We start from the raw sequence: 225,557 nt of genomic DNA, 5'->3' as shown, positions 1-225,557 counted from the left end.
TTTCGCTCTTTCTTATCGCCGTGATCGTCGTGGTGTTGGCGGTGCCGATCTATCGTTCTTCGCGCGGCCTGCGCAAAGAACGCGTGAATCCCTTCTTCGCTCTCCGGGTCGTGGTGCTCGCAAAAGCGTCGAGCTTCGCGGGTGCGCTCTTGGGCGGGGCCACTCTCGCGATCGCGTTCTACCTGCTGAGCCGCACTATTACACCGAGCAGCGGAACCGTGGCCACAAGCTTCGTAGTTTCGGGCGGCGCGGTAGTCTTGCTGATCGCAGGGCTGGTCGCGGAACGTTTGTGCACCCTGCCGCCTGACGATGACGACCCGTCATCGCAGCGTGCGACGGACCCCCAAGGAGTAGCGTGACTGAGCGACTCGATCTTCCCGACGCCGAGTGGCGCGGAGTGTCCCGCAAGTACGCCTTCGTCGAGGTAGGCGGGCTGCTCATCATAGGCGTCGTTCTCACTGTCGGCCTCTCGGTTCTGATCTATTTCATCGATAGCAGCTGGCTGGCGCCCATTCCTGTATCGCTGGGCATCATCTTCGTCATCAACATCCTCCTTACGCCCCGTCGAGTGCGCGCGATCGGCTACATACTGCGAGAGGATGACCTCGTCTTTCGTCGCGGATTGATGTTCCGCCGCGTGGTTGCTGTGCCCTATGGCCGCATGCAGCTCGTGGACATCAACCGCGGACCCCTCGATCGCGCCGTCGGCCTCAGCGAACTCAAGTTTGTGACGGCAGCGGCATCCACCGGAGTCGTTATTCCTGGCCTGCTCGAGCAGGATGCTGAGGAGTTGAGAGACACGCTCGTCGCCCTGGCCGAAAGCCGTAGGGCCGGACTGTGAGCGATCCACGCGAACCCGGCGATGCCGTCGAGCCCGTCCTTCCGCCTGAGCCCGCTGCCCCTCTTCAACCCCCGAGTGTTGTCGAACCGGCGAGCGTGAACGTCGCCGATTCTGTTGACGAGCCCGCCCCCGCCCCCGCCGTGGCACTGACGGTTCCCGAGAGCACTCGTCGTCTTGCCGATGGCGAGTGGCACCGGCTGCACCCGGCGACGCCGTTCTTGCGCGGCGGCATCGCGTTCGTGGCGATCATCGGTGTCATCGTTGTGAACGCCCGAGACGTTTTTCTCGACACCATCTTCGGTGGCGGTAGCCGGGAACTGCAGTTCCTTGAACGGTTCGCCGAGTCAAGCCTCGTGCTCTTGGCGATTCTCGCCGTCGTCGTCATTCTGCTGCTGAGCGTCGGCGGCTTCTACCTGTCGTGGCGGATGCACACCTTCCGCATCACCGATGAACTCGTTGAGGTGCGCAGCGGCATCGTGTTCCGCACCAACCGTCGCGGACGTCTCGACCGCATCCAGGGCATCAACATCTCGCGCCCGTTCCTGGCTCGACTCTTCGGCGCCGCCAAGCTCGAAGTCAACGTGGCCGGTCAAGACGCGAATGTTGAACTGGCTTATCTGGGATCGACTGGCGCGGATGACTTGCGCATCGCCATCCTGCAGCTTGCCTCGGGCACGCGGGCAGCGGAAGCGGCCGCAGCGACATCCGCCCAGCCGGCTGGCCTTGCGGGCGTCGGCGGGCTCGTCGAATCCCGGGTCAACGAACTTTTGGCCCCCGAGCTCGACCCGAACACGGCACCGCCCGAGTCGATCGTGCGCATCAGTATTCCGCGATTGATCGGATCGCTACTGCTGAGCGGACCGACAGTGTTTGCCGTTCTGGCGGCCATCGGCATCGTCACCACGGTCGTGACTACGGGCGATTTTGGGTGGATCTTCATTATTCTTCCCGGTTTCCTGGGGCTCGCCGGTTACCTCGGCTCTAGGCTCACGCGGTCGCTTCGGTACTCCATCGCATCAACGGCTGACGGCATCCGAGTCGGCTACGGCCTGTTGTCGACAACTAACGAGACGCTGCCGCCCGGCCGTATTCACGCCGTCGAGGTGTCGCAACCGCTGTTGTGGCGCGCTGCCGGTTGGTGGGAAATCAAGATCAACACCGCCTCCCAAGCGGCGAGTTCGAGCGCTGCGACCGCCAAGACAACACTCTTGCCCGTGGGCGACATGAACGATGTGCACCGGGTGTTGCAGCTGGTGCTGCCGAGTCTCGCCGATGAAAAGTCGCGAGAGCTGCTCGAGTGCGGTCTTGCTGCCGGAGCCCACGACGATGCCTACGTCACCTCGCCCAAGCGCGCGGCCATCCTGCGCTGGTTCTCATGGCGTCGCAACGGCTTCGTCCTGATTTCGGATGCTGTGGCGCTGCGCAAGGGGGCAATCTGGCGTTCGCTCGTGCTGGTGCCGCAAGCGCGCATGCAGAGCGTCAGCATGAACGAGGGCCCATTGCTGCGTCGTTTGCGCCTCGCGGAGCTGCGTATTCACACCGTCGCTGGCCCTATTTCAGCCACGATCGGTGCCATGGATCGCACCGATGTTGTGCGCTTCTTCGACGAGGTTGCGCACGCTGCGGTCAACGCGGCCGGTGTCGACACGAGCCACCGCTGGCGCAGCGCTGCAGCCGTATCTGACGGCGCCTCAGTGACCGAAACGCCTGAAGCCGGGACCCCGCCTGAGACCCAGGCAGCGGCCGAGGTGCACCCGGCGACTGCGACTCCAGCGACTCCCACAGCTCTCGAGAACCTTGCACCCCCGGAGGACCCCGCGTAATGGCTCATCCAGCAGGCCGGCTCGGCATCGGCATTATTGGCGCGGGTAAAGTGGGCCCGATTCTGGGCGCTGCGCTCGCGGGTGCCGGCCATGCGATTGTCGGTATCGCCGCCACGTCGGAACGAAACTTGGAGCGGGCGAGCGCGATTCTTCCTGAGGTTCCCGTGCTCGACATTCCGACTCTCGTCGAGCGCAGCGAACTCGTGATTCTGGCGATTCCCGAGAGCGAAATTGAATCCTTCGCGCAGGGCCTCGCCGACGCTGGGGTCTGGCAGCCGGGGCAACTCGTGCTGCACACCGCACCCGGGCTCGGTTTTGAAGCCTTGACGCCCGCGCTGAAAGCCGGGGCAATTCCGCTCGCCGTGTATCCGGCCATGGTGTTTACGGGAACGAGCCTCGACCTCACCCGCCTGCACGAAACCTATTGCGCCGTCAGCGCGCCCACCCCGGTGTTGCCGATCGCCCAAGCGCTTGTCGTCGAGATGGGCGCCGAGCCGCTCGTGATCGCCGAAAGCGAGCGCGCGGCGTGGGCCGAAGCGGTGAGCACCGCGACGAGCTTCTCGGCGGCCATCGTCGGTCAATCCATAGATTTGCTCGCTAGCGTGGGGGTGGATGCTCCCTCTCGCGTTTTGGGACCGCTACTGCGCTCCTCGGTAGAGAGTGCGCTCGCGCGTGCCACAGCGACTAGCATCGATGTTTCCTTGCTCGACCCCGAGCCGAGGCCCCATTCACAGGAGGACCCCTCGTGAGTTCACACCCCCGCCCGCAAGTTATTGAGACCGTCGCGGGAATGCGCGATGTGGTGGCGCACGAGCGCGCCGCAGGCCGCACCATTGCTTTGACGCCCACGCTGGGCGCTCTTCACCAGGGTCACCTCGCTCACGTTGAGCGCGCCGCCGAACTCGCCGATGTGCGCATCGTTTCGATCTTCGTGAACCCCACGCAGTTCGGCGCTAGCGAAGACCTCGACAAGTATCCGCGCACGATGGATGAAGATCTCGACATGCTCGGCGAGATGGGTGTCCCGTATGTTTTCGCGCCCAGTGTGGAGGAGATGTACCCGAAGGGGCCGACCTCCACCACGATTGCTGCCGGCCAGATCGGAACGATGTTCGAGGGCAAGACGCGCCCCGGCCACTTCGACGGTGTGCTCACGGTTGTCGCCAAACTGCTCGCCATCACGAGCCCGCAGTTCGTCACCTTCGGCCAGAAGGATGCCCAGCAGCTCTTTCTCGTTCGCCGCATGATCACCGACCTCAACATCCCGGTGCAACTCGAGATCATCGAAACCGTGCGCGAAGAAGACGGCCTCGCCCTCTCGAGCCGCAACCAGTTCTTGGATGCCCCCCAGCGCGAAGCGGCATCCATTCTGTCGACCGCATTGAATGCGGCGACCTCGGCCGCCGACAGTGGCCTCGATGCCGTGATCGCCGCCGCACAGGGTGCGCTCATGGGGGAGTCGGGCGTCGAGCTCGACTACTTCACCGTCGTCGATACCGACACCTTCATGCCGGTACCCGATGGCTACCGTGGGCCGGCTGTTGCCCTCGTCGCCGCACGCGTGGGGGAGACCCGTTTGATCGACAACGCGACCCTGTACGTCGGCTAGTCCAAGCGTTTCGCCAACACCTGAACGTCAGCATTCTCATACCCGAGCCGATCGTAGAACGCGGTCACCTGTTCGTTGCTCGAGCGAACCATGAGCTGCACCTTTACGGCACCGCGCTCGCGGAGCCAGTGCTCTGCCGCCTCCATAAGCTGCCGCCCGAGTCCTAAGCCGCGGTGCGAATCGGCGACAGTGAGGTAGTAAACCCAGCCCCGGTGACCGTCGTGACCGGTCATCACGGTGCCGATGAGTTTGTTGTCGACGAGGTCGGCGTCTTCGAATCCGCCGAGCACCGTAGACGTCGGCCCGTCGAAAGCTCGCTGGAGGTCAGCTTGCGGGGGATTCCAAGGCCGTGTCAGCCCGGCGGAGTCCCATAGATTGGCGGCCGCCTCGGAGTCAGCAGAGTCAAGCTCACGAATCTTCATGCTCTCATTCTGGCGGACGCGAGGTGCGGATGGGGCGCGAGCTGAGGGGCGGATGAGGCGAGCACCTGACCGGCCCCCAGCGCGCGGCTATCCCGGCTACGATTGAGGGCGTGAATGACGCTGCTAACGCCCCCGAGCCCACTGAGGCTGAAGTTTCTGAGCAAAAAGCCGTTCGGTTAGAGAAGCGTCAGCGACTCATCGATTCGGGCGCTGAGGCGTACCCGGTTGGCGTCGCTATCACCACGAGCATTCCGGCCGTGCGCGAGAAGTACCCGTCGCTTGAAGCGGATGAGACCACCGGCGACGTTGTCGGCCTCGCGGGTCGCATCGTGCACCTGCGCAACACCGGCAAGCTGTGCTTCGCCTCGCTGCAGTCCGGCGACGGCCAGCGTATTCAGGTCATGGTTTCTCTCGGCGAAGTGGGCGACGAGTCGCTCGCGCTGTGGAAAGAACTTGTTGACCTCGGTGACCACCTGTTCGTGAGTGGCGAAATTATCTCCAGCCGCCGTGGCGAGCTTTCTGTCATGGTCAAGGACTGGAAGATTGCGTCGAAGGCCGTTCTTCCCCTGCCCAACCTGCATTCCGAGCTGAGCGACGAACAGCGTGTTCGTAGCCGCTACCTCGACCTCATCGTTCGCGACCAGGCCCGTTTCACGGTGCGCGCTCGCGCCAAGGTCAACGCGAGCCTGCGCGCCACGTTCGCCGCGCACGACTATCTCGAAGTCGAAACGCCGATGCTGCAGACGATGCACGGTGGAGCATCCGCTCGCCCCTTCGTCACGCACTCGAACGCGTTCGACACCGAGTTGTACCTGCGCATTGCGCCTGAACTGTTCTTGAAGCGTGCCGTCGTCGGTGGCATCGAGCGTGCCTTCGAGATCAACCGCAACTTCCGCAACGAGGGTGCTGACTCTACGCATTCGCCCGAATTCGCGATGGTCGAGGCGTACCAGGCTTACGGTGACTACAACCAGATGGCTGACCTCACGCAGGAGCTCGTTCAGAACTCCGCCGTGGCTGTCACCGGCTCGACGCTCGTCACGCTCTCGGACGGCACCGAGTACGACCTCGGCGGCGAGTGGGCTCGTATCTCAATGTATGACTCCCTCAACGAAGCAGCCGGCCTCAGCGTCACGCCGCAGACGTCCGCCGACGAACTGAAGGTGCTGGCGGATGCCGTCGGCATCGAGGTCACTCAGCCCACCCACGGCAAGTACGTCGAAGAGCTGTGGGAGCACTACGTGAAGCCGGGCCTCGACCGCCCGACGTTCGTCATGGACTTCCCCGTCGACACGAGCCCGCTCGTGCGTGACCACCGCACCATCGACGGTGTCGTTGAAAAGTGGGACCTCTACGTTCGCGGCTTCGAACTGGCCACCGGCTACTCCGAGCTCGTTGACCCCGTTATTCAGCGCGAACGCTTCGTGGAGCAGGCTCTCCTCGCGAGCCAGGGCGATGTCGAAGCCATGCGCCTCGACGAAGACTTCATCCGCGCTCTCGAGCACGGCATGCCCCCGACCGGTGGAATCGGTGTCGGTGTCGACCGTTTGCTGATGGCCATCACGGGCCTCGGCATCCGCGAGACCATCCTCTTCCCGCTGGTTAAGTAAGCACGACAATGACTGACCCAGTGCCCGACGAGACTCCGGATGCGGCTGAGACGCCGGATGCGACTGAGGCTCCGAAGAAGTCGACGATCACCCCCATGCGCATCGCGCTCTGGGTACTCGTGGCGGGCGCTGGACTCTTCATGGTTCTTACCGGCCTCGTTGGCGTATTAGTAAAGGCTCAGTAGTGGATCGCAAATCATCGCGTCTCATCATGACTGTGACTCTCGTGGGACTTGTCGTACTCATCGCCATTGTCACCCTGGTCAACGGTTAGGCTAGAAGCGTGCCTCAAGAATTCTGGTCGAACGCGATTTTCTCTGTCATCCCGACGATCGCTGTTGGCGTGATTTTCTGGTTCGTCATGGCAGCGATTATTCGCTCTGACCGTACCGAGCGCAGCAGCTACGCCAAGATCGAGGCCGAAGAGCGCGCCAAGATGGCCGCTAAGTCAGAACTTTAGGCTGAGCCCCGAAGCTTGATCTCGGTCGGCAGGATGCGACCGGGGGTTTCTGGCGTTACGCCATTGACGAGCTCGAGGACCATCGAGGCCGCTTCGCGCCCCAAGAGATCGGCCGGTTGACGCACGGTCGATAACTGCGGCTGGCAACGCAGTGCCCAATCGCTATCGTCGAAACCGACAATGCCGACGTCACCGGGAACGGAACGCCCCTGCTCACGCAGCACGTCCATAGCGCCGGCAGCCAAGGCATCGGATGCCGCGAAAACTCCATCAATGTCGCCTGCGCGTTCGAGAAGGGCCTTCATGCCCTGAACGCCGCTGTCGCGCGAGTAGAGCGGAAAGTCGACAACCAGGTTCTCGTCGAACTGGTCGCCCAGGGCATCCCGAAAGCCGGCAAGGCGTTCGCTACCGGAGTCGCGGTCGAGCGCGGCGGCGATCATGCCGATCTTCTTGCGGCCAGTGGCGAGAAGTTCGCGAGTGATGTCGCGAGCGGCACCGCGGTTGTCGATGCCGACGTAGGGCATATCGGGGGCGCTCATGGGGTGACCGACGAAGACGGCGGGGAGCCCGATGTGAGTGATCGCATCGGCGATGGGGTCGTGCTCGCGGGCGGAGACGATCACGGCGCCGTCGACGAAGCCGCCGCGGAGGTAGTCGGCAATGCGCGCGCTGTCACGGTCGGAACCGATGATCAAGCACACGAGTTGGTAGTCGGCTTCGGAGAGGCGCTCGTTGGTGCCGAGCAGAATGGCACCGATGTTGGGGTCTTCGAGAAAGACGGAGTGTGGCTCGTGCACGATGAGCGCGATGGCCTTGGAGCGCTGAGTGGCAAGGTTGCGGGCCGCCATGTTGCGCACGTACCCGACCTTGGCGATGGCCTTCTCGATGGCTTCGCGCGCGGAATCTGAAACATATGGTTCACCGTTGAGCATGCGCGAGACGGTGCCGCGAGAGACATTCGCTTCGGCGGCGACATCGAAAATTGTCGCGCGGCGCGGTCGTGCCCCAGAGGTTGCCATGACCCCATGCTAGCGCTCCCACCGGCTTCGCACTTCCCCATGTTCGCGGGACTGTTCACGTTCACAGACACGCCGAATGCTTGACACGTGGAACGATGCTCGCTTAGTGTGTGAACGCTCCCAGAAACCCCTTCAGGTTTTCGCCGAACGAAATCTGTGCACGCTCACAGAAATCGAACACATGTGAGTGGAACTGCTGCTCGTCAGCCCATCCATTGCCAAAGGAGGCACGCGTGACCACACCCCGCGCAGATCGCGTCGCGAGCTGGTCACCCGATTCCCTCGTGCTGGGTTGTGACTACAACCCCGAGCAGTGGTCCGAAGAAGTGTGGCAGCAGGATGTTGCCCTCATGCGGGAGGCCGGGGTCACCCTCGTTGCCATCAACATCTTCGGCTGGGCAGAGATTGAGCCGCGAGCGGGACAGTACGCCTTCGATCGCCTCGACGCCATCATGGATCTACTGCACTCTGCTGGCATCCGTGTGAACCTCGGCACCGGCACCTCATCGCCGCCCGCGTGGCTCACCACCGCGCACCCTGACATTCTGCCCACCGCCGCCGACGGCACCCGCCGCTGGCAAGGTGGCCGCCAAGCATGGTGCCCGAGCTCTGTCGAGTTCCGCACTGCTGCACTCGGTCTCGTTGCGAAGGTCGCCGAACGCTACAGCGAGCACCCCGCCCTCGCGATGTGGCACGTCTCGAACGAACTCGGATGCCACAACGCGCACTGCTACTGCGACACCTCTGCGGCCGCCTTCCGCGACTGGCTTGAAGCACGCTACGGCACGGTCGACGCTCTCAACGCCGCCTGGGGCACCACATTCTGGAGCCAGCGCTACAGCGAGTGGAACGAAATTCTTCCTCCCCGCGCCACGCTCTCCTCGGCCAACCCGGCACAGCGCCTCGATTTCAATCGGTTCAGCTCTGACGAGCTGCTCAGCTACTACCGCGCCGAAGCGGCCCTGCTGCGCGAAGTGAGCCCGATCCCGGTCACGACAAACTTCATGGTCACCGCCCACATTCGCAGCCAGAACTATTGGCAGTGGGCGAGCGACATGGATGTCATTGCCAACGATCACTACCTCGATCACCGGTTGCCGCATCCGAGCAAAGAACTGTCATTCGCCGCCGACCTCACGCGCGGTCTCGCGCAGGGTTCACCGTGGATGCTCATGGAGCAGGCCAGCAGCGCTGTGAGCTGGCAGCCCCACAACCTGGCCAAGCAGCCGGGTGAAATGCTTCGCAACACGTTGACGCACGTTGCTCGGGGAGCAGACACCGTCTGCTTCTTCCAGTGGCGTGCGTCGCGACAGGGTGCCGAGAAGTTCCATTCGGCCCTGCTTCCTCACGCCGGTACTGACACTGCTGTGTGGCGAGAGACCCTCGACCTGGGTGTGAAACTCCACTCCCTCGAGCCTCTCGCGGGCACCCGGGTCGAGGCGTCCGTCGCTCTCGTCTTCAGCTGGGAGTCGTGGTGGGCTGCCGAAGGCGACTCACAGCCGTCGTCGGCCGTGCGCTACCTCGAACAGGTGCACGCCGCCTACAACGCTGCCAGCGCGAACGGCGTAACGGTCGACATTGTCGCTCCCGGTGCAGCACTCGCCGAATATGCACTCGTCATCGTTCCTAGCCTCTACCTCGTGGACGACGCGAGCGCGGCCGTCATCGCCGGCTACGTTGCGGGCGGTGGCAACGCGGTTGTCACCTTCTTCTCGGGCATCGTCGACGAGACCGATGGCATCCGCCTCGACTCAACGGGCGAGACCCCTCCCGGTGCGTTCAGCGACATGTTGGGTGTCTGGACCGAACAGTTCATGCCCGTGAAGCCCGAAACGCGCCTCATGCTCAACGACGGTGGCCAAGCCAGCATCTGGGCCGAGCACGTTCGCCCCACCACAGCGGATGTCGTAGCCGAGTTCGCGACCGGCCCCATTCCTGGTGGGCCGGCCGTCACGCGCAACCGCTTCGGTTCGGGAACGGCGTGGTACGTGGCTACCGCGCTCAACGCCCCGAGTTTTGCCGACTTGATGGGCCGCGCGCTCAACGAGGCTGGCGTCGAAGCGATCGAGCTGCCCGAGGGGGTCGAGGTCGTCACGCGATCGAACGACACGGATCGCTTCCGCTTTGTGATCAACCACAGCGCGCATGAAATTTCTTTCCCCGCCGACGGCGCAGAATTGTTGACGGAAACCACGGTCACAGGTTCGGTGACTGTTCCTGCTGGTGGCGTTCGCGTCATCCGCCTGACTGTCGAAGAAGGAGCAACGCGATGACTACAGACATTGCCAAGCCCAGTACCCCCACCAAGGCGGTGACGAAGAAGGTTCGCCGTGCAACTAAGGCCACGAAGAACCGTGGAGCGGTGCTGTTCTTTATCGCCCCGTTCTCGATACTGTTTGCCCTGTTCTACATCGTGCCGATCCTGGTCGCGATCTATCAGTCGCTGCTGACGGTTGAACGTGAAGGAACGTTCGGTAAGCCCACGGAGGTGTTTGGTGGCTTCGTGCAGTACGCACGAGTGTTCCAAGACGACGCTTTCTGGTCATCCATTCTTCGAGTTCTCGGTTTTGGTGTCGTGCAGGTGCCGGTTATGCTCGGCCTCGCGCTGCTGTTGGCATTGCTGTTGGACTCGCCGCTCGTCAAGGGCAAGCGCTTCTTCCGCCTCGCGTTCTTTGCGCCCTACGCCGTGCCCGGTGTTATCGCTGCGGTCATGTGGGGCTTCCTCTACTCGCCGAACCTCTCGCCGTTCACGGCGATCACCAAGGAGATCAACTTCTTGGGGGCCGACCTCGTGCTGTGGTCGATCGCCAACGTCGTCACGTGGGTGTTCGTGGGCTACAACATGATCATCATCTACTCGGCTCTGCTGGCGATTCCGAGTGAAATCTACGAAGCCGCTCGTCTCGACGGGGCATCGCAGGCTCGCATCGCGTGGTCGATCAAGATTCCGTTGATCACCCCCGCCATTACACTCACCGCTATCTTCTCGATCATCGGAACGCTGCAGCTGCTCGCCGAACCTCAAGTCTTCAAGAGCTTCACTTCGGCCGTAACCAGCACGTTCACCCCCAACCTGCTCATCTATTCGACAGCGTCGGTGCCGAACGTGAACCTCGCCGCCGCCTTCTCGGTCGTGCTCGCGCTCTTCACCTTTGCGCTCTCGTTCACCGTGCTCAAGTTCACCCAGCGAAAGGCTGACTGATGAGTGCCACGACAACTCGCGTCAAGAAAAACCACGGCCCTCGCGAAAGCCTGTTCTCTCGCTCGGGTGCCATGCTCGTCATGGCCATCTGCACCTTCTACTTCTTAGTGCCAATCTGGTGGCTCTTCGTTGCGGCGACGAAAGACCGCAGCGACTTCACCACGAGTGCACCGCTGTGGTTCGCCGACTTCAACCTCATCGAAAATATCGTCAACCTGGCGAACTACCGTGAGGGCCTGTTCTTCCAGTGGATGCTCAACAGCATTCTTTACGCCGGAGCCGGTGCCGCGGTTGCAACGCTGTTCGCCACGATGATGGGCTACGCCCTAGCGAAGTACGACTTCCGTGGCCGCGAAACTCTTTTCAACGTTGTGCTCGGTGGCGTGCTTGTGCCAGCAACGGCTCTCGCGCTTCCGCTCTTCTTGGTCTTCAGCCAAGTGGGAGCCACCAACACCTTCTGGTCAGTGTTCCTACCGAGCATCGTGAGCCCGTTTGGTGTCTACCTGGCCCGCATCTACGCGACCTCGAGTGTGCCCGATGAGCTCGTCGAAGCCGCCCGCATCGACGGTTCAGGCGAAGTGCGCACCTTCTTCACGGTGGCCACCCGACTCATGACGCCGGCGATGGTCACCATCTTCCTCTTCCAGTTCGTCACGATCTGGAACAACTTCTTCTTGCCGTTGATCATGCTGCGCGACGAGAAGCTGTTCCCCGTGACCCTCGGTTTGTACATCTGGAACAGCCAGGTCAACCAGATCCCTGAAATCCGGGCGTACGTGATCATCGGCGCACTGCTGTCGATCATCCCGCTCATTATTGCTTTCCTCAGCCTGCAGCGCTTCTGGCGCAGCGGGCTGGGAACGGGCGCGCTCAAATAGTCGCCCACCCGGCCACTCGGCTTGCCCCGAGGGAAACCCCGCACCACAATCACAATCTAGAAAGGTAATCGCATGGCTAATCGCATAGCTCGCGCTGGAGGAGCATTGGTGCTCGTCTCCGCGCTCGCACTCTCAGCATGCTCAACCGGCGCCAGCACAGACGGCGGCACCGATGCCGCTGACGCGTGCACCCCGTCAGACGGACCCGTAACGCTCAGCTTCACGACCTGGCTGCCCGGCATGGAAGATGCCGCAGCAATCTGGAACGAGCAGAACCCCGATATCCAAGTTGAGGTTCAGACGGGACCCAACGGTCTTGGTGGAACGTACAACAACTTCTTCAACCAGATCGAAGCCGGCAACGCGCCCGACCTTGGTCAGATCGAATACGACGCCCTGCCCAACTTCCGCGTACAGGACGGCGTTGTCAACATCGCCTCGTGTGAGGGAGTAATGGACGCTCAGGACGAGTTCATCGACTGGACCTGGAGCCAGGTCACCTTCGGTGAAGAAGACTCGGTCTACGCAATTCCGCAGGACACCGGCCCCGAGGCTCTGTTCTACCGTGCCGACCTGTTCGAAGCCGCTGGCATCGACATCCCCACCACGTGGGACGAATACGCAGAGGCTGCCGCGCAGATTCGTGAAGAGGGTGGCTACATCACCAACTTCTCGCAGAGCGACATCAACGCCTTCGCCGGACTCGTCTGGCAGGCAGATGGCCAGTGGTTCGAAAACGACGGCGAAGCCTGGGACGTAACCCTTGACTCGCCCGAGTCGCTCATGGTTGCTGACTACTGGCAGGGACTGCTTGACGATGACCTCGTTGCAACCCTCCCAGCCTGGACCGACGAGTGGAACAACGGCTACAACTCTGGTGAGGTCTGGAGCTGGGTTTCCGCAGTGTGGGGTGCTAACTCCATCACGAGTGGCGCACCTGACACCGCAGGCAACTGGGCTGTCGCACCGATGCCGCAGTGGAACGAAGGCGACTCTGCAGCCGGCAACTGGGGCGGATCGAGCACTGCTGTTCTCAAGGGAAGCGAACACCCCTACGAGGCAGCACAGTTCGCTCTCTGGTTGAACACTGACCCCGAGGCACTCGCCAGCATGAACGCAACGGCGAACATCTACCCCGCAACGAAGACCGGTGGCGACCTGCCGGCCTTCTCCGAAGGTCTCGACTTCTTCGGCGGACAGAACATCTACGACGTCTTCGCCGCTGCCGGCGCAGAAGTTAACCCTGACTTCACGTGGGGCCCGACTATGACGCAGGTGTACACGGATGTTGCTGACGGATTCTCTGGCGCCATCTCTGGCTCAGGCACCCTCACGGATGCGTTGACCACCGGTCAGCAGAAGACAATCGACGCCATGAAGGCTGCCGCGATTGCCGTCAACGAATAACACGAACGACATCGTTCACCTCCGTGCCGCGGGCACCAGCTTCGTGCTGGATGCTCGCGGCATGGGCGTGCCGTCGATCACGCACTGGGGTGCAGACCTCGGAGAACTCGACCGCGACCAGCTCGCGGCGCTCGCGGATTCGCGCCAGCGTGCCCTCGGGCCGAGTTCCATCGACGAACCCTTCCGGCTGAGCATTGTTCCCTTGCTCGCCGATGGCTGGAGCGGCCTGCCCGGGCTGGAAGGCCGCCACGATCAGCGAGCGGATGCTAGCGGTGCGAATGTTGGCGGTGGCCGAGTGCGCCGCCCCGCACTGCGCACCGAGAGCATCGAGCATCCGGAGCCTCGCGTTGCTCGCGTCGTGCTCGTCGACGCTACCGGCCCGTCTGGTACCGCCGCTGAGGACGCGGATGCCGCTGTCGCGCTGCGCCTCACGATCACTTTCGAACTCACTACTGCCGGAGTGCTGCGCAGCCGTTCGCACCTCACCAACACCGCCACCGAGACCTTCGAGCTCTCGTCGCTGGCCACCATTCTTCCGCTCGCGCCGGTCGCGCGCGAGCGACTCGACTTCAGCGGAATCTGGGCAGCCGAACGGCAGCCCCAGCGCTCCGCCATCGACTACGGAACCTGGTTGCGCGAATCGCGTCACGGTCGCCGCGGTCACGACGACTCCTACCTCACCGTGGCGGGCACACCCGGCTTTGGCTTTCGCCACGGTGAGGTCTGGGCGATGCACCTCGGCACGAGTGGCGACACCCGGGCCTGGATTGACCGCTCGGCCTTGGGCATCACGACCGTCGGTGCCGCTGAGCTTCTCGCGCCCGGCGAGATTCGTCTTGCCACGGGCGATTCGTACGAAACCCCATGGGCCTACGCTGCATGGTCGGATTCCGGCCTCGACGGCCTGAGCGACCGTTTCCATTCCTGGTTCCGTGGCCTGCCCGCGCACCCGTCGACACCGCGACCGCTCACCCTCAACACGTGGGAAGCTGTTTACTTCGACCACAACTTCGAGCAGCTGGCTGCGCTCGCCGACGCAGCCGCCGATGCCGGCGTCGAACGCTTCGTGCTCGATGACGGCTGGATGAAAAACCGCACAGACGACAAGTGGGCTCTCGGCGATTGGACTGTCGACGCCACCTCCTGGCCCGACGGGCTCTCTCCCCTTGTCGACCGCGTGACTGCCAGCGGGATGCAGTTTGGCCTCTGGGTCGAGCCCGAGATGGTGTCTCTTGACTCGGATCTTGCGCGCGAGCATCCGGAGTGGATCCTTCGTGACGATGATCGGCCGTTGCCGAAGTCGTGGCGCAACCAGTTTGTGCTCGACCTCGACAACCCTGCTGCTTTCGCGCACGTACTCGATGCGATCAGCGCCCTGCTCGACGAGTATGCGATTAGCTACCTGAAGTGGGATATGAACCGCGACCTACTTGGCGGCTCGGTTCACCGGCACGTCGCGGCCACCTACCGCCTGATGGATGAGCTGCGTGTGCGGTACCCGCACGTGGAGATTGAGTCGTGCGCCTCGGGCGGTGCCCGGGTGGATGCCGGAGTGCTCGAGCGCGTGCAGCGAGTGTGGCCATCCGACACCAACGATGCTCACGACCGTTTCTCGATCATGCGCTGGACCAACCTGCTCGTGCCGTTCGAATATTTGGGCTCGCACGTTGGATCATCGCCCGCGCACACCTCGGGGCGTTCGCTGTCTCTCGGCTTCCGGCTCGCGACCGCCCTCATGGGGCACTCCGGTATTGAGTGGGATCTCACAGCAACGACCGCCGACGAGCGCGCTGCTCTACCAGTGTGGGCGGCGGCATACCGTTCGCTGCGGGGCCTTATCCATTCGGGTCGCGTCGTTCGCGGCGAGCTCGAAACCACTCAACCCATCGTCACGGGGATTGTGGAGGACGATGCTACCGGCGTTGCCGACGCCGTCTTCTGGGTGACGTGCCTCGACACTCCCTCCGATGCTGTTCCGACGTCCCGGCGTTTGCCCGGGCTTGACCCGCACCGCGAATACCGCATCAGCCCCGTAGATGTGGGTGCGGCAGCGGCAACCTACCCGGGCACTGCGCCAGCGTGGTGGCTCGCCGGCGAGCTCACGCTGTCGGGCGCAGCGCTCGGGTCGGTTGGTCTCACTCTGCCGATTCTGCATCCTGATGAGGCGCTCGTATTGCGGGTGACTGCGGTCTAGCGCACGGTCGCTTTTCTGAGCAGCCTGACGCCGTAACGCAGTCCGAGCGCGACAACGAACACGCTTCCGGAGAGGATGGCGATCGTGCCGCCCGCGCTGATGTTGGCTGCGCGCGAGAGCAGCACTCCGCCCACGGCCACCGCAGCTCCGAGCGCCGGCGCGAGAACGATCATCCCGACCCACGAGCGGGTGAGGAGACCCGCTGTCGCTGGCGGACCCGCAATGAGGGCGATCGCCAAGAGAGACCCGGTGGCCGGGATGGCGACGATGGTGGTGAGCGCGACCAGCAGGAGGGCGGCGCCCTCCATCACCCATTCGCGACCACCGCTCGCGCGAAATCCGTCGGGGTCAAACGTAGAAAAGAGTAGAGGGCGACGCAGGGCGACCAGCATCCCGAAAGCGACGACCAGGGCAACGAGGACGACCGCGATATCGCTCGCTGTTACAAAGAGAATGTTGCCGATGAGGACGGTCTCGGGTCGGAGTGGAATCTGCGGGTTGAGTGCTTGCAGCACCGCTCCGAGCGCGAACCCGGCAGTGAGAACAACGCCGGTTGCAACCTGCATTCCTTGGCGCGGTATCCGCCCGAGCAGCACCATCACACCGAGGAGGATGAGCGCGGAGAGGCCAGCACCGAACAGCATGTTGACCCCGGCGACGGCGGCGAGAATTGCGCCGGGGAAGGTGGCGTGGGAGAGTGCTTGGGCGAAAAACACACGCCCACGTACAACCGTGACGGTCCCGACGAGGCCCGTAAGTACGCCGACGAGGGCGCCGAAGAGTAGCGCGCGTTCGAAGTACCCCATTAGCGCTGCCCCAATCGCGGGCGGCTGCGGGCTGCATCTCCAGCGACCCGCACGGCTGCCACGGCGAGGTAGGCAAGCACCATCACGAGCACCGTGGTGGCACCGCCGGGAAGGTGCGTGGCGCCGGAGACAGAGAGCGCGAAGGCTGCTGCGAGCCCGAGCCACGCCGCGAGGGCACCAAACAGGGTCGCGACGGTAACTCCAACGGAGAGTGGGCCGCCGACAAGTCGTGCGACTGCGCCCGGGATGATGATGACGGCGAGCACGAGCAGGTTTCCCACCGCAGCGGACGCGGCCACGACTGTGAGGGCGATCGCGATGTTAAGAGCGAGGTCAGTCAGGAGCGGGCGCGCCCCCGCTGCGGTTGCGCCGGCGCGGTCGAAAGCAACGTAAACCTGCCGGCGCCAGGTCGCCGTGACCAGTGCCAGAGCAACGGCCAGCCCGACGGCGAGAGGGACAAGCTCGCTGGGGGCGATCGTGAAGATCCGCCCGAACAGTAGCTGTTGCAGCTGGCCGGCATAGTCCGACTGTTGGCTGACCACGATCACTCCAACGCCGAATGCGGAGGTGAGGACGATGGCGATAGTTGGCCCGGAGGCGACACCGCTGCGGGCGATGAGAGTAAGGGTGGCGGCGGCGACTATCGCGGCAACCAGGGACCCTACGTAGAGGCCGGGCACGGCCGCGACGACGTAGCCGATCACGATGCCGGGAAACACCGCGTGGATGATTCCTTCGCTCAAAAACTCGAGCCCACGCAGGCTCACCAGAGTAGAAATCGGGCCGACGGCAACGGCGATGAGCAGCAGGGCTGTGAGAGCGGTCGCCATGAAGGGGAGCCCGAAGGCGGTGAATAGCATCCGCTCAGACGCCGGCGGGTCGCGAGTGCGGGTCGTCGTGGAGGCTCGTGTGCAATTGCTGGTCGTGGAGGATGCGTTCGACATCGCCGAAGGCAACTACACGGCCGTCGAGCAAGAGCGCGCGATCACACACATCCCGGGCAAGGGTCACGTCGTGGGTGGACACGACTACGGCGACGCCTTCGGTGGTAAGCGCAGTGATGGTGCTGAGGAGTTGCTCGCGGCTGGGCTGGTCGAGTCCGTTGAAGGGTTCATCAAGCAACAACAGCTGCGGACCGGTGGTGAGTGCGCGGGCGAGAAGCGCGCGTTGCCGTTGCCCTCCCGAGAGATCCCCGAAACGTCGTCGGGCAAGTGCCGTGAGACCAACGCGATCGATGGCGTCGTCGACGGCGATGCGGTCGGCGCGACGCAGCGGGCGAAGCCATCCTCGCTCCTGGTAGCGCCCCATGGTGACGGCCTGGCGCACGGTGAGGGGAAAGTCGGGGTCGATGCGGTGCGTTTGAGGCAAGTAACCGGTGCGCGGGTGACCGCCAACGGTGCCGGAAAGAGGGGGAAGGATGCCGAGTAGCCCTTTGAGGAGCGTGGACTTTCCGGCACCGTTGCGACCGATCAGCGCGACAGCTTCTCCGCGAGAGATCTCAAGATCTACGTGAGCGAGGGCGACGCGGCCTCCGTATCCGAAGGCCGCGTCGCGGAGCTGAATGAGGGAGCGCCCCGCGGGGCCGGGCTCGCTCAGGGTGCAGGAATCAGTTGGCATCCGACACGAACGGTGCCAGTGAGTCAGGCACAGTGAGGGTCGTCACGCCCCACGACTCGACGATCAGGTCGGTGTTGTGCACCATGCTCGCAACGTAGGTCGCTCCCGAGGATCCGGCAACGCCAAGCGAGTCGGCATAGAGCGCTTCATCGCCTGAGTAGACAGTGATGCCCGCCTCAGCGGCGATGGTCTCGGCTGCCGCGGGGTTGACCGACGATTCGGCGAACACCGCTCGCGCACCGGTCTGCTCGATCAGCGAGATGAGTTCGTCGATCTCGGCCGCGCTTGCTTCAGCGCTGTCGTCCAGGCTGGGGATAACCGCTCCCACGAACTCGAGGTCGTACGCATCGATGTAGTACCCGAAAGCGTCGTGGCTCGTCACAAGGAATCGATCGGCGGCGTCGACTTGTTCGACGCTGTCGGTGATCCATGCGTCAAGGTCGCTTAACGCAGAGAGAAAGCCGGATGCGTTAGCGGTGTATTCGTCGGCATTGCTGGGGTCGGCTTCGACGAGCGCATCAAGGATGGTGTTCACCATGATCTGGGCGTTCGCGGCCGATTGCCACACGTGCGGGTCGTACTCGCCGTGGTCGTGGTCATCCTCGTCGGAGTGCTCCTCGTCATCGGAGTGCTCTTCCTCGTCGTGCTCGTCGTCACTGTGCTCGTCTTCGTCACTGTGTTCGTCATCGTTCGCCAGGAGGTAGGCCTCGTCTGAAGCATCTACGACGGTGGCTGTCGATCCGGATGCCGCGACGGCATCCGGGAGCCACGACTCCAGTTCCTGCCCATTTTCGACAATGATGTCGGCGCTTCCGAGTGCAAGGAGATCGGCGGCGCTGGGGTCGTAGGCGTGGGGGCTCGAGCCGGCTTGGAGCAACTGGTCTACCCGAACGTCGGCGGTGTCGCCCACAATCTGGTTGACGAAGTCGCCGACCTGAGTCGTGGTGGCGACGATGTGGAATTCGGATTCGTCAGAACTGGCGGGGCTGCAGCCGGTGAGGGCAGCGGCCGAAAGGCCGCCGATGGCGATGAGGGCGGCCAGGGTGCGGGGCGTGGTCACAGGAAAAACTTTCTAAAGGCATTGGCGGGGTAAGCGCTCGGAGGGAGCACTATCCTAATGATAACGATTCTCAACAAGAGTGCGAATCGGCACCCGTCGCCCTGCTATCCGCTATCTCGCCGCCGCGCTGTCCCGGCTGCTGCGGCGTCCGGTCAGCAGCAGCCGTCAGAGCAGTCAGTGTCGACGCGCTGGACCATGGCGGTCCACGCTGCTCCGTCGTGCCAACGAATAATTCCAGCGTTGCTCGGGTCGGGATACCATCCCGGCTCCTGTTGGACCTTTACTCCGAAAGCACTCCGACTCACTGGTTCTCCTCGCTCGCGACTGATTCGCCTCACTATTTATTGAGGACGATTCTCAATAGTAGGCACATTCTGTGAGTAGCGCCAAGCGGGTGGTTCGAGTGCGGCTAGCTGCTACAGGCGCGGCGTGAGCCTGACTGTGGGCATTTCTGGGGCGGGCAGCGGATGCCCATCACCGCTGGCCACGGTGCCGAAGCGTCCAACGGGGTTGCCGCCCTTAATCACGTCGGCCTGCCATTGTGCACGGAACTTCACGATCTCGTCGTGACTGCGCCCAATAAAGTTCCACCACATGACGATGGCCTCATCGAGCGGTTCGCCGCCCAGGAGCAGGAGACAGGCATCCGTCGTTGCCGTGATCGTCAGTTCGGTGAGGCCGGGAGCGAGATACGCCAGGTGATCGGTGGGGGCCGCAACGTTTGCGATAGTCACGTCGCCGGCATCCACGAGCACGCCGTGTTCGAAGCTAGCGTCGAGAGCGAGCGTGAAGCTGGTGCCGGCGGGCACGTCGAGCTGGGCGCCAAGGAGGGGTGAGAAAACGCGCGCTGGTGAGGAGACGCCGGCGAGTTCACCGATGAAGACGCTCACGGTCGCGCTCTGATGCTCGAACGGCGTCGGTACGTAATTCTCGAACTCGGGAGCGGTGTCGCGGTGGGCGTTCGGCAGGGCGACCCACAGTTGCGCACCGTGCAGCGGCGTCGGCTCGACGGGGGAGACCTCGGAGTGCGAAATGCCGCGACCGGCCGTCATGAGATTCAGTTCTCCCGGCCGCACGGTCGCGAGACTGCCGACGCTATCGCGGTGCTCGATATCGCCAGCGAAGAGCCAGCTTACGGTTTGCAATCCGGTATGCGGATGCGGCGGCACGTGCATCCGCGTCGTCTCAGGGCCGTAGTGATCGACGAAGCACCACCCGCCGATGAGTGAGCGGGACCGCTGCGGCAGAGTGCGCCGCACGGTCATCGCGCGAGGGCCTCCGAGCGGAACCTCGCGCGGAGTAAGTAACTGAACGCCAGCGCCCTGCTGCGTTTCGCACAGCACTTCGGCGGGGGTCTTCTCGGTGTTACTCACGGCGGCTCCTCACCTCAGTGAGTGCTAGCGTGCCACAAAAATGACGCCGCGATAAGCGGGGTCGCCGAACGCCACCATCTGGTCGAGCACCGCGATCGAGACGGGCAGATCGTGGGAGTCGACCCACGTCTCGCCCTGCTCGGCCGTGATCCACGGATCGTTGAGCAGAACCGTGTCGCCCTTCACCGCGTGCGCCACGACCCAGTGCGGGGTCGAAGCATCGTGCATGGGCTCTTCTTCGATCAACAGGATCGCGAGTTCGCCACCGGCCACGCGTTCGGTGATCTGCTCAATCGACAGCGGGGCCGTGTGCTGCTGGATGCCGCGGCTCGCCGCTTCGGCCCGAGACTGCTCTTGCAGCTGCTCACGGAACGTGCGCTCTTCGCCCTCGTAGGTCTCGAGGAGCGTCGGCTCGGTTGTATCGAGGTGCAGTTCAAGACTGATGGCGGATGCCGACTGCGCGATCACATCGTGAACGGCGACGGCGAGACCGAGGGGCTCGCACGCGGGAAAGTTGGTGGCGGAGCGCCAGAAGGCGAGTTCGCGCTCGCGGGCATCCTCGTCTTCCGTGTCGGCGAAGGGTTCGAGGCCAAGGTGGCTGAGAGCCGTCATGGCGGCAACCGCACCACACGTGAACAGCGTGGTTTGGCCGTAGTAGCGCAGCTGCTCGTGCGGCCAGCCGCCGTGCCACAGCACGAAGCCGCGAACGCCTTGCGTGCCATCAGCCGAGGAGATGGGGGTGCGCAGTTCGGTGAAGCCGAGGTCGGCGGCGAAAGCGGGAAGCTCAGCGTCGAGCGGGAGTTGCCACTTGAGGGCGGCATCGCCACGATCCGCGGAGGCTGCGATCAGTTCGCCGAGAAGACTCTGGGCGGCAGCATCGCTGTCGGCCCAGAGATCAACGAGCTTCGTGTAGCGCGTATTCGGGCGCCCCGAGGTGAGGGCGGCGGCGTTGCCGGTCGGCGAGTCGAGCATCCACACCTGCGGGTTGTAGGGCTCGCGATTACGTTGCCAATCGGCGGCGCGGTCGGCACCGAGCGCCTCGATGAGGCGCGTGGGAAGCTCAGCGGGCGAGAGCTGAACGAAAGCAGAGCCGGTCGTGTTCGAGGCGGCAGAGTCAGCAGGAGTGGAGGTGTCCACGGGGTCCTTTCGGGGCGAGTCGGGCGCTTGTGGCGCCGAGCTCAGTGAGTGGGTGCTTCGTGAATCGACGCCGCAACGAGCGCCTGAGTGTAGGGATGAGTTGGGGCGTTGAGCACGTCGTGGCACGGGCCAGATTCAACGACGTCTCCGTGGCGCAGCACGTAGACGCGGTCGGCGAGCTGGCGCACCACGGCGAGGTCGTGCGAGATGAACAGGATCGAGAGGCCGAGGTCGACACGCAGTTTCGCGAGTAGATCGAGAATCTGCTTCTGCACCGACACATCGAGCGCCGACACCGATTCGTCGCAGATCAGCAACTCGGGCTGCACGGCCAGAGCGCGCGCGATGGCCACGCGCTGACGCTGACCGCCCGAGAGCTCGGCCGGTCGTTTGCGAGCGAACTCGAGCGGCAACTCCACCAGGTGCAGCAAACCATTCAGGTCGGATGCCGGACGACCCGCCACGCGCAGCGCTAACTTCAGCGACCGCCCGACACTGATCATCGGGTTGAGCGACGAGTACGGATCTTGGAACACGATCTGCATCTGCTTGGGCGTGCGCGAAGCCCGCCCGGGAGCAAGCGCAACGCCGTCGAAGGTGATGACGCCGCTCGACTCGTGCTCGAGCCCGGCGATGCAGCGCGCGATCGTGGTCTTGCCTGAGCCGCTCTCGCCGACGATGCCGACTGTCTCACCGCGGCCGACCGTAACGCTCACGCCGTGCAATACGGACTTGTCGCCAAAGCTCTTCGTGACGTCGGCGGCAACAACAAGGTCGCCAACGCCGGTCGCCCCGTCGCCGCCCGCACTGGCACCGGATGCCGTACGCACGACCCCGGCGGAGCGATCGGTGAGCGAGGGGTCGGCTTCGATGAGCGCCCGAGTGTAGGGGTGGCTTGGCGCATTGAGCACGGAGCTCGTGACACCGCGCTCCACGATCTCGCCGTGGCGCATGACGAGCACGTGCTCGGCTCGTCCGCGCACCATGCCGAGGTCGTGCGAGATAAGCAGGGCGGCCATGCCGCGCTTCTCTTGCAGGCCCCGAAGGAGGTCGAGAATCTCACCCTGGTTGCTCGCGTCGAGAGCCGTAGTCGGCTCGTCAGCGATGAGGAGTTCGGGGTCGGTGGCGAGGGCCGCAGCGATGGCAACCCGTTGGCGCATTCCGCCGGAGAGTTCGTGCGGGTAGGCGCGGGCGACATCCGCGGGCAGGTTCACTTCGGCCAGACGCTGAGTAACGAGTTCGGCGCACTCGGCCTTGCTGAGGCGGGCGGCGCTCGCGGCCTGAATCGTCATCGCGATTTGGGTTCCACAACGGTGCACGGGGCTCAAGCTCGTGAAGGGGTCTTGCAGCAGCAACGAGATGCGGCGACCGCGGGTAGCCCGCCAGACGGTATCCGTAGCAGGCAGTTCGATCGTGGCGCTCGCGAGCTCGATGTTGCCGCGCGCGGTGAAGCCGGCAGGCAACAGCCCGGCGATGGCTTTCGCCGAGAGGGTCTTGCCGGAGCCCGATTCGCCGATGAGCGCGAGGGTTTCGCCCGGCGCGATCGAGAAGTCGAATGGCTCGACAATAACTCCGGCGGGGCCATCAACGGTGAGGCCGGTCACGGTTACTTGCGCGGTCGCGGGGGTGTTCGCAGGGGTGCCAGCGGCGGGAGCATTGGCGGCGTTGGGCTGGGTCATGAGCGTCCCGTTCGGGTCAAGATTTGGCCGAGCCAGTCGCCCACAAGGTTTGCGGCAGAGGCGACGCCGATGATGAGCAGAGCCGGAATGAGAACAGCAGCAGGATTGTCGATCATGATCGCGCGACCGTCGGTGAGCTGGCGGCCCCAGTCGGCCGTGCCGGGGGCAACGCCGACGCCCAAGAACGACAGCGACGAGAACGCCACGAGGGCGAAGGCTACGTTGAGCATCGAATTAGTGATGATGAGCGACGAGACGTTCGGCAATACCTGCGTGAACATGATGCGGGCCTTGGAGAGCGACAGCATTTGGGCTGCCTCCACGAACGGCCGCGCGGCCTGCTCCATAACCCCGGCGCGCACAATGCGGATGTCCGAGGGCGAGAACAGCAAGATCAGCAGCAGCACGGTCATCCAATAGCCAGCGCCGAAAACGCCCGCGACCACAATCGCGGCCAGCAGCAGGGGCAGTGAGAACAGCAGGTCGGTCCAGCGGCCAATGATGAAGTCGATCGGCCCACGAAGGTAGCCCGACACCGTGCCGAGCAGAATGCCGAGAAGCATCGACCCGAGAGCAACACACACCGGACCAACGAGGGCGGATGATGCTCCCGCGATCGTCAGCGCGAGCACGTCACGGCCGAGTTCGTCGGTGCCGAGAAGGTGACCGGGGCTGCCCGGGGGCAGCAAGGAATCGAGAATCGACTGGGCGGTGGCATCCGGAGCAATGAGGTTGCCGAAAATAGCCAAGAAGGTCACGAGACCCAGCAGGGCAATGGAGACCCAGACGGCGACCGGATGACGGCGACGCGACCGGGGTGTTTTAGCTAAGACGATAGCTTCGGTGCTGCTCACTGTGCACCCTCCTTAGCGCGGATGCGGGGGTCGAGGAAGATGTAGGCGAGGTCGGCCAACAGCGCGATGGTTGCGATCGTCACGGCCACCAGCAGGGTGAGCGCTTGCACGACGGCGATGTCTTTGAACAGCACGGAGCCTTGCAGCAGGGTGCCGAGTCCGGGTAGTGCAAAGGTCGTTTCGGCGAGCACGGTGCCGCCGACCAGGAAGGTCAGTACGAGGCTGGCGCCGGTCACGATCGGAATGGCGGCGTTGCGCAGCGCGATCATATGCACTTGGCGGTCGGGCAAGCCCCGCGCGCGACCAAAGGTCACATAGTCACTGTCGAGTTCGCGCAGCATGGCGGTGCGGGTGAGCTTGAGGATGATCGCGCCAAGTCCTAAGGCCAGAGTGATGGCCGGCAGCACGAGGTGCCAGAGGGTGTCGAGGCCACCGTCGCCCGCTCCGTACACCGGGAAGATCGGTAGGTAGAACGCGAACGTATAGAGAAGGAGGAGGCCGACGGCGAAAGTGGGGGCGCTGAGACCCACGATGCCGAAGCCGGTCGCGAAGCGGTCGATCCAGCTTCCCGAACGAACGGCGCTCTGAACGCCGAGGGGGATCGCGACAATGAGAGCGAGCACGAAGGCGAGTCCGCTGAGAGCAGCGGTAATTCCGAGGCGTGCGCCGATGACGTTGGAGACCGAGTCTTGCAGCCGAATGGACTGCCCGAAGTCTCCCGTGAGGGCGTTGCCCAACCAGATCAGGTACTGCATGTAGAGCGGCTGATCAAGGTTGTATTGAGCGCGGATGGCGGCCACCACTTCAGGAGAGGATGGCCGATTGCCGAGCAGGTTCTTGACGATATCGCCGGGGGCGAGATGCAGCATCGAGAACACGATGATGGAGAGCACCAACAGAATTCCGAGGGTGCCGAGCACGCGCACCGCGAGCATGCGGCCCAGAGGCCGAGCTCGTGATGCGCGTGCAATCGGGGTAGTTGTCACAGATTATCCAGCAGGAGTAAGCAGGGTCGGCCACGCGGAGATGAAGGCGAACGAGCTATAGCTGCTCATGTCGATGTCCTTCGAGAACGCGGTGGCGGATTGTCCCCACCAGAGTGGAACGCTGATGACGTCTTCTGCCTGCAGTGTTTCGGCCTCGATGAGGAGGTCGATGCGGGCGCTCGGGTCGGTCTCGGCGCCGACACGCTCGAACAGGGAGAGAACTTCGGGGTTCTCGTAGTTCGAGATGTTGTAGTCACCGAGCATGTAGGTCGAAACCTCGGCGGGGTCACCCAGCGTGGAGAAGTACCACATGAGGCCAACGCCGTAGCTGCTGTCTTGCTCGAGGCTGGCGAGCCATTCCTCGATCGGAACTTCACGCACATTCAGCGTGATGCCGATCTTGGAGAGGTTCTCGGCGAGCGACTGCGCGGCGGTGCCGAGCTGCGGTCCCGTGGAGGGGAACAGTATGTCGGTCTCGAAACCATCCGGGTGATCGGAGGCCGCGAGGGCTGCCGCTGCAGCGTCAAGGTCGAAGTCGTACTGCGGGATGCTTGCAAGCAGGTCGCGAGCGTCATCAGCGCTGTAGACGCTACCGAGGGATTCGGGCGTGGCAATCGCGGTGGCAACTTCGCCGTGGCCGCGCAGCAGCTTGTCGACGATCGTGGTGCGGTCAACGCTGTGGGCGAAGGCTTCACGCACCTTCGGGTCGTTGAACGGCTCGAGGGCGGTGTTGAAGTACATGCCGACATAGGAGAGGTCGTTCACGTAGTCGACGCGCATGTTGTCGAGGTCTTCCCACTGGGTCGACTGCGCCAAGGGAACGTTGAAAGCCACGTCGATGTCGCCGGACTGGGCAGCAAGAAGACGAGTACCCTCATCCGGAATGAACTGAACGTTGATGTTCTGCACTTCGGGAAGGTCGCCCCACCAGCTGTCAACGCGTTCGAAGTTCACGTGCGAGTCGGGCACGAACTCGGTGACCTTGTACGGGCCCGAGCCGAGAAGCAGGCTGCTGCTCGTGCCCACTTCGCCGTTGTTTTCTTCCCAGAACTTCTGCGACGTGATGAAGGCGGCGCCGCCCGTGCTCATGTTGGCGGCGAAGGCCGAGTCGGGAGCGGAGAGGGTGATGGTGACCTCAAGGTCGCCGGTCTTCTCGACGGTGTCAACGCCACCCAAGTAGTAAGAGAGCCCAGGCGAGCTGGTCTCGTCGCGCGCCTGCTCGAGGCTGAACACGACGTCGTCGGCGGTGACCGGGGTGCCGTCTTGGAACATGGCATCATCGCGCAGTTCGTAGACGTAAGTCACGTCATCCGGCTGGTCCCATGATTCGGCGAGGCCGGGCTGCAGGGCGCCGTCGGCGTCGATCGAGACGAGACCTTCTTGAGTGATGGAGGCGATGTAGTAGTTGAGAATGCCGCTCTCGGCGCCGACATACAGGCTCGAGAGTGATCCGGGCAGCGCCACCGTAATGGTGTCGATGTTGCCGTCGCCGGTGGGGGTGCTCGACGTGGCGCAGCCAGCGAGCAGCAGGGCGGAGGCGGCCACGGCGACGGTTGACGCTCGAGCCCCCTTAGCCAGGGTGGAGTTAGTCGATCTCATGCGAAGTTCGTGCCTTTCGGTGAGCGTTACAGGAGGTGTAAAAGGAGAGGATGCAAATTTCGCGCGTTGGAGGTGCGAGTGCTGTGACAGTGCCGCGCGATCACTGCTGGTTTTCCGGGCCACCTCGCGCATGGCCAGCAGCCGGAGGGCCACTGCGATGCTGGGGGTGTCGGCGGAGTCGTCGAGCGTTGTCGCATAGATGCGTCGACGAAGTTTGGGCTGCAACTCGAGGGCGACGACGCCGTCGGGGAGCGTAGTGGTGGCGATGGCTAGTTCTGACAGGAACGTCACGCCGATTCCGGATGCCACGAGCGCGAGTGCCGCGTCGGTCTTGGTCACATCGTGCCGCAGCGTGGGCTTCTCGCCAAGGGCGGTCGCGACGGCAACAAGCTGCTCGGTGCAGGTAGCCGGGCCGCCGATCCACGTAAAGGGAAGAAGCCCCGCGACGCTCGCGGTGGTGCCGAGCTGGTCAGCAATTGCGCGCGGAACGATCACGAGCACGTTTTCGGAGAGTAAGAAGCGCGAGCGAAGACCGTCGGCGCTCGTGTGCGAGCTGGATGCCACCGAGTGGTCGCTCGTGTAGCGATAGTCGAGAGCGATGTCGGCACGGCCATCGGCGACGGCGGCGAGAGCGGCATCCGGTTCGGCTTCGCTGAATTCAACATGGATGCCCGGAAACTCACGATCGAGGCGCGACAGCAGTGGCGCGATGATGCTGGCGACGGCGGCCGGGAACGCGGCGAGACGAACGGAACCACGGTCGAGGCCGAGGTGAGCGGTGAGGTCGCTCGCTGCTGCGGTGACGGCGGCGTCGATGCGGGGAGCGTGGCGGGCGAGCAGGGCGCCCGCTTCTGTGAGCTCCATGCCGCGCGGGGTGCGTGCAACGAGGGCGATGTTCAGCCGGGCTTCACTGCGCTTGAGGTGCTGCGTGATGGCGGGCTGGCTGAAACCCAGCCGCCGAGCGGCAGCAGAAACGCTGCCCGTTTCTTGAATGGCAACGAGGATGCGCAGCATGTGAAGGTCAAGAGCGCGCGTGAGTTCGTCAAGGGTGGCGGATTCGTGCGGTGCGTCCTGCATAACGACACCTTATGGCCAAACACCACCGGCATAACGTTACGGAATGATTAACTTTGGCTATGGGGCGCGCCGCGACCCTTTCGGGGGCGTGCCGAATCGCGACCAGAAAAGTACTCTTAAATCATGACAAGTTCTCGACGCCTGCCCGCACTCACGGCGGGCGCCGTGGCTCTTTCCCTCGTTTTGGGCGGCTGTTCACTCGTCGATCAAGGGTCCGAACTTGTGACTTCGGCGGGTAAGGATGTGCTTGCACACGCCGCGATCGCTTCATTGGTGTCAGATCTTGAAGGGCTCGGTGGCGTGGTGGCGGCGAGCTACGAACTCGAGACAGATACACCCCTCGGCGATCTCGGTCGCATTGTGGTTACCGCCGCGTCGACAATTGATCACAGCCAACTGGAGCGGCTTTCGGACGCTCTGCGCGATGGCTTCAGCGCAATCGAACAAGTTGCGGTGAAACCTCACGCCAGTATGAACCTTTCGGGTGAAGCCGCGGGCCGTTTTGACTTGTGGGCAATCCCTGACACGAACGACTCCTTTGTCGAGAACGTCGAATTTTGGCGGGCTGCAGCTACCGCCGTTGAGACGGAGCTGTGGGTCGAACTTCTGGCGGATGGAGCGGGAGCGGTGGGAATGCGTTCGATCGCGATCCCCTCAGAGTCAGATCTGGATGATGCAACTGATCTCGTGATCGAGAACTATGCCGCCCTCCAGGCCGTAGCAGTTGTCGATGATGACATTCCGAACCACTGGCAAGTAGCCGGCATTCAGTCTTCGGAGGAGCTTGCACCGGCGACGTTCGTCGAGCTAGTTAGTGACTTGCGTAAAATCATGCCCCTCTTCTTTTACCCGGCGGAGTCAGATTCCATTGCGGGCGATTCGGATTTTCCGGAAGGGTTCCAAGTTTCTTGGATGCCATCCGGCGCGGACCAAGGCTTTGGGTCGGTTTTCGTCTCGAGCAATGAATACACCGATGACTCGCGGAGTGAGACCATCCGCGCTGCAATTCGCACGAGCGAAATCGAGGGAGTCAATTTTCAATTCGCCACGGGTGATCGGGTTTTTTGGATGCACACTTCCGCCTGCAAGGGCTCGGTAGAGGCCACTGCCGACGATGACCTTTTCTTCGAGGATGTCGCGTCCTCCGGCACCAAACTGCTCGATGGTGCAGGCCCCGGAGCGTGCTTTCCGAATTAGCCGCTACGTTCCTTAGCGTTCAGCAGTCACGAGAAGCTCGCCAACTTCACACTCCAGCGCTTCGCACACCGCAAACAGCGTTGAGAATCGGATGGCGCGGGCCCGGTCGTTCTTCAGAATTGACAGGTTCACGACGCTCACGTTCACAATTTCGCTCAACCGTGTGAGCGTCATCCCTCGTTGCTCAAGTAGTTCATCGAGCCGACAGTGGATGCCGGTGACGTCGTTCTCGTCTGCCGGCGCCATCAGACGAGGCCGTCGGTTTCGCGCTGCAAGCGCGCGCCGATCTGAAAGAAGTAAACAAGGACGCTGAGTCCGAGGAGCGCGAGCCACGGCGCGGGTGAGAATGCGGCGAGCACGTTGTTGTAGCTGTACTCGCTCAGGGTCGCGAAAGCCCCGTTGGTGCCCATCGTGCGAAACAGCAGCCCCAAGGCCCACCCGGTAAGGGCTGCGGCAAGTTGACCGTTAACTAGACGGAGATTGTGCGCGCTGAACACCCGGCCAGTCAGCAAGTTTCGAATCATAAAACACCCGAGAACGATCATGGTGATCGTGGCAAGCGCGGGGATAGCGTCGGCCAGCGCGAGTGAGATGAGTGTGATGGGCGGCATCCCGGTCACATGGATGATGGCGGAATCGACTTCGACAAGGACTTCGGCTCCATCGGGGCCGATCGGCAAGCTCGCCATCTCGTTGGAGAATGGGGCGACGACAGGGACGTCGACATTGGGAACGATTTCAATGATGCGTTGGATTAACAAAATGAGTAGCGCCACTGCTGCGGCGAGCCCAAAGGCCATGGTGGCGAAGAAACCGTAACGGTCACTTCGAGAGGTTGCTGTAGCCGGGGAGGTTGTGGACATTATTGATTCCTAACGATTATCGATACTAACGATAATCGTTAACATACCGATCCAGCTCCGTAGGCGCAACTGACGTGCCGGCAACCAGGGTGGTCCTCCTTTGTGCCCCACCGGCGGAAACGTAAGCTTGAGTCATGAAGTTTCCTCGGCGAGCCCTCAGGGTGGTTGCCGCCGCCATCGCACTCACGGTGGCACTCGGTGGCTGTACTCCGGGTGGCGGCGAAGCATCCGAGCTTCTTGTCGAAGGATTCTCCCCGTCAGAGCAGCGCGACTTCATAGAAAGCCTTGCCGAACTCAGAGCGATTCCCGGGGTGAGCGAGGTGTCGTGGGTAGCGACGCCGAACTCATACGGGGAGAGCTTCGCAACGATCGAGGTCGGAGTGAGCGAAGCTTTCGCCGAGGAGCAACTGAGCGCGGTCGCGGCCACAATGAGCCGGTATGACGGCAACGGCCAGAGCCCCGGATTGCCCGTGTCGTTCAGTATCCGACTGCACGAGGATGAGCATGCCGGGTTTGCGGTTCAGGGGCTCAGCACTTCTCCCGACATTGTGGTGCAGAACTACCGCTATTGGCGAGAAATCTCGGCCGCAATGGAGTTCGACGTAATGATGGATGTCCAGTCCAGATTTCCTGGCCGCGATGGATACATGCGTGTCATCTCGGCGCCGGCCGAAACGCATCCGCTGCAGCCGTTGCGTCACATGATCGACCACTACGACGCGCTCGCGGCCATTACTGGCCCTGAAGGGGATCCCGCTGGCGCGCTATCCGTGGCTGGAAGCGGAGTAGTTGAGTTCTGGTCTATCCCCGGCGTGCAATTGTCGGGTTCCCTTCCGCCCCGCGAAGTGGTGAATCTCGCCGACAGGCTCAGCAGCTTCTTCCCGCTGCGCACCAACGACTGGCTTACCGCGGAGCCGGAAGGTGGCGAGAGCTTCTCCGAGGGAGTTAGCGTTCGTTGGGCGAGCGACTCGATGCTGCAGCAGGGCCGCCAGGTTTCCCTTTCCTTCCCGGAGTACCAAGAGGCGGACTGGCCAGCGATAGTGGCTGCTGCAGCAGCCACTTCTCAGCTGGCTGGGTTCGACTTCCGATACTTCTCTCTCGACCGAGACTTTTCCTTTCACACCTCGACGTGCGAGGGAACTATCGAGAAGACAGCTGACGATCAAGAACTCTTTGACGCGATCCAAGCGAGCGGCGTCACACTGTTGGATGGCGCAGCACCGGGGCAGTGCATCCCCGAGTTTTATGAGTGAGCGAGTGACATCCGTGCATCGGCTTGCGGGCCCCGGCGCGTGCATTCCTGAGCGCTAACCCAGCACAGTCACGCCTAGGGCGAACAGGCACGTATTTCGCGATTTCTCTCGTTAGTCTCTTTACATCGGTACCGAATCTGTAGCGGTATCTAAGGAGTGAAGAGATGTTTGAGAGATTTACCGACCGCGCCCGTCGTGTAGTCGTTTTGGCCCAAGAAGAGGCCAAAATGCTCAACCACAACTACATCGGCACCGAGCACATTCTGCTCGGCCTCATCCACGAGGGTGAAGGTGTTGCCGCTAAGGCGCTTGAGTCGCTGGGTATTTCACTCGACTCCGTGCGCGAGCAAGTGCAAGACATTATCGGCCAGGGTCAGCAGCAGCCGACCGGCCACATCCCCTTTACGCCACGTGCCAAAAAGGTACTTGAACTGAGCCTGCGCGAAGCGCTGCAGCTCGGTCACAACTACATCGGCACCGAGCACATCCTGTTGGGCCTCATCCGCGAGGGTGAAGGTGTTGCCGCTCAGGTGCTCGTGAAGCTCGGCGCTGACCTCAACAAGGTTCGCCAGCAGGTTATCCAGCTGCTCGGTAGCTTCCAGGGCAAGGAAGCCGTTGCCGTTGGTGGCAACGAGTCTGCGCCCGACAAGGGATCGCAGGTTCTTGACCAGTTCGGCCGCAACCTCACTCAGGCGGCTCGCGATGGCAAGCTCGACCCCGTTATTGGTCGCGAGAAGGAGATGGAACGCGTTATGCAGATCCTCTCCCGCCGTACCAAGAACAACCCCGTCCTCATCGGTGAACCCGGTGTCGGTAAAACGGCTGTTGTTGAGGGCCTCGCCAACGCGATCGTTGCTGGCGACGTTCCCGAGACGCTGAAAGACAAGCAGCTTTACTCGCTCGACCTCGGAAGCCTCATTGCCGGTAGCCGTTACCGCGGTGACTTCGAAGAGCGCCTCAAGAAGGTCACCAAAGAGATCCGCACCCGCGGCGACATCATCGTCTTCATCGACGAGATCCACAGCCTCGTGGGCGCCGGTGCTGCTGAAGGTGCCATTGACGCAGCTTCCATCCTCAAGCCGCTTCTGGCTCGTGGCGAGCTCCAGACCATTGGTGCGACGACCCTCGACGAATACCGCAAGCACTTTGAGAAGGATGCCGCGCTCGAGCGCCGCTTCCAGTCCGTGCAGGTGCACGAACCTAACCTGCCGCACACCATCAACATCCTTAAGGGACTGCGCGACAAGTACGAGTCGTTCCACAAGGTGTCCATCACCGACGGCGCCATTGTTGCCGCAGCGAACCTCGCCGACCGTTACGTCGCCGACCGCTTCCTGCCTGACAAGGCCATCGACCTGCTCGACGAAGCTGGCGCACGCCTGCGTCTGTCGATCCTGTCGGCACCCCCTGAGCTGCGCGAATTCGACGACAAGATCGCCGACGTTCGTTCGCGCAAGGAAGGCGCCATCGAAGACCAAGACTTCGAGAAGGCTGCAAGCCTGCGCGACGAAGAGAAGAAACTGCTCGGAGAGCGCCTGCGCCTTGAGAAGCAGTGGAAGTCGGGCGACGTCGGCGCGAGCGGAATCGTGGATGAAGGTCTGATTGCCGAAGTTCTGGCAGCAGCAACCGGCATCCCCGTCTTCAAGCTCACCGAAGAAGAGTCCAGCCGCCTTATCTTCATGGAGAAGGCACTGCACATGCGCGTCATCGGTCAAGAGGAAGCCATCTCGGTTCTCTCCAAGACCATCCGCCGCACGCGTGCTGGCCTCAAGGACCCCAACCGTCCGAGTGGTTCGTTCATCTTCGCCGGTCCGACCGGTGTCGGTAAGACGGAGCTCGCGAAGGCTCTTGCCGAGTTTTTGTTCGACGACGAGTCAGCCATGATCTCGCTCGACATGAGTGAGTACGGCGAGAAGCACACCGTCTCGCGCCTGTTCGGTGCCCCTCCCGGATTCGTAGGATTCGAAGAGGGCGGCCAGCTTACCGAGAAGGTGCGCCGCAAGCCATTCAGCGTTGTGCTCTTCGACGAGATCGAGAAGGCTCACCCCGACATCTTCAACTCGCTCCTGCAGATCCTCGAAGAGGGTCGCTTGACCGACGGCCAGGGTCGCGTGGTGGACTTCAAGAACACCGTCATCATCATGACCACCAACCTCGGTACCAAGGACATCACCGCTGGCCCCATGGGCTTCCAGGTGGAAGGCGACTCGTCGACAAGCTACGACCGCATGCGCGGCAAGGTTGTCGAAGAGTTGAAGAAGCACTTCAAGCCGGAGTTCCTCAACCGTGTTGACGAGACCATCGTCTTCCCGCAGCTCAGCAAGGCAGAGCTGCTGCAGATCGTTGACCTCTTCATCAAGCGACTCTCTGAGCGCATGATGGATCGCGACCTCACCGTCGAGATCACTGTTCCTGCCAAGGAGCGTCTCATCGAAGTCGGGTTCGACCCCGCCCTCGGTGCCCGACCGCTTCGCCGCGCAGTGCAGCACGAAGTGGAAGATGCGCTCAGCGAGAAGATCCTCCACGGCGAGCTCAACGCGGGTGACCACGTGCACGTTGACTTTGTTGACAACAAGTTCGTGTTCGTCACGAGCCGCCAGCCCGGTCTCCCCGAAAAGGAGCCGGCCGAGGTCGAGGCCTAAGCCTCTGACCTTGCCCCCGCGGCACTAGCCACACGACAGCGGCTGCACGACACCTCCGGGTGTTGGGCAGCCGCTGTCGTTGTTAAGGGCGCTCTGGGCGGTACCGTTATGGCGTGACCACCTTCAGCATCCGCCCGGCACGAACGCACGACGTGCGGGCGATCCAGGGCCTCATCGAGCCATTGGTAAACGAGCGCATTCTGCTCGGTAAAGACCTTGTGGTGTTTTACGAGGCCGTGCAGGAGTTTCGCGTCGCCGTTGCCCCCGATGGTTCAGTCATCGGATGTGGTGCCCTGCACGTGATGTGGCAAGACTTGGCCGAGGTGCGCACCCTTGCTGTCGCCTCAGAGTGGCTCGGCACAGGTGTCGGCCACGCGCTGCTCGATCAGATCGAAGCGGATGCGCGTGCGCTGGGGCTTGAGCGACTGTTCTGTCTTACGTTCGAAACCGCGTTCTTTCAACGGCACGGCTTTGAGCCGGTGAGCGAAGAAATTGTTGATCCGACAGTATTTGCCCAGTTGGCGCTCTCTCCTGACGAGGGTGTGGCCGAATTTCTGGATCTTTCCCGTGTAAAACCCAATACCCTCGGCAACACGCGCATGCTGAAGCACCTTTAGCGGCCTCAGACGTTTAGCCTTGCGGTATGTCGACGTTTAGGAATCCGGTCGGCCCGCAGTCAAGCAGCGTCTACTGGCGCCGGCGCTTGATCGTCGGGCTAGGGGTCCTTGCTGTGATCGCGATCGTCCTGCTGATCATCTTCGGCCCGAAGGCATCGACGGACCCTGCTGCCACTTCAGCGAGCACGGAGCCATCGGCTGCGGCATCCAGCTCTCCCGCGGCTACGGATGCCTCCGGATCAGCAATCTGTGACCCGGCCAAGCTCAGCCTCGAAGCGGTTACCGATTCCTCGAGCTACGACGAGGGCCAGAACCCTCAACTGTCGTTCTCGCTCAAGAGCACCATGACGGAACCCTGCGTAGTTGAGGCAGGCAGCGACATCCAAGAGTTCGTAATCACCAGCGGTGACGACGAGATCTGGAACTCACAGCACTGCCAGACTGAAGGCGAGTCGGCAACGGTCGTGCTCCAGCCCGGTGTGCCCGTGCAATCGAGCTCCATCGAGTGGGATCGCACCCGCTCGGCAACAGACACGTGTGAGTCAGACCGCCCCGTCGTGACGGCCGGTGGTGCCAGTTACCACCTCGAAGTTTCGGTCGGCGACATCAGCTCTAAGAGCACCAAACAGTTCTTGTTGAACTAACCCGGATAGGTCATGGCTTCTTCAACCTCCGCGGCGCAGAGCGCCGAATTCAGTTCCCCTATGCTCGCGCAGGCTCTTGAAGCTGGTGACCCTATGTCGGTCGCCCTCGCGCTGCGCAACGACCGCGTCATGGTGCCGATGCTCGTCGACGTCAGTGGCGGTGGCGGTGAGGATGCTGCGGAGGGCGCTGAGCCTCAAGTGCGCGTGTTCCGACGGGGCGAGGCTGACAAATACATGCTTCTGCTGTTCTCCTCGGTCGATACCTATGTCGCGATGCTTCCCGAAGAAACCGACCATCAGGTCGTGGCGTACCGTGCGGATGACCTGCGTGCCTTTTTGGAGACCAACAAGGGCGTTTTGGAGTCGGTGTGGTTCGACGTCGCGGGCCCGCACACCATGCAGGCGTCCCCCGATGACATCCTGGATGCCCTCACGCTTTCGTGACGAGCGTCGCCAAATGCTCGTTCTGCCGTAATTTCCCCCATACTCGTTTGGTGGGGTTGCTGACCCAGTTCAGGGGACAAAGAAGCCAAATTAGACCATTTTGGGCCTTTTTCGGCACTCTTTAGGGTTACATCCAGACTCGCGCGAACATCAATGTTATAAACAGGCCTTTCTATCCCCCGTCTGTGCCAGTTACTCTGTTCCACGTGGAAGACAACAGTTTCGGTGTGCCAGCGGGATGGTACCCAGACCCTCTTGGGTTGCCCCAGTTGCGCTGGTGGGACGCCCAAGCTTGGACTGAGCACACCTCAGATGCCCGTGCCCCTATCGTTGTTCAGCCGTCAGCGACCAAGCTGGCCTTCGCGGATGACGACGATGAAGACGACTTCAACGATGACATCGGCGGGTACCCTTCCCGACGTGCGCAGCGCGATAGTGAGCGCGACAGTTCCGCTGACTTCTTGGTCACCGAGACTCGTAGCGAGCCGGAGCCGGAGACCGCACCCGTTCACGACGAGCTAAGCGCGCAGCCGCTGCTCGCGATGACACTGCGCGAGCTCGAAGCTCCCGTTGATGAAACTCGTGAGGCCGAAGAGCCTCAACTGCTCCCCAAGTCGGCCACCGCTCACGCGAACACGATGCCTGGTGCATCCACGCTGAGCGCCTACGCCGAAGAAGAAGAAGCTCCCGAGCGCGAGATTCGCCAACACCGTACCTACAATGCGGCTGTCTGGCTCATTGCCATCCTGCCCCTCGTGCAGCTGTTGAGCGCCATGTTCCTCATCGCGGGTGCGGGCCTCGGTAACAACCTGCCGCTGCTGCTCGTGGTGTGGGTCGCTCCGTACATCGTTGTTCTCGGTCTAGCCGCCTACGACAACCTCTTGCTTCAGGTGTGGGGCCACGAACGCCCCGCGAATGCAGCGTGGGCATTCTTGACGGCACCGGTCTACCTCGTGATGCGCGGCATCCGCACAATGCGCGAGACCGGTAAGGGCATCGCCCCGATCGCTACCTGGTCGGCAACTCTTGTCTCGCTCGTGGTTGGAATGCTGATCCTTCCGGGTCTGATCATTTCGCTCATCCCGCAGACCTTCAGCACTCAGATCGAAGATTCGATTCAGGCTCAGGCGGCAACGCTCGGCGCCAATATTGAACTTGAATGCCCGGCGACTCCGCCGGTTCTTATCGGTGACACCTTCACGTGTCGCGCAGTGAAGCCAGACAATGGTCAGCGCGACTCGATCCTGGTGAGCTTGCAGCGCGAAAACGGCTGGATTAGCTGGCGCGTAGAGGACTGGGGTCTCTGGACTCTGTTCGGCTAGCCACTCGGTTTCCACAGCTTCAGTCGCAACGGCGGCTCGTCTTCGGACGAGTCGCCGTTGCTTCGTTAAGCGCGGCTGGCGGTGCCGTGCGGTCTAGAACTCGGGGATCTGCACGCGCTCGTCGGTCGCGCCAGCGAAAGCGAGGCGCAGTGCTTCACGCACGTGAGCGGCATCCGAATCGATCACGGTGCTGAAGCCCAGACGGGTGGCCTCTGCGCGGCGCTGTTTCGACGACGACGCGGGGCGAATCTCACCAGCAAGACTAATCTCGCCGACGACAGCCATCGTGGCTGAGTACGCTTTGTCTTTGTAGGCGCTGGCGATGGCGAGAGCAATGGCGAGGTCGGCGCCAGGCTCAGTGACCCGGATGCCGCCCACCGTCGAGACGTAAACGTCGAACGTGGAGAGCGGGATTCCCGCTCGCCGCTCGAGCACCGCCAGCAACATGGCCACGCGCGAGGCGTCAACGCCATTCACGACGCGCCGCGGCTGCGGGGCTTGGGATTTTACGATGAGTGCCTGAACCTCCACGGGGAGGGCACGTCTGCCTTCCAGCGCGATCGTGACGCAGGTGCCGCTGACGGGCTGACGTGCGTGCGAGAGGAACAGGCCACTGGGGTCAGAGACTTCGGCGATGCCTTCGCCGGTCATCTCAAAGCATCCGACCTCTTCGGTGGAGCCGAAACGGTTCTTGTGCGCGCGCACGAAGCGCAGCGCGGTCTGGCGGTCGCCTTCGAACTGCAGCACGACATCCACGAGGTGCTCGAGCAATCGGGGGCCGGCGATGTTGCCATCTTTGGTGACGTGGCCGACGAGCAAGATGGGCAAATTCTGGTCTTTGCTCACGCGAATGAGCGTGGAAGCCACTTCGCGCACTTGCGACGGACCGCCGGCAATGCCTTCGGTCGCAGCGGAGGCGACGGTCTGCACCGAGTCCACGATCACGAGCTGGGGTTTAACGTGGTCGATCTGGCCGAGGATGGTGCCGAGATCAGTTTCGGCCGCGAGAAAGAGTGAGGGGTGCAGGGCGTTGGTGCGCTCGGCCCGCAGCCGCACTTGGCTCACGGACTCCTCGGCGGTCACATAAAGCACGCGCTGGCCGGATGCTGCTGCGCGCGAGGCGACTTCAAGAAGCAGGGTGGACTTACCCACGCCGGGCTCGCCGCTCAACAGAATGGCGGCTCCGGGAACAACGCCGCCGCCGAGCACACGGTCAAACTCGGCAATGCCGCTCGGCCAGTGCGCGACGGACTCCGCGCCAATCTCGGTAATGGAGCGTGCGCCGCTGGTCTCAGAGACCGCGACGGTCGAGACCCGCTTGGTGATGCCGGTGGCCGCACCAGCATCGGTCACGGTGCCCCACTGCTGGCATTCGCCACAGCGGCCTACCCATTTGATGGAGGTCCAGCCGCACTCAGTGCAGCGAAAATTAGTTACAGCTCGGGCCATAGTTCAACAGTAGGCGGCACGACTGACACCGCTACGCGAGCGTCAGGAAGAGCTTCTCAATGTCGTCTTTCGTCATGCCGTCGTGGCTGCCCTGGCCATCGGCGTCTTCCGTTGAGCACGACTGCAGAGCATTGGCGATGATCATGAAACCGGCACGGTCGAGGGCCTTGCTCACCGCCGAGAGCTGCGTCACGACATCTTTGCAATTCGAGTCGGCGCCCATCGATTCGATGAGGGCGCGAAGTTGTCCTTCGGCACGCTTGAGGCGATTCATGATCTTGCGCATGGCCTCGGGATCGTGGCCAGCCTCGGCAACGACTGCCGTGGCATCCGCGGTGCTCGTGGCTGCAGCATCCGTCGTCATGATCAGTTGCCCTTCGTGATGGGCAGCCCAGCGTTACGCCACGCTGACGTTCCGCCCTCGACGTTGATGGCGTCGAAGCCCTGAGTGTTGAGCCATTCGACGGCCTGTGCGCTGCGGCCGCCGCTCTCGCAGATGACGTACACGGTGTCGTCGCGATCGAGTTCTTCGACCCGGGCAACGAGTTCTCCGAGCGGAATACTGGCGGCCACGGGTGCATGCCCCGACACGTATTCAGCGGGTTCGCGCACGTCGATGACGACGGGGTTGGTGAGTTCGGCGAGTGTCTGCGTGGTGATGGTGTTCATGAAATTCCTTGCGAGTGATGAAGTGGACGAGGCGGGCGAATGGGAAAACGGGGGAGCGAGAGCCGCGGGTTACGCGGTGGCCGCGCTCCAGGTGCGGTAGCCGCCGTCGAGGTTCACGGCGTCGAAACCATTCTGAGCGAGGATGCGCACGGCGGTGTGACCGCGCTGGCCGACCTGGCAGTGCACGATGACGCGGCGCTCACCGAGTTCGGCGAGACGCTCGCGCAGCTCGTCGAGCGGAATGTTGACGGCGTGCGGGATGGCGCCGCGTTCGAATTCGGCGACGGTGCGAACATCCACCAACAGGGTCCCTGCCGCGAGTTCGGCGTCGATCTCGTGCCACTGAATCGAAGCGCTGAGGTTGTCGCGCAGGTTCTTCGCAACGTAGCCAAGGTGGTTGATCGGGTCTTTGGCTGAGCCGTACTGCGGGGCGTAGGCGAGCTCAAGGTCGGCGAGAGCGCTCGCGGTGATGCCGAAGCTCGTGGCGGTGGCCAGCACATCCATCCGCTTGTCGACGCCCTCTTTGCCAACGGCCTGAGCGCCCAGAATGAGGTCGGTTGAGGCGTCAACGATGAGCTTGAGCGAGAGCGACTGAGCACCGGGGTAGTAGCCGGCGTGCGACACGGGGTGGGTATGGACGACGCGGATGGTGCGTCCCGCAGCCCGCAGCGCGCGCTCGGTGGAGCCGAGGCTCGCGACGGTCAGCTCGAAGACGCCGACGATCGCGGTGCCGAGGGCCGGCTTCGATGCCACTTCGTCGCCGGCGAGCGTGTCAGCGAGGTAGCGGCCATCGCGGTTGGCGGGCCCTGCGAGGGCGACGAGTTCGTGTTCACCACTGATAGCACCGACCTTTTCAGCGACGTCACCGACGGCATAGATGTGCGGTTCGCTGGTCTGGTAGCCAGCGTTGACCCGGATGCCGCCAGCGGCTCCGGTTGCCAGCCCAGCGTGCACGGCGAGGGCATTGTCGGGGCGCACGCCGATTGCTGCGACAACAACGTCTGCCGCGACGCTCGAGCCGTCACTGAGTTGCACGGCGGAGTCATCCACCGCAATCGCCTCGGTGCCGAGGCGAAGGTCAACGCCATGGGCACGCAAGTGGGCTTCGACGGGCGTGACCATTTCGGCGTCAAGCGTGCCGAGGATGTGAGCGGGGCGCTGCACGAGGGTGACGTTGAGGCCCCGCTTGGCGAGGTTCTCGGCCATTTCGACGCCGATATAGCCGGCACCGAGTACGACGACGTTTGCGGTCGTGGGGTCTAGATCGCCGAGGGAGGCGTGGAGGGCGTCGACGTCTTCGATGTTGCGGAGTACGAGCATCCGCTCGCTGCCGGCGATGGCCGGGATGGCGGCGCTCGCGCCGGTAGCAATAACGAGCTCGTCGAAGTGCTCGGTGCTTGTCGAGCCGTCGCTGCGGTTGTGCACCGTGATGCTGTGGCCTGCGGGGTCGATCGCGGTGACTTCGTGGTTGACGCGAACGTCGAGGCCGAAGCGGCGGCCGAGGCTCGCGGGAGTCTGGAGCAGTAGTTCGTCGCGCTCGGTGATAACGCCGCCGAGGTAGTAGGCGAGGCCGCAGTTGGCGAAAGAGACATGGCCGCTGCGCTCGAACACCACGATCTCGGCGCGCTCATCGCGACGGCGCATGCGGGTGGCGAAGGACATTCCGGCGGCTACTCCACCGATAACGAGGATGCGGCGGGGGCGTGGTGTGGTGGCGGAGCTCATTGTTCGAGCATACCCCTAGGGGTATGCCGCGAGCCAGTTGTTCTCGCCGAGCGAAACCCACTCCATGACAATTGCTGAGGAATGCGCGATTTCAGCGCGATCGTGTTTACGATGGGATACCGAACAAGGGAGCATCGCAGTGGCCGACAAGACCTTCGATCCGCGGTTCGACCCCGCCTTCCAACGGGGATACGCGGAAGGGGAGCACGGCGAGCGAGCGGAGGCATCCGCGCCGCCCATTGTTCCACCCGAAAGTACTTTGGAACCCGCTCTCTGGGCGTCGACAGAGCACGGTACTCCTGACCCGCAGTCGCAGTACGTGGATGACACGGGAGCGACAGCCGGAGCGATAGCGGGCGACGTCGCGACCGCTGCGCCCGCAAGTCTCGCGCGCAACCCCTGGCTCTACGTGTTGTGGGCGCTCGGTGTTGTGGGGCTCGTTACGACGGTGTCAGCGCTCTGGTGGGCGAACTCGATCCTCTACGGCAACGCAAATGGCGCGATCGAGAGCTACGCGATTGTCTCCAGCGTGCAGTCGTTGGCTCCCGGCGGTTTCATTCTGGGCTCTGTTTCTCTGGTGGGAGCCGTGCTCCTCCACGGCCTGAGTTGGATGCGTAAAAATCAGTGAACGCACGTCGTCAATATCTGTACTAAACTCTCTCCCGGTACCGTGTCCGAGCGGCCGAAGGTGCAACTCTCGAAAAGTTGTGTGTGTGAAAGCGCACCGTGGGTTCAAATCCCACCGGTACCGCCAAAGAAAAGCCCCGCATTCCTGGTGAATGCGGGGCTTTTTTGTGCGCTTGACGTGTTGCCGGTTTTATAGTCGTGACTTATTGCTGGGTCGATCAGGATCATCCTCGCGAAATGGCAGCGCGGCAACGACGAGCGCGGGGATTAGGAACCCCATGGCGAATGACAGCCAGAAAAACGAGCCGAAAGCTCGGTCCTTGCGCTTTGCTGCCATCGCGACAAGGAACGAAACGAGCACGTTGACGAGGGCGACCCCGCCTATCACCAACGAGTAAGCGAGGTCATAAGCTGCCGGAAGTAATGGGTTCACGAGGCCACCCTATCGAGGTTGCTCAGCGTTCGCAGCGATGCCGGAGCACGCCTCACGCCAGTGGGACAAGGCCGTGCTCGAGCCCCTGCTGCGGACTGATCGTCCCCGCAATGGGGGACTGTGCGGTGAGAAGCGGTCGCGTAGCCTACACAGCATGGGGAAAACCGGGGGGTTTTCAACGCGTCGTCTATTCGCGCGTTGGATTAGTGCTATCGCAATTGCGGCTGTCTTGGCATCGGGGGCGGTGTTTACAAGTCCAACGCCGGCGACTGCTGCTGGCGAGAACACCATTCTCGCTCTCGTCAATGAGGCGCGTGCTGCCGAAGGTCTGGGGCCGTTGAAGATCAACTCTTCGATGAACACAGTCGCGTCTGACTGGGCTAAGAAGATGGCCGCCAATGGCACCATGTCCCACAACCCGAGCTACTCGACTCAGATTCCGAGCGGCTGGACACGAGCTGGCGAGAACGTCGCCCGCGGCTGGCCGTCGGTCACCGCAGTCCACGATGCGTGGATGGATTCTCCGGGGCATCGCGCGAACATCATGGGTGATTTCACCGACATCGGTATTGCCTTCTTGACTATCAACGGCACCACGTGGGCCGTCCAGAACTTTGCAAAGTACGGCGCGAGCGTTCCTGCTCCCGCAGCAACCCCGAGCGATGTTGAGCGCCTCTCAGGCTCCGACCGCTATTCGACGGCGGTCGCAATCTCACAGGAGTTCGACCCGGGAGTCAGCGTTGTCTACGTCGCAACCGGCGAGAACTATCCTGACGCTCTCAGCGCTGCTCCTGCCGCAGCCAAACAGGGCGGTCCGCTTCTGCTGACACCACCAACAGGGTTGCCGACCGTGGTGAAGAACGAGATCAAACGGCTTGATCCGGATCTCATCGTTGTCGTAGGCGGAACCGGTGTGCTGTCAAGTTCTATCTACAAGCAGCTCGCAGCATTGGCGCCCAAGATTCGACGTGATGGTGGCGCAAGCCGTTATGAGACGTCACGCATCGTGACCGAACGAGCATTCCCCGATGGATCGAACACCGCATTCTTTGCCACTGGTGCCAACTACCCAGACGCTCTGAGCGCCAGCGCTGCAGCAGGGAACACGGGAAGCCCGGTCATCCTGATCGACGGCACCGGTAGCGGCGTCAACTCAGCAACCGCCAAGCTCATCGATCGTCTCGATATTTCGAAGATCATGATCGCTGGAGGCACCGGTGTGGTCTCCAGCAAGGTTTTCAAGGCTCTAGATGCGCAGCCTGGGGTCACGAAGGTCACTCGGTACTCCGGCGCTGACCGCTACGAGACTTCGGAGGCGATCAATAGCGCAAGCTTCGACACCGCTCCGCGGGCCTTCTTTGCTGTCGGAACCGGATTCGCGGATGCGCTCGCTGGCGCCGCGCTCGCTGGTGGCACATCGGCCCCCTTGTACGTGGTGCCGGGAAACTGTGTCCCGAAGGGGGTCGTGAGCAACCTGAATGACTTCGACACTTCCAGTCGAGTTCTGCTTGGCGGAGCGGGAGCTCTCGGCAGCGGAGTCGCACAGCTGACGGTCTGCAAATAGCTGCGACCGACAAAGCCCCGCATTCTCAACGAATGCGGGGCTTTGTTGCGGGTGCAGAGTGCGACCTGCGGAACCTCTAGACGGTCGGTTTGTTGCTGGGGTTGCGAGCGTCTTCGTTGATCCTTAGCGACACGTCGAGCATGTCCTCGAGGGTTTCCCGCACGAGAGCGTCGCGGGTCTCGCGACTGCGAAAGTTGACGAGTTGGTACGCAGAGGTGGCATCTACGAGCGCGAAGAGCACGAGCGCTGCCCGCTCGGGGCTCACCGGCGCGAACTGGCCCGCATCCTGACCTGCGCGGATAATGCCGATGGCGAGAGCATGCCAAGAATCCATTGACTGACGGGCGGCTTCGGCCAGTGGCTCGTTGCGTCGGCCGAGGCTCCACGCGTCGGTCCAGACCTCGCCGACGTTGTCTCGCGCGGGATCGGCGATGGCCTCAATGAGTGCGCGAATCTGATCGAGCGGCTTATCTGGTGCGAGAGCGAAACGTTCGACCTCGGCAATTTCCTTCTCGGCAATCGATGCGAAGGTCGAAGCCACGAGGGCTTCCATGCTGGGCTCGTAGTGTGCAATGAGGGGCGCGGTGACTCCGCAGTGGGCGGCGAGGTTGCGCAACGAGATTGCGGCGAGACCACGAGTCAGTGCGATCTGTTGAGCCGCGTCGCGGATTTCGGATGCTCGCTCAGTGGCGTTTCGTCGTCGAGTTGTGCCTGCTGCCATCCTCGCAGTGTAGCCGTTCTTGACTCTTATTGAACAGGTGGTAAATAATGGTGAGCATGAATACCATTAACCGCGACGTCGTCATCGTCGGAGCCGGCGCTACCGGCCTCACCGCGGCGAGAGCCCTCGTTCGCGAAGGTCACAGCGTGATCGTGCTCGAAGCGCGCGACCGCATTGGTGGTCGCCTCTTGACCGATTCGATCGACGGCCAAATGTTTGAGGTCGGTGGCCAGTGGGTTTCTCCCGACCAGACCGCACTTATCGACATGCTTGCCGAGCTGGGCCTCGAAACCTACTCGCGCTACCGCGAAGGCGAGAGCGTCTACGTCTCGAAAGATGGCGTGGCTCGCCGCTTTACGGGAGACATCTTTCCGGCGGGGGCTGCGACCGAAGCGGAGATCACTCGGCTCATTGCAGTGCTCGACGAGCTCGTCGCTGAGCTTGACCTTGAGGCTCCATGGGAGCATCCGCGGGCCGCAGAATTCGACCGCGTCTCGTACCGCGCGTGGCTAGAGAGCCAGAGCACGGATGCCGAAGCAATCGACAACATTGCTTTGTTCGTTGCCGAGGCGATGCTCACCAAGCCCGCCCACGCGTTCTCGCTGTTGCAGGCGTTGCTCATGGCAGCCAGCGCGGGAAGCTTCAGCAACCTCGTTGACTCCGACTTCATTCTCGACAAGCGTGTGGTGGGTGGTCTGCAGCAGGTTCCGCTCGTGATGGCTGAGGCATTGGGCACCGACGTCGTTCGACTCTCGCAGCCGGTTCGCCGCATTGAGCGGAACGCCGCTGGCGCGACCGTCACGAGCGACGAGCTCACGGTCACGGCGAAACACGTCATCGTTGCAGTGCCGCCGAACCTCTACGATCGCATCGACTATGTTCCGGCCCTGCCGCGAATGCGTCAACAGATGCAGCAACACTCGTCGCTCGGGCTTGTGATCAAGGTGCATGCTACTTATGCGACCCCGTTCTGGCGCGCGGCGGGCCTCTCGGGAACCGCGTTCAGCCCCTACCAACTGGTTCACGAAGCGTACGACAACACCAACCACGGTGAAGTGCGCGGCACCCTCGTGGGCTTCGTGTCGGGGGAGAAGGCCGACGAACTGTTCGCGCTTGATCCGGCCGACCGCAAGCAGCGCATCCTCGAATCGCTCGCCACCTATTACGGCGACGAAGCACTCACCCCGGCCGTGTACTACGAAAGCGACTGGGCTTCCGAAGAGTGGACTCGCGGCGCGTATGCGGCGAGCTTCGACCTCGGTGGCCTGACGCGCTACGGCGCTCTGCAGCTCGAGCCGGTCGGGCCGATCCAGTTCGGTTCGAGCGACCTCGCGGCGGTCGGCTATCAGCATGTTGATGGTGCTATTCGGGTGGGACAGCGGTTGGCATCCACCATCATTGAAGCGACGAAAGGCTAGCCATGAGTTGGAGAATGCCATCGGAAACAGCCGCCCACGAGCGCACTTGGATGGCATTCCCGCGCGTCGGGGAAACACTCGGCGCGACTGACTCCGAACGGGAACTCGGCTATGCAGCCTGGGCTGACGTGGCCAACGTCGTCGCCCAGTTCGAGCCGGTCTCGATGGTCGTCGATCCGACTGAAATGTTCCGTGCTCGGCGGATGCTCGACAGCAGCATCGAGCTGCTCGAAGCACCGCTCGATGAGTTCTGGATGCGCGACATCGGGCCCACCTTCGTGCTCGACGATGAGCGCCCCGGCATTCTCGGCGCGGTCGACTGGATCTTCAACGGCTGGGGTGCTCCGGCCTGGGCCGAGTGGGAACAGTCGGCGAAGATTGCGCGCGTGGTGGCTGAGGCTGCTGGTGCCGAGATCGTCAGCTCACTCCTCGTCGCTGAAGGGGGCGGACTTCACGTCGATGGGGAAGGCACTGTTCTGCTCACCGACACCGTTCAGCTCGACCCGCGCCGCAATCCGCTTGCTGATCGCGCCCGCGTTGAGCAGGAAATGCGGCGCACGATTGGCGCGACTCACGCGGTCTGGCTGCCGTGCGGCCTCACCCGCGACTACGACGACTTCGGCACCAACGGTCACGTCGACATCGTTGCAACAATCGCCTCGCCGGGGCGCGTGCTGCTGCACGCTCAACCCAACCCCGAGCATCCCGACCACCAGGTGATGGCCGAGATTCGGGCCAGCCTCGAGAGCCAGCGGGATGCCGCCGGGCGTTCATTCGAGATCGTGGAGCTGCCTGCGCCCGCCCTGCTGCGCGACGATCACGGTTTCGTCGACTACAGCTACGTCAACCACCTCGTCGTCAACAGGGGAGTCATCGGTTGCGGCTTCAACGACGAGACGGCGGATGCCCGAGCCACCGCCATCCTCGCCGACGCCTATCCCGGCCGAGAGGTGCGCATGGTCGACTCCCGCGAGATCTTTGCGCGCGGAGGCGGCATCCACTGCATCACTCAACAGCAGCCTCAACTGCCCGGCCTCAGCGACGATGCTGCTGCCGCGCAAGAACCGGGAGCGATCGTATGAGCGCCTTCGATGTCGTCGAAGCGTCCATCGCCGAATTGCAAGAAGCGCTCGCCTCGCGCACCCTCACGAGTGAGGCGCTCGTCACCGCCTATCTGGCGCGCATCGATCGCTACGACCGCACCGGGCCCACGCTCAACGCCGTCGTTGTTCCCAACGCCGAAGCGCTCGCCGAAGCGCGCGAGTCTGATGCGCGCCGGGCTGCCGGTCAACTGCGGGGGCCGCTCGACGGCATCCCGTACACGGCCAAAGACAGCTACCTGCACCGAGGGCTCACGGCAGCAGCGGGCAGCCCCGCCTTCGCCGACCTGATGGCGATGCGGGATGCCGCCACGATTGGTGCCCTGCGCGACGGCGGAGCGATCTGCCTCGGCCTCACCAACATGCCCCCGATGGCCAACGGCGGAATGCAGCCCGGCGTCTACGGCCGTGCCGAAAGCCCATACAACGCCGAGTACCTCACCGCCGCCTACGGTTCGGGATCGTCAAACGGATCGGGCACCGCAACGGCCGCAAGTTTTGCCGCCTTCGGCCTCGGTGAAGAGACCTGGTCGAGCGGCCGGGCCCCGGCCTCCAACAACGCCCTCTGCGCTTACACGCCCTCGCGCGGCGTGATCTCTGTGCGCGGCAACTGGCCCCTCGTGCCCACAATGGATGTCGTCGTGCCGCACACCCGCACCATGGCCGACCTGCTCGCCGTGCTCGACGTGATCGTGTTCGACGATGCGGATACTCGGGGCGACTTTTGGCGCTCGCAGCCGTGGGTGGAGATTCCGGCGGCGTCGAGTGTGCGGCCGGAGACGTACTTGTCCCTCGTGCCCGACTCTGCGGAGCTGCCGCTGGCGGGCAAGCGCTTCGGCGTTCCCCGGATGTACATCAACCGCGATACAGAGGCGGGCTCGGGTACGCGCGGAGTCGGCGGTCCGACAGGAACCGCGATCGACACCCGCCCGAGCATCCTGGCCCTGTTTGACCAGGCGCGCCGCGACCTTGAAGCTGCCGGTGCCACCGTCGTCGAGGTCGACTTTCCGGTGGTCTCGAACTACGAAGCCGACCGCGCCGGTGCCCCCACCATCGCAACCCGCGGTTTGGTGAGCCCCGAGTTTCTCAAGCGCGAAATCGTCGACCTCTCGGCGTGGGCCTGGGAAGATTTTCTCCACGCCAACGGCGACCCGAACTTCTCCACGATCATCGGTGTCGACGGCAGCACGATTTTCCCGGTTACGCCGGGCACTCCGCACGATCGCTACGACGGCTTCGAAGACGACATCGCCGTGTACCCGACCCAGGTGCGCGACCACCCGTACGGCCACTTCACCGACATCCCCGAGCTCGAAGCGGGCGTGCGCGGCCTCGAAGAAACCCGCCGCATCGACCTTGAAGAATGGATGCGCGCCAACGAACTTGACGCCGTAGCCTTTCCCGCGGTCGCCGACGTGGGCGCTGCCGATATGGGCACAAACCCCGCCACGGCAGAAGCAGGATGGCGAAACGGTGTCTGGGTCGCCAACGGCAACCTCGCGATTCGGCACTTGGGCATTCCGACCGTGACGGTTCCCATGGGACTCATGGACGACATCCGGATGCCCGTGGGAATCACCTTCGCCGGTGCCGCGTATTCCGACCTCGACCTGCTGCGCATCGGCATCGCCTACGAGGCGGTGTCGCAGCGTCGGGTGGCGCCGCCGCTTACTCCGCCGCTGGTCGACTAGGCGGCAGCCAGCACGCCGGCGACCGCTGACGCTCGCGCACACGGACGAACCCGCTGCCCCGCTGACCGCTAGAGCTGCTTGATCATCTCGAGTTCGCGCCGGGACTTGTCGAGAACGTACGGCACCGAGTGCCGCGTGAGTGTGTAACCGCGACGCTCGTAGGCGGCTCGCGCTCGGGCGTTGTCTTCGTGCACGCCGAGGGTGAGGGTGCTGCCGTAAGTGGCCGCCCACTCCTCGATGGTGGCGAGCAGGGCATCCGTCACCCCAGCCTCACGACCGCGAAAGTCGGGCGTGACGTAGACGCCGACCAGCAGTGGGCCGGTCTTCGCGTCGGGAACGTAGCCGCCCATGGTGCCCACCCAGCGACCGTCCGTCGTAATGGCGGCGAGAGAAATGCCGCGTGGATTCTGACCGCGCACGGCCCGCGAACGCCAGTCCGCTTCCGTGGCCGTGCGGGCGCTATCGAGTCGCTCTGCGAACCCCATCGGGGTATCGGCCAGCATCTCGAGCCGCAGTGTGCGCACCTCACGCCAGTCATCGACGGTGGTTCGACGGATCGTAAACTCTGGCGCGCGCATGATCTGGAGTTTAGTTGTGCGCGGGGGGTGTGGGCTGCCGTACCGTAGCGGGTATGGTTCACGCTCCCATCACCGCCGCCGTCATCACCGTGTCTGACCGCAGCTTTCGCGGAGAGCGCGCGGACATCTCGGGACCGCGTGCGGTTGAACTACTTGCGGAGCAGGGCTATGCGGTGTCGTTGACAGTGATTCCGGATGGCGCGGAATCAGTCACTGCTGGCATCCGTGCCGCGCTCGCCGATGGTGCCCGCATCGTCATCACGAGTGGCGGAACCGGAGTGGCACCGCGGGATCTCACGCCCGAAGGAACCCGCCCCGTACTCACGCGAGAGATTCCCGGTATTGCCGAAGAGTTGCGCCGCGAAGGCGCACGCCACACGAAGATGGCGGTGCTGAGTCGCGGGCTGGTTGGCATCGCGGGCACAGCGCTCGTGGTGAATCTGCCCGGGTCAACCAAAGCGGTCGACGAGGGGCTTGCGGTAGTTGCGCCGCTGATCGGCCACATTCTGGAACAGCTCGACGGCGGAGACCACTAGCGAGCGATCGCTATGTGGGGCCGCTTCGAGCCGACCTCTTTAGGCCGGCCGACGCCAATCGCCCGAGCGGCCGCCGGACTTCGCGAGCAACCGCACGTTCTCAATCTGCACGGTCTTATCCATGCCCTTGACCATGTCGACGATCGCGAGCGCCGCCACCGACACCGCGGTCATGGCTTCCATTTCGACCCCCGTGCGGTCGGCGGTGCGCACGGTCGCGGTGACAGCGACTCCCTCATCCGTCACGTCAAGGTCAACTGTGGCGCCGTGCACGCCAATGATGTGAGCGAGCGGCAACAGCTCGGCAGTGCGCTTCGCAGCCTGGATGCCGGCGATGCGAGCGACCGCGAGAACGTCACCCTTGGGAGCGTTGCCCGAGCGTAGCGCGTCGATGATCACGGGGGAGCAGCGAACGAAACCCTCCGCCGTCGCTTCGCGCACGGTCGGAGTCTTGGCGGTGACATCCACCATCCGGGCTTGGCCAGCAGAGTTGAGGTGCGTGAAAGGCTGATCGCTCATGACACCAGTGTGACAGCCAGCAGGTCACCTTCGCGCACCTCAGTCACATCTTCAGGAACGAAGGCCAGCGCGTTGGCTCCGGCCAGGCTCGCGACGAGATAGGACCCGGCACCGCCCGCACTCGCGGGCCGCACGGATGCTGCACCCGCCTCATCCTGTTCGACGACGGCCGGCATAGATTGCGCCCGCCCCGCGGGGCTGCGCCAGCCCGTCGCGACGGTGGCGGTGATCGTCGGACGCATGTGTGCAGAGCGCCCGGCCATCGCGAGCAGCGCGGGGCGCACAAACGCCTCGAACGAGACGAAAACGCTCACGGGGTTGCCCGGCAGGGCGAAGATCAGAGGGCCTGTGGTATCACTGACTGGGAACCGGCCGAACCCTTGGGGCTTGCCCGGCTGCATCCGCACGGGTCCGAACCAGACGCCGAGCGGGGCGAGCACTGCCTTCACAACGTCGTATGCACCGACGCTCACGCCGCCCGAGGTGACAAAGGCATCCACGTCGCCTGCATGCTTCTCAAGCATCTCGCGCAGAGCGTCATCGTCGTCGACAACCGAGCCAAGTTGAACGGGGATGCCGCCGCACTCGGTAATCATCGCCGCCAGCAGTAGCGAGTTCGAGTCGTGAATCTGGCCACGCTTCAGCGGCTCTCCGGGCTTGCGCAGTTCAGTGCCGGTCGAGAGCACACCGACGCGCGGTGCGGGGTGCACCGTCAGGGCGCTGACTCCGGATGCCGCGGCGGCAGCCAGGTCGCGGGCGCCGAGCACGCGCCCTGCCGTCAGCACCGGGTCGCCCGCGCGCACATCAGTACCCGTGCGCCGGATGTGGGCGGCGGGACTCGGGGCGCTAAAAATGAGGACGGTATCGGTTCCCTCATCGGTGTCTTCGATCGGCACGATGCAGTCTGCATCAGTGGGAACCGCGGCACCGGTCATTATTCGGGCGGCCTCGCCGGGCTGCAACGGCGGATTCTCGGCGGAGCCCGCAGGGAGATCGGCGACCACACGGAGCACTCTCGGTGCCTCTGCTGTGGCAGAGGCGGCATCCGCTCCGCGGAGCGCATAACCGTCCATCGCGGAGTTGTCGAAACCGGGAACATCGACCGCGGCGTGCACGTCGTCGGCGAGCGTGAGCCCCAACGCCTGCGCAATCGGGATGCTGACAACCGGCAAGGGTGTGACGTTCCCCAGAATGTTCGCGCGGTGCTGTTCGATGCTGATCGACGCGGGGGAGGCCGCCATCATTCTGCTGCGCCTGACTGTGCGGAGCCGGATGGTGGCAAGTCCGACGACGACGCAGCAGCAGGCTGCGCGGCATCGCTTGCGGCGGCAAGGGCAGCTCGTGAGAGTGCGTCCGCGCTCCGGATGGCCGAGGACGGATCGGTACCGGCGGCGGCAGCCAGACCCGCCGCGTAGCCGACAAGGAACGTCGTCACGGGAGCCGCGGGCCGGATCACCGAATGCGCGGCGACCCCGGCGAGATCCAGAATTCCATCGACATCCATCGCGGCACGAAACTCATCGCTGGCGATACCCAGCTCGCTGCTGAGGTGTGCGGCCCAGTCGTCGAGGCGTTGGCGTTCTTCGGAGTTCATTGTGCGGCTTCTTTCGTTTCTGCAGTCGGATCAGTGGCGCCGAGGCGAGCTGCGTCTTCCCACGTATCAACATCGTTGGTGGCTCCGGGCACAGCCACCAGAGGCATCAGGTTCAACGGCTCAATCAGTTGTTTCATTGAGAGCCCGGGCAGGCCGTCGGCGTCGAACCGCGCGATGGCCTTGATCAGGGCGCGGCTGCGATACAGGCAGGCAAGCGGCTGACGGTGACCAGTCGCATCGACGGAAATCACGCCATCCACTTCGGTGGGGGCAGAGGTGAGGGCGTCAACGAGAGCTGGCACCTGGGCAGCAATGCCCGGCATGTCACAGGCGAGAACAAGGATGGCGTCGCTCTCGCTGGTGCCGTTGGTTGAGAGATGATGAGCGCCGGCGGCAAGCGCAGCAGCGGGCCCCGAAAAGGGCGGATCCTCGCGCGTAATGAACACCGTAGTGTCCACGAGGTCGGGATCAATGGGGCCGACCACGATGCAGGTACGCGCCACACTGGATGCCGCAGAGAGCGCGTGGTCGAGCAGGCTGCGGCCTTGTACACGGAGCGTTGCTTTCGCCACAGATCCCAATCGGGACGAGCGACCTCCGGCGAGCACCGCCGCATCGATCAGCATGCAGCCACTCTAAGTGACGGTGCAATCAGCGTCACTATCCGGCGCGAGTTGTGGTCGCTGCTGCCGCAGTCGCCACCGCCGGGATAGTCTCGATTGAGGAGCGGCGCAGAACCCGCGGCGCTCCGGAGGAGGCAGGCAGCGTGAGCAGAATCACGGCACGGCGCAAGATCACCCGAGTGACTATCGGTTCGCCTCCGGCACCCCGGGAGGACGTGCTTGCGGTGGAGGAGCCGCTGGAGATGCGCGTCAATGGGCGCTCGCTTGCCGTGACAATGCGCACCCCCGGTGATGACTTCGATCTTGTGGCAGGGTTTCTTGTTTCCGAGGGAATCATTACCTCGGGCGAGCACTTTTTTGCCGCACGCTACTGCGCCGGTGCCACCGTCGACGGAGTGAACACCTATAACGTCGTTGACGTCACCCTGGCGCCGGGCGTGCCTGCACCCGATCCCAGCCTGGAGCGATCGTTTCTTACGACCAGTTCCTGTGGACTGTGCGGCAAGGCAAGCATCGACGCCGTGCGCACCAAATCGGCGTTCTCTGTAGCCGAGGATGCCGCGCGAATCGACGCCGAGCTGCTGACCACGTTCCCCGAGAAGCTGCGCGAGGCGCAAAACGTATTCGAGAAGACGGGCGGATTGCACGCGGCGGCGCTGTTCGATGGTGCGACGGGCGAGATGCTGGTGGCGCGCGAGGATGTTGGCCGGCACAACGCGGTCGACAAAGTTATCGGATGGGCTGTGAAACAGAACTTCTTGCCATTGTCGGGGACCGTGCTCATGGTGTCGAGCAGAGCGAGCTTCGAGCTCGCGCAGAAGGCCATGATGGCGGGCATTCCGGTTTTGGCTGCGGTGTCGGCGCCGTCGTCGCTGGCCGCGGAATTCGCTGCCGAGGTCGGTATGACGCTCGTCGGCTTCCTCCGCGGACAGTCGATGGTGCTCTACGCCGGACACGAGCGCATCACACAGAATGAGTCGGTCGACGCGAACTAGCCGGCTGGCCCCGCACTAGCTCAGCTGCGGCGTCTCGTCCTCCACCGCCGGGATAAACCGCACCGCCATCGCCTTATATCCTGGCGTGTTCGACTCGCGTGCAACGAGTTCGCGGTGCACGAGGTTGTTCGCTTCCGGGAAGTAGGCTGCCGCGCATCCCCGCGGGGTCGGGTAGAAAACAAGGCGGAACTTGTCTGCCCGGCGCTCTTGGCCCTGGAAGGTGCTGATGACGTCTACGAGAGCGCGATCGGCGAACCCCATGTCGGCGGCATCGTCCTTGTTGATGAGGATGACGCGGCGGCCGCCCGAGACGCCACGGTAGCGGTCATCCAGACCGTAATACGTGGTGTTGTACTGGTCGTGGCTGCGCATCGTCTGCAGAATCAGGTGCCCCGGTGGGGGTGTCAGATACTCCAGCGGGCTCACCGTGAAGCGGGCCAGACCGATGTCGGTGGCGAAGCTGCGAGAGTCGCGCGGCGGGTTAGGCAGCACGAATCCGTTCTTCGTCCGCAGGCGGGTGTTGAAATCGGCGAAGCCCGGCAGCACCCGAGAGATGTGGTCGCGAATGACGTCATAGTCCTCGGCCATCGCTTTCCAGTCCACCGGGTGATCCTCGCCCAGAGTGGCGGTGGCCATGCGGGCGATGATCACGGGTTCCGCGAGCAAGTGATCTGACACGGGCTTGAGCCGGCCTTGAGTGGTGCGCACTACCGACATGGAGTCTTCGACCGACAGCACTTGGCGGCCGCCCGGATGCTTGTCGTCGGTGTCGGTGCGACCTAGCGTGGGCAAAATCAACGAGGTGAGCCCGTGAACGACATGCGAGCGGTTGGGCTTGGTTGAGACGTGAACGGTCAGGCCCACCCGCTGCAATGCGTTACCGAGCGCTTCGGTGTCCGAGGCAGCGAGCGCAAAGTTTCCGCCCATCGAGACGAACACGTCGACGTTGTCGTTCTCGAACGCCTCAACGGTGTCGACCGAGTCGAAGCCGTGCTCGCGGGGCGAAGCGATTCCGAATTCCTTGTCGAGGGCATCCAGCATCCACTCATGTGGTTTCTCCCACACGCCCATCGTGCGGTCGCCCTGCACATTCGAGTGGCCGCGCACGGGGCACGCACCGGCGCCGGGCTTGCCGAAGTTGCCCTGCAGGAGGAGCAGGTTGATGATCTCCTTGAGCGTGTTCACGGAGTGAGGCTGTTGCGTGAGACCGAGTGCCCAACAGATGATCGTGGCCTTCGACTCGACCATCATCTGAGCAACCTTGGCGATCTCGAGGCGAGAGAGGCCGGTCGCTGTTTCGGTCTCGTCCCAGTCGATCGTCTTGCGCGCGGCCCGGTAGGCATCGATGCCGTCGGTGTTCGCTGCGATGAACTCGTGGTCAACAACGGAGCCCGGAACCCGCTCTTCCTCCTCCAGCAGCAGGTGGCCGAGAGCCTGGAACAGCGCGAGGTCGGCACCGACCTTGATCTGGAGGAATTCGTCGGCGAGGTTTGTGCCGCCCCCGACGACTCCCTTGGGCGTCTGCGGGTCTTTGAAGTTGAAGAGCCCGGCTTCGGGGAGTGGGTTGACGGCGACGATCTTGCCACCGTTGTCTTTACATTCGGCCAGGGCCGACAGCATCCGCGGGTGGTTCGTGCCGGGGTTCTGGCCAATCACAAAGATGAGCTCAGCCTCATGGATGTCTTCGAGCGAGACGGTGCCTTTACCGATGCCAATCGTGGGGTTCAGGGCGGAACCGGATGATTCGTGGCACATGTTCGAGCAGTCCGGCAGGTTATTGGTGCCGATCGAGCGCGCGAAGAGCTGGTACAGAAAAGCCGACTCATTGGCCGTGCGGCCGGAGGTGTAAAAGACGGTGCGCTCGGGAGTGGTGGCGCGGATCTTCTCGCCGATGAGCTCGAAGGCATCGTTCCAGGAGATCTGCGAGTAGTGGGTGTCGCCGGGACGGATGACGACCGGATGCGTGATGCGGCCCTGGTTGCCGAGCCAGTACTCGGTTTTCTCCGACAGCTCTTCGATCGAGTGTTCTGCCCAAAACTCTGGGGTGACGGTGCGCAGCGTGCTTTCTTCGGCAACGGCCTTGGCGCCGTTTTCGCAGAACTCCGCCACCTTGCGGTGGCCTTGTGACTCTGGCCAGGCGCAGCCGGGGCAGTCTGTACCGTCGCGCTGGTTCAGTCGCAACAGTGAGCGTGCGGTGCGGGTCACGCCCGCCTGCGCGATTCCCCGATCCAACGCCACGAGCACGGCTTCAACGCCGGCCGCCGACTTCTTCGGTTTCTTGACGAGCAGGTCGTCTTCATTGATGTCGTCAACCGGGGCTCCACGTGTCATGGTTCCATCCTGCCCGCAATCAATGAGAATTTGTGCACAATCCTGGTCAGATTCCTAAAGATTGATCAGTTAATTGCTAGCCTGTGGTTCGCGGCCAATTTGCCGACAGCAGCGTTGCTGTTTGACACGCTTAGTGCGACGAGGGGACCATCCATGAGCTGGCTTGACCGAGAACACACCATTGCCCCTCCCGGTTTCAATCGCTGGCTTGTTCCGCCGGCCGCGCTGGCGGTGCATCTGAGTATCGGTCAGGCCTACGCCACGAGCGTGTACAAGACGGCTCTGGTCGAACATTTCGATGCGAGCCTCACCCAGATTGGCGTGATCTTCTCGATCGCCATCGTCATGCTCGGGCTGTCGGCTGCGATCATGGGAACGTGGGTAGACCGCAGCGGCCCGCGCAAGGCGATGTTTGTCGCCGCGCTGTTCTGGTCGAGCGGATTCTTGATCGGTTCGCTTGGCGTTTTCTCCAACCAACTGTGGTTGGTTTACGTGGGCTACGGCTTCATTGGCGGTATTGGTCTGGGCATCGGCTACATCTCCCCGGTGTCGACCTTGATCAAATGGTTTCCCGACCGTCCCGGCCTCGCCACCGGCATGGCCATCATGGGATTTGGCGGTGGCGCACTCATTGCTAGCCCCGTCTCTACGGCACTCTTGGGGTTCTACGATCCCAACTTCGGCGCTGAAGGCTGGGTGGCCAGCGGGGATGCGGTGGGCAAGCTGTTCCTCACGCTCGGCATCGTCTACCTCGCGTACATGATGTTCGGCGCGCTCACGATTCGAGTGCCTGCCGAGGGCTGGACGCCAGCCGGCTTCGACCCGTCGAAGGTCAAGGCGAAGGCACTCGTCACCAGCAACCACGTCTCAGCGAACAACGCGATCAAGACCCGCCAGTTCTGGCTCGTGTGGATCGTGCTCTTCTGTAACGTCACGGCAGGCATCGGCATCCTCGAGCAAGCGGCGCCCATGATTCAGGACTTCTTCCGTCAAGCCGACGGGCAATCCTTGGTTACCGCCGCGGTCGCCGGCGGGTTCGTCGGCCTCCTCTCGATCGCTAACATGGGCGGTCGGTTCGTGTGGTCATCCACCTCAGACATCACGGGGCGCAAGAACATTTACATGATCTACCTCGGCGTGGGCGCGGTTCTCTACATATTGCTGGCACTCGTTGGATCCAACACGACGGCGCTGTACGTGGCGCTCGCTTTCGTGATCATCTCGTTCTACGGTGGCGGTTTCGCCACAGTTCCGGCGTATCTACGCGACCTCTTCGGCACGTTCCAAGTGGGAGCGATTCACGGTCGCCTGCTGACCGCGTGGTCGGCGGCTGGTATCGCTGGGCCGCTCATCGTGAACTCCTTCTTAGACGCCCAGGGTGCGCCGGGAGAACTGACCGCCGCGGCGTACCAGCCGGCACTGCTGACCATGGTCGGGCTACTGGTCGTCGGGTTCATAGCGAACATGATGGTGCGGCCGGTGAATCCGGTCTTTCACGAGCCGGCCAAGTCCGGATCAAAGAACGTCACGATTTCAGCGGAGGCCTGACATGAAGAAAGCACAACTCGCAGCTGTCTGGGCGCTCGTTGGCATCCCGTTGCTCTACGGCGTGTTTCAAACCGTGACTAAAGCTTCGGCGCTATTTGGCTGAGTAAGCGGCTAGTGAGCCCCAAAACGTCCGCAGATGCGGTGTTACGCTATAAATCATGGCGCAATATCGGATTAGTGAGGCGGCGGGGCTCCTCGGAGTCAGCGACGACACGGTACGACGCTGGATCGCGACCGACGGTCTGCCCGTAGCGCTCGACGACGCCGGTCGCCAAGTGGTCGACGGCGCGCATCTTGCTCAGCGCGCTCAAGAGCGGGCGCAGCAAGCCCAGCAGGCGGCAGCGGCATCCGAGACAACGAGCAGCGCGCGCAACCGCATGGTCGGGCTCGTCACAGGCATCCTGAGCGACACCGTTATGTCGCAGGTCGAGCTGCAATGCGGCCCGCATCGCATTGTGTCGCTCATGTCGACCGAAGCGGTGCGCGACTTGAAGCTCGAAATTGGGTCGCTCGCGGTCGCTGTCGTGAAAGCGACGATGGTCGTGGTTGAGGCACCGAAAGACGGCTCGTAGTGTCGGGCGGTGCGCGGCGGCTGTTCGCGGCGGTTGCGATAGCAACGACGGTAGGGCTTTCCGGATGCTCGGCAGCAGACCCGGCACCGGCATCCACATCTTCTGACGGCGCACTGCAGGGTGAGCTCACGATTTTTGCGGCGGCTTCCTTGACTGCGTCGTTTACCGAGCTGGCCGAGGCATTCAGCGCCGAGAACCCCGGAGTCGCAATCGCACCGATCTCGTTCGATGGCTCCTCTACTCTCGCCACTCAGATCAACGAGGGTGCCCCGGCCGATGTCTTCGCCTCCGCGGATGATGCCACGATGCAGCAGGTCAGCGCCGAGCTGGCAGCTGCTCCCGTTGCGTTCGCCAGCAACGAACTGCAGATTGCGGTGCAGCCCGGCAACCCGCTGGACATCACGGCGCTGAGTGATCTAGCGGAGCCCGGCGTGCAGGTTGCCGTGTGCGCTCCCGCGGTTCCGTGTGGTGCGGCAGCGCGCATCCTGCTCGATGCCGCAGCGGTCGACCTTACGCCCGTGACAGAAGAGCAGAACGTGAAAGCGGTGCTGACCAAGGTCGAGCTGGGCGAGGTGGATGCCGGGCTCATCTATGTCACCGATGTTCAGGATGCGGCGGGTGCGGTCGACGGAGTCGCGATTGAGGGTGCCGACGCGGCCCGCAACAGCTACCCGATCGCCGTGCTGAACGAGGCCGCGCACCCGGCCATCGCAGCGGCCTTCGTGGAATTCGTGCTTTCGGCACCGGGGCAGGCCATTCTCGCGAGCCACGGATTCGTGAAGCCATGAGTGCCGCCTCGCGCACGACTGCAACCGCCGGCTCCGGCATCCCGCGCCTGCTGTACCTGCCCGCGGCCCTCGGCTTCGCGCTGCTGATTTTGCCTCTCGTCGGGCTGTTTCTGCGTGCCGACTGGCCGAGCGTTCCGGCCGCGATCGTCTCTGAGGAGGCGCAGTCGGCGCTCTGGCTATCGCTGCAGACGGCGCTCGCCGCAACGGTGCTGTGCCTCATCGTTGGCATTCCGCTCGCGCTCGTGATCGCGCGCTCGGGCAACCGTCTGGCGGGCCTGCTGCGCGCGCTCACCACGCTCCCGCTCGTGATGCCGCCCCTCGTCGGCGGCATCGCGCTGCTGTACCTTCTCGGACGCAACGGGCTCGTCGGCAGCGTGCTCGAACTGTGGTTTGGCATCAGCATTCCGTTCACGACGGGAGCGGTCGTGATCGCGCAATCGTTCGTAGCGCTGCCGTTCCTGGTGATCTCCGTCGAGGGCGCGCTGCGCACCGCGGGCACCCGCTACGAGCTGGTCGCGGCCACTCTCGGCGCCGGGCGCTGGACAGTGTTTCGTCGCGTCACGCTGCCGCTCATCATGCCGGGCGTCATTGCCGGAACCGTGCTCTGCTTCGCTCGCGCCCTCGGCGAATTCGGTGCCACCGCCCTCTTCGCTGGTAACGCCGCCGGAACGACCCGCACCATGCCCCTCGCCATCTACACCGCGTTCAACGGCGCCGGCGTGAGCCAAGATTCGGCCATCGCCCTGTCGCTGCTGCTCGTCGTGGTGGGCATCGTCATCCTCCTTCTGCTGCGCAGCTGGCGCACGACCCCGGAGCTCTGAGCCATGACATTGGATGCCACCATTCGGGTGAGCCGCGGATCGTTCACCCTTGACGCGAGCGTCTCGGTCGCGCCCGGAGAAGCTCTCGCCCTGCTGGGCCCGAATGGCTCGGGAAAGTCGACCCTGCTCGCGGTCATTGCCGGGCTGCTCGTGCCCGAGCGTGGCACGGTGTCGGTCGACGGTCGAGTACTGACCGAGGTGCCGCACGCCCATGATCGCGCCGCCGAGCGGGCTGGCCGCGGGCGTGCTGGTGGCGAGCGCACTGGGGCCGGTCGCATGACCCTGGTGCCCGCCCATCGTCGCCGCATCGGTTTGCTCGGGCAAGACCCGCTACTGTTCCCGCACCTGAGTACTCTCGAGAATGTTGCCTTCGGGCTGCGCGCACACGGTATGAGAACGGACGAAGCGCGCGAGCGAGCATCCGAATGGCTGGATGCCGTCGAGATGACAGAGTTCGCTGCCCGCACACCTGCCGAGCTCTCGGGCGGCCAGCAACAGCGTGTGGCAATCGCCCGCGTGCTGGCGACAGAGCCGGACGTGCTGCTCTTCGACGAGCCGATGGCTGCCCTCGATGTGCAGAACGCCTCGCTCGTGCGAACCCTGCTGCGTGAGTGTCTGGCGGCCCGCGTCTCCGCAGCCCACACCGGAATCGGTGGCCACCCGCCGAAGGCACCCGCCACGATCGTTGTGACCCACGATGTGGTGGATGCCCTGGTGCTGGCCGACCGCGTCGCCATCATGGATGCCGGCCGCATCATCGACAGCGGCGCCGTTGCCCGCGTGTTGGGCGAGCCCATCAACCAGTTTGCCGCCTCGCTCGTCGGCCTTAACGTGCTGCAGGGAATCGTTGAAAACCGTGAACTCGTGCGACTTGCGGATGGGCGTGGTCTCGCCGTCGACGGCGTCGTACCGGCTGTCGGTGCGGACGTGTCGATCGCGTTCCCGCCGTCTGCGGTGACGCTGCGCCGGGAGTCGCCGGGTGCCGCTCTGGCCGACGACGCTGCGACCGCCACACCTGCGACATCCGCCCCGTTCGAACAGCACGAATGGCCCGCCACCGTCGATCTGCTCGAGCCCGGACTTCAGGGCATCCGAGTGGTACTCCTTGGCGATACTGTCGTGGCCGAAGCTTCGGCTGCCGACCTGCTTGCGCACGACATTGCGCCGGGGGACCGCATCGTGGCATCCGTTGATCCCGCTCACATCACGGCCTATCCGCGCCGCTAAGATTTGCTCATGCGCGTGACGAGTCTCAGGGTGTATCCAGTGAAGTCTTTTGCCGGCGAGGACGTCGAATCTGCCGCGGTGAATCCGTGGGGCCTCGACCAGGATCGCCGCTGGGCCATCGTCGATAGCGCTGGCGACACCCTCACCGCTCGCCGCCACAATCATCTGCTCGGCCTCTCGGCGCATGCCCTGAGCGAGACGGCAGTGCAGCTCTCTGACCGCGACGGTTCCAGCGTGACCGTCGACATGGCGGATGGCGGCGACACGATTGAAGTGAGCCACGACGGACAGGGTACTGCGCTTGCCGCTCGCGGAGACGTCAACCAGTGGTTGAGCGAACGAGTCGGCCTCGACGCGCGCCTGGTCTGGCAGTCCGACCCGACCGTGCGTGCGATTGACCCCGAAGATGGCGGTCAGCCCGGAGACGTTGTCTCGCTCGCCGATGGTGGCCCGCTGCTGCTGGCGAGCGAAGCGTCACTGCGGCAGCTTGATGAGTGGACCGATGAGAACGACGAGCCGCTCGACATGATCCGGTTCCGCCCCAACGTCGTCATTGACGATCTCGAGCCCTTCGTCGAAGAGACCTGGTCGCACGTCACGATCGGTGACGTGCGATTCCGCGTCACCATGATTTGTGACCGCTGCGTGATGACCACGATCGAACCCTCCACCCTCGAGCGCGGCAAGGAACCGATTCGAACTTTGGCGCAGCACCGCCAGCGCGACCACAAAACGTGGTTCGGCATCCGCCTCACTCCACTTGATGGCGGGCGCATTCAGGTGGGCGATGCGGTCGAGGCGACGGCCTCGGAGGTTTCGCCATCAGCCGCGGGATAGTGTGACGGGGTGAGTTCTTCCGCGATGCTGCCCCCTGAGGCGAACGCGCAGGCGAACGCGCTCGCAGACTCGTCGGCTGACTCCCTCGTGGATACCCTCGGCCGGCCGCTGCACGACATCCGTTTCTCGGTCACCGACCGGTGCAATTTTCGGTGCGTGTACTGCATGCCCAAGGAAGTTTTCGGCGCCGACTACGCCTTCATGCCGCGCGACGAGCTCTTGAGTTTTGAAGAGATCACGCGGTTGGCGCGCATCGCCGCGCTGCACGGCGTGGAGAAGATCCGCCTCACCGGGGGCGAACCACTGCTGCGCAAAGGACTCCCAGAACTGGTCGGGATGCTGTCGAAGCTCACCACTCCGGCGGGCAAGCCCCTCGACCTCGCGGTCACGACCAACGGCTCCGCGCTCGGCCACCTTGCGGTCGCGCTGAAGGAAGCCGGGCTTAAGCGCGTCACGGTGTCGCTCGACTCCCTCGACGACGCGACCTTCCAAGCCATGAACGACGTGAAGTTCCCCGTCGCGAAAATTCTGGCCGGCCTCGATGCTGCCCACGCTGCCGGGCTGGGGCCCATCAAGATCAACATGGTCGTGAAGAAAGGGCACAACGACAAGGACATCGTCGCGATGGCCCGCCACTTTAAAGACACCCCGTTCATCCTGCGCTTCATCGAGTACATGGATGTCGGCACCACCAACGGCTGGCAGCTCGGCGAGGTCGTGCCGTCGGCCGAAGTCGTGGCGCGCATCAACGCCGAACTTCCGCTCGAAGAGGTAGCCCCGAACTACAGTGGCGAAACCTCGCAGCGCTGGCGCTACCGGGATGGCGGAAACGAAATCGGCGTGATCTCAAGCGTCACGCAGTCGTTCTGTCACACGTGTTCCCGCGCCCGTATTTCGGTTGACGGCAAGCTCTACACCTGCCTCTTCGCGAGTTCGGGCCACGACCTGCGCGCGCTCATGCGCGACGGTTGCACCGACGACCAGCTTTCGGATGCCATGGCGAGCCTGTGGCGAAAGCGCACCGACCGCTACTCAGAGTTGCGCTCGCTCAACACCCCGCGCCCTGCCGGAGTCGACGGCACCACGCCCGGCGCCAAGAGGATTGAGATGTCGTACATTGGCGGCTGACATGACCACACACATTCGCTATTTCGCTGCGGCGGCCGAGGCCGCCGGGCGCGACGAAGAGCACCTCGAGATCGAGGCCGGAGCCACCCTGAGCACGCTCAAGGCCGTGCTCATCGAACGCTATGGCGCCCTCATGCAGCGCGTCGTGGAGTCGGGGTCGTTCCTGATCGACGGCGTTGTTCGCCGCGATCCCGCGCACGCGGTGGGTGCTCGCGTCGACGTGCTGCCGCCGTTCGCCGGCGGCTAAGGCCAGACTCGACCCGCCCGCAGTGCCGCCTCGGCAAGGCGACTCAGCGAGGCTCGACCCGAGGCCGCGCGGTGCGATTCGTTACAGCCCGACCCATTCGGTGGCGCCGCCCGCGAGCTGCTGGCGTTTCCAGATCGGCACTGTCTGCTTGATGCGCTCGACGAGCAGTTCGCACGCCTCGAAGGCTTCGCGACGATGGGCAGCGGAGACGGCTGCCGAGAGGGCGATGTCCCCAATCTGGAGCAGGCCAACGCGGTGCGCTGCGGCAATCGCGAGACCCGTTTCGGCCGCCACCTCGGCGCAGCACTGAGCAAGCAGCGCTTCGGCTTCGGGATGCGCCTGGTACTCGAGCGACCACACTTCATTGCCGCCGTCGTGATTGCGAACCACGCCCGAGAACACGACGACCGCGCCCGACGCGGGGGACTCCACCGCGCGACGGATCGCGGCTTCATCAATGGCAGCATCCGAAATGATGGCGAAGCTGGCCGGGGTCTGATCGTTCACTTTTAGTACCTCGCGAGCGCAGGATCAATGACCTGCGAGTAGTCGTCGATGCCGCCAACCAAGTGGCGGATGTTGGTGAAGCCGGCGCTCTGCAACAGGCGCAGGGCGCGTTCGCTGCGGATTCCGTGATGACAATATACGACGACCGGAATATCCGCGCGGATGTCGGCAAGCCGGTCTCCGAGACCACCCAGCGGAATCAGCTCGGCCGTCTCGATCGCGGCGATCGCGAACTCGAAGGGCTCCCGAATATCGACCAGCTGCAGCGCAGCCTCCGTGGAGAGCAGGGCCGCAAGTTCGCGCGAATCAATCTCGTCGCTCACGCTGGCCGCAGTGTCGCTTTCGCTCGTCGCGCTGAGTTCGGGGGTGCCGCCGCTGGCGCTTGTGTCGTTGGCGCCGGTCGCGCGGCTCGAAACAGGCGTCAGGCCGCAGAACGCGTCGTAGTCAATGAGCTCGGTTACGGCATCCACTTCGTCGCTCGTGGCGTATTCGAGTTCGCGAAAGCGCCCGCTGAGTGCGTCGTAGGTGGTGACTCGGCCGAGGAGTGGTTCGCCGATTCCGGTGAGGAGCTTGACGGTTTCGGAGCACATGATGCCGCCGACGATCGCGCACACGGTCGGCAGCACTCCGCCTTCGGCGCACGACGGCACGGTGCCGGGCGCGGGAGGAACGGGAAAGAGGTCGCGGTAGGTGGGGCCGTGGCCCGCCCACGCCACACCGGCTTGGCCGCCGTAGCGGAGGATCGCGCCCCACACGAGCGGAATGCCCGACAGCACGGCGGCGTCATTGACGAGGTAGCGCGTGACGAAGTTGTCGCTGCCATCGAGCACGAGGTCGTAGGTGGCGAAAAGTTCGAGGGCGTTGCTGGAATCGAGCCACACGTCATGGGCGACAAACTCGATCTCGGGATCGATCTGCGCGACCGTGTCCGCCATGGAATCGAGCTTGCTGCGCCCGATGTCGGCGAGCCCGTGGGCGAGCTGGCGGTGCAGATTGGAGCGTTCAACCGCATCCGTATCGATCACGCCGATAGTGCCAACACCCATCGCGGCGAGGGCGGGAATGGTGGCGCTGCCCAGGCCGCCCGCGCCCACGACCAGCACTCGTGCGTGAGCGAGGCGACGTTGCGCGATCTCACCAAAGTCAGGATTGGCTAGCTGGCGGGAGTAACGAATCAGACGTTCGGAGGTGAGCGGTGCGCCCGGCTCGACGAGCGGCTGGCGGTCAGACTGAGCAGGCAATGTCACGGGGCGATCCTTACCGCGCCGAAAGTGGCACGGCTACGATTCTATCGTTTCGGATGCTGCGAGACCGGGCTTCATCGCAGCGTCGTTGCCTACCGATAGGGTGTGTGCGGGCCGGAGATCTCGGCTCACCACCCGATCTAAGGAGTACTCCATGGAAGCCGCCGTAATCGCCGCCTGGACATTCGTTTCTGAAGCCCCGATTCCCGAAGACGTCATGCCAATGCTCCTGCCGGGCGAACAGCCCATCGCCGCGTACAAGACGTTCCGCGACAGCGCCGTGTTCACCAACAAGCGCCTCATCGTGCGTGACGCTCAGGGCATCACGGGCAAGAAAGTAGAGCTCTACTCGCTGCCCTACTCGAACGTGCTCATGTGGTCTTCCGAGAACGCGGGAACGCTCGACTTCAATGCCGAGCTCGAACTGTGGACCCGCGCCGGCCACATCAAGATCAAGGTCGGCAAGGCCATCGACGTGCGCAAGCTCGACATGCTCATCGCCAACGTCGTGATCGGCGCGAGCTAACAACACGAACCAATGCACAGCGGGGTGGGGCAATGAAAACAGACTTCAAGAAGACGCTCGACGCGTATAAAGCGCGCCACAACGAGTTCAGAATTCTGGATGTCCCACCCCAGCAGTACCTCATGGTCGACGGCCAAGGGGCGCCCGGCGAAGGCAGCGACTACACGACCGCGATTGCCGCTCTGTATCCCGTGGCCTACACGCTGAAATTCGCGAGCAAAGCGCTCGACCGTGACTATGTCGTGCCGCCGCTTGAAGCACTCTGGTGGGCCGACGATATGGCGGCGTTCACGACCGCCCGCGATAAGTCGCAGTGGCATTGGACCGCGATGATCCTTGCGCCCGAGTGGATTACCTCCCAGATGTTTCAGGATGCCGTGGCCGTGGTCACGGCCAAAACTCCGAACCGCGACACCCTGCCCGCCAGCCTCGGCAAGGTGCGGCTCGAGACCCTTCACGAGGGGCTGTGCGTGCAAACACTCCACCTCGGGCCCTATGACGACGAGGCCGAGATTCTGGCGCGGATGCACACCGAGTTCATTCCCGAGCAGGGGCTGCGGATGACCGGTAAGCACCACGAGATCTACTTCAACGACTTTCGTAAGGTCGAGGCATCCAAGCTTCGCACCCTGCTGCGGCAGCCTGTTGAGAGAGCCTAGCGAGCACCCCGCTGTCGCTTAGGCTTGCGGGATGCACAATGACGAGGTCACGAGCAATCTGGTTGCTCCCCGACGCGAATGGCGCTACGCCTTTCGCCGCGCATATCACGGCTTCATGCTGCACCGCGGAATCGACTCCGCCGCCACTCTCGCCTTCTTCTCGGCGCTCGCCACTCTGCCCGCCGCGCTGAGCGTCGTCTCCGTGTTGGCGATCGCCGAAGGCAAAGACCAGGCCGCCGACACTGTGATTGATCTCGCGACCGAAGTGCTCAAGCCGAGCACCGTCGAAGTCCTGAAAGAACCACTCACGCAGCTGTTTTCCATCGGCAGCCCCGGAGTCGCGCTCGCCGTCGGGCTCCTGCTGAGTGTGTGGTCGCTGTCGAGCTACGCCACCGCTTTCGGTCGTGCCGCGAACAGCGTCTACGAGATTCAAGAGGGTCGCCGTTTTCTGAAGTTCCGCGGGCTCATGCTTGTGCTCTCCACGTTCTTGCTCGCCGCGTTCGCCGCCGTAGTCGTGCTGCTGCTCACTACCCGCAACGTTGCAACAGCGGTTGCCGACGCCCTCGGTGTTGGCGAACCCTGGATCACCGTCTGGTCGGTGGGCCGCTGGCCAGTTCTCGCCGTCATCCTCACCATGATCATTGCGGTGCTCTACTACTACACCCCTAATGTTCGTCACGAACGGATGCGGTGGGTTAGCACCGGCGCGATCTTCGCGATCGTCACGTGGGGCCTTGCGACCGCGGGCTTCGGTTTTTACGCCTCCAACTTCGCCAGCTACGACCGTGTGTACGGCTGGCTCGGGGGAGCGCTCGCGCTGCTCATCTGGCTCTACATCAGCAACCTCGCGTTCGTTGCTGGCCTCGAAGTGGATGCCGAATTCACGCGCCTACGTCAGCTGTTGGCCGGCGTCCCCGCCGAAAACACCGTGCAGCTGCCTCTGCGCTCGACCTTCCGCAATCTCGTTCTCGCCCGCCGTCAGGCGGAGGACGAGGCGCGGGGGATAGCGATTCGCGACCGCAAGTAGCGTTCGCGTTGCTCCCAGAGGTCCACTCTTCTTGCAGCAGTCGAGCTTGTGCGGATAGGCTCGACTCCACGGTCTGGAATCGTTACCAAGTCCGGGGGAGTGTCATGTCAAGCAAAGTTGCTGTCGTCACAGGTGGAGCACGCGGTCTCGGCGCTGCCATCAGCCGTGCCTTGGTCGAGGACGGCTACCGCGTCGCGGCATTCGATCTCTCGGGATCGGGAGACACTCACGATGGCATTCTCAGCATCCAGTGTGATGTCTCGGACGAGGCCGCAGTGGATTCGGCCATTGCGACGGTCGAACAGCAACTGGGAACGCCCTCAGTGCTCGTCAACAACGCGGGCATCTTGGCCCCCGGTCGCATCGATGACACCACTCTTGAGGTGTGGAATCGCACCCTCGCCGTCAACCTCACCAGCGCGTTCTTGCTGAGCAAACGCGTCTTGCCCGGAATGCGCGCCGCCGAGTACGGCCGCATCATCAACGTTGGATCATCTGCGGGCAAGAACGGCGGCTTCAGCACGGGAGGCGCCTACGCTGCCTCAAAAGCCGCCATGATGTGCCTGGCCAAATCGATCGCGAACGCGGAGCGCGCAAATGGCATCACTTCCAATGCGGTGGCCCCGAGCATGATCGAAACCGACATGATGGGTGCCCTTCCTTCCAAGGCCATGATCGACCGTGTACCCGTTGGCCGCATGGGAACGCCGGATGAAGTTGCTCACGTCGTGCGTTTTCTTGCCTCCGAAGGTGCGGCGTTCGTCAACGGTGAAGTTATCGACGTTGACGGTGGCCTCTTCATCGACTGACCCGACCCCGCCCCCTCGAGCGCAGCGTTGCGCTAGATCAAGGACTCTCTCGTGAACGATATCCCCTTCATCGACACCCACGTGCACTTCTACGACCTAGGGCATCCCGAGTTGCAGTATTCGTGGCTTGCCCCCGAGCTCGACCACCCGGTGATCGGCACGATCGACGCAGTGAAGTCGCGCCAGTATCGCCCCGAGGATTTTGTGGCGGAGTCACGTTTTAACCACGTGAGCAAGGTGATCCATGTGCAGGCTGCGCTGGGTAGTCCCGACCCTGTCGTCGAAACTCGGTGGCTAAGCGAGGGTTTTGAACGCACCGGCATTCCGCACGGCATCATCGCCCATTCAGACCTGATGGCAGACGATCTGGATGCCGAACTTGACCGCCACTCTGAGTTCTCGGGTTTTCGGGGCATCCGCGACTTTTCACACGGCGACTATCTCGTCGACGAGCGTTATCGGCGGGGCATCCGAACGTTGGGTAGTCGAGGGCTTGTTGCCTCGATCGACTGCGTGCCGGAAACCTATGCCAAAGTCGCCGAGCTCGCAGCGGCCACCCCTGACACCTCGATTTGTGTCGACCACTGCGGGTTTCCAAGGCAACGAGACGCAGAGTACTTCGCGTTCTGGAAACGGGGTATGGCCCACATCGCTGAGCAGCCCAATACCTTCTTGAAGGTGTCGGGGCTGGGGATGGTTGATCAACGCTGGACGGTTGAGTCCTTGCACCCCTGGGTCGAGACGTCGATCGAGTTGTTCGGCACCGAGCGCATCGTTTTTGGTTCCAACTGGCCTCTCGACCGTCTCTTTAGTTCCTACACGGATCTCATTCAGGCCTATCGCACGCTGATTTCGGGATACGCCCCCCACGAGCAAGTCGCGATGTTTTCAGCCAACGCTGAACGCGTGTTCGAGGTGTGATCCGGTGGCGGAGCTCGGGGCCCTGCACCACATCGGCGTGACGGTGGCAGATCTTGATCGCGCTGTCGCGTTCTGGGGCGGGCTCCTCGACAGTGAACCTCTGTGGCGACGGATGCTCGATGCCCCCTATTTGAGCGAAGTGACGGGATATGCGGATTGCCGTATCGAGGTCGCGATGTTCCTGCTTGCGGAGGAGACCCGGTTAGAACTCTTGCACTACGTCGAACAGGGGCAGCCGCACTCGCCCGAGACGGCGCGGCCCGGCAACGTTCACATTGCTTTCCGGGTCAGCGACATCGGGGCGGTGTGGCAGCGCGCGTTGGGCCTCGGCGCGACGGCGACGTCACGCGCGCCCATTCGGGTCACCTCCGGCGCGAACGAGGGGGCGCTTGCCGGCTATCTTCGCGACCCCGATGGGGTGACGATCGAGCTAATCGAGCCAGCCGCTGGAGCGCAGGCGGCTGAAACTCAGGCGACTGAAACTCAGGCGACTGAAACTCAGGCGGCTGTCGCTAGCGCGGCGGGCGCTAAGGCGACTCGCGCTTCGCGCGCACGCTCGACTTGAATCCACGCAACCGCAGGCTGTTCGTCACAACGAACACCGACGAGAACGCCATCGCCGCCCCCGCGATGAGCGGGTTAAGTAGACCAAGCATCGCGATGGGCAGGGCCGCCACGTTGTAGGCGAAGGCCCAGAACAGGTTGCCGCGGATGATCCCGAGCGTGCGCCGGGCGAGCCGCACCGCATCGGCGACGACCATGAGGTCCCCGCTCACGACGGTGATGTCACTGGCAGCGATCGCGGCATCCGTTCCGCCACCCATAGCAATGCCGAGGTCGGCGGCGGCGAGGGCGGCAGAGTCGTTTACTCCATCGCCGACCATCGCGACGACGCGGCCTTCGGCCTGCAGCTGGCGGATGACGTCGAGCTTTCCCTGCGGAGTAATCCCGGCGTGTACATCGGTGATTCCGACCACGCCAGCGACGGATGCCGCAGCGCCGGCGTTGTCACCGGTGAGGAGCACAGGGCGCAAGCCGAGCCGCGTGAACTCGGCGATGGCGTCCGCACTGCTTGTCTTCACGGTGTCGCCGACAACCAGCACGCCTCGCGCCTGACCGGCCCACGCGATGACCATGGCGGTCGACCCGGCAGCTTCGGCTTTCTCGACCAAGGTGAGGGCGGCATCCGACACCGTCTGCTGGTGGTCGGTGGTAAGCCACGACGGCTTGCCGACGAACACGACGGTGCCATCGATGGTGGCCTGAACGCCGGTGCCCGCATGGGCGGCGAAGTCGGTGACGGCCGGAAGGTCGCTGCCGCGGTCGTCAGCTGCGGCAACGACGGCACGGCCAACCGGATGCTCGGAGCCAGCCTCGACGGCGGCGGCGCGAGCCAGCACGAGCTCCTCGTTTTCGCCGTCAAGCACCTCGATCGAGCTGAGGCGCATTTCGCCGGTCGTGACGGTGCCGGTCTTGTCGAGCACGATGGTGTCAACGGTGCGGGTCTGTTCAAGAACCTGCGGTCCGCTGATGAGGATGCCGAGCTGCGATCCGCGACCGGTGCCCACCAGCAGAGCGGTGGGCGTTGCGAGGCCGAGGGCACAGGGGCACGCGATGACGAGCGTGGTGACAGCGGCCGTGAAGGCGAGTTCGATGGGCCCGCCAGCGATCATCCAACCGACGAAGGCAACCACGGCAAGCACGAGCACAACCGGAACGAAGATCGCCGAAACGCGATCCGCGAGACGTTGGATGTCGGCTTTGCCGGTCTGAGCGTCTTCGACCATGCGACCGAGGCGGGCCAGTTCGGTGTCGCGGCCAACGCGGGTGATTTCGATGACGAGTCGTCCACCGACGTTGAGCGTGGCGCCCGTGACGCGATCGTCGGGGCCGACTTCGACGGGCACGGATTCGCCGGTGAGCATGCTGGCATCGACAGCAGAGTTGCCTTCGATGACGAGTCCGTCGCTGGCGATCTTCTCGCCGGGGCGCACGACAACGTGGTCGCCGACGACGAGCGAGGAGACGGCAACGCGCTGTTCCGCGCCGCCGCGGAGGACAGCCGCATCCTTCGCGCCAAGTTCGAGCAGAGCGCGAAGAGCGGCACCGGACTCGCGGCTAGCGCGGGCCTCGATGTATTTGCCGAGCAGGATGAAGACGGTGACGGCTGCGGCAACTTCAAGATAGATCTCGCTCGAGCCACCGTGGGGTGTTCCGAAGAACGTCATCGTCATGTGCATGCCGGCCTCGCCAGCACCACCGAAGAAGAGGGCGTAGAGCGACCAGCCGAACGCAGCAATGATGCCGAGACTGATGAGGGTATCCATGGTGGCGGCACCGTGGCGGAGGTTGACGGCCGCAGCGCGGTGGAACGGCCACGCACCCCAGACGACAACCGGGGCAGTGAGGGTCAGAGCCATCCACTGCCAGTAGGTGAACTGCAGTGCCGGGATCATCGACATCAGCACGACCGGCACGGCCAGTGCGGTCGAGACGAGCAGACGGTGCAGCAACTGCGAAGCCCAGTCGTCATCGCTGCTCTTAGGGCTCGCGTTGTCGTTCTCGTCGCGTTCCTGAATGGGCGCCGGGATGACGGCGCTATACCCGGCAGCCTTCACGGTTTCTAGAAGCTGCTCCGGATCGGTGCCCTCGGGCGCGCGAACCCGAGCCTTCTCGGTGGCGTAGTTCACGCTCGCCTCGACGCCGGGCAGCTTGTTGAGCTTGCGCTCGATGCGGCCCGCGCAGGAGGCGCAGGTCATTCCGGTGATGTCGAGTTCGACATCCAGAAGGTTGACGTCGCCGGCGGCGAGGGGTTCGGAGGCCATCAGAGGCTCGTGACGAGCGTGTAGCCGGCCTCCTCGATTGCGGCGCTGACGGTGGCGTCGTCGAGGGGTGATTCCGACGTGACAGAAACGGTGGAGGGCAGGCCCGAGGCGAGGTCGACGGTGACGGCGGTCACGCCATCCACTTCGTTGAGTTCTTCGGTGACACTGCTCACGCAGTGGCTGCAGGTCATTCCTTCGACCAGGTAATCGGCGGTGTGGGTCATGATTCTCCTTCGATTGCCGCCGGCGCTCAGCGCGGGCGGAAGTTGCAGCGGAAAGCGAGTATTAGGAACGAACGAGGCGCGCGATCGCGGCATTCGCTTCGCGCAGTTTTTCGTCGGCAACGGGGCCACCCTCGCGGGCGGCTTCGGCAACGCAGTGGCTGAGGTGATCGTCGAGCAGGGCGAGCGCGACAGACTCGAGAGCCTTCGTCGCAGCCGACACTTGCGTGAGAACGTCGATGCAGTACGTGTCTTCTTCGATCATCCGGTGGATGCCGCGAACCTGACCTTCCGCGCGACGCAGACGTTTGAGCAGCTGCTCTTTGTTGTCGTCGTAGCCGGGCATGAAGACCTCCGCGTGTGCGCTTGGATTGATACCCCTTGGGGGTATCTCCATTAGACGCCTGTGCGGGCGGAAAGTCAACCGTGCTCCGGAGGATCTCTGCTCAGCCTCCGGCAGCGTCAGGTTTCGGACTTCACTCGGCGCGGGAGGGTGAGAAGGGCCGCCATGCCTCTAACGGAGGCGTCGGACGGCGGCGCCACGTGCGCTCGGCTAGCCGCTCGGCACGCAGTTCCATGCTCGCGTTGTCGGTGTGCTCGGCAACGTGAACGAGGGCGTTCGCGAGGTGGATCGCTCCGGCTCGACGTGCCGCGTCGTCGTCAGCGATGAGCTCGACGAGAAGTGCAGTTGCCCGCAGCAACTGGGTGCCGGCCCGCGAAGACGGCAGACAGGCACGATTGAGTTCTGCGAGACGCAACGCGAGGTAATGGCGACCGCGCAGGTGTGCTTGTTCGTGCGCAATAACGGCTCTCAACTGTGGAGGGGTGAGAAGAGACCTCATCCCGCTAGAAATGACGACAGCCTGTTCCCGCCCCGGGATGGCGCACGCGAAAGCCTCGTGGGTGTTGCAGGTGCGAAGGGCTGTGCGTCGATCGAGGTGTTCGCTGGTGTGAGGAAGCGCGAGTACCTCATAGAAGGAGTGTTTCCCTGCGCTGCCGACCTTATCCGCGCCCACGCCAAGCACGAGCAGTAGGGCTCCGAGCGCGGTGAGTGCGCCCCATCCTGCGAGCGTTTGGATAACGCCGATCACGACGTCCGAGGTGTGGGTAGTGGTGAGAGCCAATGACACCGCGATAACAATTGACGTAAGCAGGGCGAGCAGTCCGATCGCTAGCGCGCAGTGCCAGAGCGCTAGCGCCAATCGAGGGAGTCGAATCTGCCAGCGACCGATGGTGAGCACGCGTGGTCCCAGCCACCATGCGCCTACCGCGATCACAAGGCAGAGCCCAACGATGATCATTAGAGGGGGCGCTTTTTTGAGAGTGCCGCGCGCAGCATTGCTACATCGTCGGCATCAAGATCTCCGGCAAAGTGCAGCAAAGCTGCACGGCGGTCATCCGTTTTTTCAAGCGCCCGGCGCATCGAGTCGCTTGCATTTTCAGCCGCCGAGAGCCGTGCACTGAAGCGCACTTTTCGTGGGGACATGGCATGGCGCGTCACTTCGCCCTTGTCGATCAAACGGTCGAGTGTGGTGAGGATCGTTGTGTAAGCAGGAGTGGGTTCGGGAATGGATGCTTGGATGTCCGCGGTGCCGACAGGCACAGAATGGGCGCGCAGAATCGCAAGAACTTCACTCTCCAGCTCGCCGCGTGCACGGTTTCTCGTTCCCGTCATCAACTAGCTCCGCTCATCGGGTGGCTTTCAGGTCACGTTCGAGGGTGGCATAAAAGTCACGCGCGAGGGCGGTTAGTTCGGAACCAGCGGTTGTGGGTGTTCCGGTGCCGAACGGTGGCTGGGGTGCGTACTCGGCGCTCAGCTCAAGGAATCGTGCATAATCGTCGCCCCGCAGCCGGGCCACGATGCGCAGGGCAAGATCCATTCCCGAGGTGACGCCCGCGGCAGTCATGAGAGTGCCATCGACAACAACGCGGTCGTCGATGGGCTCGGCACCGTAGCCCGCTAAGAGGTGATGCACCGACCAGTGGGTCGTCGCGCGGCGACCTTCAAGCACTCCTGCTTTACCGAGCGCTATCGCGCCGGTGCAGACACTCGCCACAATGTGTGCGCCGCCAGAAATCCGTTTGATGGCCGCCATGGCCTTCTCGTCTTCAAGCAGAACCTTGGTGTCGCCACCGGGTACCAGGAGCACGGCGGGTGATGTCGGAGCTTCATCCAGAGTGATTGTGGGAGTGAGCGCTAAGCCTCCGGCGCTGGTGACGGGCTCGTCAGCCGCACCCGTTGTCGCGAGGTGAACGGTGGCGCCGAGCATCGATGCCAGAAAGTAGTGCGGCCCCACAACATCAAGCGTGTCGAAGCCGGGATGCACGACGATAACAACGCTCTCGTGCGCAACGAAGGTAACTCCCGGGCGAGCGGCGAGGGCATCGTGTGCTGCCACCGAACGGTCCCAGGCGCGGCGAGCATCGGGGTCGGTCGGTGCGAGGAGTTCGTGACCTGCTGCCTCCCACGAATGTTCGCTGCCGGTCTGGGTGTCATCGTCGCCGCTGTTATTTGCCATCGTCGGATGTTCCATTCTGATTGTCGTACACCAGTTGCAGTCGGCCGGTGAGGGGATTTATCACTCCCATTGCGCGAACGCCGAACACGTCGCTAAGAAGTTCTGGTGTGAGAACGTCGTCGGGCGTTCCGGTTGCCACCACCGTTCCCTCCGAAAGCACGACGATTCGGTCGCAGTAGGCGGCCGCCAAGTTAAGGTCATGGAGGGTGATGAGCGTAGTCACGTCCAGTGAACGCACCAGTGCCATCAGCTCAAGTTGGTAGCGGATATCGAGGTGATTAGTTGGTTCATCGAGAACGAGGATGCGCGGCTCTTGAGCGAGGGCACGCGCAAGGTGCACGCGCTGACGTTCGCCGCCCGAGAGCGAGTTCATGTCGCGTTCGGCGAAAGTGCTGACCCCGGCCTGTGCCATTGCGGAAGCGATTGCTTCCGCGTCATCGCGCGTGTCGCCGCCCCCGAAAAGATTTCCATGGGCGATGCGGCCGGTGGAAACGCACTCCGCTACCGTGAGCTCGAGCTCGGTCGGACCATCTTGGACCATCGCAGCCGTCACCCGTGCAGCCTCGCGCGCGCTGGAGTTCCAGACATCGCGGTCTGCGGCCTGCACCGTTCCGCTTGCGGGGCGCAGCATGCGGTATGCCGTGCGCAGTATCGTCGATTTTCCGCTGCCATTTGGCCCAATAAGCCCAACGATTTCTCCCGCCGCCACGAGGGAAACGTCGTCGACAATGCGGCGGCCCGCAATGTCGACTGTCACGCCGTCGAGGCGTAACGCGGAGGGGTTCGAGGGGCTGTTGTCTGGGGTACTCATGCGGGCTCCTTGCTGGAGCGGCGCAGCATCCACAGAAAGAAGGGAGCGCCGATCACGGCCGTCAGGAGCCCCACAGGGAACTCCGAGGGGGCGATGACCAGCCGGGCGACGATATCAACAACAACGAGAAGAAGACCGCCGGCGAGGGCAGAGATGGGGAGCACCCAACGGTTATCCGATCCCACGACCATGCGAACGGCATGGGGAACGACCAAGCCTACGAAGCCAATTGCTCCGCTGACAGAGACCGCGACCCCGACCAGCAATGAGGTGATAACGAACATACCGAGCCGGAAGCGTCCCACATCGACGCCGAGGCTCGACGCTGTTTCGTCTCCGATGAGCAGAGCGTTGAGAGTGCGGGCGAGAAGCATGAGTGTGGCGGTGGTGGCGACGAGAACTATTGAGGGAAGGCCGAGATCGCTCCAGTCGGCGGCGGCGAGGCTGCCGGAGAGCCACGACAACACTTGAGCGACTCCCTCTCCTGGCCCGCTCGCGCGAAGCACTAGATAGCTCGTGATCGAACTCAGCAAGTACGACATAGCGACGCCGGCCAGCACCAGTCGCCCTGGAGTTACCCGTCCCCGCTGCTGGGCGAGCGCGAACACGATGATTGTCGTCGCGAGCGCGCCGCCGAACGCGGCGACCGGAACCGAAAGCGAGCTCAAGAACCCGGCCGACAGAGTGAGCGTCGCCACGGCTGCGACCGACGCTCCGGATGAGATTCCAAAGACAAAGGGGTCAGCAAGCGGATTGCGCACCACCGCTTGCAGCACGGCACCCGCGACAGCGAGCGACGCACCAACCACGAGCCCGAGGAGTGCACGGGGGAGGCGGAACTCCCAAATGATGCGAACGTCGACTTCCGTGGCGGTGGTGGCCACGGGCCACGGAAGCACGTGGTCAGCGATCACGGAGAGAACGCGATCGGGGGCTATCGCTACCGATCCCACCGCCACCGACAGCACGACGGCAGCGCAGCAGGCGAGGACTAATACCCCCGCCGTGATGCGCCGCCGTCGGGTTTTTGCTGCCGTCGGCGTCGAGCGTGATGTCGACGCGGTGGTCACGAAGTGGGGACCGCGAGTTTCAGTTCGGGGTGAATGGCGTTTGCGATCTGGGTGAGCCCGCGCATTACTGAGATTGACGCATCGATGTCGGCAACGGGAATCTCGACCATCTGATCGCTCTGCACTGCTGGCAGGTCAGGGAACGTGCTGACGAGATAGTCACGAAGCGTGTCAAATTCTTGACCCTCGAAAGTGCCAACCAAGATGACGTCAGCGTCGGACGCCGCAAACTCTTCCTTGCTCACGTACACCGAGTCAGCAGGGAAGACATTCTCGCCGCCCGCGGTGGCAATGGCATCGTCGTAGATGCCTCCCGCGAGGACGATCAGTGGGCCATCGCCACCGTTAAAGAATGCGACTTTAGTGGATGGAAGTTCGTCAACGGCGTCGACAACGATCTGTTTTTCGGCAGCCAATTGTGCAACGATCTCATCGGCGCGGTCTTGTACGTCAAAGATCGCGCCCAGATCGGTGATCGTCTCGGAGGGGGTTTCTAGCGTCATGTTGAGTGCGTCTTCTGCGCTGCAGAGATTGGCTCCATACACGTCGATTCCGCTTTCTTCGAGCTGCTCGACCGAGGCGTACCCCTGGGCTGTGTCGAAGGCGAAGCCCTCAAGTGCCTGCCCTAAGACAAGGTCGGGATCTTCGCTCAAGACAACTTCTCGTGACGGCCAGCTCATGGAGTCGCCAATAGAGGTCAACTCGGCGGCCTCCTCGGCGATGCTTTCGGGGTATGGCGCGTAGTTTCCTGCCACCGCAGTGAGTCGGTCTCCCAGGCCCAGCGCCAGCATCATTTCTGTGGGGGCTTGCCACAAGCTCACTACGTGCTCGGGGGCGGCATCGAAGCTCACCTCGCGTTGGCAGTTCTGTAGCGTCACCGGGTACCCCGCTGTTATCGCCACGGATTCTTCGGACGAGGGAGTGTTGGTGCTGCTGGCACACGAGGTGGCGACGAGCGCGATAGCTGCGATGCCGATCGGCACAGCGAACTTTCGGGAGGCGGGCATGCGCATGGAGGGGAGCCTTTCGAAAGGGAAGTGAAATTACTCTACATGTAGTAGAGAAATTCCTCATCTCTGTTGCGGATTACCGTCAACTGGCTCTTCCCGCTCATGGCTGTCATCACCTTCACGATGTCGTGGGTGTTCAGTCTCCTCAGACACTGACTGACGTAGTGAGTGCCGACTCAAACTCTGAGACCGAGCCGCCCACGGCATCCAACTCCGTGCTGTGCAGAACGGTGCTGATGCTGCCGTCGTCGTGATGGGCGATCACCACAGGGAGCCCCGTGCTAGCGACGTGCCTCATTTCGGCCCGCGTGATTTCGTTGCGGTGGCGCACGTCGAGGGGTACTCCGAGGCGGCGGACCATCGCATCCCACTCCGGTTTGCGGCGAACCGGCGAGTGCGTGATGTCGCAGAGCGAGCAGGCTGCGGTGCCGAGCATGTGGCCGATGACGTAGCGGGTTTCGCCCCAGACGCCGCCATCAGCGTTGTAGATGCCGGTGTAACGGATGATCGCCATGATGTCTGCCCTGCCCACTCGCACTCGCACTCGTCCGGCACGGTGCCGGAACTCCTGTGTGCAGAGTTATTCGGAGACGTCGGGTATCGCGGATGGGTGCGATCGAGCAGGCGGGCATCCTGCAGTCGGATCAGTCCCGGGCCGCGACTACTTTTCGGCGATGGTGTGGGCTCGGGTTGCCCGTGCTTTTTTCCACACGATGACCACAGAGATTACTGCCACGAGGGCGATGGTGACGACGATGAGTGTCACATTGGCGTCGATCCAGCCGCTGAAGAAGCGCGCGAAGCCTGAGCCGAGGATGCCGCCGGTACCGCCGTCGTAGAGGTAGGTCAGGAACAGGCTGTAGGGGTAGCTGATGGCGGCGGCGATGATCATGGTGACGATGCCGATACCGGTTGCGGCAGCGAATCCTCGGCCGGTGACGGGCGATCGCCCTGATCCGCGAGCGAAGAGGTCGAACGCAATGAGGATGGCGAAAGGCGAGGTAGCGGCGCCCGTGGTCGGAGAGTTGAGCCCGAAGACGGCCGCGAGGATGGCGGCGATAGGGATAGTGAGGAGGGCGACGAGGATGCCGCGGCGGTACCGGTAGGGCTCGTCAGGCTGCTGGATGATGTTGCCGCGGCCGTGCTCAGCCGCGGCGATTTGCGCTTCGACTTCGAATACGCGCCCCTGAGCGTGGGCATAGTTGCCAGGGCTGGGGTTTTGGTACATCTCTGACACTGTGATCACCTCGTGCGGTGCGGCGGGATTTTCTCGCCGGGCACCAGCTTGCTAACTCTCAGGGTAGCTAGGTATTTCTCTCCAAGGGAGCCCTGTGGCTCGTGGATGATGGCGACGCAACGGTCGCGGAGGTATTCCATGGTGATGCCTATCGTCCGGTGCGGAGACCCGACCACGCGGTGACTGCCTTGCGAGCGAGTTCGCTCAACCGCGACGCGAACCCCGTCGGGATTTCTTGTTCGCCGAGTGGTTTGCCGTTGAGGATGATGCCGGGGGATGACGCATTGATGGTCATGACGTGATTGGCGAACTTGTTGGCTGCATTCGCCGAGTTGGCGGCGGAGGACGACAGGGCTTGGCGCGACGTTTCGAAGCGGTTGGTCGCGGTGGTTACAGCAGCATTGGCTTTCGCCATGAGGTTATCGCGGTGCGCCGCAACTGCTTTGGCGGCGTACATGACCACCACGAGGACGGCTAGAACAGCGGTGACGATGAACGGAACGGCGATTTGTTCGGCCTGCGTGGGGAAAGGAAACTCAGTGCGCCCGGTGAGGACGTCCTCGATGATGCCGGTCGTGCCGCCGTTAGAGATGTAGGTGTTGAAGAGCCCGGAGAGCAGTCCGGCGACGGCTCCGAGAGCGGTGGCGATCGATCCAACAATGAGGGCGAACAGAAAATCTCGCCCGCGGGTAACGGTCTGGCGCGAGCCCACGGCAAAAAGTTGAAAGGCGGTGAGCATCCCGACCGCTCCGAAGGTGGCTCCGATTCCAAAGCCCAGCAGGCCAACAAGGATCGCAGCGGCGAGGGCGAGGGGAATCGCGAAGAGGGAGAGGAATGCTCCGAGGGCGAAGTTGTAGGGCGTGGTGTCGGCGGGAAGGGTGCCGCCGGGAACAGTGCCGCCGTTGATATTCGCGGCGGAGATCATGGTGCCGGAGTGCCGTTGGAGCGAGCTCGCGTGATTGGTGGGGCTCTGATTCGTGGAGAGACCTGACATGATCGCGACCTCCGATCGCACCGCAACGGCTACGTTGTTCGAGCCACCAGAGTAGCTTTCTTGCCGGTGAAGCGGCAGGGAGAGTGCGAAATCTTCTAGCGGCGCGGATGTACTCTGCCGCGTTTAGTGCGCAAAAATCGCGATCGATCGGTCCCCGAGGGATTCGCGGCCTGCGGTTACCCCCGCAGGGCAAGCGCGAACGGAAGCACGGCATCCGCCCCGGCAGCGCGGAGCGCTTTCGCGGCGATCGTGAGGGTCCAGCGCGAGTCGACGAGGTCATCCACGAGCAGGATGGGGCCCTGGGGCAGTTCGCCGCCAGCCCACTCGAACTGCTGCCACACACTCGCAAGTCGGTAGGCGCTGTTGCCGCCGGTCTCACCCTGCGGTCCCTCACCGGTGAGCGAGAGCGACCCGAGGTAGGGCAGCTTGCCGGCGCTGGCGAGCGCTTCGGCGACGGATGCCACGAGTTGCGGGCGGCGGCGTGACGGCATCGAGACCACGGCGATGGGTCGCTCATCCCACCCCCAGTCGGCAAGTACGCGCACGCAGGCGGCAACGAGCGCGGGGCTTGCTGGTGCGTCGGGGGTGCCGGGGGCGAAGAGGGTGCGCAGGGTGCCGCCCCAGCCGAGGTCGGTGAGGCGTGCGAGGGCGCGGCCTTCGAGGGAGCGTTGGTCGGGGTTGATGCGTCCGCGCACCGGGACGCCCACTTTGTCTGCTCCGGTGGGCCATTGGGCGCGGGGTTCGATGGGTACGCCGACTTTGTCGAGGGTGGCGGTGGCGCGGCTGGTGGCATCCGTGGTGATGTCGGTGGGGTACCAGATGCCGGCGCAGTTGTCGCAGCGGCCGCAGGGGGTGGCGGTGTTGTCGTCGAGGGCGCGTTGCAGAAATTCCATGCGGCAGCCTTCGGTGCCAGCGGGGAGTTGTTCGTAGTCGAGCATGTTCTGTTGTTCGGCACGGCGGGCGGCGGTGACTCCGGCGTAGCGTTCGGCGTCGTAGCTCCAGGGCTGGCCGGTGGCGGTCCAGCCGCCTTGCACGCGGGCGACGGCACCGTCGACATCCAACACTTTGAGCAGCAGTTCGAGGGGGCTGCGGCGCAGGTTCACGCGCGCTTCGAGCGCGGGCGTGGAGACGGGCCCGGCGCCGGAGTCGGCGGCGGCAGTGAGCTCAGAAATCACGAGTTCGGCGTTGGCTTGGTCGGGCATGGATGAGGTGGCGAAGTATTCCCAGATGTCGCGGTCTTCGGCCCCGGGCATCAGCAGCACGTCGGCGTTGTCGGTGGCACGCCCGGCACGCCCGACCTGCTGGTAGTAGGCGACGGGGGAGGAGGGAGCGCCGAGGTGGATGACGAAGCCGAGGTCGGGCTTGTCGAACCCCATGCCGAGCGCGCTGGTCGCAACGAGTGCTTTGACGGTGTTGTTCTTGAGTGCCTGTTCGGACTCTTCGCGTTCTTGCGGGTCGGTTTTGCCGGTGTAGGCGCGCACGTCCATGCCGCTGTCGCGCAGCAGTCGCGCGGTGTCTTCGGCGGCCGACACGGTGAGCGTGTAGATGATGCCGCTGCCGGGCAGCTCGGCGAGGTGGCTCAGCAGCCAGCCGAGGCGGGCGCGGGCATCCGGCAATTTCAGTACGCCCAGGCGCAGGGATGCTCGCGCGAGGGGTCCGCGGATGGTGACGACTTCGGTGCCTGCCGCAGCTGTGTTTTCGGCGGCGCTCGTGGTGCCTGCGGGGTTTTCGACGCCAGCGGTGCCGTCGGTACCGCCGCTTGCCCCACCTTCGAGCTGGGCGGCGATGTCGGCGACGACGCGAGAGTTGGCGGTGGCGGTCGTGGCGAGCACGGGTACGCCGGCGGGCATGGTGGCGATGAGTTCGCGCAGGCGGCGGTAGTCGGGGCGAAAGTCGTGGCCCCAGTCGCTGATGCAGTGCGCTTCGTCGACGACGAGCATCCCGATGCGGTTGATCAGGGCGGGCAGTTGGTTGTCGCGAAAGCTGGGGTTGTTGAGGCGTTCGGGCGAGACGAGCAGCACGTCGACTTCATCGTTGGCGAGCTGCTGCTGAACCTCAGCCCACTCGTGCGGGTTGGTGGAGTTGATGGCGACGGCTCGAACTCCGGCGCGGGATGCCGCGGCAATCTGGTCTCGCATCAGCGCCAGCAGCGGCGACACGAGCACGGTAGGGCCCGCACCTCGCCGGCGCATGAGCAGCGTGGAGACGAAGTAGACGGCGGACTTTCCCCAGCCGGTGCGCTGCACCACGAGCGCACGGCGGCGCCCATCGACGAGCGTCTCGATCGCCTCAAACTGCCCCTCATGAAAATCGGCAGTCTCATTGCCGACAAGCGTGCGAAGAACGGTCAGGGCCTCAGTGCGGGTATCTGTCACGTGGCTAGTGTGTCAGGGGGTGCTGACTTTTCGGTCCGGGCAGTGAGCAGGCGGGCGCCGAGCCGCCGTTAATCCGTCAAGTTCGTGTGGAAATAGTCGAAGAGGCCGGCCGGGATTGGCTTTTCGAATCGCAAGTGCATCCGAACCACGGATAGCTCTTTGCCTGACGCGCTCGGCATCGTGGTTTGCTCTGCATCCTGCGCGGTTGCCTGACCGAGGTAGTAATGACCTGGGCCGTCTGCATCGCTCTTTTTCGAGAACACATGGATGTCGACTGCCCCGTCGAGAATCTTGCGGACTTCGGGGGTCTCCAGATTGGTTCTGCTGCGCGTGTACCAAAGCATCGTGTGGGAGTCGAGCAGCTCATCTTCGTAAGCGGTGCTTTCGGAGACTTCGTCGGACTTGTGAAGCGTCACGAAAATAGGACAGGTTCTTGTGTCGGTATCGACTTTGTATCCGTAGATAGTCGAGTACATGTTGCTTCGCCAGTTGAGAAGGCGGCTCGCATCCTTGCGTGAATACTGACTGCCCGGAGTGAACGGGCTGGCGAGCGAGTAGCGGTCTGTCGTGAGTTGCAGGCCGCTGTCGATCACATCGTCAAGGTGGGCTCGAAACGGGGCCTGTGTTCGGTACGCGTCTGCGAATTCTGGGCTTAGCTCCGCAACTCCGTGGTCGTTCGTGATCGCCGGGCCCGACGTCTTGAACATGGCAACTTCGGATGCAGTATTGAACTCAAGAGTGAGGCTGCGGAGGACAGCTTTGACGGTGGTGTTGTCGACGGATAGCCCCGCGGACGCGAGCGCCGCCGCCGCGGACTCTTCGTCTAAGCGCCCGCTGGAGAGCAGCGCGCGCAGTAGCAGTAGCTCATGCGGTCGTTTGGCCGTCAGTAGTTCTTTCGAGACCACCGTGAGCGCTCGTGATTCCTGCTCGGAAAGCTCGTTCTCGGCCACCTTGACCTTGGCGAGCAGCGCGGGATAGTTCCCCATCTTTGTCGCGAGAACAACAGGGTCGACTGACTCGAACTTCAAAAAGTCCGAGAGCAGCGGAACTCGACCGACGCGTCTCCGCACACTTTCGATCGCGCTCTTGAGGTTCTGAAAGCTATCCAATTTGACGGTTGCAAGCGATTCAAGAACGCGCTTTTGAGAGATGCGGTCAAAGCGCACACTAGAGAGGCCAGCGAGAACTCCGACCTCCTCGGCCGCGATGAGGTTCTTGCGAATCGACTCCTTGTTGAGCGAGTCATCACCAAATAACGCGATCGGGATGAGGAAGTTGTTCGCGTAGTTTCCGATGAAGTCGATGACGACGAGGTAATCCTTGCCCTGGACCTTTCTAAGGCCTCGACCGAGCTGCTGAACAAAAACGATGCTCGACTTAGTGTGGCGCAGCATGATGATCTGGTTCACGGTGGGGATGTCGACACCCTCGTTGAAGATGTCTACTGTGAGCACGTAATCGAGTTCGCCCGCTTCAAGGCGTTCAACTACAGCCTCGCGCGCTTCGATCGAATCCTGGCCGGTGAGCGCGACTGTGCGCAGCTGCCTTCCGCGAAGATGCCGCTTGTTGAGCTCACCAGAGAGGGCGTGCGCTTCCTCTTTGCGGCTGCAGAAGATCAGGCCGCGCGGGCTTGCTCCTGCTTGACCGTAGGTCTCGATGGACTTCAGGATCAGGTCGATACGTTCTCGAGTTACAAGCCGTGAAAGCGAAGTTGTTTCGGTCGTGGTGAAGCCGTCGTCAAATGTGATGTCAGCGACCCCGTAGTAGTGGAACGGGGCGAGCATCTCCAGTTCGAGAGCGGTGTTCAATCTGATTTCGTACGGGACGTTGTAGTCGAACAACTCGAAGATATTCTCGCCGTCAGTGCGCTCGGGCGTAGCTGTCATCCCCAGAAGGAACTTCGGTTGAAAGTGGTCGAGGACTCTCGTGAAGCTCTTGGCGCCGGCACGATGTACTTCGTCGATCAGGATGTAGTCGAAGGTGGTGGGGTCCAAGCTGTCGAGTACGTGCTGCTGCGAGAGAGTTTGCACAGTGGCGAAAACATAGCGCATGTCGGGCTCACGCTCGTTGCCGGTGATCTTTCCAAAGTCTGCTCTGGGCGCAGCGAGCACTTTCTGGAACTCGGTGATGGCTCTGTCGAGGATCTGCTCCCGGTGGGCGACGAAGAGTAGGCGTTGCGGATTGACAGCGCGAACATCCAAAGCCGAAAGAATTGTCTTTCCTGTGCCGGTCGCGGAGATAACGAGGGCTCGGTCCTTCTGAGCCGCACGCACTGTAGCTATGGCGCTGAGGGCATCGACCTGCATTACATTCGGAGTGATCGACCCGACTGTCTCTGGCTCTTCGAGCGCTGGGGTGGACCGCCGTCCGCCTCGTGGGCGCAGCGCCGGAGGTCGGTAGTGGGCGGCATAGTCATCGATCCAGTCTTGTGTGAGAGGCGTCGAGTTGAAAAGCTCATCGTCAAGAAGGTTGGTGAATTGTTCGGCGAGGTCACTATCGCGGGTAGCTGAGACCCGGAGGTTCCATTCGTGGTTCTTCGCTAGAGCGGTCTCAGTCAGGTTCGAACTACCGAGAATCGCAGTGACGCCACTGGGCTGTTGAAAGACATAGCCCTTCGGATGGAACGCGGTCTCGTTGTGGATGCGAACATCGATCCCGAGCTCTTTGAGATTGAGCAGTTCCGAAAATGCGTGAGGCGAGTTGAAGCCGAGATAGTCGGAGGTGATGATTCGCCCGACGCCTTCGAAATCGATCAGTTCCTGTTTGAGCAATGCGATTGCACGAGGCGAGACGAAAGCCACCGAAAACGTGAAAGAGGTGGCTCGCTGCAGCTCAGTTCGCAGCGCCCGCAGCATCGAATCGTTCTCTGTGTTGAGAACCAGATGAGGATGAAGTCTTCGCGGAGCGTGAACGGTCTTGTCGACGTACCCAAATTCGACATCTCGGCCAAAGGGCTCGAGTTCGCGAAGATCGGTTACCACTAGGCGCTCGCCGCCTTCTGGATTAGCTCGACCGCCGGGATGTCGGCAGGTGCCCACTCAAGCGAGCTCAGTTCTGCGGGCGAGAGCCAAACAACTTCAGCGTGCTCAGTCAGCACTGGCGTTCCGGAGAGCAGCTCGCAGTAGAAGGTCGTCAGCACGACGATCCCGAAGTCGTACTCGTAAGTCGTGGTGGTGATCAGCTCGCCCACCGACACTTCGCACTCAAGCTCTTCGGTGATCTCGCGCGCGAGGGCATCGCGGGGAGTCTCGCCAGCTTCGATCTTGCCGCCGGGGAACTCCCACATGCCAGGCAAAGCGCCGCCCGAGCCACGTTGCGCGCCGAGGACCAGACCTTCGCGAACGATGACGGCACCGACGACGTTGATCTGTTTCTTCACGGATAATCTCTCTCGGCGACTTCTCGAAGGGTGAGCGTTAGCACCGTGCTGCAGGCCAGCGCTATTCGCCCCAGCCTATTGGCGAGACCAGGCCGCGCGGAGTACGACACTGCCCACGGCCGAGCGACATTACTTCTGGCAGCTCGGGCACCACCACATGTAGCGGGTGTCGGTGGGGCCGGTGCCGAGTTGATCCGACTCGATGCGGGTGCCGCAGCGCAGGCACGGTTCGCCGCGCCGCCCGTGCACCCAGTAGCGGGGCTTGCCGCGCGGCAGGCCCGTGAGATTGCGGATCGGGCGGTCCTTGTTCACCATGATCGCCTTGTAGCCGAGCGCGACAAGGCGTTTCGGATCGGCGATCTCGCCGATGGGGGTGTGCGGGCGCACGCCGCGCAGAAAGCTCAACTCGTTCGCGAACACATTGCCGATGCCGGCGAGGTTCCGCTGATCGAGTAGCGCGAGCGCTACCGGGCGCGCTGGGTCTGACAGCAGGTTCGCCAACGCGAGTTCGGCATCCCAATCGGGGCCGAGAAGGTCAGGGCCCAGATGCCCCACAATGCTGTCTTCGGATGCCGTGGGCACCACCTCAAGCAGCCCCAGTTCAAAACCTACCGCGGTCTTCGTTGCCGTACTCAGCACTCCGCGAGCCAGGTAGGAGGGCTTGCGCCACCGTTCCCCGGCGCCGTAAATCTGCCACACGCCCTCCATCTTGAGGTGGCTGTGGATGGTGAGGCCGGCGCTCGGTTCGCCCGCTCTGGCTGCGCCCGCCGAAGCCACGGCGGCGGAGCCCGGCGCAACCCGAATCAGCAGGTGCTTGCCGCGCGGCACGACACTCGTGACGGTCTGGCCGCTGAGGTCGAGGGTCGCAAAAGCAGGCACGCGAAAATCGGTGCGCGTGAGAACTTGGCCGTCGAGAGCCGCCCGCAATTTGGCAGCTGCCTTATAGACGGAATCACCCTCAGGCACGGAGCCTCAACCCCTGCGGAGTGGCCACAAACCCGGCCTCGACGAGGGCCTTGCCCACGGGGGTGCCGACGGCGAAGTCGCCATTCACCTTCTCGATGCGCAGCTTCGGCAGCGTTCCGCGCAGGGTGCTCGTGAGCGAGCGGGTCGCGGCATCAACGACAGCTGGTTCCAAATCGAAGGCCAGCAGCGACTTGCCGCCGCGCTCTAGGTAGAGCGCAAGATGCCCATCGACCATCACGACGATCGCACCCGCCTTGCGGCCGGGGCGATGCTTCTTGGGGGTGTCAGCGGCGGACTTCGCGGATGAACTCGCGGATGCCGAGGTTGCGGCCCACGCATCTGAGCCTTCGTCGCCAGCCGGCCCAGCGCCAGAACCGGCCATGCCAGCGCTGCCAGCGCTGCCAGCAGCAGAAGCGTCGCCGCTCTCAGCCCCAGCATCCTCGCCGCCAACCACCGGCCACCCCAGAGCAGCCCCGTAGGGGTTCGCGGGGTCGGTCGCGGCGAGAGTGATCGCTAGAAGTTGGGGCGCAGCATCCGGATCCCGAGTGAAACCACGAAGGCGGTCAACGGTGGCTCCTGTCGCAAACTGGGCGGCACCGAGCCCCTCGATGAAGTAGCCGCGACGAGCGCGACCGGTCTCTTCGAAGCCGCTCAGTACGCGGTACGTCAAGGCGAAGCCGCCACGGATGCCCTCGCTCACGACAGCACCGCGCGTCACGACCGCGTGCCGTTCGAGCATCAATTCGGCGGTCGACTTGGCGCGCACGGTCGTGTCACCTTCGGCGGTTTCGAGGAGCGCCCAGCGGCCGGACGCACTCGGCGGCCCCGCCTGCGCCACCGTCGAAACGCGACCGCGATAGGCCCGAGCCCGCGCCGGTCGCGGAGCCCGCGTTGCCCGCTGCGTCCCTCCGAGATGCGCGCGCAACGGCGCAAAACTGTCATTGGTGATGAGCGACCGCCACACCAAATCCCAGAGTTCCTTCAGCAGCACCTTGTCATCCGTGCTGCCCACCTGATTCGAGAGTTGCCTGAAGAAGAACGCACCGCCACCGGCCAGAGCCTCGAGAATGTTCTGCTGTAACTCGCTTAGCCCATCGCGATCCGGCTCGGGCAACGTCAGCGCTGCGGTCGCCGCCGGGTGCAGACTAATCCAGCCATCACTGCCCGCCAGCGCACCCTGCCCGGCCCACACCACTTCGCCCGAGGTCGTCAGTTCATCGAGCCACGCGGGCGAATAGTCACGCACGCGCGCACTCAGAATGAAGTTCTCCCACGCGGATGCCGGGGCCGAGTAACCAGCAAGTTGGTCGATGGTCTGCGCCAGCCCATCAATTCCGCGCAGTGAGTCACCGGCAGCGGAGACGTGTTGCCAGGCGGGCAGGAACCGACCTAACGTCGCGTGGGACACCGGTTCGACCTCTTGCCGCAGCGCCGCGAGGGATCGGCTGCGCAGGCGTCGCAGCACATCCACCGAGCACCACTCGGTGCCGCTCGCGCCGGGGCGAAACTCGCCATCAACAACACGGCGGTCGGCCGCGAGACGGCGCAGGGTGTCCTGCACAACGGCGGTTCCGAGCCCGAAGCGGGCTGCGGCATCCGCGAGTGTGAAGGGTCCGTGAGTGCGGGCGTAGCGACTGACAAGGTCGCCGACGGGATCATCAACGGGCTCGATGAACGCGGCGGGCACACCAATGGGCAGCGGAACCCCAAGCGCATCCCGCAGTCGTGCGGAGTCTTCGATGCCGGCCCAGCGACGTTCGCCCGCAATGGTCACTTCGAGCACGCGGTTCGCTTTCGCGAGCCCGGCCAAGTCGGTGGCGAGGGCGGTGCCGGTCACGAGCGAGCGCGCTTCGATCTCGGCAACGGTCTGTGGGCCAAGCACGCGCAGCAGATCGACGATGCCCTCGGCATCCCGGGCATGGCGCTCTGGCACCAGTCGCTGCAGCTCGTTCTCGGTCTGGGCGATCACGTCGGGGTCGAGCAGTTCGCGCAGTTCGGCACGGCCCAGAAGCTCGGCGAGCAGTGCCGGGTCGAGCGAGAGCGCGGCCGCGCGACGCTCGGCCAGCGGCGAATCACCCTCGTAGACGAAAGCGGCCATATAGCCGAACAGCAGGCTGCGCGCGAACGGCGAAGGCACATCCGTTTCGGTCTCCATGACGCGGATGCCGCGGCTGGCGATGCGCTTCGTCAGCGCCGTGAGCGCCGGCAGGTCGTACACGTCTTGCAGCACTTCGCGCACCGTCTCGAGCACGATCGGGAAGCTCGGGTACTTTCGCGCCACATCCAGCAGTTGCGAGGCCCGCTGGCGTTGCTGCCACAGCGGCGAACGCTTGCCGGGGTCCCGGCGCGGCAGCAGCAGGGCGCGAGCAGCGCACTCCCTAAAGCGTGCGGCGAACAGCGCCGAGCCGCCCACTTCTTCTGTGACAATCTGTTCGAGCTCGTCAGCGTCGAACACGAAGAGGTCGGCACCGGGCGGCGCGGCATCGGTGTCCGGGATGCGCACGACGATGCCGTCGTCACCGGCCATGGCCGCGCCATCCACGCCCAACTGTTCGCGGATGCGCGCCGTAATCGCCAACGCCCAGGGCGCGTGCACGGGCATGCCGTACGGGGAATGCAAGATCACGCGCCAGTCGCCCAGCTCGTCGCGGAACCGCTCCACCACGAGGGTGGTGTCGCTCGGCACGTGACCGGTGGATGCCTTCTGCTCGGTCACGAGAGCGATCAAGTTCGTGACGGCGTGCTCATCGAGCCCGATCGACTCCGCCCGAGCGCGTGCATCGTCAGCGGATGCCGTAGCAATTTCTTTAGTGAATGCCCCGATGGCTTCGCCCAGTTCAGCCGGGCGGCCGAGGCCATCGCCCTTCCAGAACGGAACGCGGCCGGGTTGCCCGAAGGCGGGGGAGACGAGCACTTGGTCGTGGGTGATGTCTTCAATGCGCCAGCTCGTGGTGCCGAGGGCGAAGACGTCGCCGACGCGCGATTCGTAGACCATCTCTTCGTCGAGTTCACCGACGCGACGGCCGGGGGCTCCGGCTTCGCCGCCGATCATGAACACGCCGAAGAGGCCGCGGTCGGGGATGGTGCCGCCCGAGGTGACGGCCAAGCGTTGGGAGCCGGGGCGACCGCTGATGGTGCCGGCAACCCGATCCCACACCACGCGCGGGCGCAGCTCAGAGAATTCGTCGCTCGGGTAGAGGCCACTCAGCAGGTCGAGGGTCGCGTCGAAGGCGCTGCGCGGCAGGGTCGAGAATGGCGCGCTGCGGCGCACGGTGTCGAACCACTCTTCGATGTCGATCTCGTCGAGAGCCACGGCGGCAACGGTCTGCTGCGCGAGTACGTCAAGCGGGTTTGTCGGAACCGAGAGGGCTTCGATCTGCCCACTGCGCATCCGCTCCACGGCGACAGACGTGTGGATGAGGTCGGTGCGGTGCTTCGGAAACAGCACACCCTTGGAGATTTCCCCAACCTGATGCCCGGCTCGTCCAATGCGCTGAAGCCCGCTCGCGACCGACGGCGGTGACTCCACCTGAATGACAAGGTCGACGGCACCCATGTCGATACCGAGTTCGAGCGAACTCGTCGCAACCACGCAGCGCAGCACTCCCGTTTTGAGGTCGTCTTCGATGATCGCGCGCTGGTCTTTGCTGACCGAGCCGTGGTGTGCACGCGCGAGCAGCGGAGCAGCGCCCATGGTGGATCCGCCCTGCGCCATCATCTGAGCGGGTGGCTTCCACGGTTGCTGCGGGGCGGCGTAGGCGGCGGCATCCGCGCTGGCTTGGGAACGTTCGAGAACGGCGGCGGCATTACCGGTTCCACTGTCTGCGCCGTCGCCAACTCCGCCAGTGCCGTCGCCACCACCACCACCGCCGGCGTTATTGCTACCGGCGCCATCGACGCTGCTGTCGTTCAGTCGTTCGTCGTAAATCTCGTTGAGACGGGCGGTGAGCCGTTCAGCCAACCGCCGCGAGTTGGCAAACACAATCGTCGAGCGGTGCTCGAGAATCGCGTCAACAATGCGCTCTTCGACGTGCGGCCACAGGGATGCCGCCGACTCGGGCGTTGCCTCATCGTCGGCACCGTCGCCGCCGCTGGCTTTGCCGCGCGCCGAAGCAACCGTGCCGGGAATCGTCATGTCGGGAACGGGCACAACAACGCTCAACTCGAACGTCTTGGTCGACGGCGGATGCACGATCGCGACCGGGGCGCGTCCGCCCAAGAAACGAGCGACTTCGTCGATCGGTCGCACGGTAGCGGAGAGGCCGATGCGCTGTACGGGTTTCGCGAGCAGAGCATCCAATCGCTCCAACGACAGCGCAAGGTGGGCGCCGCGCTTGGTGGCGGCGACGGCGTGCACTTCGTCGATGATGACGGTGTCGACGTTCTTGAGGGTCTCGCGGGCTGCCGAGGTGAGCATCAAATACAGCGACTCGGGGGTCGTGATGAGGATGTCGGGTGGGGTGCGCGCCAGCAGCCGGCGGTCTTGAGCGGTGGTGTCTCCCGAGCGAACGCCCACGGTGATGTCGGTTTCGCCAAGCCCGAGCCGGCGAGCGGTTTGAGTGACGCCGACTAGTGGCGCGCGCAGGTTGCGTTCGACGTCAACGCCGAGCGCTTTGAGCGGCGAGATGTAGAGAACGCGAGTGCGCTGCTTGGGATTGGCCGGGGGAGGACTCGAGGCGAGCTGGTCGATCGCCCACAGGAACGCGGCAAGCGTCTTACCGGAACCGGTCGGGGCAACGACGAGCGCGTTAGCTCCGGAGGAGACAGCATCCCACGCACCGAGTTGGGCCGGGGTGGCAGCATCGAACGCGCCCTGGAACCACTCTCGGGTGGCGGGCGAAAATTTGCCGAGCACGTCGCTCATGTCTCTATCTTCGTCGCAACCCCTGACAGTGCCCTACGGATTTCGCCGAAGGCGTGCGGCGGGGCTGTCGACGGCGGCGCCTACGCACCACACGCGACCGCCGCTCACTCGCGGTCGCACCGCGAACCGCACCGGGAACCGCACCGCGAACCGCGCCGCGAACCGCACGCGAACCGCACGCGAACCGCTAGGAGTGCGTGTGCAAGAAGCTCACAAAATCGTTGAGCTCATCGGTCGAGATCGCGTGCGCAAGCCCCTCATAGATACGGGTCTCAGCGTGCGTGTGATCAACAAGCCACTCCTCGGTGCGCGCGATCGCCGCCGCGGGAATCACGGGATCATCCGTGCCGCGACCCCAAAATACGGGCGGGCGGATGGCCGTGAGCGCCGCATCTCCGGGGTGCTCGGCACTGGCCACGAACCCGGAGAGTGCGACGGCACTCGTGAAGCGTTCCGGGGCGAGCCGCAATAGTTGGAGCGACATGGCTGCCCCTTGCGAGAAACCGAGGAGGCTCACACTCGTGAACTGCTGGGCATCGAGCCATTCGAGTACGGCGTTGGCTGCGTCATCCACGCCAGAAACCCGGGGGAGCCCGCCACCGCTGAGATCGATCGGGAACCACGAGAACCCGCCGCTTTCGGGGATAGGCGCACGCAGCGAGGCGATCACCGGGCCGAGCGGCAGGGCGGGAGCGAGCGAGAACAGATCGCCCTCGTGGGAGCCGTAGCCGTGCAACAGCACGATGAGCGGGCGGCCGGCCCGTTCGCGTTCAGGGGCCGACCAGAGCACTGCGGAGGAATCGATCTGCATGCCCAAAGCCTACGCGGCGCGGCTAGGGGCCGACGGTGACCGCGAGTCCCGTCGAGAAGAAGTCGAATTTCTCGCCGAACGTCGGGATCGTTGCGGTCTCGCACGTCAACATTGCGACGAGAGCACCGCCAGAGTCCGGCATAGACCGGGCGACAATTTCAGTGCTCATGGCTACCTCGTCAGCGTTTCTCTGGCTGATAGTTGCTGAGGCGAAGTCGATCGATGACCCGCTTCCGGCACCAGCGATCGGAATGTCGGTCGCTGCTCCGGCATTGAGCACCAACGCTTCAGAATTGCCGGCGGTCAATGCTTTGATCTCCTGAGTAAGAAGATCGGGGGAGAGCACGGCGTCTCCAGCATTCTCGGTGTCGGGTGCCGCGAGGCTTTGCGAGGCGATTAGTTCGCAGCCAGTGGCATCGTCCTGAAACACGGTAATGCCGACCAGATCGAGATCGAGCTCCTGCCACGTCGGTTCGAGCGTCAGCGCCCACACCGGCAGCCCATCGAATACCGCGTTTCCCGCGAGTGGAATGCGCTCGCCTGCAGTGGCGCTTCCGCTCGCGGAACTCGTCGATTCGGATCGTGCCTTCGTTGTGGCGCCTTCGGTGCACCCGTCGAGCTCACCGAACTCATCGCACTCGTACGAGGTGGCAGAAGCGAGCCCCGAGGCCACGATGATCGTGGTCGTAGCGGCGGACGCAAGAAACACGATGATCGTGACCGCAATTAGCGCCCACGCCCATCCGGGCAGCGGAAGGCGGGCAGGCTTGGGTGCCGCCTCAGCCGATGCCGGTGTTGCCATTATCGGTGCCGCGCGTTCCCTGTCGCTCTCATGCGACGGCTCTGAAGAGGAGGGGCTGTTCTCGGTCATGGGTTCCCTTTCGCGTGACAGGCGAGTGCCTGAGAGAGGAACGCTAATTCGGGGGCTGATGCCTCCGGCCCGAGGCTGCGCTAGCTGTGCACTGCGCGAGCGAAAGCGAGATTGTGAGCGACTAGTGGCGAGCCCGGCCGAGCCCGCCGCGGCATCCGCTCGACGACATCGTGCACGCCAAGCCCGCGCGATAGGTGACAATGGAGCATGAGCTCCGTCGGCACACCAGACCCCAACTCGTCTTGGCTTTCAGATGAAGAGCTTGCGGAGACCCGCAGGCGACTGCCGCTGCTCTATGTCGAGGCTGTTCCTGTGCGCGTGGATGGGCTGGGTCGCGTCATTGAGGTCGGCACCCTGGTGCGCGGCAACAGTGGTGAGATCACCCGAACCCTCGTCTCGGGCCGTGTCATGTTTGGCGAGACATTGCGCGATGCTCTGTTCCGTCATCTGGAAAAGGACCTGGGCCCCATGGCCTTCCCGCTGCTGCCGGCAAGCCCGACCCCGTTCATGGTCGCCGAATACTTCCCGTGGCCCGGCGACAGCCAGTTCACGGATCCCCGCCAGCACGCCGTCTCGATGGCCTACGTCGTTCCCGTCACGGGGACGTGCGAACCGCGTCAGGATGCGCTTGAGCTCACCTGGTTGAGCCCCGCCGCAGCGGTATCCGACGACGTCACCGCTGACATGGAGGGTGGTCGCGGAGCGCTACTGCGCGCCGCCCTTGCTTCCGTCGGCGTACTGCCGTAACTGCGAGCTAGCTCCTGCCCGCCAGTCTGCTGAGGGCAAGCTTTGGAAATTCAGGAAATCCGTTCGCCCGTTCGCGCACGGTCACGCAAAATGCCGAGAACTCTGCGGGAGCAATGTCGTACACGCGGTTGGGTCAACAGAGTTTCCTGAGTTTCCTGAATTTCCGCAAGGCAGTGCTGTCGTGCTCGTTCAGCGTGACCGCGGTTGCGGCCGAAGAGTCGTTGTGCGCCGGCCGCCAGTAGTTGGGTGCTGTGCTGTGCTGCGCATTGCGCGCCCGCTGCTCGTACTGGAGCTGTACAACGTTGGAAATTCAGGAAATCTGATGCGCGCGCCTGGGCTGCCTGTTTGGATGCCCCGAAATCCGGGCACGTTGGGGCCCGTGAACGCGCGTCGAAACAGAATTTCCTGAATTTCCAAAGGTTGATCAGGCTGTCTGGCCGGCAGGTTACCCGAACAGCGAGCTGCCGAGTTAGCCGCCCAGCACCCCGCACCCAGCGCCTAGCGTCCAGTCAGCGAGAGCGCCCTTAAACGCCGAAGGGCGACGAACCCCACCCCCAGCGCTGCTGGAGGGGATTCGCCGCCCTCGACGGTGAAACTGTGGCACGCCTACGCGTGCCCGGCAGCACGCTTCCGCGCGCTCGCCGGCACGCCTGCGCGAGCTCGGCAGCGCGCCTACGCGTGCCCGGCGGCACACTTCCGCGAGCACGGCAGCGCGCTCACGCGCACCAGAAAGAGCTAGAGCTTAGCGCCCGCTGCTCGATGCGCGACGGTTGGGTCGAACGACCTGGCCGACGCGAACCGGTCCACCGTTGCCGGCCTGAGCGCGACCCTTGCCACCGCGCGGACGCGAGGGGGCTTCGGACTGCTGCTGGCGAGGCTGGTGAGTCGAACGCTGTTCGCTTGCACCGGAACCGGCTACAACGGCGCCACGGCCGGAGCCCTGACGATCGTTACGCTGCTGACCACCGCGGGCGCCGCCACGAGGAGCACCCTCGCGAGCACCGTCACGGGCGCCATCGCGGGCTGCACCGTTACGGCCGCCACGAGCGCCACCGCCACCGTTGCCACCACGACCACCGGCGCCACCACGGCCACCCTCACGGGCACCATCGCGTTCGCCTTCGTAGAATCCGCCTTCGCCACCGCGACGGGCACGCTTGCGCTGGGCGTTTGCACCCTGCGAGCGTCCACCCTGCGACTGGCCACGGGCGGGAGCTGCCGCACGAGGAGCAGGCTTTACGTATTCGGCTACCTCGCCGGTCAGGGCCACAACGGCTTCTGACTTAGCGTTCACGTGCTGCGGGGTCACCGTGATGGCGGCCTTACGCAGCAGTGCTGCAGTATCTTTGCGCTGGGCGGGAAGAACGATCGTGACAACGTCGCCCTCTTCACCAGCACGAGCGGTACGGCCGCTGCGGTGCAGGTATGCCTTGTGCTCGGCGGGCGGGTCAACGTGGATGACCAGCTCAATGTTGTCGACGTGCACGCCTCGCGCTGCAACGTCAGTAGCAACAAGCACCTTCACGTCGCCAGCGGAGAACGCGGCGAGGTTGCGGTCACGGGCAACCTGCGAGAGGTTTCCGTGCAGGTCAACGGCGGGGATTCCGGCATCCGTCAACTGGCGTGCCAGCTTCTTGGCGTGGTGCTTGGTGCGCATGAAGAGGATGCGGCGGCCGGTGCCCGAAGCAAGCTTTTCGATGAGAACGCGCTTGGATTCGACGCTTTCGGTCTCGAACACGTGGTGAGTCATGGCGGAGACGTGCGAGGTCGCTTCGTCAACCGAGTGAAGAACCTCGTTGTGGAGGAAGCGGCGAACCAGCTTGTCTACACCGTTGTCGAGGGTGGCGCTGAACAGCATGCGCTGTCCGTTGCTGGGAGTCTTGTCGAGGATGCGGGTTACGACGGGCAAGAAGCCAAGGTCGGCCATGTGGTCGGCCTCGTCAAGCACGGTGATCTCGATTGCGTCGAGGCTCACGAAGCCCTGCTTCATGAGGTCTTCGAGGCGACCGGGGCAGGCAACGACAATGTCGACGCCGGCTTTGAGGGCCGCAACCTGGCGGTTCTGGCTGACGCCACCGAAGATCGTGGTGGTGTTGAGGCCGTAAGCCGCAGCGAGAGGTTCGATCACGGCAGAGATCTGCGTGGCGAGCTCACGGGTCGGTGCGAGTACGAGACCCAGAGGGCGACCCGAGCGGCGCTTGCCGCCCGAGAGCGTGCCGCCGAGGCGAGCAACCATGGGAAGCGAGAAGGCGAGGGTCTTGCCCGAGCCCGTCTTTCCGCGACCGAGTACGTCGCGGCCATTGAGGGTGTCGGGAAGGGTGTCGAGCTGGATGGGGAACGGCGTGGTCTTGCCATCGGCTGCAAGTGCAGCAACGAGAGGGGCGGGTACGCCAAGCGAGCTAAAAGTGTGTTCAGTCAAAACGGTGGTGCCTTTCGGGCATAAGTAACAGATGGGCGTTACACCGGAGGCGCACACACCGTTCGAGTTGAACGTGGCAGTGCTGATCTACACCGACCCAATCAGGAGTTTCGCACGGATGCGGCACACAGGTCAGATCTCGAACTTTCGTTCGGCGCGGATTACTCCAGTTCGCCGGAGAAAGTTATCTACGAGCCTCACGTTTCTGATTGACGTGGGCGAGAAGAGGGAAGCGTTCTACGACGCAGGGAAACATAATTGTTTCGCAAGTACCCCCACTGTATCAGGCAGCGACCCCGTAGCGCTCGCCTGCCGGCACTTGCACAGCCAGAGTGTTGCCGCCCTGCGCGAGCGGGCAGGCCCAGGCGGGGTCGTAGGCGCACGAAGGGTTGTACGCAAAGTTGAAGTCGAGCACGAGCGACTCGGGCGTGCTGCCCGGCCCCAGATCGGCACCCTTCACGGTGTCGAGAAGGTAGCGGCCACCACCGTAGGTGCCGCCTTTCACGCGAGAGAGGGCATCCTTCACGGGAATGAAAATTCCGCCGCCATACGACGCCAAGCGCCACACATCGAGCGAGCCAACCGAGTCGATCTCGACCGTGCCGAGCAGGTCGAACGGCACAACGCCATCCGTTCCTGTCTCCACGTTCATGCGGCGACCGTCGCCCGGAACAATGGATGCTTCGAAGCGCCAGTCGGGATTGTACGACTCAAACGGCAGCCCCTTGAAGCCGCGCAGGTCCTCCGGCAATAGCGGCGAAGCTGGATGCGTGGCGAACATCTCATCTCGTCCCGCACGCCAGTCGGCGTGGGCGCTCGCGGCATCCGGGTTCTCGCGGATGGCGGCGTAGAGAGCAAAGTTGCGGCGGCGCCAGTCGGCTACTTCAAGAGCGGTCATGAGTTCAGGCTAACCCGCGCTGCCGACAGCGAGCTTGGTGTCGGCCACTACGTGTCGCGCGAGAGCAGCGCCCGCACTTCACTTTCGGCCGAGGCGAGCCGCTGTGGGTTGATTGTCTCCCCGGCAGAAAACAGGTCAACGATGCGCGGGTCAACGTAGCTCTTCTTGGCGATCGCGGGGGTATTGCCGAGCACGTCGGCAGCCGCTTCCATCGCCTCACGAATAGCGCGCGATCGTGCCCGTTGGCTGAGTTTCTTCACTGCTACATCAGCGGTGGCGGCGCTCACCGCCAGGCTCGATGCCGCCGCGATCGTGCCGCGCAACGTGCGAAAGTCCTTGGCGGTGAAGTCACCACCCGTTCGTTCGCGAACGTAGTCGTTGATATCCGCTGCGGTGAGGGAGCGGCGCTCGCGGCCTTCCCGCCAGGAGAGAACCGAAGCGTCGGGAGCACTGCGCAGACGGCGTCGAATGAACTCGGCGAGGTCGGCATCCACAATTTCGCTCTCCCACTGTTGACCGCTCTTGGCGGGAAAGCAGAGTTGCACGCGATCGCCGACCACGGTGACGTGATCGCACAGGAGGGTGGAGAGGCCGTGGCTGCCGTGTTCTTCGGCGTAACGTTCGCTGCCGACGCGCAATGAGCCGGTGTCGAGCATCCGAAAGGCTGCGGCAAGAGTGCGCTCACGAGCGTCTTCGCTCGAGCGCAGAGTGCGGGTGACGACGCCGCGAGCGCCGGGCAACACGGCAGCAAGTTCGAGAGCGCGGTCGAACTTCACGCGGTCTTGACGTTCGCGCCAGGCCGGGTGGTAGATGTACTGGCGGCGGCCCGCTTCGTCGAAGCCAGTGGCGAGAACGTGGCCGTTCTCGTAGGGGCAGATCCAGACTTCGGTCCAGGCCGGAGGAATGCCGAGCGACGCAAACCGCGACTTGAGGTCGGCATCGGTGACCGTCGCGCCGGCAGGGTCGCTGTAGCTAAAGCCCTTGCCTGACCGCTTGCGCGAGTAGCCGCGCCCTGATGTATTGCTCCGCCGCAGTCGAGGCACCGCGTGTTCCTTTCGCCCCTGCGATTCGGCTCAGAGCCGACGGCTGAAGCCAGAACGGTCAACCTAAAGGTTGAGATTACTTCTTCTTGTTGTGCCCCAACTCCATGATGGGGCGAGGCGTCGCAGAGCTGCACCGCGCCACTGCCAAAATGCCCAGTAGAGAGGCCACAGGAGGGGAGTGAGAACTCCCGCACTGAAGATGAGTTGGTCGCGGTAGAGGGTTTTGCCTCCGGGCGCGGCGCTGATCGCCATGGAGTGTTCCCACTGTGTGATGAGAGCGAGAGGACCACTGAGCCCGCGCCCGCTGTCACGCATGATGCGAACGCCGTCAGGGGCATCCGGGAATGACACATCGATCACTTGCTGGCCCACCGGGAACAGCCCGGCGGCAGCCATGCGCACGGGATGCTCGCCCGCCTGCCACAGCTCAGGAAAGCCGCCGATCTCCAGCGAAGTGAAGGTCGAGAGCGGTGCCGAGACCTCTTGAAAAACGTGCGGGCTGCGGATGGCGCGCCAAGCATCGTCGGGGGCACAATCGAGTTCGAGTTTTAGAAACACGCGCATGCCTCTAGTGTCCTCCTGTCTGATTCAGGAATCCAGAGTGGAACCCCAAGCACCCCGAAAATCGGCCCGAACCCTACACTGGATGCACCGATTCGGCAGGAGCCCCGATGTCTATTCCTCCGCACACCAGCCCGAGCCCCACACCCTCCATTCCCGAGACGATGACCGCGGTAACGTCGCGGCGCTATGGCGACACCGACGTTCTCGCGATCGAGACGCTCCCGACGCCCACGGCAGGCTCCGGCATGCTGCTCGTGCAGGTCTTGGGCTCCTCGGCCAATGCGCTCGACTGGCGTCTGCTCAGTGGCACCCCGCTGTTTGTGCGACTTGTCATGGGGTTGCGTAGGCCCAAGCGGCTCACTCCGGGGGCGGATGTCGCGGGGCGCGTCGTTGCCGTCGGTAACGGGGTTACCGGCTTTGCGATCGGAGACGCTGTGTTTGGCGAGGCAAACGGCGGAGCCTTCGCCGAGTATGCCGCCGTCACGGCCAAGCACTTCGTCACCCTGCCGCCCGGCATCGACTTCGTGGCAGCGGGAGCAACTCCGGTCGCAGCTCTCACCGCGCTTCAGGGGTTACGGACTAAGGGGACGGTTCAGCCCGGCGATCGCGTGCTCATCAACGGGGCCGCGGGTGGGGTCGGCACTTTCGCGGTTCAGCTGGCGCGCATCCTCGGTGCCAGTGACATCACCGCCGTCTGCAGCGGCCGCAACGCCGAACAGTCGCTCGCTCTCGGCGCGACCCGAGTCGTTGATTACGAAACCGAGGACTACATCGAAGTCGGTGGCCAGTACGACGTCGTCTTCGACCTCATGGGCAACCGAACCGCCGACGACATGCGCACCATCTTGGCTCCCGGCGCGCGCTTCGTGGGCGTTAGCGGTCCCATGAGCAACCGGTGGGTCGGCCCCGTCTTCCACCTCATGCGCATGGCCCGCGCCTTCAAGAAGTCGGATGTTAAGTTCCACCAGTTCACCGCCGCGCCGACGCCCCACGACCTCAGCTACCTCGCCGCGCTGCTCGCTTCCGGCGAGCTTGTACCCGCAATCGAACGAGTCGTGGGGCTCAACGGAGTCGTCGACGCCATCGACCAGATTGCGTCCAGCCACGGACGGGGCAAGGTCGCGATCGTGCCAGGCAGGTAGCCTCCTGTCACATTTAGTAACCGAAGATGACGCGCGCGCACCTGCGCTTTAGCCTCAAGAAGTGAACGATCCCCGCACCCAACCCCAGTACCAGGTCCGCTTTGGCTTCGGTCGCGCTCAAGCGCACGAGCTGAGCGACGGCGCCGACGTTGTTGTGTGGGCGGATGCTCTAGCCGACGGTTCCACGCCCGCCCCCGAGCTGCCCGGCGAACTTTCGGTGCTCAGCGCCGGCACTGGGGCAGCCACGGCCGTCGCCGCGTGGGTTATCGCGCAACAAGAACTCAAAGGTGACCGCTTCACCGTCGCCGTCATCGCTGCCGGAAACGCGGACGGCGGATTCGCCGTCGACGACCTCCTCGCGGCGGGTGCGATCGTAGATGCTCTCGCCGATGCCGGCATTGACTACATTTCTCCGGAAGCGGCATCCGCTGTCGCTGCTTTCACGGGCCTCAAGTCTGCTCACAACCACTTGTTGTCGGCGAGTACCGCTGGCCAGCAGCTGATTCAGGATGCCGGACGCGGCGCCCTCGATGCCGCCATTGCCAGCAATTCCGCAGCCAGTTTTGCCATCGTTCAGCACAGTCGGCAACTCGTTCGGGAATGACCCTCGCGCTGTGAGCGTTGAACCGGATAGTCACTGACTGAGCTATCTGTCATTGACTCACGACATCGACTCAACGGAGGACAGTATGAAGGCAGTAATCGGCGACACCGTGATCGCAGAAGCACCCAAGGAAGATCTCCTCAAGATCGAGGGCAACTGGTACTTCCCGCCGGCCAGCGTGAACCACGAACTGCTCGAGAAGAGCCCCACCCCGTACCACTGCCCGTGGAAGGGTGACTGCCAGTACTTCGTTGTCAGCGCCAACGGCCAGCAGTACCAGGACCGTGCGTTCAGCTACCCGAACATTCTCCCGGGTGCAGCAGAACGCGTCGGCAAGGACTTCTCCAACTACGTCACCTTCTGGAAAGAGGTTCAGTTCGTCGACTAATCGACGACTGATGGTGCCCCGCTAGAGAGCGCCGCGTGAGCCAATAGGGTTCACGCGCACATCCTCGCCTGCGGGCACCTCTTAAGTGCGCAGCTAGCGTGCCGCATTGCGAGCACGATGGCTGCGCACTTTTGCGCGGTTGCCGCAGCGCTGCATCGAGCACCAGCGGCGGTTGTTTGAGCGTGATTCGTCGTAAAAGACGAGGGCACAGTCGTCAGCAGCGCATTCACGAATGCGTTCGTGCTGGTCGTCGCCAAAGAGGAAGACGGCTTCGCGCGCCATCGTCGCGAGCGCCTGACCGGTGCGAACGCGGGTGCGACCGGCCTGCAGGCTTCCGCCAGCCAACCGGGGTGGAACATCCGGAGTCGCAGCAAAGAGGTTGATGATGTCGACCTGGCGGGAATCGGGAGTGCCGTTCACGCTGAGCGCCGTGGCAATCGTCGCAATAGCTTCGCGTAAACCCTTTGCGTCGGTGAGATCGCGATCGGTGACCGTGCCATCGCACGCCTCGAAGCGGCCCTCGAGCCACGTCGCCAAATCGACCGGAGTGTTCAGGCGTTCCCATGCGGGGTCGTTGCCCATGGCGCCCGTGTACGCGAAGTCGAGCGCACGCGCACCTGAATCGAACCACCACTGACGTGAGGTGCGAGACGAGAACCACTGGCCAGTTGCGCCACCGGCGTTGTCAGCCGGGGGAGTGCTGGCGGGCGTGGCGGCGGGCAGAGTTGCGGGCGTGCCAATAGGGGAAGCGGTTTCGGGATAATGCACCTAACCATTATCGCCGGTTACGAGACACCCCGGTTACCGGCTGCGCTCGCGGCTCGACTCGAGGGCGTGCGACGTGCGCGCTCTGCGACGAAGCGCGAAGCACGTGACAACCTAACCGCGCGGCCGCGACACCACCCGGTGCACCCAGTGGATGCGATTGGCCGTGCTGAACTTGCGGGAGCACAGCCCGCACGCGAGAACGCGCGTGGGCTTGCGATACCGATGATGCTTGTGGCCGGCGGGGCAGGTGCCGACCCAGGGCGCAAACTCATCTGCAATCGCGCCGCCGTGCAGCCGCTTGCCCTCATAGCCGAGCTCTTTCGCAACGGCCTTCCACTGCGCTCCGTGCCCGGCACCGGGGCCCGCCATTGCATGGGCGATCTCATGCAGCAAGATCTGATGAATCTCGTCATCCTCGTACCGGGCAGCCAAATACCGCGACACCGAAATGCGCTTATGCGTGTAATTGCAGAGCCCGGCTCGGGTCTTGGCGTTGTCGAAGGTGAACTGCCAACTGTCATCCAAGTGCAATCGGATGAGGGCATCAGCCCACACGCGCACTCGGGAAAGTTCAGCCACCTGTCGAGGCTAATCGATGATGGGCTAGCCCAACCGCACGCGATTGTCGGCCGGCTCGACGGCATCCCCGGAAGCCGCTGCTTCGATGGATGCTGCGCGCTCGGCTTCACGCTGAGCGCGAGCCCGACGACGCTTGCGTTTGCGGGCGCCCGAGATGATTCCGCTGGTGATCATGAATCCGGCGTACACGAACAGGGCGATGGCGATGATGGGAACAAGCCACGCTTTGGCGCTGCCGTTGACGAAGTTGCTCACGTAGCCGATCCACGGAACGCTGTACCAGAGCTTGCCCTGCACCTGAACGGGCAGTACTTGCAGCTCGTCGGCGACATCATTGTTGTCGCCCTTCAACGTGAAGGTGCGGCTACCGTCGCTGGAGTTGGTGATGCCGGTGACGCGGTGAGTGATCACGCCGGCTTTACCGGATTCGATTTGGTACGTGATGACGTCGCCCACGGCGATCTCGTCGGTTTCGATGGGCTTGACCACGATGAGCGTGCCGGGAGGTAGCCCGGGCTCCATCGAACTGGTCAGCACAGTAAGGGGTAGTGCGCCGGCAACGTTGGGAACGATGATGACGAGCGCACCCACAAGCAGCACGAGAGCAAAGAGACCGCCGCTGATCCCCATGCCGAGGTAGTAAAGAATTCCGCGGGACTTTTCTTCGTCTGTGTTGGCGGAGTCGCGAGCGGCTGCACGAGTTGTCAGGTTAGACATTGTCGGCGTCCTTTCGTGTGCGACGGCCAGCGATCCACGAGATGCCAGCGCCGACCAGTGCGGCCAAGAACAGAATGAGTACAAGATACTCCTGATAAAGCCGCCAAGAGTTGGGGTCGAGTGTGAATCCCGTGGGGAAAGTGGGAGCGAGGCCAGAGGCCGTATCGGTGCTGTCGTCAGTCATCGCGGGGCTCGGGCTCGGTGTGGGAACCGGCAGCGCCGACGCGGTTCCGACTCCGTTGGCGGTGGTGTCTTTCGTCGTCGCCGTGGAGCCTGGAACGCCCGGCACAAGCGGAACCGTCGACCCGCTGTTGCCGCAGTGCGTTGCGGGCACGCTGCCGGGGGTGGTGTCCGAGAGCGTGAAGCGAAGCGAAATGGATGCCGTAGCGCCTTGACCTTGAGTGCCGGTCAAGTTGCCGAGAGTCAGGTTTGCCGTCACGGGCACGGTCTGGCCGGCTGCGACGAGCACTCCTTCGGTGGTGACGAGGCAGGGCGAGGCGCCGCTGATCGCCTGGGCGGCGCCGGCGTTGCTCGGAGTGCTGGTCGTCACGGTGAGGGCATCGGCATAGTGAGCGTCTGAGAACGACACGTCGCGCATGGTGATGCGGAGGTAGCCCGCCGCGGTGCCTGTGTTGCGCACGTAGATGGTTTCGGTTTGGCTGTCGCCAGGGCTCAGCAGCGCGATGTTATCGAAGACCGCACCGGGGTAGGTGCGGGCGAAGCTCACGCCGTCATCGCTCAGCTCAACGACGCCAACACCGGTCGCAGCGCTTGCGGGCGTTGCGCCGAGTACGAGGCTCAGAAGTGCTGCGGTGGCGATGCCGGATGCCCGGCGAAGTCCTAGCCGCATGAGAGACCCGATCCTTGACCCCACCAGTTGTACGAGCGCGGTTCGAGCGCAATTCCGGGGGAGTCGGCCGATTCGGTGCCGTCCACGGCAACGGCGCGGATGGTGACCGTTCCGCTGACGCCGCTTCCGGTGAGTCCGACCGTGGTGTCGGCGACGTTACCGATGAGCGAGCCGTTGTAGTAGATGTTGTAGCCGCCGTTGGGGGCTACAAAGCCGGATGGCGTCGACCACGCAATGGTCACGCTCGAGCTGGTGGAACCGTTGGTGCACTGCATGTTGGTTGGTGCGTTCGGTGCCGTGCTGATGAAGATGGACTGGGTGAAGGATCGGCCCGCTGCTGCGACAGCATCCGTGGCGTTCCAGTTTGTTCCCGCACTTGAGTTGAGGGCGAACGTCACATCAGTCGTGCGGCCGGCCTGAGTAACCAAGTTGCCCGTGAAAGTCGTGGAAGCGCACAGGATCGCACTGCCCGTAGACGCGAGGGTGATGTTGAGCGTGCTCAGTGAGACGGTGCCACCGGCAAGTGTCGACGAGACCACGGGGGTCGTAGCGGCGCAGGCGGAGCTCGTGCCCACCCAGAACTTCACGGCAACTTGGTTGCCCGCGAGGGTTCCGCTGCGAGAAATGGTGACGCTCGTGACCGACGCTTCGACGCTACCGGTGTTGCGCACGGTGATGGGCTTCGTCAGGGTCTGATTGGTGGCCGTGTAGGTGTAAGGACCGAGGGCGCTGATTGTGGAGGCGCCACTGGTGGTCGCCGTCGTCAACGCAACCGCGCCGGTGGCGGCGGTGGCGGTCTTGGTGGATGACGCAGTCCAGGCGGCGAAGCTCACACCAGAGACGAGTGTGAGGAATACGGCAACGCCGGCGATCATCGAGACGCGAGTGGACCGTTTCATGCCGCGGTAGCCCTGAGCGGTCGTGCGCTCTCCGGTGCGGCTCACGGCTGTACTCCAGAGATTGTGGCGGTGATGGCGACGTTTGTCGACTGGGCGTTTGACGGCGCATTGGCCGGAAGAGTGACGACGAGGCAGGCACTCGTGGATGCGCCAGCGGCGAGCGTGCTGTTCAGGGTTCCCGAGGGAACTCCCGAGCTGGGGCAGGCGCCGTTGGCTACAGAGATGGTGAACGGGTTCGTGGTTGATGAACCGGTTGCCGTCGCAGCGATGGCTGAGGAAAGTACGAGGGGCACGTCGCCCGTGTTGGTGATGGTGAAAGTGCCGGTGACTGACTTGCCTGGGGCAAGAGCGGTCCAGTTGAGTGACTGGTTGCCGACGGTCAGAGCGGCGGTGCCGGCGCTGATCGTGGAGCCGGGCGTCGCGGTAACGGACGAGTTCAAGAAGGCGTAAGTTCCACCGGTGCCGACGAGGCCGATCGAAACGGCGATGGCGAGAACGGCCATTGCCTTGACAATGCCGAGGGTTCCTCCACCGAAGGCGGTGAGAAGCGATGCTGCGCGGCGCTGGTGACGGCCGTTAATCATGTCAAGGCGGTGCGATCCGCGAACTGTCGAGGAGTTCATGGTGCACCGCCTTTCTATGAGAGAAAACTGCTACGAAACGTGAAGAGGATTGCCGGGTGTGCGTCCCCCCAGACCGCACACCCAGCGGGGTAAAACTAGTTTTGCGTGAGCGTGATGGTGAAGTCGCTCAGCGATACGGCACCAAGCTTCGAAGTGTTCTCGGCTCCGGCGGTGGTGCTCTTCGGGTACGTGATGGTGACGCTGACAACAACGGGCTGCGTTCCATTGGCGGGGCTCACGGTCGAGGTCGATGCACCGTTGACGGTGAACGTTGCCGACTTGGTGAGTGCTGCGGCGAGCGCGGTGTCAGCTGCATTGCTCGAGCTGGCTGCCGTGATGGCGAGCGTGCCGAGGGCCGCGGTTGCGGTCAGGTTGTCGCCGGTTGCGGTGACGTTGAAGGTCTTCGTGTATGTGACGGTGTCACCGGGAACGATCTTGAAGTTGGCAGGCGACGCGACAGTCGCTGCGTTGCCGAGCTTCCAGCCATCGGTGGTGTTGGTTGCGGCGGCGATGCTCAGCGTTCCTGCCGAGATGGTGCCCGGTGCGCTGACCGTTGCTACGGAGTTCCAGGTAGCGAGCGTTCCTGCACCACCGAGGAGAAGAGCGATTCCTGCTGCACCTGCGATGGAGCCTTTAACGAGCTTGTTCATGATTTCCTTTCGCGGCGCAGCAAAAACAGGCCGGAATGTGTGTGGTTCGGGTTATCGGGATCAGAAGCTGTCTGCTGGTTTCGGGTTCCTGCATCTCGGGATGAGTAGTTGCGAGGTTCGGGCCTCGCTCTCAACTTCCTAAAAGCGAATCTATATGTCCTCCCTAAGGAGGACAGTCCCCAGTAATGGGGGGCACCCTATGTCCGCACCATGGGGGACTAGACGTGGCGGTTTGGGGGACGAAATACCCCGATTTTATGCGGATGTCACCGAAAACACGCGAAAGGGGTACATGCTTTGTACCCCGAAAGTCTCAGAAAAACCGGGGTACAAGGGGACAGATCTGTCTATCCTCTACCCGGTTTGACCTGAAAAATATTTTTGGATGGGGGTGGAGATTTCACCGCTGTGGCGTCTGTGACCACCGGTGAGCTCCCAATAAAGTCCAAAAGTTCGACACCGGCGACCACTTTTGAGGGGTGTGGCCCACCAGCAAGTAGCCGCGGCATCCAGTGCAAGGGGAGAGCCGACGGTGAACCGACAAGCACGATGTTGCCAAAACGGCGTCCCTTGAGAATTTGGGTCTCGGCGAGAGCGGCCACGTGGCCGACCGTGTGCTTGAGAGTCGCGGCTTGGCTGCGTGCAAAAGCGAGCCCAGGGCCGTCGGCAACGTTCACGACGACAACGCCCTCGGGCGCGAGGAGCGTCATCGCTTCCTCGTAGAACTCGACGCTGGTGACGTGAGCGGGAGTGCGGGCGCCGCTAAAGACATCAACGACGAGAAGATCCACAGCGCCGCGCATCCCGGCCGGGAACTTTGCCAGCACCTCGCGAGCGTCACCGTGACGAACGCGGATGGATGCCCGCTTCGACCACGGAAGCTCCGCGCGAACGAAGTCCACGAGATCCGACTCCAGCTCGACGACCTGTTGGCGTGAGCCGGGGCGCGTGGCCTCAACGTAGCGGGGAAGGGTCAGCGCGCCACCGCCGAGGTGAATGGCGGTGATGGGTGCGCCGGGCTCCGAGAGTTGGTCAATGACGTGGCCCATGCGCTGCACGTACTCGAAGAACAGCTGGCTCGGATCGTCCATGTTGACGTGCGATTGAGGCGTGCCGTCCACGGTGAGGGTGAAGGCGCCATCCTGCCAACGGTCAGGGGCGATCTCGGCAAAGTGGCCGCTCAATTTCAGGGTAGTGCTGGGATGCTCGGCCATGGCATTGACTTTGCCACACTCCGTGCAGACATGCAGCCGCGCTCGCGGGCGCCAGAACCGCTGAGCGGTACGGTGAGGCATGGCTGATGCGAACCGCGAACTTCCTCCCCACCTCAAGGCGCAATTGAACGCCCAGTCCTATGTGGGGCCGGCAACCTTCGGAATGCGGCCGATGCTGAGCGAGCCGGAGCAGCTTGATTCGTGGCAGCCAGATGTCGCGGTCGTTGGTGCTCCCTGGGACGACAGCACCACCAACCGCCCGGGCGCTCGCTTCGGCCCGCGTGCGTTGCGCGCCAGCGCCTACGACCCCGGCACGTATCACCTCGACCTCGGCGTCGAAATCTTCGATCACCTCGACGTCGTCGACTATGGGGATGCCGTCACGAGTCACGGAATGTGGGAGCTATCGAAGGCAGCGATTCACGAGCGCGTCTCGCAGGTCGCCAGCCGCGGCATCGTTCCGGTCATTATTGGTGGCGACCACTCGATCACGTGGCCGGCCGCAACGGCGGTCGCTGAGCACCACGGTTTCGGCAACGTGGTCATGATTCATTTCGATGCGCACGCTGACACCGCGAACATTCTCGAGGGCAACCTGGCCAGCCACGGAACTCCGATGCGTCGCCTCATCGAGTCGGGCGCCATCCCGGGTCCCAACTTCTTGCAGGTTGGCTTGCGCGGTTATTGGCCGGGAGAAGAAGACCAGAAGTGGATGCGCGATAACGGTCTCAAGCACTTCATGATGCAGGAGTTTTGGGAGCGCGGCGTCAAAGAGATGATCCCCGAGATCATCGCGGCGGCGAAGGCGCGAGCATCCAAGGTTTACATCTCGATCGACATCGATGTGCTCGACCCCGGTTTCGCGCCGGCAACCGGAACGCCTGAGCCCGGCGGCTTCGCACCCATTGATTTACTGCGCATCGTTCGCCAGATTGTGCTCGAAACGGATGTCGTGGGCTTCGATGTCATGGAGGTTGCGCCGGCCTATGACCACGCCGACATCACGGTAAACAACGCCCATCGGCTCATCTGGGAGGCCTTCGGAGCCATGGCTGCCAAGAAGCGCGCGGCGGGACTCACAGCAAACCCCTAGTCGAATTCTTGATTTAGGTCAAGAATCGGGTGGACACGGCGCGGCATAGCGGCTTATAGTAGATCCTTGCGCTCCCAGACAAATTAAGCAGTCATATTGCGGACAGCTGGGTGCCCCGAGTATAGCGGCGGGGTGATTCTGGTGAGCATTTCATTACCGACCGTCAATCATCTTGACAGACGAACCCGACGGGGTTCACGGAGGTTGTTCCTTGGCTGCTGCGCGCGATGCGTCCACCAATAAGTCCCCAAAGAATGGCCGCGCAGCTTCGCGGCTTTCTTTCGCTAAAATTACTGACACACTCACGGTTCCCGATCTGCTTGCATTGCAGACCGAGAGCTTTGACTGGCTCGTCGGCAACGACAGCTGGAAAACGCGTGTAACGGATGGTGTTGCCGCTGGCCGCACCGACCTGCCTACACGCAGTGGTCTCGACGAAATCTTTGAAGAGATCTCGCCGATCGAAGACCTCGGTGAGACGATGCAACTGTCGTTCACCGATCCTGAGCTCGAAGAGCCGAAGTACTCCATTGACGAGTGCAAGGAGCGCGGCAAGACTTTCGCTGCGCCTCTGTACGTCAACGCTGAGTTCATGAACCACCTCACCGGTGAGATCAAGACTCAGACCGTCTTCATGGGTGACTTCCCGCTTATGACGGCTCGCGGTACCTTCATCATCAACGGAACCGAGCGTGTTGTTGTTTCTCAGCTCGTTCGTTCGCCTGGTGTGTACTTCGACCGCCAGCCCGAGAAGCTCTCCGACAAGGACATCTACTCGGCTCGCATTATCCCGAGCCGTGGTGCTTGGCTTGAGTTCGAGATCGACAAGCGCGATCAGGTCGGTGTTCGCATCGACCGTAAGCGCAAGCAGTCGGTCACGGTCTTCCTGAAGGCCCTCGGCCTGTCCAGCGAAGAGATCCTCGAGGAGTTCAAGGGCTTCCCGTCGATCGAGGCCACCTTGGAGAAGGACAACATCCTCACCAAGGAAGAGGCGCTCAAGGACATCTACCGCAAGCTGCGTCCGGGCGAGCAGGTAGCTGCAGAAGCCGCACGCGCGCTTCTCGACAACTTCTACTTCAACTCGAAGCGTTACGACCTCGCGAAGGTTGGTCGCTACAAGATCAACCGCAAGCTTGGTCTCGACACCGACATTAAAGAGTCGGTCCTCACCGTTGAAGACATCATTGCCACCATCAAGTACATGGTGTCGCTCCACGACACCACTGCTCCCAACGTCGCGGTTAGCGACAGCGGTGCAGCCAGCATCAAGGGTGTTCGCGATGGCAAGAAGGTTGACATCCGTCTCGACGTAGACGACATCGACCACTTCGGTAACCGTCGTATCCGCGCCGTGGGTGAGCTCATTCAGAACCAGGTTCGTACCGGTCTCAGCCGTATGGAACGTGTTGTTCGCGAGCGCATGACCACGCAGGACATCGAAGCCATCACCCCGCAGACTCTGATCAACGTGCGCCCCGTCGTCGCCGCGATCAAGGAGTTCTTCGGTACGTCGCAGCTCTCGCAGTTCATGGACCAGAACAACCCGCTCGCGGGTCTGACCCACAAGCGTCGCCTTTCGGCGCTGGGCCCTGGTGGTCTGAGCCGTGAGCGCGCTGGCGTTGAGGTTCGAGACGTTCACCCCTCTCACTACGGCCGTATGTGCCCGATTGAGACTCCTGAAGGCCCCAACATTGGTCTGATTGGTTCGCTCGCATCGTTCGCTCGCATCAACGCATTCGGTTTCATCGAGACCCCGTACCGTCGTTTGATCGACGGCGTTGTTTCGACGACCATCGACTACCTGACTGCAAGCGATGAAGACGACTTCATCGTTGCGCAGGCAAACGCGCCTCTTACCAAGGACATGCGGTTCGCTGAGCCCCGCGTTCTTGCTCGTAAGAAGGGTGGCGAGGTTGACCTCGTTCCCGTAGAAGACATTGCCTACATGGATGTCTCGCCGCGCCAGATGGTGTCGGTAGCGACCTCGATCATCCCCTTCCTCGAGCACGACGATGCAAACCGCGCACTCATGGGTGCCAACATGCAGCGTCAAGCTGTCCCGCTGCTGCGCAGCGAAAGCCCGCTCGTGGGAACCGGTATGGAAGCCTTCGCCGCCATTGACTCTGGTGACGTTGTCACCACGCTCAAGGCTGGTGTTGTCTCTGAGGTTTCAGCAGACGTCGTTGTTGTTCAGCTCGATGAGGGCGGAACGCAGGAATACTTCCTGCGCAAGTTCGACCGCTCCAACCAGGGCACGAGCTACAACCACCGCGTTATCGTCAGCGCCGGAGAGCGCGTCGAAGTTGGTCAGGTCATCGCTGATGGTCCCGCAACGGAGAACGGCGAGCTCGCCCTCGGAAAGAACCTCCTCGTGGCATTCATGCCGTGGGAGGGTCACAACTTCGAGGACGCGATCATCCTGAGCCAGAACCTGGTCAAGGATGACGTACTGTCGTCGATCCACATCGAAGAATACGAAGTGGATGCTCGCGACACCAAGCTCGGTAAGGAAGAGATCACGCGCGATCTGCCGAACGTTAGCCCAGAACTCTTGGCTGACCTCGACGAGCGTGGAATCATCCGCATCGGTGCAGAGGTTCGCCCCGGCGACATCCTCGTCGGCAAAGTCACGCCTAAGGGTGAGACTGAGCTTTCGGCTGAAGAGCGCTTGCTCCGTGCCATCTTCAACGAGAAGAGCCGCGAAGTTCGCGACACCTCGCTGAAGGTTCCCCACGGTGAGCAGGGCACGATCATTGCTGTCAAGGAATTCTCCGCAGACAACGATGACGAGCTTGGTTCGGGCGTCAACCAGCGTGTTGTTGTGTACATCGCCCAGAAGCGCAAGATCACCGAAGGTGACAAGCTCGCTGGTCGTCACGGCAACAAGGGTGTTATCTCCAAGATCCTGCCTGTCGAAGACATGCCGTTCTTGGCCGATGGAACCCCGGTTGACATCATCCTGAACCCCCTCGGTATCCCCGGTCGAATGAACTTCGGTCAGGTCCTCGAAACCCACCTCGGTTGGGTTGCAAAGCAGGGCTGGGAAGTTGAAGGCAAGCCGGAGTGGGCGAAGAACCTCCCGGAGGAAGCGTTCAGCGCTGCCCCCGGAACCAAGGTTGCTACCCCTGTATTCGACGGTGCGTACGAAGAGGAAATCGCGGGTCTTCTTGACTCCACGACTCCTACTCGTGACGGCGACCGCCTCATCGACCACACGGGTAAGACCCGTCTGTTCGATGGTCGTTCGGGAGAGCCGTTCCCGGCTCCCGTTTCGGTCGGTTACATGTACATCCTCAAGCTGCACCACCTCGTTGACGACAAGATCCACGCTCGTTCAACCGGTCCGTACTCCATGATTACTCAGCAGCCACTCGGTGGTAAGGCTCAGTTCGGTGGACAGCGCTTCGGTGAGATGGAAGTGTGGGCGCTCGAGGCCTATGGTGCCGCATACGCACTGCAGGAGCTTCTGACGATCAAGTCGGACGACATCCTCGGCCGCGTCAAGGTATACGAAGCCATCGTTAAGGGCGAGAACATCCAGGAGCCGGGTATTCCCGAAAGCTTCAAGGTGCTCATCAAGGAAATGCAGTCGCTGTGCCTCAACGTCGAAGTTCTTTCGGCAGACGGTTCAACGGTCAACCTGCGCGACTCGGACGATGAAGCGTTCCGTGCCGCTGAAGAGTTGGGCATCAACATTTCCGCGCGGTTCGAATCCTCGTCTGTTGACGAGATCTAACCCGACCGATTACGACTGCAGAACTTTCGAAGAGAGAAGATAAATTGCTCGACGTTCACGCGTTTGATGAAATCAAAATCGGTCTCGCTACCGCCGACGACATTCGTCGCTGGTCGCACGGTGAGGTAAAGAAGCCAGAGACCATTAACTACCGCACACTCAAGCCGGAGAAAGACGGTCTGTTCGGCGAACAGATCTTCGGACCTTCGCGCGACTGGGAGTGCTCCTGTGGCAAGTACAAGCGAGTCCGCTTTAAGGGCATCGTTTGTGAGCGCTGTGGTGTTGAAGTAACCAAGTCGGCTGTGCGCCGTGAGCGCATGGGCCACATCGAGCTCGCCGCTCCGGTTACCCACATCTGGTACTTCAAGGGTGTTCCGAGCCGTCTCGGTTACCTGCTTGACATGGCACCGAAGGACCTCGAAAAGGTCATCTACTTCGCTGCATACATGATCATTTCGGTTGACGAAGAAGGCCGTCACGCTGACCTCCCCGCGCTTGAGAACGAGATCCGTCTCGAAATCAAGACGCTCGAGGGCCAGCGCGATTCCCGCATCGCCGACCGCTTGACCAAGTTCGAGGAAGACCTCGCCGCTCTTGAAGAAGAGGGAGCGAAGGCCGACCAGAAGCGCCGCGTCAAGGATGCTGCTGAGAAGGAAATGTCTCAGCTGCGCAAGTCGATCGATGAGCAGATTGCTCAGCTTGAGCGCGTGTGGGAAGACTTCCGCACCCTCAAGATCGGTGACCTGAAGCCTGAAGACTCTGTCTTCCAGGAACTGCAGGACCGTTTCGGTAGCTACTTCGAAGCATTCATGGGTGCCGAAGCGATCAAGAAGCGTCTTGAGTCCTTCGACCTCGCGCTCGAGAGCGTTGAACTTCACGACCAGATCGCTAACGGCAAGGGTCAGAAGAAGATCCGCGCCATCAAGCGCCTGCGTGTAGTCAACTCGTTCCTGCAGACCGGCAACTCGCCGGCCGCGATGGTTCTCGATGTTGTTCCGGTTATTCCTCCGGAGCTTCGCCCGATGGTTCAGTTGGATGGTGGCCGCTTCGCGACTTCCGACCTCAACGACCTCTACCGTCGTGTGATCAACCGCAACAACCGTCTGCGTCGTCTCCTTGACCTCGGTGCACCCGAGATCATCGTCAACAACGAGAAGCGCATGCTTCAGGAAGCCGTTGACGCACTGTTCGACAACGGTCGTCGTGGCCGTCCCGTCACGGGTACTGGTAACCGCGCCCTCAAGTCCTTGAGCGACATGCTCAAGGGTAAGCAGGGTCGTTTCCGCCAGAACCTGCTCGGAAAGCGCGTTGACTACTCCGGTCGTTCGGTGATCATCGTCGGACCGCAGCTCAAGCTGCACCAGTGTGGTCTTCCCAAGCAGATGGCTCTCGAGCTGTTCAAGCCGTTTGTTATCAAGCGCCTGATCGACTTGAGCCACGCACAGAACATCAAGAGCGCCAAGCGCATGGTTGAGCGTGCACGTCCGCAGGTCTGGGACGTACTCGAAGAGATCATTCGTGAGCGCCCCGTGCTGCTGAACCGTGCACCAACCCTGCACCGTTTGGGCATCCAGGCATTCGAACCTCAGCTCGTTGAGGGTAAGGCTATCCAGCTTCACCCCCTCGTCTGTGCTGCATTCAACGCTGACTTCGATGGTGACCAGATGGCTGTTCACCTTCCGTTGTCGGTCGAGGCACAGGCTGAAGCTCGCGTTCTTATGCTCGCCAGCAACAACATCCTCAAGCCGTCTGACGGTCGCCCGGTGACTCTGCCCACACAGGACATGATCATCGGTCTGCACCACCTGACCACGCTCACGGAGGGTGCTGTCGGCGAAGGCCGTGCGTTCTCGTCGGTCGCTGAAGCGATCTTCGCGTTCGACCAGCACTCGCTCGACCTCAATGCCAAGATTCGTTTGCGTCTCGATGGTGTCTACCTCGCTGAGGAAGATGCTCCCGAGGGCTTCGTTCAGGGACAGTCCAAGCTCATGGAAACGACCCTCGGTCGCGCACTCTTCAACGAGGCGCTCCCGAAGGACTACCCGTACATCGAGGCACTCGCTGACAAGGGCCAGATCTCGGCCATCGTCAACGACCTCGCTGAGCGGTACGTGAAGGTGGATGTTGCAGCAGCTCTTGACGCGATCAAGGACGCGGGATTCCACTGGGCTACCCGCTCTGGTGTAACCGTTGCGCTGTCTGACATCGTGACCCCGCCGACCAAGCCGGAAATCATCGGCCGCTACGAGAAGATCGCAGCGAAGGTTCAGGGCCAGTACGAGAAGGGACTCACGACCGACGCCGAGCGTCGTCAGGAGCTCATCGAGATCTGGAACAAGGCAACCGCAGAAGTGGCGACTGCCATGCAGTCCAACTTCCGCACTGACAACAACATCAACCGCATGGTGTCGTCTGGTGCTCGTGGTAACTGGATGCAGGTTCGTCAGATCGCCGGTATGCGTGGTCTCGTATCGAACCCGAAGGGTGAGATCATCCCTCGCCCGATCGTTCACTCCTACAAGGAAGGCCTGACCGTAGCCGAGTACTTCATCTCGACTCACGGTGCTCGTAAGGGACTGGCCGACACCGCACTGCGTACTGCAGACTCCGGATACCTCACGCGTCGACTCGTTGACGTGTCGCAGGATGTCATCATTCGTGAAAACGACTGTGGCACCCGCAAGGGACTGGACATGCCCATCGCAGCGCAGAACGCTGATGGCAAGTGGATCCTCGACGACAACGTTGAGAACTCGGTCTACGCTCGTAGCCTCGCTGCGGATGCCAGCAACGACAAGGGCGACGTAGTCGCTGCTGCTGGTGCAGACGTCGGAGACGTTCTGCTCGAGAAGCTCGTTGCCGCCGGTGTTCACAGCATCAAGGTTCGTTCGGTACTCACGTGTGAGTCCGCTGTTGGTGTGTGTGCAGTCTGCTATGGCCGCTCGCTCGCAACCGGCCTTCTCGTTGACATCGGTGAGGCTGTCGGAATTATCGCCGCACAGTCGATCGGTGAGCCCGGTACCCAGCTGACTATGCGTACCTTCCACACCGGTGGTGTTGCTTCGGCAGACGACATTACGCAGGGTCTTCCCCGCGTTACGGAACTCTTCGAAGCTCGTACCCCTAAGGGTGCAAGCCCCATCGCAGAAGCCGCTGGTCGCGTCACTATCGAAGACACCGACCGCAGCCGCAAGCTGATCCTCACGCCAGACAATGGCGACGAGCCCATCGCTTACCCGGTACTGCGTCGTGCAACCCTCCTCATTGAGGATGGCGAGCACGTTGAGCTCGGACAGCAGCTTCACGTCGGAAACGTTGACCCGAAGGAAGTTCTTCGTGTTCGCGGTGTCCGTGCCGTGCAGCAGCACCTCGTTGATGGTGTCCAGGGCGTTTACCGCTCGCAGGGTGTACCGATTCACGATAAGCACATTGAGGTCATCGTTCGCCAGATGCTCCGCAAGGTGACTGTTGTTGACCACGGTGACACTGGGCTCCTCCCGGGTGAGCTGGTCGACCGTTCGAAGTACAACGAGCTCAACCGCGGTGTTCTCACCGAGGGCAAGGCAACGGCATCCGCTCGTCAAGAGATCTTGGGTATCACCAAGGCTTCGCTGGCGACCGAGTCGTGGCTGTCGGCTGCGTCGTTCCAGGAGACCACCCGCGTACTTACGCAGGCGGCCATGGAAGGCAAGTCAGACCCGCTCATGGGACTCAAGGAGAACGTCATCATCGGTAAGCTCATCCCGGCTGGTACGGGATTGGCTCGCTACCGCGATGTATCGGTCGAGGCAACGGAAGAGGCGAAAGCCGAACGTTACCCCAACCGCATCTTCGCTGATGATGCAAGCCTCACTGAGAGCGACTTGAGCTTCGTCGACTTCGACAGCTTCAGCTCGAATGACTCCACGCCGGGAACCTACAACTAAGTAGTCTCGGCATCACCTCCGGGTGATACCACGAAGGGCCCTCGTCACTGCGACGGGGGTCCTTCGTCGTTAAGGCCAAGCGCTAAGGCGAGGCGCTAAGGCGAGGCGCGGTAAGGCGGCTACGGCGTAGGGATCTCGATGCGCGAGTAGTCTTCGTCATCCGTGACCATCGTGGCCAGCAGCGCGCGCCCAGCGGGCAGCAAGCGGATGGTGACAGCCCCCTCGGCGGTCTCGTCGAGAATGCGCACGGCAGCGTCGGTGACGGTGGAGAGAGCGCCGATGGGCAGCGGTAGCGGATAGCGGTCGTCAAGCAGCACGACAGCGATGCCGCGGCGTCGAGCGCGTTGCACCGCCGCCACAATTTCGGGGAGGTCGAGCTGGCGCGCGCGAAGGCTATCGCGCAGACGTGCTTCAGCAATCAAGAGTTCCGCGCGGTCGTCATCGGTGAGTTCGTCGCCATCAGCGATGCGCTGAAGTTGCACGCCAACGGCCGCATCGAGGCCTGCGAGCCGCCGCGAGCGTTCCGCCGTGCGAGCGAGGGCAGCAGCTTCGGCCGCGGCGCGTGCGGTCTCCACGCTGTGGATGCCGTCCAGTCGTTGGCGAGTGCGTCTCATGCCGAGAGAGAAAAGGGAGCCGACAAGCACGAACGGCGCCTGACGTGCCACGAGAAGGATTGCCTCGAGAAGCCGATCCTCGGTGGAGAGCCCCCACAGAATTACGACACCACCGATCGCGGCGAAGCCGAGCCACGCTAAGAGGTTTCGCCGGCGAAGGCTGAGGTAGAACATGGCCAGCGCGCCTGCGCCCACGTACCACTGAGAGAATCCCCCGACCGTGGCATTGGGTGACGAGATGGCGGCTACCACGACGCTCGCGACGATGACGTAGGTGCTCACTCCTACTCCCACGCGGGGTTGAGTGTCGTGGGTGAGCACAAACCAGATACTGGCGAACAGTGCGATCGAGATGTAGACGGGAATGGCGGATTCAACGTCATCGAGCGAGAGCAGGGCCAGAGCCGAAATCGTCACAAAGTAGATCCAGATTAATGCGTGCGCTCCGCGGCCCGTGATCTGAGGCAGGTCCAGTCGTGTTCGCGGCGTTAGCTCATGAATCATTCGGACCACCCGACCGTCACACGAGTGCCTCGATTGGGCTCGGACCACACCGTTGCGCGGGCGCAGGGGAATGCGTTCACGCGCCCCAGAATGCTCACCACGATGCCCAGACGGTTCGCTGGAACCGCGGCAGGGTCGAAGCCTTGGCCGTCGTCGCTGATGGTGATTTCGACACCATTCTGACGAAGGTAGAGGCGAACCTCACGGGTAACCGAGGCGGCGTGGTTTCCGGCATGCACCACGCTATTACGGAGCGCCTCGACGGTTGCTTCGATGAGCGCGCTCGCGATCGAGGAAGGCAAGGGGGCTTCACGCGAGCCTTCCACAGTGAGTTCAGCGGCATCCGTTGTTTCCGTAATGGAAGACGCGAGCCCCTGCACAAAGTAGTCAACGTGGACGAGCTCGGGAACGCTTGCGGCTGCGCCGCTGAGTTCGCTGAGCCGAGCGATTGTTCGCGCGGCTTGTGCTCGGGTCGATGCCGAGTCGCTGCGCCCGGCGCCGGCAGCCGCGAAGATCGTCGCGATGACTTCGTCGTGCACGAGAGCATCGAGGTGGGCCTGCTCTTCGCCGCGGGCGGTGAGTGCTGCTGCGCGCATTGACGAGGTGCGTGCGGCAGCCGCAGCGGCATCCACTTCACGGCCAGCGGCCATTGCGACCGTGGCGACGGCAGTGAAAGCGGCGCAGACGGTGATCGTGAAGAAGGCGAACTGCACGGCCAAGGATACATCGGCGCCTCCATCGGCGATGATGCGAATGGGGGCGATCACAAATGATGCTGCCAGTAGATACGTCCACGCAACCACCGGACGCCAAGCGATCGCGGCAGGGGTAGTGCCCAGCGCCGTGAGCCCGACCACCCAGGGCGCGGTTTCGGGAGGCATCGGACCATTGACGAATGCGGGCACCCAACTCAGAACGGCGACGGCGAAAATCACCGCATATGCCCCGTGCAGAATGCGAAGCTGCCGCAGTGAAATCCACGGTGACGCTGCGGCAATAATCAGTGGTGTACCGAACACAGCGATACCGGCCACCAATTCCCAAAGCGGTAATACGTAGGGGGCTTCGTCAAAGAATGACCCTACCGAGAGCCCCAGAAACATCATCGAGGCGGCAGCGAGCACGAACGTCATCGTGCGCACGACTCCGAGTTCGGCGCCCCCTTCCACGCGAGGCGGAGCGGCGGTACTGCCCACAATCGCGCCGATGCTCATGAGTGCGGGGGAGGAAGAATGCCGTCTTCAACTGCACGCTTGTACAGGTCGACTTTCGTTGCAGCTGGCCGTCCCGCCATCGCGTACTTGTGACGGATACGACGAACATACTCAGCGACGGTGCTGGCAGAGAGGCCAGCTCGGTGAGCCACCGCGACCGACTTATCGCCCGAGGCGTAGTGGGCGAGCACCTCCTGCTCCTTGGGGCTCAGCCCCGCCGCTGCAAGTTCCGGGTCGGAGTCCAACGCGGCGGCCCAGTCGGTAGTCACCACCGGGTTGCCGAGCGCTGCTTCGCGCACAGCATCAACAATCACATCGCGTGACTCTGACTTGCGCACAATCCCGAGTACGCCCGCACGGGATGCCGCACGCACTTCGGAGGCGTTGTCCGCTGCGGTGAATACCAAGACGTTGAGGCCACGCTCCCGCAACCAAGCGACATTCTCGTCGACCGTGCTGCCGTCCGAGAGGCGCACATCGAGAACAACAAGGTCGAGGTCGTCGGCGACCGTTTCGAGGTCGCGCACGCTCGCGACCGAGGCGTGAAGAGAAATGTCAGCGCAGTGCCCCAGGAGCGACGCGAAACCGAGCTGTACAGTTTCGTGATCATCCACGTGCCCTATGCGGTAGGTGCGTGGCGGTTCGTCGTGCGGTTTCAATCGTGTCCCCGTTCGGATCAGGGTAAGCGTATGGCCCGCATGGTTTGCAGCCCCCTACGACAAATCTACCGGAACTTTCTGTCTGTCCCCCAAACGGGTGTCATTGATAGTGACGACTGCCGCGAACACTGCCGCGGTGCGACCATCAGTAGGTCAGATGATCATCTTTCGGGGGAGGGGGCTTATGAATCGTCACGCGGTTAACGACCTCATCGACTGCTCTCTTCAGCGCTGGTATCGCCTCGTTTCGGAATGGCGACAGCCAGCTGCCGGAACCGAGGCCGGCTGCGTGGTCTGCCGCGATTCCGATTTCTCTGCCTTCGACCGCGTCGGGCATTGGCCGCACGATCTCTTCCACGCTTTCGTGGAGACTCTGGAACTCGTAACTTTTCAGCTTGCCGTCGCGCTCCACGAAGAGCGGCACTGCCGGGGTGAAGATGCGCGATCAACTCGACCGTGCTCACCCTGCCTCTCGGCCGCGCGATCCACGGTGCAAGCCTGTGCTCACCGTCACGCCCAGGATATTTCCGACGTCATCACCGAATGCGCCCTGCCACGCCTCGAGGTTTACGTCGAAAAGAACATCAATTTGGCACTCAATGCTGCGACTCGCGGCGAATGGGCTTCCTGAAACGTCCTGACTACCCCTCACAAGTGGGGCTAGTGGTGCAGATGTGAGTCGATTAGCGTTGGACTCCGCTAGGACCTTGGGGGGAGGCACGCGTGACCACACTTGCTGAAGTACTGATTCTTCGCGGAATGATGCCGATTGAGAGCATCGATTCTGTAGGAACTTCTCACACCGACGAGGAAGCACTCGTCCGAAACTTACTCGACAGCGGAACCATTTCGCCGGCACAGCTCGCTTCTGCGCGCGCCGCCCAGGCTGGAGTCCCGTTCGTTGAGCTCGTCGACTTCGCCGTCGACCACCAGGCCGTTGCCCTCGCACCGGCCGCGATTTGCCGTCGTCACGAGGTTTTGCCGATCGCGTTCAGCGAGGGATACCTCGTGTTGGCCATGGTCGATCCCGGCAACATCTTCGCCCTCGATGACGTTCGTTCGGCAACGGGGCGCCAGATCCGTGTAGTCGTTGCTGAGCGCAGCGACCTCCAGACTGCACTTGACCGCTTCCACCGCGCAGACGGCGAGCTTTCCAGCCTGAGCAACGAGCTCGAGCAAGAAGCAACAACCACGGACGTCGCTCTCGCGGCGAACAACAACGAGCCGACCGAAGACGATGCACCTATTGTTCGCTTCGTGAACCTGCTCATCAGCCAGGGCATCCAAGACAAGGCCTCGGATATTCACATCGAGCCCGGCGAGCACGACCTCGGCGTTCGATACCGCATTGACGGTGTGCTTCACGAGATGCAGCGCGCTCCTCGCCAGATTCAGAACGGCGTTATCTCTCGCCTGAAGATCATGGCCGAAATGGATATCGCTGAGCGTCGTAAGCCTCAGGATGGCCGTATCTCAGTCATCCACGGTCAAAAGAAAATCGACCTTCGTGTTGCCACGTTGCCGACCGTGTACGGCGAAAAAGTCGTCATGCGTATTCTCGACAACTCGAACACGACGCTCGACTTGAGCCAGCTGTACCTGCTCGAGCACAACGCCAAGATTTACAAAGAGGCGTACACCAAGCCTTACGGCATGATCCTCGTCACCGGGCCTACGGGTTCCGGTAAGTCGACCACGCTCTACACAACCCTGAACGCCGTTGCTCGCCCGGAGATCAACGTCATTACGGTTGAAGACCCGGTGGAATACCGCATGGCGGGAATCAACCAGGTTCAAGTCAACCCGAAGGCCGGACTCACATTTGCGAGCGCGCTGCGTTCAATTTTGCGATCTGACCCGGATGTCGTGCTGATTGGTGAGATCCGAGACCAGGAAACGGCGCAGATTGCGATCGAAGCCGCGCTTACTGGCCACCTCGTGTTGAGCACCCTGCACACCAACGACGCTCCCGCCGCCATCACGCGACTCATCGAGATGGACATCGAGCCCTTCTTGGTCGGTTCGGCTATTGACTGCGTTGTGGCTCAACGACTTGCGCGTCGCCTCTGCGACCGCTGCAAGCAGCCTGCGACTCACAACCCGCAGGATCTCGTGAACTTGAAGGTTGGCTTCAACCCAGAAGGTCCGATGCCGCCTCTCTACGCACCCGTCGGGTGCACCGTGTGTTCCAAGACGGGATACCGCGGTCGAATTGCACTGCACGAAGTTATGGCAGTGACTGAAGAGATTGAACGTCTCGCTGTTGCACGCTCCTCGAGCGCGGAAATCAGCCGAGTCGCCGTCGAGCAGGGAATGCGCACGCTGCGCATGGACGGTTGGGCGAAAGCTCAACTCGGCTTGACGTCAGTCGAAGAGATTTTGCGCGTCGTCGCATAAGACGAAGTATCTGGGGGAATTATGGCTAAGCGGATTTACGACATCCCGTCGCAATCGGTAGACGAGAGTTTGTTCACGCCGAAGGGACAAAGCGCGCCCTCGGGGCAAAGCGTTCCGACGGATGCGCCACCGCCCACGCCGGGAACAAGCGTTCCTGGCGTTGGCACGCCGCAGGCAGCATCTGCCTCGGCGTTCCCCGAGTGGGCACAGACGGGCGCCGCACCTTCGGCATCGGCCGCCACAGTGCCGGCATCGCCGCTACCGACGATTCCGCCGCCCTCTGGCTCGATTAAGAGCACGGATACCTCTGGCGTTACGCCCCCGGCCGCGCCTCCTGCGCCACCAGCTGCGGCTGCACCTGCTGCTCAGGCTGAGCCCGCTGCTGCGCCTCAGGCTGAAGCGCCGCAGGGCGAAGCAGCCGCTGAGGGCGGGCGTCGCGCTCGCCGCATGGCAACAGAACCGGTCACCTCGATCGATTCTCTCGATGAACTTTTCCGTCAGGCTGCCGCCGGCGCTATGTCTCAGACCTCGGCCGCAACGTCGGCCGCTGGGGCGTCGCTTCCTGTTCCGGAAGCAGCTGCGCCCGAGGTTCCTGCGCCAGTGGCTGCTGCACCCGCCGCGAGTGCGGCGCCCGTCGCTGACGCACCTCCAACTCCGTCACCGACCGCAGCCGAAGTGCCCTACTTCACAGAAGACGCCCCCACCCAGATCATGGATGAGGTCCCGGCAGACGCACCGACGCTCAAGTTCCCGTCGCAGCCCGCTGCCGACGGTGGACTTCTTGACCTGCCTGACATCGCCCCCGCTGCCGAGGGCGAACTGAACTTCCCGCCGCCCGGAGTCGACGAGGGGCTCTTGAGCTTCACGAGCGGGTTCGGTGCTGCCGATCCCAAACCCAGCCGCGAGTCCCAACTGCTGTCCGTGCCGGAGATCGTCGAGGAGGAGCGCGAAGCTCGTCCAGAGATGCAGCTCACGGCCCGCGAGGGATCAAACCCTGAGCTGCTGGATGCTTTGAAAGAGGTCGTCTACACCGGCGCCTCGGACCTTCACATCGCTTCCGGCGCTGTGCCCATGATCCGCATCGACGGTGGACTTCAGCCGCTCAAGGGTGTTGCCATCTGGGACAAGGACCGCACGCGCGACGCGCTATTCAGCATCCTCGACCAGAAGCAAGAAGAGCAGTTCTTGGAAGTCCTCGAACTCGACTTCGCATTTGAGCTTTCCGAAGCTGCTCGTTTCCGAGTGAACTTCTACATGGACCGCGGCAACTTGGGCGCTGCCTTCCGTATCATCCCGACCGAGATCAAGCAGTTGAAAGACCTCGGTATCCAGGAGTCGGTATCGCAGTTCGCTACTCTGCCGCGTGGGCTCGTGCTCGTGACCGGGCCAACCGGTTCCGGTAAGTCCACCACCTTGGCCGCGCTCATTGACTTGGTCAACCGCACCCGCGCCGACCACATCGTGACCGTCGAAGACCCGATCGAGTTCTTGCACGGCAACCAGAAGTCGCTGGTCAACCAGCGTGAGGTTGGTCGTGACACCCACTCGTTCACCGCGGCGCTTAAGCACGTTCTGCGTCAAGACCCCGACGTCATTCTGATCGGTGAGCTTCGAGACCTCGAAACCATCTCGATCGCTTTGACCGCTGCAGAGACTGGTCACCTTGTGTTTGCCACCCTGCACACTCAGGATGCTGCGCAAACCGTTGACCGCATCATCGACGTTTTCCCGCCGCACCAGCAGGGGCAGGTTCGTACCCAGCTCGCTGCCGTGCTGCAGGGCATCATCTGTCAGACACTTGTTCGCCGGTCATCCGGAAAGGGCCGTGTCGTGGCTACAGAAGTGCTCACGATGAACCCGGCTATCGGAAACCTCATCCGCGAAGGAAAGATTTACCAGATTCCGTCCGCCATGCAGGCCGGTCGTGGCGCTGGCATGCACACCATGGACCAGCATCTTGCTGGATTGGCGAAATCGGGTGCGATTACCGAAGAAGCTGCTCTGGCCAAGTCGCATGACCCCGAGGGCATGCACCGATTGATGAGCGATAACTCAACGGGAGTACCGAGATAATGGCCGCGACTACCTCAGCTACGAAGTCCTTCGAGTACAAGGCCCGCGATCAGTCGGGCAAGGTTGTTAAGGGACGCATCGACGCATCGAGCGAGAACGCCGTCCTCGCGCGCCTCCGTGCCATGGAGATCAGCCCGATCTCGGTTACCGAAGCGGGTGCCGGCACTGGCCTCAACAAAGAGATCAACATCTCCTTCTTGCAGAAAGGCGTTGGCCTCGATGACCTCGCGGTGATGAGCCGCCAGATGTCGACCATGATCTCGTCGGGACTGTCGCTCATCCGTGCGCTGGTCATCCTCTCGGAGCAGACGGAAAACCCCACGCTTGCGAAAGCTCTCGGGGAGATCCGTCAGGATGTCGAAACCGGTGGAACGCTGTCCGATGCGTTCGCTAAGCACGGCACCGTCTTCCCTCCCATCATGATCCACCTGGTTCGTGCGGGTGAGACGGGCGGATTCCTCGATAACGCGCTCGAGTCGATCGCGAACAACTTTGAGGGCGAAGTAAAGCTCCGCGGAACGATTAAGTCTGCGCTGACTTACCCCGTCGTCGTTCTCATTATGGCGATCGCTGCGGTGGTCGGAATGTTGCTCTTCATCGTGCCGGTGTTCGAAGAAATGTTCTCGGACCTCGGAGGCGAGCTGCCGCTGCTCACCCAGATGCTGGTGTGGATGTCTGATGGAATGACCATCATTGCGCCGATCCTGGTCGTTGGCGGCATTATCTTCAGCGTGTGGTGGGGCAAGAACAAGCACACAGAGAAGGTCCGTAAGGCTGTTGACCCCTGGAAGCTGCGGGCGCCCGTCTTTGGTCCTCTTTTCCGGAAGGTATCGATCTCGCGCTTCACGCGTAACTTTGGCACCATGCTCGGCGCTGGTGTGCCGATTCTTCACGCGCTTTCGATTGTGGGAGAGACGTCGGGAAACTTCGTGATCGAGGAAGCCCTGCGCCGCGTGGCTGATTCGGTTCGGTCGGGGCAGTCGGTTTCGGTTCCCTTGGCCAAAGAGCCAGTCTTCCCGTCGATGGTGACCCAGATGGTTGCCGTCGGTGAAGACGCCGGTTCTATGGAGGTCATGCTTTCGAAGATTGCTGACTTCTACGACGACGAGGTGCAAAAGACTACTGAGCAGCTCACGGCACTCATCGAGCCGCTCATGATCGGTGTCATTGGCGCGATCGTTGGCGTGATGGTTATCGCGCTCTACATGCCGATCTTTGCCATCTTCGACCAGATCAAATAGTACAGAGGCACCTAGCAGCCCCAGGCGGGGGCATCGCGACCCGAGTCGCGATGCCCCCGTTTGGCCGTTAACGTGCATCTCGGTCCGAGGGAGCAGCGCAGCGGAGAGCGTGCGTTCCGGCAGTCGCGGGCCGGTGGTCCTCACGAGTGCCGGCGAAATTTACCCCTGAACTAGGCGCAAAAACCGCCACGACTCGCACCTCACCCCTCAGACTGGGGGCGTGATTCGGGCGGTTCACCCCCGTTTGTGGGATTCTCAGCTAGCCCACATGTTGAGAGTATTTTTTGTGGGGGGCTGAGAAGCTGATTTTTTCTGGGGGCCCCTGTCCAAGATCCGAACAATAGACAGGAACATCAGAATGATTGCACGTTTGAATGAAGCACTGCGCAGCAAGCGCTCAGACCTCGAGAACGACCAGAAGGGCTTCACCCTTGTTGAGCTCCTCGTTGTTGTTCTGATCATCGGCATCCTTGCCGCGATCGCTATCCCGTTCTTCCTCAACCAGCGCCAGGGCGCTTGGGAATCGCAGGTTAAGTCGGACATCGCTAACGCTGTTATCGCTGCCGAGACCTTCGCCGTTGGCAACAACGGTTCGTTCACCGGTCTTTCCGACACCGGCCTCTCGGACAACGGTTACAAGGCAACGCCTTCCGTAACGCTCGCCGTTACGCCTGCTGCTGACGGAAACAGCTACACCTTCGCTGTAACTCACTCCGAGTACACGACCAAGGCGTGGGCTTACGACAGCAACACCGGAATCACCACCGACACGGCAGTCACGCCGTAGTAGGTAAGTAGTACGAGAACGGGGCGTCGCCAAGCGGCGGCGCCCCGTTTTCACACTTTGAGAGTGATCGCTCTCGCAGGGGAAAACCCATCTCCGCCGCACGACTTGCACACCCTTAGACCCGCACGAAAGGGCTCATCATGTATAAGGTTCTACAGCGTCTTCGTAGCTCCGATTCAGGATTGAGCCTTCTTGAGGTTCTCGTCGCGATGATGATCTTCGCAATCGTCTCCCTCGGCGTACTCCAGTCACTGGCGACTGTTCTGGCTATCACGCGCGACAATCGCGCCCGCGTTGTAGCGACAAACCTCGCCGCTCAAGAAATCGACCTCGCTCGCGCCGCCAGCGACGTTTTCACGCTTTTCGACGATACCTACACCAAGACGCTCAATGGCGACGTCTTTACGGTGACGCGGACAACCGCGTGGGTGCCATCGAGCAACACCGCAGCGTCCTGTGGTTCCGGTGGTGGAACCTTGCAGTACAAGCGCATCAATATCGAAGTTACTTGGCCCAATATGCGTGCGGGCACTGAGCCAGTGCAATTTGACAGCCTCTTGGCTCCGGATGACCGCATCAACGACCCCGCCCTCGGCACGATCCTGGTTTCCGTCATCGGCGGCTCCGGTGAAGGCGTGGCGGGCGTGAGTGTAGGGGCGAGCCCCGCTTCGCCCTCCGCGGGCGCTCAGAGCCTGTCAACTTCGCCCGCAGCGACTGACACTGACGGATGCTCCTTCATTCTCAAGGTCGCGCCCGGCAATTACAACGTCAGCGTTTCGCGCTCCGGTTACATCACGGATGATGGCCAAACCAGCTCACCCAGCCAGCTCACGCAGGTCGTAGCGGGAACCGCGAGTTCGGTCTCGTTCAACTATGACCAAGCCGCACGCTTCGACGCCAAGTACGTAGCAAGCCCGGCGCCGGCGAACGTCCAGATCCCGACGAACATGGATACCGCTTTTATCAGCACCTACGGCGTCCACACCGAGTCGAGCAGCTCGTCGAGTCTTTCGCGCAGTATCAACCTTTTCCCGTGGCGTTCGGGATATGTGGGGGTAGCGGGAACGTACATCCCGAAGCCCGAAGACCCGGCCAGCACCGCTGACTATTGCGCCTCGCCCAACCCCGCGCTGTGGCCGGAAGAAGACATCGCCGGGGTAACATACCGTTCTCCGGATGCGGTAGCGGTCGCCGCCGACCCGGGCGGAAGCGTCGATATGACGGTTCCTATGGGACTCGTCGATGTATCCGCGCTGGCGGGTGATCGTATTCGTGTGACCTCAACGACTCCCGTCGCAGGTAGTGCCGACCCTGGCTGCACCGAGTCGGTGACCCTGGCCTTTGATCGCCTAGATTCGGCAACTCAGTTCATCGCGTTGCCCTATGGCACCTGGGAAATTGAGCGTCGCACGGGTGCGCTGTGGCTTCCTGTTGGGCTGGGCAGCGTCCTCGCCCCGATCGTTGGAGGAACTGCGACAGTTCCTGGCGTGGTCACCGTCGACCCTCGGGTGGCTTCCTGATGACTACGTTGCGAAGTGTTCTTTTCTCTCGCGTCTCACGACTGCGGCGCGATGAAGCCGGCGTCACCCTGAGCGAGCTCATCGTGACGATGGCGCTCATGGGAATGTTGCTCGCGATGGTCATGACGATTTTCGTCACGTTCACGCGCACTTTTGCCGACGAGCGCTCCGCAAGCGCTAACACGTCCGCGGCCACAATTGCGATGAACGAGCTGACGCGTGTAATTCGCTCCGGAACCGAGAACCCTGTCGCGAACGTTGCGCTCAACGAGCCAGTGTTCAGCGTCGCGAGCCCCGAGAACGTCGTTTTGCAGGCGTATCTCGACACCGACGCGCTCGATCCGGAGCCCGTGAAAATACAGTTCCAAATAACGGGCGACCGCACACTGGTCGAAACCCGTTGGGATGCCCGGGCGCTCTCATCGGGATACTTCACGTTCGATACCACCGCTGCATCGCAGCGCACTGTCGTACGCCAGATTGCGACCGGGGGTTCTCCGGTGTTCCAGTTCTACACCAAAGACAACGTTGAGTTGACGATGCCTTCAGGTGGCTCTCTTTCTGAAGCTGATCGACGCCTCATCGCCGCGGTCAAAGTCACCATGACGGTACAAACAGACCCTTCGGGTGAGGCAAAAACTGCGACTCTCGAAAACACCGTAGGTATCCCGAACCTAGGGCTCTCCAGGATTGGAATCGACCGATGATCCGTTTTCTTCGCGCCCGTATTGGCGGCGAGCAAGGGGCAGCCTTGCCCATGGTGATTGGCATCACCGTAGTGTTGGGGCTTCTCGTCACGACGGCAGTGGCATACGCCACTGGCGGGTTCCGGCAGGCTGCCGCGACTCAAGAGTGGTCGGCGTCACTGGCGGCAGCCTATGCCGGTGTCGAGGACTATCAAAGCCGACTCTCAGAAGACACGTCGTACGTGCAATACGGAAACCCCGCAGCCGATTTCTCCTCGACGAGCGATGTACGACTGCCGACAGGCGCCAACGTTAACGATGCCTTCAACACCTTGGCATCAGAGCCGTGGGTCAAAGTTCCGGGCAGCGACGACAACTCGTTCTTCCGCTATGAGGTCGACAACTCCAACTACCAGAGCAGCGGAACCATTCGCGTGCGCGCCACAGGAAAAGTTGGCACCGAAACCCGCACCATCGTGGCAGACCTTCGTCAATCCGGATTCATCGACTTCCTCTACTTCACCGACTACGAGATCATGGACCCTTCGTTCAGCGGCGCGAGCAACAGCTGCGTGAAGTATTGGTGGGACGGGCGCAGCAGTATCTCGGGCAACTGCGGTGAGATTGCATTCTCGGGCGGCGACACCATCGATGGTCCCGTGCACTCAAACGACACAATTCGCATCTGCAGCGCTAGCTTCCTCGGCGCGGTTACAACGAGTTACAACCCCTCGAGCGGAGTAAGTTACAACCCTCGCGACTCGAACGGCAACTACTGCAACGGCCAGAACTTCGCGGTTCCAGGCGCGCCGAACTATAGCCCGGTTATCGGCATGCCGGCAACGAACTCTCAGCATCTGCGTGAGACCCGTTCAGACCTTGTGACTGACGGTGTCCCGCGTCCCGGTTGCCTCTACACGGGGCCGACCGAAATCACGTTGAACGCGAATGGCACCATCACCGTGTACTCGCCCTGGACTAAGAAGACTCAGATCACGGGATCGCCTGCAACCGGCGGCAGCACTCCAGCGATGTGCGGAAGTATCTCCCAGCTACACAGCACTTCCGGAGCAACTTTCACAATGCCGGCGAGCAACGTCATCTACGTTCAGAACGTGCCGAGCGTTCCGAGTGACCCTAACTACTGGTCGAGCTCAAGTCGTCCTAGCGGCTTGAGCTGCGTCGGCGCAACGGGTAGCACTGACAGCAACGGAAATGGCAATGGAATCGGCTATCCGATTCGTTACGAAAATGCTCCGAGCGGAAGCTATGGCTGCCGTAACGGCGACCTCTTCGTCAAGGGAACCGTCAGCGGTCAAGCAACGCTGTCTGCCGAGCACTACGTCTACGTGACCGGAGACATCAAGTACAACGATCCGCAGGAAGACGTACTGGGGCTCGTCGGCAATGACGCAGTCTGGGTGTGGAATCCGACGACCGGATCGAACAGTAGCTACCACCGCACGCTTTTAGGCGACTACAACCGTCGTATCGACGCAGCGATCCTTTCTGTCGGTCACACTTTCGCGGTTCAGAACCCAAACATTGGAAGCGGTCGAGGCACTCTCACGGTCAACGGCGCCATTGCACAAAAGTTCCGTGGAATTGTGCGCAGCGGTAGCGGAGGCTACGTAAAGAACTACGTTTATGACGTGCGCCTCAAATACGTTGCTCCTCCCAAGTTCCTCTCTCCCGTGACAACTACGTACGGCGTGAACGTCTGGATTGAGGTCGAGCCTGCGTTCGATGCCTCGGGTGCTGCTCTATGACAGCAACTGCCCTATTAGTCGTCTTCGCTGTCGTCCTTGGACTCGCTGTCGGTTCGTTCCTGAATGTGGTGGTGTGGCGGTTGCCGCGCGGCGAGAACCTCACGTCACCGCCGAGCGCGTGCCCCAAGTGTGAACACCGCATCCGCTGGTACGACAATGTTCCGGTTGTTGGTTGGCTAGTCCTTCGTGGCCGTTGCCGCGATTGTTCCGAGCCGATCTCGGCGCGGTATCCGCTGGTCGAAGCAGCAACTGCCGTGGCGTTTGGGCTCACTGCCGCCTTCATCGGAGCTGAGACCAGTCTCATCTGGGCGCTCCCTGCCTTCTTGTACCTGGCAGCGATCTCGATCGCTCTCACGCTGATCGACCTCGATACGCAAACTTTGCCGAACCGCATCGTGCTGCCATCGATCGTCGTGGGTGCGGTGTTGCTTGCTGTAGCCAGCGCCGGCACTGGAAACTGGGGAGCTCTTCTCGGTGCTCTCGCCGGTGGCGCAGCGCTCTTCGTCTTTTACTTCATCATCGCAATTGTCCAGCCTCGTGGCATGGGCATGGGCGACGTCAAGCTCGCGGCCGTCCTTGGCCTCTATCTGGGGTGGCTCGGATGGGGGGTCGTCGCAGTGGGTGCCTTTGCGGCATTCTTGCTCGGGGGCGTATTTGCAATCGCATTGCTCATCATTCGGCGGGCAGGCCGGCGCACAGCTATCCCATTCGGACCGTGGATGATCGCGGGCGCGTGGGTTGGCATCGCTTTCGGTTCACAACTGTGGAATGGATATATGGTGGCCGCCGGTCTCGTCTGACCGTGGCCCGGGGGGAACTATGGGAAAGAAATTAGTGGGGCTGGATATCGGCTCAACAGCAATTCGTGCTGTTGAAGTTGAGAACCCGCACCTTCAGAAGCCAACGGTGCTTCGCTTCGGCGAAGTGCCCTTGCCCGAGGGCGCCGTGCGCGCGGGCGAAGTCATCGACTCCGCCACTGTTACGGCATCCATCAAAAAGCTGTGGTCGGCCAACGGCTTCCGCACTCGCGATGTTGTCATCGGCTTTGGTAACTCCAAAGTCGTTGCCCGCGACGTGACGGTTCCGCGTCTGCCGTTGAACCAGGTTCGCGAATCGCTGCCTTTTCAGGTGCAAGATCTGCTGCCTGTTCCTGCATCGGATGCACTTCTCGACTTCTACCCTGCCGCCGAGGCTGAGGGGGAGACCGGTCCCATGCTCCAAGGCATGCTGGTTGCAGCGATTAAGGCTCCGGTGCTCGTGAACGTTAACGCGGCATCCGCCGGTGGAGTGACACCCGTCAACGTTGATCTCTCTCCCTTTGCTTTGACGCGACTGTTCTCGACTCCGGAGCTCGGTTCCACGACCACGCTGCTGGTCGATATCGGTGCGTCGACAACGACTCTTGTTGCGCTTGAGGGGCACGTTCCTCACTTCATTCGATTCCTCCCTACCGGTGGTGGCGACATCACTAAGGGAATCTCGCAGCGACTCGACATCTCTTCGCGTGATGCCGAAGCTATCAAGCGTTCTGTCGGCGTCATTGCGGCTCGGGCGACAGCGGAGCAACGCCCCGCTCTTGAGGTTTCCTTCGAGTTGGTCAACGAAACGCTGATGGCAATCCGTGCCACCATTCAGTATTTCCAGAACGCCCGCAATAACCGTGCGATTGATCGCATTGTGATGACGGGTGGAGGCTCGCATTTGTTAGGCCTCGTAGAAACAGTGTCAGAGTTCACTAAGACACCGGCATCCTTGCCCGACCCGTTCACCATGACTGCCGTTTCACGTCAGCTCAAGGGAACAGGTTCTCCGTTCGATATGTCGGTAGCACTCGGACTGGTAACGGGGGTCTCCGCATGAGCGACGACAAGAGCAAAGCTCCTAAGGCCCGCAAGGAACTGAAAGTTCCCACCGCGTACCCGCCGTATGTAAATCTTCTTCCACCAGAGGTAGGCCAGAAGAAGCAAGCCGCCGCCGCGCGCCGTCGTGCGATCTTCGTTGCGATCGTCGCAATCGCAGTCGTCGTTCTGGCGTCGGTCGGCATGAACCTGTACGCGCTCCAGCGCTACTTGGCGCTCGAGAACGCTCGTGCGCTCACTCAGACCCTCATCACCCAACAGGGCGAATACAACGACGTGCGTGTCGCTGGCCAGATGGTGCAATCGGCCACGAGCGCTCGTATCTTCGCGACCTCGACTGAGATTTCAGTGAAGGACATGTTTAACGCTCTGGGCAAGAAGCTCCCCGCCGGGGCTGTAGTGGTCTCTTACAGCTTCGAGACGGCAACTCCGCTTCTGGAATTCGGCGCTGCGACATCAGTCGTCGAACCGCAGCGGAACGCGCAGTTTGCGATGGAGATCAACTTCGCCGATGTCGCGGCCTCAGACAAGTGGCTTCGATCGGTCCCCAGCATCGACGGAGTGAGCGACGCAACCCTGGTCGCTGCAAGCTACCAAGACGACGGAACCTACACGGTGGATGTCGTTGTCTACCTGGATGAGAATGCTCTGGTTCACCGCTTCGACGGTGTCGAACCTGTGCCCGCGGCCGAAGAGCCCGAGGCAGAGCCAGCGCCAACTCCGACACCCACAGCGACTGAAACGCCGAGTCCAAGTGACACTCCTGAGGCGACTGAAGAAGGGAGCGGATCATGACCTTGACACGCTTATGGACACTTATCGGCGTGGTTGCAGTGATCGTCATTCTCGCTGCCGGTTGGGCAGTGGGAGTCGGGCCAGCGCTCAGCGCCGCGAATGAATCCGACACGCAGCTCGCTGATGTCGAGATCCAGAATCAGGTTAAGGCTGCAGAACTTGCTCGTCTCAAGGCTCTCGATGAAGATTCTGCAGCGCTGTTCGCGGAGCTGGAAGACCTTCAACGAGCGATTCCTGCAGTGCATAACACGTCAGTCTTCTCAGCCCAGATTGACGCGCTAGCGTCGAAAGCTGGCGTGCTCCTGCTTGGCACGAGTTACCTCAGCGTTGAAGAAGCGCTGCCGCCCGAAACTGATGCGCCGGTTGCCGCTCCCGTCGAGGGCGAAGAAGGCGACACTGCTGAGGTACCCGCCGCGGAGGGCGAAGCTAGCTCACCTGCAGACGTGCAAGCGGTGCCCTCGGTGCCTGGTCTTGTTGCAGTTGCCGTGACGATTCGTGTGGCGGGGGAGCCTGCCGCGTTGCACTCGTTCTTGGAGACCGCTCAAACCGGCGTACGTGTGTTGAGCATGTCCTCGATTATTTACGATCCCGCAACTGATGGCGGCGAGTTCGAGATGAAGATCGATGGCTACGTTTACGTGCTTCCCGGTACCGATGTCTCAACGCTCAACGTGGATGCTGGTGCTGACGGAACAACGGTCAACTAGCAAAATCACAGCGTGAAGAAGAACGCCACGACCTCTTGGTCGTGGCGTTCTTCTCGTTTCCGAGAGTTGCTTCAGTACACTGAGAGCATCAGTCGCTGGCACGAGGAGGCAACAGTCATGACCGATCCATCTGTAGAGCGTGGTTTTTCACCGAAGAACGACGACAACATTGAGGATGCTGTAGTGGTCGACGAGACGGTTGCAGCTGCTGACGAGTCGCCGGCTGCCACATCCCTCGTGGAGCCCATTGCTGAGCCCGCTTCTCCTGCAGATGCCACGGTGTACGACGATTCCACGCTGGAGGCAGAGGTCGAGCCCATGGCGGAGCCTGCTGGAGCGGCTGAGCCAGAGATCGTCGCCGAGCCCGAGATCGTTGCCGACCCGGAGCCTGCCGTCACCACCGCCGCAGCAGCGGGAACGGCATCCGCCGAGCCGCGCGTTGTGTACGTCACCGCACCGACTCCTCCCAAGGTCTCCGGAAACCGTGGCTTCGGGGTGTTTATTGCACTCGCCTCCACTCTGGTCTTTGCTCTGGTGTTCGCACTCGCGGTCGCAATCATCAGCGCAGCCGCAACGGGCCGCGTTGCGCTCGCTTTCGTGCAGGCGCCCTCGTTCTACGTGCCCGTCGCCTTCTTCGCACTGGGCGCGATCGTCATCGCGCTCATCGTGAACCGTGCTGGTTGGGCTGCGCACGTGTTCTCGAGCATCATCGTCGGTCTCGTGGTGTACTTCGGCACGATCGGTGCGCTCTTGCTGATCAATGGCGTCATTCAGAACACGCCGGAACAGGCCCAGGCCATGTTCGCTGGAGCTTTGGTCGATCCGCTCATCATCGCCGCCGGCCTTATCGGTCGTGAGGTTTCGCTCTGGACGGGTGCGCTCGTGGCAAAGCGCGGCCGCAAGGTCACTCAGCGCAACAGCGAATCCCGGGCGAAATGGGAAGCTGAGCTCGCAGAGAAAACTGCCGCTCAGCGCTAAGCGCGTGTGCACTATCGCGTGCCCTGTTCTGGAGCCTGCGTGTGCGCTGTGATCATTTGACCCCGGTACGCCCGGGGGGCTATTCTTTCTGAGGTGTGCGCTTTGCCGTGCGCTTGAACTATGCCTCTTGTAGGTCACCGCACTAGCGGAGTTTGGGTGCAAGCAACTCCACATCACAGGGTTCAACCTTCTGGTTGACCCCCACGGCATATCCATAAACCATCCGCATAGTTCGTTCATTCGACTTGTGCGGCGGGGCGTGGGTCCAGATGAACTCGGTGTTCTGCAAAGAACAGCGAATGCTAACCATCATGACGCTGTCACCGTGCAGCAAAATCAAGGAGTAATTTAGTGCCCACCATTCAGCAGTTGGTGCGTAAGGGACGCTCGCCGAAGGTCGTCAAGACCAAGGCTCCCGCCCTTAAGTCCAACCCGCAGCAGCGCGGCGTTTGCACGCGCGTCTACACAACAACTCCGAAGAAGCCGAACTCGGCTCTTCGCAAGGTTGCTCGTGTCAAGCTTTCAAACGGTACCGAGGTCACGGCCTACATTCCCGGAGAAGGTCACAACCTTCAAGAGCACTCGATGGTGCTCATCCGCGGTGGTCGTGTAAAGGACCTCCCCGGTGTCCGCTACAAGATCGTTCGCGGAGCGCTCGACACCCAGGCCGTTAAGAACCGTAAGCAGGCTCGTAGCCTCTACGGAGCGAAGAAGGACAAGAAGTAATGCCTCGTAAAGGACCAGCACCAAAGCGTCCCGTAGTCGCGGATCCCGTTTACGGCGCACCCATCGTCAGCCAGCTCGTCAACAAGATTCTTCTTGATGGCAAGAAGGGCCTCGCTGAGCGCATCGTCTACGGAGCACTCGCAGGCGTGGCAGAGAAGACCGGCCAAGACGCCGTAGTCACTCTCAAGAAGGCTCTCGACAACGTACGCCCGACCCTCGAGGTCAAGTCGCGTCGTGTCGGTGGATCGACTTACCAGGTTCCCGTCGAAGTCAAGTCGCACCGAGCAAACACGCTCGCACTGCGCTGGCTCACGAGCTACGCAAAGGGTCGTCGTGAAAAGACGATGACTGAGCGTCTCACCAACGAGATCTTGGACGCATCGAATGGACTTGGCGCCGCTGTAAAGCGTCGTGAAGACACCCACAAGATGGCCGAGTCGAACAAGGCATTCGCTCACTACCGCTGGTAGTCAGCACCTCGCAGTGAGGCGAGTCGGGCGTTGTCTGACTCGCTTCACTCTTGAGATTCTCGCTTCACCAACATACTTCGGAGGAACCTGTGGCACAGGACGTGCTCACCGACCTGACTAAGGTCCGCAACATTGGCATCATGGCTCACATCGATGCCGGCAAGACCACTACGACTGAGCGCATCCTGTTCTACACGGGTGTGAACCACAAAATTGGTGAAACTCACGATGGTGCGTCGACTACTGACTGGATGGAGCAGGAGCAAGAACGTGGCATCACGATCACGTCTGCTGCTGTTACGTGTTACTGGAACAAAAACCAGATCAACATCATCGACACCCCCGGCCACGTTGACTTCACGGTTGAGGTGGAGCGCTCGCTCCGCGTTCTCGACGGTGCTGTCGCTGTGTTCGACGGTAAAGAGGGTGTGGAGCCGCAGTCGGAGACTGTATGGCGCCAGGCCGACAAGTACGACGTCCCCCGCATCTGCTTCGTCAACAAGATGGACAAGATGGGCGCGGACTTCTACTACACGGTAGACACCATCGTTAACCGCCTCGGCGCTCGTCCGTTGGTTCTTCAGCTCCCGATCGGCCTCGAGTCTGAGTTCGAGGGTGTTGTAGACCTCGTCGAGATGCGTGCACTCACGTGGCGTGGAGACGCCAAGGGTGACGTTCAGATGGGCTCGAAGTACGCCATCGAAGAGATCCCCGAAGACCTCAAGGAAAAGGCTGCGGAATACCGCACCGCTCTCCTCGAAGTTGTTGCTGAGACTGACGACGCCATCATGGAGCGTTACTTCGGCGGCGAAGAGATCACGGTTGCAGAGATCAAGGCTGCAATTCGTAAGCTCACCGTCAATAGCGAGATCTACCCCGTTCTCTGCGGTTCTGCATTCAAGAACCGTGGCGTTCAGCCGATGCTCGATGCTGTTATCGACTACCTTCCTTCGCCGGTTGACGTGCCTCCCATGGAAGCAACCGACCCGCGCGATGAAGAGAAGATCATCATCCGCAAGCCTGACTCCGCTGAGCCGTTCTCGGCTCTCGCGTTCAAGGTTGCAGTGCACCCCTTCTTCGGTCGCCTCACGTACATTCGCGTGTACTCGGGACACCTTGACTCAGGTGGAGCTGTTGCTAACTCCACCAAGGGCAAGAAGGAGCGCATCGGAAAGATCTTCCAGATGGCTGCCAACAAGGAGATCCCTGTCGACAGCGTCACTGCTGGACACATCTACGCCGTTATCGGACTCAAGGACACCACGACTGGTGACACGCTGTGTGACCCGAACGACCAGGTCGTTCTCGAGTCGATGACGTTCCCTGAGCCCGTTATTGAGGTAGCGATCGAGCCGAAGACGAAGGCTGACCAAGAAAAGCTTGGTGTTGCCATCCAGAAGCTCGCTGAAGAAGACCCCACGTTCCGTACCGAACAGAACCAGGAAACTGGCCAGACGGTTATCAAGGGAATGGGTGAACTTCACCTCGACATCCTCGTCGACCGCATGAAGCGCGAATTCAACGTTGAAGCCAACGTTGGTAAGCCGCAGGTTGCGTACCGCGAGACCATCCGACGCGTTGTGGACAAGCACGACTACACCCACAAGAAGCAGACCGGTGGTTCGGGACAGTTCGCTAAGGTCCAGATCTCGCTTGAGCCCATGGAGGTTGAAGGCGACAACATTTACGAATTCGTAAATAAGGTCACCGGTGGCCGTATTCCTCGCGAATACATTGGCTCGATCGATCAGGGTTTCCAGGCCTCGATGAACGTCGGAATCCTCGCAGGATTCCCGATGGTCGGCGTCCGAGGAATCATCCTCGATGGTGCTGCTCACGATGTTGACTCGTCAGAAATGGCGTTCAAGATCGCGGGAACCATGGCATTCAAGGAAGCAGCTCGCAAGGCTGACCCAGTTCTCCTCGAGCCGCTCATGGCGGTCGAGGTTCGTACTCCCGAGGAGTACATGGGAGATGTCATCGGTGACCTCAACAGTCGCCGCGGACAGATCCAGTCCATGGAGGACGCGACCGGCGTAAAGGTCGTTCGCGCCCACGTACCGCTGTCGGAAATGTTCGGCTATGTCGGTGACTTGAGGTCCAAGACTTCGGGTCGCGCGGTGTACTCGATGACGTTCGACAGTTACTCTGAGGTTCCCCGCGCGGTAGCTGACGAGATTGTTGCAAAGAACAAGGGCGAGTAATCGCCGCACTACCAGCGCGCAACTAACATAGATACACACCAACTTGCAGAACATTCGGCAGTGATAAGTCGTCGGATGCGAAGCAACCGAGTCCTGAGGAGGACCCACAGTGGCTAAGGCCAAGTTCGAGCGGACCAAGCCGCACGTAAACATCGGAACCATCGGTCACGTTGACCACGGAAAGACCACGCTCACGGCAGCGATCTCGAAGGTACTTGCAGACAAGTTCCCTTCGGCAACCAACGTCCAGCGTGACTTCTCGTCGATTGACTCGGCTCCGGAAGAGCGTCAGCGCGGAATTACCATCAACATCTCGCACGTTGAGTACGAGACGACCAAGCGCCACTACGCACACGTAGACGCTCCCGGTCACGCTGACTACATCAAGAACATGATCACCGGTGCTGCTCAGATGGACGGTGCAATCCTCGTGGTTGCAGCGACCGACGGCCCGATGGCTCAGACTCGCGAGCACGTTCTGCTCGCGAAGCAGGTTGGTGTTCCTTACCTGCTCGTAGCACTCAACAAGTCCGACATGGTTGACGACGAAGAGATCCTTGAGCTCGTTGAGCTCGAGGTTCGCGAACTCCTGGGCAGCCAGGGCTTCGACGGCGACAACGCACCTGTCGTTCGCGTTTCGGGCCTCAAGGCTCTCGAAGGCGACGAGAAGTGGGTTCAGTCGATTCTGGACCTCATGGATGCAGTTGACGAGAACGTTCCTGACCCCGTACGCGACAAGGACAAGCCGTTCTTGATGCCCGTTGAGGACGTCTTCACGATCACTGGTCGTGGAACCGTTGTTACCGGCCGCGCCGAGCGTGGAACGCTTACGATCAACTCTGACGTTGAGATTGTTGGAATCCGTCCGACCCAGAAGACCACGGTCACTGGTATCGAGATGTTCCACAAGCAGCTCGACGAAGCATGGGCTGGCGAGAACTGTGGTCTGCTTCTTCGTGGAACCAAGCGTGAAGATGTAGAGCGTGGACAGGTTGTTGTTAAGCCTGGTTCCGTTACTCCTCACACGAACTTCGAGGGAACCGCATACATCCTTTCCAAGGATGAGGGTGGGCGTCACAACCCGTTCTACGCGAACTACCGTCCGCAGTTCTACTTCCGTACCACCGACGTCACCGGCGTCATCACGTTGCCTGAGGGCACCGAGATGGTTATGCCTGGCGACACCACTGACATGACCGTTGAGCTCATTCAGCCCATCGCCATGGAAGAGGGCCTCGGCTTCGCCATCCGTGAGGGTGGACGTACCGTAGGTGCCGGTAAGGTAACCAAGGTTCTGGCGTAAGCTCAGTAACTAATTACGACGAGGGTCGGGCCGAAAGGCTCGGCCCTTCGTCGTTTAACGAACACTTTCGCTCCCGCAACGCAGTCGTCGCCTGCGGCTTAGCGGTCAGGTCAGTTCGACCGTCCCGTAAGTCGGCCGGTGAGGGCGCGCGCAGCTGCCACCGTCGCGGCGCCGAGCGCATCCCAGTGCTCGCCCACCGCATCCGTGCGGAAGGTCAGCCCAATCGCTGCTGTGGGGTAGTCGTTGCGGTCGAGCGCCGCGGCACCGACCGACGAGTAATCGGCGGTGACGTCGCCAATCTCGCTCGCCCAGCCCCATGCGCGGGCGGAATCCAGCATCCGATCAAGTTCGGCCAGGGTTTGGGGCCCAGCGGTTTGCCGGCGGGTGAGAGACGCTCGAGTCGGATACAGAGCGCGGACTTGGGGTGCGGTGAGCCGCGCGAGCATGGCACGGCCGGTGGCGGTGAGATGGGCGGGCAGGCGCACACCGACGGCCGAGACGGTAGTGGGAGCGCGGGTTCCCTGCACGCGTGCCGCGTAGCTCACATCCGCGCCGCTCAGTACCGCTAGGTGAGCGACGACCGGGATGGGTGATTCGCGAGCGAGGCTGCGCATCAGCGGTGACGCGAGAGCAGAGAGCCGTTCGCTGCGCAGCGCTGAAGTGCCAATCTCGGAGACGAGGGCACTGAGCCCGTAGGTGCGATCCTCGGGATAGTGCACAACGAAGCCCTCGTCGATCATGACGGCGAGCAGTTGGTAGACGGATGATCGGGGCAGTTCAAGCTCGCGGGCCAATGCCGAGGCGGGCACCGGTCCTTTACGAGACGCGAGATGGCGCAGCACCGCCATAGTGTTGCGCGCTGCCGGAATGCTGGGCACGTTTCCCCTGTCTGATATTTCAGACACCATATCGCGGATCGCTATCGCAGCAGAAGGACGATCAGCGTTCACTGGGATCATGAATCCCGAAACTTCGCAGACTGTTTCTCTTGGCGTTGGCCCCGTCAGCATCGCCGAGGTCGTGGCTGTTGCGCGCCACCATGCGCGTGTGTCGATTACGCCTGAAGCTATCGCCGAGATCGAGGCGTCGCGCGCCGTCATCGAGGCTCTCGCGAACGACGTTCGGCCGCATTACGGGGTGTCGACAGGTTTTGGCGCCCTCGCCACGAAACACATCGCTCTTGAGCAGCGTGTGCAATTGCAGCGGTCTCTGGTGCGCAGCCACGCCGCCAGCTCCGGTGCCGAGATCGATGCTGAGGTGGTGCGGGCGACCATGCTTCTACGCCTCTCCACGATGACAACCGGCCGTACCGGCGTGCGCCCCGTAGTCGCCGAAACCTACGCCGCACTGCTTAATGCCGACATCACTCCGATCGTGGGGGAGTACGGCAGCTTGGGCTGCTCGGGCGACCTCGCTCCGCTGGCGCATTGCGCGCTGGCGGCAATGGGCGAAGGCGACGTACGCGTCGCGGGGGAGTTGATGCCCGCCTCCGCCGCTCTCACGACTGCCGGTATTGAGCCGCTCGTTCTGCACGAAAAGGAAGGCCTAGCGCTCATCAATGGCACGGATGGGATGCTCGGCATGCTGTCGATGGCCATCACCGATCTCAGCGCGTTGCTCACCGCCGCCGACCTGTCCGCTGCTCTCAGCGTCGAGGGTCTCGCCGGAACAGATCGCGTCTTCGCCGAAGATCTTCACGCCCTCCGACCGCACCCCGGCCAGCAGGTGTCTGCCGCTAACATGCGCGCGGTGTTGCGCGATTCGGGAACGATCGCCGCCCACGCTACCAACGGCTTCACCCGAGTGCAGGATGCCTATTCCTTGCGTTGCGCTCCGCAGGTGCACGGTGCGGCTCGCGACACGGTCGATCACACAAGACGCGTTGCCGAGCGCGAGTTGCAGAGCGCAATTGATAATCCTGTCGTCACCCTCGATGGGCGCTTGGAGTCGAACGGAAACTTCCACGGGGCGCCTGTGGGCTATGCGCTCGACTTCCTTGCGATTGTGGCGGCCGACGTCGCAAGCATGAGCGAACGTCGCACCGACCGCTTCCTCGACGGCAACCGCAATGGTGGCTTGAACGCGTTCCTCGCCGCGGATCCCGGAGTCGACTCGGGCCACATGATCGCGCAGTACACCCAGGCAGGCATCGTCAGCGAGTTGAAGCGGTTGGCGGCTCCGGCATCCGTTGACTCGATTCCGACCAGCGCCATGCAAGAGGATCACGTGTCGATGGGCTGGAGTGCCGGTCTCAAGCTTCGTCGCAGCATCGACGGTCTCTCGCGCGTTCTGGCCATCGAGCTGTTGACCTCCGCGCGCGGCATTGAGATGCGCGGCGAAAAGCCGTCCCCGGTATCGGCCGCCGTGATCGACACCTTGCGCGAGCGGGTTCCGGGCGCAGGCCCCGACCGTTATCTGGCCCCTGACATCGCCGCGAGCGTTGAGCTCGTGCAGTCAGGCGCCCTTGTTGCAGCAGCACGTTCCGTCACCGAACTTCACTAGGAGCAGTCATGATTCAGGCACAGCGTGGTTCCACCCTCACTACTCTCGGCTGGCAGCAGGAAGGTGCTCTGCGCATGCTGCAGAACAACCTCGACCCGGAGGTTGCCGAGCATCCCGAAGATCTCGTCGTTTACGGCGGCACGGGCAAGGCCGCCCGCGACTGGCCCAGCTACCATGCGATCGTGCGTTCGCTCACGACGCTCAAGGGCGACGAGACGCTGCTCGTGCAGTCGGGCAAACCCGTCGGTGTGATGCAGACGCACGAGTGGGCGCCCCGCGTGCTGCTTGCCAACTCCAACCTCGTGGGCGACTGGGCGAACTGGAATGAGTTCCGTCGGCTCGAGCAGTTGGGTCTCACGATGTACGGCCAGATGACGGCCGGATCGTGGATCTACATTGGCACGCAAGGCATTCTGCAAGGCACCTACGAAACTTTCTCTGCGGTCGCGGCGAAACGATTCGGTGGCACGCTGGCGGGCACGATCACGCTCACGGCCGGCCTCGGAGGCATGGGCGGGGCTCAGCCTCTCGCTGTAACCATGAACGATGGTGTTGCGATCTGTATCGATGTTGATCAGAGCCGAATCACTCGTCGTATCGATCACGGCTACCTCGACGTCGAGGCGAAGTCGCTGGCGCACGCCGTCGAGCTCGCCGTTGCGGCACGCGATGCGAAGAAGGCGCTATCGATCGGCGTCCTTGCAAACGCGGCTGCAGCCGTGCCTGAGTTGTTGGCGATGGGCGCGCCGATCGATATCGTCACCGACCAGACCAGCGCGCACGACCCTCTGGCGTACTTGCCGCTCGGCGTTGACTTCCACGATTGGGAGAGCGCTCGTAGCCACCCCGACTTCGCCCAGCGCGCTCGCGAGTCAATGGCGATCCACGTCGAAGCGATGGTGGGCTTCCAACGTCAGGGTGCCGAGGTCTTCGATTATGGCAACAACATCCGCACCGAAGCGCGTGCAGCGGGGTACGCGGATGCGTTTGCGTTCCCGGGATTCGTGCCGGCGTACATCCGTCCGCTGTTTGCGGAGGGCAAGGGGCCGTTCCGGTGGGCTGCCCTCAGCGGCGAGGCCAGCGACATCCACAAGACAGACAAGGCGATTCTCGAGTTGTTCCCCGAGAACGAATCGCTCGCGCGTTGGATCAAGCTCGCAGGGGAGCGGGTGCATTTCCAAGGTCTGCCCGCGCGCATCTGTTGGCTCGGCTATGGCGAACGCGACAAGGCAGGCCTCAGGTTCAACGAGATGGTCGCCTCGGGCGAGTTAGCTGCCCCGCTGGCGATTGGCCGCGATCATCTCGATAGCGGGTCGGTGGCGTCGCCGTACCGCGAGACCGAAGCGATGAAAGATGGTTCGGATGCGATTGCCGACTGGCCCTTGCTCAACGCGCTGGTCAACACGTCGTCGGGAGCAACGTGGGTGTCGATCCATCACGGCGGCGGCGTCGGCATCGGCCGTTCCATCCACGCCGGTCAGGTGACGGTCGCCGACGGAACCGAGCTCGCCGCGCAAAAACTAGAGCGCGTGCTCACGAACGATCCAGGAATGGGCGTGATCCGTCACGTCGATGCTGGTTACGATGAAGCGATTGCGGTCGCTGACGATCTCGGCGTTCGCATCCCCATGAACGAGGCTCCGCTCACGAAGGGTGACCATGCTCAACGCTGATCCGCTCTGGCCGCGCGCGGGAGACTGGCCCGCGCCGGTCGCCGACGAGTGGGCGGATGTCGCCCTTATCGGTATGCCGACGTCGCGTACGTCGCTCTCGCCGACTCAAGCGCACACTACGCCTCAGGCGGTGCGGGAGGCTCTGCGGCGTTATTCCGCGCTGTCTGATCTGCGGATCGTGGACGCTGGCAATGTGCGCGAGCCCGACTTGAACGAAGCAGATGCGATCGAGGCGGTCGCAGAGCTCCGGGCCGAGCTTGTAGTCGCCTTGGGCGGCGATAACGCCGCAACGGTACCCACTGCTCTCGGACGCTGGGGATCGCAGATCGCCACGGCTGGCCTCATCACGCTCGATGCCCACCACGACTTACGCGACGGAACGAGTAATGGTTCGCCCGTTCGCCGGCTTCTCGAGGCAGGCCTCGACGGCAGCCGCGTGGTGCAAATCGGTATCGAGCCGCTGGCGAACTCGCTGGCCTACGCCGAGCGCGCCCGTGCGGCCGGAATCACCGTCATCACTCGCGACGAACTGCGCTCGAGGTCGATGGACGATGTCATGGCGCAGGCTCTGGAGATTGCTGGTGCCGCTGGTGGTCCCATCCACGTCGACCTGGATGTCGATGTCTGCGACCGCGGGGTTGCCCCCGGTTGCCCCGCGTCGGTGCCGGGTGGCATTGCGGCGATTGAACTGCGCGCTGCCGCACGGCTTGCTGCCGCGCATCCGGCCGTCTGCTCACTTGACCTTGTTGAAGTGGATACCGCTGCAGATTCTGCGGACGAACGCACGGTGCGCCTCGTAGCGCTTTGTGTTCTTGAAGCGATCTCCGGAGTGGCCCTGCGATGACGAATGCCGCGAACACGACCGCCGCGAGCATGAGCGCGGCGAAGACGAGCACCGCGAACGCCAGCACCGTGATCACGAATATCGGGCTCCTCCTTACTCACGACAACGAGCAGCCAGAGATCGAGAATGCCGCAATTGTTTTCGACGGCGGCCGCGTGGCGTGGTGGGGTCCGACCGAGCAAGCCCCCGCTGGCGACGATCACGTGGATGCCGCTGGTCGCTGCGTGCTCCCGGGTTTTGTTGATAGCCACAGCCACCTTCTCTTCGCGGGCGACCGTTCGGAGGAGTTCGAAGCGCGCATGGCGGGTCATCGCTATGAGGCGGGCGGCATCCGGCGCACCGTCGCACTTTCGCGGGAGGCAACCGACGATGAATTGCTCACCAACGCCACGGCGCTCGTCGCAGAGATGCGCCGCCAAGGAACGACCACGATCGAGATCAAGAGCGGCTACGGGCTGAGCGTTCACGATGAGGCGCGAATGCTCCGCCTCGCCTCAGAGCTCACCAACGAGACCACGTTCCTCGGCGCCCACGTCGTGCCGGCCGAGTACGCCGAAGACCGTGCCGCTTACGTCTCGCTCGTCATGGGGGAGATGCTCGAAGCCTGCGCCCCGTTCTCGCGTTGGATTGATGTGTTCTGCGATAACGGTGCCTTTACCGAAGACGAAACGCGCTCCATCATCACTGCCGGCCAGGCCCGCGGCTTGGGCGCTCGTCTTCACGGGGCGCAGTTGGGGGAGTCGGGCGCTGTGCAGCTCGCGGTCGAGCTCGGCGCTGCGAGCGTCGACCACTGCACCTATCTCTCGCACGACGACGTAGACGCGCTCGCCGCCAGCACTACAAGCGTCGGCCTCTTGCCCGGCGTCGAGTTCTCGACCAAACATCCGTTCGTGGATGCCCGGCGCCTGCTCGACGCGGGAGTAGCCGTTGCGCTCGCCAGCGACTGCAATCCCGGCTCCAGTTTCACGTCATCCCTTCCGTTCTGCATCGCGCTGGCAGTGCGCGAGATGGGAATGACGTCGGCCGAAGCTGTGGCGGCAGCAACCCTCGGGGGAGCGCGCTCACTGCGGCGGGATGATGTGGGCCATCTGCGGGTCGGCGCGCGAGCACATGCCCAGATTCTGGATGCTCCGCACTACCGTCATCTGGCCTACCGGCCAGGGGTTCCCCTGGTCTCCAGCGTCTTTTTGGATGGCGTCCACGAGCGTGTGCGTCCGCTCGACTGAGAGCCAGCTAAACCCCGCCATATCGGCACCTAGAAGTACTGAAATAGACTGATCTGGATGCCGCACTTTCGGCGTCGAGAAGTAGCCTGAAAATCCGACACGCCCGGGTTGCAGCAAATGCCCGGATGTGACAGACTCTTCTAGTTCAACATTTCGCCGCCATGTGCGCGCGGATCACTCCCAGTCAGTGCATAGTTCCACAACGTGTGGGTCACGCCGAGCGTGAATCACACAGTGTGTAGCAGCTAGGCCGCGGGGAGAAGAACCAAGCTTAACCAACTCCCCAAATAATCACTCGAAAGAGTTATTGCTGCGGGAGACGCGTGTGCTGGCTCGCCAGCATGTGCTCCTCGCGGCCTCGCGGGTTGGTATCACAAGCAGTGACAGCAAGAACTTGACAGATAAATAGTGGTGCGAAAGCAGAAGTGCTGAGCGTCTTCGGGTGGCAACATTCGGCGTCGAACAGCCCAGGTGCACGCAGTGCCTCAACAGTACTAAGGGAAGAGAGCCAGTCATGGCGGGACAGAAGATCCGCATCCGACTCAAGTCGTACGACCACGAGGTCATCGACTCATCGGCACGCAAGATCGTTGACACGGTTACCCGCGCGGGTGCCACGGTAGTAGGCCCAGTGCCGCTGCCCACTGAGAAGAACGTGGTTGCGGTTATCCGCTCACCTCACAAGTACAAGGACAGCCGCGAGCACTTCGAAAAGCGCACCCACAAGCGGCTCATCGACATCATCGACCCGACGCCCAAGGCTGTGGATTCGCTCATGCGTCTCGACCTGCCGGCCGACGTCAACATCGAGATCAAGCTTTAGCTCGCGCAGTTATTGAGCGACTGAGCCGATAAGGAAAATAATGTCTACAACTAAGACGACCAAGGGTCTGCTGGGCAAGAAGCTCGGCATGACGCAGGTTTGGGACGAGAACAACAAGCTCGTTCCCGTGACCGTTGTCGAAATCACCCCGAATGTTGTTACGCAGCTGCGTAGCCCCGAGGTTGATGGATACAGCGCTGTCCAGATCGCGTACGGCCAGATTGACCCTCGTAAGGTCAACAAGCCGCTTACCGGTCACTTCGACAAGGCAGGTGTAACGCCTCGCCGTCACCTCACCGAGATTCGCACCCCCGACGCCGCGGAGTACACCGTTGGCCAGGAGCTGGCAGTCGACATCTTCACCCCCGGCTCGAAGGTCGACGTCGTCGGCACGAGCAAGGGTAAGGGTTTCGCCGGTGTTATGAAGCGTCACAACTTCAAGGGTGTATCTGCAAGCCACGGTGCACACCGTAACCACCGCAAGCCTGGTTCCATTGGTGCCTCGTCGACCCCCAGCCGTGTCTTCAAGGGCATGCGCATGGCCGGTCGTATGGGTGGTGACCGTGTAACGGTCATGAACCTCGCCGTCCACTCGATCGACCTCGAGAAGGGACTCGTGCTCATCAAGGGCGCTGTTCCCGGTGCTCGCGGCCGTATCGTCTTCGTCCGCAACGCAGTGAAGGGGGCGTAGTACACATGGCTACCTCCATCGACGTCATCGACGCCAAGGGCAAGAAGGTTGACTCTGTCGAACTTCCCGCCGAGATCTTCGACGTGCAGACCAACGTTCCCCTCATCCACCAGGTTGTAGTTGCACAGCGTGCAGCTGCACGTCAGGGTACGCACAACACCCTGCGCCGCGGTGAAGTTTCGGGTGCTGGTCGCAAGCCGTTCAAGCAGAAGGGAACCGGTCGCGCTCGTCAGGGCTCGATCCGTGCTCCTCAGATGAAGGGTGGTGGCATCGTTCACGGTCCACACCCGCGTGACTACTCACAGCGCACCCCCAAGAAGATGATTGCTGCTGCACTGCGCGGCACGTTGTCCGACCGGGCTCGCGGCGAGCGTATTCACGTCATCGACGCTCTGGCCGTTGACAACAAGCCTTCGACGAAGACTGTCTCCGCGTTGCTCACGAGCATCGCACCAAGCAAGAACGTTCTCGTCGTGCTTCAGCGCGAAGATGCGATCAGCTTGAAGAGCATTCGCAACCTCGACGGCGTTCACGTTCTGTCATACGACCAGCTCAACGCCTACGACGTCGTCGTCAGCGACGACATCGTGTTCAGCAAGGGCGCCTTCGACGCGTTCGTTGCCTTCAACACCAAGTCTTCGAACAAGGAAGAGGTCAGCGCATGACCGTCACGTACAAGGACCCACGCGACATCATCATCGCTCCCGTGGTTTCCGAGAAGAGCTACAACCTGATCGACATGGGAAAGTACACCTTCGAGGTTGACCCCCGTGCGAACAAGACCGAGATCAAGCTCGCTATTGAGAAGATCTTCAGCGTCAAGGTCGATTCGGTCAACACGTTGAACCGCACGGGCAAGACCCGTCGCACTCGTTTCGGTATGGGTAAGCGCAAGGACACCAAGCGCGCCATCGTCACGCTCAAGTCCGGTTCTATCGACATCTTCACCGCTGTCGGTTAAGGACCAAGGAGAAACTAATGGCTATTCGCAAGTACAAGCCCACGACGCCTGGTCGCCGTGGTTCCTCGGTTGCAGACTTTGCTGAGATCACCCGCTCGACGCCAGAGAAGTCGCTTCTGCGCCCTCTGCCCAAGACCGGTGGCCGCAACAACGCAGGTCGCATCACGAGCCGTCACGTTGGTGGTGGCCACAAGCGCCAGTACCGCGTAATCGACTTCAAGCGCAGCGACAAAGACGGCGTAAACGCCCGCGTTGCCGAGATCGAGTACGACCCCAACCGCACCGCACGTATCGCTCTCCTTCACTTCGTTGATGGAACCAAGCGCTACATCGTTGCTCCCAACAAGCTCAAGCAGGGCGACATTGTTGAGTCGGGTGCCGGCGCTGACATCAAGCCCGGTAACAACCTCCCGATGAAGAACATCCCCGTCGGTACGGTTATCCACATGATTGAGCTTCGCCCCGGTGGCGGCGCCAAGATGGCCCGTTCCGCTGGAGCTTCCGTTCGACTCGTTGCAAAGGAAGGCCCCTACGCCCAGCTGCGTTTGCCCTCCGGAGAAATCCGCAACGTTGACGTTCGTTGCCGTGCAACGATCGGCGAGGTCGGCAACGCCGAGCAGTCGAACATCAACTGGGGTAAGGCCGGCCGTATGCGCTGGAAGGGCGTTCGCCCGACCGTCCGTGGTGTTGCCATGAACCCTGTCGACCACCCTCACGGTGGTGGAGAAGGTAAGACGTCCGGTGGACGTCACCCCGTTTCCCCTTGGGGCCAGGCAGAAGGCCGCACTCGTAAGCGCAAACTGCCCAGTGACCAGCTCATCGTTCGCCGCCGCAATGTCGGCAAGAAGCGCAAGTAGTAGGAGAGTCAGAAGATGCCACGCAGTCTGAAGAAGGGCCCCTTCGTCGACGACCACCTCCTACAAAAGGTTGTCAAGGCGAATGAGGCCAAGAGCAAGAACGTAATCAAGACCTGGTCGCGCCGCTCAATGATCGTTCCAGCAATGCTGGGTCACACGATCGCGGTGCACGATGGTCGCAAGCACATTCCGGTGTTCATCACCGAAACCATGGTTGGGCACAAGCTCGGCGAGTTCTCGCCCACCCGTACCTTCCGTGGACACGTGAAGGATGACAAGAAGGGTCGCCGCCGCTAACGCGGTGGTGTAGGAGGTAGAGAAATGGTGGAGTCGATCGCACGCGTGCGTCACATCCGCGTGACCCCCATGAAGGCTCGTCGCGTCATCAACATGATCCGCGGCAAGCAAGCACAGGAAGCACTGGCAATTTTGAAGTTCGCACCTCAGGGCGCGAGCGAGCCGGTCTACAAGTTGGTTGCATCTGCAATCGCCAATGCGCGAGTCAAGGCAGACGCTTCGAACACGTTCCTGGACGAACAGGATCTGATCATCTCGAAGGCTTATGTCGACGACGGTGCAACGCTCAAGCGTTTCCAGCCGCGTGCCCAGGGCCGCGCGTTCCAGATCCTGAAGCGCACAAGCCACATCACGGTCGTGCTGGCCACGCCAGACCACGTCGTTGAAGCCGAGGCCGACAAGGCAGGGAAGAAGTAATGGGACAGAAGGTAAACCCCTACGGTTTCCGTCTGGGAATCACCACCGACCACGTGTCGCGTTGGTTCTCTGACAGCACCAAGCCGGGTCAGCGTTACAGCGACTACGTTGCAGAGGATGTAAAAATCCGCAACCTGCTCAAGTCGAACCTCGACCGTGCAGGCGTTGCTCGCATTGAGATCGAGCGCACCCGTGACCGCGTTCGCGTAGACATTCACACTGCCCGTCCGGGTATCGTGATTGGTCGCCGTGGCGCCGAAGCAGAGCGCATCCGTGGAGAGCTCGAAAAGCTCTCCGGCAAGCAGATTCAGCTCAACATCCTCGAGGTCAAGAATCCTGAGGCTGAAGCTCAGCTCGTTGCTCAGGGAATCGCAGAGCAGCTCGCTGCTCGTGTCGCTTTCCGTCGTGCAATGCGTAAGGGCCTTCAGGGTGCTCAGCGCGCCGGCGCCAAGGGTGTTCGCATCCAGGTTTCGGGTCGTTTGGGTGGCGCAGAAATGAGCCGCTCGGAGTACTACCGTGAGGGTCGCGTTCCGCTGCACACGCTGCGCGCAAACATCGACTACGGCTTCTACGAGGCCAAGACCACGTTCGGTCGTATCGGTGTCAAGGTGTGGGTCTACAAGGGCGACATCACCAACAAGGAGCTCGCTCGCGAGCAGGCTAACCAGAAGTCGTCGCGCCCTGAGCGTCGCGATGGTGGAGACCGTGGCCGCCGCACCGGCGGTGGACCGTCGTCCGCACCGAAATCTGACGCACCCAAGGCTGAAGCCCCCAAGGCAGAAGCTAAGGCTGCAGCAGGAGTTGAGGCATAACAATGTTGATTCCCCGTAAGGTCAAGTACCGCAAGCAGCACCACCCCTCCCGTAGCGGCCACGCTACCGGTGGAACCACGGTGTCGTTTGGCGAGTACGGTATTCAGGCTCTGACGCCCGCATACGTTACGAACCGCCAGATTGAGGCAGCTCGTATCGCCATGACGCGTCACATCAAGCGTGGCGGAAAGGTGTGGATCAACATCTACCCCGACCGTCCGCTCACCAAAAAGCCCGCCGAAACCCGCATGGGTTCCGGTAAGGGTTCGCCCGAGTGGTGGGTCGCCAACGTCAAGCCAGGTCGCGTGCTCTTCGAGCTCAGCGGTGTGGACGAGACGACTGCGCGCGAAGCACTCACTCGTGCTATTCACAAGCTGCCCCTCAAGGCACGCATCATCAAGCGCGAGGAGGGCGACGCATAATGGCGATCGGATCCAAGGAGCTAGCCCCTGTCGAGCTAGACACTTTTGAAGACGAACGACTCGTTGACGAGCTGAAGAAGGCGAAGGAAGAACTCTTCAACCTTCGTTTCCAGGCCGCAACCGGTCAACTGGAAAGCCACGGACGTATTCGCGCTGTCAAGCGCGACATCGCTCGCATCTACACGGTTATCCGTGAGCGCGAGCTGGGCATCCGTGCGACCCCTGCTGCTGTCGAGGCTCCTGCAAAGGAAACCAAGAAGCGCAGCACCAAGAAGGCAGACGCAGCGGCAGAGCCCGCAGCAGACGCCACTGACGAGACGAAGGAGGCGTAGTCATGGCCAAGGTTGAAGACAAGAAGACCGCGGAGACCGCCGAGGTCGCTCGTGGGTACCGCAAGACCCGCCGTGGTCTGGTAACGAGCGACAAGATGGATAAGACCATCGTTGTCATCGTTGAAGACCGCGTGAAGCACCCGTTGTACGGCAAGGTTGTTCGCCGTAACTCCAAGGTGAAGGTTCACGACGAGGCCAACACGGCCGGCGTCGGTGACTCCGTTCTAATCAGCGAGACCCGTCCGCTCAGCGCCACGAAGCGCTGGCGTCTGGTCGAGATCCTCGAAAAGGCTAAGTAATGCTTCAGCAGGAATCCCGAGTAAAGGTTGCCGATAACACCGGCGCCAAGGAGCTCCTCACGATTCGCGTTCTCGGTGGCTCAGGCCGTCGTTACGCAGGTCTCGGCGATGTCATTGTGGCAACCGTCAAAGACGCGATTCCTGGCGGAAACGTCAAGAAGGGTGAGGTCGTCAAGGCCGTCATCGTTCGCGTAATCAAGCAGACTCGTCGTCCAGACGGCTCATACATCAAGTTCGATGAGAACGCGGCTGTAATCCTCAAGTCCGATGGCGGAGACCCCCGTGGTACCCGCATCTTCGGGCCGGTCGGCCGCGAGCTTCGTGACAAGAAGTTCATGAAGATCATCTCGCTCGCACCGGAGGTGCTGTAGTTATGGCAAAGATTCGCAAGGGTGACCTCGTACAGGTCATCAGCGGCCCGACCCAGGAGCGTGGCGGAAGCCGCGGCAAGCAGGGTCGCGTCATCAGTGTTATCGCTGGAAAAGACCGCGTTGTCGTGGAGGGTGTCAACTTCGTCACCAAGCACGTCAAGGTTGGCCAGACTCAGCGTGGAACCAAGACCGGTGGCATTGAGACGATGGAGGCACCGATTCACGTGTCCAACCTCGCTCTCGTTGACCCCGAGACCAAGCTCCCGGCTCGTGTTGGCTTCACCGTCACCACCGATGACCGTGGCAAGACCACGCGCGAGCGCTTCTTCAAGAAGTCGCGCCGCGTAGAGACCAAGAAGTCGGCGGCCGCTAAGGCTGAGCCGAAGGCTTCGAAGAAGGATGCCGAGAAGGCAACCGAGAAGGACGCAGACTAATGACGACGACTGCACCTGCTGCTGGCAAAATCCAGCCGCGCCTCAAGCAGAAGTACCGCACTGAACTCGCGGAACAGCTCAAGAAGGACCTCGGTCTCTCCAACGTCAACCAGATTCCCGGCATCGTAAAGGTCGTCGTGAACACTGGTGTTGGTGAAGCTGCTCGCGACGGAAAGATCATCGATGGGGCCGTCAAGGACCTCACCGCGATCACCGGTCAGAAGCCCTACGTAACGAGCGCTCGCAAGTCGATCGCTCAGTTCAAGCTCCGTGAAGGACAGCCCATCGGCGCACACGTCACCCTCCGTGGTGACCGCGCTTGGGAGTTCCTTGACCGCTTGATCACGTTGGCGCTTCCTCGTATCCGCGACTTCCGCGGCCTCTCGGACAAGCAGTTCGACGGCAACGGTAACTACACCTTCGGCCTCACGGAACAGTCCATGTTCCACGAGATCGATCAGGACAAGATTGACCGCGTTCGTGGTTTTGACATCACCATTGTTACAACCGGTAAGAACAACGAAGAAGGTCGCGCACTGCTGAAGGCACTGGGCTTCCCCTTCCGTTCCGCTGAGAACGCATCTCACTAACCAAGTAACACCGATCGACCAGGTCGGCCTTCGTGTAACGGATGCCGAAACCAGTTGAGACAGGAAACACATAATGACAATGACAGATCCGGTCGCTGACATGCTGACCAGACTGCGCAACGCCAACTCGGCGCACCACGACAGCGTTTCAATGCCTTCGAGCAAGCTGAAGTCGCGCCTGGCAGAAATGCTCAAGGCTGAGGGATACATCCTCGGCTGGAGCAACGAAGACGCTCGTGTGGGCCAGACCCTCACGATCGAACTTAAGTACGGACCCGCCCGCGAGCGTTCCATCAAGGGAATCAAGCGTGTTTCGAAGCCTGGTCTTCGTGTATACGCCCGCTCGACCGAAATCCCCAAGGTTCTTGGCGGACTCGGTGTGGCGATTTTGTCCACCTCCTCTGGTCTGTTGACCGACAAAGAGGCGACTCAGAAGGGCGTAGGTGGGGAAGTCCTCGCCTACGTGTGGTAACCAAAAATGTCACGTATCGGAAGACTTCCAATTGATGTCCCCGCTGGTGTCACCATCACCATCAACGGCCAAGACGTCACCGTAAAGGGCCCGAAGGGTGAGCTCGCGCTCACCGTCAAGGCTCCTATCGCTGTAGCACTCGAAGAGGGTCAGGTTCTCGTAACCCGTCCCGACGACGAGCGCGAATCACGTTCGCTTCACGGCTTGACTCGTACGCTCATCGCTAACCAAATCGTCGGTGTTACCGACGGTTACACCAAGGGCCTTGAGGTCGTTGGTACCGGTTACCGTGTCACCGCAAAGGGCAGCTCAGTTGAGTTTGCTCTCGGGTACTCGCACTCGATCACCGTTGACCCGCCCGCAGGCATTAGCTTCGCGGTCGAGGGAAATAACAAACTAGTTGTCAGCGGCATCGACAAGCAGGCGGTTGGCGAAGTAGCAGCCAACATTCGTAAATTGCGCAAGCCAGAGCCCTACAAGGGCAAGGGTGTGCGCTACGCCGGCGAAGTTGTTCGTCGCAAGGCCGGAAAGAGTGGTAAGTAGACATGGCTCTCGGAACCAGAGGTAAGAGCAAGTCGGCCGCTAAGGGCCGTCGTCACGCACGTCTCCGCAAGAAGGTTGTGGGCACCGAGGTGCGCCCCCGTCTCGTGGTCACGCGCTCAGCGCGTCACGTATTCGTCCAGGTTGTCGATGACTCGAAGGGCGTAACCGTCGCTTCAGCATCGACCATGGAGTCGGACATGCGTACGTTCGACGGTGACAAGACCGCCAAGGCACGCAAGATCGGCGAAATGGTTGCCGAACGCGCGAAGCAGGCCGGTATTGAGGCCGTCGTATTTGATCGTGGTGGAAGTCGTTACGCAGGTCGCGTCGCAGCTATCGCCGACGGAGCGCGAGAGGGCGGATTGAACCTGTGAGCGACAACGTGGACAACAAGACAACAAACAAGGAGCAGGCCGTGGCCGCTGAGGCGACTAGCGCCATCTCCGTCCCTGAGGTCGTCGTAGACGCCCCAGCAACCGACGTTACGAGCGAGCCCCGCGAGGCTCGTCGTGGCGGCCGTGAGCGTGGACCCGACCGTGGTGGACGTGGCGGAAACAACAGCCGCGACAACGACAAGAACCAGTTCCTGGAGCGCGTCGTCACCATCAACCGTGTATCGAAGGTAGTCAAGGGTGGTCGTCGCTTTAGCTTCACCGCTCTCGTTGTCGTCGGTGACGGTAACGGCATGGTCGGCGTTGGATACGGCAAGGCTCGCGAAGTTCCTCTCGCGATCTCCAAGGGTGTCGAAGAGGCGAAGAAGAACTTCTTCCGCGTTCCTCGCGTCGCCGCTACGATCCCTCACTCGGTCCAGGGCGAGGCAGCTGCAGGTGTAGTCCTGCTGCGTCCCGCGTCCGCTGGTACCGGTGTTATCGCTGGTGGCCCCGTTCGCGCCGTACTCGAGTGCGCCGGTATCCACGATGTACTGAGCAAGTCGCTCGGTTCCTCGAACACGATCAACATCGTTCACGCGACGGTTGAAGCACTCAAGCAGCTCGAAGAGCCGCGCGCGGTTGCTGCTCGTCGTGGTCTCGATGCAGAACACGTAATCCCGGCTCGCTTGCTGCGCGCTGAGGCTGAAGCTAAGGCAGGTGTCTGATGGCTGGTCGCCTGAAGGTAACCCAGATCAAGTCCAAAATTAGTGAGAAGCAGAACCAACGCGACACGCTGCGCAGCCTCGGGCTCAAGCGCATCGGCTCCGTGGTTGTGCGCGAGGACAACTCGCAGAACCGTGGGTACGTCAACACGGTCGCTCACCTTGTCAAGGTCGAGGAGATTGACTAATGGCTGACGAGAAAGAAACTCCAAAGAAGGCTGCAGCCCCCAAGGCTGCTGCCGCTAAGGCACCTGCTGCCAAGAAGGCTGCGCCTGCAAAGGCCGCTGCTGACAAGGCTCCCGCTGCGAAGGCATCCACCACGAAGGCTCCTGCGAAGTCGACTGCTGCTAAGGCATCTGCTGCAAAGAAGTCCTCGAGCGACGATGTTGCAAGCCGCCCGCAGGTTCTGAAGATGCACCACCTCCGTCCCGCTGCCGGTGCCAAGAAGGACCGTATGCGTGTTGGTCGTGGTGAGGGATCCAAGGGTAAGACTGCGGGTCGTGGAACCAAGGGAACCAAGGCGCGTTACAACATGCGTCTCGGCTTCGAAGGTGGAAACATCAACTTCGTAATGCGTGCACCTAAGTTGCGCGGATTCAAGAACCCGTTCCGTGTTGAGTACCAGGTTGTAAACCTTGAGAAGCTCGCGGAACTGTACCCCAAGGGTGGCGACGTAACCGTCGCAGATCTCGTGTCGAAGGGCGCCGTTCGTAAGAACGAAAAGGTCAAGGTTCTTGGTCAGGGTGATATTACGGTTAAGCTGAACGTTGTAGTTGACAAGGTCTCCGGCTCTGCCGAGCAGAAGATCGTTGCAGCCGGCGGTTCGGTTCAGTAACTGTCACTACGACAAACGTTAGTGTCGCGTACGTCACACCGGTGACATACGCAGGCAGGTTGAGTGGGGAATCCCGCAAGGGGTTCCCCACTCGCCCGTAGTACATAGATAAATCGGAGGCCTTGTGTTTAAAGCTGTCGCGCGGATTGTCCGCACGCCTGACCTTCGCAGGAAGATCGGGTTCACGCTAGGCATCATTGCGCTGTTTAGACTTGGCTCCTTCATCCCCGCGCCGTTCGTTGACTTCGGCAACGTTCAGGCCTGTCTTGCAGCTAATGCTTCGAGTGGCGGGCTGTATGACCTCATCAACCTCTTCAGTGGTGGGGCGCTCCTTCAACTTTCCGTATTTGCGCTCGGAATCATGCCGTACATCACGGCATCGATCATCGTGCAACTACTTCGCGTGGTCATTCCGCACTTCGAAACACTTCACAAAGAGGGCCAGTCCGGCCAGGCAACGCTGACTCAGTACACGCGTTACCTCACCATCGCTCTCGCGATCCTCCAGTCCACGACTCTGATTACGGTTGCCCGAAGCGGTGCACTGTTCCAGTCGGCTGGAGTTGCTGAATGTAGCCAACTCATCACCAACGATGCCTGGTACGCAATCCTGCTGATGGTCATTACGATGACCGCCGGTACCGGCCTCATCATGTGGATGGGTGAGCTCGTCACTGAGCGCGGCATCGGTAACGGAATGTCGTTGCTGATCTTCACCTCGATCGCCGCGACGTTCCCCAGCGCACTCTGGGGCATCTACCTCAGCAACGGTGTGGAGACCTTCGTTCTCGTGCTCATCATGGGTGTTCTCATCATGGGAGCCGTCGTGTTCGTGGAGCAATCCCAACGACGCATTCCCGTTCAGTACGCCAAGCGCATGGTTGGTCGCCGAACCTATGGCGGCAACAACACCTACATCCCTATCAAGGTCAACATGGCCGGCGTGATCCCCGTGATCTTCGCTTCGTCGCTGTTGTACCTCCCCGCTTTGATCGCGCAGTTCAACCAGCCACAAGCTGGCGAGACTTCCGCAGCATGGGTCGTCTGGGTCCAGAACAACCTGGTCTCTGGCGATAGCCCGATCTACATGATCGGTTACTTCCTGCTCATCGTCGGCTTCACTTACTTCTACGTGGCGATCACGTTCAACCCTGAAGAAGTAGCCGACAACATGAAGAAGTACGGTGGCTTCATTCCGGGTATCCGCGCTGGTCGACCGACCGCCGAGTACCTTGACTACGTATTGACTCGTGTTACCTTGCCCGGCTCGTTGTATCTTGGCCTTGTGGCAATGATCCCGCTGATCGCTTTTGTGGTCATCGGGGCCAACCAAAATTTCCCATTCGGTGGAGCTAGCATCCTGATTATCGTTGGTGTCGGTCTTGAGACCGTCAAGCAAATCGATTCGCAGCTGCAGCAACGCCACTACGAAGGTTTGTTGCGTTGACACGACTTCTCTTGATTGGTCCTCCTGGTGCTGGAAAAGGCACCCAGGCCGCTCGACTCGCCGAGATCTATGGCGTTCCAGCTATCTCTACCGGTGATATTTTCCGCAGCAATGTGAAGAATGGCACCGAACTGGGCACCAAAGCGAAAGCATTTATGGATGCGGGCGACAACGTTCCCGACTCCCTCACGAACGCGCTCATCCGCGACCGCCTCGAAGAAGACGACGCTAAGAACGGCTTTCTTCTCGACGGCTATCCCCGCACGACCGACCAGGTGCGCGAACTCGACGAGTTTCTCGCGAGCCAGGGTTCAGCTCTGGATGTAGTCGTCGAACTGGAAGCCGACGCTGAAGTTGTCGTCGGTCGTTTGCGGAAGCGCGCACTTGAACAGGGTCGCAGTGACGACACGGAAGAGGTCGTTCGTCATCGCCTCGAGGTCTACAGCGAGCAAACCGCTCCGCTGATCAAGACCTATGCGGCTCGCGATGTACTCGTAACGATCGACGCTCTTGGTGAAGTGGACGCTGTCACGGCTCGAATCACCGAAGCGCTCTTCGATCGCGGAATCTCGGCGACGGACGCTGGTTCGCGCTAGTTCTCGTTCTTGAGTAGTCCCCGTTGCCTCTGGGCAGCGGGGATTTCTTGTTGTGGGCTCTTGTTGCCGGAGCCGGAGCCGGAGCGGGATCTTGAATCTGGGCCCGCGTCTGGAGAATTCCGCTAGTTAGTCTTCAATTCCGCGAACGAGCTCATCGATGAACGTCGGGAAGTCCACGGCCTTCTTGACGAGTTGTTGGACGTAGTCGCGATCCGAGAAGACTGTGACGAATTGGTCGAACACAGTTTGGAATGTGTTGCGGCCTGCAGCGCTGAACGCAATGAGCGCGATCACATTGACGCGGTTCTCGCCCCAGGGCATCGGCGTCTCGTTAATTACGATGCTGATCGCGGTGCGGTGGGCGTTCATCGTCATGGCGTGGGGGACCGCGAGCGTATCGGTGAAGGCGGTGGACGACATGCGCTCTCGCTCGATTGCACCGGTGATGTACCCGTGGTCGATCACGCCGGCGTCGATCATCCGGTGTCCGAGTGCGGCGATCATGGCCTCTTCACTAGGGGCGCTGAAATTGCGCAAGAAGAGGGCCGGGTCGAAGAATCGAAGCAGTTCATCGGTGAGTTGACGGCGCCGGCGCAGACGACGCACGCGGCCGATGGCGCGGCGGATGGCATCCACATCTGTTTCGGTAAGGAACGGTTGGATGAGCACCACGTTGTCAGCAAACGATCGCAGGTCGATTGTCGTGAGTACGAGGTCGGTGGAGAGCTCCGCGAGATCGACGTCTGTTCTCGTGATGACAATGCGCAAGTGGAGTTCGTCGCCGAGCACCGCTTCGATACGTTCTCGCAGGATGACGTGGAGGTCGTGATAATTGGGGCACACGAGAGCAGCGGTGAGCCGGACCTCTTGCTTTGCCTGACGCTCGAGGTGCGAGCCAACGTGGAGCGCAATGTAGGAAATCTCGTCATCGTGGATGATGATTCCCTCATCTCGCTGCACTTCGGCAGCGATGAAGACCGCGAGCTCATAGATCATGGGGTAGGTGGTCTTGATCGACCTCGTCATGGGGTTCCGAGAGTACGACAGGTCCTGAGCGCGCAGAATGAGATTGCGCACATGCAACGACAATCTCATGATGAAGTCGTCGTCGTCGAGGTCTATGAGGTACTCCTCGCCGACATGCTGCACAGTGCGCCGCACGCGAGTGATGAGGTCCTCAAGATCTACGTCGGCGGGCGAACTGGCCCCGGCGGAGCGAGTGATAACTCGCGTGGTGAGCAGCAACTCGATCTCGTTCACGTCATCCTGCCGCAGGTTCGCTCCAAAATGACTCGTGATGAGCGCAGCAAGATCTTTCGAGAACGCTGCAGAAGCCGACGGGGTCTCATCGGAGCTGATCGACGGTTCGTCGACACCCGCGGAACTCAATGGTCCGGTGCGGTCCGCTGCGATTGCGACGTGCAGGAGCACGTGATTGATTCCGTACTCGTTAACGAAGTACCCATGGGAATCAAGCAGGTCGAGTAACGCGGTCTTAAACGAGCGAAGGTCGGAAGATTCGAACTCGCGTTGAATGCTCTCGAGTTCAAGGAATCCCTGAGACTCTTCGTGGCGAAACATCTTGCTGAGCAAGCGGCGCAGGTTTGGCTCGGTTCCTGACAGGATCACGAGTGGTCCGCGGCGTGAAAGCGAGAGGCCTGACTCTTCAACTACGGACTTGACCTTGCGAAGGTCTGCTTCGATCGTTGACTCGCTGACAAAAAAGCTCTCGGCGAGGGCATGAATGTCTGTGCCTTCAGGGGCATCGCCTAGTCGTCGAACGAGATGGTACTGCCGGTCGCGAGGACGCTCGGACTCGCGGTTGTTCGCTCCTTTGAGAAACTCGGCGTAGTTGTCGCGATTAAGGCGGTAACCCGAGGTGGAGGACTCGATCACTTCAAGGGGGAGGGCCGACGACTTCACTGCCGTGACGTAGCTGCGCACGCTGCGGGTGGTGACACCGAGCTTGTCTGCGAGTTCGGCAGCAGTCACCCATGCCTCGGACTGGGCTAGGTGTTCTATGAGTCGCGCGTGGTTATCGAGCATGAGATAACCATTCTTGCGTATGAACCTTTCCGCAGGGGCGGAATCTTCTCTACTGGAACTCGAAGGCACTTCTCAGCGACCATAGACACCGAAGGAAGTTCGATTGAATTTCGCGAGGAGGCGATCAGGTGTCTAGTGTGCTGGTTCTATGCGGTGCAGGTGCCTCGAGCACCTTCTTGGCACACGCACTGCGCCGCCAGGCAACTGTTCGTGGGCTACCCCACACCTTCACCCCGGCGAGTGTTGCCGCACTGAGCATGCCTCTCACTTCTGTGGATGTCGTGCTCGTGAGCTCTCACGTCTCAGACTTCTTTGACCAGGCCGAAACAGCGGCTGCAGTAATTGGCGCCCGCGCGGTACAGCTTCCGGTGATCAATTTCAACGCCGCTGGGGCAGACATTGCTCTCGACCTTCTCAATGCCCTCCCTCAGGCAACAACAGAAAGCAGCAACAATGGCTGAACAAACTATTCGAGTGGCGTCATCGCACGGCCTTCATGCTCGTCCCGCGTCACTCTTCACTCAGGCGGCAGCCGCTTCTGGTCTCGACGTCACGATTGCTAAGGGCGACAAGTCCGTAAATGCGTCGAGCATCCTCAGTGTTATTTCACTGGGAGTCAGCCACGGCGACGAGGTGACGATCTCCGCAGTAGGAGACGGCGCCGACGCTGTAATCGCAGAGCTGACCGAAATTCTCAGTACCGATCACGACGAAAACTAGTCGAGATCGCTCGCTTCCCTCGCAGTATCCCAACATCACAGATATCGGAGTAAAAAAATGACAACGTCGTCTACGACCGCCAAATCAGGCGGTGCGCGCGTAGGGGTCCAAAAATTTGGAACCTTCGTCAGCGGAATGGTGATGCCGAATATTGCGGCATTCATCGCCTGGGGCTTTATAACCGCCCTGTTCATCCAGACCGGTTGGTTGCCGCTGCTCGGCATCGACGCGGTGTGGGTTCAGCAGCTCGGTGGCTGGAGCCTCGATCCTGAGGTCACCAACACGGGTCTCGTCGGGCCTATGATCACGTACTTGCTTCCCTTGCTGATTGCGAACACCGCAGGACGCATGGTCTACGGAACGCGCGGTGGCGTCGTCGCCACGATCGCGACCGTGGGTGTCATCATCGGTGCGGGTATTCCGATGTTCCTCGGCGCAATGATCGTTGGTCCCAGCTCTGCGTGGGTCATGAAGAAAATTGATGCTCTCTGGGCCGGCAAGATTCGTCCCGGCTTCGAGATGCTCGTCGACAACTTCTCCGCCGGAATCGTAGCCATGGTGCTTGCGATCGCTTCGTTCTTCTTGATCGCACCGATTGTTACCGCGATCAGCAACGGCCTCGAAGCGGTTATTGCGTTCCTCGTTGATAACAGCCTGCTGCCTTTAGCAAGCGTGTTCGTTGAGCCCGGCAAGATCCTCTTCCTCAACAACGCCATCAACCACGGTGTCTTCACGCCGCTGGGAACGGCTGAGTCGATCGAAAAGGGACAGTCGATCTTGTTCCTCATCGAAGCAAACCCTGGCCCTGGCCTCGGCATCTTGCTCGCGTTCTTGGTATTCGGTGTAGGCCTGCTGCGCGCAAGTGCACCCGGCGCCATCCTGATTCACTTCGTCGGCGGTATTCACGAGATCTACTTCCCCTACGTATTGGCTAAGCCGCTTCTCGTTGTCGCTGCAATCGCTGGTGGAGCAACTGGTGTTCTCACGAACGTCATCTTCCAGTCAGGTCTGCGTGCTCCGGCATCGCCCGGGTCGATCATTGCGGTCCTCGCCCAGACTCCTCCCGGAAGCATCATCGGCGTTCTGCTGTCAGTGGTGTTCTCGGCCGCTGTTTCGTTCCTCGTTGCTTCGATCATCATCCGTGCCGGCCGTAAGCGCGACCTTGAAGCTATGGCAAATGGCGACGATGCTCTCGCAACGGCTATCGCTAAAAACGAAGCCAACAAGGGCAAGGGCAGCTCGGTAGGCGACCTGCTCGGAACCGGTGCTGCTGCTGGTGCAACCGCTGGTGCTGCCACTGCTACGAAGATCCAGAACGTTGTGTTCGCGTGTGACGCAGGCATGGGATCGAGTGCCATGGGCGCCACCGTTCTTCGGAACAAATTCGCGAAAGCTGGCGTCGAAGGCGTCAACGTAACAAACAAGGCCATTGCAAACCTTGACGGTTCGGAAGACCTGATCATTACGCAGAATCAGCTGACTGACCGTGCCACGGAGAAAGTTCCCGGCGCAATTCATGTTTCAGTTGATAACTTCATGAACAGTCCGAAATACGATGAAGTCGTAAACATGGTTGGCAAGTAACAGGAGACATCATGAGCAAGGTACTCGAGCTAGACCAAATCAAGGCCGCTGGCACCGCCCGCACCAAAGAGGATGCCATCGCTGAGGCAGCGGAAATCCTCGTTGCTGCTGGTGCAGTAACGCCCGAGTACCTTGGCTTCATGAAGGCCCGCGAAGAGTTGACGTCAACCTTCATGGGTAACTTCTTGGCCATTCCGCACGGCACGAACGAGGGCAAGGAAACAATCCTGTCGTCTGCGCTCTCGTTCGTGCGGTACGCGGATCCCATCGATTGGGATGGCAACGAGGTTCGCTTCGTTGTCGGCATCGCAGGCAAAGACGGTGGCCACATGGACACCCTCGCTGGCGTCGCCACGATCTTTAGTGACAACGATGAAGTGCAGAAGCTAGTTGACGCCGCGAGCGAAGAAGAACTGCTCGCGCTTCTGTCCGAATTGAACAACGCATGAAGGCCGTACACTTCGGAGCCGGCAACATTGGCCGTGGTTTTGTCGGTCTGATTCTGCACAAGGCCGGGTACGAGATCGTCTTCGCGGATGTCGCGGCAGAGCTCATCGATACCTTGGCCGCTGCCGATAACTACAAGGTTCACGAAGTCGGGGCCGAGCCCCGCACGTGGACGGTAGACAACTTCCGCGCTCTCAACAGTGCGAGCAACGAAGCCGGCGTGATCGATGAGATCGCGACCGCCGACATGGTGACGACGGCCGTCGGCCCGAACATCCTCAAGTTCGTTGCACCACTTATTGCTCAGGCGATCAAGAAGCGCTCAGACGAACTGCCCCCGCTTCAGGTGCTTGCGTGCGAGAACGCGCTCTACGCCACCAACAATCTTCGCGCCGAAGTTGCCGTCGCCGTCGACGCCGAAACGCTCGCCGCTAAGGCCATCTTCGCGAACACCGCTGTTGACCGCATTGTGCCGGCCCAAGACCCCGCTGCAGGGCTCGACGTCACCGTCGAGGACTTCTTCGAGTGGGCCATCGAGAGCGGTCCGTTCGGAGACAGCGTTCCCGAGATCGCTGACGTCCACTTCGTCTCAGATCTCGAGCCATACATCGAGCGCAAGCTCTTCACCGTCAACACCGGCCACGCAACGCTGGCCTATCACGGCCGCGCCCAGGGTGCCGAGACGCTCGCAGCTGCGATGGACATCGATGCTGTCGCGTCTGAGGTCGCCGCGGTGCTTGCTGAGACCAGCGCGATGTTGATCGCTAAGCACGGGTTCGATGCCAGCGAGCACGCCGAGTACGTTGCTACCTGCACCCGTCGCTTCAGCAACCCCCACCTGCCAGATACTCCTGAGCGCGTAGGGCGCAGCCCGCTGCGCAAGCTCTCGCGCAACGAACGCTTTGTGAGCCCGGCTAGCGAGCTTGCGGCATCCGGAACCACCCCCAGCGCGCTTCTGCGTGCCATGGGCGCAGCGTTGCACTTTGCGGTGCCGGAAGACCCTGAGAGTGTGCGGATGCTCGAGCTGCTGTCCTCACTATCGGCAGCCGATTTCGTCACCGAGGTTATGGGACTTCGCGAGGGCGATGCGCTCTACGCTGACGCAGTCGAAACTGTCAGCGCGCAATCTTAGACCCAACTTGGCGAAACGCCCGGGATTAGCGTAGGCTTGCTCTTTGGTGTTTCAGGCCGATTTTTTCGCGCCTTGGCTTTTCCGAAAGTCACTCACCACAATCCACGCAGACCAGCGAACCACACTTATAGCGACGAAGAGGCTATGGCCAAAAAAGACGGTGTCATTGAGATCGAAGGAGCAGTTGTCGAGGCTCTCCCCAACGCGATGTTTCGCGTTGAGTTGACGAACGGCCACGTTGTGCTCGCGCACATCTCCGGCAAAATGCGACAGAACTACATTCGAATCCTTCCGGAGGACCGTGTGGTTGTAGAGCTGAGCCCGTATGACCTGACTCGCGGCCGTATCACCTACCGCTACAAGTAAAGCGCGCTGGAAAGTAACGTCCACCCTGCCCTTGCGGGCTAGTGGAACGACGACAGCGATTCACAAGGAAAAATAATGAAGGTTAACCCCAGCGTTAAGCCCATCTGCGACCACTGCCGCGTAATTCGCCGCAACGGTCGCGTCATGATTATCTGCAAGTCGAACCCGCGTCACAAGCAGCGCCAGGGCTAAGGTTCCGCGAGCAGATCGCATGGTTGCGCGCGTGCGGCGAGTAATCGCCACACACCGCAGCACACAACTCAATACACAGAACTAGCAACACCAGATCTGACGCCTGCGAAAGTGGGCATAGGGGACACCATCGGTTGGAGGCCGGTGCACAGGTGCTGCTACAGACCTCCACTCATCAACAGGAGAAGCCACTATGGCACGTCTAGCCGGCGTCGACATCCCACGCGACAAGCGTGTAGAGGTCGCACTGACTTACATTTACGGTGTTGGCCGCACGAGTGCACTCAAAGCACTCGCCGACACCCAGATCAGCGGAGAGATCCGTGTTCAGGATCTCACCGATGACCAGCTCATCGCGCTGCGTGACTACATCGAAGGAAACTTCCAGGTAGAAGGTGACCTCCGCCGTGAGGTTGCAGCAGACATCCGCCGCAAGGTTGAAATCGGCAGCTACCAGGGTATCCGTCACCGCAAGGGACTGCCCGTTCATGGACAGCGCACGAAGACCAACGCTCGTACCCGCAAGGGCCCGAAGCGCACCGTAGCCGGCAAGAAGAAGGCCCGATAGACCCTGGGTTCAACCCCAGCGTCGTCGCCATCAACGTTTTAGGAGAAAACAATGGCAGCACCAAAATCGGCCGCTCGTAAGCCGCGTCGTAAAGAGAAGAAGAATGTTGCTGTGGGCCAGGCTCACATCAAGTCAACGTTCAACAACACCATCGTCACCATCACCGACCCGACCGGCGCAGTACTGAGCTGGTCCTCGTCAGGCGTTGTCGGCTTCAAGGGATCGCGTAAGTCGACCCCTTACGCCGCACAGATGTCGGCTGAGTCGGCTGCACGCCAGGCTCAAGAGCACGGCGTCAAGAAGGTAGACGTTTTCGTCAAGGGACCGGGTTCAGGTCGCGAAACTGCGATCCGTTCGCTGCAGGCCGCTGGCCTCGAAGTGGGTTCGATCAACGACGTAACACCGCAGACGCACAACGGTTGCCGTCCGCCCAAGCGTCGTCGCGTTTAGTTTCACGCCGTACTAACGAGGCAACTCGTTAGTGCTGGCGTCGTGTGGCGAGGGCCCAAGTGGCCCTCGCTCACAGTTCCAGCGCACAACTCAATACAACGTCGGGCCCAGCCACCCGTCGCCCACAAGTGTCATATAGCGGACACTTTGCCGAAAGGAATTACCAGTGCTCATTGCACAGCGTCCCACCCTTGCTGAGGAGAACATCTCCGAATTCCGTTCACGGTTCGTCATCGAGCCGCTTGAGCCCGGTTTCGGTTACACCCTCGGAAACTCACTTCGTCGCACCCTTCTTTCGTCGATCCCCGGAGCAGCTGTAACCAGCATCCGTATCGATGGAGTTCTTCACGAATTCAGCACCGTCGCCGGTGTCAAGGAAGACGTGACCGAGGTCATCCTGAACATCAAGAACCTCGTAGTCTCCAGCGAGCACGACGAGCCCATCACCGCTTACCTGCGCAAGCAGGGTTCGGGTGAAGTTACCGCGGCTGACATTTCTGCACCTGCCGGTGTAGAGATCCACAACCCGGAACTCGTCATTGCAACGCTCAACGACAAGGCCAAGTTTGAACTTGAGCTGACGATCGAGCGTGGCCGTGGTTACGTCACCGCAACGCAGAACCGCAGCGAGTTCAGCGAAGCCGGCCAAATTCCGGTCGACTCGATCTACTCGCCCGTACTCAAGGTCACCTACCGTGTCGAGGCAACTCGTGCCGGTGAGCGCACTGACTTTGACCGTCTCGTTGTTGACGTAGAGACCAAGTCCGCAATCACTCCTCGCGATGCAGTGGCTTCGGCCGGTCGCACGCTGACCGAACTGTTTGGACTCGCTCGCGAGCTCAACACGGCAGCAGAGGGTATCGAGATTGGTCCTGCACCGGTTGACGCCGTGCTTTCGACCGAGCTCAGCATGCCGATCGAAGATCTTGATCTTTCGGTACGCAGCTACAACTGCCTCAAGCGCGAAGGCATCAACACCGTGAGTGAACTGGTTGCTCTTTCCGAGACCCAGCTCATGAACATCCGTAACTTCGGTCAGAAGTCGGTTGATGAAGTGCGCGACAAGCTTGTTGAGATGGGACTGTCGTTGAAGGACAGCGTTCCCGGATTCGACGGAGCACACTTCTACGGCGGATACGCCGACGACGAGACCAACGCTTGAGCCACTGGCTCGAACCTTTGACACTGGAGAACTAGAAAATGCCTACACCTACTAAGGGCCCGCGTCTCGGCGGTGGACCGGCGCACGAGCGCCACATGCTCGCCAACTTGGCCGCAGCCCTGTTCACTCACAAGAGCATCAAGACAACGGAAATGCGTGCCAAGCGCCTGCGTCCCGTTGCTGAGCGCCTGATCACGTTCGCGAAGAAGGGTGACCTGCACAACCGTCGCCGCGCGCTCGGAATCATTGGCGACAAGACCGTCATTCACGAACTCTTCACGGTCATTGCACCGCAGGTAGAGAACCGCGATGGTGGTTACACCCGCATCACGAAGCTTGGTTACCGTAAGGGTGACAACGCTTCGATGGTTCAGATGGAGCTCGTTCTCGAGCCCGTAACGCCTAAGAAGAAGGCCCCGAAGGCTGCCGCTAAGGCTGAGCCCAAGGCTGCTGCAGAAGAGCCCGCCGTAGAGGAAGCTCCTGCTGAAGAAGTTGTCGCCGACGAGGTTGCAACCGAAGAGACTGCAGAAGAGAAGTAACTTTCTTCGCTTGAGAAGACCCCGGCTCCGCTTCGTGCGGGCCGGGGTTTTCTTGTTGAAATAGGGTTGAACTATGAATGAAGCGGCACCCGCCATCCCGGCGCCCGAGCCGGATGCCACCCCTTACACGCGGCTGCGCCTCGACATTGCCTACGACGGCACAAACTTCTTCGGGTGGGGAAAACAGCCGCCGCCCCTGCGCACGGTTCAAGGCACTATCGAAGACGCATTAGCAATTGTGTTTCGACGCTTCGGCGTCATCCCGCAGCTTGTCGTCGCCGGGCGAACGGATGCGGGAGTGCACGCCACCGGCCAGGTTGCGCACCTCGACCTCACCGACACCCAACTGCGTAGTCTCGACCGCCCGCGCCGCGGGAACATGGGCGGACGACGGTACGACGGGCCGGCATCTCTGGCGCGCAGGATCAACGGAATCACGGGCCTCGAGTCCGACATCTTTGTGAAGCAGTCGGTAATTGCTGCGGACGGTTTTGACGCCCGCTTCTCGCCGCTGTGGCGACGCTACGAATACCGCATCGCCGACAACCTGTCGCCGCGTGACCCTCGCCAACGCAACCACACGCTCTGGTACCCGGCCACCCTCGACGTCGATGCCATGAACGTGGCTGCAAATGAGCTGCTCGGCCTGCACGACTGGGCCGCGTACTGCAAGCCCCGCGAGGGGGCCACGACCGTGCGCACCCTCGAGCGTTTCAGTTTCCGCCGTACCGAAGAAGGCATCGTGTTGGCTGAGGTTCGTGCCGACGCCTTCTGCCACAGCATGGTGCGGTCGCTCGTGGGTGCTGGTGTTTACGTGGGCCAGGGCAAGATCGACTCTTCGCGGCCGGCCGACATTCGCGACGAACGCTCCAAGGGGAGCGAGTTCAAGGTCATGCCGGCGAAAGGGTTGTCTCTCGTTGAAGTGGGCTATCCGCCGGATGACGAACTGGGGGCACGCGCGGAACTCACCCGCTCGCGCCGCGAACTGTTCGACTAGCGAGCGCTCGTTACTCCGACGCGCGAAGGTCAGACGACCGACGAACAACAAGTTCTGGTGGCAGCACCACTTGCTGGTGGGTGTGAGCGTCATCCCTGGCTGAATGCTCGATCAGCAAGCGGGCGGCGCCCTTGCCTAGAGCCTCGATGGGCTGGCGCACAGAGGTAAGCGGAACAACCCAGTCGCGCGCGAAGTCGATGTCGTCATAACCGACAAGAGCGATGTCGTCGGGCACGACGTAGCCCGCGTCAACGAGGCCGCGGTAGACGCCGAACGCGAGCATGTCGTTTCCGCAGAAGACAGCATCCGGCACATCATCCTCGAGAAGAAGCTCGACCGCGCGGCGACCGTCTTGGATACCGATGCCCGAGACACTCACTTCGACGAGCGATTCCTCGGGATCGAGCCCTGCCGCGGTGATTGCTTCGCGGGCACCTTTGGCGCGATCGGCGAATTGGCGCAGACCGGTGGGCCCGCCGACAACGGCGATGCGGCGGTGGCCGAGCTCTACGAGGTGCTCGACAGCGAGTCGCCCGCCTGTGACGTTATCGACCGAGATGGAACAGTGCTCCGGGCCGCCGTTGTAGTCGAGCAACACTACGGGCAGGTCTCCGGGGAGTTCCTTGTACCGATCCTCGCCATCGTCGTCGTCAGCGCTGGCGGGAGCGAGCAGAGCACCGCGCACGCGCTGGGCAGCGAGCATGCCGAGCAGTCCGGCCTCGCGTGTGGTGTCGCCTTCGGAGTTGCACAGCATGACGACGTGGCCTGATTCGCGAACGGCACGCTCGATGACGTGCGCGGCCTCCATGTAGAACGGGCTCTCGACATCCAGAACAACGAGACCAATAACGTTGCTGGACGCGCCGGTGAGCACTCGTGCCTGCTGGTTGGGAACAAAGCCGAGTTCGGCGATCGCCTTTTCGACGGCAGCACGGGTGCGGGGGTGAACCGTGTCAGGGCGGTTGATGGTGTTGGAGACGGTTCCTGTGGAGACTTGCGCCAGTGCGGCGACGTCACGGATCCCGGCGGGCGACTTCGATGTCGCAGTGTCGGGGGTGCTCATGGATTGCTCAATTCTTGACTGTGCGCTTGGTGGCGCAGGCTTATCACTTTAGGGCTATCGGACGCCTCAGGCGGTTTGTAGCGGTCTAACGCCGCCGTTATCTCATCGAGACACAGCAGTTGACGTCGTGCGGTTGCAGTTCGTCTTGCTCCCAGTGTACGTTTGAACCGCTTTAAAAAATGAACCGGTTCAAATATTCTCGACCGGGCGCAATGACGCGAAAGTGCTGAGGCTTTGGGCGCTGCGTCCGCGCAACACTGCATTCACACCACAAGGAGAAAAACATGAAGCAACGTCGCTTTACAGGCCTCGCGATCGGTCTCGTAGCCATCGTCGGACTCGGCCTCGCCGGATGTTCCGCTGACGCCGACACGTCCACCGCATCGGGAGAAGACGCTTACACAATCGTCATTGTTCCCAAGGACTCGACTAACCCCTGGTTCGTTCGCATGGAAGAGGGCGTCAACAAGTTCGCCGCTGACTCCGGCAACGACGTTTACCAAAAGGGCCCCGCTGAGACGGATGCCACTCTGCAGGTGCAGGTCATCCAAGACCTCATCGCTCAGGGCGTAGACGCTATCGGCGTCGTTCCGGTTGACCCGGGCGCACTGGAGACCGTTCTGAAGCAAGCCATGGACGCCGGCATCGTTGTTGTCACCCACGAAGGTGCCAGCCAGGAAAACACGATGTACGACATCGAAGCGTTCAACAACACTCAGTACGGCGCATTCATCATGGACAACCTCGCTGAGGCAATGGGCGAAGAGGGCACCTACGCCACGATGGTTGGCCACGTAACGAACGCATCGCACAACGAATGGGCTGACGGTGCTGTTGCTCGTCAGGCTGAGGCGTACCCCAACATGACGCTGCTTGCTGCCGAGCCGCGCGTTGAGTCGCAGGACGACGGAGAGGTTGCCTACCAGGCAGCCAAGGAGCTCCTCAAGAAGTACCCCGAAGTAACCGGCATCGTCGGAACTTCGTCGTTCGACGCTCCTGGTGTCGCTCGTGCGATCGAAGAACTCGGCCTCACCGGCAAGGTCTTCGTGAGCGGAACCGGTATGCCGGCCGCAAACAAGTCGATCCTCGAAAAGGGCCTCGTCAAGACGCTGACTCTCTGGGACCCGGCCGACGCTGGTTACGCTCTCGCCTCGCTCGCTGAGCAGATCCTCGACGGTGAAGACATCTCCGACGGCGTCAACCTCGGCGTCACCGGATACGAAAACATGACCTTCGCTGAAGGTAGCGACAAGGTACTCGAAGGTAACGGCTGGGTCGTTATCGACAAGGACAACGTAGACAGCTTCGGCTTCTAAGCAGTCCCGTTTTCGCGATCAGGGCAGAGCGAACATCCGTTCTGCCCTGGTCGCACCCCACGATTTACTCATGCGCGGAAAGGACCGGACGATGGTAGATAACGTCATCGCGGTACGCGATATCGGTAAGGCCTTCGCTGGCGTTCAAGCGCTTGATGGCATCACCCTAGAGATCGCTCCCGGAGAGATTCACTGTCTCGCCGGCGAGAACGGCAGCGGCAAGTCCACGCTGATCAAGGTCATCTCCGGAGTGCACGCCCCCGATACCGGAACAATTGAACTGAACGGCAAGACGTTCTCGAAGCTGTCGCCCATAGAGGCGATCTCAAACGGCGTTCAGGTCATCTATCAAGACTTCTCGGTTTTCCCCAACCTCACGGTGATGGAGAACCTGGCACTCAATGCTGAGCTCGCTGCCCACCGCACGTTCGTGAGTTGGAAGCGGATGCGGGCTGTCGCCGAAGAGGCAATCGCCAAGATCAACTTCACGATTGACCTCGACGAAAAGGTCGGTCAACTCTCGGTCGCCCAGAAGCAACTCGTTGCTATCTCGCGGGCGCTCATGAGCGACGCCAAGCTCATCATCATGGATGAACCGACCACGGCTCTGACCAAGCGCGAGGTTGACGCACTCTTTGCTATCATCCTCGACCTCAAAGCGCGGGGGATCGCGACGCTGTTCGTGAGCCACAAGCTCGACGAGGTTTTCGAGATCAGTGAGCGCTTCACGATCATCCGTAACGGTAAGTCAGTAATCACCTGCCTGCCAGAAGAGCTCGATCACGCCACGTTCTCGCACCATATGACCGGCCGCGAATTCGATGACGACCACTTTGTTCCCGAGCACGTCTCAGAAGAGCCGATTCTCGAAACACGCGGCCTTGGCGTCGACGGGGCCTTCGCCGATGTCGATCTCACCCTCCGCAAGGGTGAGATCCTGGGCATCACCGGTCTATTGGGTTCCGGGCGAACGGAACTCGCACTCTCCCTCTTTGGCTCGAAGCCTGCTGACTCGGGCGAGATTCTGATCAACGGCGAAGCCGTCGAGGTGAGCAGCGTACGCGCCGCAATCGCTCACGGCATCGGCTACGTTCCCGAAGACCGCCTCACTGAAGGCCTCTTTTTGGAGCGCTCGATTAGCTCCAACATTGTGATCTCAGAAATCGATTCGTTCGTCTCCAAGTTCGGCGCCCTCGATCAGCGCAAGGCGGATGCCGAAGGCCAACGCTGGGTGGACGAACTCAAGATTGCGACGCCGAACGCTTCTAACGCGGTGAACACCCTCTCGGGCGGAAACCAGCAGCGAATCGTGCTCGCTAAGTGGCTCGCCACGCATCCGAAGATTCTGATTCTCAACGGGCCAACCGTGGGCGTTGATATCGGGTCGAAGCACGACATCCACCGCATTCTCCGCTCGCTTGCTAGCGAAGGTCTCGGCGTCATCATCATTTCCGATGACATTCCCGAGGTCATCCAGAACTGCAACCGGGTTATGGCAATGAATGCGGGGCGAATCGTGGCAGAGATCGACCCGCGCACCACGACCGAATCCGAACTCGCAGAGCTCATGTCGAAAGACCCGAGCACTATCGACGGGAAGGGCTGAGATGGCCAAGTTAGTGCGAAAGATCACTAAATCGAACGAGTTCTACCTGCTGCTCGTCATCATCGCGGTGAGCGTTGTCATCCAGTTGCGAAGCGGACAGTTCTTCTCCGCCAACAACCTGGTTGACCTGGCCAACGCCATGGTCGTTCCCGGCATCTTCGCGGTCGGCGCCTTCATGGTGCTGGTCGCGGGCGGAATCGATGTCTCGTTTCCGGCACTCGCCTCGCTCTCGGTCTACGCGACCACACGGGTACTGGTGGATGCCGGCTACTCCGGGGGAGTGTGGCTACCGTTCCTGATGGTCATTGTCGTCGGCGCCGTCCTCGGTGCCTTCAACGGACTCTTCACCTCGAGGTTCGTGGTTCCGGTGCTCATCATTACCCTCGGTACCGCAAGCGTGTTCTCGGGAGTTATGCAGGGTGTCTTCAAATCCGTGCAGATTCCGAACCTCCCTGCCGGGATGAGTGAGTTTGGTCGGTCGACGCTGTTCGTGGCTAAGAACTCCGAATCGGGTCTTACCTCCAACATGCCAATGGCGTTCCTCATTCTGGTCGCCGTCGTTGCTGTTGCCTTCGTCGTGATGAGATACACGACCTTTGGTCGTGGTCTCTATGCGATTGGTGGTGACGAAAGTGCCGCTGCTCGTGCCGGCTTCAAGGTGCGCAAGATCAAGTTCTGGCTCTTCGTCATCGTGGGTATCATTGCCAGCCTCGCCGGCCTCGTGCGAACAAGCATGATGGACCAAATGCATCCGACCAACCTCCTCGGCATGGAGCTCATGGTCATCGCAGCGGTCGTTCTCGGTGGCGCTTCCATTACGGGCGGCACCGGAACCCTTACCGGCACGATGCTGGGAACGCTGCTGATCGTGATTGTGCAGAACAGCATGATCTTGGTCGGCATCCCCACCTTCTGGCAGGGCTTCGCACTCGGCACCCTGATCCTCGTCGGTACCGGTATCTCCGCAGTGCAACTCACCCGTTCACGCAAACGCGCACCCGCGCTGATTCAAGGATAGGGACGGCCATGTTTGCTTCTACGACTCTTACGCCGCTTCGGGATCGCTTAACACGCGACCCTCACGTCACACGCCTCGCCGTGATTCTCGTTCTGCTCCTGACGTTCTTCATGCTCGTCAAGACCAAGAACTTCTTCGGGATTGCGACCTGGCAGTCGATGGCAGTGCAGTTCCCCGAGTTCGGTCTGATGGCCCTCGGTGTGATGCTCACCATGATTATTGGAGGTATCGACCTTTCTGTTGTTGGCGTCGCCAATATGACGGCCATCGGTAGCGCGACCCTCATGATGTCGATCGCGCCCACCGGCGCTGACAGCCCCCAGGGCTACCTCGCTGTTGCTGCGGCAATCGCGTTCTCGCTCATTGTGGGAGCGATAGCTGGCGCCTTCAACGGGTTCTTGATAGCGAAAGTGAAAATTCCCGCCATTCTGGTGACACTCGGAACGTTCGAGCTCTTCACTGGTATCGCGGTCATCATCACGGGTGGAAAGCCTGCCAGTGGCCTCCCGGCCCAGTACGGCGAGATCATGGCGCAGCGGGTCTTCGGGATCATCCCGATGCCGCTCATCATCTTCATTCTCGCCACCGTCGTGATCGCCCTAATCATGTACAAGACGGCGTTCGGTACCAAGCTCTACATGCTCGGATCGAACGAAACCGCGGCGCAGTTCAGCGGGCTAAAGACGGACAACCTCATCATCCGTACCTACATGACCTCGGGTATTTACGCCGCGGCCGCTGGTCTCGTGATGCTCGCCAACTACAACTCGGCGAAGGCCGACTATGGCTCCACCTACACACTGCTCGCAGTGCTCATCGTGGTGCTGGGTGGCGTGAACCCGAACGGTGGATCAGGCCGATTGTCTGGTGTGATCCTCGCGGTGGTTGTGCTGCAGGTTCTCTCCTCACTGCTCAACACGTTCCCGAACATCAGCAACTTCTACCGCCCGCTGATCTGGGGTGGAGTGCTGCTCCTCGTCATCGTGGTGAATCAATGGACTAAAAAGAACAGGCTCTCTCGCCTGTTCGGGTTGAAAGGAAACAAATCATGAAGCTGACCAAGGACCGCCACGTTGTTGTGGGCGCCGACTTTGCCGGGTTCCCGCTCAAAGAGGCCGTCAAGCGCCACCTGGAAGCACGTGACTGGACCGTCACTGACCTGACGCCAACCCTCGACGACATTCCGATGTACCACCGTGCGGGTTTCATGCTCGGCGCCAAGCTTGCCGAGGGCGAGTTCGAGAAGGCTCTTGCTTTCTGTGGCACGGGGATGGGCATCCACGTTGCTGCCAGCAAGGTGCCTCATGTTCACGCGGCTGTGTGCGAGAGCGCGCCAGCAGCTCTTCGTGCCGCCACCGCCAACAACTGCAACCTCATGGCCATGGGTGCTTTCTACATTGGCCCGCGCCTCGGGATGGCCATGGCGGATGCGTTCCTCGAGAACAACTTCGGTGACGGCTACGAAGACTGGGAAGGCTTCGCTGACTACCACATGGTCGGATATGAGGAATGCGAAAACTTCGACTACCAGGCCTACAAAGACAACGGTTTTGAAGTCGTCGGTGAGCGCAACGTCGCGATGGGCCCTGAGCCCCGCGGCCTCGCTTACTAACCGAACGAACAGCTACAGGGAGAGACATGGCGAAGGTATTGCTCGCAGGAGAGTCATGGTCGACGACGTCGATCCACACGAAGGGCTTTGACTCGTTTGTCACTTCCGCGTACGCCGAGGGAGCTGATGACTTCATCGCTGCTCTGAAGTCAGCGGGTAACAGTGTCGAGTTTCAGCCCAACCACGTTGCGGCGGAGCGATTCCCCACGACCGCGGAGGAGCTGAGCCAGTACGACGTTGTTGTGCTCAGTGACATTGGGGCGAACACCCTGCTGCTACCCAACGGTGTCTTTGCGAAGGGGGAGCGGATTCCGCACCGCCTCGAAGTGTTGGCCCAATGGGTGCGTGATGGCGGTTCGCTGCTCATGGTCGGTGGCTACCTCAGCTTCCAAGGAATTGAAGCCAAGGCGAACTACCGCAACACGGCGCTGGCGAGCGTTCTTCCGGTCGAGATGGAAATTGGCGACGACCGCGAAGAGACTCCGCAGGGCGTCGACGCCACCTCACTCGACAACCACGCGGCGACCGCCGGTCTGCCGACCTCGTGGCCCGCAGTGCTCGGTCATCACCGTTTGGTCGCCCGCGACGGTGCCCAGACGCTCGCGACCGTGGGAGCATTCCCGCTTCTTGTCGTGGATGCCGAAGGTGCCGGCCGTGTTGCCGCCTTTGCGAGCGACATGGGCCCGCACTGGCTGCCGACCGAGTTCTTGGAATGGGACGGGTTTGCTCCCCTGTGGAACCAACTGATCTCGTGGCTCGCTCGCGAGTCTGACTAAGCGCGGGCAAGTAGGACTGAATGGTGGGCCACGTTGTTGCTCTCGACTTTGGTGCGACTAGCGGCCGCGTAATTCTGGGCGAAGTCGGCCCCGACCAGCTGCGCACGGCAACGCACGCTCGCTTCACTAATCGTGCGGTGAGCGTACGCGGCTGCCTGCACTGGGATGTTCTCTCTCTATGGCAGGGGGCGCTCGACGGGCTCACTTCGGCGATCCGCGAAGTGCCCACGGTCTCGTCTGTCGCGACCGACACCTGGGGCGTCGACTACGGACTGCTGCGCGACGGACATTTGCTGGGCAATCCACGGCACTATCGCGATGAACGAACCGACGCCGCGATGGAACGAGTGCAGTCGCTGAGCACGCAGGCTGAGCAATATGCGGCAACCGGCATCCAGTTCATGCCGATCAATACGATCTACCAACTTGCGACCGATGCTGCGGAAACGCGGCTTGAGCTCGCCGACACCGTTTTGCTCATGCCCGACCTCTTTACGTACTGGTTGAGCGGCGCGCGCGTTGCGGAAACAACGATGGCGTCGACGACTGGGCTCCTCGACGTGCACTCGCGGCAGTGGAGTAACACCTTGCTCGACGTGGCCGGAGTGCGGCGCGAACTGCTGCCTGAACTCGTGGTCCCGGGCACTCGTGTTGGCGAACTTGACCTGGATGTCGCGCGACAAGTGCGCGCTGAGTCGCCCATTGAAGTGGTGGCGGTTGGTTCGCACGACACGGCCTCGGCAGTCACCGCAATCCCGATGCAGCCGGAGAACGCGGCGTTTATCTCGTGCGGCACGTGGGGCCTTGCCGGGGTGGAGTTGGAGAACCCGGTCGTCACCGAAGCAGCACGAACGGGCGGCTTCACGAACGAAGCTGCCGTGGACGGCCGTATCTTATTGATGCGCAACGTCATGGGCCTGTGGATCTTGAGCGAAGCTGTTCGGCAGTGGGAACGGGATGGTGACACGATTAGCCTGCCCGCGCTCATCGAGGCCGCCTCTGCAGTGACCGAAACCATGCCCGTGGTGGATGTCGACGACCCCCGCTTCTTGGCACCAGGAAATATGCCGCGCCGCATCGCAGAATGGTGCACCGAGCACGGCGTTCGCGTGCCAGCGAATCGCGCCGAAATGGCGCGCTGCATCATCGAATCGCTTGCGCAAGCGTTCGCGGATGCGGTGTTGAGTGCAAGTTCGCTCGGCGATGTGCCGGTTCGGAACATTCACATCGTGGGCGGTGGATCGCTCAATCGCCTCCTCTGCCAGCGTACGGCCGACCGCTCCGGCATCCCCGTTCTCGCGGGTCCGGTTGAGGCGACAGCGCTCGGTAGCGTTCTCGTGCAAGCCAGAGCCATGGGCCACATCTCGGGAAGCCTCGATTCGCTGCGCGACCTCGTTCAGCGCACCCATCATCCAGTGACGTACACGCCTCAATAGCGCCCCCCCATTCCGGAATTCGCCTCACCCTCGAATTCGCCCCACCCGATCTCGCCGAACAAAGGACTGAAAATGACCGCACGAATTGCCCTCGACCTCGTTAGTGACGAACTGCTGGGCCTCACCACCCGCCTCGGCCTGCCGGAACGCGACCTCGTGATCTTGGCAGAGGGGAACACCAGCGAACTCATCGCCGATGGCACGATCATCGTCAAGACCTCGGGTTCTTCGATGCAGACGGCAACCGTCGAGAATTTCGTGAGCGTTGAAATCGAGCCGCTGCTGGCCGTACTGCGCGACCCGAACGCCGACCAAGATCAATTGACAGCCGAGTTGGATGCCGGTGAGGTCGACGGCAAGCGCGTGCGGGCATCCATTGAGACCCTCATTCACGTTGCGGTGCGCGCCTATGCGCCGGTACGGTACGTCGCCCACACACACCCGACGGCTGTGGTCTCGCTGCTGGCAAGCGCTCACGCCGAAACGTCGTTCGCCGACGCGGTGTACTCAGACGAACTCATGGTGCTGGGTCGCAGCCTTTACATTCCTTACGCTCAGCCCGGGATTGAATTGGGGCAACTCTTTCTCGAGAAGCTTGGTGCTCACGTCGACGAGTTCGGCGAAGTGCCGTCGCTGATCTTGCTGGGAAACCACGGCATCGTCGCTATCGCTGACACGGCCGAAGGCGCGGAAGCAATCTCTCTCATGGCCGTCAAGAGCGCGCGAGTGCGCCTCGGAGCTCTCCAAGCGGGTGGCATCGCGAGCTTGAGCGCCGAAGTGACCGCCCACTACTTCGATCGCCCCGACTTCCGCGAACGTCGCGCTGCGCTGACGGGTACCGTCAAGTAGCAGCATCGGCGTTTGCTGCGGACGCGGAGTTCCGCTATTGTTGACCCTTGGTGTCTGCACTATAGGGTGCGGCATCCGATCATGAGCCCTCCACCGGAATTGTTTCTGTAGAAACAACCATCGGAGCGGGATTCACGAACACCTCACTCGATCAATGAAAGCAGCACTATTGTGACGCGCACATATTCGCCCAAGCCCGACGACATCTCGCGGGAATGGGTCATCATCGACGCAGCCGACATCGTTCTCGGCCGTCTCGCCAGCCACGCAGCCATCTTGCTCCGCGGAAAGCACAAGGCCACCTTTGCTCCGCACATGGACATGGGTGACTTCGTCATCATCATCAACGCTGAGAAGGTTGCCCTCACCGGTTCCAAGCTCAAGCAGAAGAAGGCTTACCGCCACTCCGGTTACCCGGGTGGGCTCACGGCCACCACGTACTCCGAGCTGTTGGAGAAGCACCCCACGCGCGCCGTTGAAAAGGCAATCCGCGGAATGCTCCCCAAGAACTCGCTCGGTCGCGCTCAGCTCTCGAAGCTGAAGGTATACGCAGGTGCTGAGCACCCGCACGCTGCCCAGCAGCCCACGCCGTACACCCTCGACCAGGTCGCTCAGTAGCGCCCGCGCTTCACGAAGCAAAGAATTAAAGGACTTATTACAGTGGCTAAGATCGAAGATTCAATCACCGAGGGTGCACCCGAGTCGTACACGACCGAGTCGGCAGCAGTTGAGGCGCCCAGCGCACCTCGCCCCGTTCTCACCGTTCCCGGCGCAGCCGTAGGGCGTCGCAAGCAGGCAATCGCCCGCGTGCGTCTCGTTCCCGGTTCGGGCACCATCACGGTCAACGGCCGTGAGCTCGCCGAGTACTTCCCCAACAAGCTTCACCAGCAGCTCATCAACGATCCGTTCAAGATCCTTGACCTGCTCGGCGGCTATGACGTTATTGCACGCATCACCGGTGGTGGCCCCTCGGGTCAGGCCGGCGCATTGCGTCTCGGCATCGCTCGTTCGCTCAACCAGATTGACGAAGAGAACAACCGTGCTGCCCTCAAGAAGGCCGGCTTCCTCACTCGTGACGCTCGCGTCAAGGAGCGTAAGAAGGCTGGACTCAAGAAGGCGCGTAAGGCTCCGCAGTTCTCGAAGCGCTAACCCGCTTCGCCTGCTAGCGGCAACGTATGGCACGACTTTTTGGTACAGATGGCGTTCGCGGACTCGCGAACAGTGATCTTACTGTCGAGCTTGCGCTCGGCTTGGCTCAGTCGGCAGCAGTCGTACTGGGCCAAGGCCGAGTTGCTGATGGTCGGCGCGCTTCAGGCCGCCGACCGGTTGCAGTTGTCGCACGCGACCCCCGCGTATCCGGCGAATTTATTTCCGCCGCAGTATCCGCGGGGCTCGCGAGCTCGGGCGTCGATGTCTTCGACGCCGGAGTAATCCCCACCCCGGCAGCAGCGTTTCTCGTTGCCGACTTTAAAGCCGACCTCGGAGTCATGATCTCCGCGTCGCACAATCCCGCCCCAGACAACGGAATTAAATTCTTCGGTCAGGGCGGCACCAAACTTCCCGATGAAGTCGAAGACCGCATCGAAGCCGCTCTCTCCGCTCCGAGCCTCGCTCCGACCGGTGTTGAGGTTGGTCGCATCCGCCGGTTCTCCGATGCTGAAGATCGTTACGTCGTGCATCTCTTGTCGACGTTGCCGAACCAGCTTGCCGGAATCCACGTCGTTCTCGACTGCGCCCATGGCGCAGCGGCAGGCGTCTCGCCCCAGGTGTTCACGGATGCCGGGGCCAAGGTCACCGTCATCGGTGCGGATCCCGACGGAATCAACATCAACGACGGCGTCGGATCAACGCATCTCGACAACCTCGCTTCTGCCGTTCTGGCCCACGGTGCCGATGTCGGAATCGCCCACGATGGCGACGCCGACCGCTGCCTTGCTGTCGATAAAGAGGGCAACGTCGTCGATGGCGACCAGATCATGGCGATCCTTGCGGTTTCCATGGCCGAACGTGGGGTGCTTCACGATCGCACTCTCGTAGCGACCGTGATGAGCAACTTGGGGCTGCGCCGTGCCATGGCCGAGCACAACATTAAGATGCTCGAGACCAAGGTGGGCGACCGCTACGTTCTCGAAGCGCTGGGCGCCCACGGACTCTCCCTCGGCGGAGAGCAGTCGGGCCACGTGATCATGACCAAGTTTGCGACTACCGGAGACGGCATCCTCACCGGACTGCACCTAGTGGCAGAGATGGCTCGTACCGGCAAGACGCTCGCGCAGCTTGCCGAGGTGATGACGGTATACCCGCAGGTTCTCGTGAACGTTCGCGGAATTGACCACCACTCGCTTGGTTCCGACACCGTAATCGCTGAGGCGGTTGCCGCTGTTGAAGCAGAGTTGGGTGATACCGGGCGCGTGCTCTTGCGGGCATCCGGAACCGAACCGATGGTTCGCGTGATGGTCGAAGCCGAACACCAAGAAGTTGCTCAGCAGATGGCAGACCGCCTCGCTGACGTCGTTCGCACTCAGCTCAGCCATTAGGCAGCTCAGCAGATAAGGCACTCAGCCACTTACCGCCTCAAGCGCTAGCCGGCTCCGCCGCACAATCGCGATACCGCACACTCTTTAGGTCTTGCGCAGCAGAACCTTTGAGACGGCGTGATTGGCATCTTTGCGCAGGATGAGGGACGCCCGTGGACGCGTGGGGCGCACGTTCTGCGTGAGGTTGGGTTCGTTAGTGCGCTTCCACACCTCGCGGGCGCGGGCGCGGGCAGCATCCTCGTCGAGGTCGGCGAAGCGGTGAAAATACGAGCGCGGGTTACTGAAAGCGCCGCGTTGCAGGCGCAAGAAGCGTTCCTCGTACCAGTGCGCGATATCGCTTGTGCGGGCATCCACATAGATGGTGAAGTCGAAGAGGTCGCTGACCGCGAGGCTCTTGCCCGCCATGGGGGGCTGGAGCACGTTGAGACCCTCGACGATAAGAACGTCGGGTTTGCGCACGGTTACCGCGGCATCCGGAATGATGTCGTACGCCAAATGCGAGTAGAACGGCGCGCGCACTTCTGGTTCGCCGGCTTTAATCTTGCTCACGAAGCGCAGCAGGGCGCGACGGTCGTAGCTCTCGGGAAAGCCTTTGCGCTCGAGAATTCCACGACGCTCGAGTTCGGCGTTAGGGTGCAGAAAGCCATCGGTCGTAATGAGTTCGACCCGGGGCGTGCCCTCCCAGCGGGAGAGCAGTTCGCGCAACAGACGCGCAATCGTTGACTTGCCGACGGCGACAGACCCGGCGACACCGATCACGAAGGGCGTGCTGGAGGTGGTGGCCCCCAAGAACTGCGTGGTGGCGGCGTGCAACCGTTGGGCGTTCTCGGCGTAGAGGTTAAGCAACCGGCTCAGGGGTAAATAGACCTCGGCCACCTCGGTGAGATCGAGCTCATCGCCCAATCCGCGCAGCTCGATAAGCTCCGCCTGGGTGAGGGGAACTTTCATTTTGGGAGCAAGTTCAGCCCAATCGCTCCGATCGATTTCGAAAAAGGGAGAGATGTGACCGTGTCCGGAGCCATGTTCGTGCATCACGTTCATCCTAACTGCGCACAGATACCCAGCTAGGGGAACTAAACTCGTCTCCATGTGTGGAATTGTCGGTTACGTCGGTAACAACAAAAGCCTTGAGGTGCTACTCAGTGGGCTCAAGCGTCTCGAATACCGGGGTTACGACTCCGCAGGTATTGCGATCATTGACGAGGATGGTGAGCTCGGAACGCGTAAGCGTGCCGGCAAGCTCCAGATGCTCGTCGATGACCTCGAAGCCACTCCGCTCAGCAACGGAGCCACCGGTATTGGACACACGCGGTGGGCAACTCACGGTGGCCCCACCGACGTCAACGCGCACCCTCACCTGGGTCGCGACTCCAAGCTCGCCCTGATTCACAACGGAATCATCGAAAACTTCTCCGAGCTTAAGAACGAGCTGCTTGCTGAAGGTGCGACCTTCGCTAGCGAGACCGACACCGAGGTTGCTGCACTCCTCGTTGGCCGCGAGTACGAAAAGAGCGGCGACCTCACCGACGCGCTGCGCGCTGTCGTTGCTCGTCTCGAGGGTGCCTTCACGCTCCTCGCCGTTCACCAGGATCAGCCCGGCGTCGTTGTCGGCGCTCGCCGCAACTCGCCCCTCGTTATCGGTTTGGGGGATGGCGAGAACTTCCTCGGCTCCGACGTCGCTGCATTCGTTGAGTTCACGCGCCGCGCTGTTGCCATCGGCCAGGACCAGATTGTGACGATCCGCCCCGACTCCGTCGACGTTATCGATTTCGATGGCAATGCCGTTGAGGTTGAAGAGTTCGACATCGCTTGGGATGCTTCGGCATCCGAAAAGGGCGGCTGGTCGAGCTTCATGGCCAAGGAAATCAGCGAAGAGCCGGATGCCGTAGCCAACACCATTCTTGGTCGCGTTCAGGATGGGCTGGTCAAGCTCACCGAATTCGAGCCTCTCGGCGACGAGATCATCGCCAACATCGACCGCATCGTCGTTATCGCGTGTGGAACTGCCGCGTACGCGGGCATGCTCGGCAAGTACGCCATTGAGGCGTGGGCTCGCGTTCCCGTTGATGTGGAACTCGCTCACGAGTTCCGCTACCGCAACCCGATCCTGACCGAGCGCACGCTCGTTATCTCGATCAGCCAGTCCGGCGAAACGATGGACACACTCATGGCGGTCAAGTTCGCGATGGAGTCGGGCGCGAAGGTTGTTTCGGTGTGCAACACGCACGGTGCAACGATTCCACGCGAATCGCACGCTGTTGTTTACACGCACGCGGGCCCCGAGGTTGCTGTGGCATCCACGAAGGCGTTCGTTGCTCAGGTCACCGCGCTCTACCTCATCGGCCTTCACATCGCGGGCGTGCGTGGCACGCTGAGCGATGACGCCATTCGCGACAACGTCGCAGAGTTGCAGGCGGTGCCGGAGAAGATTTCTGAGGTTCTGGTTACCTCGCAGTCGATCAAGCAGCTCGCTCACTGGATGACGGACACTCAGTCGGTGCTCTTCCTCGGTCGCCACGTCGGCTACCCGGTCGCGCTTGAGGGTGCGCTCAAGCTCAAGGAGCTCGCGTACATTCACGCCGAGGGCTTTGCCGCTGGCGAGCTCAAGCACGGTCCGATCGCGCTCATCGAGCCTGGCCAGGTTGTTTTCGTCATCGTTCCGAGCCCGCGCGACCCGAACTCGCTTCACAAGAAGGTCGTCTCCAACATTCAGGAGATCCGTGCTCGGGGCGCTCGCGTTATTGCGATTGCTGAGAAGGGTGACGCCGCCGTGCTTCCCTTCGCCGATGAGGTCATCCCGATTCCGCTGGCTGGTTCGTTCTTTGAGCCGCTGCTTGCTGTCATCCCGCTGCACATCTTCGGTATGGAGCTTTCTGCTGCGAAGGGACTCGACGTCGACCAGCCTCGCAACCTCGCGAAGTCTGTCACCGTCGAATAGGTTTCACCGTGATTGTGGGGATCGGTGTGGATGTCGTCGACATCGCCCGCTTCGAGCGTGCGTTGCAGCGCACACCGACTCTCACATCGCGCCTGTTCTCTGAGAGCGAACAACTCAAGGAGGGCAAGCCGCGCCCACTGCGCTCGCTCGCCGGAAGGTTCGCAGCGAAAGAGGCACTCATCAAGGCGCTCGGAGATTCGAGTGGTGTCACGTGGCACGACATGCGGGTGGTGTCGGATTCGCTGGGAAACCCCTCGCTTGAACTTCACAACTCGACGAAAGACATTGCCGATCGTCGGGGCATTACTTCGGTTCATCTCTCGATGAGCCACGACGCGGGAATCGCTATTGCCTATGTCATTGCCGAGGCCACCCCATGAATGACCTTCGAGTTGCCACGATCAGCACCGCGGCGATTAGCCACAACGTGGAGACCCTGCGGGCGCTCGTCGCACCGGTGCAGGTGATGGCCGTCGTCAAAGCGGATGGCTATGGCCACGGTGCGGTGGAAAGCGCGCGTGCTGCTCTCGCCGGCGGCGCCGACTGGCTGGGCGTCGCCGACCTCAATGAAGCATTTGCGTTGCGCGCGGCAGGAATCGACGCTCCGCTCCTGGCGTGGTTGCACCAGCCGGGCGCAGCATTTGGCGAAGCGGTGCGCGCGAAGATCGACCTCGGCGTGAGCAGCCTCGCTCAGCTGAATGAGGTCGCCGCGACATCCGACACCGCGTACGTACACCTGAAGGTTGACACCGGCCTGCACCGCAACGGCGCTTTTTTGGATGAGTGGCACCAGTTCTTTGAAGCCGCTGTCGCCCATGAGTTGGCGGGCCGCATTCGCGTCCGGGGGCTCTGGAGCCACCTGGCCAATGCCGGCGCCGAGCACGATCTCGAACAGATCGAACAGTTTTCCGCCGCGATTGCGATGGCCGAATCGGTGGGGTTACGCCCAGAACTTCGCCACCTCGCGGCATCGGAAGGCGCACTCAAGCATCCAGCGGCTCGCTTTGACCTCGTGCGCGTCGGCATCTCGAGCTATGGGCTCGCTCCTGCCACTGATGTGGATGTTGCCGCTCTTGGCCTTGTGCCAGCGATGACGCTGAGCGCTCCCGTCGTCTCGGTGAAGCGCGTCACAGCGGGTTCTGGAGTCTCGTACGGCTACGCGTACCGTTGTGAGCACGACACCACATTGGCGCTCGTGCCGGTGGGCTACGCCGATGGAATTCCGCGCCACGCGTCGAATCGCGGCCCCGTGTCGATCAATGGCGTTCTCGGTCGGGTCGCTGGCCGCGTAGCAATGGACCAGATTGTGGTCGACATGGGCGACGCGACAGTGGCGATTGGTGATCGGGCGGTGCTGTTCGGTAATCCTGCTGCTGCGGTGCCGAGTGCCGACGACTGGGCCGAAGCGGCCGACACCATCAATTACGAAATCGTGACCCGCATCGGGCCGCGAGTGACCCGCAGGTACGAATCGTGACCACTTTTACTATTGCTACGCCCGAGCGCATGGCCGAGCTCGGTGCGACGATCGCTGCCCAACTGGGCGCGGGGGATCTGGTTCTCCTCAACGGCGAGCTTGGCGCCGGTAAGACGACTCTCACGCGGGCGATCGGCGAGACGCTCGGCATCCGTGGCACGGTCACAAGCCCGACGTTCGTGCTGGCACGCACCCACCCTCGGCTGGATGACGCGGGAGTCGAATTGTCGACTGACGCTGCGGCGCCGCTCGTCCACGTTGACGCGTACCGCCTCAGTAGCGCTGTAGAACTCGACGACCTCGATATCGACTTCGAAGCATCCATCGTGATTGTGGAGTGGGGTGCCGGCCTGCTTGACGGAGTAAGCGACAGCTGGCTGACCGTCGACATCGCCCGCCCCCTCGGCGGTGTCTCCCGCGAGAACAGCGCTGACGACCTCAACGAATCACACGACGACTTCGCCGACGAGGCCATTGAGCCGCGCACGGTGACCGTGACGGGCACTGGCCCCCGATGGGCAGACATGGAGTGGCTCAATGCTGTTAGCGATTGACACGTCGGCGGGAACGACTGTCGCGGTCGTGGCGGCCGATGGTTCGGTGCGCGCGGAACGCAATTCTCTCGACACCCGTAAGCATGCCGAGGTGGTGGGCGATTTCATCCACGGTTCCCTCGCCGATGCAGGACTCGCTGTAACCGACCTGACTGGTGTCGTGGCCGGTATGGGCCCGGGCCCCTTTACTGGTCTGCGGGTCGGAATCGTGGCGGCTCGAGCGTTCGCCTTTGGTGCCGGTCTTCCCGTGCTGCCCGTCGTCACTCACGATGCTCTCGCGCTCGGCGAGACAGAACCCGTAGTGGTAGCTACCGACGCCCGCCGCAAAGAGCTGTATTGGTCGACCTACGAGGGGTCGGATGCTGCAGGCTTGCCGATTCTCGTCGCGGGCCCCGCGTTGGCTCCGGCCGCTGAGCTCGCCACGAGCGTGCCCAACTTCGAGCACTTTGCGCTGCGTGACACCGAGCCGGTGCGCGCCACACGCTTGGCACGTCTCGCGCACTTACTCCGCGAAAACGACCGTCCGTTTGCGGGCGAAGAAGCGCTCTATTTGCGCTCGCCCGACGTCACCCCCTCCGCAGGCCCGAAACGAGTCACCGCATGAGCTGGCAATTACGCCGCGCCACGATCAACGACCTCGACGCCATCATGGCGATCGAGGCGAGCGAGTTCGCCAACGACGCTTGGTCGAGCGACATGATGCGGGGCGAGCTCGGCGACAACCACGGCTACTACCTTGTGGCAACAACGCTTGAGGCACCCGCGGTGGTGAAGGCCTATGCCGGCTTGCGTGCGCCGTACCGCTCGGGGCAGGCAGACATCCAAACTATTGCGGTTGCTCCGGATGCTCGCCGCCACGGAATCGGTCGTGCATTGATGCACGCGCTCATGGTCGAGGCTCGCGATCGCGGTGCCAGCGAACTTTTTCTTGAAGTGCGCGACGATAATCCTTCGGCGCAAAAACTCTACGATTCGCTCGGATTTGAGCGCATCGCTGTGCGCCCCAACTACTACCAACCGGATGGGGTTGACGCCATCGTGATGCAACTGACGATTCCTGAGCCCAAGCTTGCTCCGGCGGTCGGCCAGTGAGCGCGTCGACGGCAGCCGCGGCCGCAGTGCCGACAGCGACGGCAGCGACCGCAGCGACCACGCCATCCGCGCCGTCGGGTGTCACGCCACTCAACACAACTGATCCGCTGGTGCTGGGCATCGAGACAAGCTGCGACGAAACCGGCATCGGCATCGTTCGGGGCAACCACCTACTGGCGAATGTCATTTCGTCATCGATGGAGGAGCACGCGCGCTACGGGGGAGTGGTTCCTGAAGTTGCGGCCCGCGCGCACCTCGAAGCGATCCAGCCGGCGCTGGAGCAGGCGCTCGCCGAAGCCGGCGTCGATCTGGCAGATCTTGACGCGATCGCCGTCACGAGCGGGCCAGGTCTTGCCGGTGCACTGATGGTCGGTGTCGCTGCGGCAAAGGCTCTGTCTGTGGCGACGGGAAAGCCGCTCTATGCCGTCAATCACCTTGTTGGTCATGTCGGTGCCGATGTTCTTCGTGATGACGGAACCGAGATCGACCTCCCCACCATCGCCTTGCTCGTGTCAGGCGGGCACACTTCGCTGCTGCACGTGCGCGATCTTGTCTCGGACGTCGAGCTGCTGGGAGAGACGATCGATGATGCCGCCGGCGAAGCATTCGATAAGGTCGCGCGCCTGCTCGGGCTTCCGTATCCCGGCGGACCGCATATCGATCGCGTTGCAGCGACGGGGGACCCCAAGGCCATCCGTTTTCCCCGCGGCTTGAGCCGCCCGAAAGACCTTGAGCGGCACCGCTACGACTTCTCCTTCTCAGGGCTGAAGACCGCGGTTGCCCGCTGGGTCGAGCGCGAGCAAGACGCCGGAACGGAGTTTTCGAAGGCGGATGTCGCCGCCAGCTTTCGCGAGGCAGTGGTCGACATTCTTCTCACCAAAGCGGTCGCGGCCTGCGTTGATCGCGATGTTCCTCGCCTGTTGCTCGGCGGCGGCGTGGTCGCGAACGCGCGCGTGCGAGAGCTCGCTGCCGAGCGTTGCGCCGCTGCAGGCATCGAGTTGCGCATCCCCCCGCTGTCGCTCTGCACTGACAATGGAGCGATGATTGCCGCACTGGGCGCCCAATTGGTGATGGCGGGTAAAAATCCCTCAACTCTGGGCTTTAGTGCTGATTCCACGCTGCCGGTGACCCAAATTCAGGCGTAACGTCGCCGTAAACTCTGAGCAACCTGCGTTGACAGGCTTCTTTCAGGCTGAGAATATGGGTGCGCCGCAATCGGCCCCATTACCTCAAAGGAGCATTTCGCTATGTCAGAACCCACCCCTTACGCTGCAGCACCTGCAGGCGCACCGGTTGCTAAGTGGAATGTTCTCTCGATCATCTCGCTGGTCACGTCCATCATCGGCCTGAGCCTCGTCGGCATCATCACTGGTCACATCGGCCTCAGCCAGATCAAGAAGACCGGTGAGCAGGGCAAGGTTCTCGCCATCATTGGCCTCATTCTTGGTTACTTGGGCTTCGTCATTGGCCTCATCGTTGTGATTACCATCATCGGTGCTGCAACGATCGGCGGCGTTAGCTCGTACTAACACGTGAAGTAACAAAAGAGGCTCGCACGGTTGTGCGGGCCTCTTTTGTTTGAGCCGCGCTTGCTAAAGTGTGCGCATGGCTACCAATAACTCAGACGGCTCCATCCCGCCGATTGCTTCACCCGGCGGATCATCCACGTCAGACACTCCGCTCGCAAAGGCGACCCCTTCGGCCAAAAAGCCCGCCGCCAAGAAATCGCCCGCCGCATCTTCGGCGAAGTCAGCGCCTGCCGCGAAGAAGCCTGCTGCGAAGGCTGCTCCTTCCAAGGCTGCAGCAGCGAAGCCGACCACGACAAAGGCTGCGACCACAAAATCCACGACGACGAAGGCTGCCGCCACGAAGGCTGCCGCAGCTAAGACGTCGGCTGCGAAGACGGCTGCCGCGAAGACTGCGGCCGCCAATGAGCCGAGCACAGCGGCTCCCGCCGCCGTTCCCGCGGCGACCGCGGATGCTGCGACGACTCCGGCAGACGCTCCCGCCGCGCCGAGTGCGGCAACGAGCATTCCGCCCGTGCCGCCGGCGCCGTCCGTTACGCCTTCGACTGCGCCCGCTGCCGACAGCACCGCTCCCGAAGCAGCGCCAGCCGCAGCACCTTCCAACCCCTACGCCTCGACCAACGGAACTCCCGTTCCCGGCTACGCGAGCGGCCCCACTCCCGGCCAGGCGGCGTACAGTCCCGTGCCGGCAGGCCCGCCCAAGGGTTTGTCAATCGCTTCGATGGCAACGGGTATTTCGAGCATCGTTCTCACGTTTATGGCGCTCGGCCTCTTGCCCGGTATCGCTGCAGTTGTCTTGGGCCACATGGCGCAGAAGAAGCAGCCCTACGCCCGTCCGTTCTGGCTCACCGGCCTCATCACCGGGTACATTTCCACCGGCCTTGGCTTGCTCACAATCGTTGGCTGGATTGTATTCTTCATCTTCGTGGCCAACGCTAGCTACAACGCGCCGTACTACGGGGGCTACTAAGCAATAGCTGCTGAGGTTTCTGTAAACGTCGTGCGCTGTGCGAGCAGCGCGCGACGTTTGCCGCCCACTCGCGTAAGAATAAGGGTGGCGCTGTTTTCACCCTTGAGTGAGAGAGACGTTCTGAAAGTCGCGGGGTCGATATCGACTCCGCGCTTTTTGATTTCCAAGGTCCCGATTTTGCGGCTGGCCAGTTCCTTTTTGAGCGAGCGCTTGTCGAGGGCGAAATCGGCCACAATCTCAAAGCACGTGGCGAACGGGGTTGCGACTGCGGCATCCGCGCTGAAATAGGCGATCGATGTGTCGAGCATGCGAGCGTTCAGCTGACGTGCCAGATCGCCAATGAGTCGCGCCCGGATGACAGAGCCGTCGGGTTCATAGAGATACTGGCCGAGTTCTCCCGCGGCTTCGTCTTCGCTGTCGGCAGCTGCCGTGAGCTCGGCGGTGCCGTGATCGCCGATTACGAGGGCGGCACGGCGGATGCCGGGGCGGGCTACCGCTCCGAACCAGAGCCCGAGTTCAACGACTTCGCGCCCGACAGATACCCACTGGGCTTCGGCATTGTCGGGGATGAGGTCGCGGTCGATGCCTGGACCGAGTTTGATGCCGGTGGGGTAGCGCTCGGCGAGGCCGAAGGCGAAGTCGAGCGACGGAGTCCAGTCGGCGGGGTTGGTGAGGCGCACGCGGGCGTCGCGGCGAGCGGGGTCGAGGTAGATGCCGTCGATGCCGGCCAGATCGGCAGATTCAGCGTCGCCGTGCACGACTTGGGCGTTGTGCCACGGAGCGAGGTTGAACGCGGCAATCGCGGCGGTTGTCTCGTCGCGTTCGACGGCGGTGACGTTGAGTTCCAGAGCGGCGATGGCGAGCGCATCCGCTCCGATGCCGCAGCCGAGGTCGGCGACCCACTTCACTCCGGCCTTCGAGAAGCGGCCGGCGTGCTGGGCGGCGACCGAGAGTCGAGTTGCCTGTTCGAGCCCGGCCTCGGTGAAGAGCATCCGCTCGGCGAAGGGTCCGAACTTGCCCGCGGCTTTTGCGCGCAGTTTCGATTGACTGAGAACAGCGGCGACGAGGCCGGGGCTGTGGCCGGCCTTGCGCAGCTCGGCGACGGTGCGCACGATCTCGTCGCTCGAATGCCAGGCTGGCAGCGAGTCCAAGAGGCGAAGCCCTTCGGCAGAAAGCAACTCGCGCAATTCGCTCTGATTCATTCTCTAACCGTATCCGCATCCGAATTGGCACTCACGTTGATCGAGTGCCAACCAAGCCGTATAGTTGATCTGGCACTCCTACAGGGAGTGTGCCAGCCCAAGCACTTTAGAAAGAGGTCAAACGTGTCGGTGTCCATTAAGCCGCTCGAGGATCGCATTGTAATCAAGCAGGTTGACGCAGAACAGACCACCGCGTCTGGGCTCGTTATTCCTGACACTGCGAAAGAGAAGCCCCAGGAAGGCGAAGTAGTCGCCGTAGGTCCCGGTCGCATCGATGACAACGGAAACCGCGTGCCGCTCGACATCGCAGTCGGTGACAAGGTCATCTACTCCAAGTACGGCGGAACCGAGGTGAAGTACGGCGGAGAAGACCTTCTCGTACTCTCGGCTCGCGACGTTCTCGCCGTAGTCGTTCGCTAACGCGATACTCATTTCTCGTCCGCCGGTAACGGCAGGACAGTTCGAAAGCCCAGGGCCTCGGCTCTGGGCTTTCGTCGTATCCGGAGGCGTCGGGCGGCACTGCTCGTCAGCATCGCGGATGGCGCTGAGCGTTCGTCGTCAGCCCTAGGATTTAGAAGTGACTTCTCCTTCGCCCGCCACCGACCGCGTCTCGCCGAGCGGTCTCGGCTTTGCTGTCTCCGCGTATGTGCTGTGGGGCGCAATGCCGATCGTGTTCTTCTCCCTCAAGGAGTCGGGCGCGATTGAAATTGTGGCCTGGCGAATCGTACTCTCGCTGGTGTTTTGCGCGATCTTGCTCGTGTTCACTCGCGGTTATCGTCGGGTTCTCGCCATCATCCGTGATCGTAAGACGTTTTGGACGCTCGGCTTGGGCGGCGCCTTCGTCGTTGTCAACTGGCTGATCTATGTGTATGCAAGCCTCAACGGTCACATTGTCGAGGCGTCACTGGGGTACTTCACGAACCCGATCGTCACGGTGCTGCTCGGTGTCGTTATCTTGCGCGAACGCTTGCGTCCGCTGCAGTGGGTGGCGCTCGGCATCAGTGCGCTCGCAGTCCTGGTGCTATCAATTGGTTATGGCAGCTTCCCGTGGATTGCCCTCGGCCTCGCGTTCAGCTTCGGTTTTTACGGTCTCGTCAAGAAGAACGTCGGCCCTAAAGCGGATGCCGTCGGCGGCTTGGCCGTCGAGACGGCATTTCTTGCGCCTATCGCGGTTGTTGTTCTGCTCGTGCTCTCGGCCGATGGGCAACTCGCTGCGGGCACCGCGGGCGCCGGTCACTTGACCTTGACGCTCTTTTTGGGTGCCATTACCGCGATCCCACTGATTTTGTTCGCCGCGGCCGCCCGGCGACTGCCCCTCACCTACATGGGCTTGGCCCAGTACTTGGCGCCGATTCTGCAGTTGATCGTCGCTGTCTTTATCTTCCATGAGGCGATGCCGCCCGAGCGTTGGTTGGGCTTTGCCATCGTGTGGCTGGCGCTGGCGATCCTCACCTTTGATCTCTTCCGTCACTCTTCTCGTACGCGGCTTGGTTCCGCCGCAGAGGCTCCGGGCGCCCCGTAGTATTCCTCTGACGGTGTGTGGTCGCCCGAGACCTGCACGCCAAGAAAGGCGAAGCAATGGCGAGCATTCAGCCGGCGAGACGTGTCATTGTCGCAGCGCTGGTGGTTGCCGCGCTCTCCGCGTGCAGCGCCCCCGTCCCTCCCGCTGCTCCGACCGCCGCCGCCGATGGGGGATCGACCCCGTCGGCAACGCCCACTCCCGCGGTGACGCCCGCGGGCGATGGCATCCTGCGCATCGGCACTATCTTTCCGACATCGGGAACCTTCTCGTTCCTCGCGGCGGCCCAGAAAGCGGGAGTGGCCGCGGCAGTAAAAGAGATTAACGCCGCCGGTGGCGTCAACGATGAGCCTGTCGAAATCGTGGCGGTCGATTCCGGCGAAGCCACAAAGACCACGCTGGAGTCGAACTTTAAGAAACTTGTCGCAGAAGACGTGGATGTCGTTATCGGCCCCTCATCGTCGGCCCTCGTGCAGCGGGCAATTCCTCTCGCGATGGATGCCCAGATTCCCCTGATTTCTCCCGCCGCCACGCTCTCGAGCCTCGACGATGTTTTCGATGACGGCTACTTCTTCCGCACGATTCCCGCCTACGATCAGCAGGGTTATGCACTGGCTGATGCGCTCCTCGGCGGCGAGACGGCGCGGAAGATCGCCTTTGTCTATATCGCGGATGAGCAGGGCACAGCACTGCACGACACCTTCGTTGAAGCGCTTGCCGAATATGACACGGAGCTTGTCGCTGACGAAGTGTTCACGACGTCGACGACTAAGTTCGACGCGATCATTGCCAGCCTGAAAGAGGCTGCACCCGATGTCGTTGTGGTGGGTTCCAACTACGACTCAGAGAAGGCAACCAAGGCAGCCATCGAGAAGATTGCCGCTGCGGGGTTCACGGGTTCAGAGCTTTGGCTCACCTCGCTCAACACTGGCGATTACTCCCAAGCGTTCAAGAACGGCACGCTTAAAGGAGTGCGCGGAGTGATCGAAGGCCACCAGCCTTCCACGGCCTTCATCGCCACGCTCAAGTCCACGAACTCCAAGCTGACCAGTTACCGCTATGCGGCCGAAACGTACGACGCGACGATGCTCGCAGTTCTCGCGGCAATCGTCGCTCAGGATGATGCGGGGGAGGCGATCGCCGGTTCGCTGTACGACGTCTCGAAGAGCGGCGTTAAGTGCCTGAGCTTCGCTGAGTGCCTTGAGGTTCTCAAGACCACCAACGACATCGACTACGACGGCGTCTCTGGCCCCGTGAACTTCACTCCTGGAGGCAACATCGAGCCCGGTTTCTGGGGTTTTTACACCTACGACGGCGAGAATAAGTTCGTCTACAACAGCGGTGCAATCTTCGGCTAATTCGAGTGTCGCCCGGATTGGGGCCACTCTTTTGCCTTCCGATTGGCTCTTCGGAGTTCGCTTTTTCAGGATTGGCCATTACCGTAACTATGCCGCTCTCTGTGTTGAGCGGTAGATAGGAGCGACTGTGATGACTTCCCTTCCCGTTGGAATGCCCGTGCCGCGCCGAGCCCGTCGTGGGTTCGCGACAGTTGCCGGCGTGCTCGCCGCCGTTCTCGTCATGAGTGGATGCTCGGTTGAAGAACCTGTCGAAGAGCGCCCTGCGCCCAAAGATTTGACTCTCACGATTGGTGCCCTCGTTCCCGAGTCGGGAGCGCTCGAAAAGTTTGGCCCGGCGGTGTCGGCAGCGATCGCTCTGGCAGCCCAAGACGTTAACGACGCCAATGCCAACCTCACCGTCAACGTTGAGACTCGTGACTCCGGAGATTCCAGTGACTCGACCGCAGAGGATGCAGCAGCGGAGCTGCTCGCGGCCCGCGCCACGGTGATTATTGGTGGTCTGTCGAACGGAATCTCCAAGAAAGTGATCGACACGATCACTGACGCGGGAGTCGTCGAGATTTCCCCAGCCAACGATTCGCCCGACTTCTCGAACTATGACGACAGTCAGCTGTACTGGCGCACGTCACCTTCCTGTGCGCTGGAGGGTTCTGCCCTCGGCGCCGAGATGGCCGACCGCGTCGATGGTTCGATCGCGATTCTTTCTGAAGACCTTCTCTGCGGCCCACTTCTTCCCCGCGCGGTGAGCGAGACATTCCTCCGCGGCGGTGGCGAGGTGATCTACCAAGAGAGCATCGACGAGAAAGCAACCGATCTCGATGACAAGATCGCCGCAGCCGTCGACGCGAAGCCGGATGCCGTAGCCATCGTTGGCTCGAAACAGGCGGAGAAGATTGCCAAGGCTTTCATCGCTGCCGGATACTCGGGCGACCAGCTGTTCTTCACCGGGCTCTCGCTCGGCGAGCGCGGCTCAGGGTTTGCGGCTGGCAGCCTCACGGGCTCCATCGTGACGCATCCGGGACTTGATGTAGAAACTATTTCGGACTTCACCGACCGGCTTCTCGAAATCAACCCGAGCCTCAAGGACTTTAGCTACGCCGCCGAGAGCTATGACGCGGTTATCCTCGCCAGCCTTGCCGCCTTGGCGTCGCAGAAGATCTCTGGCGAAGGCATCGCCAGCAAAATGCAAGAGGTATCGGGTGGCAGCGGTGATGGTGAGGTTGCTCTCAACTTTGCGGATGCCGCGAAGATTGTGCTCGATGGCCGCACCGTAGATTACGACGGTGTTTCAGGCCCGATAACCCTCAGTGACAATGGCGACCCGCAGGGCGCCATCATTGGGATTTACCAGTACGGTAGCGACAACGTGTACACCCGGATTAGTTGATCAACACCTTCGTTTCTCAATATCTACGAATGGTAACGATTCCCAAGAGCGTTACAAGGCTGTAGTACAGACGTATTGTGCGGATGCGCCGGGTGGGCATAGCTTGACAGTGTGGCGACACGGTAGTGCCACATTTGATTCCTGAACACATTCGAAACGCAAGGAGCAACATGAGCGTATTCGCGAAGGCTACGGCCTCCCCATCACGGTCCAAGCGGACCCTGTTGAGCGGTCTCGCAATCGTCGGTGCAAGCGCACTGGTACTGGCTGGCTGTGCAACTGACAGCGGAGAAACCTCCACTGGTTCTGACGGAGGCGAACTGTCGCTGAAGCTCGGAACGGCACTGCCCGTGACCGGTAACCTCGCATTCCTCGGCCCGCCCGAGATTGCAGGAACCGAGTACGCCGCGTCCGAGGTCAACGCTGCAGACGCCGGCATTCAGATCGAACTGATTCAGGGCGACTCTGGAGACACCGACAACAAGGCATACGAGACTGAAATCCCTCGTCTGCTCGGTGAAGACGTTTCCGCAATTCTTGGTGCAGCATCCTCGGGTGTTTCGCTTCAGTTCATTGACCAGGTTGTTGGCGCTGGAGTAATCCAGTTCTCGCCGGCAAACACTTCGGCCGCATTCACGACGTACGACGACAAGGGACTGTACTTCCGTACCGCTCCTTCCGACGTGCTTCAGGGTGAGGTTCTCGGAAACCTGATCGCTGCCGATGGTCACGAGACCCTCGGCATGATCGTTCTCAATGACTCCTACGGAACCGGTCTTGCCGGCTACACGCAGGAAGCATTCGAAGCAGCTGGTGGCGAAGTTGTTGCACAGCCCACGTACAACACCGGTGACACCACGTTCGATGCTCAGATCTCCGAAGTTCTTGCTGCGGACCCTGACGCCATCGCGCTGATCACCTTCGAAGAAGTGTCGACCATGCTCCCGAGCATCGTCAGCAGCTTCCCCGCTGAGAACCTTTACTTCGTAGACGGTAACCTCGCGAACTTCGGTGACGAATTCGACGCTGGCACCCTCACCGGTGCTAAGGGAACCCTCCCCGGCCTGAGCGTAGACACGATTGCCGACTTCACGTCGTCACTTAACGAGTTCTACGTTGATTCGGGACAGCCTGAGCTCGAAGAGTTCAGCTACGCAGCAGAGTCCTTCGACTCCGTAATCCTCCTTGCTCTCGCATCGCTCGCAGCCGGTTCCACCGACTCCGCAGCAATCGCTGAGAAGCTTCAGGAAGTTTCCGGTGGTTCAGGCAACGGCGAGAAGTGCACCACTTTCGCTGACTGCGCCGAAATCATCAATGGTGGCGGCGTAGCTGACTACGACGGCATCTCTGGACCGATTACGTTCGACGAGCTCGGTGACCCCACCGAAGCAACGATCGGCGTTTACCAGTACGGTGAAGACAACACCTACAGCGCTTACTAAGCCTCACTGAGACTTAGCTTTCGCTAAGAGAAGGCCCCAACCCTCACGGGTTGGGGCCTTTTTCGTGCGCTCGTCGTCATCCACTGCGGAGTCGGAGTCGGGGTCGGGGTTGGCGGGTAGAGAGGTCAACCGAAACCCTTATTTCGCCGCTTCGCAGCCCTCAGCGGGAGCGCACGCCCCGGTGATGCGGTGCGCAGAGCGGTACTGAAAGTGATTCAGTCTCTCCACTCAGCGGCGACCGAACGTGAAACCGCATCAGGTCGCTCTGTGAGGGGTGCACATCCGCCCAGCGGGTTCACGCATGGCTCGGGACAAAATGAGCGCCCAGAACGGCACTGAGCGCCCCGCACTCACGCATCATTCGCGAAAACGGCGTGCAGAGTACCAAGGACGCCATAGTGACGCGTCCGGAGAACGGTTCGGTGGTGCAACCGGAGAGAGCTCGTGGTGGGCTCAGCAAACGCCGAAGGCCCCATCCGAACGAATCCGGATGGGGCCTTCTGTGTAGCGTATTGGCTAGGTGCCGAGCGTTCCGAGGTAGAGCCCGATGACCTTGGGGTCATTCAGCAGCTCGCGCCCAGTTCCTTCGTACGCATCGTGGCCCTGATCGAGAACGTAGCCGCGGTCACAGATTTGCAGGCAACGACGTGCGTTCTGCTCCACCATGATCGTGGTCACTCCGGCCTTGTTGATCTCCGATACGCGAATGAACGCCTCATCCTGCTTCACGGGCGAGAGCCCCGCAGACGGCTCGTCGAGAAGAAGAACGTGGGGATCCATCATGAGTGCTCGAGACATAGCGACCATTTGGCGCTCACCACCCGAGAGTGAACCCGCGCGCTGCTTGAGGCGCGACTTCAGCTCGGAGAAGATGCCGGTGACGAACTCAAGGCGCTCGTCGTAGATCTTCGGGTTCTGGTAGAGCCCCATCTGAAGGTTCTCTTCGATGGTCAGGCTCGGGAACACGTTGTTGTTCTGCGGAACAAACCCAACACCGCGCGACACGAGCTTGTTTGCCTTGAGCCCGGTGATGTCGGCGCCGTTAAGGCTGATCGAACCGCCACGCACCTGAACCTGGCCGAAGATTGCCTTCAGCAGGGTGGACTTGCCGGCACCGTTCGGTCCGATGATTCCGATTAGTTCACCGGGGTTAGCGACCAAGTTGCAGTCGTTCAGAATGTTCACGCCCGGGAGGTATCCCGCGGTGAGGTCCTTGACATGGACTACCGCGTTCTCGGTGGGGATAGCGTTCACTTGCCAGTCTCCTTGCGCTTAGCGATGTTCGCGTCGAGTTCTTTTACCTCTTCAGCGAGATCGATCGCTGCCGTATTGAGTTCGCCTTCGATGCGGCCAGTGACCACGCCGAGGTCGACATCCTGATGCGAACCGAGGTACGCATCGATGACGGCTTGATTCTTCATAACCTGATCCGGCGGACCTTCAGCGACGACCTGGCCCTCGGCCATCACAATCACCCAGTCGGCGATGTGACGCACCATGTGCATGTCGTGCTCAACGAAGAGCACTGTCATGCCCTCGTCTTTAAGGTCGAGGATGTGGTCGAGCAGCGACTGAGTCAACGCAGGGTTAACTCCAGCCATCGGCTCATCCAGCATCACCAGAGTGGGCTGGCTCATGAGGGCGCGAGCCATTTCGAGCAGCTTTCGCTGACCACCGGAAAGGCTGGCCGCGAAGTCAGCCGACTTGGCATCGAGCTTGAACTTCTTGAGCAGAACGATCGCGCGCTCTTCGATCTCGGCTTCTTGCTTACGCCAGAGGCTCGGGATCATGCCGCGGAAAATGTTCTCCCCGATCTGATCCTTTGCGCCGAGTTTCATGTTCTCGAGCACCGTGAGGAGTCCGAGAGCCTTCGTGAGCTGGAACGTGCGCACCTGGCCAAGTCGAGCAACCTTGTGCGCACCCATGCCTGCGAGGGAGTGCCCGTCGAACGTCCACTTTCCTTCGTCGGGCTTATCGAAGCCGGTCAACAGGTTGAACAGCGTCGTCTTTCCGGCACCGTTCGGGCCAATCAACGCGGTGATCGCATTGCGAGGGATTTCGACGTGATCAACATTCACGGCGGTCAGGCCGCCGAAGGTGCGACGGATGCCGTCAGCAACGATGATCGGATCGACCTTGGCAACACCAGCAACGATGTCGCCTTTGTGAAGTCCCGTTGTTTTTTCGCGTGCCACCGGCGCAGCCGGTGAGTCTTTACTTGACAAAGGTCAGCTCCTTTTTGTTGCCGAGGATGCCCTGTGGTCGGTAGATCACGAGCAACATCAGCGCCACACCCACAAGGATGAAACGCACCGTTTGCGACTGCGTTGTGGTCATGAACGGGAGGAGGCCGACGTTGACCATAGCGGGAAGCAGGTTGCTCAGGAAGGTTTGTACAGCCCAGAAGATGACCGAACCGAGAATCGGTCCGAAGATCGTGGCGGCTCCACCGAGCAGGAGTGCGGTGTACACGAAGAACGTCAGCGACGTCACATATACACCGGGGTTCACCGAGGCGGGGAGGGCGTAGATGATGCCACCCATCGCTCCGAAGACACCACCGAGCATCAGCGACTGCAGCTTGTAAGAGAACACGTTCTTGCCGAGGGCGCGCACGGCGTCTTCGTCTTCACGGATTCCCTTGATGACGCGACCCCACGGGCTGCGCATGACAGCCCAGAGAATGAACGCTGCCAGAGCCAGCACGGCGATTCCGAAGATACGAACCCACCAGCCGTTGGCGTTGTACTCCCACGGGCCGAAGCCGTAGGTGCCATCCGGAATGGGGTTGAAGGCACGGAAACTCGTGTGGTACCCGCTGAGTCCATCGGCGGAACCGGTGTACTCATCGAAGGTCGTGGTCAGGAACAACAGACGCACAACTTCCGCAGCCGCAATGGTCACAATCGCCAGATAGTCACCGCGCAAGCGCAGAGTAGGAATACCGAGGATGAGTGCGAACACCAGCGAGCCGCCGATACCGACGAGCATGCCGCCCCACCACGGGAAACCGAAGGTGAGGATTGAGATCGCGTAGCCATAGGCGCCGATTGCCATGAAGGCGGCCATACCCATGTTGAGCAAACCGGTGAAGCCGAAGTGCATGGCAAGACCGAGTGCCGCAAGGGCGTATCCGATCGTTGCCGGCGCAATCAGCGATGACCCGGTGTTGGAGAGAATTTGCAGAATATCCATGTGCGGCCCCTAACCTATTCTCTCTTTGCGACCCAGGATGCCCTGAGGTCTAAACAGCAGGATGACGATGAGTACGACGAGCGCTCCCACATACTTCAGGTCTGACGGAATGAAGAGACTCGAGGTCTCAACGAGCACGCCGACGATGATCGAGCCGACCAGCGCGCCGAAGGCAGTTCCGAGTCCACCGAGGGTGACCGCTGCGAAGACGAGCAGCAGAATCTGCGCACCCATATCCCAGCGGATGCCCGGGCGGAAGTAGGCCCAGAGAACACCGGCGAGGCCGGCCATCGCGGCGGCGAGAATCCAAACAACGCGTACGACTTGGTCGACGTCGATGCCGGATGCTGCTGCGAGCGAGGGGTTGTCGGAGACAGCTCGTGTGGCCTTACCGATCTTGGTCTTCACCAGCCACCACGCGAAGATCACGATGACGACGATGCTGACGACCATGCTGATCATGTTGGTCTGGCTGAGCGACACCGATCCAAAGAGCGGAATGTCGGGGGAGTCGGAGCCGGGCAGTTGCTCGGTTCCGCCACCACGGAAGTACTGGAATGTGTAGCGCAGTGCCAGCGAAAGTCCGATCGAGACGATCATGAGCTGAACGACGCCGACACCCTTCTTTCGTAGCGGTTTCCAGAGCCCGGCATCGAGAGACCACCCGAAGCCGGCACTGAGAAGTACGGCAAGCGGTATCGCAATCCAGACGGGCCAACCGAGGTCGACCGACACTATGAGCGCCATCACCGCACCAAACGTCACCATTTCTGCGTGCGCAAAGTTGGAGAGCCCCGTGGTTCCGTAAACGAGAGAGATGCCGATGGCGGCAAGGCCGAGCATCAGCCCGAAGTTCACGCCGTTCACAATGCGCTCGACAAACTGGTCGAAGAAGCTTGTGACGTTGCGTTCACCGCGGCCAATAAAGAAGTTCATGACGGTCGAGCCACTCGGGCCGATCATCGCTTCTTTCTCATTGGGCGTATCGTCTTCGCCCGTCTCGTCGATAACTGCAATGCCCTCGGGCAGAGTTTCTTCGATGAGGGTGACAGTAAATTCGTCACCGTCGGGAACGCCGACTTTCCATTGACCGTCAGCATCCGTGGCAACCTCAACCTCGTAGCCTCCGCCGGAGACGGTGAGAAGTACACCCTCTAGCGGCTCGCTATTGAGCTTGACGTTACCGATGATGCTGTTGTCGTATTCGTCGACGTTAACCTCGTCGGCCATGGCAGGCATGGCCATCAGAGAGAAAGCAGCGGAAAGCGCAACTATGAGTGCTACAAGCACTCCTCGTCTATTTTTCCGTCGCGTGCGGCGATAATCCGCTGTGTTCACAGGACCTCCAGGAAGGGACCCAGCCGGACTCAAGAATCCCGCGGGTTCTGATGTGCCGACGGCAATGACGACACCGGCCGATTGCGGTCCGACATACAAATGCTTGTCGGGTACAAAGCGGTGAAGCCATTATGCGGGGGAATGTTCTGGCATGAAACCCGTTAATATTGATTGGCCGGAGATTTAACACAATTCACCGGTTTCGCGCTCCTGCCGTAAGGAAGATTTAACATGGAACAGCCAGACCCCTTCGGCTTCGTCGGCCTCACCTATGACGACGTAATGCTTTTGCCCGGTCACACCGACGTAATTCCCAGCGATGCTGACACCAGTTCACGTCTTACCCGCAGGATTCGGGTGTCTTCGCCGCTGATCTCGTCTGCGATGGACACCGTCACCGAAGCTCGAATGGCCATCGCGATGGCTCGGAATGGTGGTCTGGGAGTGCTTCATCGCAACCTCTCGATCGACGACCAAGCCGCTTATGTTGACAAGGTCAAGCGCAGCGAATCCGGCATGATTACCAATCCGGTAACAACTACACAACAAGCGACCGTTGCAGAGGTAGATGCCCTCTGTGGCCAGTTCCGCGTCTCCGGTCTTCCGGTTGTAGAAGAAGACGGCACGCTCGTCGGAATCATCACGAACCGCGACATGCGCTTCATTGAGCCGGAAGACATGGACTCGGTACTCGTGCGCGACGTGATGACCACGACGCCGCTTGTTACCGCTCCGGTCGGCATTGACCGTGAGGGCGCGATTGCCATCCTCAATAAGCACAAGATCGAGAAGCTCCCTCTCGTTGACGACGAGGGCAAGCTCAGTGGACTCATTACGGTCAAAGACTTCGAGAAGACCGATCAGTACCCCAACGCTACGAAAGACGACGAGGGCCGCCTGCGTGTAGGCGCTGCGATCGGATTCTTCGGCGACGCGTGGGAGCGCGCGGAGCGCTTGCGCGATGCCGGCGTTGACCTCATCGTTGTCGACACCGCCAACGGTGAATCCGCCGGCGTTATTGACATCGTCCGCCGCCTGAAGGCTGACTCCTCGTTTGACGCCATCGACATCATTGGCGGAAACGTCGCCACCCGTGCGGGTGCTCAGGCTCTGATCGACGCCGGTGTGGATGCCGTGAAGGTTGGCGTTGGCCCGGGCTCGATCTGCACGACCCGCGTCGTTGCCGGTGTCGGAGTGCCGCAGGTAACCGCCGTGTACGAAGCGTCGCTCGCCGCACGCGAGGCCGGCATCCCGGTCATCGCCGACGGCGGACTTCAGTACTCCGGTGATATCGCTAAGGCACTCGTTGCGGGCGCGGAGACCGTCATGCTCGGTTCGTTGCTTGCGGGAACCGATGAGAGCCCTGGCGACCTCATCTTCCTCAATGGCAAGCAGTTCAAGAGCTACCGGGGAATGGGCTCGCTCGGTGCGATGCAGACGCGCGGTAAGAAGACCTCGTACTCGCGCGACCGTTACTTCCAGGCCGACGTTCCCTCGGACGACCAGTTGATCCCCGAGGGCATCGAGGGCCAGGTTCCTTACCGTGGCCCCGTTTCCACCGTCATGTACCAACTGCTCGGCGGCCTGCGCCAGTCGATGTTCTACACGGGAGCTCGCACCATCGAGGAGCTCCAGCAAAAGGGCAAGTTTGTGCGAATTACCGCCGCAGGCTTGAAGGAATCGCACCCCCACGACATCCAAATGGTTGTTGAGGCACCGAACTACCGTCGCTAACAACGGCACTCTCGCTGGCGCTTATGCCAGAGAGCGAGCAGCTTAGACATGCAGAAGGCCTGCGAGAAGCAATTGCTTTTCGCAGGCCTTCGTCGTTGCTTTAGTGTCGTTGCTGTTGCAGAAGAGTCGTGTGCGTGCGGCCTAGGCCGAGACGTCGCGGCGGCTGAAGACGTAGCCACCGACCACGAGCGCGAGGGCCGAGATGCCAAAGAGGAGGCCGAGTGCGCCTGCGTCGGCGCCGTCGCTTAGGGGCGAGTTGCCGAAGGCCCAGTGATAGGGCGACAGGGTGTGGAGCCATTCGACGTCGGCGCTCTGGTTGCCGACTGAGTTGAGCACATAGCCGAGCAGGGAGATTCCGGCTGCTGCCGCGGAGGCGTAGGCGCGGCGGCCTGTGATTGCTCCGACAGCGAGGCCGAAGCTGGCCGAGAGCACTCCCAAGCCCAAGAGCGCGGCGGTTCCGCCGACGATGTTCGCGGGCTCGAGGTCGATTCCCGAGGAATTATTAAGCGCAAGAATGAGCAGGGCCGAAACCGCGGCAAGCCAGAGGAGCCGCAGCATCACTCCGAGGCTGCGCTCGACCATGATCTGCACCCGAGACACGCCGTGAGCGAGGGTGAGTTCGAGAGAGCCCGACTCTTCATCGCCGGCGATTGCCGCGGAACTCCACAAGGTGGCAGCGATCGTGAAGAGCACGAAGCCGATGAGTCCCAAGAAAGTTGCCTGAACATAGCCCGCGCCGCTGGAGAGGTCTTCGAACCCGAGGGTGTTCGAGAACCCTTCGGGCAACGACGCGATGATCTCCTCGAAGCCCGCGCTCTCATCGGAAAAGGTCGAATAGAGCGGAACGTAGAGGAAGATGGCGCCAGCAACTCCGGCGGTCCAGCCCAGGAGGCCACGCCAAGAATCGGCGAGGTTGCGGCGGGTGAGCGGAAGGATGGTGCGGGCCGACTGGCTCATTTGCTTGCCTCTTTCGAGTAGAGATCGATGACCGAGGACTCAAGATCCTGCTCTTCGACCCGCAGGTCGACCACGTGGAAAGGCGCAATTGCCTTGACGAGGGCATCAATGTGTCCCTCGACCGTGCCGGTGATCTGAATCACCTCGCCTTCGGTGACGGTGAGGTTGTCAAGGTTCGGCAGCGCAGCCAGCGCTGACTGAATGCTCGCGGCCGAGGCATCCGCAAAGTCGACGAAGACCCGGCGCACGGCACTGGCGCGCAGGCTCGCCACATCGCCGACCTTGACGATCACTCCATTGCGCAGCACCGCAACTTTGTCGGCCGCGTTCTGGATTTCGCTGAGCACGTGAGAGCTGAGGAAGACCGTTTGGCCGTTGTGTTGGGCCTCGCGCACCATGCTCAAGAACTCTTGCTGCACGAGGGGATCGAGCCCGCTGGTGGGCTCGTCGAGCACGAGCAGCTTCGGCTCGTGCATGAACGCTTGAACGAGGCCGAGCTTTTGCTTGTTGCCCTTGGAGAGTTTGCGCACGTGGCGACTGAGGTCGAGCCCCAGACGTTCGGCGAGCTCGTCGATGCGACCGGGAGCAACGCGGCCACTGATCTCGGCGTAGTGCTTGAGCAGCGAGCGACCGGTCACGCGGCCTTCGAGAAGGAGCTCTCCAGGGAGAAAGCCGATCTCGCGGCGCAGTGCAGCACCGCCGCTGATGGGGGAGCGACCGAGAACGGTAGCGTCGCCCGAGGTGGGGCGGATGATGTCGAGCAGGAGCCGCATCGCGGTCGTTTTGCCGGCGCCGTTGGGGCCGATCATGCCGAACACGCTGCCCGTCTCGACGGCGAGATCCATGCCGTCGAGCGCAGTGTGGCGGCCGTAGCGCTTCGTAAGTGCTCGGGTTTCTATGGCAAGAGTCATGGGGGAGGCCGGGGCCTCGTCCTTTCGTGGGGTAAATCCGAGGGAAGTGACTAGGGGGTGGGGATGTCGGTAGCCATTGCCGGCGGATCGGGATCTTGCACGTGCTGGCGCATGTCCGCGGCTTCGCGAGTTGCCTCGGCGACGGCTTCGCGAGTGGCGTCAAGAGTTGAGCGATCGGTGTAGACGCCGTGCGTGTAAATCTCGACAGCAGCGTTGCCCATGCGACTCAGGCTGTCGAGGCTGAGCCGTGCGCTGTTCAGGCTGCGAGCGATGTGGCTCTGCAGGGTGAGCATCGACAGGCTATGGGTGACGAGGAGCACCGCTCGCGCGTGTTCGTCGCTGCTGGGATGCACGGCTCCGCTGGCGACGCCCTGCTCGAGCATCTCGCGCGAGAGTTCGACGAAGCGATCGAAGAGGTGGGCTCCGGCATCCGAATCATCGGTGAAGAGGCGACCAAGGTAGGTGAGCCAGGGTTCGTAGGCGTCGAGGTCGGCGTACCACTCGCTCACGGCGGCGCTCACATCGCCTTCGCCCATCCCCGCTTTGCGGTGGGTGACTTCGTTGATGATGTAGTCGTCGCACGCTGTCTTGAGGTCTCGCATGCTGCCGAAGTGGTGGATGACGAGGCCGGCGCTCACTCCGGCCTCGGTCGCGACGGCGCGGGCGCTCGTCGCGGCGAAACCGTTGCGGCCGATGAGGCGAATCGCGGCGTCGCGAATGCGGGCTTTGGTGGTGGAGTCATCCGTTCTTGAACGCATGTTTAACAAACTAAACAGTTGTTCAGCTAATGTCAATGGCGCACTGGTTCCGCCTCATCCCGCGCGCGGTAGGCTGGAGTAGTGAATGATTTCGAGATTGGCCGTGCCAAGCGCGCTCGCCGCGTCTACTCCTTTGATGACATCGCTATCGTGCCCTCGCGCCGTACGCGTGACCCCCGCGATGTCTCGGTGAACTGGACGATTGACGCTTACACCTTCGACATCCCCGTTATCGCGGCTCCCATGGACTCCGTGGTCTCGCCCGCAACCGCCATTGCGATGGGAAAGCTCGGCGGTCTCGGTGTGCTCGACCTCGAAGGTCTCTGGACCCGCTACGAGAACCCCGAGCCCGTGCTCGAGGAGATCCGCTCGCTTCCCGCCAATCAGGCGACCGCGCGTATGCAAGAGCTGTACGCCGAGCCGATCAAGCCGGCGCTCGTCACGCAGCGTCTTGCTGAGATTCGCGAAGCCGGAGTGCCCGTTGCCGGAGCGCTCAGCCCGCAGCGCACGAAAGAACTCCACCAGACCGTTGTGGATGCTGGAGTCGACCTGTTCGTCATCCGCGGCACGACCGTGAGCGCAGAGCACGTCTCCAAGACGAGCGAACCCCTCAACCTCAAGGAGTTCATCTACGAACTCGATGTTCCCGTGATCGTGGGAGGCGCCGCAACGTACACCGCAGCGCTGCACCTCATGCGTACTGGAGCCGCCGGTGTGCTCGTAGGCTTCGGCGGCGGTGCCTCAAGCACTACCCGCACTGCCCTCGGCATCCACGCTCCCATGGCCACCGCAGTAGCGGATGTCGCTGGCGCTCGCCGTGACTACATGGACGAGTCGGGCGGCCGTTACGTTCACGTCATCGCTGATGGCGGACTCGGAACGAGCGGCGACATTGTCAAGGCCATCGCGGTCGGTGCTGACGCCGTCATGCTGGGTAGCGCGCTTGCCCGGGCGACGGATGCTCCTGGTGGCGGTTACCACTGGGGTCAAGAAGCTCACCACTCCGAGCTGCCTCGCGGCAACCGGGTCGAGGTCGGGCAGCTCGCTCCTCTCGCCGAGATTCTCAACGGACCGTCCTCTCACCCCAACGGTCAGTCGAACCTCGTCGGTGCACTCCGCCGCTCGATGGCGACCACTGGATACTCCGATCTCAAAGAATTCCAACGGGTCGATGTGGTTGTCGCTCCGTACAACACGCTGTAGCTGATACCGCGCGCTGAGCACACGCTCACCGCCAGACGCTGGAGGAAAAACAATGGTCAAGCCCCGATCGATTGCCCCGACAGCACCGCTGAGTGCCGAACAGCGCGCGGCCGCAATTGCCGCGCTACGCGACACAGAACTGGACGTTCTGGTGATCGGTGGCGGCATCGTCGGTACCGGAAGTGCTCTGGATGCCGCGACGCGCGGCCTGAGCGTCGGCATGGTGGAGGCGCGTGACTGGGCCTCGGGCACGTCGAGCCGGTCCTCGAAGCTCGTGCACGGCGGCATCCGCTATCTAGAACAGCTCGATTTTCGACTCGTGCGAGAAGCGCTGAAAGAGCGCGGCTTGCTACTGCAGCGCCTGGCTCCGCATCTTGTGCGCCCCGTACGGTTCCTCTATCCCGTGACCAAGCCGGTGTTCGAACGCCTATATATCGGTGCGGGAATGTTGCTCTATGACCTCCTGAGCTACACGGGAGGGCGACCTCCCGGCGTGCCTCACCACCGTCATTTGACGCGCACGCAAATGCTGCGTGCAGCGCCCAGCCTTCGCGGCGACGCCTTCCGCGGTGGCCTCACCTACTACGACGCACAAGTAGATGACGCCCGTTACGTCTCGACGCTCGCACGCACGGCAAGCCACTACGGCGCACACGTGGCATCGCGCGTTCGCGTCGAAGACTTCATCAAAGTGGGGGAGCGCGTCGTCGGCGTGCTGGCCCATGACCGGGAGACCGGCGAGCGTTTCGAGATTCGGGCCAAGCAAGTCGTGAACGCGACCGGAGTGTGGACCGATGACACTCAGGCGATGGTGGGCGAGCGCGGCCAGTTCAAGGTTCGTGCCTCGAAAGGCGTGCACCTTGTGGTGCCGCGCGATCGTTTCCAGTCGAAGCTCGGGCTGTTGTTGCGCACCGAGAAGAGCGTGTTGTTTGTGATTCCGTGGGGCCGTCACTGGCTCATCGGCACGACCGATACTGACTGGGATCTCGACAAAGCGCATCCCGCAGCAACGGCGGCGGACATCGACTATTTGCTCGAACACGTCAATAAAGTGCTGGCGGTGCCGCTAACGCGCGACGATGTCGAAGGCGTCTATGCCGGGCTTCGGCCGCTACTGGCGGGGGAGTCTGACCTCACCTCGAAGCTCAGCCGCGAACACATCGTGGCCCACACCGTTCCCGGTCTCGTGGTCGTCGCCGGTGGCAAGTGGACGACGTACCGCATCATGGCGAAGGATGCCGTGGATGCCGCCGTCGATGCCCTCGACGGCAAGATTTCCGCGAGCATCACCGAGGATGTCGCGCTGCTCGGCGCGGAGGGCTACAAGGCCGCCTGGAACAAGCGCTCGGCTCTCGCCCGCACTTATGGCGTGCACAAGTCACGCGTCGAACACCTTCTGAATCGCTATGGCGTACTTGCCACCGAGGTGCTCGATCTGGTTCGCGAGAAGCCCGCGCTGGCTGAAGCGCTGCCCGGTGCCGACGACTACATCGCGGCCGAAGTTGTGTACGCAGCAAGCGCCGAGGGGGCGCTGCACCTTGACGATGTTCTGGCCCGCCGCACTCGTATATCGATTGAGGCATGGGATCGGGGCGTCTCCGCTGCGCCCGTCGCCGCGAAGCTGATGGCTGATGTTTTGGGTTGGGATGCCGCCCGCACCACCACCGAAGTCGAACGCTACCTGCAGCGCGTCGATGCCGAACTCGCGAGCCAACTGGAGCCTGACGATGAGTCGGCTGACAGGGTTCGCCTCGCCGCACCAGATATCGTTAGCGAGTGAGTACGAGCCCTTCCCCCCTGACTGACCCGGCTTCTGACACCGCACCGGCCACGATGTGGCAGATTGCGCGTCGGCCCCGTTGGATCGGCGCGCTCATCCTGGCTCTCGCCATCGCAGCGAGCTTTGCGGCTCTCGGGCAGTGGCAGCTCAGCCGCAGCCTTGAAGGTGGCGAGATCACCGAGCAGCAGAGCGAGACGATCGTGGCGCTCGATTCTGTCGCCACGGCTCAGGCTCCGCTCTCGTATGTGACGACCGGTCAAGTGGTGACGTTTGAGGCCGAGCTGATTTCCGGTGACTACATCGTGCTCTCCGACCGCAACAACGATGTTGAAGGGCGCGGCTACTGGGTCGTGGGCCACGCCGTTGAGCCGAGCGGTGCCAGTGTGGCGGTTGCGCTCGGCTGGGCTGCGACGTCGGATGCCGCGGCATCCGCTATTTCACAGCTTGAGGCTGCGCCACTCGCCGCCACCATCACGGGTCGCCTGCTGCCGACCGAGTCACCGCAACAGTCCGACTTCGAGCAGGGGCAACGTAGCGCTCTTGCCGTCTCCGAACTCGTGAACCTGTGGGCTGACGTGCCCGCCGGAACCTACGGCGGCTACGTGGTTAGTTTCGATGCCCCGGCTGGCCTCGAAACGATCGATTCCCCACCACCGTCGACTGAAGTTTCGCTCAACCTTCTCAACGTGTTCTACGCCGTGGAGTGGGTTGTGTTCGCTGGCTTTGCCGTGTTCCTCTGGTTCCGCCTCGTGAGGGATGTCTGGGAAGAAGAGCGCGAAGTTTCAACCCCTGACCCGGCCGTAGACTAGAACCATGGCTCTCGGTCCCCGGCTTTCAGATATCCCCAACATTCGTCGCACCCTCACGTTCTACAAGGTGTCGTCGATCATCACCGGTACCTTCCTGCTCGTGCTGTGCCTCATGATGGTGTTCCGCTACGGACTGGGCGGCGACATTGAGCTGAACGGCCCCTCCGCTTTCTTGACGCTCACGCCGAAAGAGCTCGTACAGGGCATCAACGTTTCGACGATCATCCTGATTGTTCACGGCTGGCTCTACGTGTTCTACGTGGCCGCCGATTTCATCCTCTGGCGCCTGACGCGATACTCCTTCTTGCGCTTCCTCTACATCGCCCTCGGCGGTGTCATCCCCTTCCTGTCGTTCTTCCTCGAACGTCAGGTGCCTCGACTCGTTGAGGCGAAGATCGCGACACTCGAATCCGCTGCAGCTGCGAAAGCGGCCGGCGCTGACTCCGCAAAGGCAAGTGCATGACCGACTCCACGGCCACCTCCGCAGACACGAACGCTCGCCCCGTTCTCGTCGTCGATTTTGGCGCTCAGTATGCGCAATTGATCGCACGCCGCGTGCGCGAAGCCAACGTGTACAGCGAGATTGTTCCTCACACCATCACCGCTGAAGAGATTGCGGCCAAGAACCCGGCTGGCATCGTTCTGAGCGGCGGCCCGTCGAGCGTCTACGAGCCTGGCTCGCCCGACCTCGACCCCGGCATCCTCAAGCTCGGCGTTCCAGTCTTCGGTATTTGCTACGGTTTCCAGGTGATGGCCCGCCAGCTCGGTGGCATCGTTGCTAAGACCGGACTGCGTGAATACGGCGCTACCGACATGACGGTTCAGGGGGGCGGCGGCGCGCTGCTCGCCGACCAGCCAAACGAGCAGACGGTGTGGATGAGCCACGGCGATGCTGTGACCGAAGCCCCGGAAGGCTTCGAGGTTCTCGCCAGCAGCGATGCGACTCCGGTTGCCGCCTTTGCGAGCAAGGAACGCGGTCTCTACGGCGTGCAGTGGCACCCCGAGGTCAAGCACTCCACTCACGGTCAAGACTTGCTCGAGAACTTCTTGCACGACGCTGCGGGCATCCCCGCCGATTGGAACAGCGGCAATGTGATCGCTGAGCAGGTTGAGCGCATCCGCGAGCAGGTCGGTTCGGCCCGCGTGATCTGTGGTCTTTCGGGTGGAGTTGACTCCGCTGTTGCTGCCGCCATCGTGCACAAGGCCGTTGGCGACCAGCTCGTCTGCATCTTTGTTGACCACGGTCTGCTGCGTCAGGATGAGCGCCGCCAGGTTGAAGAGGACTACGTCGCCTCCACCGGTGTGCGTCTCGTCACCGTCGACGCCGTTGACCAGTTCATGGATGCCCTCGCCGGAGTCACTGACCCCGAGACGAAGCGCAAGATTATCGGCCGCGAATTCATCCGCAGTTTTGAGAACGCCGCTGAGGCGCTCGTGCTCGAAGCTCAGGGCGGCGAAGACACCGTCAAGTTCTTGGTGCAGGGAACGCTCTACCCGGATGTCGTTGAAAGTGGCGGCGGAACGGGCACGGCCAACATCAAGAGCCACCACAACGTGGGCGGCCTTCCCGAAGACTTGCAGTTTGCTCTCGTGGAGCCGCTGCGCACCCTCTTCAAGGATGAGGTTCGTGCGATCGGTCGCGAGCTGGGACTGCCGGAGGTCATCGTTGGCCGCCAGCCATTCCCTGGCCCCGGCCTCGGCATCCGCATCATCGGTGAAGTCACTCACGACCGTCTCGAACTGCTGCGCAAGGCTGACGCGATTGCTCGCGCCGAGCTCACCGCTGCGGGTCTCGACGACTCGATTTGGCAGTGCCCCGTTGTTCTTCTCGCCGACGTTCGTTCGGTGGGCGTTCAGGGCGACGGCCGCACCTACGGTCACCCGATCGTGCTGCGCCCGGTGTCGTCGGAAGACGCGATGACCGCCGACTGGACTCGTTTGCCGTACGACGTTCTGGCCAAGATTTCTAACCGCATCACCAATGAGGTGGATGGGGTGAACCGCGTGGTTCTCGACGTCACGTCGAAGCCGCCGGGAACGATCGAGTGGGAATAGAGCTTTAACGACAAAGCCCCCGTCACCCGGCTAATGCCGAGGTGACGGGGGCTTCGTTGTTGCGAAACTGTGTCGTAATTACGAGGCCGACTATTCGGCGAGCACTCCCGTAACTAGTCGGAGGGCGAGCTGGCGGGCGTCGTAGCGAGAATCGTCGCTTGCTCCGATGCTGAGATTGCCGATGCCCCGCATGAGCGCGTAACCGCTCGTGAGCGTCTGGCCACCGCCCCCGCGCGGGTTCGCGTTGAGGAGGTCATCGCACACGGGAACGAGTCGGTCGATGAAGTAGGTGTGAAGGCGTGAAGCGCCGCTGCTGTCGTTGCTGAGCGCTTCGGCGAGGCCGTGCTTAGTTACGAGAAAATCGACAAAAAGTTCAACCCACTTTTCAAGAGCGACGCGGGGGCTCGAACATTCGGCACGCAGACGCGGCCCGGCTTCGGCGCACGCTTCCACTTGGTGGCGGTAGACCGCGACTACGAGTTCGGGGCGAGTAGGGAAATGGCGATAAATGGTACCGGTGCCTACGCCAGCGCGTGCCGCAATCTGTCTCACGGGTGCATTTACGCCGGATGTCACGAAGACGGCAGCGGCGGCTTCCAGAAGGCTTCTTTCGTTGCGTTGGGCATCGGCACGTTGTGGTTTCTCGGATTGAGACGTGTGTTTCACCACATCTTTCATTGTGTCCTCTCTCGCAGACCGCTTGCTAAGCGGAACATCGTTCCGTATTGTTTCTGGAACATGGTTCCGCTTACCAGTATGGCATTGCGGGGCCCCAGAGGAAAGGAAATGATCACCATGCTCGATCCCACTCTCACTCGACTCGATGCGCTTGTCGGCGAGGGAACGCCCGTAATTTCAGTGCATCCGCTCCAGCTCGAATCATTAGACCGCGCATACCCGCTGGAGGTGCGAATCACCGCGCCAATCACGGGTGCTGATCTTCCCGTCGTGGTGCTCTCACACGGCTTTGAGTCATCCGCTGATGGGTACGCACCGCTCGCCAACTTTTGGGCATCCCGAGGCTTTGTCGTCGTGCAGCCGAGTCATCTGGATTCGCATCGCTATTCGATCGCCGTGGGCGACCCGCTGTTCGCAACGATTTGGCGTGAGCGCGTGCGCGACCTCGTTCGAGTCGTGGACCACCTCGATGAACTCGAAGGCAGCGTGCCCGGGCTCACCGGGCGAATGAACAGCACGCGAGTTGCGGCAGTTGGTCATTCCTGGGGAGGACAGAGTGTGCAGTGTCTGTTAGGAGCGCGAGTGCTGGACGCCGACGGTTCTCTGGGAGAGGACCTCTCTGACCCCCGCGTCAGCGCGGGCATCCTGCTGTCGACGACCGGGACCGGAGGGGACGGATTACTTCCTTTTGCTCGCGAATACTTCTCGTTCATGAACCCGTCATTCGCTGAGCTATCGACACCGACACTCGTGATTGCTGGTGCGAATGATAAATCGCGCCTCTCGAGTCGCGGTCCTGATTGGTTCACCGATGTGTATCGCCTCAGCCCCGGAGCAACAGACTTACTCACGCTGGTCGGTGCAGAGCACTTGCTTGGCGGAATAGCCGGCGCAGGCCTGGCCGCCACTGCCGATGAGAACCCGGAGCGCGTAGCCGTCATCCAACGAGTGACGACCGCGTACTTGCGTCGGATTCTCGCCGGCCACAGTGATGGTTGGCGAGACGTGCAATCTCTGTTGGGCAGCAATGGCCGGGAAGGCGACTCTTGGGGTCGAATTGACTCGAAATAGGCAGATCGCCTCACGACAAAGCCCCCGTCACCGGCTAATGCCGAGGTGACGGGGGCTTTGTTGTTGTGCGACGGTGGCGCTAGTCGCGAAGGATCGCGAAGAAGCGCAGCAGCTCGAGGTACAGCCACACGACGGTGATCATGATGCCGAAGGTGCCCTTCCAACCGAAGGCGCGGGGTGCGCCGTTGGCGGCACCCTTCTGGATGAAGTCAAAGTCGAGCACGAGCGAGTACGCGGCCATGATAACGACGAGCACACCGAGAACGGCGCCGAACGGAATGCCAAGAATGGGGATTTCCGCGCTGCGGAGGCCGAAAGCGTCGTCGGTCGCTCCGGTGAGCATCATCACCATGTTCACGAGGGCGAAGACCATGTAACCGACCATGGCGATGAGGAAGACTTTGGTGGCCTTCTTCGATGCACGGATCTTGCCGCTCGCGAAGAGCGCGAGCGTGACGCCGACCACGACGATGGTCGCAATGACGGCCTGGGTGACGACACCGCTGTAGGCGGTCTCGTAGAAACGCGAGATGCCACCGACGAAGACACCCTCAACTGCCGAGTAAGCGAGAACAAGAGCGCCTGAGGGCTGCTTCTTGAAGATGTTGACGAGGGCGAGGACGAAGCCCACGAGTCCAGCGCCCATCCACAGCAGTGGCATGTCGGCGATCCAGCCGATGGCGGCACCGACGAGCAGAAGCGCGAAGGCTCCTACGGTCTTGGCAATCGTGTCTTCGACGGTCATGACGTCACCGGAGGCGGGAGCCGACTCGCGGTTGTACATGTCATTGAGCTGCTGGTTGGAGACCTGGTTCGCTACGGCGGTTCCGCCGCGCGAGCTAAAAGCAGCATCGCGGGAGAAAGCGGGGTTATTGAGTGCCATGATTCCTCTGGTTGGTGTGGTGCCACATGTTTGTGGCGCACAGCCAAAACTACCGGAGTTCGCTGAGAAATGCCGGACTCTCAGTGCCGTTTGGCTGCGCTCTGAGCGATCAGTTGAGCAACCCACGCTGCGGCCACCAGCACGACCGCCGAAATGGCGAGAGCCTGCGGCATATCGGAGTACTCCTGATAGAAGCGCGTCAGCACAATTCCGTTCGCGACCGGGATGATGAGCGCGAGGTAGGAGATCAGCGGTCGGTGTCGCACGATAAGCCAACAGAGCAGCGGGATAGCGAGCGTCCACATCGACATCGGGCCGGTGAGCATGATCCAGATTTGAATGACGGCAGGCAGAACCACGATCATCCGGCGCCAGCCTTGGGACGGCATGATCGACCAACCGACGACCGTGATCGTGGTGCCGATCAGCAAGATCAGGAGGGTGTAGGGGTTGGCGCCTTGCAGATGTACCGCGCCGGCAATGATGAGCGCGAGCCCTATGCCGTAACGATCGGCGTAGTTTCCCCACCTCAGAGGGAGGCGCCGAGTGGGTTCCCAGTCGCGCGCGAGCGAGAACCGCCTAGCTGACATTGGTCAGTAGCGAGTACAGCAGGATTGCCCACACGACCAACCACACGTAACCGAGAACCGTAGCGATGCGGGCCATGACCATGCCGCGTTCGCCGTTCTCTTTGATTTGTCGCATCGCAAGGTGCCCAAAGATGAGAGCGGGCGCTCCACCGAAGGCGGCGAGAATGAGCGCAAGAATCGCGATCGGGTTTGTTCGCGGCGCCGCCAGGGGAGCCGGGCGCGCAGAATCAGCCGAGGTGGGTTCTCCGCAATAGATGCAGAATTTCCACTCGGGTTGCACCGCGGCAGCGCATGACGAACATTCGGGCATGTCTCAATATTAGTAGGAGCCGGTGAAACGCCTATTCTTGACCCAATGAGCACCACCATTCGCCCGCTAGTGATCGGGCACCGCGGGGCAAGCGGCTATCGCCCAGAGCACACGAGAGCCGCCTACGAACTCGCGTTCACGTTGGGGGCGGATGCTGTCGAACCCGACATTGTGGCGACCCGCGATGGCGTGCTGGTGCTGCGCCACGAGAACGAGATTTCAGGCACGACGAACGTGGCGGAGCATCCGGAATTTGCGGATCGGCGTACCTCCAAGACGATCGATGGTGACGCGATTACGGGATGGTTCACTGAGGACTTCACGTGGGACGAGCTCTCGACATTGCGGGCCCGCGAGCGGCTGCCCGAGGTGCGTCAGGCGAGCACGACCCACAACGACGGATCGCCGATTCTGCGCTTGAGCGACCTGCTGGAAATTGTTGACCAGCATCCGGAGGCGGCGCGTCGCCCGCTGAAGATCGTCGCCGAGATCAAGCACGCGAGTTATTTTGCGTCGATCGGGCTGCCGCTCGACGAACTCTTTGCGCGCGACGTGCGGGAGTGGGCCACGGCCGACAACCTGATCATCGAATCGTTCGAGCAGAGCGTGCTGCACCGCATCCGGGATCGAGGGATTCCGGGGCAGCTCGTGTTCTTGCTCGAGTCGAGCGGTGCACCTTCTGATCTGATCGCCCAGCACGGTTCAAAGGCGCGCAGCTATGCCGATCACCTCAGCGACGAGGGGCTCGCTCAGCTCGCGCGCGAAGTCGACGGCATCAGCGTGGATAAGAAAATGCTCATGCTCAAGGATCTGGCCGGCAACCTCACGGGGACAAACGACCTGGTTGACCGTGCTCACGCCGCTGGTCTCCTCGTTTTCTGCTGGACTCTGCGCGCCGAGAATCGGTTCTTGCCGAAGAATCTGCGCTCGAGCAAACAGCCTGAACAACACGGAGACTGGCTCGCAGAGTTTCGCACCCTCATGGATTCCGGTCTCGACGGTGTCTTTGCCGACCAACCCGACCTCGCAGTCACTGCGCGCGGGTAGAGTCGAGGGGCGATGACGACAGCTCTTGACTCTCACGACCCTGGCCGCTCAGACGACGGCAATCCCGTTGGCGACCCTCTGCTCGATGGGCTGAATCCGCGCCAGCGTGAAGCCGTTGAATACCGAGGGCCCTCGCTGCTGATTGTGGCGGGTGCCGGTTCGGGCAAAACGAGCGTGCTCACGCGTCGTATCGCCGGGCTGCTGCGCTCGCGTGAAGCATGGCCGAGCCAAATTCTGGCCATCACCTTCACCAACAAGGCTGCCGCCGAAATGCGGGAGCGCGTCGGTGCCATCGTCGGTGATTCGGCCGAGGGCATGTGGATCTCCACTTTCCACTCCGCGTGTGTGCGCATTCTGCGGCGCGAAGCTGAAGCGTTTGGCTTCTCTAAGAACTTCACCATCTACGACTCGGCCGACAGCAAGGCCCTGCTTAAACGAATTCTCAAAGAGCTCGACGCCGACATGTTCGGGCTCACGGTCAGCAAGGCCGCGAACCGCATTTCGCAGCTCAAGAACGAATTAACCGACGTCGACGGTTTCGCGCGGGATGCCAATCTGAACGACCCGACGGAGAAGAAATTCCTTGAGGTCTTCCGCCGCTACACGCGCGGTCTCAGCGATGCCAACGCGTTCGACTTTGACGACCTCATCGGTCAGACGGTCTACCTGTTCCGGGCCTTCCCGCACATTGCAGCAACGTACCAGCGCCGCTTCAAGCACATTCTCGTTGACGAGTACCAGGACACCAACCACGCGCAGTACTCGCTGATTCGCGAACTGACCAAGCCGCCGGCTCCCGAGCAGTTCGAGACCTCGCCTGGCGTACTCGTGCAGGGGCAGGCCAATGAACTCGAGGCCGCGTCGCTCACGGTGGTGGGCGATAGCGATCAGTCGATCTATGCGTTCCGCGGGGCCGACATCCGCAACATCGTGGAATTTGAGCGCGACTTTCCCCGCTCGACCGTGATTCTGCTTGAGCAGAATTATCGTTCGACCCAGACGATTCTGGATGCCGCCAACGCGGTGATCTCCCACAACTTTGACCGCAAAGACAAAAAGCTCTTCACGACCGTCGGTGCTGGCGACAAGATCGTCGGCTTCACCGGATACTCGGGGCACGACGAAGCGCAGTTTGTGGCGGATGAAATTCAGAAGCTGCATGACGAAGGCGTCGCCTACAAAGACGTTGCTGTTTTCTATCGCACTAACTCGCAGACGCGTGCGCTGGAGGAGATCTTCATTCGCGCGGCTCTGCCGTATCGCGTGCTCGGGGGCACCAAGTTCTACGAGCGCGCGGAAATCAAGGATGCCTTCGGCTACCTGATTGCGGTTGCGAACCCCGCAGATCCGTTGGCGCTGCGTCGCATCATGAACACCCCGAAGCGAGGCATTGGTCCGGCGACCGAAGCGGCGTTGCAGGCGTGGGCGGATGCCCGGGAGATGACGCTGCGCGATGCGATGCGCAACGCCTCCGAACTCGGCCTCGGCCCCAAGGTGACGAAAGCGATCGTCGGTTTGGCTGAGGTGCTCGACGAAGTGATGGCGAAGGTGGAAACATCCAAGCCCGCCGACATTCTGACCGAACTGCTCGAACGTTCGGGTTACCTCGCTGCGCTGCGTGCCTCGCAAGACCCGCAGGATGAAGCGCGCGCCGAGAACGTGGACGAGCTCGTGGCCGTGACCAAGGAGTTCGGTAAGAACAACCCCGATGGCACCCTGCTCGACTTCCTCACCGAGGTATCGCTCGTGGCCGCCGCGGATGACCTTGACGACTCGAGCGGAACCGTCTCGCTCATGACGCTGCACACAGCAAAGGGCCTCGAGTACGACTCCGTGTTCCTCACCGGTGTTGAAGAAGACCTGCTGCCTCACCGTATGTCGGCCAATGAGCCCGGTGGCCCCGCTGAAGAGCGTCGCCTGTTCTATGTCGGCATCACGCGTGCCCGCAAACGGCTCTTCCTCTCGCTTGCCATGACTCGCGCGCAGTTCGGTGAGGTCAACGTGGCAATGCCGAGCCGTTACCTGCAAGAGATTCCGACCGAACTCATTGAGTGGAAGCAGTCGCCGGGAATGGCAAACTCGCGCGGTGGCACTCAGTCGAGGGCGCTCAACGCGCGCCGCGATGGCAACAGCGGTGGCGGAGGTTCGTGGTCCGGTTCGCTCCGGGCGGCGGCAGCGGGCGGATTGCCGCCGGCACCTCCACGCGCCAAGACCGAGTGGGCCAATGCGGTCACGGCGACCGTGCGCGATAACGGTGACCTCACTCTGGCGGCGGGCGACCGCATCCGTCACACTGACTTTGGTGACGGAACCGTGAATCAGGTCACGGGCGCTGGCCCTAAGAGCATTGCTGACGTTCAATTCGACACCGCAGGGCGCAAGCGCCTGCTGATCAAGATTGCTCCCATTGAGAAACTTTGATTCCGAAGGAACACCGCAGGCGGGCACGCCGCGTCACGGGGAGCCTCGGCTGGTTGTTCCGCGCGTTCGGCCGCTCGACACCGACGATGAGCTAGCGAAGGCGCTCGCGGCAGTGCGCGTTGAGCTCAAGCTGCCCACCGAATTCAGTGCTGAAGTCGAAGAAGCGGCTGCGGCTGCTGTAGCTGCATTCGAGCCGCCTGAGCTCGACCTCACCGACATTCCCTTCGTCACTATCGACCCCGAGGGCGCCACAGATCTCGATCAGGCGCTCTACCTCGAACGCACCGGCGAAACGCTGCGCGTGATGTACGCGATCGCTGAAGTGCCCGCCTTCGTGCTGCCCGGTTCCGTCGTTGATGCGGAAGCCCGCAAGCGCGGCCAAACCTTGTACGGTCCCGATGACCGGGTGCCGTTGCATCCGACGATCATCAGTGAAGATGCCGCATCGCTGCTGGCTGGTGCGACGCGACCCGCTTTTGTGTGGACTTTCGATTTGGATGCCGCGGGCTCCGTTATCGCGACAACTCTCGTGCGCGCGCAAGTGCGTAACCGTCGCCAGTACAACTATCTCGAAGTGCAAGAGCTGCTCGACAACGACCGCGCGGACGAATCGCTCTCGCTGCTGCCCGAGTTTGGGCGCCTGCGTACCGAGCTCGAACGTCAGCGCGGGGGAGCGAGCCTGAACCGGCCCGATGAAGAAGTCGCCGTTATCGACGGTCATTACGTGATCGAGCGCCGCGCGTCACTGCCGATCGAGGACTACAACGCCCACGTCTCGCTGATGACCGGCATGGAAGCCGCGCGCATCATGCTCGAAGGCAAGGTCGGCATTCTGCGCACGATGCCCGCACCCGACGACGAGACGCTTGAGCAGTTCCGCCGTCAAGTGGCGAGCCTCGGATGCCCGTGGCCCGAGAACCAGAATTATGGCGAGTACCTGCGCACTCTCGACCACTCCGACCCTCGCGCCCTCGCGGCGACCCACGCCGCCACGTCACTCTTCCGTGGAGCGGGCTACACGCCGTTCGACGGCGAACTGCCCGAAGACACCATCCAGGCTGCCGTTGCAGCGCCCTACGCTCACGCGACTGCGCCGCTGCGTCGCCTCGTCGACCGCTTCGTGCTCGTGGCGTGTGAAGCGATTGTGGCTGGCCGGGATGTTCCGAAGTGGGTTCGTGAAGCGCTCCCGCAATTGCCCAAAATTATGGGGCGCACTAGCCAGCTCGCGTCTCAGTTCGATCGCTCGTCGGTCGACGTGATCGAAGCGGCACTGTTGCGGCCGCGAGTGGGCGACAAGTTCGAGGCCACGGTGGTTTCCGAGCGCGGCGACGGTGGTGTCATCCAGATCGCTGATCCGGTGATCACGGCCCGCATCTCCGGCACGGTTTCGGCCGGAGCCACGGTGCGCGTGCGACTCGTCTCTGCCGAGATTGCTACCGGAACGATCGAGTTCGAACTCGTCTAGCTCGAATCGTCGAGGAGGAGAGAACGTCAATGAACCAGTCGATACCGCGCGAACTACGCATCGCTCTGTGGGTTATAGGCGGCGTCCTTGCCGTGCTCGCCGTCGTGAATGGGGTTCTGCTGCTGCCCGACGGATCGGACAATTGGTGGATCAGCATCAGTCTGCTGGTGTCTTCCGGAGTGTGCCTGACTATTGCCGCGGTGAACACCAAGCGATGAAAACCCGGTAGTGAATAGCCAGCAGTGAACACGGGCGCAGCTCAGCGTGAGGCGAGCGATCGCCGGAACGACGCCAGATACCGCCGCTGTACCGCGAAGCGCGCCCAGCGGGGAAGGTGCGGGTACACCGCGCGCGTGACCCGCATGATCCGGTCGAAGCGCTTTGGGTGGTGGGGGAGCGCATACGCCTCGCGCAGCTCAGCGCTTAGGAGCCCCGCGGTCAGCACGCGCACGAGCGGCATCGAGGCGCGCAACCACCACGGTCCGCCGGTTGGATGCAGCAGCTGCTGGGCAACTCGTTGGCTCGCGTCCGTGACGCGCAACGAGGCCACGCTCTCGTTCCAGTAGGCGGCGAAGGCGGCACGGTCGGCGGGCCACAGCGTGCGCGGAACGCCCAGCGCGGTCGCGATCACGGCGTAATCGGCCAGCAGGGTTTCGGCGTCCACGTCGCGCAGCGGCCCGAACACCAACTCGCGCACGCGCATCGCGGTGTCGTAAAGCGTGGCTGCCACCCACAACTGGAGCTGCGGGTCACGGGCGTCGTAGCTGTCGGCTCGCACCGGCCGGTGAGCCGCGCCCACGCGCCGGGCGACCTCGGCAGCCTCGGCGGGCGTGCCATAGACGGTGACGTAGAGATAGGTGAGGGTGCCGTTGAGACGATCCAGCGGGCGCCGCGCAAAGTCGCTGTGCTCGGCGACCGCCTGCCCCACAGCGGGGTGCGCGATTTGCAACAGAATGGCCGCCCCGCCGCCAGCCAACAGAGCGACGTCGGCAGAGACATCCGCAATTCTGAGAGGGGCAGATGCGGGCATGAAGCCAGTTTAGGAGGGCGCAAACACAAGATTTGCTGATCTTTCGCCCTGTACAGCCCGCTATCGGAAAACCCACAACGTTAGGCACGGTAAGGTTTTCTATTGGCGCGCGACTCATGGAGCCGACCAATTTGGCACCGATTCGCCGCCTTCCCCACTCACCATTACGCGCGGATTGGAATGAGCAGCGTGGATCTATATGAGTACCAGGCCAGAGATGTATTTGAGTCTTATGGCGTACCAGTACTTGCCGGCCTGATTGCCGACACCCCAGAAGAAGCCAAAGCAGCAGCCGAGAAAATCGGTGGAACCGTTGTAGTCAAGGCTCAGGTCAAGACCGGCGGTCGCGGCAAGGCGGGTGGTGTCAAGGTTGTTCACAACGCCGACGACGCTTTCGCCGCAGCCGAGCAAATCCTTGGTCTCGACATCAACGGCCACACGGTCAAGCGAGTAATGATTGCTGCCGGTGCTCGCATCGCGCAGGAGTTCTACTTCTCCGTGCTGCTCGACCGAGCAAACCGCTCCTACCTTTCGCTGTGCAGCGTTGAAGGTGGAGTGGAAATCGAGGTGCTTGCTGTTGAGCGCCCCGAGGCTCTCGCCAAGATCGAGGTCAACCCGCTCACGGGTATCGACCTCGCCAAGGCCACCGAAATTGCGACCGCTGCTGGATTCTCCGCAGAGCTCGTCGAAAAGGTTGCCCCTGTCTTCGTGAAGCTCTACGACGTGTACAAGGGCGAAGACGCCACTCTCGTTGAGGTCAACCCTCTCGTGATCACCGAAGACGGCGACATCGTTGCCCTTGACGGCAAGGTCTCGATCGACGAGAACGCAGACTTCCGTCACCCCTCGCACGCCGAGCTCGAAGATGCTGACGCTGCTGACCCCCTCGAGGCGAAGGCTAAGGCCAACGGCCTCAACTACGTCAAGCTCGACGGTGAAGTGGGTGTCATCGGTAACGGTGCCGGCCTCGTCATGTCGACGCTGGATGTTGTTGCCTACGCTGGCGAAAACCACGGCAACGTGAAGCCCGCCAACTTCCTCGACATCGGTGGCGGAGCATCCGCTGCTGTCATGGCCGCGGGCCTCGACGTCATTCTCAACGACCCTCAGGTCAAGAGCGTGTTCGTCAACGTCTTCGGTGGAATCACCGCGTGTGACGCTGTTGCTCACGGAATCGTGGGCGCGCTCGCCGAGCTCGGTGACTCCGCCAACAAGCCTCTCGTTGTTCGTCTCGACGGCAACAAGGTCGAGGAGGGTCGCGCGATTCTTGCTGAAGCGAACCACCCCCTCGTGACGCTAGCCGCCTCTATGGACGAGGGCGCCGCTAAGGCCGCCGAACTCGCCAACGCCGCGAAGTAAGGAACCGAGCATGTCAATTTTCCTCAACAAGGACTCCAAGGTCATCGTTCAGGGCATCACCGGCGGTGAGGGCACCAAGCACACCGCCCTCATGCTCGCTGCTGGTACCCAGGTCGTTGGCGGTGTCAACGCCCGCAAGGCTGGCACCACCGTCACCCACGGCGACGTTGAGCTGCCCGTGTTCGGCACGGTTGCTGAAGCAATGGAAAAGACGGGGGCGGATGTTTCGATCGCTTTTGTTCCTCCAGCCTTCACCAAGGATGCCGTTATCGAAGCTATCGACGCTGAGATGCCGCTGCTCGTCATCATCACCGAGGGTGTTCCCGTCGGCGACTCTGCCGAATTCTGGGCTTACGCGCAGGAGAAGGGCAACAAGACCCGCATCATTGGTCCGAACTGCCCCGGAATCATCACGCCCGGTGAAGCACTTGTCGGCATCACGCCCGCGAACATCACCGGCAAGGGCCCGATCGGTCTCGTCTCCAAGTCGGGAACGCTCACGTATCAGATGATGTACGAACTCCGTGACCTCGGATTCTCGACCGCTATCGGCATCGGTGGCGACCCCATCATCGGCACGACGCACATCGATGCTCTTGCCGCGTTCGAGGCCGACCCCGAGACCAAGGCAATCGTCATGATTGGTGAAATCGGTGGAGACGCTGAAGAGCGTGCCGCTGACTACATCAAGGCCAACGTTACGAAGCCCGTTGTGGGCTACGTTGCGGGCTTCACGGCTCCCGAGGGTAAGACCATGGGTCACGCCGGTGCGATCGTTTCTGGCTCTGCCGGAACCGCTCAGGCCAAGAAGGAAGCTCTCGAAGCTGCAGGCGTGAAGGTCGGCAAGACGCCGTCTGAAGCCGCCAAGCTCATGCGCGAAATTCTCGAAACTCTGTAGCTCGCACTTTCGCTACACAGAAGCGCCGCCGTCCACTGGACGGGGGCGCTTCTTTCGTTTAATCGCGTCCCCCAAAGAGCGGACAATATGTCACGTTAAGGTAACGCTGCTCGGGGGAGACCCCCTGTTGAGGGGTAGAACGCACATATAGTGGCTCGTGGTGAGTGCCCGGCCACCAGCTTCGCAAACACGCTCTGATCAGCGTGTGCACGTCAACAAGGCATATCCGATTCACAGAAGAATAGGAACATTCGTGAGCATTCGAAGAGTCATATCGGTGGTGGCAACGACAACTCTTGTCGCCACTTCCCTGGTTACCGGCGCCGCACTCGGCGCCACAGCTGCACCAGCATCCATTGGCGGCGGCGGCCAGACTGAATTTACCCCGGGGCGTTACATCGTCACGATGGTGGATCAGGCTGCTGCAACCTACGACGGCGGTGTTCGCGGTTTTGATGCGACCACCCCACCCGATGGCGAGCAGCTCGACACTCGCCGCCAAGTAGTGCAGGACTACACCGAGTATCTGGAAGAGAAACAAGACGATGTGGCGGCATCAGTCGGCGCCGATATCGATTACTCGTACACGCTCGCGACCAACGGCTTCGCGGCCGACCTGACCGCCGCCCAAGCGGTTGAGCTTTCGGCCAACAAGCTTGTTGCCTCGATCGTTCCGGATGAGTTGAAGAAGATCACCGCTGCGCAGCGGTCAACAGAATTCCTCGGCCTCGAAGGCGCAGACGGACTCTGGGCCGCGACCGGCGGAGCAGAGACTGCCGGTGAAGGAATCGTTGTCGGCGTGCTCGACACCGGATTCGCTCCCGAAAACCCGGCCTTTGCCGGTGACGCTCTCGGCAGCACGCCGGGCGCCGATCCCTATCGCGATGGCGACTCGATCGTCTTCGAGAAGTCAGACGGCCAAACCTTCACGGGTGTCTGCACCGAAGGTGACCAGTTCACCGCCGATGACTGCACGACCAAGGTCATCAGCGCTCGCTACTTCGTTGACGGCTTCGGCGCCGGCAACCTCGGCGACGCCAGCGTCGGCGAATACGTATCGCCGCGTGACGGCGACGGCCACGGCTCGCACACCGCGAGCACGGCAGCCGGAAACCTTGAAGTCGACGCTAACGTCGGTGGCAACGCTCTCGGGTACTTCTCCGGAGTTGCTCCTGCCGCCAAGATCGCGGCCTACAAGGTGTGCTGGAGCGGACCGGACCCTGTCGACACGACAGACGACGGTTGTGCATCCACTGACCTTCTCGCCGCGATCGACCAAGCCGTCGCTGACGGTGTTGACGTGATCAACTACTCGATCGGTGGAGGCGCTGCTTCCAGCACCGTTTCGCCGACCGACCAGGCCTTCCTCGGTGCTGCTGCTGCCGGCGTTTTCGTCGCTGCTTCTGCCGGAAACTCTGGCCCCGATGCGTCAACGCTCGACAACGCGGCACCGTGGATCACCACAGTCGCCGCCAGCACCATCCCGAACTACGAAGCGACTGTCACTCTCGGTGACGGCCAAGAGTTCGCTGGTGCGTCGATCACTGTCGACCTTGACCCTGCGGCAGAACCGCTGACGGGTGAGCTCGTCTACGCGGCGGATGTCGCGCTCGAGGGCGCTGTTGACCCCGACCTGTGCCTCGCTGACACTCTCGACCCGGCTCTCGTGGACGGCAAGATCGTGGTCTGCGACCGGGGTGTCATCGCTCGCGTCGACAAGTCGGCCGAGGTTGCTCGTGCTGGCGGTATCGGTGCGGTTCTCGTGAACGTGACCCCGAGCTCGATTGACCTCGACACCCACGTGATCCCGACCGTCCACTTGGACGCTCAGTACCGCGATGCGGTTCTGGCTTATGCTGCGACCGAAGGTGCGACGGCAACGTTCACTCCCGGTAACGAGACTGCGTACCAGCCGCCGACACCTCAGGTTGCGGGCTTCTCGTCCCGTGGCCCTGTCGAAGCCGACGGTAGCGACATCATCAAGCCCGACATCTCGGCGCCCGGCGTCGGAATTCTCGCGGCCAGTGCGAACGCTGAAGGAGCCGAGCCCACGTTCGCGCTGCTCTCGGGCACCTCGATGTCATCGCCGCACATTGCCGGTCTCGCCGCGCTGTACCTCGGGGAGCGCCCCAACGCGACTCCCGCCGAGATCAAGTCGGCGTTCATGACAACCGCGTACGACACCGTGGATGGCGACGGAAACCCCGTCACCGATCCCTTCACGCAGGGCTCCGGTCACGTTGACCCGACCAAGTTCTTCGAACCTGGACTGCTCTACCTGAACGACATCGGCGACTGGCTGTCCTACATCGAGGGTGCTGGTTACGACGTGCTCGACCCCGCGGTCGAAGCAATCGATCCCAGCAATCTCAACCTGGCATCCATCGGTATTGGCTCGCTGACGGCAGCCGAGACGATCACTCGCACCGTGACCTCCACTCAGGCGGGTACGTTCGAGGCATCCATCTCGGTTCCCGGCATCGATGCCACGGTGTCGCCCTCCACGCTGACCTTCGGTGCGGCAGGCGAAACTCAGAGCTTCGAAGTGACCATCAGCCGAACGGATGCTCCGCTCGACCAGTTCACCACCGGTGCTCTCACGTGGACCAGCGGCGACACCGTCGTGCACAGCCCCATCGCTGTGCGCCCCGTCACGATCCTCGCTCCCGGCACTGCCAGCGGAACCGGAACCTACGGTGCCGTCGAAGTGACCGTCACGCCCGGCGGAAACGGCGACATTCCGCTGACCTCGACCGGGCTCACCGCGGGTGTCTTCTACGAAGACCCCACGGGCACCGAAACCGACCACTCGGGATCTGGTGTGAGCGGAGACGAGTTTGAGTACGCAGCAACTGTGCCTGAGGGCACAACGTATGCGCGCTTCGATCTCGACTCGATCGATGACACCGCTGACCTCGACTTGATCGTGTACCTGCTCGATGGCAGTGGTACTCCGATCGCCGGGTGGCAGTCCGCGACGGGAGCCGCTGACGAGCGCGTCAACCTCGCTGATCCGACACCGGGTGACTACCTCGTGATCGCGTCGGTGTATGCCGCGAACCCGTCGACCGCGTTCGACGTGCGAACCTTCGCCGTCGTGCCTGGCGCGGGAGAGCCCCTTGGGCTGAATCCTGAAGTTCTCCCGGGTGTTCAAGGCGAAGCCGTGAGTTACACCGCATCGTGGGAGGGCCTCGCCCCGTTCACGAACTACCTCGGTCTCGTCAGCTATGGCGACACGGGGGCGACCACCGCAATTGAGGTTGTGACGCAGGAGGACGTTGTGCCGGGAACTCCGGTAAACACTGTTCTGCCCACGATCTCGGGCAACCCCCTGGTCGGCAAGAAGCTCACGGCTAACCCCGGCGAGTGGGATGTCGACGGACTGAAGTTCAGCTATCAGTGGCAGGCGAACGGCGAGAACATTGCCGGCGCCGACAAGAGCAAGTACACGGTCACAGAGGCTGACGAGGGCAAGGCGATCACCGTCGTTGTCACCGCCAGCAAGAAGGACCTGCCGAGCGCGAGCGCCACCTCCGAGGCTGTGATGATCAACTACAGCTCGAGCGTGAGCCTGTCGGTGAGCAAGCACATCGCGTTCTCGTGGAACACCGTGAGCGCCACCATCCGCGTCGCTACTGGCGAGGATGCTGCCGCAACCGGAACGGTCAAGATAACCGTCGATGGCAAGAAGGTCGACACCATCACGCTCGACGAGTCGGACAACGGAAAGGTGACGGTGAAGCTGCCGAAACTTGATCGTGGCCTGCACCAGGTGAAGGCCGAGTTCACTCCGGCCAGCGACAACGTCACGGGCTCAAAGAGCAGTAACGATTGGGTCTGGATCGTCTTCTAGGCGGCACTCACTCAATAATTAACCCACGACAACAACGGCTGGTCACCTCCCCACGGGTGGCCAGCCGTTGTTGTATTAAGCGCGCTGAGGGTCGGGTGTTAGTCGTCGAGTGGGCGACGCACGACGGGCGGCGGCCAGGCGGTGTAGCCGAGCTCGCGAGAGATGTTGCGCGCAGTCTCGCGGAGAACGTTCAGCACGTTGTCTTCTGGCGGCCATTCGCTTGACGGCATCACGACCGCGACGGCGGCGATGACGCTGCCATTGCGGTCGGCGATCGGTGCTGCGATAGACGATTCGCCGAGAACGGCCTCGTCTTCCTCCGTGGCAATGCCGCGCTCGGCAATCTGCGCAAACTGCAGAATGAGTTTCGAGGGGTCCGTGATGGTGTCGCCGGTGAGGCTACGCAGGGGGTTCTCGAAAAGCTGGTCTGCGGCATCCGCGTTGTAGGTCAGCAAAATTTTGCCCAAGGCCGAGGCGTGCACGGGAATCGAGAGCCCGGTTTCGGGCATTTGCTCGCTGCCATCGGGCCGGCTGTTGTGGTGGATGACGATGACTTCGTCGAATAACTCAGCACCCAGACGAACGGCGAGCCCTGTGCGCCGCGAAAGTTCTTGGGTCCAGCGCATGGCTCGCGCCCGCACATCGAGGGTGTCGAGGTACACGTTCGAGAGCTTGAGTAGGGCTGGGCCGAGCATGTAGCGGTTGCCGTTGGGCTCTTTGGCGACCAGACCGTGGGCCTGAAGCGACTTGACGATGCCGTGAACGGTCGACGGCGGGAGTCCGAGATGGCCAGCGAGTTCGGTGATTCCGAGATGGCGGGCGCCTTGGAGCGAGGAGAGCACTTGTGCTGCTCGATCAATCGATTGGATCAACGCTGCTCCCCGTCGGTAGGCCGGTATTCATTATGTCTGCCGCGGCCGTTTACTTTCGCAACATCCCCGCTTGACAAGATGATAGTGAACGTAGCATATTCGACATTATCGAATAACGTTCCGATATTACGGAATGGGGCGACACCCGGTCGCGCGAATAAATCGAGTTCAAAGGAGAACTAATGGATGAGAACAAGCAGTGGCAGAAGCTAGCTGCAGAGTTTCTAGGAACCGCTTTTCTTGTATTCGTCGGTGTCGGCTCCGTGCCCGCGACGTTCATCCTGAATGGTGACGAGCCCTTCACGATGGCGAGCCTCGGAATCATTTCCTTCGCCTTCGGACTCATCGTTGTCGTCACGGTGTACGTGTTTGGTTACATCTCGGGCAACCACATCAACCCGGCTGTCACGATCGGTCTCGCCGTCGCCGGCAAGTTCGCGTGGCGTGAAGTTCCCGGCTACCTCGTCGCTCAGCTTCTCGGTGCTACCGCCGGTGCGTTCGCGATCGTCGGCGTTCTCGGCCAGGCCGCAGTAG

At 62.1% G+C, this 225,557-nt stretch carries 225 protein-coding genes, 1 tRNA gene and 1 pseudogene (2 of these 227 only partly in view); 145 read left to right on the top strand and 82 right to left on the bottom strand.

Features of this window, described 5'->3' with window-relative positions; all coding sequences use genetic code 11:
• The 5 genes in view from ACWTV3_RS06430 to panC are tightly spaced (each overlapping or abutting the next) and all read left to right on the top strand, a layout consistent with a single transcriptional unit that may run on beyond the window.
• Positions 1–359, top strand: partial view of a DUF3180 domain-containing protein gene (locus ACWTV3_RS06430; protein ID WP_498477349.1) — the 3' portion only. It extends 130 nt beyond the left edge of the window; the window shows 359 of its 489 coding nt (coding positions 131–489); the start codon falls outside the window, past its left edge; its stop codon occupies positions 357–359.
• A complete protein-coding gene (locus ACWTV3_RS06425) occupies positions 356–841 on the top strand; it encodes a PH domain-containing protein (protein ID WP_498477348.1) in 486 nt (161 codons plus the stop codon). The genes ACWTV3_RS06430 and ACWTV3_RS06425 overlap by 4 nt, the downstream gene beginning before the upstream one ends.
• Positions 838–2,664, top strand: a complete 1,827-nt coding sequence (locus ACWTV3_RS06420; RefSeq protein WP_498477347.1) for a PH domain-containing protein — start codon at positions 838–840, stop codon at positions 2,662–2,664. Before ACWTV3_RS06425 ends, ACWTV3_RS06420 begins: the two co-directional genes overlap by 4 nt.
• A complete protein-coding gene (locus ACWTV3_RS06415) occupies positions 2,664–3,413 on the top strand; it encodes a Rossmann-like and DUF2520 domain-containing protein (protein WP_498477346.1) in 750 nt (249 codons plus the stop codon). The genes ACWTV3_RS06420 and ACWTV3_RS06415 overlap by 1 nt, the downstream gene beginning before the upstream one ends.
• Entirely contained in the window at positions 3,410–4,273 is an 864-nt protein-coding gene (panC, locus tag ACWTV3_RS06410) for a pantoate--beta-alanine ligase (protein ID WP_498477345.1), read from the top strand. The genes ACWTV3_RS06415 and panC overlap by 4 nt, the downstream gene beginning before the upstream one ends.
• Here the strand turns inward: panC and ACWTV3_RS06405 are convergent.
• Complete coding sequence (locus tag ACWTV3_RS06405) at positions 4,270–4,695, bottom strand: GNAT family acetyltransferase (RefSeq protein WP_498477344.1); 426 nt, start codon at positions 4,693–4,695, stop codon at positions 4,270–4,272. The two genes, panC and ACWTV3_RS06405, sit on opposite strands and share 4 nt — an antisense overlap.
• 110 nt (positions 4,696–4,805) lie before the next feature.
• On the opposite strand from ACWTV3_RS06405, the gene lysS reads away from it, so the two are divergent.
• The 3 genes from lysS (at position 4,806) to ACWTV3_RS06390 (ending at position 6,765) form a co-directional block, all read left to right on the top strand.
• Positions 4,806–6,305, top strand: coding sequence for a lysine--tRNA ligase (lysS, locus tag ACWTV3_RS06400; protein ID WP_498477343.1), 1,500 nt, complete (start codon positions 4,806–4,808; stop codon positions 6,303–6,305).
• 8 nt (positions 6,306–6,313) lie between these two features.
• Complete coding sequence (locus ACWTV3_RS06395; protein ID WP_498477342.1) at positions 6,314–6,490, top strand: hypothetical protein; 177 nt, start codon at positions 6,314–6,316, stop codon at positions 6,488–6,490.
• Between the two features lie 98 nt (positions 6,491–6,588).
• On the top strand, positions 6,589–6,765 hold the full coding sequence (locus ACWTV3_RS06390; RefSeq protein ID WP_169925791.1) for a hypothetical protein: 177 nt from the start codon (positions 6,589–6,591) through the stop codon (positions 6,763–6,765).
• On the opposite strand, the gene ACWTV3_RS06385 is transcribed toward ACWTV3_RS06390, so the two are convergent.
• Positions 6,762–7,784 carry a LacI family DNA-binding transcriptional regulator gene (locus ACWTV3_RS06385; protein WP_498477341.1) on the bottom strand — a complete coding sequence of 341 codons (1,023 nt, stop codon included), beginning with the start codon at positions 7,782–7,784 and terminating at the stop codon, positions 6,762–6,764. The two genes, ACWTV3_RS06390 and ACWTV3_RS06385, sit on opposite strands and share 4 nt — an antisense overlap.
• Positions 7,785–8,017: 233 nt before the next feature.
• Between ACWTV3_RS06385 and ACWTV3_RS06380 the strand changes: the two genes are divergently transcribed.
• The 5 genes from ACWTV3_RS06380 (at position 8,018) to ACWTV3_RS06360 (ending at position 15,465) form a co-directional block, all read left to right on the top strand.
• Complete coding sequence (locus tag ACWTV3_RS06380; RefSeq protein WP_498477340.1) at positions 8,018–10,057, top strand: beta-galactosidase; 2,040 nt, start codon at positions 8,018–8,020, stop codon at positions 10,055–10,057.
• On the top strand, positions 10,054–10,986 hold the full coding sequence (locus ACWTV3_RS06375; RefSeq protein ID WP_498477339.1) for a carbohydrate ABC transporter permease: 933 nt from the start codon (positions 10,054–10,056) through the stop codon (positions 10,984–10,986). The genes ACWTV3_RS06380 and ACWTV3_RS06375 overlap by 4 nt, the downstream gene beginning before the upstream one ends.
• Complete coding sequence (locus tag ACWTV3_RS06370; protein WP_498477338.1) at positions 10,986–11,864, top strand: carbohydrate ABC transporter permease; 879 nt, start codon at positions 10,986–10,988, stop codon at positions 11,862–11,864. The genes ACWTV3_RS06375 and ACWTV3_RS06370 overlap by 1 nt, the downstream gene beginning before the upstream one ends.
• Positions 11,865–11,936: 72 nt before the next feature.
• Positions 11,937–13,271 (top strand): ABC transporter substrate-binding protein, encoded by a 1,335-nt coding sequence (locus ACWTV3_RS06365; protein ID WP_498477337.1) that lies wholly within the window; start codon positions 11,937–11,939, stop codon positions 13,269–13,271.
• Positions 13,255–15,465, top strand: a complete 2,211-nt coding sequence (locus tag ACWTV3_RS06360; RefSeq protein ID WP_498477336.1) for an alpha-galactosidase — start codon at positions 13,255–13,257, stop codon at positions 15,463–15,465. Before ACWTV3_RS06365 ends, ACWTV3_RS06360 begins: the two co-directional genes overlap by 17 nt.
• Here the strand turns inward: ACWTV3_RS06360 and ACWTV3_RS06355 are convergent.
• The 11 genes from ACWTV3_RS06355 to ACWTV3_RS06305 form a co-directional block, all read right to left on the bottom strand.
• A complete protein-coding gene (locus ACWTV3_RS06355) occupies positions 15,462–16,271 on the bottom strand; it encodes a metal ABC transporter permease (protein WP_498477335.1) in 810 nt (269 codons plus the stop codon). The two genes, ACWTV3_RS06360 and ACWTV3_RS06355, sit on opposite strands and share 4 nt — an antisense overlap.
• Positions 16,271–17,215 carry a metal ABC transporter permease gene (locus ACWTV3_RS06350; RefSeq protein WP_498477334.1) on the bottom strand — a complete coding sequence of 315 codons (945 nt, stop codon included), beginning with the start codon at positions 17,213–17,215 and terminating at the stop codon, positions 16,271–16,273. The genes ACWTV3_RS06355 and ACWTV3_RS06350 overlap by 1 nt, the downstream gene beginning before the upstream one ends.
• Complete coding sequence (gene aztA, locus ACWTV3_RS06345; protein ID WP_498477333.1) at positions 17,136–17,888, bottom strand: zinc ABC transporter ATP-binding protein AztA; 753 nt, start codon at positions 17,886–17,888, stop codon at positions 17,136–17,138. Before aztA ends, ACWTV3_RS06350 begins: the two co-directional genes overlap by 80 nt.
• Positions 17,878–18,948 carry a metal ABC transporter substrate-binding protein gene (locus ACWTV3_RS06340; protein WP_498477332.1) on the bottom strand — a complete coding sequence of 357 codons (1,071 nt, stop codon included), beginning with the start codon at positions 18,946–18,948 and terminating at the stop codon, positions 17,878–17,880. Before ACWTV3_RS06340 ends, aztA begins: the two co-directional genes overlap by 11 nt.
• Positions 18,949–19,100: 152 nt before the next feature.
• Entirely contained in the window at positions 19,101–19,253 is a 153-nt protein-coding gene (locus ACWTV3_RS06335) for a DUF2510 domain-containing protein (protein WP_498477331.1), read from the bottom strand.
• 111 nt (positions 19,254–19,364) lie between these two features.
• Positions 19,365–20,321 (bottom strand): pirin family protein, encoded by a 957-nt coding sequence (locus ACWTV3_RS06330; RefSeq protein ID WP_498477330.1) that lies wholly within the window; start codon positions 20,319–20,321, stop codon positions 19,365–19,367.
• A gap of 24 nt (positions 20,322–20,345) precedes the next feature.
• Positions 20,346–21,458, bottom strand: a complete 1,113-nt coding sequence (locus ACWTV3_RS06325) for a peptidase C39 family protein (protein ID WP_498477329.1) — start codon at positions 21,456–21,458, stop codon at positions 20,346–20,348.
• A gap of 41 nt (positions 21,459–21,499) precedes the next feature.
• Positions 21,500–23,137: an ATP-binding cassette domain-containing protein gene (locus ACWTV3_RS06320; protein ID WP_498477328.1), complete on the bottom strand. Its 1,638-nt coding sequence runs from the start codon at positions 23,135–23,137 to the stop codon at positions 21,500–21,502.
• Positions 23,134–23,991 (bottom strand): ABC transporter permease, encoded by an 858-nt coding sequence (locus ACWTV3_RS06315; protein ID WP_498477327.1) that lies wholly within the window; start codon positions 23,989–23,991, stop codon positions 23,134–23,136. Before ACWTV3_RS06315 ends, ACWTV3_RS06320 begins: the two co-directional genes overlap by 4 nt.
• The gene (locus tag ACWTV3_RS06310) at positions 23,988–24,977 is read right to left on the bottom strand and encodes an ABC transporter permease (RefSeq protein ID WP_498477326.1); all 990 of its coding nucleotides are present in this window, start codon (positions 24,975–24,977) and stop codon (positions 23,988–23,990) included. Before ACWTV3_RS06310 ends, ACWTV3_RS06315 begins: the two co-directional genes overlap by 4 nt.
• A 3-nt stretch (positions 24,978–24,980) precedes the next feature.
• Positions 24,981–27,653: an ABC transporter substrate-binding protein gene (locus ACWTV3_RS06305; protein WP_498477325.1), complete on the bottom strand. Its 2,673-nt coding sequence runs from the start codon at positions 27,651–27,653 to the stop codon at positions 24,981–24,983.
• Between the two features lie 123 nt (positions 27,654–27,776).
• Here ACWTV3_RS06305 and ACWTV3_RS06300 point away from each other — a divergent pair, with 123 nt between their 5' ends.
• Positions 27,777–28,850, top strand: coding sequence for a hypothetical protein (locus tag ACWTV3_RS06300; protein WP_498477324.1), 1,074 nt, complete (start codon positions 27,777–27,779; stop codon positions 28,848–28,850).
• Positions 28,851–28,862: 12 nt separating this feature from the next.
• Here the strand turns inward: ACWTV3_RS06300 and ACWTV3_RS06295 are convergent, their stop codons facing one another.
• Both ACWTV3_RS06295 and ACWTV3_RS06290 read right to left on the bottom strand, forming a co-directional pair.
• Positions 28,863–29,096, bottom strand: a complete 234-nt coding sequence (locus ACWTV3_RS06295; protein ID WP_498477323.1) for a helix-turn-helix domain-containing protein — start codon at positions 29,094–29,096, stop codon at positions 28,863–28,865.
• Entirely contained in the window at positions 29,096–29,713 is a 618-nt protein-coding gene (locus ACWTV3_RS06290; RefSeq protein ID WP_498477322.1) for a hypothetical protein, read from the bottom strand. The genes ACWTV3_RS06295 and ACWTV3_RS06290 overlap by 1 nt, the downstream gene beginning before the upstream one ends.
• Positions 29,714–29,847: 134 nt before the next feature.
• Here ACWTV3_RS06290 and ACWTV3_RS06285 point away from each other — a divergent pair, with 134 nt between their 5' ends.
• From ACWTV3_RS06285 to ACWTV3_RS06260, 6 genes are all read left to right on the top strand, one after another.
• The gene (locus ACWTV3_RS06285) at positions 29,848–30,966 is read left to right on the top strand and encodes a hypothetical protein (protein WP_498477321.1); all 1,119 of its coding nucleotides are present in this window, start codon (positions 29,848–29,850) and stop codon (positions 30,964–30,966) included.
• A gap of 164 nt (positions 30,967–31,130) precedes the next feature.
• On the top strand, positions 31,131–33,608 hold the full coding sequence (locus ACWTV3_RS06280) for an ATP-dependent Clp protease ATP-binding subunit (RefSeq protein WP_498477320.1): 2,478 nt from the start codon (positions 31,131–31,133) through the stop codon (positions 33,606–33,608).
• Between the two features lie 113 nt (positions 33,609–33,721).
• Positions 33,722–34,225, top strand: coding sequence for an amino-acid N-acetyltransferase (locus tag ACWTV3_RS06275; RefSeq protein ID WP_498477319.1), 504 nt, complete (start codon positions 33,722–33,724; stop codon positions 34,223–34,225).
• Positions 34,226–34,251: 26 nt separating this feature from the next.
• The gene (locus ACWTV3_RS06270; RefSeq protein ID WP_498477318.1) at positions 34,252–34,869 is read left to right on the top strand and encodes a hypothetical protein; all 618 of its coding nucleotides are present in this window, start codon (positions 34,252–34,254) and stop codon (positions 34,867–34,869) included.
• Between the two features lie 12 nt (positions 34,870–34,881).
• Positions 34,882–35,313, top strand: a complete 432-nt coding sequence (locus ACWTV3_RS06265; RefSeq protein ID WP_498477317.1) for an SseB family protein — start codon at positions 34,882–34,884, stop codon at positions 35,311–35,313.
• 206 nt (positions 35,314–35,519) lie between these two features.
• Complete coding sequence (locus ACWTV3_RS06260; RefSeq protein WP_498477316.1) at positions 35,520–36,635, top strand: DUF2510 domain-containing protein; 1,116 nt, start codon at positions 35,520–35,522, stop codon at positions 36,633–36,635.
• A gap of 93 nt (positions 36,636–36,728) precedes the next feature.
• On the opposite strand, the gene radA is transcribed toward ACWTV3_RS06260, so the two are convergent.
• The 4 genes from radA to ACWTV3_RS06240 all read right to left on the bottom strand — a co-directional run bounded on the left by radA (position 36,729) and on the right by ACWTV3_RS06240 (position 40,478).
• Entirely contained in the window at positions 36,729–38,084 is a 1,356-nt protein-coding gene (gene radA / locus ACWTV3_RS06255) for a DNA repair protein RadA (protein WP_498477315.1), read from the bottom strand.
• A gap of 31 nt (positions 38,085–38,115) precedes the next feature.
• A complete protein-coding gene (locus ACWTV3_RS06250) occupies positions 38,116–38,448 on the bottom strand; it encodes a metal-sensitive transcriptional regulator (RefSeq protein ID WP_498477314.1) in 333 nt (110 codons plus the stop codon).
• Between the two features lie 2 nt (positions 38,449–38,450).
• Positions 38,451–38,753, bottom strand: coding sequence for a rhodanese-like domain-containing protein (locus tag ACWTV3_RS06245; RefSeq protein ID WP_498477313.1), 303 nt, complete (start codon positions 38,751–38,753; stop codon positions 38,451–38,453).
• A 69-nt stretch (positions 38,754–38,822) separates the two neighbouring features.
• Positions 38,823–40,478, bottom strand: a complete 1,656-nt coding sequence (locus tag ACWTV3_RS06240) for an FAD-dependent oxidoreductase (protein WP_498477312.1) — start codon at positions 40,476–40,478, stop codon at positions 38,823–38,825.
• Between the two features lie 139 nt (positions 40,479–40,617).
• On the opposite strand from ACWTV3_RS06240, the gene ACWTV3_RS06235 reads away from it, so the two are divergent.
• Positions 40,618–41,106, top strand: a complete 489-nt coding sequence (locus tag ACWTV3_RS06235; RefSeq protein WP_498477310.1) for a hypothetical protein — start codon at positions 40,618–40,620, stop codon at positions 41,104–41,106.
• 36 nt (positions 41,107–41,142) lie between these two features.
• A tRNA-Ser gene (locus ACWTV3_RS06230) sits at positions 41,143–41,232 on the top strand.
• Between the two features lie 63 nt (positions 41,233–41,295).
• Here ACWTV3_RS06230 and ACWTV3_RS06225 read toward each other — a convergent pair.
• Positions 41,296–41,538, bottom strand: coding sequence for a hypothetical protein (locus tag ACWTV3_RS06225; RefSeq protein ID WP_498477309.1), 243 nt, complete (start codon positions 41,536–41,538; stop codon positions 41,296–41,298).
• A 244-nt stretch (positions 41,539–41,782) separates the two neighbouring features.
• Between ACWTV3_RS06225 and ACWTV3_RS06220 the strand changes: the two genes are divergently transcribed.
• Positions 41,783–43,102, top strand: coding sequence for a cell wall-binding repeat-containing protein (locus ACWTV3_RS06220; RefSeq protein WP_498477308.1), 1,320 nt, complete (start codon positions 41,783–41,785; stop codon positions 43,100–43,102).
• Positions 43,103–43,178: 76 nt separating this feature from the next.
• Here ACWTV3_RS06220 and ACWTV3_RS06215 read toward each other — a convergent pair whose 3' ends face one another.
• Entirely contained in the window at positions 43,179–43,823 is a 645-nt protein-coding gene (locus ACWTV3_RS06215; RefSeq protein ID WP_498477307.1) for a TetR/AcrR family transcriptional regulator, read from the bottom strand.
• 56 nt (positions 43,824–43,879) lie between these two features.
• Between ACWTV3_RS06215 and ACWTV3_RS06210 the strand changes: the two genes are divergently transcribed.
• The 3 genes from ACWTV3_RS06210 to ACWTV3_RS06200 are packed head-to-tail and all read left to right on the top strand — an operon-like array spanning position 43,880 to position 48,032.
• Positions 43,880–45,241, top strand: coding sequence for a flavin monoamine oxidase family protein (locus ACWTV3_RS06210; RefSeq protein WP_498477306.1), 1,362 nt, complete (start codon positions 43,880–43,882; stop codon positions 45,239–45,241).
• Positions 45,242–45,243: 2 nt separating this feature from the next.
• Positions 45,244–46,323 (top strand): agmatine deiminase family protein, encoded by a 1,080-nt coding sequence (locus ACWTV3_RS06205; protein ID WP_498477305.1) that lies wholly within the window; start codon positions 45,244–45,246, stop codon positions 46,321–46,323.
• Positions 46,320–48,032, top strand: a complete 1,713-nt coding sequence (locus ACWTV3_RS06200; protein ID WP_498477304.1) for an amidase — start codon at positions 46,320–46,322, stop codon at positions 48,030–48,032. The genes ACWTV3_RS06205 and ACWTV3_RS06200 overlap by 4 nt, the downstream gene beginning before the upstream one ends.
• A 68-nt stretch (positions 48,033–48,100) precedes the next feature.
• On the opposite strand, the gene ACWTV3_RS06195 is transcribed toward ACWTV3_RS06200, so the two are convergent.
• A complete protein-coding gene (locus ACWTV3_RS06195; RefSeq protein WP_498477303.1) occupies positions 48,101–48,610 on the bottom strand; it encodes a GNAT family N-acetyltransferase in 510 nt (169 codons plus the stop codon).
• 53 nt (positions 48,611–48,663) lie between these two features.
• Here ACWTV3_RS06195 and ACWTV3_RS06190 point away from each other — a divergent pair, with 53 nt between their 5' ends.
• Positions 48,664–49,146 carry a MogA/MoaB family molybdenum cofactor biosynthesis protein gene (locus tag ACWTV3_RS06190; RefSeq protein ID WP_498477302.1) on the top strand — a complete coding sequence of 161 codons (483 nt, stop codon included), beginning with the start codon at positions 48,664–48,666 and terminating at the stop codon, positions 49,144–49,146.
• 39 nt (positions 49,147–49,185) lie between these two features.
• On the opposite strand, the gene moaC is transcribed toward ACWTV3_RS06190, so the two are convergent.
• From moaC to mobA, 4 genes are read right to left on the bottom strand one after another with little or no spacing between them, the layout of a single operon-like run.
• Entirely contained in the window at positions 49,186–49,665 is a 480-nt protein-coding gene (gene moaC / locus ACWTV3_RS06185) for a cyclic pyranopterin monophosphate synthase MoaC (RefSeq protein ID WP_498477301.1), read from the bottom strand.
• Entirely contained in the window at positions 49,662–50,909 is a 1,248-nt protein-coding gene (locus ACWTV3_RS06180; RefSeq protein ID WP_498477300.1) for a molybdopterin molybdotransferase MoeA, read from the bottom strand. Before ACWTV3_RS06180 ends, moaC begins: the two co-directional genes overlap by 4 nt.
• Positions 50,906–51,259 carry a DUF6457 domain-containing protein gene (locus ACWTV3_RS06175; RefSeq protein WP_498477299.1) on the bottom strand — a complete coding sequence of 118 codons (354 nt, stop codon included), beginning with the start codon at positions 51,257–51,259 and terminating at the stop codon, positions 50,906–50,908. The genes ACWTV3_RS06180 and ACWTV3_RS06175 overlap by 4 nt, the downstream gene beginning before the upstream one ends.
• On the bottom strand, positions 51,256–51,885 hold the full coding sequence (gene mobA, locus ACWTV3_RS06170; protein WP_498477298.1) for a molybdenum cofactor guanylyltransferase: 630 nt from the start codon (positions 51,883–51,885) through the stop codon (positions 51,256–51,258). Before mobA ends, ACWTV3_RS06175 begins: the two co-directional genes overlap by 4 nt.
• Positions 51,886–52,025: 140 nt before the next feature.
• Between mobA and fdhD the strand changes: the two genes are divergently transcribed.
• The gene (gene fdhD / locus ACWTV3_RS06165; RefSeq protein ID WP_498477297.1) at positions 52,026–52,877 is read left to right on the top strand and encodes a formate dehydrogenase accessory sulfurtransferase FdhD; all 852 of its coding nucleotides are present in this window, start codon (positions 52,026–52,028) and stop codon (positions 52,875–52,877) included.
• Between the two features lie 15 nt (positions 52,878–52,892).
• On the opposite strand, the gene ACWTV3_RS06160 is transcribed toward fdhD, so the two are convergent.
• Positions 52,893–55,208 carry an FdhF/YdeP family oxidoreductase gene (locus ACWTV3_RS06160; RefSeq protein WP_498477296.1) on the bottom strand — a complete coding sequence of 772 codons (2,316 nt, stop codon included), beginning with the start codon at positions 55,206–55,208 and terminating at the stop codon, positions 52,893–52,895.
• 153 nt (positions 55,209–55,361) lie between these two features.
• Here ACWTV3_RS06160 and ACWTV3_RS06155 point away from each other — a divergent pair, with 153 nt between their 5' ends.
• The 9 genes from ACWTV3_RS06155 to ACWTV3_RS06115 are packed head-to-tail and all read left to right on the top strand — an operon-like array spanning position 55,362 to position 62,376.
• A complete protein-coding gene (locus tag ACWTV3_RS06155; RefSeq protein WP_498477295.1) occupies positions 55,362–56,756 on the top strand; it encodes an OFA family MFS transporter in 1,395 nt (464 codons plus the stop codon).
• A 1-nt stretch (position 56,757) separates the two neighbouring features.
• Complete coding sequence (locus ACWTV3_RS06150; protein WP_498477294.1) at positions 56,758–56,859, top strand: MFS transporter small subunit; 102 nt, start codon at positions 56,758–56,760, stop codon at positions 56,857–56,859.
• Positions 56,860–56,914: 55 nt separating this feature from the next.
• On the top strand, positions 56,915–57,328 hold the full coding sequence (locus ACWTV3_RS06145) for a TOBE domain-containing protein (RefSeq protein WP_498477293.1): 414 nt from the start codon (positions 56,915–56,917) through the stop codon (positions 57,326–57,328).
• The gene (gene modA / locus ACWTV3_RS06140; RefSeq protein ID WP_498477292.1) at positions 57,328–58,116 is read left to right on the top strand and encodes a molybdate ABC transporter substrate-binding protein; all 789 of its coding nucleotides are present in this window, start codon (positions 57,328–57,330) and stop codon (positions 58,114–58,116) included. Before ACWTV3_RS06145 ends, modA begins: the two co-directional genes overlap by 1 nt.
• The gene (locus ACWTV3_RS06135; RefSeq protein ID WP_498477291.1) at positions 58,113–58,937 is read left to right on the top strand and encodes an ABC transporter permease; all 825 of its coding nucleotides are present in this window, start codon (positions 58,113–58,115) and stop codon (positions 58,935–58,937) included. The genes modA and ACWTV3_RS06135 overlap by 4 nt, the downstream gene beginning before the upstream one ends.
• Positions 58,938–58,940: 3 nt before the next feature.
• Positions 58,941–60,164 carry an ABC transporter ATP-binding protein gene (locus ACWTV3_RS06130; protein WP_498477290.1) on the top strand — a complete coding sequence of 408 codons (1,224 nt, stop codon included), beginning with the start codon at positions 58,941–58,943 and terminating at the stop codon, positions 60,162–60,164.
• 9 nt (positions 60,165–60,173) lie between these two features.
• Positions 60,174–61,001: an MOSC domain-containing protein gene (locus tag ACWTV3_RS06125; protein ID WP_498477289.1), complete on the top strand. Its 828-nt coding sequence runs from the start codon at positions 60,174–60,176 to the stop codon at positions 60,999–61,001.
• A gap of 9 nt (positions 61,002–61,010) precedes the next feature.
• The gene (moaA, locus tag ACWTV3_RS06120; RefSeq protein WP_498477288.1) at positions 61,011–62,129 is read left to right on the top strand and encodes a GTP 3',8-cyclase MoaA; all 1,119 of its coding nucleotides are present in this window, start codon (positions 61,011–61,013) and stop codon (positions 62,127–62,129) included.
• Between the two features lies 1 nt (position 62,130).
• Complete coding sequence (locus ACWTV3_RS06115; RefSeq protein WP_498477287.1) at positions 62,131–62,376, top strand: MoaD/ThiS family protein; 246 nt, start codon at positions 62,131–62,133, stop codon at positions 62,374–62,376.
• A gap of 81 nt (positions 62,377–62,457) precedes the next feature.
• On the opposite strand, the gene ACWTV3_RS06110 is transcribed toward ACWTV3_RS06115, so the two are convergent.
• Together ACWTV3_RS06110 and ACWTV3_RS06105 are read right to left on the bottom strand one after the other, a co-directional pair.
• On the bottom strand, positions 62,458–62,883 hold the full coding sequence (locus tag ACWTV3_RS06110; protein WP_498477286.1) for a molybdenum cofactor biosynthesis protein MoaE: 426 nt from the start codon (positions 62,881–62,883) through the stop codon (positions 62,458–62,460).
• A gap of 2 nt (positions 62,884–62,885) precedes the next feature.
• On the bottom strand, positions 62,886–64,130 hold the full coding sequence (locus ACWTV3_RS06105) for a ThiF family adenylyltransferase (RefSeq protein WP_498477284.1): 1,245 nt from the start codon (positions 64,128–64,130) through the stop codon (positions 62,886–62,888).
• 151 nt (positions 64,131–64,281) lie between these two features.
• Here ACWTV3_RS06105 and ACWTV3_RS06100 point away from each other — a divergent pair, with 151 nt between their 5' ends.
• The 6 genes from ACWTV3_RS06100 to ACWTV3_RS06075 all read left to right on the top strand — a co-directional run bounded on the left by ACWTV3_RS06100 (position 64,282) and on the right by ACWTV3_RS06075 (position 68,634).
• Entirely contained in the window at positions 64,282–64,653 is a 372-nt protein-coding gene (locus tag ACWTV3_RS06100) for a PH domain-containing protein (protein WP_129072256.1), read from the top strand.
• A 32-nt stretch (positions 64,654–64,685) separates the two neighbouring features.
• Positions 64,686–65,312 carry a GyrI-like domain-containing protein gene (locus tag ACWTV3_RS06095; RefSeq protein ID WP_498477283.1) on the top strand — a complete coding sequence of 209 codons (627 nt, stop codon included), beginning with the start codon at positions 64,686–64,688 and terminating at the stop codon, positions 65,310–65,312.
• Positions 65,313–65,343: 31 nt separating this feature from the next.
• A complete protein-coding gene (locus tag ACWTV3_RS06090) occupies positions 65,344–66,339 on the top strand; it encodes a YihY/virulence factor BrkB family protein (RefSeq protein WP_498477282.1) in 996 nt (331 codons plus the stop codon).
• 104 nt (positions 66,340–66,443) lie between these two features.
• Entirely contained in the window at positions 66,444–67,148 is a 705-nt protein-coding gene (locus ACWTV3_RS06085; protein ID WP_498477281.1) for an SDR family NAD(P)-dependent oxidoreductase, read from the top strand.
• 51 nt (positions 67,149–67,199) lie between these two features.
• On the top strand, positions 67,200–68,069 hold the full coding sequence (locus ACWTV3_RS06080; protein WP_498477280.1) for an amidohydrolase family protein: 870 nt from the start codon (positions 67,200–67,202) through the stop codon (positions 68,067–68,069).
• Between the two features lie 4 nt (positions 68,070–68,073).
• Positions 68,074–68,634 carry a VOC family protein gene (locus ACWTV3_RS06075; RefSeq protein WP_498477279.1) on the top strand — a complete coding sequence of 187 codons (561 nt, stop codon included), beginning with the start codon at positions 68,074–68,076 and terminating at the stop codon, positions 68,632–68,634.
• Here ACWTV3_RS06075 and ACWTV3_RS06070 read toward each other — a convergent pair.
• The 19 genes from ACWTV3_RS06070 to ACWTV3_RS05980 all read right to left on the bottom strand — a co-directional run bounded on the left by ACWTV3_RS06070 (position 68,597) and on the right by ACWTV3_RS05980 (position 91,953).
• Entirely contained in the window at positions 68,597–70,894 is a 2,298-nt protein-coding gene (locus tag ACWTV3_RS06070; RefSeq protein ID WP_498477278.1) for a heavy metal translocating P-type ATPase, read from the bottom strand. The genes ACWTV3_RS06075 and ACWTV3_RS06070 overlap by 38 nt on opposite strands.
• Positions 70,894–71,118: a heavy-metal-associated domain-containing protein gene (locus ACWTV3_RS06065; RefSeq protein WP_498477277.1), complete on the bottom strand. Its 225-nt coding sequence runs from the start codon at positions 71,116–71,118 to the stop codon at positions 70,894–70,896. The genes ACWTV3_RS06070 and ACWTV3_RS06065 overlap by 1 nt, the downstream gene beginning before the upstream one ends.
• 61 nt (positions 71,119–71,179) lie before the next feature.
• Positions 71,180–71,461: a metal-sensitive transcriptional regulator gene (locus ACWTV3_RS06060; RefSeq protein ID WP_498477276.1), complete on the bottom strand. Its 282-nt coding sequence runs from the start codon at positions 71,459–71,461 to the stop codon at positions 71,180–71,182.
• Positions 71,462–71,591: 130 nt separating this feature from the next.
• Positions 71,592–72,416, bottom strand: coding sequence for a M56 family metallopeptidase (locus ACWTV3_RS06055; protein WP_498477275.1), 825 nt, complete (start codon positions 72,414–72,416; stop codon positions 71,592–71,594).
• On the bottom strand, positions 72,416–72,790 hold the full coding sequence (locus ACWTV3_RS06050) for a BlaI/MecI/CopY family transcriptional regulator (protein ID WP_498477274.1): 375 nt from the start codon (positions 72,788–72,790) through the stop codon (positions 72,416–72,418). Before ACWTV3_RS06050 ends, ACWTV3_RS06055 begins: the two co-directional genes overlap by 1 nt.
• Before the next feature lie 13 nt (positions 72,791–72,803).
• The gene (locus tag ACWTV3_RS06045; RefSeq protein WP_498477273.1) at positions 72,804–73,634 is read right to left on the bottom strand and encodes a DJ-1/PfpI family protein; all 831 of its coding nucleotides are present in this window, start codon (positions 73,632–73,634) and stop codon (positions 72,804–72,806) included.
• Entirely contained in the window at positions 73,624–74,445 is an 822-nt protein-coding gene (locus ACWTV3_RS06040; protein ID WP_498477272.1) for an ABC transporter ATP-binding protein, read from the bottom strand. The genes ACWTV3_RS06045 and ACWTV3_RS06040 overlap by 11 nt, the downstream gene beginning before the upstream one ends.
• Positions 74,442–75,515: a FecCD family ABC transporter permease gene (locus ACWTV3_RS06035; protein WP_498477271.1), complete on the bottom strand. Its 1,074-nt coding sequence runs from the start codon at positions 75,513–75,515 to the stop codon at positions 74,442–74,444. Before ACWTV3_RS06035 ends, ACWTV3_RS06040 begins: the two co-directional genes overlap by 4 nt.
• Positions 75,512–76,522: an ABC transporter substrate-binding protein gene (locus ACWTV3_RS06030; RefSeq protein WP_498477270.1), complete on the bottom strand. Its 1,011-nt coding sequence runs from the start codon at positions 76,520–76,522 to the stop codon at positions 75,512–75,514. The genes ACWTV3_RS06035 and ACWTV3_RS06030 overlap by 4 nt, the downstream gene beginning before the upstream one ends.
• Before the next feature lie 148 nt (positions 76,523–76,670).
• Entirely contained in the window at positions 76,671–77,039 is a 369-nt protein-coding gene (locus ACWTV3_RS06025) for a hypothetical protein (protein ID WP_498477269.1), read from the bottom strand.
• A 147-nt stretch (positions 77,040–77,186) separates the two neighbouring features.
• Positions 77,187–77,753: a hypothetical protein gene (locus tag ACWTV3_RS06020; RefSeq protein WP_498477944.1), complete on the bottom strand. Its 567-nt coding sequence runs from the start codon at positions 77,751–77,753 to the stop codon at positions 77,187–77,189.
• 157 nt (positions 77,754–77,910) lie between these two features.
• Entirely contained in the window at positions 77,911–78,756 is an 846-nt protein-coding gene (locus ACWTV3_RS06015) for a hypothetical protein (RefSeq protein ID WP_498477268.1), read from the bottom strand.
• 176 nt (positions 78,757–78,932) lie between these two features.
• Positions 78,933–81,131 (bottom strand): RecQ family ATP-dependent DNA helicase, encoded by a 2,199-nt coding sequence (locus ACWTV3_RS06010; protein WP_498477267.1) that lies wholly within the window; start codon positions 81,129–81,131, stop codon positions 78,933–78,935.
• Between the two features lie 68 nt (positions 81,132–81,199).
• Complete coding sequence (locus tag ACWTV3_RS06005) at positions 81,200–84,112, bottom strand: DEAD/DEAH box helicase (protein ID WP_498477266.1); 2,913 nt, start codon at positions 84,110–84,112, stop codon at positions 81,200–81,202.
• A complete protein-coding gene (locus ACWTV3_RS06000; RefSeq protein WP_498477265.1) occupies positions 84,112–84,510 on the bottom strand; it encodes a (deoxy)nucleoside triphosphate pyrophosphohydrolase in 399 nt (132 codons plus the stop codon). Before ACWTV3_RS06000 ends, ACWTV3_RS06005 begins: the two co-directional genes overlap by 1 nt.
• A 129-nt stretch (positions 84,511–84,639) precedes the next feature.
• Positions 84,640–85,476 carry a DNA-formamidopyrimidine glycosylase family protein gene (locus tag ACWTV3_RS05995; protein WP_498477264.1) on the bottom strand — a complete coding sequence of 279 codons (837 nt, stop codon included), beginning with the start codon at positions 85,474–85,476 and terminating at the stop codon, positions 84,640–84,642.
• Positions 85,469–90,340 carry an Lhr family ATP-dependent helicase gene (locus ACWTV3_RS05990; RefSeq protein WP_498477262.1) on the bottom strand — a complete coding sequence of 1,624 codons (4,872 nt, stop codon included), beginning with the start codon at positions 90,338–90,340 and terminating at the stop codon, positions 85,469–85,471. The genes ACWTV3_RS05995 and ACWTV3_RS05990 overlap by 8 nt, the downstream gene beginning before the upstream one ends.
• 187 nt (positions 90,341–90,527) lie before the next feature.
• The gene (locus ACWTV3_RS05985) at positions 90,528–91,151 is read right to left on the bottom strand and encodes an alpha/beta hydrolase (protein ID WP_498477261.1); all 624 of its coding nucleotides are present in this window, start codon (positions 91,149–91,151) and stop codon (positions 90,528–90,530) included.
• Positions 91,152–91,173: 22 nt separating this feature from the next.
• A complete protein-coding gene (locus tag ACWTV3_RS05980; protein WP_498477260.1) occupies positions 91,174–91,953 on the bottom strand; it encodes a hypothetical protein in 780 nt (259 codons plus the stop codon).
• Between the two features lie 276 nt (positions 91,954–92,229).
• Here ACWTV3_RS05980 and ACWTV3_RS05975 point away from each other — a divergent pair, with 276 nt between their 5' ends.
• Positions 92,230–92,769 (top strand): NUDIX hydrolase family protein, encoded by a 540-nt coding sequence (locus ACWTV3_RS05975; protein ID WP_341619163.1) that lies wholly within the window; start codon positions 92,230–92,232, stop codon positions 92,767–92,769.
• A 742-nt stretch (positions 92,770–93,511) separates the two neighbouring features.
• Here the strand turns inward: ACWTV3_RS05975 and ACWTV3_RS05970 are convergent.
• From ACWTV3_RS05970 to ACWTV3_RS05955, 4 genes are all read right to left on the bottom strand, one after another.
• The gene (locus ACWTV3_RS05970; protein ID WP_498477259.1) at positions 93,512–95,188 is read right to left on the bottom strand and encodes a DEAD/DEAH box helicase; all 1,677 of its coding nucleotides are present in this window, start codon (positions 95,186–95,188) and stop codon (positions 93,512–93,514) included.
• Positions 95,189–95,471: 283 nt separating this feature from the next.
• A complete protein-coding gene (locus ACWTV3_RS05965) occupies positions 95,472–96,086 on the bottom strand; it encodes a DUF1684 domain-containing protein (protein WP_498477258.1) in 615 nt (204 codons plus the stop codon).
• A 47-nt stretch (positions 96,087–96,133) separates the two neighbouring features.
• On the bottom strand, positions 96,134–97,129 hold the full coding sequence (locus tag ACWTV3_RS05960; protein ID WP_498477257.1) for a DNA topoisomerase IB: 996 nt from the start codon (positions 97,127–97,129) through the stop codon (positions 96,134–96,136).
• A gap of 63 nt (positions 97,130–97,192) precedes the next feature.
• Complete coding sequence (locus ACWTV3_RS05955) at positions 97,193–97,693, bottom strand: hypothetical protein (RefSeq protein ID WP_498477256.1); 501 nt, start codon at positions 97,691–97,693, stop codon at positions 97,193–97,195.
• Positions 97,694–97,800: 107 nt separating this feature from the next.
• Here ACWTV3_RS05955 and ACWTV3_RS05950 point away from each other — a divergent pair, with 107 nt between their 5' ends.
• The 3 genes from ACWTV3_RS05950 to ACWTV3_RS05940 all read left to right on the top strand — a co-directional run bounded on the left by ACWTV3_RS05950 (position 97,801) and on the right by ACWTV3_RS05940 (position 99,827).
• The gene (locus ACWTV3_RS05950) at positions 97,801–98,835 is read left to right on the top strand and encodes an NAD(P)-dependent alcohol dehydrogenase (RefSeq protein WP_498477255.1); all 1,035 of its coding nucleotides are present in this window, start codon (positions 97,801–97,803) and stop codon (positions 98,833–98,835) included.
• A gap of 61 nt (positions 98,836–98,896) precedes the next feature.
• Positions 98,897–99,439, top strand: coding sequence for a 2-phosphosulfolactate phosphatase (locus ACWTV3_RS05945; protein ID WP_498477254.1), 543 nt, complete (start codon positions 98,897–98,899; stop codon positions 99,437–99,439).
• 64 nt (positions 99,440–99,503) lie between these two features.
• The gene (locus tag ACWTV3_RS05940) at positions 99,504–99,827 is read left to right on the top strand and encodes a DUF427 domain-containing protein (RefSeq protein ID WP_498477943.1); all 324 of its coding nucleotides are present in this window, start codon (positions 99,504–99,506) and stop codon (positions 99,825–99,827) included.
• Between the two features lie 93 nt (positions 99,828–99,920).
• Here ACWTV3_RS05940 and ACWTV3_RS05935 read toward each other — a convergent pair whose 3' ends face one another.
• From ACWTV3_RS05935 to ACWTV3_RS05900, 8 genes are all read right to left on the bottom strand, one after another.
• Entirely contained in the window at positions 99,921–100,595 is a 675-nt protein-coding gene (locus ACWTV3_RS05935) for a CGNR zinc finger domain-containing protein (RefSeq protein WP_498477253.1), read from the bottom strand.
• Positions 100,596–100,706: 111 nt separating this feature from the next.
• Positions 100,707–101,174 carry a SprT-like domain-containing protein gene (locus ACWTV3_RS05930; protein ID WP_498477252.1) on the bottom strand — a complete coding sequence of 156 codons (468 nt, stop codon included), beginning with the start codon at positions 101,172–101,174 and terminating at the stop codon, positions 100,707–100,709.
• A gap of 24 nt (positions 101,175–101,198) precedes the next feature.
• On the bottom strand, positions 101,199–101,891 hold the full coding sequence (locus tag ACWTV3_RS05925; RefSeq protein WP_498477251.1) for a signal peptidase I: 693 nt from the start codon (positions 101,889–101,891) through the stop codon (positions 101,199–101,201).
• Positions 101,884–102,741: a hypothetical protein gene (locus tag ACWTV3_RS05920; RefSeq protein WP_498477250.1), complete on the bottom strand. Its 858-nt coding sequence runs from the start codon at positions 102,739–102,741 to the stop codon at positions 101,884–101,886. The genes ACWTV3_RS05925 and ACWTV3_RS05920 overlap by 8 nt, the downstream gene beginning before the upstream one ends.
• Positions 102,732–103,685, bottom strand: coding sequence for a hypothetical protein (locus ACWTV3_RS05915; protein ID WP_498477249.1), 954 nt, complete (start codon positions 103,683–103,685; stop codon positions 102,732–102,734). Before ACWTV3_RS05915 ends, ACWTV3_RS05920 begins: the two co-directional genes overlap by 10 nt.
• On the bottom strand, positions 103,682–104,263 hold the full coding sequence (locus ACWTV3_RS05910) for a TasA family protein (RefSeq protein ID WP_498477248.1): 582 nt from the start codon (positions 104,261–104,263) through the stop codon (positions 103,682–103,684). Before ACWTV3_RS05910 ends, ACWTV3_RS05915 begins: the two co-directional genes overlap by 4 nt.
• Positions 104,264–104,358: 95 nt before the next feature.
• Positions 104,359–104,913: an alternate-type signal peptide domain-containing protein gene (locus ACWTV3_RS05905; protein ID WP_498477247.1), complete on the bottom strand. Its 555-nt coding sequence runs from the start codon at positions 104,911–104,913 to the stop codon at positions 104,359–104,361.
• Positions 104,914–105,260: 347 nt separating this feature from the next.
• A complete protein-coding gene (locus ACWTV3_RS05900; protein ID WP_100388164.1) occupies positions 105,261–106,127 on the bottom strand; it encodes a spermidine synthase in 867 nt (288 codons plus the stop codon).
• A 79-nt stretch (positions 106,128–106,206) separates the two neighbouring features.
• Here ACWTV3_RS05900 and speB point away from each other — a divergent pair, with 79 nt between their 5' ends.
• From speB to ACWTV3_RS05885, 3 genes are all read left to right on the top strand, one after another.
• A complete protein-coding gene (gene speB, locus ACWTV3_RS05895; protein WP_498477246.1) occupies positions 106,207–107,220 on the top strand; it encodes an agmatinase in 1,014 nt (337 codons plus the stop codon).
• A gap of 211 nt (positions 107,221–107,431) precedes the next feature.
• Positions 107,432–110,956 carry a DNA-directed RNA polymerase subunit beta gene (gene rpoB, locus ACWTV3_RS05890; protein ID WP_100388166.1) on the top strand — a complete coding sequence of 1,175 codons (3,525 nt, stop codon included), beginning with the start codon at positions 107,432–107,434 and terminating at the stop codon, positions 110,954–110,956.
• A gap of 44 nt (positions 110,957–111,000) precedes the next feature.
• Entirely contained in the window at positions 111,001–114,882 is a 3,882-nt protein-coding gene (locus ACWTV3_RS05885; protein ID WP_498477245.1) for a DNA-directed RNA polymerase subunit beta', read from the top strand.
• A 119-nt stretch (positions 114,883–115,001) separates the two neighbouring features.
• On the opposite strand, the gene ACWTV3_RS05880 is transcribed toward ACWTV3_RS05885, so the two are convergent.
• Genes ACWTV3_RS05880 through ACWTV3_RS05870 form a run of 3 tightly spaced genes read right to left on the bottom strand, consistent with a single transcriptional unit; the run spans position 115,002 to position 117,828 of the window.
• The gene (locus ACWTV3_RS05880) at positions 115,002–116,000 is read right to left on the bottom strand and encodes a DUF8320 family protein (RefSeq protein WP_498477244.1); all 999 of its coding nucleotides are present in this window, start codon (positions 115,998–116,000) and stop codon (positions 115,002–115,004) included.
• Complete coding sequence (locus ACWTV3_RS05875) at positions 115,997–117,214, bottom strand: sensor histidine kinase (protein WP_498477243.1); 1,218 nt, start codon at positions 117,212–117,214, stop codon at positions 115,997–115,999. The genes ACWTV3_RS05880 and ACWTV3_RS05875 overlap by 4 nt, the downstream gene beginning before the upstream one ends.
• On the bottom strand, positions 117,211–117,828 hold the full coding sequence (locus ACWTV3_RS05870; RefSeq protein ID WP_498477242.1) for a response regulator: 618 nt from the start codon (positions 117,826–117,828) through the stop codon (positions 117,211–117,213). Before ACWTV3_RS05870 ends, ACWTV3_RS05875 begins: the two co-directional genes overlap by 4 nt.
• A 229-nt stretch (positions 117,829–118,057) precedes the next feature.
• On the opposite strand from ACWTV3_RS05870, the gene ACWTV3_RS05865 reads away from it, so the two are divergent.
• From ACWTV3_RS05865 to tuf, 17 genes are all read left to right on the top strand, one after another.
• Positions 118,058–118,504 (top strand): hypothetical protein, encoded by a 447-nt coding sequence (locus ACWTV3_RS05865; protein ID WP_498477241.1) that lies wholly within the window; start codon positions 118,058–118,060, stop codon positions 118,502–118,504.
• Positions 118,505–118,596: 92 nt separating this feature from the next.
• On the top strand, positions 118,597–120,270 hold the full coding sequence (locus ACWTV3_RS05860; RefSeq protein WP_498477240.1) for a GspE/PulE family protein: 1,674 nt from the start codon (positions 118,597–118,599) through the stop codon (positions 120,268–120,270).
• A 21-nt stretch (positions 120,271–120,291) separates the two neighbouring features.
• Complete coding sequence (locus tag ACWTV3_RS05855; RefSeq protein WP_498477239.1) at positions 120,292–122,343, top strand: type IV pilus twitching motility protein PilT; 2,052 nt, start codon at positions 120,292–120,294, stop codon at positions 122,341–122,343.
• Complete coding sequence (locus ACWTV3_RS05850; protein WP_498477238.1) at positions 122,343–123,584, top strand: type II secretion system F family protein; 1,242 nt, start codon at positions 122,343–122,345, stop codon at positions 123,582–123,584. The genes ACWTV3_RS05855 and ACWTV3_RS05850 overlap by 1 nt, the downstream gene beginning before the upstream one ends.
• A gap of 358 nt (positions 123,585–123,942) precedes the next feature.
• Positions 123,943–124,371 carry a prepilin-type N-terminal cleavage/methylation domain-containing protein gene (locus tag ACWTV3_RS05845; protein WP_100388173.1) on the top strand — a complete coding sequence of 143 codons (429 nt, stop codon included), beginning with the start codon at positions 123,943–123,945 and terminating at the stop codon, positions 124,369–124,371.
• A gap of 140 nt (positions 124,372–124,511) precedes the next feature.
• Positions 124,512–125,891, top strand: a complete 1,380-nt coding sequence (locus ACWTV3_RS05840) for a prepilin-type N-terminal cleavage/methylation domain-containing protein (protein ID WP_498477237.1) — start codon at positions 124,512–124,514, stop codon at positions 125,889–125,891.
• Positions 125,891–126,598: a PilW family protein gene (locus ACWTV3_RS05835; protein WP_498477236.1), complete on the top strand. Its 708-nt coding sequence runs from the start codon at positions 125,891–125,893 to the stop codon at positions 126,596–126,598. Before ACWTV3_RS05840 ends, ACWTV3_RS05835 begins: the two co-directional genes overlap by 1 nt.
• A complete protein-coding gene (locus ACWTV3_RS05830) occupies positions 126,595–128,346 on the top strand; it encodes a hypothetical protein (protein ID WP_498477235.1) in 1,752 nt (583 codons plus the stop codon). The genes ACWTV3_RS05835 and ACWTV3_RS05830 overlap by 4 nt, the downstream gene beginning before the upstream one ends.
• Positions 128,343–129,146: a prepilin peptidase gene (locus ACWTV3_RS05825; RefSeq protein ID WP_498477233.1), complete on the top strand. Its 804-nt coding sequence runs from the start codon at positions 128,343–128,345 to the stop codon at positions 129,144–129,146. The genes ACWTV3_RS05830 and ACWTV3_RS05825 overlap by 4 nt, the downstream gene beginning before the upstream one ends.
• Before the next feature lie 19 nt (positions 129,147–129,165).
• Positions 129,166–130,206 carry a type IV pilus assembly protein PilM gene (pilM, locus tag ACWTV3_RS05820; protein WP_498477232.1) on the top strand — a complete coding sequence of 347 codons (1,041 nt, stop codon included), beginning with the start codon at positions 129,166–129,168 and terminating at the stop codon, positions 130,204–130,206.
• Positions 130,203–131,000, top strand: a complete 798-nt coding sequence (locus tag ACWTV3_RS05815; RefSeq protein WP_498477231.1) for a fimbrial assembly protein — start codon at positions 130,203–130,205, stop codon at positions 130,998–131,000. The genes pilM and ACWTV3_RS05815 overlap by 4 nt, the downstream gene beginning before the upstream one ends.
• The gene (locus ACWTV3_RS05810) at positions 130,997–131,707 is read left to right on the top strand and encodes a hypothetical protein (protein ID WP_498477230.1); all 711 of its coding nucleotides are present in this window, start codon (positions 130,997–130,999) and stop codon (positions 131,705–131,707) included. The genes ACWTV3_RS05815 and ACWTV3_RS05810 overlap by 4 nt, the downstream gene beginning before the upstream one ends.
• 117 nt (positions 131,708–131,824) lie before the next feature.
• Entirely contained in the window at positions 131,825–132,685 is an 861-nt protein-coding gene (locus ACWTV3_RS05805) for a hypothetical protein (RefSeq protein WP_498477229.1), read from the top strand.
• A gap of 351 nt (positions 132,686–133,036) precedes the next feature.
• Positions 133,037–133,411, top strand: a complete 375-nt coding sequence (gene rpsL / locus ACWTV3_RS05800) for a 30S ribosomal protein S12 (protein WP_097060154.1) — start codon at positions 133,037–133,039, stop codon at positions 133,409–133,411.
• Positions 133,411–133,881, top strand: a complete 471-nt coding sequence (rpsG, locus tag ACWTV3_RS05795; RefSeq protein ID WP_100388182.1) for a 30S ribosomal protein S7 — start codon at positions 133,411–133,413, stop codon at positions 133,879–133,881. The genes rpsL and rpsG overlap by 1 nt, the downstream gene beginning before the upstream one ends.
• An 89-nt stretch (positions 133,882–133,970) precedes the next feature.
• A complete protein-coding gene (gene fusA, locus ACWTV3_RS05790; RefSeq protein ID WP_100388183.1) occupies positions 133,971–136,085 on the top strand; it encodes an elongation factor G in 2,115 nt (704 codons plus the stop codon).
• Between the two features lie 109 nt (positions 136,086–136,194).
• Positions 136,195–137,388: an elongation factor Tu gene (gene tuf / locus ACWTV3_RS05785; RefSeq protein WP_100388184.1), complete on the top strand. Its 1,194-nt coding sequence runs from the start codon at positions 136,195–136,197 to the stop codon at positions 137,386–137,388.
• A gap of 110 nt (positions 137,389–137,498) precedes the next feature.
• Here tuf and ACWTV3_RS05780 read toward each other — a convergent pair whose 3' ends face one another.
• Positions 137,499–138,266, bottom strand: coding sequence for an IclR family transcriptional regulator (locus ACWTV3_RS05780; RefSeq protein WP_498477228.1), 768 nt, complete (start codon positions 138,264–138,266; stop codon positions 137,499–137,501).
• Between the two features lie 79 nt (positions 138,267–138,345).
• On the opposite strand from ACWTV3_RS05780, the gene hutH reads away from it, so the two are divergent.
• The 26 genes and pseudogenes from hutH to ACWTV3_RS05650 all read left to right on the top strand — a co-directional run bounded on the left by hutH (position 138,346) and on the right by ACWTV3_RS05650 (position 155,925).
• Positions 138,346–139,890 (top strand): histidine ammonia-lyase, encoded by a 1,545-nt coding sequence (gene hutH, locus ACWTV3_RS05775; RefSeq protein ID WP_498477227.1) that lies wholly within the window; start codon positions 138,346–138,348, stop codon positions 139,888–139,890.
• Positions 139,891–139,898: 8 nt separating this feature from the next.
• Entirely contained in the window at positions 139,899–141,563 is a 1,665-nt protein-coding gene (gene hutU, locus ACWTV3_RS05770) for a urocanate hydratase (protein ID WP_498477226.1), read from the top strand.
• Positions 141,550–142,407, top strand: coding sequence for an arginase family protein (locus ACWTV3_RS05765; RefSeq protein WP_498477225.1), 858 nt, complete (start codon positions 141,550–141,552; stop codon positions 142,405–142,407). The genes hutU and ACWTV3_RS05765 overlap by 14 nt, the downstream gene beginning before the upstream one ends.
• 29 nt (positions 142,408–142,436) lie before the next feature.
• Positions 142,437–143,633: an imidazolonepropionase gene (gene hutI, locus ACWTV3_RS05760; RefSeq protein WP_498477942.1), complete on the top strand. Its 1,197-nt coding sequence runs from the start codon at positions 142,437–142,439 to the stop codon at positions 143,631–143,633.
• A gap of 514 nt (positions 143,634–144,147) precedes the next feature.
• A complete protein-coding gene (gene rpsJ / locus ACWTV3_RS05755; RefSeq protein ID WP_100388190.1) occupies positions 144,148–144,456 on the top strand; it encodes a 30S ribosomal protein S10 in 309 nt (102 codons plus the stop codon).
• Between the two features lie 40 nt (positions 144,457–144,496).
• A complete protein-coding gene (rplC, locus tag ACWTV3_RS05750) occupies positions 144,497–145,147 on the top strand; it encodes a 50S ribosomal protein L3 (RefSeq protein WP_100388191.1) in 651 nt (216 codons plus the stop codon).
• 5 nt (positions 145,148–145,152) lie between these two features.
• Positions 145,153–145,812, top strand: a complete 660-nt coding sequence (gene rplD / locus ACWTV3_RS05745; RefSeq protein ID WP_100388192.1) for a 50S ribosomal protein L4 — start codon at positions 145,153–145,155, stop codon at positions 145,810–145,812.
• On the top strand, positions 145,809–146,108 hold the full coding sequence (gene rplW / locus ACWTV3_RS05740; RefSeq protein ID WP_010203832.1) for a 50S ribosomal protein L23: 300 nt from the start codon (positions 145,809–145,811) through the stop codon (positions 146,106–146,108). The genes rplD and rplW overlap by 4 nt, the downstream gene beginning before the upstream one ends.
• A gap of 17 nt (positions 146,109–146,125) precedes the next feature.
• Positions 146,126–146,965, top strand: coding sequence for a 50S ribosomal protein L2 (gene rplB, locus ACWTV3_RS05735; protein WP_100388193.1), 840 nt, complete (start codon positions 146,126–146,128; stop codon positions 146,963–146,965).
• A gap of 15 nt (positions 146,966–146,980) precedes the next feature.
• Positions 146,981–147,262: a 30S ribosomal protein S19 gene (gene rpsS, locus ACWTV3_RS05730; protein ID WP_009773127.1), complete on the top strand. Its 282-nt coding sequence runs from the start codon at positions 146,981–146,983 to the stop codon at positions 147,260–147,262.
• 24 nt (positions 147,263–147,286) lie between these two features.
• Positions 147,287–147,679, top strand: a complete 393-nt coding sequence (rplV, locus tag ACWTV3_RS05725; RefSeq protein ID WP_100388194.1) for a 50S ribosomal protein L22 — start codon at positions 147,287–147,289, stop codon at positions 147,677–147,679.
• Complete coding sequence (gene rpsC / locus ACWTV3_RS05720) at positions 147,679–148,491, top strand: 30S ribosomal protein S3 (protein WP_100388195.1); 813 nt, start codon at positions 147,679–147,681, stop codon at positions 148,489–148,491. The genes rplV and rpsC overlap by 1 nt, the downstream gene beginning before the upstream one ends.
• Positions 148,492–148,493: 2 nt before the next feature.
• Positions 148,494–148,913, top strand: a complete 420-nt coding sequence (rplP, locus tag ACWTV3_RS05715; protein ID WP_009773124.1) for a 50S ribosomal protein L16 — start codon at positions 148,494–148,496, stop codon at positions 148,911–148,913.
• A complete protein-coding gene (gene rpmC / locus ACWTV3_RS05710) occupies positions 148,913–149,245 on the top strand; it encodes a 50S ribosomal protein L29 (RefSeq protein WP_100388196.1) in 333 nt (110 codons plus the stop codon). The genes rplP and rpmC overlap by 1 nt, the downstream gene beginning before the upstream one ends.
• 2 nt (positions 149,246–149,247) lie before the next feature.
• Positions 149,248–149,544 carry a 30S ribosomal protein S17 gene (rpsQ, locus tag ACWTV3_RS05705; protein ID WP_100388197.1) on the top strand — a complete coding sequence of 99 codons (297 nt, stop codon included), beginning with the start codon at positions 149,248–149,250 and terminating at the stop codon, positions 149,542–149,544.
• The gene (gene rplN / locus ACWTV3_RS05700; RefSeq protein WP_100388198.1) at positions 149,544–149,915 is read left to right on the top strand and encodes a 50S ribosomal protein L14; all 372 of its coding nucleotides are present in this window, start codon (positions 149,544–149,546) and stop codon (positions 149,913–149,915) included. Before rpsQ ends, rplN begins: the two co-directional genes overlap by 1 nt.
• Positions 149,916–149,917: 2 nt before the next feature.
• A pseudogene (rplX, locus tag ACWTV3_RS05695) lies at positions 149,918–150,253 on the top strand (50S ribosomal protein L24); the annotation flags it as partial.
• 95 nt (positions 150,254–150,348) lie between these two features.
• The gene (gene rplE, locus ACWTV3_RS05690; RefSeq protein WP_498477224.1) at positions 150,349–150,939 is read left to right on the top strand and encodes a 50S ribosomal protein L5; all 591 of its coding nucleotides are present in this window, start codon (positions 150,349–150,351) and stop codon (positions 150,937–150,939) included.
• 73 nt (positions 150,940–151,012) lie between these two features.
• Positions 151,013–151,411 (top strand): 30S ribosomal protein S8, encoded by a 399-nt coding sequence (gene rpsH / locus ACWTV3_RS05685; RefSeq protein ID WP_100388201.1) that lies wholly within the window; start codon positions 151,013–151,015, stop codon positions 151,409–151,411.
• 6 nt (positions 151,412–151,417) lie between these two features.
• Positions 151,418–151,954: a 50S ribosomal protein L6 gene (rplF, locus tag ACWTV3_RS05680; RefSeq protein WP_100388202.1), complete on the top strand. Its 537-nt coding sequence runs from the start codon at positions 151,418–151,420 to the stop codon at positions 151,952–151,954.
• Positions 151,955–151,956: 2 nt separating this feature from the next.
• Complete coding sequence (gene rplR, locus ACWTV3_RS05675) at positions 151,957–152,328, top strand: 50S ribosomal protein L18 (RefSeq protein ID WP_486174326.1); 372 nt, start codon at positions 151,957–151,959, stop codon at positions 152,326–152,328.
• Entirely contained in the window at positions 152,325–153,050 is a 726-nt protein-coding gene (gene rpsE / locus ACWTV3_RS05670) for a 30S ribosomal protein S5 (protein ID WP_498477223.1), read from the top strand. The genes rplR and rpsE overlap by 4 nt, the downstream gene beginning before the upstream one ends.
• Complete coding sequence (rpmD, locus tag ACWTV3_RS05665; protein ID WP_009773114.1) at positions 153,050–153,235, top strand: 50S ribosomal protein L30; 186 nt, start codon at positions 153,050–153,052, stop codon at positions 153,233–153,235. Before rpsE ends, rpmD begins: the two co-directional genes overlap by 1 nt.
• Positions 153,235–153,882, top strand: a complete 648-nt coding sequence (gene rplO / locus ACWTV3_RS05660; RefSeq protein WP_100388205.1) for a 50S ribosomal protein L15 — start codon at positions 153,235–153,237, stop codon at positions 153,880–153,882. The genes rpmD and rplO overlap by 1 nt, the downstream gene beginning before the upstream one ends.
• Positions 153,883–154,006: 124 nt before the next feature.
• A complete protein-coding gene (secY, locus tag ACWTV3_RS05655; RefSeq protein WP_100388206.1) occupies positions 154,007–155,329 on the top strand; it encodes a preprotein translocase subunit SecY in 1,323 nt (440 codons plus the stop codon).
• Positions 155,326–155,925, top strand: coding sequence for an adenylate kinase (locus tag ACWTV3_RS05650; protein ID WP_498477222.1), 600 nt, complete (start codon positions 155,326–155,328; stop codon positions 155,923–155,925). Before secY ends, ACWTV3_RS05650 begins: the two co-directional genes overlap by 4 nt.
• A gap of 126 nt (positions 155,926–156,051) precedes the next feature.
• Here the strand turns inward: ACWTV3_RS05650 and ACWTV3_RS05645 are convergent, their stop codons facing one another.
• Positions 156,052–157,971, bottom strand: a complete 1,920-nt coding sequence (locus ACWTV3_RS05645; protein ID WP_498477221.1) for a BglG family transcription antiterminator — start codon at positions 157,969–157,971, stop codon at positions 156,052–156,054.
• Between the two features lie 128 nt (positions 157,972–158,099).
• On the opposite strand from ACWTV3_RS05645, the gene ACWTV3_RS05640 reads away from it, so the two are divergent.
• From ACWTV3_RS05640 to ACWTV3_RS05585, 12 genes are all read left to right on the top strand, one after another.
• On the top strand, positions 158,100–158,432 hold the full coding sequence (locus ACWTV3_RS05640) for a PTS sugar transporter subunit IIB (protein WP_498477220.1): 333 nt from the start codon (positions 158,100–158,102) through the stop codon (positions 158,430–158,432).
• Positions 158,425–158,691 carry an HPr family phosphocarrier protein gene (locus tag ACWTV3_RS05635; RefSeq protein WP_498477219.1) on the top strand — a complete coding sequence of 89 codons (267 nt, stop codon included), beginning with the start codon at positions 158,425–158,427 and terminating at the stop codon, positions 158,689–158,691. The genes ACWTV3_RS05640 and ACWTV3_RS05635 overlap by 8 nt, the downstream gene beginning before the upstream one ends.
• Before the next feature lie 57 nt (positions 158,692–158,748).
• On the top strand, positions 158,749–160,275 hold the full coding sequence (locus ACWTV3_RS05630; RefSeq protein ID WP_498477218.1) for a PTS mannitol transporter subunit IIBC: 1,527 nt from the start codon (positions 158,749–158,751) through the stop codon (positions 160,273–160,275).
• Between the two features lie 11 nt (positions 160,276–160,286).
• Positions 160,287–160,724 (top strand): PTS mannitol transporter subunit IIA, encoded by a 438-nt coding sequence (locus tag ACWTV3_RS05625; RefSeq protein WP_498477217.1) that lies wholly within the window; start codon positions 160,287–160,289, stop codon positions 160,722–160,724.
• Positions 160,721–161,854: a mannitol-1-phosphate 5-dehydrogenase gene (locus ACWTV3_RS05620; protein WP_498477216.1), complete on the top strand. Its 1,134-nt coding sequence runs from the start codon at positions 160,721–160,723 to the stop codon at positions 161,852–161,854. Before ACWTV3_RS05625 ends, ACWTV3_RS05620 begins: the two co-directional genes overlap by 4 nt.
• A 144-nt stretch (positions 161,855–161,998) precedes the next feature.
• A complete protein-coding gene (gene infA / locus ACWTV3_RS05615; protein WP_010203795.1) occupies positions 161,999–162,220 on the top strand; it encodes a translation initiation factor IF-1 in 222 nt (73 codons plus the stop codon).
• Between the two features lie 75 nt (positions 162,221–162,295).
• Positions 162,296–162,412, top strand: coding sequence for a 50S ribosomal protein L36 (gene rpmJ, locus ACWTV3_RS05610; RefSeq protein ID WP_100388214.1), 117 nt, complete (start codon positions 162,296–162,298; stop codon positions 162,410–162,412).
• Positions 162,413–162,605: 193 nt separating this feature from the next.
• Positions 162,606–162,980, top strand: coding sequence for a 30S ribosomal protein S13 (gene rpsM, locus ACWTV3_RS05605; protein ID WP_129072181.1), 375 nt, complete (start codon positions 162,606–162,608; stop codon positions 162,978–162,980).
• Positions 162,981–163,031: 51 nt separating this feature from the next.
• Complete coding sequence (gene rpsK / locus ACWTV3_RS05600; RefSeq protein ID WP_100388216.1) at positions 163,032–163,430, top strand: 30S ribosomal protein S11; 399 nt, start codon at positions 163,032–163,034, stop codon at positions 163,428–163,430.
• A gap of 166 nt (positions 163,431–163,596) precedes the next feature.
• Positions 163,597–164,592 (top strand): DNA-directed RNA polymerase subunit alpha, encoded by a 996-nt coding sequence (locus ACWTV3_RS05595; protein ID WP_100388217.1) that lies wholly within the window; start codon positions 163,597–163,599, stop codon positions 164,590–164,592.
• A 38-nt stretch (positions 164,593–164,630) separates the two neighbouring features.
• The gene (gene rplQ, locus ACWTV3_RS05590) at positions 164,631–165,131 is read left to right on the top strand and encodes a 50S ribosomal protein L17 (RefSeq protein ID WP_100388218.1); all 501 of its coding nucleotides are present in this window, start codon (positions 164,631–164,633) and stop codon (positions 165,129–165,131) included.
• Between the two features lie 73 nt (positions 165,132–165,204).
• Complete coding sequence (locus ACWTV3_RS05585) at positions 165,205–166,128, top strand: tRNA pseudouridine synthase A (protein WP_498477215.1); 924 nt, start codon at positions 165,205–165,207, stop codon at positions 166,126–166,128.
• A gap of 10 nt (positions 166,129–166,138) precedes the next feature.
• Here the strand turns inward: ACWTV3_RS05585 and ACWTV3_RS05580 are convergent, their stop codons facing one another.
• Complete coding sequence (locus ACWTV3_RS05580) at positions 166,139–167,191, bottom strand: LacI family DNA-binding transcriptional regulator (RefSeq protein WP_498477214.1); 1,053 nt, start codon at positions 167,189–167,191, stop codon at positions 166,139–166,141.
• Between the two features lie 284 nt (positions 167,192–167,475).
• On the opposite strand from ACWTV3_RS05580, the gene ACWTV3_RS05575 reads away from it, so the two are divergent.
• The 11 genes from ACWTV3_RS05575 to glmM all read left to right on the top strand — a co-directional run bounded on the left by ACWTV3_RS05575 (position 167,476) and on the right by glmM (position 178,341).
• Positions 167,476–168,507 carry an autoinducer 2 ABC transporter substrate-binding protein gene (locus tag ACWTV3_RS05575; protein ID WP_498477213.1) on the top strand — a complete coding sequence of 344 codons (1,032 nt, stop codon included), beginning with the start codon at positions 167,476–167,478 and terminating at the stop codon, positions 168,505–168,507.
• 91 nt (positions 168,508–168,598) lie between these two features.
• The gene (locus ACWTV3_RS05570) at positions 168,599–170,113 is read left to right on the top strand and encodes a sugar ABC transporter ATP-binding protein (protein WP_498477212.1); all 1,515 of its coding nucleotides are present in this window, start codon (positions 168,599–168,601) and stop codon (positions 170,111–170,113) included.
• A 13-nt stretch (positions 170,114–170,126) separates the two neighbouring features.
• Positions 170,127–171,131 (top strand): ABC transporter permease, encoded by a 1,005-nt coding sequence (locus tag ACWTV3_RS05565; RefSeq protein ID WP_498477211.1) that lies wholly within the window; start codon positions 170,127–170,129, stop codon positions 171,129–171,131.
• 8 nt (positions 171,132–171,139) lie between these two features.
• Entirely contained in the window at positions 171,140–172,183 is a 1,044-nt protein-coding gene (locus ACWTV3_RS05560; protein ID WP_498477210.1) for an ABC transporter permease, read from the top strand.
• Entirely contained in the window at positions 172,180–172,743 is a 564-nt protein-coding gene (locus ACWTV3_RS05555; RefSeq protein ID WP_498477209.1) for an RpiB/LacA/LacB family sugar-phosphate isomerase, read from the top strand. The genes ACWTV3_RS05560 and ACWTV3_RS05555 overlap by 4 nt, the downstream gene beginning before the upstream one ends.
• 26 nt (positions 172,744–172,769) lie before the next feature.
• On the top strand, positions 172,770–173,519 hold the full coding sequence (locus ACWTV3_RS05550; protein WP_498477208.1) for a glutamine amidotransferase: 750 nt from the start codon (positions 172,770–172,772) through the stop codon (positions 173,517–173,519).
• Between the two features lie 20 nt (positions 173,520–173,539).
• Complete coding sequence (locus ACWTV3_RS05545) at positions 173,540–174,955, top strand: rhamnulokinase (protein WP_498477207.1); 1,416 nt, start codon at positions 173,540–173,542, stop codon at positions 174,953–174,955.
• 72 nt (positions 174,956–175,027) lie between these two features.
• Positions 175,028–175,804, top strand: a complete 777-nt coding sequence (locus ACWTV3_RS05540; RefSeq protein ID WP_498477206.1) for a class II aldolase/adducin family protein — start codon at positions 175,028–175,030, stop codon at positions 175,802–175,804.
• A 171-nt stretch (positions 175,805–175,975) separates the two neighbouring features.
• Positions 175,976–176,422, top strand: a complete 447-nt coding sequence (gene rplM, locus ACWTV3_RS05535) for a 50S ribosomal protein L13 (protein WP_100388229.1) — start codon at positions 175,976–175,978, stop codon at positions 176,420–176,422.
• A gap of 42 nt (positions 176,423–176,464) precedes the next feature.
• Positions 176,465–176,953, top strand: a complete 489-nt coding sequence (gene rpsI / locus ACWTV3_RS05530) for a 30S ribosomal protein S9 (protein WP_100388230.1) — start codon at positions 176,465–176,467, stop codon at positions 176,951–176,953.
• A 26-nt stretch (positions 176,954–176,979) separates the two neighbouring features.
• Positions 176,980–178,341 carry a phosphoglucosamine mutase gene (gene glmM / locus ACWTV3_RS05525; protein WP_498477205.1) on the top strand — a complete coding sequence of 454 codons (1,362 nt, stop codon included), beginning with the start codon at positions 176,980–176,982 and terminating at the stop codon, positions 178,339–178,341.
• Positions 178,342–178,425: 84 nt separating this feature from the next.
• On the opposite strand, the gene coaA is transcribed toward glmM, so the two are convergent.
• Complete coding sequence (gene coaA / locus ACWTV3_RS05520; RefSeq protein WP_498477941.1) at positions 178,426–179,373, bottom strand: type I pantothenate kinase; 948 nt, start codon at positions 179,371–179,373, stop codon at positions 178,426–178,428.
• Positions 179,374–179,428: 55 nt separating this feature from the next.
• On the opposite strand from coaA, the gene glmS reads away from it, so the two are divergent.
• From glmS to ACWTV3_RS05475, 9 genes are all read left to right on the top strand, one after another.
• Positions 179,429–181,279, top strand: a complete 1,851-nt coding sequence (gene glmS, locus ACWTV3_RS05515; protein WP_498477204.1) for a glutamine--fructose-6-phosphate transaminase (isomerizing) — start codon at positions 179,429–179,431, stop codon at positions 181,277–181,279.
• Positions 181,280–181,287: 8 nt separating this feature from the next.
• Positions 181,288–181,659, top strand: a complete 372-nt coding sequence (locus tag ACWTV3_RS05510; protein ID WP_498477203.1) for a holo-ACP synthase — start codon at positions 181,288–181,290, stop codon at positions 181,657–181,659.
• On the top strand, positions 181,656–182,756 hold the full coding sequence (alr, locus tag ACWTV3_RS05505; protein WP_498477202.1) for an alanine racemase: 1,101 nt from the start codon (positions 181,656–181,658) through the stop codon (positions 182,754–182,756). Before ACWTV3_RS05510 ends, alr begins: the two co-directional genes overlap by 4 nt.
• The gene (gene tsaE, locus ACWTV3_RS05500) at positions 182,753–183,310 is read left to right on the top strand and encodes a tRNA (adenosine(37)-N6)-threonylcarbamoyltransferase complex ATPase subunit type 1 TsaE (RefSeq protein WP_498477201.1); all 558 of its coding nucleotides are present in this window, start codon (positions 182,753–182,755) and stop codon (positions 183,308–183,310) included. The genes alr and tsaE overlap by 4 nt, the downstream gene beginning before the upstream one ends.
• Complete coding sequence (tsaB, locus tag ACWTV3_RS05495; RefSeq protein ID WP_498477200.1) at positions 183,294–183,914, top strand: tRNA (adenosine(37)-N6)-threonylcarbamoyltransferase complex dimerization subunit type 1 TsaB; 621 nt, start codon at positions 183,294–183,296, stop codon at positions 183,912–183,914. The genes tsaE and tsaB overlap by 17 nt, the downstream gene beginning before the upstream one ends.
• On the top strand, positions 183,911–184,402 hold the full coding sequence (gene rimI / locus ACWTV3_RS05490; protein WP_498477199.1) for a ribosomal protein S18-alanine N-acetyltransferase: 492 nt from the start codon (positions 183,911–183,913) through the stop codon (positions 184,400–184,402). The genes tsaB and rimI overlap by 4 nt, the downstream gene beginning before the upstream one ends.
• A gap of 110 nt (positions 184,403–184,512) precedes the next feature.
• Entirely contained in the window at positions 184,513–185,547 is a 1,035-nt protein-coding gene (gene tsaD / locus ACWTV3_RS05485; protein ID WP_498477940.1) for a tRNA (adenosine(37)-N6)-threonylcarbamoyltransferase complex transferase subunit TsaD, read from the top strand.
• Positions 185,548–185,649: 102 nt separating this feature from the next.
• Positions 185,650–185,931, top strand: coding sequence for a DUF4190 domain-containing protein (locus tag ACWTV3_RS05480; protein ID WP_498477198.1), 282 nt, complete (start codon positions 185,650–185,652; stop codon positions 185,929–185,931).
• 76 nt (positions 185,932–186,007) lie between these two features.
• Positions 186,008–186,898, top strand: coding sequence for a DUF4190 domain-containing protein (locus ACWTV3_RS05475; RefSeq protein WP_498477197.1), 891 nt, complete (start codon positions 186,008–186,010; stop codon positions 186,896–186,898).
• On the opposite strand, the gene ACWTV3_RS05470 is transcribed toward ACWTV3_RS05475, so the two are convergent.
• Positions 186,895–188,100, bottom strand: coding sequence for a class I SAM-dependent methyltransferase (locus tag ACWTV3_RS05470; protein ID WP_498477196.1), 1,206 nt, complete (start codon positions 188,098–188,100; stop codon positions 186,895–186,897). The genes ACWTV3_RS05475 and ACWTV3_RS05470 overlap by 4 nt on opposite strands.
• 123 nt (positions 188,101–188,223) lie before the next feature.
• Between ACWTV3_RS05470 and groES the strand changes: the two genes are divergently transcribed.
• From groES to ACWTV3_RS05445, 5 genes are all read left to right on the top strand, one after another.
• Entirely contained in the window at positions 188,224–188,520 is a 297-nt protein-coding gene (groES, locus tag ACWTV3_RS05465; protein WP_100388242.1) for a co-chaperone GroES, read from the top strand.
• 157 nt (positions 188,521–188,677) lie between these two features.
• Entirely contained in the window at positions 188,678–189,622 is a 945-nt protein-coding gene (gene rarD / locus ACWTV3_RS05460; RefSeq protein ID WP_498477195.1) for an EamA family transporter RarD, read from the top strand.
• Positions 189,623–189,678: 56 nt separating this feature from the next.
• Positions 189,679–190,977 carry an ABC transporter substrate-binding protein gene (locus tag ACWTV3_RS05455; protein WP_498477194.1) on the top strand — a complete coding sequence of 433 codons (1,299 nt, stop codon included), beginning with the start codon at positions 189,679–189,681 and terminating at the stop codon, positions 190,975–190,977.
• Positions 190,978–191,107: 130 nt separating this feature from the next.
• Positions 191,108–192,364 (top strand): ABC transporter substrate-binding protein, encoded by a 1,257-nt coding sequence (locus ACWTV3_RS05450; RefSeq protein ID WP_498477193.1) that lies wholly within the window; start codon positions 191,108–191,110, stop codon positions 192,362–192,364.
• Positions 192,365–192,534: 170 nt separating this feature from the next.
• Positions 192,535–193,806, top strand: coding sequence for an ABC transporter substrate-binding protein (locus ACWTV3_RS05445; RefSeq protein ID WP_498477192.1), 1,272 nt, complete (start codon positions 192,535–192,537; stop codon positions 193,804–193,806).
• A gap of 3 nt (positions 193,807–193,809) precedes the next feature.
• On the opposite strand, the gene ACWTV3_RS05440 is transcribed toward ACWTV3_RS05445, so the two are convergent.
• The 5 genes from ACWTV3_RS05440 to ACWTV3_RS05420 form a co-directional block, all read right to left on the bottom strand.
• Positions 193,810–193,935: a hypothetical protein gene (locus tag ACWTV3_RS05440; RefSeq protein WP_498477191.1), complete on the bottom strand. Its 126-nt coding sequence runs from the start codon at positions 193,933–193,935 to the stop codon at positions 193,810–193,812.
• A 387-nt stretch (positions 193,936–194,322) separates the two neighbouring features.
• Positions 194,323–195,060: an ABC transporter ATP-binding protein gene (locus ACWTV3_RS05435; RefSeq protein WP_341619239.1), complete on the bottom strand. Its 738-nt coding sequence runs from the start codon at positions 195,058–195,060 to the stop codon at positions 194,323–194,325.
• On the bottom strand, positions 195,057–196,031 hold the full coding sequence (locus ACWTV3_RS05430) for an ABC transporter ATP-binding protein (RefSeq protein ID WP_498477190.1): 975 nt from the start codon (positions 196,029–196,031) through the stop codon (positions 195,057–195,059). Before ACWTV3_RS05430 ends, ACWTV3_RS05435 begins: the two co-directional genes overlap by 4 nt.
• On the bottom strand, positions 196,021–197,001 hold the full coding sequence (locus ACWTV3_RS05425) for a branched-chain amino acid ABC transporter permease (protein WP_498477189.1): 981 nt from the start codon (positions 196,999–197,001) through the stop codon (positions 196,021–196,023). The genes ACWTV3_RS05430 and ACWTV3_RS05425 overlap by 11 nt, the downstream gene beginning before the upstream one ends.
• A 9-nt stretch (positions 197,002–197,010) precedes the next feature.
• Entirely contained in the window at positions 197,011–198,291 is a 1,281-nt protein-coding gene (locus ACWTV3_RS05420) for a branched-chain amino acid ABC transporter permease (RefSeq protein ID WP_498477188.1), read from the bottom strand.
• A gap of 279 nt (positions 198,292–198,570) precedes the next feature.
• On the opposite strand from ACWTV3_RS05420, the gene guaB reads away from it, so the two are divergent.
• On the top strand, positions 198,571–200,073 hold the full coding sequence (guaB, locus tag ACWTV3_RS05415) for an IMP dehydrogenase (RefSeq protein ID WP_498477187.1): 1,503 nt from the start codon (positions 198,571–198,573) through the stop codon (positions 200,071–200,073).
• Between the two features lie 141 nt (positions 200,074–200,214).
• On the opposite strand, the gene ACWTV3_RS05410 is transcribed toward guaB, so the two are convergent.
• From ACWTV3_RS05410 to ACWTV3_RS05400, 3 genes are read right to left on the bottom strand one after another with little or no spacing between them, the layout of a single operon-like run.
• Positions 200,215–201,030 carry an ABC transporter permease subunit gene (locus tag ACWTV3_RS05410; RefSeq protein WP_498477186.1) on the bottom strand — a complete coding sequence of 272 codons (816 nt, stop codon included), beginning with the start codon at positions 201,028–201,030 and terminating at the stop codon, positions 200,215–200,217.
• Positions 201,027–201,941, bottom strand: a complete 915-nt coding sequence (locus tag ACWTV3_RS05405) for an ABC transporter ATP-binding protein (RefSeq protein WP_498477185.1) — start codon at positions 201,939–201,941, stop codon at positions 201,027–201,029. The genes ACWTV3_RS05410 and ACWTV3_RS05405 overlap by 4 nt, the downstream gene beginning before the upstream one ends.
• Positions 201,942–201,991: 50 nt before the next feature.
• On the bottom strand, positions 201,992–202,699 hold the full coding sequence (locus ACWTV3_RS05400; protein WP_498477184.1) for a TetR/AcrR family transcriptional regulator: 708 nt from the start codon (positions 202,697–202,699) through the stop codon (positions 201,992–201,994).
• An 81-nt stretch (positions 202,700–202,780) separates the two neighbouring features.
• On the opposite strand from ACWTV3_RS05400, the gene ACWTV3_RS05395 reads away from it, so the two are divergent.
• Genes ACWTV3_RS05395 through guaA form a run of 5 tightly spaced genes read left to right on the top strand, consistent with a single transcriptional unit; the run spans position 202,781 to position 208,546 of the window.
• Positions 202,781–203,902 carry a GuaB3 family IMP dehydrogenase-related protein gene (locus ACWTV3_RS05395; protein WP_498477183.1) on the top strand — a complete coding sequence of 374 codons (1,122 nt, stop codon included), beginning with the start codon at positions 202,781–202,783 and terminating at the stop codon, positions 203,900–203,902.
• A 52-nt stretch (positions 203,903–203,954) separates the two neighbouring features.
• Positions 203,955–205,682 (top strand): glycerol-3-phosphate dehydrogenase/oxidase, encoded by a 1,728-nt coding sequence (locus ACWTV3_RS05390; RefSeq protein ID WP_498477182.1) that lies wholly within the window; start codon positions 203,955–203,957, stop codon positions 205,680–205,682.
• The gene (locus ACWTV3_RS05385) at positions 205,679–206,491 is read left to right on the top strand and encodes an SURF1 family cytochrome oxidase biogenesis protein (protein WP_498477181.1); all 813 of its coding nucleotides are present in this window, start codon (positions 205,679–205,681) and stop codon (positions 206,489–206,491) included. Before ACWTV3_RS05390 ends, ACWTV3_RS05385 begins: the two co-directional genes overlap by 4 nt.
• A gap of 4 nt (positions 206,492–206,495) precedes the next feature.
• Positions 206,496–206,954, top strand: a complete 459-nt coding sequence (locus tag ACWTV3_RS05380; RefSeq protein WP_498477180.1) for a DUF3817 domain-containing protein — start codon at positions 206,496–206,498, stop codon at positions 206,952–206,954.
• Complete coding sequence (gene guaA / locus ACWTV3_RS05375) at positions 206,951–208,546, top strand: glutamine-hydrolyzing GMP synthase (RefSeq protein ID WP_498477179.1); 1,596 nt, start codon at positions 206,951–206,953, stop codon at positions 208,544–208,546. Before ACWTV3_RS05380 ends, guaA begins: the two co-directional genes overlap by 4 nt.
• Positions 208,547–208,636: 90 nt before the next feature.
• Here guaA and ACWTV3_RS05370 read toward each other — a convergent pair whose 3' ends face one another.
• Entirely contained in the window at positions 208,637–209,224 is a 588-nt protein-coding gene (locus ACWTV3_RS05370) for a TetR/AcrR family transcriptional regulator (RefSeq protein WP_498477178.1), read from the bottom strand.
• Between the two features lie 108 nt (positions 209,225–209,332).
• Between ACWTV3_RS05370 and ACWTV3_RS05365 the strand changes: the two genes are divergently transcribed.
• Entirely contained in the window at positions 209,333–210,295 is a 963-nt protein-coding gene (locus ACWTV3_RS05365; RefSeq protein ID WP_498477177.1) for an alpha/beta hydrolase family protein, read from the top strand.
• A gap of 79 nt (positions 210,296–210,374) precedes the next feature.
• On the opposite strand, the gene ACWTV3_RS05360 is transcribed toward ACWTV3_RS05365, so the two are convergent.
• The 3 genes from ACWTV3_RS05360 to ACWTV3_RS05350 form a co-directional block, all read right to left on the bottom strand.
• Positions 210,375–211,178, bottom strand: a complete 804-nt coding sequence (locus ACWTV3_RS05360) for a Bax inhibitor-1/YccA family protein (protein WP_498477176.1) — start codon at positions 211,176–211,178, stop codon at positions 210,375–210,377.
• Between the two features lie 80 nt (positions 211,179–211,258).
• Positions 211,259–211,768 (bottom strand): hypothetical protein, encoded by a 510-nt coding sequence (locus ACWTV3_RS05355; RefSeq protein ID WP_498477175.1) that lies wholly within the window; start codon positions 211,766–211,768, stop codon positions 211,259–211,261.
• A complete protein-coding gene (locus ACWTV3_RS05350; protein WP_498477174.1) occupies positions 211,758–212,078 on the bottom strand; it encodes a DUF4190 domain-containing protein in 321 nt (106 codons plus the stop codon). The genes ACWTV3_RS05355 and ACWTV3_RS05350 overlap by 11 nt, the downstream gene beginning before the upstream one ends.
• A 45-nt stretch (positions 212,079–212,123) precedes the next feature.
• Between ACWTV3_RS05350 and ACWTV3_RS05345 the strand changes: the two genes are divergently transcribed.
• Genes ACWTV3_RS05345 through ACWTV3_RS05330 form a run of 4 tightly spaced genes read left to right on the top strand, consistent with a single transcriptional unit; the run spans position 212,124 to position 217,229 of the window.
• Positions 212,124–213,125 carry a glycerophosphodiester phosphodiesterase family protein gene (locus ACWTV3_RS05345; RefSeq protein WP_100389257.1) on the top strand — a complete coding sequence of 334 codons (1,002 nt, stop codon included), beginning with the start codon at positions 212,124–212,126 and terminating at the stop codon, positions 213,123–213,125.
• Between the two features lie 12 nt (positions 213,126–213,137).
• Positions 213,138–215,546, top strand: coding sequence for an ATP-dependent helicase (locus ACWTV3_RS05340; RefSeq protein WP_498477173.1), 2,409 nt, complete (start codon positions 213,138–213,140; stop codon positions 215,544–215,546).
• The gene (locus ACWTV3_RS05335; RefSeq protein ID WP_498477172.1) at positions 215,533–217,011 is read left to right on the top strand and encodes an RNB domain-containing ribonuclease; all 1,479 of its coding nucleotides are present in this window, start codon (positions 215,533–215,535) and stop codon (positions 217,009–217,011) included. Before ACWTV3_RS05340 ends, ACWTV3_RS05335 begins: the two co-directional genes overlap by 14 nt.
• Before the next feature lie 29 nt (positions 217,012–217,040).
• Positions 217,041–217,229, top strand: a complete 189-nt coding sequence (locus ACWTV3_RS05330) for a hypothetical protein (RefSeq protein ID WP_197130688.1) — start codon at positions 217,041–217,043, stop codon at positions 217,227–217,229.
• Positions 217,230–217,270: 41 nt separating this feature from the next.
• Here ACWTV3_RS05330 and ACWTV3_RS05325 read toward each other — a convergent pair whose 3' ends face one another.
• A complete protein-coding gene (locus ACWTV3_RS05325) occupies positions 217,271–218,041 on the bottom strand; it encodes an oxygenase MpaB family protein (RefSeq protein ID WP_498477171.1) in 771 nt (256 codons plus the stop codon).
• Between the two features lie 189 nt (positions 218,042–218,230).
• Here ACWTV3_RS05325 and sucC point away from each other — a divergent pair, with 189 nt between their 5' ends.
• From sucC to ACWTV3_RS05310, 3 genes are all read left to right on the top strand, one after another.
• Positions 218,231–219,400 carry an ADP-forming succinate--CoA ligase subunit beta gene (sucC, locus tag ACWTV3_RS05320; RefSeq protein ID WP_498477170.1) on the top strand — a complete coding sequence of 390 codons (1,170 nt, stop codon included), beginning with the start codon at positions 218,231–218,233 and terminating at the stop codon, positions 219,398–219,400.
• A 10-nt stretch (positions 219,401–219,410) separates the two neighbouring features.
• Positions 219,411–220,298, top strand: coding sequence for a succinate--CoA ligase subunit alpha (gene sucD / locus ACWTV3_RS05315; RefSeq protein ID WP_197123297.1), 888 nt, complete (start codon positions 219,411–219,413; stop codon positions 220,296–220,298).
• Between the two features lie 253 nt (positions 220,299–220,551).
• Positions 220,552–224,151, top strand: a complete 3,600-nt coding sequence (locus tag ACWTV3_RS05310; protein WP_498477169.1) for a S8 family serine peptidase — start codon at positions 220,552–220,554, stop codon at positions 224,149–224,151.
• 98 nt (positions 224,152–224,249) lie between these two features.
• Here the strand turns inward: ACWTV3_RS05310 and ACWTV3_RS05305 are convergent, their stop codons facing one another.
• Positions 224,250–225,023, bottom strand: coding sequence for an IclR family transcriptional regulator (locus ACWTV3_RS05305; protein ID WP_100388274.1), 774 nt, complete (start codon positions 225,021–225,023; stop codon positions 224,250–224,252).
• 182 nt (positions 225,024–225,205) lie between these two features.
• On the opposite strand from ACWTV3_RS05305, the gene ACWTV3_RS05300 reads away from it, so the two are divergent.
• Positions 225,206–225,557, top strand: the 5' portion of a protein-coding gene (locus ACWTV3_RS05300) for an MIP/aquaporin family protein (protein WP_498477168.1). 407 nt of this gene lie beyond the right edge of the window; only the first 352 of its 759 coding nucleotides appear in the window; it begins with the start codon at positions 225,206–225,208; its stop codon lies off the right edge, out of view.

Source organism: Salinibacterium sp. AL4.1 (assembly GCF_059767305.1).
This window is presented reverse-complemented; position numbering and strand designations above follow the sequence as displayed.

What these genes read in the sequence shown, in the direction of transcription:
- ACWTV3_RS06415 (WP_498477346.1), top strand. Translation starts at nt 2,664, where the DNA reads ATGGCTCATCCAGCAGGCCGGCTCGGCATCGGCATTATTGGCGCGGGT.
- ACWTV3_RS06405 (WP_498477344.1), bottom strand. Translation starts at nt 4,695, where the DNA reads ATGAAGATTCGTGAGCTTGACTCTGCTGACTCCGAGGCGGCCGCCAAT.
- ACWTV3_RS06395 (WP_498477342.1), top strand. Translation starts at nt 6,314, where the DNA reads ATGACTGACCCAGTGCCCGACGAGACTCCGGATGCGGCTGAGACGCCG.
- ACWTV3_RS06385 (WP_498477341.1), bottom strand. Translation starts at nt 7,784, where the DNA reads ATGGCAACCTCTGGGGCACGACCGCGCCGCGCGACAATTTTCGATGTC.
- ACWTV3_RS06375 (WP_498477339.1), top strand. Translation starts at nt 10,054, where the DNA reads ATGACTACAGACATTGCCAAGCCCAGTACCCCCACCAAGGCGGTGACG.
- ACWTV3_RS06370 (WP_498477338.1), top strand. Translation starts at nt 10,986, where the DNA reads ATGAGTGCCACGACAACTCGCGTCAAGAAAAACCACGGCCCTCGCGAA.
- ACWTV3_RS06365 (WP_498477337.1), top strand. Translation starts at nt 11,937, where the DNA reads ATGGCTAATCGCATAGCTCGCGCTGGAGGAGCATTGGTGCTCGTCTCC.
- ACWTV3_RS06355 (WP_498477335.1), bottom strand. Translation starts at nt 16,271, where the DNA reads ATGGGGTACTTCGAACGCGCGCTACTCTTCGGCGCCCTCGTCGGCGTA.
- ACWTV3_RS06350 (WP_498477334.1), bottom strand. Translation starts at nt 17,215, where the DNA reads ATGTCGAACGCATCCTCCACGACCAGCAATTGCACACGAGCCTCCACG.
- aztA (WP_498477333.1), bottom strand. Translation starts at nt 17,888, where the DNA reads ATGCCAACTGATTCCTGCACCCTGAGCGAGCCCGGCCCCGCGGGGCGC.
- ACWTV3_RS06320 (WP_498477328.1), bottom strand. Translation starts at nt 23,137, where the DNA reads ATGACCCAGCCCAACGCCGCCAATGCTCCCGCCGCTGGCACCCCTGCG.
- ACWTV3_RS06305 (WP_498477325.1), bottom strand. Translation starts at nt 27,653, where the DNA reads ATGCAGGACGCACCGCACGAATCCGCCACCCTTGACGAACTCACGCGC.
- ACWTV3_RS06300 (WP_498477324.1), top strand. Translation starts at nt 27,777, where the DNA reads ATGACAAGTTCTCGACGCCTGCCCGCACTCACGGCGGGCGCCGTGGCT.
- ACWTV3_RS06295 (WP_498477323.1), bottom strand. Translation starts at nt 29,096, where the DNA reads ATGGCGCCGGCAGACGAGAACGACGTCACCGGCATCCACTGTCGGCTC.
- ACWTV3_RS06290 (WP_498477322.1), bottom strand. Translation starts at nt 29,713, where the DNA reads ATGTCCACAACCTCCCCGGCTACAGCAACCTCTCGAAGTGACCGTTAC.
- ACWTV3_RS06285 (WP_498477321.1), top strand. Translation starts at nt 29,848, where the DNA reads ATGAAGTTTCCTCGGCGAGCCCTCAGGGTGGTTGCCGCCGCCATCGCA.
- ACWTV3_RS06280 (WP_498477320.1), top strand. Translation starts at nt 31,131, where the DNA reads ATGTTTGAGAGATTTACCGACCGCGCCCGTCGTGTAGTCGTTTTGGCC.
- ACWTV3_RS06270 (WP_498477318.1), top strand. Translation starts at nt 34,252, where the DNA reads ATGTCGACGTTTAGGAATCCGGTCGGCCCGCAGTCAAGCAGCGTCTAC.
- ACWTV3_RS06265 (WP_498477317.1), top strand. Translation starts at nt 34,882, where the DNA reads ATGGCTTCTTCAACCTCCGCGGCGCAGAGCGCCGAATTCAGTTCCCCT.
- radA (WP_498477315.1), bottom strand. Translation starts at nt 38,084, where the DNA reads ATGGCCCGAGCTGTAACTAATTTTCGCTGCACTGAGTGCGGCTGGACC.
- ACWTV3_RS06250 (WP_498477314.1), bottom strand. Translation starts at nt 38,448, where the DNA reads ATGACGACGGATGCTGCAGCCACGAGCACCGCGGATGCCACGGCAGTC.
- ACWTV3_RS06245 (WP_498477313.1), bottom strand. Translation starts at nt 38,753, where the DNA reads ATGAACACCATCACCACGCAGACACTCGCCGAACTCACCAACCCCGTC.
- ACWTV3_RS06240 (WP_498477312.1), bottom strand. Translation starts at nt 40,478, where the DNA reads ATGAGCTCCGCCACCACACCACGCCCCCGCCGCATCCTCGTTATCGGT.
- ACWTV3_RS06215 (WP_498477307.1), bottom strand. Translation starts at nt 43,823, where the DNA reads ATGGCAGCAGGCACAACTCGACGACGAAACGCCACTGAGCGAGCATCC.
- ACWTV3_RS06210 (WP_498477306.1), top strand. Translation starts at nt 43,880, where the DNA reads ATGAATACCATTAACCGCGACGTCGTCATCGTCGGAGCCGGCGCTACC.
- ACWTV3_RS06205 (WP_498477305.1), top strand. Translation starts at nt 45,244, where the DNA reads ATGAGTTGGAGAATGCCATCGGAAACAGCCGCCCACGAGCGCACTTGG.
- ACWTV3_RS06200 (WP_498477304.1), top strand. Translation starts at nt 46,320, where the DNA reads ATGAGCGCCTTCGATGTCGTCGAAGCGTCCATCGCCGAATTGCAAGAA.
- ACWTV3_RS06195 (WP_498477303.1), bottom strand. Translation starts at nt 48,610, where the DNA reads ATGCGCGCGCCAGAGTTTACGATCCGTCGAACCACCGTCGATGACTGG.
- ACWTV3_RS06190 (WP_498477302.1), top strand. Translation starts at nt 48,664, where the DNA reads ATGGTTCACGCTCCCATCACCGCCGCCGTCATCACCGTGTCTGACCGC.
- moaC (WP_498477301.1), bottom strand. Translation starts at nt 49,665, where the DNA reads ATGAGCGATCAGCCTTTCACGCACCTCAACTCTGCTGGCCAAGCCCGG.
- ACWTV3_RS06180 (WP_498477300.1), bottom strand. Translation starts at nt 50,909, where the DNA reads ATGATGGCGGCCTCCCCCGCGTCGATCAGCATCGAACAGCACCGCGCG.
- ACWTV3_RS06175 (WP_498477299.1), bottom strand. Translation starts at nt 51,259, where the DNA reads ATGAACTCCGAAGAACGCCAACGCCTCGACGACTGGGCCGCACACCTC.
- mobA (WP_498477298.1), bottom strand. Translation starts at nt 51,885, where the DNA reads ATGCTGATCGATGCGGCGGTGCTCGCCGGAGGTCGCTCGTCCCGATTG.
- ACWTV3_RS06160 (WP_498477296.1), bottom strand. Translation starts at nt 55,208, where the DNA reads ATGACACGTGGAGCCCCGGTTGACGACATCAATGAAGACGACCTGCTC.
- ACWTV3_RS06155 (WP_498477295.1), top strand. Translation starts at nt 55,362, where the DNA reads ATGAGCTGGCTTGACCGAGAACACACCATTGCCCCTCCCGGTTTCAAT.
- ACWTV3_RS06150 (WP_498477294.1), top strand. Translation starts at nt 56,758, where the DNA reads ATGAAGAAAGCACAACTCGCAGCTGTCTGGGCGCTCGTTGGCATCCCG.
- ACWTV3_RS06145 (WP_498477293.1), top strand. Translation starts at nt 56,915, where the DNA reads ATGGCGCAATATCGGATTAGTGAGGCGGCGGGGCTCCTCGGAGTCAGC.
- ACWTV3_RS06135 (WP_498477291.1), top strand. Translation starts at nt 58,113, where the DNA reads ATGAGTGCCGCCTCGCGCACGACTGCAACCGCCGGCTCCGGCATCCCG.
- ACWTV3_RS06130 (WP_498477290.1), top strand. Translation starts at nt 58,941, where the DNA reads ATGACATTGGATGCCACCATTCGGGTGAGCCGCGGATCGTTCACCCTT.
- ACWTV3_RS06125 (WP_498477289.1), top strand. Translation starts at nt 60,174, where the DNA reads ATGCGCGTGACGAGTCTCAGGGTGTATCCAGTGAAGTCTTTTGCCGGC.
- ACWTV3_RS06115 (WP_498477287.1), top strand. Translation starts at nt 62,131, where the DNA reads ATGACCACACACATTCGCTATTTCGCTGCGGCGGCCGAGGCCGCCGGG.
- ACWTV3_RS06100 (WP_129072256.1), top strand. Translation starts at nt 64,282, where the DNA reads ATGGAAGCCGCCGTAATCGCCGCCTGGACATTCGTTTCTGAAGCCCCG.
- ACWTV3_RS06095 (WP_498477283.1), top strand. Translation starts at nt 64,686, where the DNA reads ATGAAAACAGACTTCAAGAAGACGCTCGACGCGTATAAAGCGCGCCAC.
- ACWTV3_RS06090 (WP_498477282.1), top strand. Translation starts at nt 65,344, where the DNA reads ATGCACAATGACGAGGTCACGAGCAATCTGGTTGCTCCCCGACGCGAA.
- ACWTV3_RS06085 (WP_498477281.1), top strand. Translation starts at nt 66,444, where the DNA reads ATGTCAAGCAAAGTTGCTGTCGTCACAGGTGGAGCACGCGGTCTCGGC.
- ACWTV3_RS06070 (WP_498477278.1), bottom strand. Translation starts at nt 70,894, where the DNA reads ATGGCCTCCGAACCCCTCGCCGCCGGCGACGTCAACCTTCTGGATGTC.
- ACWTV3_RS06065 (WP_498477277.1), bottom strand. Translation starts at nt 71,118, where the DNA reads ATGACCCACACCGCCGATTACCTGGTCGAAGGAATGACCTGCAGCCAC.
- ACWTV3_RS06060 (WP_498477276.1), bottom strand. Translation starts at nt 71,461, where the DNA reads ATGCCCGGCTACGACGACAACAAAGAGCAGCTGCTCAAACGTCTGCGT.
- ACWTV3_RS06055 (WP_498477275.1), bottom strand. Translation starts at nt 72,416, where the DNA reads ATGATCATCGTTGGGCTCTGCCTTGTGATCGCGGTAGGCGCATGGTGG.
- ACWTV3_RS06050 (WP_498477274.1), bottom strand. Translation starts at nt 72,790, where the DNA reads ATGACGGGAACGAGAAACCGTGCACGCGGCGAGCTGGAGAGTGAAGTT.
- ACWTV3_RS06045 (WP_498477273.1), bottom strand. Translation starts at nt 73,634, where the DNA reads ATGGCAAATAACAGCGGCGACGATGACACCCAGACCGGCAGCGAACAT.
- ACWTV3_RS06040 (WP_498477272.1), bottom strand. Translation starts at nt 74,445, where the DNA reads ATGAGTACCCCAGACAACAGCCCCTCGAACCCCTCCGCGTTACGCCTC.
- ACWTV3_RS06030 (WP_498477270.1), bottom strand. Translation starts at nt 76,522, where the DNA reads ATGCCCGCCTCCCGAAAGTTCGCTGTGCCGATCGGCATCGCAGCTATC.
- ACWTV3_RS06025 (WP_498477269.1), bottom strand. Translation starts at nt 77,039, where the DNA reads ATGGCGATCATCCGTTACACCGGCATCTACAACGCTGATGGCGGCGTC.
- ACWTV3_RS06020 (WP_498477944.1), bottom strand. Translation starts at nt 77,753, where the DNA reads ATGTACCAAAACCCCAGCCCTGGCAACTATGCCCACGCTCAGGGGCGC.
- ACWTV3_RS06015 (WP_498477268.1), bottom strand. Translation starts at nt 78,756, where the DNA reads ATGTCAGGTCTCTCCACGAATCAGAGCCCCACCAATCACGCGAGCTCG.
- ACWTV3_RS05990 (WP_498477262.1), bottom strand. Translation starts at nt 90,340, where the DNA reads ATGAGCGACGTGCTCGGCAAATTTTCGCCCGCCACCCGAGAGTGGTTC.
- ACWTV3_RS05985 (WP_498477261.1), bottom strand. Translation starts at nt 91,151, where the DNA reads ATGCAGATCGATTCCTCCGCAGTGCTCTGGTCGGCCCCTGAACGCGAA.
- ACWTV3_RS05980 (WP_498477260.1), bottom strand. Translation starts at nt 91,953, where the DNA reads ATGGCAACACCGGCATCGGCTGAGGCGGCACCCAAGCCTGCCCGCCTT.
- ACWTV3_RS05975 (WP_341619163.1), top strand. Translation starts at nt 92,230, where the DNA reads ATGAGCTCCGTCGGCACACCAGACCCCAACTCGTCTTGGCTTTCAGAT.
- ACWTV3_RS05965 (WP_498477258.1), bottom strand. Translation starts at nt 96,086, where the DNA reads ATGACCGCTCTTGAAGTAGCCGACTGGCGCCGCCGCAACTTTGCTCTC.
- ACWTV3_RS05955 (WP_498477256.1), bottom strand. Translation starts at nt 97,693, where the DNA reads ATGCGCGTGTTTCTAAAACTCGAACTCGATTGTGCCCCCGACGATGCT.
- ACWTV3_RS05950 (WP_498477255.1), top strand. Translation starts at nt 97,801, where the DNA reads ATGTCTATTCCTCCGCACACCAGCCCGAGCCCCACACCCTCCATTCCC.
- ACWTV3_RS05925 (WP_498477251.1), bottom strand. Translation starts at nt 101,891, where the DNA reads ATGTCTAACCTGACAACTCGTGCAGCCGCTCGCGACTCCGCCAACACA.
- ACWTV3_RS05920 (WP_498477250.1), bottom strand. Translation starts at nt 102,741, where the DNA reads ATGCGGCTAGGACTTCGCCGGGCATCCGGCATCGCCACCGCAGCACTT.
- ACWTV3_RS05910 (WP_498477248.1), bottom strand. Translation starts at nt 104,263, where the DNA reads ATGAACTCCTCGACAGTTCGCGGATCGCACCGCCTTGACATGATTAAC.
- ACWTV3_RS05905 (WP_498477247.1), bottom strand. Translation starts at nt 104,913, where the DNA reads ATGAACAAGCTCGTTAAAGGCTCCATCGCAGGTGCAGCAGGAATCGCT.
- ACWTV3_RS05900 (WP_100388164.1), bottom strand. Translation starts at nt 106,127, where the DNA reads ATGGCCGAGCATCCCAGCACTACCCTGAAATTGAGCGGCCACTTTGCC.
- speB (WP_498477246.1), top strand. Translation starts at nt 106,207, where the DNA reads ATGGCTGATGCGAACCGCGAACTTCCTCCCCACCTCAAGGCGCAATTG.
- ACWTV3_RS05880 (WP_498477244.1), bottom strand. Translation starts at nt 116,000, where the DNA reads ATGATTCATGAGCTAACGCCGCGAACACGACTGGACCTGCCTCAGATC.
- ACWTV3_RS05875 (WP_498477243.1), bottom strand. Translation starts at nt 117,214, where the DNA reads ATGAGCATCGGCGCGATTGTGGGCAGTACCGCCGCTCCGCCTCGCGTG.
- ACWTV3_RS05865 (WP_498477241.1), top strand. Translation starts at nt 118,058, where the DNA reads ATGAATCGTCACGCGGTTAACGACCTCATCGACTGCTCTCTTCAGCGC.
- ACWTV3_RS05855 (WP_498477239.1), top strand. Translation starts at nt 120,292, where the DNA reads ATGGCTAAGCGGATTTACGACATCCCGTCGCAATCGGTAGACGAGAGT.
- ACWTV3_RS05850 (WP_498477238.1), top strand. Translation starts at nt 122,343, where the DNA reads ATGGCCGCGACTACCTCAGCTACGAAGTCCTTCGAGTACAAGGCCCGC.
- ACWTV3_RS05845 (WP_100388173.1), top strand. Translation starts at nt 123,943, where the DNA reads ATGATTGCACGTTTGAATGAAGCACTGCGCAGCAAGCGCTCAGACCTC.
- ACWTV3_RS05840 (WP_498477237.1), top strand. Translation starts at nt 124,512, where the DNA reads ATGTATAAGGTTCTACAGCGTCTTCGTAGCTCCGATTCAGGATTGAGC.
- ACWTV3_RS05835 (WP_498477236.1), top strand. Translation starts at nt 125,891, where the DNA reads ATGACTACGTTGCGAAGTGTTCTTTTCTCTCGCGTCTCACGACTGCGG.
- ACWTV3_RS05830 (WP_498477235.1), top strand. Translation starts at nt 126,595, where the DNA reads ATGATCCGTTTTCTTCGCGCCCGTATTGGCGGCGAGCAAGGGGCAGCC.
- ACWTV3_RS05825 (WP_498477233.1), top strand. Translation starts at nt 128,343, where the DNA reads ATGACAGCAACTGCCCTATTAGTCGTCTTCGCTGTCGTCCTTGGACTC.
- pilM (WP_498477232.1), top strand. Translation starts at nt 129,166, where the DNA reads ATGGGAAAGAAATTAGTGGGGCTGGATATCGGCTCAACAGCAATTCGT.
- ACWTV3_RS05815 (WP_498477231.1), top strand. Translation starts at nt 130,203, where the DNA reads ATGAGCGACGACAAGAGCAAAGCTCCTAAGGCCCGCAAGGAACTGAAA.
- ACWTV3_RS05810 (WP_498477230.1), top strand. Translation starts at nt 130,997, where the DNA reads ATGACCTTGACACGCTTATGGACACTTATCGGCGTGGTTGCAGTGATC.
- ACWTV3_RS05805 (WP_498477229.1), top strand. Translation starts at nt 131,825, where the DNA reads ATGACCGATCCATCTGTAGAGCGTGGTTTTTCACCGAAGAACGACGAC.
- rpsG (WP_100388182.1), top strand. Translation starts at nt 133,411, where the DNA reads ATGCCTCGTAAAGGACCAGCACCAAAGCGTCCCGTAGTCGCGGATCCC.
- hutH (WP_498477227.1), top strand. Translation starts at nt 138,346, where the DNA reads ATGAATCCCGAAACTTCGCAGACTGTTTCTCTTGGCGTTGGCCCCGTC.
- hutU (WP_498477226.1), top strand. Translation starts at nt 139,899, where the DNA reads ATGATTCAGGCACAGCGTGGTTCCACCCTCACTACTCTCGGCTGGCAG.
- ACWTV3_RS05765 (WP_498477225.1), top strand. Translation starts at nt 141,550, where the DNA reads ATGCTCAACGCTGATCCGCTCTGGCCGCGCGCGGGAGACTGGCCCGCG.
- hutI (WP_498477942.1), top strand. Translation starts at nt 142,437, where the DNA reads ATGAGCGCGGCGAAGACGAGCACCGCGAACGCCAGCACCGTGATCACG.
- rpsJ (WP_100388190.1), top strand. Translation starts at nt 144,148, where the DNA reads ATGGCGGGACAGAAGATCCGCATCCGACTCAAGTCGTACGACCACGAG.
- rplC (WP_100388191.1), top strand. Translation starts at nt 144,497, where the DNA reads ATGTCTACAACTAAGACGACCAAGGGTCTGCTGGGCAAGAAGCTCGGC.
- rplD (WP_100388192.1), top strand. Translation starts at nt 145,153, where the DNA reads ATGGCTACCTCCATCGACGTCATCGACGCCAAGGGCAAGAAGGTTGAC.
- rplW (WP_010203832.1), top strand. Translation starts at nt 145,809, where the DNA reads ATGACCGTCACGTACAAGGACCCACGCGACATCATCATCGCTCCCGTG.
- rplB (WP_100388193.1), top strand. Translation starts at nt 146,126, where the DNA reads ATGGCTATTCGCAAGTACAAGCCCACGACGCCTGGTCGCCGTGGTTCC.
- rpsS (WP_009773127.1), top strand. Translation starts at nt 146,981, where the DNA reads ATGCCACGCAGTCTGAAGAAGGGCCCCTTCGTCGACGACCACCTCCTA.
- rplV (WP_100388194.1), top strand. Translation starts at nt 147,287, where the DNA reads ATGGTGGAGTCGATCGCACGCGTGCGTCACATCCGCGTGACCCCCATG.
- rpsC (WP_100388195.1), top strand. Translation starts at nt 147,679, where the DNA reads ATGGGACAGAAGGTAAACCCCTACGGTTTCCGTCTGGGAATCACCACC.
- rplP (WP_009773124.1), top strand. Translation starts at nt 148,494, where the DNA reads ATGTTGATTCCCCGTAAGGTCAAGTACCGCAAGCAGCACCACCCCTCC.
- rpmC (WP_100388196.1), top strand. Translation starts at nt 148,913, where the DNA reads ATGGCGATCGGATCCAAGGAGCTAGCCCCTGTCGAGCTAGACACTTTT.
- rpsQ (WP_100388197.1), top strand. Translation starts at nt 149,248, where the DNA reads ATGGCCAAGGTTGAAGACAAGAAGACCGCGGAGACCGCCGAGGTCGCT.
- rplN (WP_100388198.1), top strand. Translation starts at nt 149,544, where the DNA reads ATGCTTCAGCAGGAATCCCGAGTAAAGGTTGCCGATAACACCGGCGCC.
- rplE (WP_498477224.1), top strand. Translation starts at nt 150,349, where the DNA reads ATGACGACGACTGCACCTGCTGCTGGCAAAATCCAGCCGCGCCTCAAG.
- rpsH (WP_100388201.1), top strand. Translation starts at nt 151,013, where the DNA reads ATGACAATGACAGATCCGGTCGCTGACATGCTGACCAGACTGCGCAAC.
- rplF (WP_100388202.1), top strand. Translation starts at nt 151,418, where the DNA reads ATGTCACGTATCGGAAGACTTCCAATTGATGTCCCCGCTGGTGTCACC.
- rplR (WP_486174326.1), top strand. Translation starts at nt 151,957, where the DNA reads ATGGCTCTCGGAACCAGAGGTAAGAGCAAGTCGGCCGCTAAGGGCCGT.
- rpmD (WP_009773114.1), top strand. Translation starts at nt 153,050, where the DNA reads ATGGCTGGTCGCCTGAAGGTAACCCAGATCAAGTCCAAAATTAGTGAG.
- rplO (WP_100388205.1), top strand. Translation starts at nt 153,235, where the DNA reads ATGGCTGACGAGAAAGAAACTCCAAAGAAGGCTGCAGCCCCCAAGGCT.
- ACWTV3_RS05645 (WP_498477221.1), bottom strand. Translation starts at nt 157,971, where the DNA reads ATGCTCGATAACCACGCGCGACTCATAGAACACCTAGCCCAGTCCGAG.
- ACWTV3_RS05635 (WP_498477219.1), top strand. Translation starts at nt 158,425, where the DNA reads ATGGCTGAACAAACTATTCGAGTGGCGTCATCGCACGGCCTTCATGCT.
- ACWTV3_RS05630 (WP_498477218.1), top strand. Translation starts at nt 158,749, where the DNA reads ATGACAACGTCGTCTACGACCGCCAAATCAGGCGGTGCGCGCGTAGGG.
- ACWTV3_RS05625 (WP_498477217.1), top strand. Translation starts at nt 160,287, where the DNA reads ATGAGCAAGGTACTCGAGCTAGACCAAATCAAGGCCGCTGGCACCGCC.
- ACWTV3_RS05620 (WP_498477216.1), top strand. Translation starts at nt 160,721, where the DNA reads ATGAAGGCCGTACACTTCGGAGCCGGCAACATTGGCCGTGGTTTTGTC.
- infA (WP_010203795.1), top strand. Translation starts at nt 161,999, where the DNA reads ATGGCCAAAAAAGACGGTGTCATTGAGATCGAAGGAGCAGTTGTCGAG.
- rpmJ (WP_100388214.1), top strand. Translation starts at nt 162,296, where the DNA reads ATGAAGGTTAACCCCAGCGTTAAGCCCATCTGCGACCACTGCCGCGTA.
- rpsM (WP_129072181.1), top strand. Translation starts at nt 162,606, where the DNA reads ATGGCACGTCTAGCCGGCGTCGACATCCCACGCGACAAGCGTGTAGAG.
- rpsK (WP_100388216.1), top strand. Translation starts at nt 163,032, where the DNA reads ATGGCAGCACCAAAATCGGCCGCTCGTAAGCCGCGTCGTAAAGAGAAG.
- rplQ (WP_100388218.1), top strand. Translation starts at nt 164,631, where the DNA reads ATGCCTACACCTACTAAGGGCCCGCGTCTCGGCGGTGGACCGGCGCAC.
- ACWTV3_RS05585 (WP_498477215.1), top strand. Translation starts at nt 165,205, where the DNA reads ATGAATGAAGCGGCACCCGCCATCCCGGCGCCCGAGCCGGATGCCACC.
- ACWTV3_RS05580 (WP_498477214.1), bottom strand. Translation starts at nt 167,191, where the DNA reads ATGAGCACCCCCGACACTGCGACATCGAAGTCGCCCGCCGGGATCCGT.
- ACWTV3_RS05575 (WP_498477213.1), top strand. Translation starts at nt 167,476, where the DNA reads ATGAAGCAACGTCGCTTTACAGGCCTCGCGATCGGTCTCGTAGCCATC.
- ACWTV3_RS05570 (WP_498477212.1), top strand. Translation starts at nt 168,599, where the DNA reads ATGGTAGATAACGTCATCGCGGTACGCGATATCGGTAAGGCCTTCGCT.
- ACWTV3_RS05560 (WP_498477210.1), top strand. Translation starts at nt 171,140, where the DNA reads ATGTTTGCTTCTACGACTCTTACGCCGCTTCGGGATCGCTTAACACGC.
- ACWTV3_RS05555 (WP_498477209.1), top strand. Translation starts at nt 172,180, where the DNA reads ATGAAGCTGACCAAGGACCGCCACGTTGTTGTGGGCGCCGACTTTGCC.
- ACWTV3_RS05550 (WP_498477208.1), top strand. Translation starts at nt 172,770, where the DNA reads ATGGCGAAGGTATTGCTCGCAGGAGAGTCATGGTCGACGACGTCGATC.
- ACWTV3_RS05545 (WP_498477207.1), top strand. Translation starts at nt 173,540, where the DNA reads ATGGTGGGCCACGTTGTTGCTCTCGACTTTGGTGCGACTAGCGGCCGC.
- ACWTV3_RS05540 (WP_498477206.1), top strand. Translation starts at nt 175,028, where the DNA reads ATGACCGCACGAATTGCCCTCGACCTCGTTAGTGACGAACTGCTGGGC.
- glmM (WP_498477205.1), top strand. Translation starts at nt 176,980, where the DNA reads ATGGCACGACTTTTTGGTACAGATGGCGTTCGCGGACTCGCGAACAGT.
- coaA (WP_498477941.1), bottom strand. Translation starts at nt 179,373, where the DNA reads ATGCACGAACATGGCTCCGGACACGGTCACATCTCTCCCTTTTTCGAA.
- glmS (WP_498477204.1), top strand. Translation starts at nt 179,429, where the DNA reads ATGTGTGGAATTGTCGGTTACGTCGGTAACAACAAAAGCCTTGAGGTG.
- alr (WP_498477202.1), top strand. Translation starts at nt 181,656, where the DNA reads ATGAATGACCTTCGAGTTGCCACGATCAGCACCGCGGCGATTAGCCAC.
- tsaB (WP_498477200.1), top strand. Translation starts at nt 183,294, where the DNA reads ATGCTGTTAGCGATTGACACGTCGGCGGGAACGACTGTCGCGGTCGTG.
- rimI (WP_498477199.1), top strand. Translation starts at nt 183,911, where the DNA reads ATGAGCTGGCAATTACGCCGCGCCACGATCAACGACCTCGACGCCATC.
- ACWTV3_RS05480 (WP_498477198.1), top strand. Translation starts at nt 185,650, where the DNA reads ATGTCAGAACCCACCCCTTACGCTGCAGCACCTGCAGGCGCACCGGTT.
- ACWTV3_RS05475 (WP_498477197.1), top strand. Translation starts at nt 186,008, where the DNA reads ATGGCTACCAATAACTCAGACGGCTCCATCCCGCCGATTGCTTCACCC.
- ACWTV3_RS05470 (WP_498477196.1), bottom strand. Translation starts at nt 188,100, where the DNA reads ATGAATCAGAGCGAATTGCGCGAGTTGCTTTCTGCCGAAGGGCTTCGC.
- ACWTV3_RS05455 (WP_498477194.1), top strand. Translation starts at nt 189,679, where the DNA reads ATGGCGAGCATTCAGCCGGCGAGACGTGTCATTGTCGCAGCGCTGGTG.
- ACWTV3_RS05450 (WP_498477193.1), top strand. Translation starts at nt 191,108, where the DNA reads ATGACTTCCCTTCCCGTTGGAATGCCCGTGCCGCGCCGAGCCCGTCGT.
- ACWTV3_RS05445 (WP_498477192.1), top strand. Translation starts at nt 192,535, where the DNA reads ATGAGCGTATTCGCGAAGGCTACGGCCTCCCCATCACGGTCCAAGCGG.
- ACWTV3_RS05425 (WP_498477189.1), bottom strand. Translation starts at nt 197,001, where the DNA reads ATGGATATTCTGCAAATTCTCTCCAACACCGGGTCATCGCTGATTGCG.
- guaB (WP_498477187.1), top strand. Translation starts at nt 198,571, where the DNA reads ATGGAACAGCCAGACCCCTTCGGCTTCGTCGGCCTCACCTATGACGAC.
- ACWTV3_RS05410 (WP_498477186.1), bottom strand. Translation starts at nt 201,030, where the DNA reads ATGAGCCAGTCGGCCCGCACCATCCTTCCGCTCACCCGCCGCAACCTC.
- ACWTV3_RS05405 (WP_498477185.1), bottom strand. Translation starts at nt 201,941, where the DNA reads ATGACTCTTGCCATAGAAACCCGAGCACTTACGAAGCGCTACGGCCGC.
- ACWTV3_RS05400 (WP_498477184.1), bottom strand. Translation starts at nt 202,699, where the DNA reads ATGCGTTCAAGAACGGATGACTCCACCACCAAAGCCCGCATTCGCGAC.
- ACWTV3_RS05390 (WP_498477182.1), top strand. Translation starts at nt 203,955, where the DNA reads ATGGTCAAGCCCCGATCGATTGCCCCGACAGCACCGCTGAGTGCCGAA.
- ACWTV3_RS05380 (WP_498477180.1), top strand. Translation starts at nt 206,496, where the DNA reads ATGGCTCTCGGTCCCCGGCTTTCAGATATCCCCAACATTCGTCGCACC.
- guaA (WP_498477179.1), top strand. Translation starts at nt 206,951, where the DNA reads ATGACCGACTCCACGGCCACCTCCGCAGACACGAACGCTCGCCCCGTT.
- ACWTV3_RS05370 (WP_498477178.1), bottom strand. Translation starts at nt 209,224, where the DNA reads ATGAAAGATGTGGTGAAACACACGTCTCAATCCGAGAAACCACAACGT.
- ACWTV3_RS05365 (WP_498477177.1), top strand. Translation starts at nt 209,333, where the DNA reads ATGATCACCATGCTCGATCCCACTCTCACTCGACTCGATGCGCTTGTC.
- ACWTV3_RS05360 (WP_498477176.1), bottom strand. Translation starts at nt 211,178, where the DNA reads ATGGCACTCAATAACCCCGCTTTCTCCCGCGATGCTGCTTTTAGCTCG.
- ACWTV3_RS05355 (WP_498477175.1), bottom strand. Translation starts at nt 211,768, where the DNA reads ATGTCAGCTAGGCGGTTCTCGCTCGCGCGCGACTGGGAACCCACTCGG.
- ACWTV3_RS05350 (WP_498477174.1), bottom strand. Translation starts at nt 212,078, where the DNA reads ATGCCCGAATGTTCGTCATGCGCTGCCGCGGTGCAACCCGAGTGGAAA.
- ACWTV3_RS05345 (WP_100389257.1), top strand. Translation starts at nt 212,124, where the DNA reads ATGAGCACCACCATTCGCCCGCTAGTGATCGGGCACCGCGGGGCAAGC.
- ACWTV3_RS05340 (WP_498477173.1), top strand. Translation starts at nt 213,138, where the DNA reads ATGACGACAGCTCTTGACTCTCACGACCCTGGCCGCTCAGACGACGGC.
- ACWTV3_RS05330 (WP_197130688.1), top strand. Translation starts at nt 217,041, where the DNA reads ATGAACCAGTCGATACCGCGCGAACTACGCATCGCTCTGTGGGTTATA.
- ACWTV3_RS05325 (WP_498477171.1), bottom strand. Translation starts at nt 218,041, where the DNA reads ATGCCCGCATCTGCCCCTCTCAGAATTGCGGATGTCTCTGCCGACGTC.
- sucD (WP_197123297.1), top strand. Translation starts at nt 219,411, where the DNA reads ATGTCAATTTTCCTCAACAAGGACTCCAAGGTCATCGTTCAGGGCATC.